Raw genomic sequence first — 227008 nt, forward strand, 5'->3', positions numbered from 1 at the left:
AGAGCACCACCGCCGCGAATGCGCTCAAACCGACCGCCAGGGCCGCGGCGTAGGAGGCTCTGCTGCCCCGGATCAGGACATAGAGCGCTGCCAGCACCGCCGCAGCGGATTCGAGCAGGAACAGGCTGCCCTGCCCGATCCCGGCAGGAGTGGCGGCCTGATAGCCGGGGGCCAGATGGATGTGCACCCCGGCGTCGATCAGGAGTGCCAGAGCGGTTAGTACCCTCAGGGCCATGTTCATTTGACTGTCAGCGTCCCGTGCATGTTGGGGTGATACTTGCAGTGGTAAGCGTAGGAACCCGGTTCCACCGGGGCCGTGAACGTCCCTGTCCCGCCGCTTCCGCGGACATCGACGTCAAATGCCTGCCCCTGATCCACAGTGACAGTATGGCCGGCCGCGTCCATGTTGGTGACAGCAACGACAGCGCCCGGCGCGACCGTTATGGGCGCGCCATATTCGAAGTCTTTGATGGTGATAGTTGCCGATGCCGCCCTCGTGGTCGCTCCCGTCGTCGTCCCCGGGGGCGCGGACACCGCGGGACTTCCGCCGTTGGATGCGCACCCGCCCAATATGAACGACGCAATCAGCAGTAGTGCCGCCCGGGCCCGAATCGCTTTCATGTTGTACCGTCCTCGACGCCGGAATTTAGGGCCGCAAAGGCCCTGCTTGTCCTACAATTCTGCGCGCACCGGGCCGAAATGATCCTGTGGTTTGCATTCGGAAACGCCCACGAGGCTGAAGGCGCTTTCCTCTTCCAATGCGTTGGCATCGCAGAACGAGGCCAGGGCGGCGGAGAACGGGGCACACGCCAAATCTCGCTCTGTGTCATGACCCAATTAAGAAGGAACTGAGAAACTCTCGACTTGGTGCGCCAAGGCAGCTGGCGTTCCGTGCCGGGTAGGCTCGGCTGCGTCCCATGCTCTGCCGTCAACAAGGCTGAGGGCTCGCTTAATAGTTGAAGGCCTTTCGGGTCGCGTTGGTCGGTCGAGGACCGTTTGCTCCTTGAAAATGTCGCGGTCAGCGGCTGACCGGTTCCTTGGTCTCGAGCAGGCTGAGCTCATGGCGGCGGGGGAACCCTTCCCAGTCGCCTGGCACGAGGCAGGCGAACGCGCCGGTGGCCGCGCCGGTCCGCAGCCTTTCCTCGGGGCTCCGGCCGCTGACGTATTCGGCAAGGTAGCCGGCGACGAATGCGTCCCCGGCACCGACGGTGTCCACATCCTCAACACTGACTGCTTCCAGGCGGAACACTTGTCCGTCGATCAGGGCGAGGGCGCCGTCCGCGCCGAGCTTGATGACAGCCTGGCTTGGGCCCAGGTGGGCTATTCGTCGCGCAAGGTCCTCGGGTTCGCCGGCCCCTACGGCAATCGCGGCTTCATCGTCGCCCGCGAACACAATGTCCGCGAGCGGGATGATGTCCCGGTAGACGCCTGCAGCGCCTTCCCGTGACCAGAGATTGGCCCGGAAATTGAGGTCGAAAGAGACCGGCACACCGGCGGCCTTGGCCGCAGCGATGGCATAGCTGATCGTTGAGGCGGCCTGCCCGGACAGCGCCGGAGTGATGCCGCTGACGTGCAACAGGGCAGCCTGGGAGATGAGCAGTTCGTCGACGTCCCCGGGGGAAAGTCTCGACCCGGCGCTGCCGGCACGGTAGTAGCTGACCCTCTGGGTGGCCGGTGTCCGGCGTTCCTTGATCATCACTCCCGTGGGGGCCGCGGGGTCGACCGCGATGCGGACGTCCACACCTTCGGCCCTGATTTCGCGCTCAACAAGCTGGCCGAGGGAGTCCGCCCCCACGCGCCCGCACCACACGGACTGCACACCGAGCCGTTGCAGGCCGATGGCGACATTGGATTCGGAGCCGCCGATGCCCAGGCTCAGGGTGGAGGCGTGGGCCAGTGGGCCGACCTGATCGGCACGCATCAGGGCCATGGTTTCGCCGAACGTCAGGACGTACGGTGCAGGGGAGCCGCTCACCGCTTCGCGCCCATCTGGTCCGTGGTCTCGTCCACAAGTTCGCGGACGCGCCGTGCCCTTGCCGTGAGGTCCTGCAGGTCGCCGCCCCTGAAGGCGTCGCCGAGGAGCGGGCCGCCGAGGCTGACGGCCAGGGCGCCGGCCCTGATCCAGGCCGGGACGTCCTCGATGTTTACCCCGCCGGAGGGGATGACCTGAACGTCCGGGAAGGGGCCCCGCAGCTGGGCGACGTAGCCTGCGCCCACCACGGATGCGGGGAAAACCTTCACGGCCGTTGCGCCGAGTTTCCAGCCGGCATGCAGTTCCGTGGGGGTGAGGCCGCCGGGGTAGACGGGCACGCCGCGCCGGACGCAGGCTGCGACGATGTCGGTATCGGTGACGGGTGTGACGACGTAGGCGGCGCCGAGGTCCATGGCCGTTTCTGCTTCGTCCCCGTAGTGACGGTCCCGACGCCGATTTCCAGACCCTCTCCAAAGTGTTCCTGGAGGCGGGGGAGTTCGTCGAAGACCCCCGGTGTGCTCAGCGTCAGTTCGATGCTGAGCACACCCCCCTGCTGCAGTGCGTCGATGACCGAGGCATACTCCGTGGCGTGCGTGGCCCGGAGGACGGCCACCACCCTGGTGTCGCGGAGGATGGCGGATGGGGCCGGACGGGAGATTGTGCCCTGGTGTTCGAGGCGCAGCATGGGTTCCTTCTTCGGAGTCGGTTGGGGCCGGGGGAGGTTACTTGGCGATGCGGGCGTCGGTCAGACCGGCGCCGGCTAACTCAGCGGCGACGGCGGGCGCCGTTCCGTTGCCGTGCGGGCGCGCATCCTCCGGATCTGTGAGGTCGCGGTTGAGGGTTTCCGGCGAGAGGCGGGTGGCGATAAAGCTGACTGCCATGACGAGGGACATGTAGATGGCCACCGGGATCCAGGAGTTGCTGAAGACTGCCAGGAGGGCCGCGCAAACCATAGGTGCGATGCCGCCGCCGATGATGGAGGAGAACTCACGGCCGAGCGTGACACCTGCGTAGCGGTAGCGGCTGCCGAAGATTTCCGGGAAGTAGCTCATGTGGACGCCCACCACTCCCTGGCAGGCGAGCATGAACCCGACAATGATCACGAGCATGATGGCGACAGGCGAACCGGTGGTGAGCAGCATGAAGGCCGGGGCTGGGAAGAGGACCAGTGCGCCGGTGATGATGGAGACCACCCGGCGTCGTCCGATCTTGTCCGAAAGCATGCCGAAGCCGACGGCGGCAACGCCGCCGCAGAGTGCCCCGATAAGCAGCACCTGCGGGATGAACTTGGGATCCGTGCCCACCACCGTGATCAGGTATGACGCCATGAACACCTGGATGGTGTAGGACTGCGTGCTGACGCCGAAGTTCATCAGGATGACGCGCAGGACGTTGGCTTTGCCGAACTTCGCCACTTCGCGGAGCGGTGCCGGGGGTTCGGTGCGGGCCTGCTTGATCTCTTCGAACACGGGGGATTCATCCAGTTTGCGGCGGATGACCAGCGCGGCGATGGTCACGAAGATGCTCGAGAGGAAGACAAGCCTCCAGCCCCAGGTCATCATGTCGTTGGGGGCCAGTGACTGGGCGGCGATCCAGACCAGGGCCCCCAGGGCGGTTCCGGCCGCGGCGCCCACCATGATCAGGGACGCGAGCTTACCTCGGGTGCCCGGGGCAGCCGATTCGGTCAGCAGGGTGGCGCCGCCCGACTGCTCGGCACCAGCGCCGAAGCCCTGTGCCGCGCGGCAGACGCAGAGCAGGACCGGAGCCAGGACGCCCACCTGTTCGAACGTCGGCAGCAGGCCGATGACCAGGGTGGCGCCGCCCATCAGCAGCAGGGTGACCACGAGGACCCATTTGCGGCCGAGCCGGTCGCCGAAGTGGGAGAAGAAGATCCCGCCGAGCGGCCGGAAGAGGAATCCGACGGCGAAGGTGCTGAAGCTGGCCAGCAGGGCGGCCGCGGGCGAAATGTTCGGGAAGAACAGGTGGCTGAAAACAAGTGCCGAGGCCGTGCCGTAGATGACGAAATCGTAGAGTTCAAGCGTGGTGCCGATCAGGCCTGCCAGGGCCGCCTTCCGCACCTTCTTCTGGTCTACCGCTGTGGCTTGGGGATTTTCCGTGGTCATTTCCATACTCCTTTGAATGGATGTCCTGCATGGACGGTCTGGCGTTCCGCCGGGCGGCGGGAGTAAATCAGTAGGTGATGAGGACCTTGAGGTTCGTGGGGTCCGTGACCGGGGCGGTGAGGGCGGCCGCGGCATCGGCGAGGCGGTAGGTGCTGGTGATGATGGACCGCAGGTCCACGTTCCCGGATGAGGCGAGGTCAATCGCCGTCGGGAAGGCGTGCGCATACCGAAAGGCGGTGACCAGGTCGATTTCGTAGCGCTGGAGGAAGCCGAGCGGGATGCCGTCCACCGTGGGTCGTGCCTGGCCAACTACGGCGGCCCGTGCCGCCGGCGCCAGGGTCCGGATGCCGTCAATGAGCGCCCTGCTGTTTCCGGAACATTCGATCAGCCGGTCCATTCCGCTCAGGTCGAGCGCCGTTGCGGCCGTATTGATGGTGCGGGTGGCTCCGAACTGCGCGGCAACGGCCAGGCGGTCGTCGTTGACGTCGGTCACGATGATCTCGGCTGCGCCCCGTACTGCGGCAACCTGTGCCACGAGCAGGCCGATGGGCCCTGCGCCGGTGATGAGGACCCGGTGTCCGGGCTGCACCTGGGCCCGTTCAACTGCCCAGACGGCGACGGCGAGCGGTTCGATCGCTGCCCCGATCTCCGCCGGCACGGATTCCGGTAGCGCATGGAGTGCAGCTGCCGGCACCACCACGTGGCGGGCAAAAAGGCCGTCTGTGGGCGGTGAGCCGAAGCACGTGCCGCTGGCGCACAAGTTGTACCGGCCGGAAACGCACGTCGGGCAGGTGCCGCACGGGAGCGCAGGTTCAATCACGACGGCGGTGCCGGCGGCGACGGCGGCGGTCTCACCGGCGGCGATGACCACTCCTGCCCCCTCGTGTCCGAGGACTGTGGGCTGGCGGAGTACGTTGGTGCCGTTGCGACCGTCCGCGAAGTAGTGCATGTCCGAACCGCAGATGCCGCCCGAGCGCATCTCCACCAGGACATCGTTTGGGCCAAGCGCCTTCAACGGTTTCTCCTCGATGCGGAGGTCTTTGGCGCCATGCAGGACGGCGGCCTCGGTGGTGCGCGGCAGCGCCGGTTGATCGGTGCGGCGTACGGCTTGCGTGGTCATCGGATGCTCCGGGTCTGTGCGGGAAGAAGGGCGGTTGACTCGGCCGCGGCGCGGGCGGCGGCCCGGGGTCCTTGCTGGTGGATGATGTCGATCAGTTCACCGGTTCGGTGGATGAAATCGTCGCGGGTGGCGAGTTCATCACCCAGGAGGTGGAGCTGCCCGATGACCTTGCCGGCGAGTTCACGGCCGGAGGCGGACGCTGCCGCGAGAGTTTGCAGTGATTCCCTGGCGGGGTCCTGCATGTCATGGGCGTGGATGCCGGGGTCGAATCCGGGCAGCGGTGCGATGCAGGAGAGGTACGCCGCGGCGGTGAGGGCCAGATAGTGGGGCATGACGCCGCCGTCGAGCATTTGCAGCGCGGGCAGCGGGATCCGCTGGCGGAGCTTGACGGATCCGTCAGAGCCCACCTGGCTGGTCCGGTGTCCCAGGGCCGAGTTCCGCCACCGCGAGAAGAGCTGGGCTTCGTAGGCGTCGACGTCGACGTCTCCCGGCACCGTGACGCTGGGCAGGTACTCGTGCCGCAGGATGGTCCGGGCGGCGGTCTCGATGTAGTCCAGAGCCGTGGACTCGGGAATCGTGGCAGCACCGGACAGCGCGCCGAGGTAGGCGATCAGGGAGTGCGTGCCGTTCAGGAGCCTGACCTTGAGCTGCTCGTAGCCCGCGACGTCCTTGGTGAAGACGGCGCCGCCTGCTTCCCACGCGGGCCGGCCGGCAATGAAGTTGTCCTCCAGGATCCACATGGTGAACGGCTCGGCGGGGACGGGGATCCGGTCGGTGTATCCGAGCTGCTCGGCGACGAGCGTCCGGTAGTGCTCGGTTGTGGCGGGCACGATCCTGTCCACCATGGAGGACGGAAACGTCACGTTCGCGTCGATCCACTCAAGTGTCCCGGTGGCTTCGGTGGCCGGCAGCAAGGAGGCGAATTCGCGGACGAGCCGCCGGGTGTGGTGGCCGTTGTCGGACAGGTTGTCACAGCTGAGGATGGTGACAGGTTTGCCGTGTGTCCGGGCACGCTGCTGGAGGCCGCGGACGATCTGGCCGATCGGCGTGCGGGGGCCGCGGCTTCCGCGAGGTCGTGCTGCACATCGGCGTCGGCAACATTCAGCGACCCGGTGGCGGGGCTGTACGTGTAGCCGTTTTCCGTCACCGTGAGGGATACGATCCGGGTCGTGGCTGCGCCGATTTCCGCGACGACGCGTTCGGGGTTCTGCGCCGCGACGAAGGCGTCCGAATGCACGCGCGGCGTGGAGAAGGTGGATCCTTCCGGCGATATCTCCACCACCGTATAGGTCATGTCCTGGGCGTGCATGGCGTCGGTGACGGCACTTGAGCGGCTCGAGACCCCGATGATGCCCCAGTCGCCGCCGTGGGCGCTGATGGCGGCGTCGGTGTACACGGCCTGGTGGGCGCGGTGGAAGTTTCCCAGGCCGAGGTGGACGATGCCGGGAGCAGGGACGGCGTCACGCCGGACAATGCCGGGCGTGGAGGCAGTCAGCGGTGCAGGCTGGTTGCGTGCCACGGTTCACCAGTCCTTCATGGAGCCGTCGAGCTCGCGGGCGATGGGCAGGTAGGCCTGCTTGTACGGGAACTTGGCCGCCGCAGCTTCGTCTACGTGGACACCCAGGCCGGGTTCGTCGCCGGGGTGGAGGTACCCGTCCTCGAAGCGGAAGCTGGAACGGAACACCTCTGAGACGAGGGGGTCGTAGCCCATGTATTCCTGGATGGCGAAGTTGCTGGTGGCAAGGCCCAGGTGCAGCGACGCGGACAGATTGATGGGGGAGACATCCGAGGGCCCGTGCGGGGCACCCTTGATCTGGTAGACCTCGGCCAGCGCCAGGATCTTGCGGACGTGGGAGATGCCTCCGGCGTGAACGACGGCGGTGCGGATGAAGTCGATGAGCCGTTCCGTGATGAGCTGTTCGCAGTCCCAGACGGTGTTGAAGACTTCGCCGATCGCCAGCGGGATGGTGGTCTGCTGGCGGAGGGTGCGGAGCAGCCGCTGGTTCTCCGCCGGTGTCACATCTTCGAGCCAGAACAGGTCCACGTCTTCGAGGGAGCGGGCCAGACGGGCGGCTTCGGTGGGGTTGAGCCGGTGGTGGACGTCGTGGAGCAGCTTCAGTTCCGGACCGACGTGCTCGCGGACGGCCGAGAGGATTTTCGGGGCGTGGCGCAGGTAGGCGGAAGTGTCCCAGTCCTCTTCGACCGGACCGGCGCCGCGGCCGGCCGGTTCGTAGCTGGCGGCGCCCTTGGTGACGCCGTAGACCTTGTCCAGGCCGGGGACGCCGGACTGCGCGCGGACGGCCCGGAATCCCTGTTCACGGCGCCGGTCCACGGACTCCAGGAGCTCGGGCAGGTCCCAGCCGGTGGCATGGGTGTACGTGAGGATCCTGTCGCGGGCCGCGCCGCCGAGGAGCTGGTAGACAGGGACATCCAGGGCCTTGCCCTTGATATCCCAGAGGGCGAGGTCGATGGCCCCGATGGCGGCCATGGTCACCGGCCCGCGGCGCCAGTAGGCGCCGCGGTAGAAGTACTGCCAGGTGTCTTCGATGCGGTCGGCGTCCCGCCCCAGCAGGGCGGGGGCGAGGTGGTCGCGAAGGTAGCTGGCCACGGACAGTTCGCGGCCGTTCAGGGTGGCGTCACCCCAGCCGACGATGCCGTCATCGGTAGTGATCTTGAGGGTCACAAAGTTTCGGCTGGGGCTGGTTACCAGGACGTCGACGTCGACGATTTTTCGGGTCATCGGGAGATCACAACATTCTTGATTGGCTCGTTCTTGGACAGACGGGTGATGTTTTCGGCGATCTCCCGGGCGCGGCCGCGGAAGGTTTCCGCCGTGACGCCGGAGGAGTGCGGGGTCATGATGATGTTGTCCAGCCGGCCAAACGGCAGGGCAGACGGTTCACCGCGACCGTCGGGGCCGGGGTACTGATACCAGGTGTCGACGGCGGCGCCGGCAATCCGGCGGTCCTTCAGGGCCTCGTAGAGCGCGTCTTCCCCGACAACCGGTCCGCGGGCAACATTGACCAGCAGTCCGTCCGAGCCAAGCTCGTCGAGTTCGGCAGCGCCCACCAGGCCGGTGGTTTCTTCGGTCAATGGGATGCTGATGACCAGGATGTCCGATTCACTGAGTGCGTCGGCGAGCCGTTCGGTTGAGCCGGCCCAGCGGAGCGAATTCGCCTGCGGATCCACCGTGCCGCGGCGGGTGATGGCGATGCCCTCGGCGCCGAAGGCCTGCAGCAGGTTCCAGGCAGTGCTGCCGATGTGGCCGAAGCCCAGGAACGTCACCACGGCCCCGCGCAGCGTTTCCGGCTGGCGGATCTCCGGGGAGTAGACGGAGGAGGACCAAATGCCTGTGCGCAGGGCTGCGTCCTGTCCGATCAGGTTCCGGCGAAGGGCAACAAGCACGGTGGCGATGTGTTCGGCAATGGAGCTTTCGTGGTGGAACGTGTTGGCGCAGACAGCTCCGGCCGGCAGTGCAGCGGCCTCGATGCCGTCGTAACCCGCTCCCGCCACGTGAACCAGCCGGACGTTCGGCGCCACCGCGCCCATGGCTTCCGTGAACCTCGGTCCTACGTACACGTCGGCGTCCTTGAGATCCGTCAGGACGGAGTGTTCGTTCCAGCTGTCGTGCCAGGACGCGGTTGCGCCGTCCGGCAACGCGGCCTCGAAGGTGGATCGCTGGGACATCAGGTTGGGGTCGGCGATGACGATTCTCATGGTTACTTTCCCTGGATTGCGTGGTCTGCGGTGCGGGCAGCGAAGGTGGAGCCGCGCACGATGAGCTGTGAACTGAGATGGACGGCCTCGGTGGCAGTCGGCTTGCCGGCTACCTGCTCGAGGAGAAGCTCGAGTCCCAGGGAACCGCTGCGCTCGATGGGAACCCGGATCGACGTGAGACCGGGTTCAGCGGCGGCTGCGATATCCAGGTCATCGATGCCCACCACGCTGATGTCCTCGGGGCAGTGATAACCCAGCGTGCGTGCCCCTGCGAGCATCCCGATGGCCACAAGGTCGTTGTAGGCAATGACTGCAGTGGCGCCGCTGGCGACCACCGACGCAGCGGCGGCGAGCCCGCCATCGACCGTGGCATTCTGGTTTCCCACAGTGACGAGTTCAATGCCCCACTCGGCACAGAAGCGGGTTACGGCTGCGAGTCGCTGGCCGTTGGCCCAGGACGAGGCCGGTCCCGGAATGTACGCGAGCTTGCGGTGGCCCAGCGCGTGGAGGTGTTCCACTGCCTGGCGGAGGCCTTCGCCGGCTTCCATCAGCACGCGGGCTGCGTGATCGGCTTCGCCGTTGATGACCACCAGCGGCGTGTTGCCCACAAGCTGGTGGATCTGGTTTGAGGGGAGCCGGGGAGAGCAGAGGATGATGCCGTCCACGCCGACGGCCAAGGACTCCAGGTGCTCGCGTTCCCGTGAGGAGGATTCGGCTGTGTCCGCCAAGACCATGCGGTGGCGGCCGTGCCAGGCCTGGTTCTGGATGGCCTTGATGAGGGCCGCGAAGACGGCGTTGGAGATGTCCGGCACAATGACGCCGAAGGTCCTGCTGCCGCTGAGTCCCGCGACGTCATAGCCCAGCTCTGCGGCCGCGGCCATGACTTTTTGGCGGGTGTCCGCGGCCAGCCGTCCGGGATCCCCGAACGCCCGTGACGCCGTCGCCAGGGAAACCCCTGCCAGCTTTGCGACGTCCGTGAGTTTTGCCGACATCAGTCCTCCAGTTGCCTCGTTGAAACTCTTCCCTTCCAGTATGGAAAAAGTTGTACAAGTTTGTCAAGGACTTTCCATGACGTGCGTCACGGTGCGATGGAGGCGGTACTGGATGGACGGCCGTGGGCCCTGCGGGGAGCTCCGGCTTGGCGAGTCAGCCCTTGAAGGCTGGAGCAGTGCTGTTGCGGATGACCAGCCGGGGGCGCAGCACTTCGGCGCGCTGCGGCAGGGAGGGGTCGGCCATGCGTTCGACAAGCAGCTGGGCGGCGCGGACACCCACGTCGCGGCTGACAGGGTCCACGCTGGTCAGTGAAAGGTGCCGGATTCCGGCCAGGTAGGTGCTGTCGTATCCGTCGAGTGAGAGCCGGGACGGAACACCCAGGCCGTGGTCGTCGGCGGCCGAGAGTGCTCCGACGGCGAGGATGTCGTTCGCGGCGAAGACCGCTGTGGGCGTCCGGCCGCTGCCGATGAGGCTGTTCATGGCCTCGAAGCCGGAGTGTTCACTCAGGTCCGCTTGCACCACCCGGATGTGCTGCTGGAGACCATGGCGGGACATGGTCTCCCGGTAGGCGCCTTCCCGCAGGGTGGCCGACCCCGTGGGGAACTCCGCTACGTGCTGGCGCACGCAGGCGAAGGAGACGAGAATGGGCTCGTGGTCACCCCTCGCTCCAGCGGGGTCGGCGACGTGATGAACGCCGACGCCCGAAAGACCCAGCGCATCTACCTCACGCTGACCCTGGGCAATACCCTGGCGGCCTCATTCATCTGGGGGATCAACACCCTCTTCCTGCTGGACGCCGGACTCAGCAACCTTGAGGCTTTTGCCGCGAACGCCTTCTTCACGGCCGGAATGGTGCTGTTCGAGGTGCCCACCGGAGTGGTGGCCGACGGCTGGGGGCGCCGCGTTTCATTCCTGCTCGGCACCGCAACTCTGGCTGGCTCCACCTACCTCTACTACCTGCTCTGGCAGCTTTCCGCCCCGTTCTGGTCATGGGCGGTGGTGTCGGTCCTGCTCGGTCTGGGCTTCACGTTCTTCTCGGGTGCGGTGGAAGCCTGGCTCGTCGACGCGTTGCGCTTCGCGGGCTATGAAGGCGGCCTCGAGACAGTGCTCGGGCGCGGACTGATGGTTGCGGGCGTCGCGATGCTAGTTGGCTCGGTGGCCGGCGGTGTGATCGCACAGGCCACCGACCTCGGCGTGCCGTTCCTGCTGCGCGTTGGTGTCCTGCTGGCCATGTTCGTGGTGGCCTTTTGGCTGATGCACGACGTCGGGTTCACGCCCGAACGCTCGACCCACCCGCTTCGGGCGACCCGTGCCGTACTCAATGCCTCGATCGAAAACGGTTTGAAAAATCCACCGGTGCGCTACGTGATGCTGGCCGCACCGTTCACCGCCGGCGTCGGGATCTATGTGTTCTACGCCCTGCAACCGTTCCTGCTTGGGCTGTTCGGTGACCCGCACGCCTATTCCATTGCCGGTCTTGCGGCGGCAATCGTGGCCGGTACGCAGGTGCTCGGAGGCTGGCTGGCCCCCCGCATCCGGCGACTCGTTCGCAAGCGCACGACGGTGGTTATTCTGAGCAGCAGTGTGGGAGCCATGCTTTTGGCCATGCTCGGGTTCACCCGGGTGTTCTGGGCAGCCCTGGCGCTGTTGGCGCTCTGGGCCCTGGTCGCGGCAGCAGGAACACCGGTACGGCAGGCGTACCTGAACGACATGATCGACTCGAAGCAGCGGGCAACAGTCCTTAGCTTCGACTCACTCATGGGATCGAGCGGCGGCGTGGCGGTCCAGCCGCTGCTCGGCCGGGCCGCCGATGTATACGGCTACGCCGCCTCGTTGACGATTGGCGGCCTGATCGAATTGATCGCGGTGCCGTTCCTGTTGGCGAGCCGCCGGCAAAACAATCAGGCCGATCAGGCCAACGCCCCGGCCAGCACATCGAGCGAGGAACCCCCGCGGGCGTAGAGCCCCTAGGGGCTCCGGCTGCGCTTAGCTGCAGAGCTGGCCGAACGTGGTGCCTGCCTTCTGGTAGTCAGCCGTCAGCGCTTTGAGCTTCTCGGCGTCGGGGCTGTCTTTCGCGGACTCGTCGGCCCAAGCCACAATCGCCTTCACGGACGGCTTCAACTCGTCCGAGGCGCCGCTGATGATCGGACGAAGCTTGTTCGCGAGAATGTTCATACCGGTCTTGCCGGCGCTGGCGCTCGGGTTGGTTACAACGATCTTGATCCGGTCGCAGGTCTGTTCGGTGGTCAGTTGCGCCGGTGCCGAGCACGCGGACGCGGAGATGATCAGGCCGGCGGCGAGCAGGGCCGTGGTGAGTTTCTTCATGGTTCCCTCGGTAGATGCTTGAACGTCGATTGTAAGCAGATCCCGCAGGCCGGATGGTGTAAGCACACGGACGATGACGGCGTACGCCCGCCCGAGGGGGAATTCCTCCCCAAGCGGAGTGGTTCCAGCAGTATGTCCTTTCCCCGGATTTCCATTCTCGACCGAGCCAACTCCCTGGACGGGTTTACTGCTGCAGAATCCCTGAACCTGGTGCTGGACCGGGCACAACGGGCTGAGGGGCTCGGCTACCACCGCTTCTGGGTGGCTGAACACCACGCAGTGCCGGGCATTGCCGGCTCCGCTCCGGCAGTGCTCATGGCCGCCGTGGCCGCCCAGACCCGCTCCATCCGGGTCGGTTCGGGCGGCATCATGCTCCCCAACCACCAGCCACTCGTGGTGGCAGAGCAGGCGGCCACCCTGGAGGCCCTTTATCCCGGGCGGATCGACCTGGGGATCGGCCGGTCCGTCGGGTTCACGCCGGCAGTCCGGAGCGCGCTGCGCGCCGGACAACCGGAGGCGGAGCAGTTTGAACAGGACCTGAGCCAACTCCTGGACTACCTCTCCGGATCCGCGCCCGTCACTGCACGGCCACGGAACGACTCGGCCACCCCCGTGTTCGTGCTTGCCACCGGCGCGGGAATCGATGCTGCGGCCCGCGCCGGCCTGGGCGTGGTGCTGGGCGGGCCCGCCGTGTTTCGGCCGGACCAGAACGGAAAACTGCCGGGGCTGGAAAGGTACCGCGCCCGGTTCCGGCCGTCACTATGGTTCGACAGGCCCTGCGTCATCGTTTCCGCCAACGTGGCAGTGGGGCCCAGCCGCCAGGCCGCCACGGAGCTGCTTCTGCCCGAAGCGGTCGCGCTTGCCCGCTCCAGGACCACGGGCGAATTCGCTCCGCTGGCCCCGGTAGGTCCCGTGGAATTGGGCGGGCTGACCGTGCGGGAGTCGGAAGCCGTCGAACGCAGCCTCTCCGCCTCGGTCTACGGCACCCCCTCCGAAGTCCGGTCCCAACTCGAGCGACTGTTTGATGCGTCCGGTGCCGACGAGCTGCTGGTCACAGGCGGCGCTGTCGACCTTGGGGCACAGTCCGAATCCGATCGGCTCCTGGCCGAAATCTTCCCGCTGGAAGGCCGGATGGCCTCCCGCGCGCCCGACGCGAAGCGGCTCCTGCCCCGCTGACCCCGCCCTGCGGGAAAGTGTTGAAGCTCGCACTGCCGCGGAGTAACGTGACCCTCACCTCCACTTCGCACCACCCTGACTCGGGAGCGACCATGCCATATGTGAGACGTCAACTGGCTGCCCTCACGGCGGCCCTGGCCATGAGCGTCGCCGGCGGCGCCGTCGCCAGCCCGGCGTACGCCGATGCGCGGGAGACTGAGAAAACAGCGACCGCCACCGGGTACGGCGGCGCGGTGAGCACGGTGGACCCGGAGGCATCCGCCGCGGCCATGGAGGTCCTCCGCAAAGGCGGCAATGCGGCGGACGCCGCCGTTGCTGCGGCCGCGACCCTGGGCGTGACCGAGCCGTACAGCGCGGGAATCGGCGGCGGCGGCTACTTCGTGTTCTACGACGCGAAGACCGGCGAGGTTGGCACCATCGACGGCCGCGAAACCGCGCCGGAGGCCATGCCGAATGACGCCTTTATCGACCCCGCGACGGGCAAGCCCTACCCCTTCACGCCCGAGCTCGTCACCAGCGGCGTATCGGTCGGCGTTCCCGGCACGCCGGCCACTTGGGAACGCGCACTCGAGCGTTGGGGAACTTGGGGCCTGGGCGATGCCCTCCAACCGGCCACAGACGTTGCGTCTCGTGGCTTCGTGGTGGATGAAACGTTCCGTCAGCAGACCCTCGACAACAAGCAGCGCTTCGCGGCGTTCACGTCCACGAGCAGCCTCTACCTCCCGGACGGCGACGCACCCGCCGTCGGCAGTGTCTTCCGGAACCCCGACCTCGCCGACACCTACCGGCTCCTCGCCACTGAGGGCACACGCGGCTTCTACGGCGGCCCGCTCGCGGACGAGATTGTTGCCACGGTGAAGGAACCGCCGAAGACTGCCACTACGGATTTGCCCGTCCCGGTCGGCCACATGACGACCGATGATCTCGCCGCCTACGAGGCCTTGGACCAGGATCCCACGCACGTGGAATACCGCGGGCTGGATGTGTACGGTATGGCGCCGTCCAGCAGCGGAGGAACGACGGTGGGCGAGTCCCTGAACATCCTTGACCCGTTCAACCTGTCCGAGATGTCCAAGCCCGACGCCCTGCATTACTACCTGGAAGCGAGCGCGCTCTCCTTCGCGGACCGCGCCAAGTACGTGGGCGACCCGGCGTTCGTCGACGTTCCCACCGCCGAACTCACCGACCCGCTGTTCGGCAAGGAGCGCTCGTGTGCGATCGACCCGCTGCACGCGGCCGTGAAGCCCGTCGCACCCGGGGACGCGTCCACGTACGACGGCGTGTGCCCGGCAGCGCCGGCAGCGCTTGCCGACGAAAAGGACACCGAGAATATCTCGACGACCAACATGACGGTCGCGGACAAATGGGGCAACGTGGTGGAATACACGCTCACCATCGAGCAGACCGGCGGCTCCGGCATTGTGGTTCCCGGCCGCGGATTCCTGCTCAACAACGAGCTGACCGACTTCTCAACCGTGTACAGCCCCACCGATCCGAACCGGATCGAGCCTGGCAAGCGCCCGCGCTCGTCGATGTCGCCCACCATCATCCTCAAGGACGGGGATCCGTTCCTCGCACTGGGCTCGCCCGGCGGATCGACGATCATCACCACCGTCCTGCAGACGATCCTGAACCGGGTGGATTTGGGCATGAGTATCTCTGAGGCGATCGCGGCACCGCGTGCGTCGCAACGGAACACGGCCAAGGTAACGGCCGAGCCGGAGTTCATCGCGGCTTATGGAAGCCAGCTGACACCGTACGGACATGAGTTCACTCCGTCCGGAGACGCGTTCACGTCGGCAGCAGAGATCGGCGCGGCAACCGCCATCGAATTCAAGCCGGGCGGCCGCATGGTTGCCGCGGCGGAGCCCGTCAGACGCGGGGGCGGTTCGGCGATGGTATTGAAACCGTCACGGTGAGCCCTGGCCACAGCCTGCCTCAGCCGTCGTCGCCACATCACTAGCTCCAGGAGACCACCATGGGCAGCACGGACTACGTTTTCCGGACCGTGTGGCGCGTGGCCGGCACCCCGGACGAGGTTGCCGCGATCCTTGGCGACGCCACACTGCTCCCGCGGTGGTGGCCGTCGGTCTATCTTGCCGTCGAGCCGCTGCCCGGGACATCCGAAGTCGGGACGCCGGAGAACAGCACGGCCCCGGGCGTCCCGGCGCCAGCGCTCCTGCACACGAAAGGCTGGCTGCCCTACACACTCCGCTGGACGATGACGGTCACCGAACCTGTGATCACCCGCGGTTTTGCGCTCACCGCGGCCGGAGACCTGAACGGGACCGGCCGCTGGAGTTTTGAGCAGGACGGGCCGGAAACAGTGATCACCTACGACTGGGAGGTCAGCGCCGCAAAACCGCTGCTGCGGCGCCTGAGCTGGCTGCTGAAACCGGCCTTCGCCGCCAACCACCACTGGGCGATGGCCCGCGGCGTGGAGAGCCTCGCACTGGAGCTTCGCCGCCGTCGGCACCCTGACGACCCGACGGCGGTCCCGCTGCCTCCGGCGGCTACGTTCAGGCGGGCGTTGCACCGGAAACCGTAGCGGCAGGAGCGCCACCGGCGTTCGGGTTCGGGGCTCGGTAACGGATCAGCTCCGTGCGATGTGGCGCAGGAGTAGGGTTTGCCATATCTGACGAAGGGGTCCACATGAGCTACAAATTCCGAACCGTCCGGGTTCGCGGCACTGACCTGGTGGGAACCATTGCGCGCAAACACGGAAGCGGGTCCGAAATCTACGAGACTTCGAAGGACCCGAGCACGTCAGTTGTGCCGGTGTTCTTCCCGGCAACCGGCGAAATTCGGTTCTTCGACAGGTCAATGCTGGAAGACGTGGTGACGCCGGCCGGCGAACATCCCTAGGCATCCAGATCGCTCCCTGGCGGAATTCGCCGCCTACGGGTCCACTGCATCTGCTGACCGGGCCGTGCTGGACGGCGCGTTCGGTCTGGCGGCGGCTGCCAGTGCAGCGGCAGGTGATCCCCGGCAGCGGGCACGCCTGCTTGGCCGGAGCCCCAGCTGACTGAAAGGGGCGGACGCCGGTCCGTTCGGACGGGAGCCACAAAAGCGGCGGCCCCTGGATGAGTCCTGAGGCCTCCGCGGTGCCCGCCGACACGGCCGGTTGGGCGGGTGACCTGACCGCGTTGCTGCGCTCATTCACAATTGCGCGAATTTCTTCGAGTGCGAATACCCCGTTGCCAAAGAACCGGCCAAGATTGTCGGCTGCTTAACTTTCGTCGAATTCCTTCCGCGCATTGTGACAAAAGTTGTAATGCCTTATAGAATTCGAGCCACACCTACGCATCGGCTTTTGTGATGGTAGGCCTGTCCTGAACTGGACTCAGCCAGTAAGAATATGCACAAAGGAATAGCCGATGTCCAGGGATGAGTTCTCAATTCCACCAAGTGCCGTCCCGGAGCCGGGGGCGGTATCCGCGGAGTCGGAGCCGTCGGCGAGCGGGGCGGCCACAACGACGCTCCACCAGCAGGTCCTGGAGATAATCGACGCCGTCCTTGGGGACGCTGAAGCCGAAGGGGAGTGGGCCAGGGCGCAGCTCCGGAGTTTCCTCGAGGCACATCCCGGCGATCCGGAGCGGGCACTGCTGGAGCACCTGATCGCCACCAGGCAACGCACGGCGGAACCTGCCGACACCGTGCCTCCGCTGGAGCACCGCGTCCCGCGGCGGCGGCCCACCAGGAAGCCCAAGACGGTGCCGGTGCGGTTTAGCCGCAGCGTCAACAAACGAATTCAAACCGTTCTGCGTGACAAGCTGCTGCTGACAGCATTCCAGCCCATCAATGACCTTTCCTCCGGGAATGCGATCGGCGTCGAAGCGCTGACAAGATTTGTCGGAAGCGACGGAGCCAGCGCCGACGTGTGGTTCAACGAAGCGTCGGCGGTCGGCCTGGGAATTGAGCTGGAAATTGCTGCTCTGCATTGCGCACTAAAAGCTGCACTGGAAGTTCCCGAGAACTTGTTCGTCGCATTTAACCTCACCCCCGGAACATGCAGTGATCCTCGTGTGGGGGAAGCCCTGCGCGCGGCGCACCTGACTCCCGACAGAATCGTCATTGAGCTGACGGGACGCGTGCAGCCGGCGGACAGCATGTCCTTGGCGGCGTCGCTGGATCCCTTGCGGCGGCGGGGACTGCGGCTTGCGGTGAGCGCATCGGGGACCGGCTTGGCTTCCCCGGAGGAGCTCGCACAGCTTCGGCCCGACATTATCAAGCTGGATCGTAAACTTATCGAACGGATTCACGAATCCGAGGGACACCAGAGCCACGCCGCATCCATCGTGGAGCTCGCCCGCGGGGTCGGGGCCACCGTGGTGGCCGAGGGGATCGAAAGCCCGGCGGAACTCGCTGTGGTCACTGACCTGGGCGTGACCGCGGGGCAGGGTTTCCTGTTCGGCCGTCCATCTGTCCAGCCCCTGGACTGGTCAGCCTGGACCATCAGGCCGAAACAGCATCTCCGTTTGCTCTGAGGTAAGCCGGTAGTGGCGGCGCAGCCGGAATGCGACTGCGAAGATCCACATCATGAACGTAACCAGGATGACCCGCTGCACCAGGCCTTTCCACTCAAACAGGTTGCTCCCGGGCTGCTGGCTGATTTTGAGCAGGACGATTCCTATTGTGAGGACAACACTGGCGGCGAGTGTCCACCCTGCCAGCGGGCGCCAGACGGCGTCCGTGCGGAAGCGCCGGTAGAAGACGAAGCAACTGAGGGGCGCGAACGTGAAAACGACGGCGCCGAAGATGCCGTGCACAACCCCGTGGACGCTGGCCTGGCCGAACATCGACGACGGGTCGGTAACGAAAGGTCCGGAGAGCATCAGGCTTGCACCGATGACCTGCACCAGCACGGGTCCGGCCCGGGAAGCCGCGCCGGCGCTGAAGTCCGCGGCGAGGCGGCGGCCGAACGCCAGCATCAAGGCGCCGGTGAGCACGAAGCTGAGGATCTGGATCCAGCCGTAAGGGCCGAGGGACAGCTCGCTGACGAACATGCCGGTCGGCGAGTATCCGGGGGACAGCCACCCGTAGACAGTAAAGACGGACACGAAAAGGACCGGCCCGCACATGCCGGCCACAGCGGCCAGCCCGACGCGCCCCCGTCCGGCCGCCACTGGGTCGGGGACAGTACTCGAGATCACAATTGAAGCCTAGTACTGCGGGCTGCCTCGGCGGCGCAGTCATTCACCAGGGGTCAGTGAAGTGGAACAATCCTGGATATGAGCACGATGACCCGGGCGGACCTCCTCGACTTCATGCGCGGTGAACCGCCCGGACGGGACCTTGAGCTTGCGAAGGAGCTTTACTTCCTCCGCTACCCGGAAGGGCGTGCACGGAGTGCTTGGCCGGGAGTGACATATCTGCGGTTGCGGCCCACCTGGATCCGCTTCAGCGATTTCACGGCGGATTCGCCACGCGTCGTCGCGTTCGAGTTCAGCGCCTAGGACATGGGAGCGGGGTTTCGGATGCGGGCTCCTCGCTGAGCGGACCCTGTAACCGCAGGAAACGTCACCAGTCACGGTTTTATCCGCATCGTCCGAAACCCCGGACGAAACGTCCAGGTTTTCGGGTAATGAAGGTCACAGGGCATGCTCAGATTGATTCAAAGGTTGGGGACCTCAGAATCCAGTTTTCAAAGTGAGGAAGAGCATGCAGGCCAGTACAAAAACGGGCTCAGGGGGACCGCGCGTCGAACGCCGCTCCATTGACTTCGTCCCGGAAGATGAACGTCATGGTTCGCCGGCACAGCAGTTCACTCTGTGGTTCGGAGCGAACATGCAGATCACGGCCATTGTTGACGGTGCCCTGGCAGTGCTGTTTGGAGCCGACGCCCTGTGGGCCATCATCGGGCTGCTGATCGGCAACCTTCTCGGCGGGGCCGTCATGGCGCTGCACGCGGCCCAGGGGCCGAAACTCGGGTTGCCGCAGATGATCTCCAGCCGCGCGCAGTTCGGGATTCTTGGCGCGGTCATTCCGTTGGTGCTGGTCGTCGTCATGTACCTCGGATTCGCTGCCACGGGCACTGTCCTGGCGGGACAGGCGGTAGACCAGATCCTGCAGACCGGCACTCCGGCCGTGGGCATGGTCATATTCGGGGCGTTGACAGTCCTCGTTGCCACGCTCGGCTACAAATACATCCACCTGTTGGGGCACATCGCGACGATCGTCGGAGTGCTCGGCTTCACCTTTCTGGGCATCAGGCTGCTCACGAGCCAGGACGTCGGCGCCATGCTCGGGTCCGGGAATTTCGAATTTCCCACCTTTTTGCTCGCCATCTCCCTCGGCGCCGGATGGCAACTGACGTACGGCCCCTACGTGGCTGACTACTCCCGTTACCTTCCGTCCAGCACCCCGGCGCGCAAAACATTCATGGCTTCCTACTCCGGCACCGTGCTCGGTTCCCAGTGGTCCATGACCCTTGGTGCCCTCTTCGCCGCCCTTGCCCTGCCCAAAGGTGAGAGATTCCTTGACGGACAGGTCGCCTTCCTGGGCAACATGAGCGGTGGGGGATTGATCGCCATGGTCATCTACTTGGTCATCGTGATCGGAAAGCTCACCGTCAATACCCTCAACGCCTATGGCGGCTACATGACGATGCTTACCTCGGTGACCGCGTTTACACGGAAGACCGGCGTAGCTGCCTGGATGCGGTTCGCCTATGTCGTGGGATTCATCGGGCTCTCGGTTCTCATCGCGGTCCTTGCATCACCGGACTTCATCGCCAACTTCAAGAACTTCGTGTTGCTCCTGCTCATGGTCTTCATCCCCTGGAGCTCCATAAACCTGGTCGATTACTACCTGATATCCAAGGAAAAAGTCGATATTCCGGCACTGTATGACCTGAACGGCCGGTACGGACGGTGGAACAAGACTGCCCTGATCACCTACGCAGTCGGCATCGTCGTACAGATCCCCTTCCTGGCCCAGAGCCTCTACACCGGACCCATGACGAAGGTACTCGGCGGGGCCGACATCTCGTGGCTCGTGGGGCTCGTCGTCACGGCCCTGGTGTTCTACCCGCTGGCCAAAAGAAATTCGAACGCGCCGGCCCACATGATCTATCCGGCCGACAGCCAAGCCCCGGCATCTGGTCCGGTCCTGGGTCGTGTGCCGGAAGTCCCGGCAAGCAAGGCGTAGGCGCAACTGACGAACCTTCCTCCAGCGGACCTCAAGGCGTGGTCCCGGCCATCAATCCGGCCGGGACCACGCCTGCTCGCCTGTGCGGACCTCGCTCACGGCTGGATGCCCAGCCGGCGGGAAATCTCCCGGGCGCAACGGCTCACTTCAGGGATCCATTCCCTGGCAACGTCTTCAATGCGCAAGGCCCGTTCCTCGGCTGTCTCAGCATCAAGGGCCCGGCGCCGCGCTCCGGCCGCCGGAAACGCGCGGTTGGAAACGGTCAGCGCCACGCTGGCCACCGGATAGCGCCCCCGGTCAAGGACGGCAACGGCAACAGAGGAGAATCCTTCCGTGATCTCGTCCTGTTCCCACGCGTACCCAAGCGCCCGGGCACGTGACAGCAAATCCTGAAGGGCAGGCAACGACTGCGGTCCATTGTTGGTGCGGGCAGTAAAGGCCTCCGGGCCGGGAAACAGCGCGGCCACCTGAGCGGTATCCATCTGGGCCATCATCGCCCGGCCGCTGGCCGTCAGATGGGCCGGGAGCCGGACACCTGTGTCCGTTACCAGGGGACGCTGCCGCGGTGCGCGCTCTTCGATAACGTAAACGACGTCCCGGCCGTGCATGACCGCAAGGTGCGCCGTCCGCCGGGTTCGGCTAACCAGTCGGGCCAGCGGGAATCGGGCAATGCGCTGAAGGGGAGCCTGCCGTGAATATCCCGTTCCCAACTCGTGGGCCGTAACGCCGAGCGCGTACTTGCGTTCTTCTGGCAGGTGGACCAGGAAACCGTCATCGATCAGGACAGTGATTAGCTGGTATGCAGTAGATCGGGGCAGTCCGACATCCCGGGCAATGATGGATGCACCAACCGGGCCCGCCTGTCCGGCCACGTATCTCAGAACGGCGAGAACCTGCGCCGCTGCGGGGGCCTTGCTGCGTGTCGATAGGCTGTCCATTCCCCATACTACGGGCCTCCAATGTCCGGGGTTTCGGACAGTCTGGCGGGGCGCACCGTTGGCCCGTCCGGTCGTGACACAATCGACGCAGCGCCCGGGCCGGACCCCGGCGGCGTCTTCGGTGAGCGGCGATGCGCTCCCCGTAACTGCAAAGGAGCCTTGTGAACAGCCCGATCCAACGCCAGAGCGAACCTGACGGCGACTCCGCGGTCCACCGCGTCACCGCGCCGGCATATCCGCAGCTGCGGCTCAGCAGTGATGCCCTCGACAACAACATCCGGGTGATGGCGTCCTGGTGCCGGGAACGGGGGGTGGATCTCGCACCCCACGTGAAGACAACCATGTCTGCACCGATCATCACCCGTCAGCTGGCTGCGGGTGCCGTCGGCGTCACCGTTGCCACCGTGGATCAGGTCGCTTCGGCGCTGGGCTGGGGACTTCAACACGTTCTCATTGCCAACGAGGTGGTCGACCGGTTCGGCCTGACGCGTATCCGCAACTGGCTGGAGGAGGATTCCGGGCGGGAGATCCGTTGCTTCGTCGATTCGGTGCCGGGAGCCGAGGCGGCGGCGCAGGTGTTCGGCCCCGAAGCGGGCGCCGCCCTCGAGGTGCTGATCGACGTCGGAACACCCGGCGGACGCACGGGGATACGCAGCCTCGGGGAGGCCCTGCGCATCGCTGAGATGGTCCGTGCCGCGCCCGGCCTCAGGCTCGTTGGCGTCGCCGGCTACGAAGGCGTGGTGCCCAACAGCAGGGCGGAGTCCACCATCACCGCCGTTGACCGGCACTGCCGTCTGGTGCGGGACGTCTACCTCGAAGTCGCCCGGTTTTTTCAGACACCGGCACCCATCTACTCCATGGGCGGGTCCGCGTTCCCGGACCGCGTTGTGGAGTACCTGCCCGACGCCTCCCAAGTGCCCGGAACACGCAAGGTCCTCCGGTCGGGTTGCTATGTCACCCACGATCACGGCACGTACGCCGGCGTCAGTCCGGTGCCTGGCCTCATACCGGCGCTGACAGTCCGCGCCGTAGTGCTGTCCACCCCGGAAGAGGGAATCGCGGTGGTCGGTGCAGGCAAGCGCGATCTTCCCTACGACGCCGGGTTGCCCGTCTTCCTGTCAGCCCGGACTGCCGGTGGCGCCACCAGGAATGCTGCAGCCGCAGTTGTGCGCAACCTGTTCGATCACCACGCAGTCCTCACCGGAGTCAGCGGCCTGGATGTCACGGACACGGTCGACTTCGGTATATCCCACCCCTGCTCCGCGTTCGACCGCTGGCCTGAATACGTCGTCACCGACGAAAACGGCGACGAAACAGACGTGTGGCGCACGGACTTCCACCGGTCATCCCTGGCGCCGGTCCACGGGTGAAGCACAGCCGGGAGGCGGCGTAGCCCGCGGCGGAATCACCTGGCAACGAGGCTGCCGAGGCTCCGGTACTTGGCCAGACGGTGCGGCATCAACTGGTTCATCCCGGCCGATGAGAGGGTGGACAGCTCGTACTCGATGGCCTCCGCCAGGCGCCGGCAGAACGCTTTTCCCTCACGGGACGCGTCTGGGCGTTCGTCCACGATGTGCTCCACGAGTCCGTTCGCATGGAGGGATGCCACGTTGACGCCCTGGGCCTCGGACATGGCGGGTGCGAAGCCGGTGCTCCGGTGCACGATGGCACTTGCACCCTCGGGCGGCAGCGGGGACAGCCATGCATGCTGTGCCGCGATGGTGCGGTCCGCGGGCAGCAGGGCCAGCGCCCCGCCCCCGGCACCTTGGCCGAGAAGTACGGACACTGTGGGAGAGTTCAGCCCGATCAGGTCGTGCAGGGACCTGGCGATTTCGCCGGCCAGCCCGCCTTCCTCGGCTTCCTTGGAGAGGGCGGCGCCGCCGGTATCGATGACGGTGAGCAGCGGCAGGCCGAGTTCCTCGGCCATCCGCATGCCGCGCCGGGCTTCACGGAGGGATGCCGGTCCCATTGCCGTCCGCTGCGAGGGCCGGGGCCGGGTGTGGCCGATGACCACACAGGATTCCTGGCCGAAGCGGGCCAGGGCAAGCTGCAGGCCGGGATCCTTTTCCCCCTGGCCGGTGCCGTTGAGCGGCAGCACATCGCCCGCACCGTAGGCGAGCAGCTGGCGCAGGTCGGGCCGCCGCGGATTACGGGAGGCTTCGATCGACTGCCAGGCGCCGGCGTCGGACGGTTCAACGGACAGTGTCCGTGGAGGTGCCACCGGCGGACGCGGGCCGGTGACCAGGATGCCCAGGGCGCGGTGGACGACGTCGGACAGTTGCGAAGGCGGGACCACCGCATCGATGAGGCCCTTATCGAAGAGGTTCTCAGCCACCTGGACGTTCTCCGGAAACGGCGTGCCATACAGGGCCTCGTAGACGCGGGGGCCGAGGAAGCCGAGCAGGGCGCCGGGCTCGGCCACGGTGATGTGGCCGAGCGATCCCCACGACGCCATGACCCCTCCGGTGGTGGGGTGGCGCAGGTACACAAGGTACGGCAGCCCGGCCTGGCGGTGTGCGCGGACGGCGGCACTGATTTTGACCATGGACAGGAAGGCGACGGTTCCTTCCTGCATGCGGGTGCCGCCCGACGCCGGGCCCGCCAGGAGCGGCAGGCCCTCCCGGGTGGCGCGTTCGACGGCGGTGACGATGCGTTCCGCTGCGGCCAGGCCGATAGAGCCGGCGAGGAATCGGAATTCGCTGACGATGACGGTTACGCGCCGGCCGCGGATGTGGCCCTCACCGGTCAGGACGGATTCATCCGCACCTGTCTTCAGGCGGGCGGCGGCCAGTTCCTGCCGGTACTCCGGGCCGGGATCAGGGTCCACCACCGGGGCGTCCCAGCTCCGGTAGGAGCCCGGATCGAGCACGGCGGTGATGAGTTCGGCGGCGTCAAGATGCCTGGCTTTTTGCTCCGTCAGCATGTTTAGCGCCTTTCCTTTTCCGCGTCCGCCGGCACCAAACCGAGCCACTGCCGGATCTGTTTCCCGTCCTGGTCCAGCAGCGGCGGTGCGGTGTGCGTCTTGAGCGTGGTTTCCGCCGTGTCGGCGTTGCTGAAGAACCGCAGCGGCGGACCGGGCAGGCTCACAGTGCCCAGGATCTTGTGGTCCACGTCGATCACCAGGCCCTGCGAATGGACCTGCTCCCACGCGTACACCTCGTCCAGGGTGCGGACCTTGCCGGCCGGGATGCCGGCCTCATTGAGTTTGGCGAGCAGCGGCTCGGCCTCGAACCCGGAGAACGCCTGTTCCACTTCTTCGATGACTTTTTCGCGGTTGCGGACACGCTCCGCGTTGGTGGCGAATTCCGGCCGTGCGAAGTCGATCCCGAAGGCGGACGCAAACGTGTTCCAGAGCTTTTCGCTCCCCACGCTGATCTGGACCCGGCCCTGCCGGCAGTGGAACAGACCGTAGGGGGCGATGGAGGGGTGGTGGTTGCCCTGGGCCTTGGGGGTTTCGCCGGCCACCGTGGCCCTGGTGCCCTGGAAGGCATGCACCCCGATGAGCGCCGCGAGCAGGGAGGTGCGGACGATCTGGCCCTGCCCGGTCCGCTCGCGCTGCAGCAGCGCCGCCAGGGTGCCGAACGCGCCGTACATGCCGGACAGGAGGTCGGCGATGGGGACGCCCACCCGCTGCGGGTCGTCCGGTCCGGCCCCGGTCAGGGACATCAGCCCGGCCTCGCCCTGCAGGATCTGGTCGTAGCCGCTGCGGCGGGCTTCCGGCCCGTCATGCCCGAAGCCGGTGATGGACAGGATGACCAGTGCCGGGTTCAGCGCGTGCATTTCGGCGGCGGAGAAACCGAGCCGGTCCAGCACGCCGGTGCGGAAGTTTTCGATGACGACGTCGGCGCGTTCCAGCAGTTCGCGAAGGACGGTCCGGCCGTCGTCGCTCTTCAGGTCCAGGGCGATGGATTCCTTGTTGCGGTTGCAGGACAGGAAGTAGGTGGCCTGGGGGTCGTCTTCGGGGCCGACGAACGGGGGACCCCAGCCGCGGGTATCGTCTCCGTTGCCGGGGTTCTCCACCTTGATGACCCGGGCGCCGAGGTCGGCCAGCATCATGCCGGCGTGCGGGCCGGCGAGGGCGCGGCTCAGGTCCACCACGAGGTAGCCGGAGAGCGGCCCTTCCGCCTGTGGCGTGGATTCAGTGCTGGTCATGGGGTTCCTTCTCGTCTGTGGTTGCCTGCGTTGCAGTTATTGGGTGGGAACGCCTAGAGCCAGCCCGGGACCACCATGACCAGCCAGGCGACGGCGGGTCCGGCAACGACGACGATGCCGCTGTAGGCCAGGATCTGCTTGTAAAACCTGTCCTTGTCCACGTCTTCGGGCGCGTTGGCGAGCACCAGGGCGCCGTTGGTGGAGAAAGGGGAAACGTCCACGATCGTGGAGGCCACGGCCAGGGCGGCGATGACCCCGACCGCGCCAATCTCGCCGGTGGCCAGGAACGGCACCGCCAGGGGAATGAGGGCCGCGAGGATGGCGGTGGAGGAGGCGAACGCCGAGACCACGGCGCCGATGTAGCAGATCAGCAGCGCGGCCACCAGCGGCATGCCAAGGTGGGCAACGCTGTCGGACACGAACTTGATGGTGCCCGCCTCTTCCAGGACGCCGACGAAGGTGAGCATGCCGCAGAGGAGCAGGACGGTGGACCAGCTGATCTTGTTGACGGCTCCCTTCTGGGCAGCCGGGGACACGAGGGCAAGGACCATGGCGATGGTGATGGAGACAAAGCCGACGTCCACCTTGAAGCCCAGCGATATGACAGCCAGGGCGATCAGGCCGAGGATGGTGACTAGCTGGGGAACGGAAGGGCGGGCATCGTTTGCTGCCGGGCGTCCGGCAGCGGGGCGAATGTCCGTGCCTGACCCCTGCAGCGTCACAGCGGCTGCACGGGCGCCCACGCTGACTGCCATGCGCTTTTCGGCGGCTTGTTCCACCAGCCGCCCGCCCGCCGTGGACGTTAGCCTGGTGCCGCCAAGGACAATGAACAGCACTAGCGCAATGGCGAGATTGAAGACGAAGCTGGCCAGGAAGATCGCCATCGGGTTGGCTTCCAGTTCCGTCTTGGCAATGATGCCGTTGACGGTGACGCCGTAGACGGCGATGGGGGAGAAGCCCCCGGCCTGGGCGCCGTGAATCACCATCATGCCCATCATGAGCGGATTGAGCTTGTGCTTTGCGGCGAAGCTGAGGGCGATCGGGGCGATGATGGCCACCGCCGCGGGGGAGAGGGCCCCGACCGCAGTGATCAGGGCGGTGATGGCGAACATGATCCACGGGATGAGCGCCACCTTGCTGCCCACCATCCGCACGGCACCCCGGACCAGCAAGTCAATGGTGCCGTTGTTCTGCGCGATGGCAAACAGATACGTAACCCCGACGATGGTCAGGAACAGGCCGCCCGGGAAGTTGGCGAGAATGTCCGTGGTGGACATTCCCAGCACCACCGAGCCCAGCAGGAATGCGCCCACAAACGCCAAAGCGCCCATGTTGAGGGGGAGCACCGTGGCCAGCAGGAACATCACCGCGAGGATGACTATGGAAAGGACAGGAGCGGACATCTTTGTTCCTCCGGATCGTGTTTTTGATTGAATTGGCTTAGTGGCCTAGCCTCCTAGACACTAGGTGTCTTTGTCAATAGTTCTCCGGTAGTCTTAGGGCCAAGAACCTTGCCGGAAGGAAGCGAATGGCAAAGCAGGCAGCAACCCAGCAGATTTCCCGCGTTTCGCGGCCCCGGCTCTATGAGCAGCTCGTGGAGCAGATCATGGACTTCATCGAGTCTGCCCAGCTGGGTCCCGGGGATACTTTGCCGCCGGAGCGCGAGCTTGCTGAGCGGCTGGGCGTTTCGCGCGCAACGTTGGCGCAGGCCTTAGTGGCCCTGGAGGTGCTCGGCGTGATCGACGTCCAGCACGGCACGGGTGCGGTGCTGGTCTACCGCCCCAATGTCCCGTCCGTAATCAAGGGCCTCCGAGAGCATCGCAGCAGGCTGCCCGAGATCGTTGAGGCGCGAAGCACGCTGGAGGTCAAGCTTGCCGAGCTGGCTGCGGCCCGGCGCAGCGAAGTGGATATGAAGGCCATTGACAAGGCGCTCGAGGCCATGGCGGACGAGGTCGCCTCAGGAGCCAGGGGGGCCCGCGGCGACGAGCTGTTTCACCAGGCCGTGACTGCCGCCGCGCATTCGGCAGTGCTGGCACAATTGATGACGTTCATTGCCGGCATGGTCCTGGAAACGCGCCTGGAGTCGCTCGGGCAGCCCGGGCGCCCGGAGCAGTCACTCGCGTCCCACCGCAAGATTGCCGACGCGATCCGGGCCAAGGATTCCGCGGCTGCCGCTGCAGCCATGCTGGAGCACATCGACCTTGTCTCCGATGTTGCCCTGCTGAAGAACGCCTAGGCTGAAGAACACCCGGCGCCCGCGTCCGCAGGCTGCGTGCGAGGCGTTATCCGGTTAGTCTGTGCTGCGGAGACACCGGTCTTGCGGGTCGATGGCCCGCATGATGCGCTGGCCGATATTGCCCAGCTGGCGGGACTGCGCCTTGGTGATCGGATCGAAGACCAGCGTGCGGACTGCCTCGACGTGGCCCGGGGCCGTTTGGACCACTTTCTCCCAGCCGTCTGCGGTGAGGGTGGCCAGCGTGATGCGGCCGTCAGAGGGGTCGGGCGAGCGTTTCACCCACCCCCGCTTCTCGAGGCGGCCAACGACCTGGGACAGGCGGGGGAGTCCCGCTTCCGTAAAACCAGCCAGGTCGCTCATCCGGCGCGTGCGGCCCGGGGCTTCGGAGAGCCCCGCGAGCACCATGTACTCAAAGTGGCTCAGCCCGGCGTCGCGCTGCAGCTGGGCGTCCAGTGCAGAGGGAAGCCGCATCATTACCCCCACGAGCGCCAACCAGGCCTGGCGTTCTTCAGTGCTTAGCCAGCGCGGTTCCGCGGAAGTGTCCATGTCGCAAGCATAACCCAATTGACTTCACGCATGAACTTTTATTTCCACCGAATCACTTGCATCGTGAACTAACCGCAGGTACGGTTAACTTCAATCTTCAAGTAAATTCACGATTGGATGAGGCATGGACGTGGACACTCGGGTAACGGTGCGGAGTCGGGTCACCGTGCCTTTGCGCTTTCCGGACGGCTTCCAGGCCACCGCCGAGGTGCTGACATTCCATGGATTGGCGGACGGTAAGGAACACCTCACGCTGGCCCTCGGCGACTGGGAGCGGTCGCTGGCTGAACTGTCGGCAACCGGAACGGGGCCGCTGGTCCGCCTGCACAGCGAATGCATGACCGGGGACGTGTTCGGCAGCCAGCGGTGCGACTGCGGGCCTCAGTTGAGGGAAGCAGTGGAACAGATCGCCGGCCTTGGCGGATTCCTGCTGTACCTCCGCCAGGAGGGCCGCGGTATCGGCCTGTACTCAAAGCTGGATGCCTACGCCCTGCAGGACGCGGTCCTGGACACCTACGAAGCCAACGTGGCGCTCGGGCACGGCGAGGACGAACGGGACTACACAGCCGCCGCGCAGATGCTGGGCGCACTCGGTGCCACCACGGTGCGCCTGCTCACCAACAACCCGGATAAAGCCCGGCAGCTCAGTGGCCTCGGCATCGACATCATCCAACAGGTCCCCACCGGAGTCCACCTGTCACCGGCCAATCACCGCTACCTTGCCGCAAAGCGGGACCACACCGCCCACACCCTCGTTCTCCCGCCCGCTGCCTGAACCAGACAGGATCGCACATGATCACTTTCCCGGCCGCTCTCGGCACCGCCCCGGACACCGAACCGTCCGGTGCGGTTCCCGGGCACGAGGACGTCCTTGCCCGTGTCGACCTCCTGGTTCCCCGCCTGCGGGATCGCGCTGAGGAGACAGAGCACCTTCGCCGCCTACCGGAATCCACGATGGCGGACTTGAAGGAAGCCGGAGTCTTCCAGCTGCTTTCGCCGAAAGCGGTCGGGGGATTCGGACTGGGAGTGGAGACATACGCCGAGGTGGTGCGCAGGCTCGCCCGGGGTTGCCCCTCCACGGCCTGGACCGTGGGGCACCTCATCGAGCACGTCTGGATGCTGGCACGATGGCCCCACACGGTCCAGAACGAAGTCTTCGCGGACGGGCCGGCGCCCTTGGCAGCTGCAACCGGTTCACCGGCGGGTACGGCGGACAAGGTTCCGGGCGGATATTCCATCTCGGGGCGCTGGACGTTCGCCTCGGGAGTCATGCACTCGGAATGGGCATTGCTGGCCGTGCAGCATGGCGATATCCGGTTGCAGTGCCTGGTCCCCGTTTCTGATGTGGAAGTGCTGGATGTGTGGCAAACGGCCGGCCTGCGCGGGACGGGCAGCAACGACATCCACGCGGACGGGCTTTTCGTACCTGAACATCGGACGCTGGACTGGACACTTCTGAACGCACCGGACAATCCCGGCAGCCGTATCCACCCGGATCCGATCATCCACACTCCGCTGGCCACTCTCCTCAACCTGGTGGCGCCGGCTGCCGCCCTTGGGGCCGCGGAGCACGCCGTCGAACTGTTCCGCGAACGCATGCTGGTGCGCAAAGTGAAGAACACCACGGAGAACCGCCAGGCGGATTCGCCGCTCGCGCAGGCCCGGTACTCGCACGCCTACGGGCTCGTTACCACCGCCAGGCTGCAGTGGCGTGAAGCGATCCGGTGGGTCTCTGTTTCGTGTGGCCGCCAACCGGCAACGATGACGGAGGAGGAACGGGCGCAATACCGGCTGTCCCTCGCCTTCAGCGGTGAGGCGTCGGCCGAAGCTGTCCGCCTCATCCTGGCGGGATCAGGCGGCAGCGCGCACCGGCTGTCACATCCGCTCCAGCGGATCCAGCGTGACGTCAATGTGTTGCTCAACCACCCGACACTGACCATGGACCCCATCCTCGAACAGGCAGGCCGCGGCCTCCTGGGACTCGGCTATACGGTTCCGTCGTTCTGACGGGCTGGCCGGCCCGCGTCATCAGAGGTTGGTCATCCGCTCCGCGGCTTCGTTGTAGCGCCCGCCCTGCACCTGGATCCGGGACGCCGCGTCCCCCAAGTTCAGTGAGTTCCACCGCCGTGAGCCGGACGTCGGCGGCACCGATGTTCTCCTCAAGCCGGTGAATCTTGCGCGTGCCGGGGACAGGGATGATCCAGGGCTTCCGGGCGAAGAGCCAGGCCAGGCCAGGCCGATCTGGCCAGGGGTGGCACCCTTGCGCTGCGCGATGCCGGCGAGCAGGTCGACCACGGCCTCGTTGGGCCGGAACGCTTCCGGGGCGAACCGGGGAATGCTGCTGCGGATGTCGTTGCCGGCATCAAAACTGGTGGAGGCGTTGATAGTGCCGGTGAAGAAGCCCTTGCCGAGCGGGCTGTAGGGCACAAAACCGATGCCCAGTTCCTCGCAGGCGTCCAGCATTTCCTCCTCGGGGCGCCGCCACCAGAGCGAGTACTCGCTCCGGACGGCCGTGACGGGCTGGACCGCGTGCGCCCGGCGAATGGTTCCGGCGGCCGCCTCGGACATGCCGAAATGCTTGACCTTGCCGGCCTCAATCAGTTCCTTGACCGACGGGGTTGGCGTGCAATGTGGCGGCTTCCCGCTTGGTCAGGTGAAGTCCTGCGGCGCGGCGGGCGGTGGACTCGGCCGGGACAATAAGGGTTAGCACGATGAGCAGCGCGGCGGTGAGCATGACGGTCCCGCCGGTGTACGCCGTCGCGGCACTTTGCGCCAAGCCGGAAGCGCCGGCCGAAGCCGTCACCAGGACTCCGACGCCGAGGCTGCTGCCGAGCTGGTGGGCGGTGTTCACCAGCCCCGACGCGGCGCCGGCGTTAGCCGCCGTCGTCCCTGCGATTCCTGCAGCGGTGAGGGGCCCGAACGCGAGTCCCTGCCCGATCCCAATCAGCACCATGCGGAGCGCCACGCCGGTGAGGTAGGGGGTGTCAGAGGTGAATTGGGCCAGCCATGCAATGCCCGCCAGGGTCAGTGTGAATCCCGCGGCAAGCAGGAGCGCATTGCCGAAGCGTTGCGTCAGCCGGGGGACCAGGAGTGCAACGGCGAAATTGACCGTGGTCATCGGGAAGAAGGCAAGACCTGCCTGGAACGGGCTGTAGTGGTACACGCCCTGAAGGAACTGCGTGGTGAAGTAGAAGAAGGCGATCATGGTGCCGGCAAACAGCATGCGGGCTGCGTAGGCGCCGGAGCGTTCCCGGCCGGCAAACAGCTGCAGCGGCATGACCGGCTGCTTCGCCCGCCATTCGTTGACCACCAGAAGGGTGAGCAGGACGGCGCCCGCAGCGAGTGTGGCCAGGGTGATCGGCGCCGCCCAGCCTGCCTCCGCTGCGTTCACGATCCCATACACGAGCGAGCCCATGCCAAAGGTGGAAGTCAGGGCTCCGACGACGTCAAAGCGGCCCGACGAGCGGGGCGTCTCCGGGATGTACTTGAGCCCGGCGGCCATCAGTGCGATGCCGAGGGGGACGTTGATGAAAAAGCCTGCACGCCAGGACACCCATTCGGCCATTGCCCCGCCCACAACAAGGCCGAGGCTCGCGCCGAGCCCTGCGACCGCTCCGTAGTACGAGACAGCGCGGGTGCGCTCACTGCCCGCCGGGAAGCTCGAGGTCAAAAGGGACAGCGACGACGGCGCGACAACCGCGGCGCCGACGCCCTGGAGGGCTCGTGCGGCGACGAGCCATCCCTCCGAGGGGCTGCCCCCACGAGGAACGACGAGAGTGCGAAGACCGCGAGGCCGCCGAGGAACACGCGGCGGCGGCCGAGAATGTCTCCTGCACGGGCGCCCAGGAGCAGCAGCCCGCCGAACACGAGGGTGTAGGCGTTCTGAACCCATGACAGCCCGGTGGCCGAAAGGCCCATCGAGGCCCGGATGCCGGGCAGGCCGGTGAAGATGATGGAAGCGTCGAGCACGATCATGAAATAGCTGACGAGGATGATCGCCAGAACCGCCGTCGGGCGGACCCGGCGGCGGAAGCGGCAGTGGCGGATTTCACGGTGGTCCTTCTGGTTCGGAAGATTCGGGATGGCCGCTGCGGGCCTCACCATCAAGATCACCATCTCCGGGCGGGCGCGGGAGTTCCTGCTGTTCCACGCACTGACAGACCACCCTTCAGGCACCTGTCCGCCGTGAACCGTGTACTGACAGCACCTCCCACAGGCCCGCTGCGGGCCGTAGCCTGAAAACATGGACAGTCAAAATGATGTGCGGGAATTCCTCAGGTCGCGCCGGGCCAAAGTGACCCCCCAGCAAGTGAACCTGATCGTCGGCAGCAACCGGCGCGTACCCGGCCTGCGACGCGAAGAGGTAGCCACACTGGCGTCGGTCAGTGTGGACTACTACGCCAGGCTCGAACGCGGAAACCTTGCCGGGGTGTCGGACGAAGTCCTGGAGGCCATCGCACACGCCCTGCGGCTGGACGAAGCGGAGACCGCTCACCTGTTCGCCCTTGCCCGTGCCGCGCAGCCCGTACCTGCCCGCCGGCGGCGCCCCGCCCCACCCCAGCAGGTGCGCCCCGGGCTGCAGCGGTTCCTTGACGCCATCACCGGAGCCCCGGCCTGGGTGCGCAACGAGCGCATGGATTTCGTTGCTTCCAATGCCCTGGGCCGCGCACTTTACGCACCGATTTTGGCCGATCCGTTGCGGCCGGCGAACAGTGCCCGCTTCGTGTTCCTGAATCCCGACGCCCGCAGCTTCTACCCCGACTGGGACCAGGTTTCGAACGATGTGGTCGCCATCCTGCGCAGCTACGCGGGGCAGCACCCGCACGACAAGAGCCTCCGGGACCTGATCGGGGAACTCGCCACCCGAAGCGACGAGTTCCGCACCCGCTGGGCAGCCCACAACGTCCGTTTCCACCGGACCGGAATGAAGCGGCTCCATCACCCTGTGGTGGGTGACCTCGAACTCGGCTACGAAGCGATGGAACTCCCGGCCAACCCCGGCTGGACGATGTTCGCCTACACCGCCGAACCCGGCTCGGCCAGTGATGAGCGGCTGAAATTGCTGGCCAGCTGGGCTGCGACCACTGCGATCGAACTGCCCGCCCCCGCATCGGAACGGACGTCCTGAGGAAGCCTGCCGGTGAGGGCCTGCGAAACGCTTACCGGCGCTCCGTGGAGCTGGCCGCCCATTAGTCGATGGGCGGAAGGGACTGGCGGTTCCTGATCCGGGATTCCCCGAACTCGATAGCGATCGGCTCAATCTCCCAGGCTCCGCCGCTTCCCGCCTTTGGACTGCCCACGGCAACGTGGGGTGTCCAGTGGGGCGACCTGAAGCCCAGGGCACGCGAGCTGAGAATGAAGTCATCGATGTTGTCAACGAGGAGTTCATCGAGCAGTTCGTGCAAGGCCTGCACCAAGGAATGCTGGTAGTCATGCACCGGCCGGGGTAAAGCGACTTCGAGTCCGGACACCCTGCCGCCGCCGAGCACAATCAGCCGTTCCGCGTTGCCGGAAAATGCGCCGAGCTCCGGCAGGCCCAGCAGCCAGGAGACCGTTCCGCGGGTGGCTGACTCGGTGCTCGTGATGCCTTTGGTCCAGTCCGACACATCCCTTGCGAAGTCCTCCAGGACGCCGAGGTGCAGCAGGGTCAGGTGCAGGCCCCGCGGCCGTCGCAGCGCGCGGACATAGCTGCCCAGATCCTCGTAGTCCGATGAACGGGATCCAATACTGAGCACCGGCGCTTCCAGTGTGATGCGCGGAAGCGGATCCATCCTGGCCCCTCCTGTCCGCAAAGACCGTTTGGGTATGGAAGCCATTATGCGCCCGGAGGGCTGGGATTTCGGGGGTTCCCGGCAGCATCAAACTTCGTTAACCCTTGACGGTGTGATCTAGGTCGCGTAAATTGTTCAACAAGTTAGGATTGTTCAACAATTCCACAATCCAACGAAGTAGCCGACCTTCCGCGGCACCCTCGCGGGCCGCCGCTCACACCGCGCCAAACCAGGCTGACAACGACGCAGACCCGGAAAAATCTGGCGCACCCCAATCATCCGTTCCCACCCGCGGATGGCATTCACAATCTTCATGGAGGATAAAATGGCCGAACAATCCGCAATGGCCTCCGGGACCGCGGCCCCCTTTGTAGGGCGCAAAGGCATGTACAAAGCATTTGCCGCCAGCCTGACCGGCACAGCGCTGGAATTTTATGACTTCGCCGTGTACTCCGCCGCGGCCGCGATCGTTTTCCCGCTCATCTTTTTCCCGGCCCAGGACCCTTTGACCGGTACCCTGCTTGCCTTCTCAACCTACGCGGTGGGATACATTTCCCGCCCGGTCGGCGGCATTATCTTCGGCCGGCTCGGGGATGAGATCGGCCGCAAGAAGATCCTCGTCATCACGCTGATGCTGATAGGCGTGGCCACCTTCCTCATCGGCTTGCTGCCCACGTACGGCAGCATCGGCATCGCGGCGCCGGCCATCCTTGTCTTCCTGCGGTTCGCCCAGGGCGTGGGCGTCGGCGGCGAATGGGGCGGCGCCGTTCTGCTGTCGAGCGAATTCGGTGACCCTAACAGGCGGGGTTTCTGGGCGTCTGCAGCGCAGATCGGACCGCCCGCCGGCAACCTCATGGCCAACGGTGCACTTGCCGTCCTGACGCTGGCCCTGACCGAAGAACAGTTCCTCGACTTCGGCTGGAGAATTGCCTTCCTCATCTCCGCGCTGCTGGTGGCTTTCGGCCTCTGGATCCGGCTCAAGCTTGAAGACACCCCCATCTTCCAGTCCATGGAGGCGCGCGGAGACAAGCCCAAGGCGCCGATCAGGGAAGTCCTCGCAACCCAGCGCCGGCCCCTCATCGCGGCCATGCTCAGCCGCATCGGCCCGGACGTTACCTACGCCCTCTGCACAGTTTTCACCCTGACCTACGGCATTCAGCAACTTGGATTCGACCGCGGCCAGGTGCTCGTGGCCGTACTCATCGGCTCGGCACTCCAGCTCTTCACGATGCCGCTTGCCGGAGCCATCTCTGACCGGATCAACCGCCGGCTCGTCTACGCAATCGCCGCAGTTGCCGCCGCCGTCTGGGCTTACCTGTTCTTCATCGTCCTCGAAGGACGGTCCCCGGTCATGCTGATCGTGGGCACGGTGCTGGGCCTGCTCTGCCACTCCTTCATGTACGGACCGCAGGCCGCCTTTGTTGTTGAGCAGTTCACGCCCCGGCTCCGTTCCACCGGCAGCTCGCTTGCCTACACCTTCGCCGGGATCATCGGCGGCGCCATCGCACCGTTCATGTTCACGCTACTGCTGAGCACGTTCCACAGCTGGGTGCCTGTCGCGATTTACCTCAGCGTCGCGTGCCTGCTGACCCTGGTGGGCCTGGCCCTCGGCCGGGACTCCAACGTCGCCGAGGACGAAGAATACCTGCGGGGTTCGGCAGGCCCGTCAACCTCAATGGAACTCACAGAGACAATGGCCCGATGACGCAGGCAAACGCTGCTGAAGCGCCTTCCGAAGCCAGGCGGCAGTTCCGCCAGGGTCTCGCAACGCCGACGGCCGGGTGGAGTGACGGCTACACCCAGGCAAACCTCATCGCGGTGACAGCCGACTACGCCGACGAATTCATCGAGTTCTGCCGGCTCAATCCGAAGGCCTGCCCCGTCATTGACATCATCCCCGCCGGCCGATTCGAAAGTGCCCTGGCCGCGGGTTCTGACATCCGCAGCGACATCCCCGGCTACCGTGTGTGGGAGGACGGTATTCTCACCGCCGAACTCCTGGACGTTTCATCACTCTGGCGCGACGACATGGTGGCGGTACTTATCGGCTGCAGCTTCACTTTCGAAGCCGCACTTGCCAGTGAGGGTGTCCCGCTCCGCCACGTCGAAATGGGCCGCAACGTCCCCATGTACCGGACGAACGTACAGTGCATTCCCGCGGGGCGCATTCACGGAACCATGGTGGTTTCCATGCGTCCCATGGCGCCGGAGCTGGTCGATACGGCCATTAGGGTCACGTCACAGGTGCCGAAGGTCCACGGCGGACCTGTCCATGTCGGATCGCCCGAGGAACTCGGAATCGCTGACATCAACCGCCCCGACTACGGGGATACGGTGGAAATCAGGCCAGGCGAGGTGCCGGTCTTCTGGGCATGTGGCGTGACGCCGCAGAGCGCCGTGATGGCGTCCAGGCCGCCGTTCGCGATCAGCCATGCTCCGGGATACATGTTCATCACGGACGTTCCCGAAAGCAGCTACCGCGAAACGGCAGGAGCACAACCGTGAAGAAGCGCACCCCGGTGGCCGAAAAGCTGGCCCGCAGGGTACTAACGCTGTCCGGACCTCGGCAACAAGCGACGGGTGAGCACTGCGAGCTCTCGGGTATCTGGGAGAGCCCTTCGGGAGTGCGCGTGGCGTTGCACGAGGGGCAGTTGGTCCCGAGTGACCGCGGCAGGGCCTGCAGGTGGACACACCTGGGCCACGGGGCGAATCCCAGGGCATGAACGCGGCGAACGGCAACTAGGCTGGTCAGATCCACCAACGGAATCTTCGGAAGAGGACCCTCATGGGACATCGCCTTGCCATTCTGGACGACTACCAGTCCGCCGCACGCGGCTTCGCTGACTGGGGCCGGCTCGACGGCGTCGACGTCACGGTCTTCAGCCAACCCTTCAGCAGCGATGCCGAAACGGCAGCCACGCTGCGCGATTTCGACATCATCATCGCCATGCGGGAACGCACGGCCTTCCGCCGCGAGCGCCTCGGGCAGTTGCCCCGGCTGAAGCTGCTCATCACCACCGGCATGGCCAATGACTCCATCGACCTGCAGGCGGCGGCGGACCAGGGCATCACGGTCTGCGGCACCAGCGGGTCACCCACAGCAGCTCCGGAACTGACATGGGCCCTGGTGCTGGCCTGGGCCCGGAGCGTGCCGTTCGAAGACAGCAGGCTCCGGGACGGGAACTGGCAGAGCACGGTGGGCTTCGAACTCTCCGGCAAGACGCTCGGTGTGCTGGGGCTGGGCAGGATCGGACGCCGCATCGCCGGTTATGGACAGGCCTTCGGAATGGACGTCATCGCCTGGAGCCCCAACCTCTCGGAGGAAGCAGCAGCCGCGGCCGGCGCCCGCAAGGTCGCCAAGGACGAACTGTTCCGGGAGGCCGACGTCGTCTCCGTCCATGTGCGCCTCTCCGACCGTTCCCGGGGCGTGGTGGGTGAACAGGAACTTCGCCTCCTGGGACCCCGCGGCCTCCTGGTGAACACGGCCCGCGGCCCGCTGGTCGACGAGGGCGCCCTAGTCAGTGGACTGAACGAGGCTGGCTCGGTGGCGCAGCCCTGGACGTTTACGACACCGAGCCTCTGCCGGCCGGGCACCCCCTGCTGGCGGCGCCGCGCACTGTCCTGACCCCGCATCTGGGCTACGTCACGGCCGAAAGTTACGCCGTGTTCTACGGTGAGGCCTTCGAGGACGTCCAGGCGTGGCTCGGTGGCAGCCCGGTCCGCGTCCTGGCCCCGATCCCAGGCGCCAGGTAGATCCCGGTCCCGGGAGCCAAGCAGCTTACGCCGTGGCTTCCCATTCGCCTTTCTCGGCGATGTAGACAATCCAGTAGCCGCCGGCGGCACCATCCACGTCGGTGCGGTAACTGACCCAGGTCCGGTCACCATCCCGGGGCGGGCGCATTATCTGCACAGTACCGGGCGATGATGGCGTAACCAGCTCTGCGGACATCGGCCGTCCCTTCATGCGTGACGATCCCGGAAGAGCGTCCGGGCCGCCCTGACGGGCGTGCCGCGGACCCCCCTTGGGCTTGACTATTCACATCCTACTGCGAGAAAGACCGGTCTGTCTCAAGGGTCTGCCTCTACCGCGGTGTCACTCCGCGAGCGGACGCAGGGCGTCAAGCAGCGGGGTTGTGGGCCGGCCGGCCAGGCGGGATAGGTCGCCGGTGGTCAGGGCCAATGCCCCTTGCCGGATGTTCCCGTCCAGGGCTGCGAGGAATCCGGCCGTTGCCGGGTCGAGCCCCGCGGCCTCAAGGGCCGAAGCGTGATCTTCGGTGGACAGCGTGCGATAATCCACGCTGCGCCCCAGGACTGTGGAGAGGGCTGACGCGAGCTCCTCGAAGCTCCAGGCGTAGTCGCCGGACAGTTCATAGACCTGGCCTTCATGCCCGGGAGTAGTCAGGACGGCGGCAATGGCGGCCGCGTAGTCCGCGCGGGTTGCGCTGGCCACACGCCCCTCCCCGGCGCTCGCCAGCAGCGTCCCTGTCTCACGGGCCGTGTGCAGGGCCGGAGCATAGTTTTCCGTGTACCACCCGTTGCGAAGGAAGGTAAAGGGCAGGCCGCTGGCGCGGATGTACTCCTCGGCCTTCACGTGGTCAGGCGCCAGAATAATCGGCGTGGTGTCCGCCGCCAGGACGCTGGTATACAGGATGCGGCCAACCTTGGCCCGCACCGCGGCATCGATGACCGTCTGGTGCTGCGTGGTGCGGTTCTGAATGTCGTTGCCCGAAATGAGCAGTAGCGTGTCGCCTTCGCCCAAGGCAGCGTCGACACTGGCCGGATCGTCGTAGTCAACCGGTGCCGTCCTGACCCCTCTGCCCGCCAGGTCGGCGAGCAGCCTGGCCGACCTCCCGGCAGCAACGATCTCGCCGGCCGGCGTGCCGCGGCGCAGCAACTCCTCCACGACGAGTCGTCCCAGCTGGCCGGTGGCTCCCGCAATAACAATGGACACGATATTCTCCTTGGTTCCTGGGCGCCCGGACGGGGCGCCTTCAGTTATGGCCAACCGCCCGCGGAAGGGAACCATTCCGTCTCCGGATCACGCACTTTGAAGTGCAATAGGCACCTGCAGGTAAGCAATGGCTAGCTGTTGACACGCATCACGCCGTCTTCAGCAACTGCACGGACAGCAGGTCCCGGTGATGCATCCGGGTCGGGCGTGGACAGCAAAAACCAGCTGGCCGCCGTCGTGGTTCCGCACCTGACCGGGAACTTCGAAATCGACGACCTCTTCCTCACCGTCCCGGACGCAGCGGACTGGGCCGGACAGCGGCACGCCGTTAAGCCGGAGTTCGTGCGCGCGGTCCCCGGCGGCGCGGGACCGTACACGCAGCAGGGTGGCCCGGGCCTCCGGGTCGGCAAGGGTGTAGGAGAACCAGCCGGTCGCGCTGCGCCAGTGGATGCCCTCCCGGCCGGCGGCCCGGGTCGAATCGCCGGTGAAGGAGTGGTCGGACTCGGGCTGTTGTTCCCCGGCCACCACGGCGTCGATGATTTCACCCTGCGCTGCGGTTGCCTGGTCCAGTGCTCGGAGCTCCGCAAAGCGCTCGCCGCCCGGGCCGTGGGCCAGTAAACCGTGTACCGCTCATTGTGAATGCCGGCGAACGGCTCCAGCAGGACCCTCCGGGTACCGCCGTCGCTGTCCACCGCGGTGAGTTCCGCAGTGATCGCGGCCCGGTCGCTAAGCGCCACCGCGTTCAGCGGATCAGGTGCGGCCACCACCGGCGTTCCGGCCAGGGGGAGAAGCGTCCCGGCCGGGACATGCCCCATACGTTCGTCGGGAGCCTCGCCTCGGTGGGTACTGCCGCAGTGATCTGCAGTGTGGCGACGCCGGTGTGAGGGAAGGCGGTCTCAAGCCGGACTGTGATCCCTCGCTCTGCCCAGTCCAGCACCGAGGCCGCATAGAGGTTCACGGACAGGGCGTCTCTGACCGTGGTAGCTGCATCCCGCTGGGTTGGAAGTGCGCGAGCAGTTCGTCGTAGCCGCCGATATTTGTTGGTGGAAAGTTGGGCCGTTGCCCATCCGCCAGCCGGTATTCGGCGTGGCGCCTTGGCATGCCCGGAGACAGTTCTTGCAGCGGTTCGGCGGAATCCTGCGGATCGCTCATGTCCACAGCGTACGCTTGCAGGCTTCAGCCAATGGCTGGTCCGTGGCGGCGCGTATCGTAGTCCCGCCAGACATCAGGGGATGACCCTTGAGTCGATTCCCGCTCGCGGCCCTTGGAGGACGTTGAGCCGGAAAGGCCGGTGATCGCGCTGCGCCATCATGACGTGGCGCAGGACGGCGCTCCCGAGACCCTGACCTTGGTACTCAGGGGCCACATAGAAGTGAGGCATGTCGTTATTGAAGCACAATGGAGGCGTGACTTCTCCGCTCCTCCCTCCGGCTGCCGCACGTCCCAACGCACCCTTCGACCTGGGTGCCATCGGCGCGGGCCTGGCGTTTGCCGAATCGTTGGGAGGACTCGCCGAGGCCCTGCGAGCGGGCGCTCCGGCCGGAACGGCGGTGGTCCAGGCGCCTCCGGGCACGGGCAAGACCACCCTCGTTCCGCCGCTGCTCGCCAATCTTGCGGCCGAAGCCGCCTCCGGCCACGCAGGTGGTGCGGGAGCCGGACGGAGGGGCAGCCGGCCGCGCGTCGTCGTCACCCAGCCGCGCCGCGTGGCCGCCCGCTCGGCGGCACGGCGGCTGGCTGCCCTGGACGGGAGCCGCCTTGGCGACTGGATCGGCTTCACGGTCCGCGGGGAGCGCCAAGCCGGCCCCGACACGCTGATTGAGTTCGTCACCCCCGGCATCCTGCTGCAGCGGCTTCTCGCGGATCCGGGCCTGGAGACAGTGGACGCAGTGATCCTCGACGAGGTCCACGAACGCGGGCTGGAGACTGACCTGCTGCTCGGCATGCTCGTGGAGGTCCGAGAACTGCGCGGCGACCTCACGCTCGTCGCGATGTCCGCCACGCTGGACGCACCCCGCTTCGCCGCCCTGATCGGCTCAGGGCAGGGTGTGAACCACGACGGCGGCGGCCCGGCTCCCGTCGTCGACTGTCCTTCCGCGTTGTACCCACTGGACACTGTCTGGGCACCGGCGGCGGTGCCGCGGCTGGATACCCGGGGAGTGACCCGTGGCTTCCTGGACCATGTGGCTGACACGGCTGCGGCAAGGCACGCTGAAGCACTCGCAGCGGACGCAGGGGTGGACGCACTGGTGTTCGTTCCGGGGGCGCGGGAAGTGGCTCATGTTGCAGCCCGCCTCCGTAGCCGGTCAGCGGCTGAAGTGCTGGAGCTGCACGGACAGGCCAGCCCGACGGAGCAGGACCGTGCCGTGGCGGGGCGGGAGCCTGGCGGACGTGCCCGGATTATCGTTTCCACTGCGCTGGCCGAATCCTCCCTCACGGTCCCGGGAGTCCGGCTTGTGATCGACTCCGGGCTGTCCCGGGAGCCGCGGCGCGACACGAACCGTGGCATGTCCGGGTTGGTCACCGTGTCCTGCTCCCGGGCATCCGCCGAACAGCGCGCCGGACGGGCCGCCCGCCAAGGCCCGGGCAGGGTGGTCCGCTGTTATGACCAGAAGACGTTCGGTGCAGCCCCTGCCCATCAGACCGCGGAAATCGCGGTGGCTGATCTCACGGGAGCAGCGCTGGTCCTGGCTTGCTGGGGCTCGCCAGGCGGAAGGGGTCTGGCGCTTCCGGATGCGCCGCCGCGGGCGGCGATGGGGGAAGCCGTGGAAGTCTTGCGCGAGCTGGGCGCTGTGGGACCGGACGGTCATGCCACGGACCTCGGAAAAACGCTGGCCAAGGTTCCCGCCGATCCACGTCTGGCACGGGCGCTGCTGGACGGCGCCGCAGCCGTAGGCCACCGCACTGCGGCGGAGACCGTGGCCGTCGTGGCCGGGGACCAGCGTGCACCCGGCGCTGACCTGACCCGGCTGCTGGCCTCACTCCGGTCGGGTAAGGACCCGGGTTCAAGGCGTTGGGCGGAGGACGTCCGGCGGATGGAGGCCATCGCGCGCCAGCAGACTGCCGCCGTCGAACGCTCCGGACCCCGTTTGCCAGTGACCGGTGCGGAGGCGGTCGGTTTCGTCGTGGCGCTTGCGTTCCCGGACCGGGTGGCGCGCCGTGTCCCTGGTGCGGGGGAGCGGTACCTGCTGTCGTCCGGGACGCGGGCGGGCCTGCCCGCCGGCAGCGGGCTGTCCGGGCATGAGTGGCTGGCGGTTGCGGAAGTGTCGCGCGCCGAAGGGCGGGACGCCGCGGGAACAGGCGCCGTCATCCGGTCCGCGGCGCCGTTGACCGCCGACACAGCGGAAGCCGCCGCCCGGCACCTCATGGGTGTAACCGTGGAAGCCGGGTTCAGCCAGGGTCGGGTCTCGGCCCGGCGGGAACGGCGGCTGGGTGCCATCATGTTGTCCTCAACGCCGGTGCGGCCGTCCGCTCATGAGGGCCGGGCCGCGGTGGCGCGTGAACTGGCCAAGGAAGGGCTGGGCGCCATCGGCTGGTCGACGGCGGCCGACGCCCTGCGCCGCCGGCTCGCATTGCTGTTCCGGGAACTCGGAGATCCGTGGCCGGATGTGTCCGAGCAGGCCCTGCTTTCGCGGTTGGACGACTGGCTGGCACCGGAACTTGAGGCGCTGGCCAGCGGTGCAGCCACCGCCGGGATCGACCTGACCGAGCCGCTGCGCCGGCTGCTGCCGTGGCCGGACGCGGCCCGGCTCGGCGAGTTGGCGCCGGAGTCGCTGGAGGTGCCGAGTGGTTCGCGGGTCAGGATTGGCTACCCGGAAACCGGGCACGACGACGGCAGGCCGGTCGTGGCGGTCAAGCTCCAGGAATGCTTTGGCTGGGCAGAGACACCCCGGTTGGTGGGCGGCAGGGTCCCGGTGCTGTTCCACCTGCTGTCGCCTGCCCGGCGTCCCTTGGCCGTAACGGATGACCTCGCGTCGTTCTGGTCCGGACCCTATGCTCAGGTGCGCGCGGAGATGCGGGGCCGCTATCCGAAGCATCCGTGGCCGGAGGATCCCTGGGCAGCGCCGGCGACTGCCCGGACCAAGAGCAGGATGTAGCTGGCCGGGTTAAGCTGGCACCATGAAGCCTCGCGGCGTTCTCCTGCTGCTTGCTGTGGCCGTGGTTGCCGCCGCCCTGGCACTAGCCCTGCTGGGCCGTATGGCTGGGGTGGGCCGGGCGTGTCCGGCGATGGGATACGCCTACGAGGGTGATGTGGAGCTGGTCTTTTCCTCGCCGCCGGAGTCCGTTGCGGCCTGTTTCGGGGATGGCTGCGCCCCTCGGCAGGTGGAGAGAAACCCGGAGGGGAAATGGCTGGTGCCGCAGTCCCCGCCCTACCTGACCCCGCCGGTCGGTGTCACCTCGATATATGTGGAGGCAGTGGCCATGTCCGGTGGCCGGATAGCCCGTGAGCTGCCGATAGAAACGGAATCAACCGGTGAGCACCCCTTCGGAGCCGACTGCGGCGGACCCTTCACCTTCAAGCCCGTGCTCGTCACCCTTGACTGAGTGCATCCGGATTCGTGATCAACTGTGACCGTTGGCCTGGAATGGCGGTTCTTCCGCGCCTAGAGCCGGAGCGTGACGCCCTCGGCGGTGCAGGTGCCAGCGGTGTCGAAGACGGCATCGCGGACGGCATTCTTGGATTCCTGTTCCGGCTGGCCGCCGTGTTGGGCGGTCCCCGAGTGGTCAATGGCGAGGAGGCTCAAGGCCGCGAAGAGGCGCCGCACGCTCCCTGGGACGGCGTCCTTGGCGTCCTCGGACTTGAGGTAGATGTCCTCATAGGCGTTGGAGTCGTTGCCCGGCACGGCCTTGTACTCCGCGTAGAGCGCGTTGAAGGTTTCGCATGCGTCCTTGACGCTGCCGTCCGCCACCGCGGACGATGACGATTCCGCCGGCGACGCCGGCGCCTTGGCGGTGGTTTCGGAAACGGCTTCGGATGTCGGGTGGGCCGGTGCCGGGTTTGAGGCGCATGCCGTCAGACCGGCGAGTCCGGCGAACAGTGCGATGGTTGCGGCGGCGAGGATTCTCTTCACGATGTTGCTCCTGTGGTGTCGCTGACGGGTGGGGGGAAGATCTTCGGCTCAGCCCAGCAAGATCCCGATGAACCAGAACGAGGCAAGGGCGAGAAGGGCGAAGAAGGGGGTCATGCAGCCGATGACAATTTTTGACGGCGACGCGACTTGGAATGACTGGTTCGGGTCCACCGGGTTATAGGCCACTTCCAGGAAGGATCCGGGCGCCGGCGGGCCGCCGTAGGAAACCTCGGATTCCCCGGCGTACAGGGTGCCGCGGAGGTCAAAGAACTGGTAGGTCGGCCAGTATCGGAGGCTTCGGGTGGTGTTGCCTCCGCCGTTGCTCCAGCCTTGCCGGCTGCCGGTCACGGTGGCCTGGGCCTTTGGCCAGCTGGCGATCAGCCGCTCCTGGCGCCTGGTCTTCCTCACCGTGTGGATGAGAGCCCAAATGGCTGCAGCCACGAACAAGCCCCAGACGATGTACAGCACGATCTTCAAAGAGTCCCCCAAATATGTTCAACAAGCAGTATGTCAGCCTTCAGCGCTGAGTTGGCCGTTCCTTCCGGCTCCGCCAAGAGCTTTCCGGATTCCGGGAAATGTTTCCAACGTCTATCGAAATGGGCCCCTGACCATGACGCCGGTGAAGGTTCCCAAACGGGCCGGTACGCGGCTGCTGGTATTGGTGGAAATCGCCACAAAGGGACGGGAATCGCTCGGATCACGGCCGGCATGGGCGGCGGAACCGATAACCTTTCGAGATGCATGAGGATGATCGGCTTTCAATGGTCCGCTCGGGATACGACGTGGTTGCCGAGAGCTACGCGCGCTTGCTGCCTGATGCCAGCTTCGAGGCCTCGGCGGACCGGCGGATGATCGAAGCCTTCGCCACCCCGACATGCACGTGGGCGGAGTCTTTGCCTGGTATTCGATTATCCATTCACTGCCAGCCGACCTCCCGCGCATCTTTGCCGAGTTCTTCCGAGTCCTTGTTCCCGGTGGCTATGTGCTGCTGAGCTTCCAGGTTAGGGAAGGGCCGCGGCATCTTTCGCACGCATACGGACATGACGTGTCCATGGACGCTCACCTATTCACACCGGGATTCGTCACCGAGAACCTGACCGGGGCCGGATTCGACCTGGTTGAGCAGATGGAACGCGGACCCGGGTTACGCGAGAAGTCGCCCCAGGCGGTGCTGCTGGCTCGGCGCCCGCCCACGAACGGAGGCACGAACGGGCGATTCTGAGATGGGTAATCGTGTCCCGCTGATTGTCCCCCGCCATTATGGACTTCGAGGGGCGTCCCGGATATGGGGAGTGTATATATCCCAATCCGGCCCGGATTCCGCCAAACGAACGGACAGCACAAGGGTCCGATCGCGCCGGTTGAACCCGCCCGGTTCTTACGGATTCCTTAAGGGCAGGGGGCGAAACTGGTCATGGCGGCCAACCGTTCGCCGTCGCCTAAACGGGGAGATGCCCATGACTGGAGTCCATCACGACCGCATTGCAGTAAGGCAGTCCGGCAGTCCCAGCCGGCGCGGAGCCAGGAGGCGGCTGTTGATCCTTCCACAGGCCCCGCACTGGATCATGACCGGGATCCTCCTGGCTGCGGCTGTCCTCGCACTGGGTTTCACGGTGCAATCCGTTCCGGGTGTCGGCGCCACTGAACTGGGCCTTGACCAGGACCTCAGCCGTCATCACAGTGCCTTGCTGACGTTTGCGGCCATGATCCTGAACGTAGTCTTTGGCCCCGTTTTCGGCGCTGCCGCCATCCTTCTGATCGCCGTGACCGTACTGCTGGTCCGGAGGGCGACGGTTGATGCCATCGCTTTCGGCGCGCTGGCGTCGTCCGGATGGGTGGCGAGCGAATTCTTCAAGATCATCATCCCGCGGGGGCGGCCCAACCCTGCCTTGTTGTTTGACCCGCTGGCACCCGAGACCGGATCCAACAGCTTTCCGAGCGGACATGTCGCCTTCGCGGTCACGCTGGGATTCGCCCTCTATTGCCTGGCACGCGGGACGCGGTGGTCAGGGCTCGCGGCCGCTACGGGCGTGGTGCTGCCTCCCGTTGTGGCATGGTCGCGGCTGTATATCGGGGTTCACTACGCCACGGACGTCGCTGCCTCATTCCTTGCGGCCGCGGCCGCGCTTGTCCTACTTACGGGCCTCTGGAACAGGTTCGCGGCCCGGGCCCTTCAGTGTGTACCCGTCCAGGCAGTAGACCGACAGTTCTTGTCCTGAGGAGGGCACCATGCATATCGTTCAGGCACTTGCCGCCAGTCCGGCCCTGACAGCTACGGCCGGCACCCCATCCATCTTTGATCCTTCGGGCCTGCTCCAGGGACTGGGACCCGCCGCACTGGGCGTAATCGCGGCAATGGTCTTTATCGAATCCGGTGTCCTCTTCCCCTTCCTGCCCGGTGACTCTCTGCTGTTCACCGCCGGACTGCTGCATCAGCAACTGCAGCTCACGCTGCCGGTCCTGATCGGCGTCATCACGGCGGCGGCAGTGGCTGGGGACCAGGTGGGTTACATTCTCGGCCGTATGTTCGGCAGGCGATGGTTCCGGGACGACGCCAGAGTCCTGAAGACCGCCCACCTGACCAGGACCGAGGAATTCTTCCAGCGCCACGGCGGTCCGGCCATCGTGTTGGCCAGGTTCGTTCCCATGGTCCGCACGTACGCGCCGTTGACCGCGGGGACCGCCCGGTACGGATACGCGGCCTTCACCCTGTGGAACATCATTGGAGCGCTGGCCTGGGCGGTGTCCGTGACGCTGCTGGGCACATGGCTGGGCCATTATGAGATCGTCGCCCGGAACATCGACGTTATTGCCATGGTCATGGTCCTCGTTTCCGTCCTACCGTGGGGCATCGAGCTCCTCAAACGGCGCCGCAACCTCCGCGCCGCGGATCGGCATGAAGCCCTGGACGAAGACATGCCTGCCAAGGAACCAGCCACGGAAGAATAGCCCCCATGACACATGATGACCTGCCCTCCCTGCTACTGATCGAAGACGACGCCGTGTTGGGACCGCTCGTGACCGAGCTCCTTGGCACCGGCTACCGGATCCGGCTGGTTGCAAACGGCAGGGAGGGCCTTCATCTTGGCCTGACGGAGCCGTGGGATGCCATGATCATCGACCGCGGGCTGCCCGGCATGGACGGTGTCGAGCTCATCGCAGCCCTGCGTTCGCAGGGGATATCGACGCCGATACTCATCCTGACCGCGCTCGGTTCCACGGAAGACAAAGTCAGGGGCCTCGACGCCGGGGCCAACGACTACGTGACCAAACCGTTCGACGCCGACGAGCTCAGCGCCCGGCTAAGGGCCCTGACCCGGAAGTTCGCCCACCTGCGGACATCGGTGAGCATCGGCGACTGGGAACTGGACACTGTTTCGCGGTCCGTCCGTTCCGTCTATGGGCCGCTGGTTTCGTTGACAGCGAAGGAAACCGAACTGCTGGCCGCGTTGGCCCAGGATCCCGTGCGGGTCTTTACCCGCGACGAGCTCCTGACGTCACTGTTCCAACCGACGGACCAGCCCGGTGTCATCGACACTTACGTCCACCACCTTCGCCGGAAGATCTCCAAAACAGTCATCCGCACCGTTCATGGTGTGGGTTACCAGATTGGGGACGCCCATGAATGAGAAGAACCCCGACGGCGGCAGCGCCGACCATGCCACCCTCCGCAGGGCCTCCCTCAAGGTTGCCGTCCGGATCAGCGCAGCCTGCGCCGTGATGGTCCTGTGCCTCCTCGCTGGGGCCGCCTTTTACCTCATGAACCAGTTAGCCAACCCGGAAATACCGGGCTCCGGGGCGCCGGCGACGGATTATGCCTATCTCGACGCGAAGGACCTGCTCAAGGCGCTGATCATCGCTGGTGCGGCGGGCATAGTCCTGGCCGGCGGAATCGGCTGGGCCAGCGCACGAAGTGCCATCAGGCCATTGGCGGAAGCACTGGCCCTGCAACGGCGGTTTGTCCAGGATGCAAGCCACGAACTGCGCACGCCGCTGGCTATCCTGGATTCCCGGATACAGCTCGCCCAACGCGAGGCGGCACCGGACTCGAAACCGGGCAAGGCGCTGGCCCGGATCCGGGAGGACACGGCGGCGCTGACGTCCATCGTGAATGAGCTGCTGCTGGCAGCGACGGGGGCAGCGCAGGAACCATCGGCGGAGCCGACGGACCTGGCCGACGTCGCCGAGTCCGTTGCTGAGGGCATGCAGCAGATGGCGAGGAACCAGGGCGTTAGCATCGTTGCCCGCGCTCAGGTCCGCCCGCTCGCCAGGATCGACAAGGGGAGTTTGCGGCGCGCTGTGCTCGCGCTGGCCGACAACGCACTGGCCCACACCCCCTCCGGAGGGGCGATCACAATCACCGCGGTCCTGGAACGGCACCACGCGGTGATCACGGTGTCGGATACCGGCACCGGAATAGACGGGGTGGACCAGGCGAGGATTTTCGAAAGGTTCGTTCGGACCCACGGCCGGCACGGGACTCGGCGGAGCTTCGGCATCGGTCTGGCCCTCGTCCGGGACATCGTCTCCAGCGCTGGCGGCACCGTTGAAATCGCCCGAACCGGACCGGATGGAACCACGATGCGGATCGCCCTGCCGCCGGCCGAAGGCGGAATCCCGGACCGCCGGGTGGTGCTCTGAAAAGCTCTTGACCGGCGATACTTACCGATATATCGTTAAGTATCGCCGATGGTCGGCGACCAGCAATACTGGAAGGGCGATGCCACCATGAAAGGCATTCACGACAAATTTTCAGACAACGGCCCGGAGCGTGCGCGCTTCGAGCGCGGCCGCAGCCGCCGGGGACCCCACGGACACGGCGGGGGTGGTTTCGGGCGTGGGTTCGGTCCGGGTTTCGGCCCCGGCTTTGGCCCAGGGTTCGGCCCGGGCTTTGGTCCAGGCGGCCCGCGGCGGGCTTCCAGGGGCGACGTTCGCTCCGCCATACTTTCCCTGCTCGCCGAAGCACCATCCAACGGGTACGGGCTGATCAAGACAATCGCGGAAAAAACGTCAGGGGCCTGGCGTCCAAGTCCTGGTTCCGTTTACCCAACGCTGCAGCAGCTCGTCGACGAAGAACTGATCACACCCATTGGCGAGGGGCGGCGCACCGAGTTCACGCTCACCGAGGCCGGCAGGGCATACGTTGCAGACCACGAAGAAGAGCTGGGCAGCGCCTGGAACACCGACCCGGAGGGCGCCGGCCCCGCGTTACATCAAAGCGTGGGGAAGCTCATGGGTGTCATCCATCAATTCAGGGTTGCGGCAACCGAAGAACAGCGGCTTGCCGCTGTTGAAAAGATCGATGAGGCCCGCCGCGCCCTTTATCTGATCCTCGCGGAGTGACCCGGTGGTCGGCCAAAGTGCAGGCGTGAGGATACCGATACAAGCCTGAAACCTTGCGTCGAAGCCGCGAAACAATGCGACGTTACGCTGATCCCTACCTGGACACCGTGGTCCACGCAGCTAACGGAAGGAAACACCCCATGATGGCGCTATTCAGCACCTTGACACTCTCACTTCATTCCGGCTGGAAGGACAAAGAACCTCACTTCGGCGGGGCTGGTTCCCTGAACGAATTCCCCAGCGGGCAACTGACATCCACGCCCTGGGAAGGGTGGTGGCACGACGAGTCCTGAGCGTGCCGGCAGAAGCGGCACACCTTGCTCTTGAAGTTCGGCAGCCTTAGGGTGTCGAATCGTCTTACACAGGCCGCATGGCGGCTCACGACTAAGACGCCCGGAGTTGCTCATGTCGGTAAAAAGCACAAATGGGCGGGCCAAGAGCCCGGCCCGAAGCACCTCTGATTCAAGACGGGCGGATGCCGCTTCAGGGGCTCCCGCCGAGGCACCCGGGAAGGTCCGCAACGTTGCTCTCGTGGGCCACTCGGGTGCAGGCAAGACCATGCTGCTGGAGGCCCTTCTGGCGGCAACCGGCGTCATCTCCCGGATGGGCTCGATAACGGACGGAACAACGGTCAGCGACGCCGAGCCCTCCGAAGTGCATCAACAGCGCTCCGTGGTGCTCTCCGTGGCGCCCCTGGTGGCGGAGGGCATCAAGGTCAACCTCCTCGACACGCCGGGTTACGGTGATTTCACCGGCGAACTCCGGGCAGGGCTGCGCGCGGCGGACGCCGCCCTGTTCGTGGTCTCGGCCCTCGAGGACATCGACGCCGCCACCACCGCACTGTGGGCAGAGTGCGACCAGGTGGGAATGCCCCGCGCGGTGGTGGTGAGCCGTGTTGACCACCCTCGGGCAAATTTCGAGGCTACGGTCGCCGCCTGCCAGCGCGCTTTCGGGGACTCGGTGGTCCCCGCGTATCTGCCGGTGCGCACAGGGGTCGCCATCACCGGGCTCCTGGGGCTGCTCTCGGAAACCGTTTCGGATTACTCCGCCGGCACTTCGACGCCTAGTGTCAGGGACGCCAGCGGCGACGAGCTCGAGGCCTCGGAAAGCGCCCGCGGTGCGCTGATCGAGGGAATCATCTCGGAAAGCGAAGATGAGTCCCTGATGGACCGCTATCTCGGCGGCGAGCAGATCGACGTCGGGATCCTGGTCAGCGACCTGGAGACCGCCGTCGCCCGCGGTTCCTTCTATCCCGTACTGGCCACGTCGGCAGAGACGGGGCTCGGCGTGAACGAACTCCTGGAAATGCTGATCCGGGCCTTTCCCTCGCCGCCGGAACGCCCCTTGCCGCCAGTGACGGACCTTGGCGGCGCACCGGCCGGACCGCTGTCCTGCGACCCGGCCGGCCCGCTGGTCGGGGAAGTGATCCGGACCACCATCGATCCGTTCCTGGGACGGGTCTGCCTGGTCCGGGTGTTCTCCGGAACGCTGCGCGAGGATTCGGCCGTGCACGTCAGCGGCCGCGGGCTGTCCGAACGTGGCCACGAGGACCACGACAGCGATGAACGCCTCACGCACCTCTACTCCCCGGTGGGGGCCAGCCTGAGGCCGGTGCCGTATTGCGTCGCCGGCGATATCTGCGCCATCGCGAAGCTGGCCAGTGCCGAGACCGGCGACACGGTGTCCGCCAAGGAGGCCCCACTGCTGGTTGCCTCATGGGACATGCCGGAACCACTGATGCCCGTGGCCGTCGAGGCTGCCTCACGCAGCGACGAGGACGCCCTTGCCAAGAGCCTGGGCAAGGTGGCCGCCGGAGATCCGACGCTTCGCGTGGAACGAAATTCCGAAACCCATCAGCTGATCCTCTGGTGCATGGGCGAGGCCCACGGCGAGGTGGTCCTTGACCGGCTGCGGGATCAGGGAGTGAAGCTTCAGGCAGTGGACGTGATCACGCCGCTGCGCGAGACGTTCGCCGCGCCGGCTTCGGGCCACGGACGGCACGTCAAGCAGTCCGGGGGGCACGGGCAGTACGCCATTTGCGACATCGAAGTCGAGCCCCTCGAACGCGGCGCGGGCTTCGAATTCGTGGACAAGACCGTGGGCGGTGTCATCCCTGGCCAATACATTGCGTCCGTGGAGAAGGGCGTCCGCTCGCAAATGCAGAAGGGCGTGTCCGCTGGATTCCCTGTGGTGGATATCCGGGTGACCCTGACCGGCGGCAAGTCGCACAGCGTGGACTCCTCCGACGCGGCATTTCAGGCAGCCGGGGCGCTGGCGTTGCGTGAGGCAGCCGCAGGTGGCCGGATCCAGCTCCTGGAACCCGTCCTGGCCGTGACCATCAGTGTCACTGACGATTATGTGGGGGCGGTCATGAGCGACCTGTCCTCACGCCGCGGGCGGCTGACCGGCACAACAGCGGCCGACGGCGACGGCACCGAAATCAGCGCCGAAATACCGGAGCAGGAGCTGCTTCGGTACGCGGTGGAACTGCGTGCCCTGACAGCAGGCACGGGCCGCTTCCGGCGGAGTTACCTGCGGCACGAGCCCCTGCCGCCGAACATGGCCCACACGGCGCCGAGGCCGTGACGTCCTAGCTCTGCGCCCGCAGATACGCGGCCACCGGGGCCGCGACGGACGCCCCGATCTCTTCGGCGCTTCGCTTGTTGCCAGCCACAGCAAACGAGTGGTCACCGCCGTCGTACCACTGAAGCGTTGCCGTGGGGCCAATCCGGGCCACTACGCCTTCCAGCAGCTCACGCGTGGCGAACGTGTCGCGCGTCCCCTGCAGGAAGAGCATCGGCAGGGTCAGGCCATACAGGTGTTCATCGCGGAGTTTCTCTGGCTTTCCCGGGGGATGAAGCGGGTAGCCGAGATAGATCAGGCCGGCCGCCGGCATACCTTCGGCAACCGCCATCGAAGCCATGCGCCCGCCAAAGGACTTTCCTGCCGCCCACAGCTGTCCTTCATCGGAATGGAGGGCAGCACGTGATGCCGCTTCGTCCATGGCTGCCCGCCACGTGGCGATAGCCAGCGGCGGCCGGTCCGGGAACTTCCGTCCCGCCTCGCGGTAGGGGAAGTTGAAACGCAAGGTGGCCACGCCGTCGTCGTTCAATGCCCCGGTGAAGCCGCCCATGAACGGATGCTCCATGCCGGCGCCGGCGCCGTGGGCGAGCACGAGGGTTGCGAACGGAGTGTCCGGCCGGGCGTAGATGCCCGAGACCTGGACATCGCCGACGGAGATGGTGACGGGGGACTCGGATGTTGGCATGGGTCAATCATGCCGGATCTGCGTGCACCGCCGGTGCCACCCTGAGCCAGACAAACTCCTGCGGCCGGAGGGTGACGCCTTCACCAAGGTCCAGGGGGTCGCCCGTCAGGATGTCCACGGCCTGGGCCGCGAAACCAGACAACGTCTGCGCGGTGACGCTCTGGTGTCCGTCGCTGAAGTTGGCCAGGACCAGGATCTGGGTTCCGTCTCCGGGTCGCTGGTAGCCCAGGACGGCCCGGTTGTTCGTGTTGAAGTGGATGAGCCGGGTACCGGCAAATTCCGGCGTTCCGGACCGCGCGGAAATCATTTTCCGCAGGCCTTCAAAGACAGCCCCTTCCGGCGTCGTCGGATCGTGGCGCTTCCCGTACCGGTCAGCAGGGTAGCGGGGGCGGTGCACCCACCGGCTGTCCGCGCCATGGCCTTCCTCGAGCGGGTAGCCGTAGTCGTTGAGTTGCCCCACTTCGTCGCCCAGGTAGAGCAGCGGGATGCCGCCAGTGCTGAAGGCTACGGAATGGGCCAGCAGGATCCGGTTGATTGCCTGGCCGGTGCCGTCCTCCAGGCCGCAGAGCGACGCCGTGGTGCCGGAAATGCGGCAGTCACCGGTCCGCGGGTTGTCCTGGAAGGGAACGCCGCGGGCGAAGCTGCCCGGGAAGCGGTTGACGTAGAAGGAATTCAGGAAGCGGCGGTGGTCGAAGCCATTGATTCCCAGTTCCGCCGCGTCCTCATCCGCGAACGTCCAGCCGATGTCGTCGTGGCTTCGCACATAGTTCACCCAGGACGTACCGTCCGGGATGTTGTGCCGGCGCTCAAGGGCCTGGGACAGCAGCGACACGTCGCGGGTGGCCATGGCCTCCCAGATCAGCGCCATCTGCAGGGGGTTGTAGGAAATCTGGCACTCTGCGGGATCGATGTAGAGCGCCACCTCGTCGGGGTGGACGATGGCCTCGGATTTGAACAGCAGCGAAGGCGCCGCGAGACGGCAGACGGCGTTGAAGGCCTGCAGCAGGATGTGGGCTTCCGCCAGGTTCTCGCACGGCGTCCCCAGCTGCTTCCAGACGAAGGCGACAGCATCCATGCGGAGGATGTCCACGCCCTGGTTGGCCAGGAAGAGCATTTCGCCGGCCATGGCCCTGAAAACAGAGGGGTTGGAGTAGTTCAGGTCCCACTGGAAGGTGTGGAACGTGGCCCAGACCCACCGGCCGTCCGGCATTTTGATGAAGGAACCGGGGTGATCATCGGGGAAGATCTCCCGCACGTCCCGCTCGAAGGCATCCGGCATGGTCCGGTCCGGGTAGATCCAGTAATAGTCACTGAACTCCGGGTCCCCTTCGGCAGCGCGACGGGCCCAGTCGTGTTCGTCCGAGGTGTGGTTGAAGATGAAGTCGACCACGAGGCTGATCCCGTTGGCCCGCAGTTCAGCGGCCAGCTCACGAAGCTGTTCCATCGTTCCCAACTTTGGGTTGACCTCCCGGTAGCTGGAGACGGCGTAGCCGCCATCGGAGTGCGGCTCGGGGGCCAGGAACAGCGGCATCAGGTGCAGGTAGGTGAGGCCCAGCTCCCTGAAGTACGGGATCCGGTCGCGCACTCCTCCCAGGTCCTCCGCGTAGCGGTCCACATAACAGACTCCGCCCAGCATGTCGTTTGACTGGAACCAGCCGGTGTTGTGCTCGCGTTCGGCGTCGACTGCCTTGAGGTCCGCGGGGCGTTCCTTCCAGGACCGGGCAATCTGCGTAACAAGGGCCGTGAGCTGGTCCTGGAAGTCCGGGCGTGATCCGTAGAGGGCGTGGAAGAGCCGGTAGAGATCGGGGAAATGGCGGTCGAAGCGCTGCCGGAACCCGGAGCTGTCCCGCCCTTCAGCCAGAAGGTCCGCCCGGGTGTCCAAGGCGCTAATTGCCTGCTGCCTTGACGCTTCGTGCACACCTGCGGCTTCAGCCATGGAACGGGTCTCCTTAGACGAATTTCCCGGCGCCGTGGGGCGTCCGGTCAGTTCACATCCTTACAGACCGGCCGGGACGTGCCCAGCTGGAAGGAAGTTGTTTCTTCCTTTCAGGGTGCCAACTGCTGACGCCGCGGACCGGGCGGGGTAGGTTGTCCCCATGGCGAGCGAAGCGACCACCCTCACCGTTGACGGGCCCAACGGCCCCCGAGACATGCGGATCTCAAGTCCCAGCCGTGTCCTCTGGCCGGAACTCGGCCTGACCAAGCTGGACCTTGCGCGTTACCTGGCGGAGGTGGGGGAGGCCTTCATCGCTGCCAACGGCGACCGGCCGGTGGCGCTGCAGCGGTTTTCGGAAAACATCGACGGCGAACAGTTCTTCTCCAAGAACCCGCCGAAGGGCACACCGGACTTCATCCGCTCGGTGAAGGTGGTCTTCCCGAGTGCGCGCTCGCATCCCATGCTGGTCCTCGACGAGCCGGCCGCCGCGGTCTGGGGCGCGCAAATGAATACGGTGGTCTTTCATCCGTGGCCGTCGCGGGCCGAAAATACGGATAACCCCGACCAGCTGCGGATCGACCTGGACCCCCAGCCGGGAACCGACTTCGATGACGCGATCCCCGCCGCCCTGGAACTGAAGGACGTGCTCGCGGAAGCCGGCCTCGATACGTTCATCAAGACCTCCGGGAACCGCGGTCTCCACGTCTATGCGCCGGTGGAGCCCACCCATGAGTTCCTGGACGTCCGCCACGCTGTCATCGCCGCGGCCCGTGAACTCGAGCGACGGATGCCGGACAACGTCACGACGGCGTGGTGGAAGGAGGAACGCGGCGAGCGTGTCTTTGTTGACTTCAATCAGGCCAACCGGGACCGCACGATCGCCGGTGCCTACAGTCCGCGGGCCCTGGCCCACGCGCCAGTTTCCTGCCCCATCACCTGGGACGAACTGGGCAACGCCGACCCGAAGAATTTCACCATCCTCACCGTCCCGGAGCGGCTGAGGACGGTCGGAGACCCCTGGGCGGACATGAACGCGAAACCGGGCAAGATCGACGTGCTGCTCGAGTGGTGGGAGCGCGACGTCGCCGCGGGACTGGGGGAACTGCCGTTCCCGCCGGATTATCCGAAGATGCCGGGCGAACCTCCGCGGGTGCAGCCCAGCCGTGCGCGCAAGACGGACTGACAAAAGGCTCGTCACATTCTGATTTGCGGTACAAAATACCCATAATCACCGCAAATAGGAGATTATGAAGCCATGCCGAAAATTCGCGTCTCAGAAGCAGCACGATTCCTCGGGGTCAGTGACGACACCGTCCGGCGCTGGACCGAGAACGGGATGCTGACTCCGGTCAAGGATGGCTCCGGCCGGTTGGCCGTCGAAGGGCTCGAACTGGCCCACCTCGCCCGGGACCAGGCCCAGCTCCCCGAGGACCCCACCAGCGTGGGCCGCTCGGCCCGCAACCGGTTCGTCGGGCTCGTCACCGGCATCACCGCGGACAAGGTCATGGCACAGGTCGAGCTGCAGTGCGGGCCCTTCCGCGTCGTGTCGCTGATGAGCAGCGAAGCGGTCCGTGAGCTGGGCCTGGAGCTCGGATCCGTCGCCACCGCCGTCGTCAAAGCCACCACCGTCATCATCGAAACACCCCGGGGGAAGAGCATCATATGAGCATCACCCGCACACGCATCACCGCGCTGCTGGTCGCCGGTGCGCTGAGCGCCGCGCTGGCCGGCTGCGCCTCCGGCACTCCCGGAAGCTCCGCCACTCCCGGCGCCGGGGCCAGCGGGTCGCCCAAACTTGCCGGCGCCATCACTGTCTTCGCCGCTGCTTCCTTGAAGGCGACCTTCACCAAGCTGGCCAGCGACTTTGAGGCCAAGAACCCCGGCACCAAAATCACCCTGAACTTCGCAGGCTCCTCCGACCTGGTCACGCAGATCACCCAGGGCGCCCCGGCCGACGTCTTCGCGTCCGCCGACACTAAGAACATGACCAAGCTCAGCGCCGCGAAACTGATCGACGCGACCGCCAGCAACTTCGCCACGAACGTCCTGGAGATCGCCGTCCCGCCGTCCAACCCGGCCTCGATCAGCTCCTTTGCCGACCTGGCTAAGCCGGGCGTGAAGGTGGTCGTGTGCGCCCCCCAGGTCCCCTGTGGCGCCGCGACCGACACCGTCGAAAGGGCCACCGGCACCACCCTGGTCCCGGTCAGCGAAGAACCCTCGGTCACCGATGTGCTGGGCAAGGTCACTTCCGGTGAAGCCGACGCCGGGCTGGTCTATGTCACTGACGTGAAGACAGCAGGCGACAAGGTCAAGGGCATCCCCTTCGCCGAATCGGACAGGGCGGTTAACACCTACCCGATCGCAACCGTCGGCACCAGCAAGAACAAGGATCTGGCCGCCGCCTTCATCGCCATGGTCACCGGCAGGGAGGGCAGGAAAGTGCTGAACGACGCCGGATTCGGCGCCCCCTAACGACATGGTGAACCGACGCAGCGGCTCCGGCTACACCGGCATCCCGCCATGGATCTACGCCATCGCGGCAGCAGGCGCACTGTTCGTCCTGCTGCCACTGGTGGCCATGGTGGCCAAGGTCAACTGGACGCAGTTCATCCCGCTGATCACCTCCGATTCCTCCCTCACAGCGCTGGGGCTGAGCATGCGCACATCCGCAGCCAGCACCGCCCTCTGCATCGGCCTCGGCGTGCCGCTGGCCCTCGTCCTGGCCCGAAGCCCGTTCCCGGGCCAGCGGCTGCTCAGGGCCTTCGTCCTGCTGCCCCTGGTCTTGCCTCCCGTGGTGGGAGGCATCGCGCTGCTCTACACCTTCGGACGCCAGGGCCTCCTGGGCAAGAACCTCGAACTGGCCGGAATCCAAATCGCTTTCTCCACCACCGCCGTCGTCCTCGCCCAGACTTTCGTCGCACTGCCGTTCCTGGTCGTCAGCCTCGAAGGTGCGCTCCGCACCGCCGGCAACAAGTACGAGGCAGTCGCCGCCACGCTCGGGGCGCGCCCTAGCACCGTGCTGCGCCGCGTCACCATCCCGCTCGTCCTGCCCGGCCTGGCCTCGGGAGCCGTCCTTTCCTTCGCTCGAAGCCTCGGCGAATTCGGTGCCACCCTGACGTTCGCCGGCAGCCTGCAAGGCGTAACCCGCACCCTTCCGCTGGAGATCTACCTGCAACGCGAAACAGACGCCGACGCCGCCGTCGCGCTCTCCCTCGTGCTGGTCGCCGTGGCAGTTGCCGTCGTCGGACTGTCCTACCGGCGCCCCCACAACGGCGCAGCACCGGAAAGGGCATCAAAGTGACCTTCCTTCTGGACGCCACCCTCGCCGCACGGAACTTCGAGGTGTCCCTCAGCCTCGGGCCGGCCGAGACCATCGCCATCCTCGGGCCGAACGGCGCGGGCAAATCAACACTCTTCGCGATCATCTCCGGCCTGCTGCGCCCCGATACCGGCAAAGCCGTAATCGGCGAAAAGGTCCTCTTCGATCTGGCAGGGGACAAGAACGTTTGGAGGGCACCGCACACCCGGGGCACGGTCCTGCTGGCCCAGGATGCCCTCCTCTTTCCGCACCTCAACGCCCTGGACAACGTTGCGTTCGGTCCCCGAAGCGCCGGCGCTTCCCCCGCGGCGGCCCGGGAAACAGCAATGCACTGGCTCGCCGAAGTCGATGCCGGGGACCTCGCCTCCCGGCGTCCCGGACAACTCTCCGGCGGACAGGCCCAGCGGGTTGCCGTTGCCCGCGCCCTGGCCGCGGATCCCGAGCTGCTGCTGCTCGACGAGCCCATGGCCGCCCTGGACATCCATGCTGCTCCGCTGCTCCGCCGGCTCCTCAAACGCGTCCTCGCCGGCCGCCGGGCCATCATCATCACCCACGACATCCTGGACGCGCTCATGCTCGCTGACAGGGTGATTGTTCTCGAAGACGGCCGGATCAGCGAGGCAGGACCCACCCGCGAAGTCCTCGAGAAACCACGCAGCCGCTTCGCCGCCGGCCTGGCCGGGCTCAACCTTGTGGCCGGCACCGTCAGCGAGGCCGGCGTCACCACCGCCGAAGGAATGGTCGTCGCGGGTCACCGCGACGACACCATTGAAGCCGGACAGGACGGCGTCGCGGTCTTCCCGCCGTCGGCAGTGTCCGTGTTCCTCACCCAAGAGCACGGCAGTCCGCGAAACTCATTCCACGTGCGAATCACGGACCTTGAGCCGCGCGGCGACCAGATCCGCGTTCATGCCGGCGGCCTCTCCGCCGACATCACGCCGGCCGCGTCAGCCGACCTCGGCCTCACCCCCGGAATGACTGTCTACTTCGTCATCAAAGCAGCCGCCATCGCCGTATACCCGGCCTAGCCGGAGTCCCGGCAGCCTGAACGGGCCCGCCGGAAACTTCAGCCGCGCCGCTCCGAGGCTTAATCTGCGAATGTAGTGGCATGGACTACAGCAAAGACGCGCGGGTGGACCACTACATCGGGTCGCTCCCCGGATGGCAACAGGCCATCTGCCAACAGGTCCGGGACCTTGTCCACGCCGCCGATCCCTACGTCGCGGAAGCCATCAAACGCACAGTGCAGCCGTACTTCGTCCTGGACGGCAATATCTGCGCCCTCCTCGCGGCAAAGGATCACGTCAATGTTTTCCTGTACGACGGCGGCATCGTCCCGGATCCGCACAACATCATCACTGCGGGTCACAACAACAAAACGGCCCGCACCGTCACCTTCCACGAGGGTGAGGCCGTGAACGAAGCAGCCCTCGGCGAAATGTTCCAGGCGATCATCGCCAACAACCGTGCGGGCGGCTGGCGGAAAATCAAAGGCGGCCTGTAGCCCCGGGGGTTACTGCCCGGTGCGTTCCTATTCGAACCGGGACGGATCGCCCATTCCGCGCCGCACCACTTCGGCCGACCCGCCCGAGAAGTCGATGACCGTCGTCGGCTCCGCGCCGCAATCGCCGGAATCGACTACGGCGTCCACCACGTGGTCCAGCCGTTCCTTTATTTCCCAGCCGTGCGTGAGCGGTTGCTCCTCATCAGGAAGGAGCAGGGTGCTGGAGAGCAACGGCTCGCCCAGCTCGGCCAGTAGCGCTTGCACCACGGCGTTGTCCGGGATGCGGACGCCCACGGTCTTCTTCTTCGGGTGCAGCAGACGCTTGGGCACCTCCTTCGTGGCGGGGAGGATGAACGTGTAGCTGCCCGGAGTGACGGCCTTGATGCTGCGGAACACGTCGTTATCGATCTGGACGAACTGGCCCAGCTGGGCAAAATCCTTGCACACCAGGGTGAAGTGATGTTTGCTGTCGAGTTGGCGGATGGCACGGATGCGGTCCAGGGCGTCCCTGTTGCCCAGCTGCGCACCAAGGGCATAACACGAGTCCGTGGGATAGGCGATGAGGCCGCCGGACCGGATCAGCTCGACTATCTGGCCGATCGCTCGGGGCTGGGGTCCTCTGGGTGCACGTCAAAGTATCTTGCCATGCCTTGAGCTTATGGCCCTGCGTTGATTTCCGCACGGAGGGCGGCCCTTGTCAGCGTGGCCTGTGCGTGTTGTGCCCGACGGCGATTATGCTGCCAGAGACGCGAACATGACGGGCATAGTTCACACGCACGACCATCGGAGATTTACTCCCGGCCCGGAAGGCGCAGCAGGCCGTGGCCGCGGACAAAGCTGCCGTGATGCTAAAACGCAGGACTTCGCCTTCAATCAAGCGTTAGTCGCCTCGGACTGGGCCACTTGCTGATCCGCTTGTGGCGCAGCCGCTGCCGTGTCAGGGGCCTGCTCGGGCATCTCGTCGTGATGGATCCGCTCCGCGCGGGACCCCAGCGGCTCACCGCTGCCACCCCATTGCAGTGCGATGATCTCGGCCCCGATCGAGACGGCCGTTTCCTCGGGAGTGCGTGCCCCCAAGTCCAGGCCGACGGGGCTGTGCAGGTTCAGCAGTTGCTCTTCGCTCAGGCCCGCGGCGCGAAGCCGTGCCATCCGGTCGTTGTGCGTGCGCCGGGAGCCCATTGCGCCGATGTACGCGACCGGACGGCCTCGAAGCGCCGCCTCAAGCACGGGGACATCGAATTTGGGGTCGTGGGTCAGGACGCAAATCACGGTTCGTTCGTCCACGAGCCCCCTGGCGAGCTGCTCGGAGAGATAATTGTGCGGCCACGCGCGGACCACCTCCGCGGCGTCGGGGAACCTCGCCGGCGTGGCAAACACCGCGCGGGCGTCACAAACAGTGACGTAATAGCCCAGAAAGGTGCCCAACCGTGCCAGTGCCGCGGCGAAGTCGATGGCTCCGAAGACCAGCATCCTTGGCCGCGGCGAGTAGCTGGCGAAGAAGACGGACATGCCCGCATCGAGGCGCTCCCCGTCCGGGCCGTATGTCAGGACGGAGTTCCGTCCAGCTGCCAGGAGGCCCTGGGTGTCGTCGCCGACGGCCTGATTGGCCCGGTCCGAGCCCAACTCACCTTCGAATCCGTCGGGCCGGACCACGAGGTGGCGACCCAGCCAGCCGGGATCCGGGTGCTCAATCACGGTGGCAACTCCCACCGGGCGGGAGGCCTCAATATCCTCACGGACCCGGTCCAGTTCCGCGAAGGTTTGCTGCGATATTGGCTCTACAAATACCTCGATAGTGCCGCCGCAGGTCAAACCGACGGAGAAGGCGTCGTCGTCGCTGATGCCGTAGCTCACCAAAACCGGCTGCCGGTCAGCCTTCACCTGTGTGGCGAGCTCGTACACGGCACCCTCGACGCAGCCGCCTGAGACCGAGCCGAAGACTTCGCCGGTGGCTGTGACCAGCATGGACGCGCCCGGGGGCCTCGGAGCGGACCGGAACGTCCGCACAACGGTAGCCAGACCGGCGGTGCCGCCTTGTAGCCAACCCGGCATCATAGCGGCGAGAACGTCGCGCATTTTCCTCTATCCTCCAACGCCGGCTTAGCGCCGGCCCAAGCGTAGCCCGGCCCGGCGGCCCAGCCGATATGCACAAAAGGCCACAGCGGCCAGCAGCCCAACGAGTTTGCCCGGGCTGCTGAGCTGATCGGTAACCATTCCCTTGGCCAGGGAAAGTGCGTTGAGGCTGTTGTCGGGCAGCGAACCTGACGACGGCCCAGACGGCGGCACCGGCGCGGATACCGCCGGAACAGGTGCCGGCGGTGCGTCCTGCACGGCGTCGGGCACGGCGTCGGGCACGGCCTCGGGCACGGCCTCGGGCGCTGCCTCCCCGGCAGGTTCCGCCAGCATTGTCTGCAGGTTAGCCGCGAACAGCGCCATCATTTGCTCGGTGACACCGCCAATGATGCTCTTCCCCATTGCGGCGGCCTTCCCGGACAGCGCCAGATCGGCACTGACGGTTCCACGCGTAGAACCCTCCGCCTCAGCCAGGCGCAAAGTCACGGTGGCTTCGGCCATACCCTGGCCGCGGGTTTCCTGCGCCCGGCCCTGGAATACGGCGCGGTGTTCTTCGACGTTCCGCTCAACGACAGTCATTTGCCCCTTGTACTGCATGGACACCGGTCCCAGCTTCACTTTCATCCCAACCTGGTAGGCGTCGTCGGAAAGCTTGTTCAAGATCTGCGCCCCGGGAACGCAGCCAGCCACGCGCTCGAAGTCCATGAGGGTGTCCCAGACTTTGTCGATTGGTGCGACTACTGAAAAAGCGCTGTCTATTTGCATTAGCTGTTCCTCTCCCTCTCCTATATTGTCCCGCGTCCGGTTGTCCCGCGTCCGGCCCTGACCGCGGCCGCCAATTCCGCCAGGGCCGCATAGCTGTGGCCGCTGACAAAGGCATCGCAGTAGGGGAGCGCCGCCGCCATGCCGCCCACCAGCGGCTGGTAGTTCACGGCCACCTTCCTCGGATTAACCCAGACAATCCTGTATGCCAGCCGCTTCAGGCGTGCCATTTGCGCGGCCACCAGGTCCGGATCGTCCTGTGCCCAGCCGTCGGAGAACACGACCACCACCGCACCCTTGGCGAGGCCGCGGCGGCCGTGCGCGTCAACGAATCTCCGTAGGCTCTCCGCGATTCGCGTCCCTCCCGCCCAGTCAGTTGCGGTTGCCGCGGCGAGGGCCAGTGCCTGGTCGGGATTCCGCCCTGCCAGTTGCCGCGTCAGCCGCGTCAGGCGGGTGGAGAATACGAACGCCTCCGCCCGGGCTCCGGCCACAGCGCTCTGCAGCAGCGACAGGAACACCCTCGTGTAGGGCTCCATGGACCCGGAAACGTCGCACAGCAGTACCAGTTGACGCTGACGGGGCAGGCGATGGGCGTAGACGAGCCTCGTGGTGTCGGAGCCGGTCCGCTGGGCTGCCCGAACGGTGCGCCGGATGTCCAGCCGTGCGCTGCTGTGCGCAGCCTTGCGGGTCCTGCGGCTCAGGCGTGCCGGCGTCGAGAGCACTATCTCGCGCACGAGCCGGCGTACCTGGACCACTTCGTCGGGCGAGAGATCCGCGAAGGACGTCTCGTGCAGCCGTTCCTCGGCCGATGCCATGGCAAGGATGGCGTCTCGCTCAGGACCGAGGCGGTCGCCAGGGCCGTCCCTGCCGGGAACCGGAGCAGCCGGGGAGGGCCGGTGGAGAGTGTCCGGCGCACCCGGCAGACGGGTCGGCGGGGACGGGCGGACCCGTGCCTCGGAGCCGATTGCCGGCGGTGCGTTGGATTCGCCCCGGCTGTCGGCTGGATCAAGCCGGCCCTCAAACACGGCGGCGAACACGGCGTCGAAGACCGGCAACTGTTCCCGCGAGGACACCAGCACCACGCGGCACGTCCAGTACAGCGGTTCGCGGGCGATAGGCGGGACAAGGCGAAGAGCCTCAGCCAGCCGGACGGCGCGGTCAGGGGAACTTGAAAGGCCGGCACGGCGCAGGGCTGTGATGAGGCCGGCGGCCAGGGAAGCGGCCTCCACGCCCGAAGTGCCGACGGCGGCGGTGGAGTCAGCCATGGCTGTCCCCAACCAGCCAGGCCGCCCCGCGGGATCCCACAAGCTCCATGTCGTCCCGGTTCTTGACGATCGAACCCCACGTCGTCTCCACGGTGGGCGCGTCGATGTGGGTGATTCCGAGCACAGTCAAGGCGGCTACCCAATCAATGGCCTCGGCAATGCCGGGCGGCTTGGCCATGTCCAGCGAGCGCAATTTCGTGATGGCGGACGCCGCCTCCAGGGCCAGGGGGCCGGCGCTTTCCGGGACGCGGCGCCGTACGATCTCGGCGATCCGCGTGGGTGTCGGATAGTCGATCCAGTGGTACAGGCATCGGCGTGTGAGGGCATCGTGCAGATCCCGGGTCCGGTTGGACGTCAGCACCACGACGGGGGGATGCGTAGCCTGGATGGTGCCGAGTTCCGGGATGGTCACCGCGGCTTCTGCCAGAAGTTGGAATGTGAACGCCTCGAACTCGGCATCAGCCCTGTCGATTTCGTCCAGCAGCAGCACGGCAGGGCGCGGTCCGGGATGCTCAATGGCCTGGAGCAGTGGCCGCCGTAGAAGGTACTGCGGACCGAAAAGGTCCGCCTCGTTCAGAGCAGCATCGCGGACCTCAGCGAGCCGGATGCCGAGCAGTTGGCGCTGATGGTTCCATTCGTAGAGCGCTTCACCGGCGTCGATCCCCTCGTAGCACTGCAGCCGGAACAGGGGAGTGTCCAGCGCTCGGGCCAGCGCCTTCGCGGCCTCCGTCTTGCCCACCCCCGCTTCGCCTTCGAGCAGGATCGGCTGGGGCAAACGCACAGCCAGGTATAGCGCCGTCGCCAGTCCGACGTCGGCGAGGTAGTCGCCGTCGTCCAGTGCGGCCATCAGGGAGGGAACATCCGGAACCAACCGCCGAACTTCTTCTTCGGCGCCGCTGCGCGCCGCGTTGCTCATTGTGCGCCCCGGAGCGCGTCCAGCACCCGTTCATAGTCCGCGTCGGTGTTGATGTCCAGCGGAATAGGGCCGGGCACGGCTACCTCGGTCACCTCCGCCGCACGCTCCTCCAGTAACTTCCACACCGCCTTGTCGCCGCGCAGTCCGGCGAGCGCCGGCAGGGCGGACCGGGCGAATGCGAACGGATGGCCGATGCCGTTGTCGTAGCGGCAGACCGCAATTTCCGCTGTGCGGCGGCCAGCCAACAGCCTTTGCACACTCCCGGCCATGACACCGGGCTGGTCGCCGAGCAAAAGCACCACTACGTCGGTCTCCGGATGAAGCGCCGGGAGGGCAGCGGCTATCGAGGACGCACACCCCGTGCTGAAGTCCGGATTGACGGCGACGTCGCAGCCGGAGGTGTTCACACTCTTCAGCACCTCTTCGCTCGAGCCACCCAGCGCCAACACCAGCTGGGCGAAACGGCAGGCCCGCGCGGTGGACAGCACGACGTCAAGCAGCACCCCGTCCCCATAGGGAAGGAGCTGCTTGGGACGGCCCATTCGGCGGGACCCGCCCGCGGCCAGGACCAGCCCGGCGATCCGGAGTTTCTTGGCCCGGGGGCCAGGTGTTAGGGGGTCAGGGCTGCGGGCTTGACGAGGCTGGGCCTCAGCGGGTGCCGGCATAACGCTCCGGATCTTTGCGGAACGACTCGTAGCATCCCCGGGAACAAAAGTAGACAGTGGTGCCGCCGTGATCCAAGTGAAGCGTTGCCTCCACGGCGGCCACTGTCATGCCGCACACGGGGTCAATGGCAGTCGCAGGCTCGCTGTCGGCACGAACTGCGTGCCGACCCTTGGCGCGTTCAGCGATGAGCTGCGCGAGGATGGACAACGCGATCTCGCCGGGCGTGCGCGCTCCCAAGTTCAGGCCGGCCGGGCTGAAGACACGTGCGCGCTGGGCGTCGTCCACATCCAGGGAGGCCAGAACCGCGGTGCCCCGCACCTCGCTTGCAACCAGCGCTACATACGGCACTCCGGCACGCAGGGCCACTTCGAGGGCGCCTTCTTCCTCTCTGCCGTGCGAGGCGACAATCAGGGCGGCGTCGTCCGGGCGCGGATCCGCAGCCTGGCCATCCGTCAGTTCCATCTGCAGGCCGATTCCGGCGCCGAGGGATGCCAACGCCTGGGCCACCGGGGTGGTGCCGACCACCAGGACCCGCGGTGCCGGGATGTGCGGCTCCAGGAAGATTTCGATCGCGCCTCCGCTGAGGCAGGGATTCGAGACCTCGACGGCACCTTCCTCGCTCCGGTGCGACGGCTCGCCAGGTACAACGCGCAGCAGTAGCGGCTCCTGGGCCGAGAGCGCCTTCAGGCTGTATTCCCGCACCGAGGCTTCGACGCAGTTTCCGCCCACGAACCCGTCCATTTCACCGTTTGAAAGGATCAGGGCGGTGTCGCCGGCATGGGCACTCGTGGGCCGCTGTGCCCGTACCACCGTGGCGCGGACGAACGGCTTGCGCAGGGTGGTGAGTTCCGTTGCCCTCGCGGTGAGGGATTCTGCCATGGCTTGCATGTCAGATCGGAGGCCTAGGCCGGCCCTGCATGGCCTCCCAGACCCGGGCCGGCGTGCACGGCATGTCCATGTGGACCACCCCGTACGGTGCCAGGGCGTCGACGATGGCGTTCACGATGGCCGGTGGCGAGCCGACCGTGGCGGACTCCCCAATGCCCTTGGCGCCGATGGGGTGGTGCGGCGATGGCGTTACCGTGAAGCCGGTCTCCCAGTCGGGGACTTCCATTGCCGTCGGGATCAGGTAGTCCATGAACGACCCGCCGAGGCAGTTGCCCGCCTCGTCGAACTCGATGATTTCCATGAGCGCCATGCCGACGCCGTCAGTCAGGCCTCCGTGCACCTGGCCTTCGATGATCATCGGGTTGATCCGGGTTCCGCAGTCATCCACCGCGATGAAGCGCCGCACCTTGACGTGGCCCGTTCCCGGATCTATGTCCACCACACAGATGTAGGCGCCGAAGGGGAACGTCAGGTTGGGAGGATCGTAGGTGACCTCGGCGTCGAGGTTGCCGTCGATTCCCTCGGGCAGCGCCACAGTGCCGTGGGCGCCCATGGCGATCTCCGCTATGGTCTTCCCCACGCTGGGATCCCCCTTGACGAACCAGCGTCCCTTCTCCCATTCCAGGTCCTCCGGGCGGGTTTCGAGCATGGCGGCGGCGATGAACTTCGCCTTTTCGCGCACCTTGCGCGCGACGAGGGCGACGGCGCCGCCGCTTACCGGCGTGGACCTGCTGCCGTACGTGCCCAGGCCGAACGGGGTCTGGTCCGTGTCGCCGTGGACGACGTCGATGTCCTCCGGCGGAATGCCGAGCTCTTCTGCAACAATCTGCGCGAAGGTGGTCTCGTGGCCCTGTCCCTGGCTCTGGACGGAGAGCCGCACCACGGCCTTGCCGGTCGGGTGGACCCGCAGTTCGGCCCCGTCGGCCATGCCCAGGCCCACAATGTCGAAGTGCTTGCGGGGGCCGGCGCCGACAGTTTCGGTGAAGAAAGCGACTCCGATGCCCATGAGCTCGCCGCGTTCGCGTTTTTCGGCCTGTTCCCGCCGAAGCTCCTCGTAGCCGGCCATCTTCATGGACAGTCGCATGGCGGGCTCGTAGTTGCCGGAGTCATAGACCCAGCCGGTCTTGTTCGCGTAGGGGAACTGCTCCGGCTTGATGAAGTTCTTCAGCCGGAGTTCCGCCGGGTCCATGGCCAGTTTCCGGGCCAGGATGTCCACCAACCGCTCCACCAGATAGACAGCCTCCGTGACGCGGAACGAGCAGGCGTACGCGACTCCGCCGGGAGCCTTGTTGGTGTAAACGCCCCTGACCTTGCAATACGCGGCCTCCAGGTCGTAGCTGCCGGTGAAGATCGAGAAGAAGCCGGCAGGGTTCTTGGAGGGCTGTGCGGTGGCGTTGAACGCGCCGTGGTCCGCCAGCACGGAAGTCCGCACGGCAAGGATCTTGCCTTCTTTGGTGGCGGCGATCTCGCCCTGCATGATGTAGTCCCGGGCGAACGACGTCGACATCAGGTTCTCGGAGCGGTCCTCCACCCACTTCACCGGCTTTCCGGTGACGATCGAGCCGACGACGGCGAGAATGTAGCCGGGATAGATGCCCACCTTGTTGCCGAACCCGCCGCCGATATCGGGGGAGACGATACGAATCTTGTGTTCGGGGATGCCGGCGACGATCGCATACAGTGTCCGGTGCGCGTGGGGCGCCTGGGTTGTCTCGTAGAGGGTCAGCTTTCCGGAGACGGCATCAAAGTCCGCGACGGCGCCGCAGGTCTCCATGGGTGCCGGGTGGACACGGGGGTAGACGATCTCCTGTGCCACTACGACGTCGGCTGCGGCGAAGACCGCCTCGGTTTCCGCCTCATCGCCCATCTCCCAGTCGAAAATCCGGTTGTCCGTCCGTCCCTTGAGGTCATCCCGGATCACCGGGGCGTCCGGATCCAGGGCTTTGCGCGCGTCGATGACCGGGGGCAGCACGTCATATTCGACGTCGATCAGTTCCAAAGCGTCGCGGGCGGCGTAGCGGTCCTCCGCGACGACGAAAGCGACCTCTTGCCCCTGAAAGCGCACTTTGTCAGTAACGAGCACTGCCTGTACATCTGCGGACAGCGTCGGGGCCCAGGCGAGGTTTAGCGCCACCAGGTCTTTGCCGGTGATCACGGCGAGCACTTTCGGGTGGGCCAGCGCCTTGGCGGTGTCGATCGAGACCATCCGTGCGTGGGCCACGGGGGCGCGAAGGATGGCACCGTGCAGCATGCCGGGCAGCACGATGTCGTCGATGTAGTGGCCCTTCCCACGGACGAACCGAGGGTCTTCCTTGCGCTGGATGCGCCCGTACCCGATCGGGCGGTCGGCGTCGCCGGCCGCCGGGTTGCTGGGCCGATCGTGGATGACGGTCATGCCTTCACCTCTGTGTTTGCGATGTCCGGAAGCACGGTGTCCGTGCTGTCGATGACCTCCCCCGCTGCTGCAGCGTCAGCTGCCACCCCGGCGGGGTGGGCGGCCGCCCACTGCACTGAGCGGACGATCGTGGCATAGCCGGTGCAACGACAGATTTGCCCCGAAATGGCCTTCCGGATTTCGGTTTCGTCCGGATGCGGGTTCTTGTCCAGCAAGGCTCGGGCCGTGAGCATCATGCCGGGGGTGCAGAAGCCACACTGCAGCCCGTGTTCCTCCATGAACCCCTGTTGGACGGGATCGAGCGTGCCTCCTGCGGCGAGTCCTTCGACGGTGCGGATGTCGTGCCCGGCTGCCATTACTGCGAGCACGGTGCATGATTTCACAGGCTGGCCGTCCATCAGGACCACGCACGTTCCGCAGTTCGTGGTGTCGCACCCCCAGTGGGTGCCCGTAAGGCCCAGGACCTCGCGGATGTAATGAACCAGCAGCACGCGCGGTTCGATGTCGGAGACTACTTCGTTTCCGTTCATGGTCATGCTGACCTGCATGGAGCTCAACCTTCCTGTGTTCCGACGGCCCGGGCGCATGCCTGCCGCAGGACCCTGCGGGTGAGCTCGTCGGCCAGATGCCGCTTGTAGTCGATCTGTCCGCGCTGGTCCGCAACGGGATCACACGCAATGGCTGCGAGTCGGCCGGCCTCGACGAACAGCTCTTCGCGGGGCTGCTGTCCAAGGAGCGCGGCTTCGGCCTCCGCGACGGTTCCGTCGAGGCCCAGGGCCGTGAGGCCGATGGCAGCGGCACCGATGCCACCGTCGTCGGCCAGCGAGATGGCCGCCCCGGCTGCGGCGACGGCCCAGTCTCCAACCCTGCGATCCACCTTTTCGTAGGCGCTTCCGGAGTGTGGACGAACGGGAAATCGGACTTCGCACAGCAACTCGTCCGGGGCCACCGCTGTCTCATAAGGACCCCGGTGGAATTCATTCATGTCAACGAGGCGTTCGCCCCTGGGGCCGCGGAGAACCGCCACAGCCCGGAGCACATCGCAGACCGTGGAAAGGTCCTCGGCCGGGTCCGCCTGGCACAGGGAACCGCCTATGGTCCCGCGGTTGCGCACCACCGGATCCGCGATGACTGCTTCGGCGTCCGTGATGATGGGAAAAAGGCGGGCCACGTCGGCTGATTCCAGGAGGGCCGTGTGGCGCACCAGCGCGCCAACCCGCAGCTGGTCCCCGTCGAGGAGGATGAAGTCGAGTTCGACCAGGTCGTTGATGTCGATCAGCCATTCTGGCCGGGCCAGGCGGAGTTTCATCATGGGCAGCAGGCTGTGCCCGCCGGCGACCACCCGCGACTCGGGGCCGTGCCGTGCGAGAAGTTCAAGAGCATCGTCCACGGTGCTGGCCCGCACGTAGTCGAAAGGAGCCGGAATCTGCATTTTGCCTACCTCACTCCATGGCGCCAGAAAGCTGCGAGGCGCCGTTTTGAGGTCAGTCTTGCCCCGGCCAGTGGGGAGTGTCAATATCGTCATAAGCGAAAGGTTATGAAGCCGTGTCGATGACTTTGAGCCAGCTGCGGGCCTTCGCGCTTGTGGCCAGACTGGGGTCGCTTCACGCTGCCGCGGCGGCTCTGGCCGTCAGTGAGCCCGCAGTGTCCTCGGCCCTGGCTGCACTCCGGCGGGACCTCGGCGACCCCCTGTTTGTCCGTGCTGCCGGAGGCATTTCCCTGACGCCGGGCGGCCGGGCGCTGGCGGACTATGCCCAGGAAATCATCGGCCTGGCTGACCAGGCCCGGTGGGAAGTCTCCCACGCAACCACAGACGCGGGGCTGCTGAGGATCGTCGCAACGGCTCCGTTCGCTGAACATGCGGCAGGACGGTTGCTTGACCTCTTCACCAAACGGGTCCCGGGCGCCTCCGTCGACGTCGTGGTGGAGTCCGCTGCCGACATAGCGTCGCTGCTCCTCGACCGCGCCTATGACATAGCCCTTGGAGCCCGACCGGCCCAGCCCGCCGGTACAAGTGCCGACGCCGGACTGGAGATGATCCCCTTCCTCCGGTACCAGCGTGTCTTTGTGGTGGCTGCGTCGCATCCCCTCGCCGGGCTGCACGGGCCGGTGCCGCTGGCCCGGCTGCTGGACCGCCCGTGGTTCGCCGGGCCCTCCGGCATCCAGGCGGGGACGGATGAGGGACGGTGGCTGGCTTCGATGGGCGTGGCGCCCGAAGTGATCCGGCTCAGCAGCGAAACCGACGCGCTCGCTGCAGTCAGGGCGGGGGAGGGCCTGACTCTTGCTTTGGGCCACATCGTGCGGGCGGAACTCCAAACCGGAGTCCTTGCGCGTGTACCCGTGGTCGGAACCCCGGTGTCCGGCCTGTGGTGGGCCAGCATACTGGACCACGGCCGGACAACTTCGAAGGCGCGGGCATTGCAGCGCTTCGTCACCACGTCGGATGCAACTGCCGCGATGGTTGCCCCGGGCGGCTCGCGCGGGCTCGAACGACGGGGTTCCAAGGTTCACGTGGCTCTCTGGAGCGGTGGCGCGTCGCGCATTTGATGTATAGCCGACAGTGACGCACTGGCTCACACCGCCCCTATGCAGTCACGTAGGACTGGGGCAACATATGAAGTGTTCAAAGCTCGACGCGCCCGGATCCAGGGCGGAGCCGGGCGCCGACCTGCACGAGAGGACAGCTGAATATGACCACCAGACTCAATCCCTACCTGGGCTTCAAGGACAACGCGCGGGAGGCCATGACCTTCTACCAGACGGTTTTTGGCGGCGAACTGGCGCTCAGCACATTCGGCGAATTCCAAGCCAGTGAGGACCCTGCGGAGAAGGAAAAGATCATGCACGGCATGCTCACCACGGACTCCGGCCTGGTGCTTATGGGTGCCGATACACCGAACAGCATGAGCTACACGCCCGGCGACAACTACTCCGTGTCCCTTAGCGGCGAGGATGAGGGCGAACTCCGGGGGTTCTGGGAGAAGCTGTCCGGCAGCGGGACCGTGACTGTGCCGCTGGAACGGGCCCCCTGGGGCGACACCTTCGGCATGTGCACCGACGGCTTCGGGGTAGCGTGGCTGGTGAATATCGCCGGAGCCCAGCAGCAGGAAGCCCAGCCGTAAGGGACCGTTCAGCGCCTACTTCCTGGCGATGGAGTAGGCGTTGAACGGATCCTCCTTTGCAAGCTGCGGGCAGCCGTGACTTTCGACCCTACGGGGGCGGCCGGAACAAGCGGAAGCTAGTGCTTACATCGCGAATGCGCATTCCAGCGCGTTGCCGTTCACACGCCTGCCGTCGCCCTGACACAGCCCGCTTCCGGACGGCAACAGGGACAGGGGCATCATGAAAGACGGACACCCACGCCTACGCTTCCTCGGAGCCACGGACAGTGTTACGGGTTCCAGGTACCTGGTTGAAGCAGGCGGGAAACGCATCCTCGTGGATTGCGGGCTCTTCCAGGGCTACAAGATCCTCCGCGACCGCAACCGGATCCCTTTCCCCGTCCCTCCGCACTCCATTGACGCGGTCCTGCTGACCCACGCCCACTTGGACCACACCGGCTATGTCCCGGCCCTGGTCCGCGACGGCTTCGGCGGGCCTGTGTATGCCACAGACGGAACCACCGAGCTATGCACCCTGTTGCTCCCGGACAGTGGGCACCTCCAGGAGGAGGAAGCCAAATACGCCCACGAAAGTGGAATGTCGAGGCACACCCCGCCGATTCCGCTCTACACTGCCGCAGACGCGGTCAGATCGCTCGACAGTTTCCGGGAACAGGGCTTCGACACCCCGCTCAATTTGGGAGGGGGTATCACCGGCACATTCATTCCGGCCGGCCACATACTGGGCGCTGCCCAGATCCGGCTGGACGTGGGACAACATTCCGTGCACTTCACAGGCGACCTCGGCCGCAACGACGATCCCTTGATGTTTCCGCCCCGGGGACTTGGTGCCGCTGACATTCTCGTCACCGAATCCACCTACGGAAACCGCAAGCACTCGAGCCTGGATCCGGCGCTGCAGCTGGGCGAGATCATCTCACGTGTGGCGAAGAATAACGGCGTGATCATGATCGCCGCGTTCGCCGTGGGGCGGGCGGAGACACTGATGCTGCATCTTTCCCGCCTCCGCAGCAAAAACGCGATTCCGGACATCCCCGTGTACCTGAACAGCCCCATGGCCATTGATGCATCCGGGATGTACCAGCGACACCCAGATGAACACCGGCTGAAGCAGCGCGAGTACGAGGACATGTACAAAGTGGCCAAGATGACCCGGACGGTGGACGATTCGAAGTTGCTCAACCTCCGCGGCGGGCCCATGGTGATCATTTCGGCCAGCGGCATGCTAACCGGCGGCCGGATTCTGCACCACATTGCCGCATACGGATCCGATCCGAAGAACGCCATCATCCTTAGCGGCTACCAAGCGGGCGGAACCCGCGGTGCCGCGCTCGCCGCCGGCCAGCGGCAGCTCCGCATCTATGGGGAGGACGTCCGCATCCGAGCCGAAGTGATCCAGATGGAAAGTCTTTCCGCCCATGCGGACTCCGACGGGCTCATCGAATGGATGAAGGCGGCCGAGCGGGAACCCCGGATGACATACATCACCCATGGGGAACCGGATGCGTCCGATGCCCTCCGGGCCCGGATTAAGCGGGAACTCGGCTGGCGGGTGCGTGTTCCCGAACACCTTGAAAGCATCTCAATTGAGGATCCTCGATGAACACCGGACACCGTGCCGTCCTCAGCATGCTGGACGAGATCCGCTCCCTGGCCCGGCCCCTCAGCGGATTCGGGAACCTTGACGGGCTGGTCCACAGGGCGGGAGCAGGCCGCTTCGTGGCCATCGGTGAAGCGTCCCACGGCACCCACGAGTACTACACCGCGCGTTCCCGGCTGAGCATGCGGCTGATCGAGGAACAGGGCTACAGCTGGATCGGAGTGGAAGGCGACTGGCCGGACTGCTGGCGGATCAACCGCTGGGTCCGGGGACAAAGCGGGCAGGACACGGGGGTCCACGCCATGCTCGCCGGGTTCGGGCGTTGGCCCACCTGGATGTGGGCCAACGAGGAGGTGGCCGGATTCCTCGATTGGTTGCGCGGTTGGAACCTGGAGCGCTCCACGGAGGAACGCGTGGGCTTCTACGGGTTGGACGTCTACTCGCTCTGGGACTCCCTGCGGGAGATCATCGGCTGGCTCCGGGAAAACGAGCCCGATGCCGTTCCAGCGGCCATGCGGGCATGGCAATGTTTCCTTCCGCATCACGAGGACCCGCACGAGTACGCCTGGCGCACCCGGCTGGTCCCTGAATCGTGCGAAGCGGATGTGGTGGCGCTGCTGTCCGAGGTGCGCAACCGGGCACTTGCTCCTCGCGACCACGAACCGCGCACTGAAAGCGACGAGGCATTCGACGCGGTGCAGAACGCCATGGTTGCCGCAAACGCCGAGCTCTATTACCGCATCATGGTGCGGGGGAACCGCGAGTCCTGGAACATCCGGGACCATCACATGGCGGACACGGTTGACCGCTTGAGCGAACACCTGGGCCCCGGCTCCAAGGGCATCATCTGGGAACACAACACCCATGTGGGCGACGCGCGGGCCACCGACATGGCACGGGACGGCCTCGTGAACGTTGGCCAGCTGCTCCGGGAGCGCCACGGGGCTGAGGGCGTGACTCTGATCGGTTTCGGATCACACCGGGGAACCGTGATCGCCGCGGACTCGTGGGGATCCCCCGAGCGGGTCCTGCCGATGCCGGAAGCCCGTGTCGGCACTCACGAGGACCTGTTGCACCGGGCCCTAGGAGCTCCGGCGTTGTTGGAATTCGGCAAGGACAGGTCCGGGCCCTGGCTGTCAGCCTGGCTGGGGCACCGGGCCATCGGAGTTGTCTACCAGCCGGCCAGCGAATACGGAAACTACGTTCCGACCCGGATGGGAGGGCGCTACGACGCCCTGATCTGGCTGGAACAGACCTCGGCGCTGCGTCCGCTCCATCACGAGGCTCCGCCGCGCGAGCCGGAGTTCGAAACGGAACCCACCGGCTTCTGACATACCACTTGACGGGCTTACGTTGCCTACCGGCGGCGTAGCTAAGCGCTCGCCGTCCGCAGCCGATGCCCGGCGTTGTTCGTCCATTGAGCCCGTCCGATCGAACATAGCAGCAGCAAGGCTCCCGACACCGCGACGGCGGGTTGCAGGGCTCGCGGCCTGGCCACAGGAACCACCGCAAGAGGAACGCCTTGGCCGTTCAGGGGTGGCTATGCCCGGCCGGTTGTCGTCCGTGGGCCCGACGCTACGCCGGCACGGCGCCGGGTGAGGGGCTTAAGGCCCTAACCTCCGCCTCTGCCCCCGGAGCACACTAAAAGGTGTCAGCGGCCATCGGCGTGCTGATCCGAAAACGCGTGGAGAAGAGCAGGATTCAGAATGAGCAAACCAATCGTCGTCGGCATCAACGGCTCCACCGGCAGTGAGGCCGCAATGTCTTGGTCGCTTCACCGGGCGGCCAAGCTCAAGCTTCCGGTCATCGCCGTCCATGCGGTGGACGACCGCTGGATGTCACCGGACTTCCAGTATCACGAACTGATCAGGGAATCCGGCATGGAGCTGCTGAGGCAGGTGCAGGAAGATGCCGCCAAGAAGGAACCCGATGTTACCGTCGACGTGCAGTTGCGGCACGGCAGCGCCGGGTCCGCCCTCAAGGCAATGTCCCTTGAGGCTTCAATGGTGGTCATCGGATCGCACCACCGCCATTGGGCCGACGGAGGGCCCATGACGGACCGGGCTCTTCAGGTCGTTACCGCGTCGGACAGCCCGGTGGCAGTTATTCCGCAAGATCAGGCGCCGCAGGGGCTCGGCGTTGTGGTCGGCGTTGACGGCTCGGAAGAGTCCCTGCAGGCCGTTGCTTTCGCCGCGGCAGAAGCTGACCGCGAAGGGGACGAGCTGACTGCCCTGCTGGCTTTCCGGCGCCCCGCCCGCTGGGTCCAGAGCGGGATGCCTGCCAGCGGCCTGGCTGAAGTCATTGAGGAAGAGGACAAGATCGTACTCGCCGAATCGGTCGCCGGGCTGCGGGACAAGTACCCGGACTTAGTAGTGAATCAGCGGCTCGACAAAGACACCGATCCGGCCAAGGCCCTCGTGGAGGCCGCCGCGAACGCGCGGCTTCTGGTCATCGGCAGCCGCGGACGCGGGGGATTCAGCAGGCTCCTGCTCGGCTCCACGGCTCACGCGGTCCTGCTGCGCGTTCCGTGCCCCACCGTGGTCACCAGGGTGCACAAGGTCACGCACGAGGAATAGCAGACACCATCCGGTGGACACGAATAGGCCCCTTCCGCGGAGGGGGTCCTATTTGGGTCCGGGACCAATTGCCGTACTTCAGTGCTGCCCTTGAAGCGCTAAAATCCACTTGGGTGGGACTGTGTTCCGCCCGTCCAGGACGCACCCAGGAACATCCCAACCGGCATCCGCTGTCCCATGAACGACCGCGACCCTATCCAAAACTGGATCGCTGGCCGGATGGTGCTTTTGGGCGACGCCGCCCACCCGATGCTCCGGGACGGCAGCCGAGAAGGTCCCCGCTCTGTAGGCTCCGGAACGGCGCCGGAATCCCCTTGAGGCAGGCTGCACGCGATGCGAGGATTGAAACGTGCAGCCCCTCATGGATTTCTTCGCCCACTACTGGTGGTTGGTGTTCCCCCTCAGCGGGATGGCCGGAGGGTGGTTGCGCGCTTTGTCGAAAGCCAGTGAGCGCCGGCACCGGCGCAAGGTGGAGCTGTACAAACTCAAGCACCAGGCCGTCCGCGCTGAAGAGGCAACCGCGGCGGAGGTCCAGCTGCTGATGGCCACGCATTCGGACATCAACAAACGCTGGCTGGACTACGAACTGGACGTCGGCAAGCTCATTGACTACCCCGTCATGACTGACGTCCGCGAACCACTTACTGTCGCCTTCCTGCGCGCCAAAAGGGAAGCGGACGGACTCCGGCCGGCTGCGCCGGCGGACATCACCAGCAAGGCGCGGATGGACGAGTACCGGGTAGCCGTGAACAGTTTCCAGATCGCCTTCGACGTCGCCGAGCGGGAGGCGCAGCGCATCAAGGACCGCAACTTCTCCGGACCGGAACGCGAACGCCTGGCGAGGGCACGGAAGCTGCTGCGGATCGCCGAAGACGAAGCGGCAACTCCGGCGGAACGGCAGACGGCCTATAAGAGGGCACGCCGGGAGCTGGAGGGCCTGATCGTCCTGCCGCAGGCGACCATTGCGGCACTGGAAGGAAAGGTGGCACCAGTGCTCGACGCCGGACAGGCCAACGACATCCCGCAGCACTGAGAATCCAGCACTGAGATTTCTGCACCAGGAGGAAACGGCACCGTGAGGAATGTCTCCCTGTACCTGGATGTGGACGGCGTGATCTGCCCATTCGGGGCAACAGGCGTTACCGATTGGGGGAGCCGATGGCAGATCTCCGACGCGGGACTCCTGGAAGTTACGTACGCCCGCGAGCTCGTCGAGTCCCTCAACGATCTATCCAGCACCCCGGGGCTCCGATGCGTCTGGCTCACCAGCTGGGAAGAGATGGCACCGGAATACCTGTGCCCGGCGATTGGCCTCGCAGGGCGGGAATGGCCGGTCCTGGCCAGTAACGGACTGGGCGGCGGCGAAAACTGGTGGAAATTGCAGGCACTCCAGAAGGACATCGAGGCATCGGCGCCTGACCGCGCCGTGTGGATTGATGACCAGCTCGAATTTGAAGCCGGGGCCAGCGCCTGGGCCTCCATTTTGGGAACGCGGATGCTGCTGATTTCGCCGCATCCCAGGCACGGAATGTCCAGGGCCGAGCTGGACGCCGTGCGCGCTTTCCTCTGACCCCGCGGTGTTTTGTCCTTCAGGCGTTGACGCGTACGATCGTTAGGGTTTCAAGCCTCTTCCGAAAAACACCGCATGAAGTTCCAGCAAACACCTGGGACAGTCCTGCGTGCGGCCGGGGCACGGGGAAGTGGAACTGCTGACCGTCGACTCTGCAGATTGGGCAACAGGTGGAAATCACCTTCATGGTGGCGCTGGTTATAGCGCTGGCACTTTTTTTCGACTTCACCAACGGATTTCATGACACCGCCAATGCAATGGCCACGCCCATTGCCACCGGTGCCATCAAACCCAAGACGGCAGTTGCCTTGGCGGCAGTCCTCAACCTGGTCGGTGCGTTCCTGTCCACCGAAGTGGCCAAGACCGTATCCGGCGGCATCATCAAGGAGGGCGCCGACGGCATCCAGATCACCCCGGACATCATCTTTGCGGGCCTGATGGGCGCCATCCTCTGGAACATGATCACGTGGCTGAAGGGCCTCCCGTCGAGTTCGTCCCACGCGCTCTTCGGCGGCCTGATCGGCGCGGCGATCGCAGGAATCGGCATCCACTCGGTCAATTTCGAGTCGCTGATGCAGAAGGTCATTCTCCCCGCGCTCTTCGCCCCGGTCATCGCAGGCGGCGTGGCCTACATCTGTACCCGCCTGGCCTATGCGCTGACGTCCCGGCACGACCCCGAGACCGGCAGCAAGCTGACCCAGAAGCGCGGCGGCTTCCGTACCGGGCAGATTTTCACGTCCAGCCTGGTGGCGCTGGCGCACGGCACCAACGATGCGCAGAAGACCATGGGGATCATCACCCTGGTGCTGATCGCCGCGGGCACGCAGCAGCCGGGGTCCGGCCCCCAGCTCTGGGTGATTACAGCCTGTGCCCTCGCCATTGCCATCGGCACGTACGCGGGCGGCTGGCGGATCATCCGCACCATGGGCTCCGGCCTGACGGATGTTAAGCCCGCCCAGGGCTTCGCCGCGGAAACCAGCACGGCTTCGGCCATCCTGGCGTCCTCACACCTCGGCTTCGCGCTGTCCACCACGCAGGTTGCTTCCGGATCGGTGATCGGCTCGGGCCTGGGCCGGAGAGGCACCTCGGTGCGCTGGGGCACTGCCGGGCGCATCGCCATCGGCTGGCTGCTAACCCTTCCCGCAGCCGGGATTGTCGGCGCGCTGACTGCCCTACTGGTGAAAACCGGCGTGGTGGGCGTGGCCATAGCGGCCGTCACCGGCACCGGCGCCGTGATGTTCATGTTCGTCCAATCCCGCAAATCCCATGTGGGCCACCACAATGCTGTGGAGGTCGAGGAAGCCGGGCAGGCTGTCCGCTTCCGGAAGAAAAAAGCCATGGCACAGGCACTTCGTGCCCGGAACGCCAGCAAGCAGAAGGACGGCCTGTCATGAAATGGTTGGAACTGGTTCAGGTTGCCGGAGCCACCCTGGCAGCAGCAATTACGGTGGTGGTCCTCTACTCCGTCGGAGTGCGCTTCACCGCCATCGCCGGCGATCCCGAACAGGCCACGCCCCGGTGGATGAAGTCGCTCGCCTACACCTGTTTCGTCCTGTGCGGCCTTGCTGTGCTCTTCGGCCTGTACCTGATCATTCCGTACTTCAGCAAATAGCAGCCGCCCCCGGTAGCTGACCTGACCGGCGCCGGAGGGCGACGGCTGGAGCGGGAGGGGCTGCTCTGGCGGATATGGCCCATCGGGGGAATAGTTAACACTGTTTCAGCGTGTTAGGTCCGGCGCAGTTGCCGAACCATGCCGGGAGCCATCCCGAGGGTTCTATCCAGGCCGGGTCCCGAGCCGGGAACCGCAAGCAGGTGGGTCTGTCATGCGCAGTCAAACCGGGGCTTCAGCCCGAATGGCAAAAGCCGCCACAGCCGCGTGCCTGCTGGCCCTCAACGGCGGATGCGCCGCCCCGCCGTCGCCCGCTCCGTCATCTCCGGAAAGTACGACGACGGCGGCATCAACTTCCGCTGCGGAACCGCCGGCGTCCGCTTCAGCCAACGGAGATCCGACGGCCGGGCCGTTGCCCGGCCCCGGCGACGGCCCGCCCGTCGCGGGGGCGCCGGTTATCCGCTGGGTCCCCATCGGGCCCTCCGCCCCCACCGATCCGCCGGAGGGCACGCTCTACGAACTCCTGCGCAAGCGTGACTGCGCCGGCCTGCGGGACTCCACCCTCAACACGGCGTTTCCTGCCGTCTGGACGGCTGCCGTGGCCACCTGTCTTGCCCTGGCAACCGACCTACCCCAGGACTGGCAGCGGGCCCGGACCTCGCTGGCAGGTGTCACGGGCCTGCCGCCCGGGAGGTGCTGGGAAACCAAGGTGACGGAGTCCCTGCGCCAGGCAGTGGACATCCGGACGGCGTATCCCGGACTCCAGTTGACCGTGGACGCCGCAGGCGCGGGCGACGAATGCCCCCGCCGGCTGACCGGGCTCACTGTGCTCGAGGGGCCCCGCGCGGGGGAAGCAATTCCTTCGGTTCCTTCCGGCGGCGGTACCCAGGTGCAGCTGGAAGGGTTCTTTGTGAATGTGGACAAAATCCTGGTCGACGGCCTTCCGGTCGCCTTTGAGGGCCCACAGTTCGGCCCGTTCGTGTTCTTTGCCCCGCCGGCAGCTGCCGCACGGTCCGCCAAGGTCACGGTGGAGGCATCGCCGCCGGTTTCCGGTGAGGCCGAGTTCTTCTACGACGACTCGACGCCGTCGGCTCCCGGCCCCACGCCTACCGCACCCTCCGTGTCCGGGCCTCCACCGTCCGAGCCGACTGCTTCCCAACCCCCTGGACCCGAATCCGCAGGTACCGGATCCACGGTGACCGAATCCGCGCTGTCGCGTCAGGCGCCGTCATGAGCGGTGAGCAGGAAGGGGATCCCCGCTGGAAGCGCGCCGTTGACATGCTGGCGGTCATCGGGCCGCCGTTGACTATGGCAACGGCATTGCTGGTCTACTTCGGCTGGGCAAGGACAGACGCACAGGCGAAAGCGATGGGGCTGGACGTGAGCCTCTTCGGCTACACGGTGCAGGATTTCGTCCTGAGGAGCATCCCGTCACTGTTCATTCCGCTGGTCTGGCTGCTGATCATGGCGGTGCTGTGGCTTGCGGTGGACAGGTTCCTGGCCGGGCAGCTGGCTGGCGGCCGAACCACCGTCATCCGCAGGCTCGCAGCGGTGATCCTCATTGCCGGCGTCGCCTGTTCAGCCGCCATGTGGCTCGTGGTGATTCTCCAGCCCGAACGCACCGTGCTTTTCGTCCCCTTCATCATGGCCGGAGGCGTGCTCCTGGCGGCGTGGGGGCTGAGCCTGTGGCGCCGGTCCCGGGACGGGGCGGGGCGGGGCATTCCCGCACTGTCCCGCGGCTCCGAAAAGACGCTGATCTTCTGCCTGGTCACCCTCCTGCTGTTTTGGGGGACGTCGGACTACGCCCAGGCGCTGGGCCGGGGACTGGCGGTGAGCTACGAGGAGCGGTCCATGCTGCTGCCCACTGCTGTTGTTTACAGCAAGGACCGGCTGGGAATCACGGCGCCCAATGTGCGTGAGCAGGCCAGCGGCCCGGAAGAACACCAGGTGTACCAGTACACCGGGCTCCGCCTCCTGGTGGTCAGTGGCGGCCGTATCTTCCTGCTCAACGAGGGCTGGACGCTCCGGAGCGGCAAAGTGGTGGTGCTCCACGACGACCCCGGGATGCGCGTGGAGTATGGGAACCCCGAGTCCAAATGACTAGGCTGGGTCCATGTCCCGTCTCCAGTACTTCGTGGCCTCGTCCCTCGACGGATTCATCGCCACGTCCGATGACAACCTGTCATGGCTCCTCCAGTTCGATGGGTTCGAAGGAGGCCGGGAAAGTTACGAAGCGTTCATGGCCGATGTCGGCTGCATCGTGATGGGCGGGGAAACCTACAGCTGGCTCATGGAACACGAACCAGGCAACTGGCCGTACCCTGGCACGCCGTGCTGGGTCTTCACCCACCACGAACATTCGGCACCCCCAGGGGCGGACGTCACGTTCGTGCGCGGAGAGGTCCGCGAGTTCATGGACGATTTCGCCGCGGAGGCAGGGGACAAGAACGTCTGGCTGGTGGGCGGGGGAGAGCTCGCGGCCCAGTTCGCGGACGCCGGCCTGCTGGACGAAATCATCGTTTCCATTATCCCGGTGCTGCTCGGCGCCGGGAAGCCCGTGCTGCCCATCAAGACCGGCCCCACCCGGCCGCTGGAACTCGTGGCGTCCAACGCCATGGGCATGGGGATCGTCGAGCTGCGGTACCGGCTCGGCGAGCCGCCGTCCAAGGGTGCGCCGTCCGCTGACGCGCCGCCCAACAACTGAGCCAGCGTCAGCCACTAAGCCGGCGTCAGCCCACTGAGCCGGCGTCAGGAAGCGATGTCCCGGATCAGGTTGGTGATGCGCGCCGTGGAGAGCCTGCGGCCCTTTTCATCCGTCATCACGATTTCGTGAGTGGTGAGTGTTCGGCCCAAGTGGATGGCCGTGCAGGTTCCGGTTACCGTGCCGGAGGCGATAGCGCGGTGATGCGTGGCCCCGACCTCGATTCCCAGCGCCTGCCGTCCCCGGCCCGCGTGCATCCCGGCAGCGAATGAGCCGAGCGTCTCGGCGAGCACGACGTGCGCGCCGCCATGCAGGATCCCGGCCACCTGGGTATTGCCTTCCACCGGCATGGTGGCCACCGTGCGTTCCGGGCTCATTTCGAGGAAGTGGATGCCCATCTTCACCACGAGCGCGCCAACGCCGTACTCGCCGAGCCATTCATGCATTTCTTCCGGGACTCCGGCGGCCGCCAGTTCGTCGGTGAACTGGCCGGGCGTGAAATTGTCCATCATGGGAACTAGGCTGGCACCTGTGAGCGAAACTACCAAACCGGCCCTTGCCCCCCTTTCGGCAGACACTGCACCAGACATTCTCCCGGCTCCTGAGTCCAAATCAGCGATTGCGGCCAAGCCCGCCCCGAAAACCACACGTACCGCGGAGCCGGTTTCCGCCACTGAGGCTCCCGTGATTCCCATCACGGACCAGCCGCGCCTCCTGGTCCTGGACGGGCACTCCATGGCGTTCCGCGCCTTTTTCGCCCTGCCGGCGGACAAGTTCTCCACCGCAAACGGGCAGCACACCAACGCGATCCATGGCTTCACGTCCATGCTCATCAACCTGATCAAGGAACAGAAGCCCACCCACATTGCCGTGGCCTTCGATGTCTCGGATGAAACCACCCATCGAAAGGCCGAGTACAGCGACTACAAGGGCGGCCGGAACGAAACGCCCCGGGAGATGAGCGGCCAGATCGATCTCATCGACAAGGTCATGCAGGCGTGGGGCATCAAGACCATCAAGATGCCGGGCTATGAAGCTGACGACATCCTGGCGACACTCTCCGTCATGGGAGAAAAAGCAGGTCACGAGGTGCTCCTCGTGACTGGTGACCGTGACGCCTTCCAGCTCATCACCGACAACGTGTTTGTGCTCTACCCCGGAAGGGCGTCAGCGACATTCCCCGGCTGGATGCGGCAGCCATCCAGGAGAAGTACTTTGTGACGCCGCCCCAGTACTCGGACCTCGCCGCGCTGGTGGGGGAGTCCGCGGACAACCTCCCCGGCGTTCCCGGCGTCGGCCCCAAGACGGCTGCCAAGTGGATCAACCTTTACGGCGGGCTGGAGGGGGTTCTGGAGCACCTCGACGCGATCGGCGGCAAGGTGGGGGACTCCCTCCGCGAAAACGTCGAGGACGTCAAGCGCAACCGGCGCCTGAACAGGCTCCACACGGACCTGGACCTCCCGGTAACCCTGGACGAACTCGCGGAACCGCGGCCGGACGAGGCCGCCCTGGAGCAACTGTTCGACGACCTTGAATTCAAGACCATCCGCGCCCGGCTCTTCGCCCTCTACGGCAGTGACGAAGTGGAGTCCGCTGAGCGCGAGAGCATCGACACGCCTGATTTTGTGACCCCCTCCGGAGCAACGGAGCTGAGTGCCTTCCTGGCGGCCGGCGCGGGAAAGCGGTCGGCAGTCGCCGTCGACCTGGTGCCCGGCAGGATCGGCGAAGACGCCGCTGCGCTGGCCATCGTCCGTGACGACGCCGCCGTCTACATCGACCTCGCCACCCAGGACGCCGCGGCCGAAAACGTCCTGGCGGACTGGCTGCGGGACGGGGAATCACCGAAGGTGATGCACGGCTACAAGGCGGCCCTCAAGGCCTTGTCCAGCCGTGGCCTGGGCCTGGAAGGGGTGGTGGACGACACCTCAATCTCCGGGTATCTCATCCAGCCGGACCGCCGCACGTACGAGCTCGCCGAGCTGGCCCAGCACCACCTCAACATCAGCATCTCGCCCGAGACCGCCAAGGCAGGTCAGCTTGAGCTGTCGTTCGACGGCGACGACGCCGCCGCTGCCGGCGAGCTGGTCCGCGTGGCCGCGGTGGTCCAGGCACTGAGCCGATACTTCGAATCGGAACTGAAGGAACGCAAGGCCGCGGACCTGCTGACCACCCTCGAGCTGCCCGTCAGCCGGGTTCTCGCCGACATGGAACTCGCAGGGATCGCCATCGACATGCCCCGCATGGACGATCAGCTGGCGGATCTCGCCAAGGTGATCGACAACGCCCAGGAGCTTGCCTTCGCGGCGATCGGCCACGAGGTCAATCTGGGGTCGCCCAAGCAGCTCCAGACGGTCCTCTTCGACGAACTCCAGTTGCCGAAGACCAAGAAAATCAAGTCCGGCTACACCACGGACGCCGCATCGCTCAAGAACCTGCTGGAAAAGACCGGGCACGAATTCCTGGTCCAGCTCATGGCGCACCGCGAGTCATCGAAGCTGCGCCAGATGCTGGAGACGCTCAAGAAGTCCGTCACGGAAGACGGCAGGATCCACACCACCTATGCGCAGAACGTCGCAGCAACGGGCCGGATCTCCTCCAACAACCCGAACCTGCAGAACATCCCCATCCGCAGCGAGGAAGGCCGGCGCGTCCGCGGCATCTTCGTGGTCAGCCAAGGCTACGAGTGCCTGCTTTCCGCCGACTACTCGCAGATCGAAATGCGGATCATGGCCCACCTCTCCGGGGACGCCGGCCTGATCCAGGCGTACAAGGACGGCGAGGACCTCCACCGGTTCGTGGGTTCCAACATCTTCCACGTGCCCACGGACCAGGTAACGAGTGCCATGCGTTCCAAGGTCAAGGCCATGTCCTATGGCCTCGCTTACGGCCTGACCTCGTTCGGGCTCTCCAAACAGCTGGAGATCTCCGTTGACGAGGCCCGGACCCTGATGAAGGAATACTTCGACCGGTTCGGCGCGGTCCGTGACTACCTCCGCGGTGTGGTGGACCAGGCCCGGGTCGACGGCTACACAGCCACCATTGAAGGACGCCGCCGGTACCTGCCGGATCTCACCAGTACGGACCGGCAGTTGCGCGAAAACGCGGAACGCATCGCACTGAACTCTCCTATCCAGGGGTCTGCGGCCGACATCATCAAGCGCGCCATGCTGGGCGTTCACGCCGAACTGCAGGCACAGGGCCTCAAGTCCCGCATGCTCCTGCAGGTCCATGACGAACTGGTGCTTGAGGTCGCCGCCGGCGAACGGAAAGCTGTGGAGAAGCTGGTCACGGAGCAGATGGGCTCCGCCGCGGACCTCAGCGTTCCGCTGGAAGTCCAGATCGGCGTCGGTCCGACCTGGTACGACGCCGGCCACTAATATTTTCAGGATGCGCGGGGCGTCTTAGCGGGAGCCCCGCGCGTCATTCATTCGGGTTCAAGGGGACCAGTTCGTGGCAGACAAGTATGAGATCCGGCGGTTCAGGGCAGTGGAGAAGGGCGAGCCCGGCTACGCCCAGGGAACCGACTGGATTCAGGCCGTGGGCTTCGGCTTCCACGACACCCGCCGCAATGACGAGTTCGTGGACAAAATCATGGCCATGTACCGGTCCGATGACCGTGAGCTGACCGGCGTTTACCAGACCGGCGACGTGGCGCCGCACTCCTTGGCCGCGAACGTTCCGGTGGCCACCTTCGGTACCCTCCGAAAGGACCTGAACGTCGGCTACGGCCGCCAGTTGCGGACGCATATGGTCACGGCGGTGACGGTGCGCGGGACGCACCGGCGGCAGGGCCTCCTGCGCCGCATGATGACCGAAGACCTCTCCGCGGCGAAGGCGGACGGTATGGCGATCGCGGCACTCACCGCTTCGGAGGGTTCGATCTACGGCCGGTTCGGCTACGGCGTGGCGACCTTTGAGCGCAGCGTCAAGGTGGACACCGGGCCCCGGTTCGGCCTGCGTCACGTGCCTTCGGGCACGGTGGAAATCGCGGACCGGAAAGTGCTGCTCGAGCTGGCCCCGGAAGTGTTCGAACGCGTGCACCGGCACACCCCTGGGTCCATCGTCCGGCAGGACGCGTACCGGCAGAACGTGTCCGGAACCGTTGGCCGTGAAGGCAAGGAGGATGAAGCCATCAAGTGCGCCCTGCACTACGACGCCGCCGGAACAGTGGACGGGTACGTCTCGTACAAGTTCGCCGGCTGGGACACCAAGCCGTACACCGTGGAAGTGGTGGACCTTGTGGCTGCGACCGATGCGGCGTACCTCGAGCTGTGGCAGTTCCTCGGCAGCATCGACCTGATCCAGCGTGTCAGCTGGGCTGACGCGCCCGTGGACGATCCGCTGGTCTGGGCGCTTTCGGACCCGCGTTGCGTTGAAGCCTCCGACCACCGGGACATGCTCTGGCTCCGGATCCTGGACGGTGTCCGTGCCCTGGGAGCCCGGCGCTATGCGGCGGACGGAACATTGGTCCTCGGCATTGCGGACGCCCTGGGCTTCGCCGACGGTACTTTCGTCGTTGACGTGAACGGGGGCGAGGCCAGCGTTTCGGCTGCTGCTCCGGACGTGAGGCCGGACCTGTCCCTGGACGTTGCGGACCTGGGCTCCATCTACCTCGGCGCTGTGTGTCCCGTGACACTGCAGGCGGCCGGACGGATCCGGGAACACACACCCGGCGCCGCGCTCAGGGCGCGGAACATGTTCGCCGTCGAGCGGGCGCCCCACTGCCTGACGCATTTCTGAGCCGGCAATCCGAGCAGCCGTCCGGTGGATCGACCCGCGTGAAAGCGGCCGGTAACCGCGCCGGCCGCTTTGACCGGCGTTGGAGGGTGCGACTAGAATAAACGGGCGTGTACTACGTGCACGTATCTAGAATCCACAAAATCAGGATGACCCGGCAGATCCATGTGGTCTGCCATCACCCGCGCCCGCGTCCATACGCGTGCGCGGCGGTCCGCCTGACCGACTAACTATCCACAACGGAGCCCCTACTACATGACCATCACCTCCACCGAGAAGCCCGGTACCCCCGTAGTCGCCATTAACGACATCGGTACCGCTGAGGACTTCCTCGCAGCAGTCGACGCCACCATCAAGTACTTCAACGACGGAGACCTCGTCGAAGGTACCGTCGTCAAGGTCGACCGCGACGAAGTTCTGCTCGACATCGGTTACAAGACCGAAGGTGTCATCCCCTCCCGCGAGCTGTCCATCAAGCACGACGTTGATCCCTCGGAAGTTGTTACCGTTGGCGATCTCGTCGAAGCCCTGGTACTCACCAAGGAAGACAAAGAAGGCCGCCTGATCCTCTCCAAGAAGCGCGCGCAGTACGAGCGCGCCTGGGGCGACATCGAGAAGGTCAAGGAAGAAGACGGTGTCGTCACCGGTACCGTCATCGAGGTTGTCAAGGGTGGTCTTATCCTCGACATCGGTCTGCGCGGCTTCCTGCCCGCATCCCTCGTCGAGATGCGCCGTGTGCGCGACCTTGCTCCGTACATCGGTCAGAAGATCGAAGCCAAAATCATCGAGCTGGACAAGAACCGCAACAACGTTGTGCTGTCCCGCCGTGCCTGGCTCGAGCAGACCCAGTCCGAGGTCCGCTCCACGTTCCTCAACAAGCTGGAAAAGGGCCAGGTCCGTCCCGGCGTCGTTTCCTCCATCGTCAACTTCGGTGCCTTCGTGGACCTGGGCGGCGTCGATGGCCTGGTTCACGTTTCCGAGCTGTCCTGGAAGCACATCGACCACCCGTCCGAGGTTGTCGAAGTTGGCCAGGAAGTCACCGTCGAGGTTCTCGAGGTGGACCTGGACCGCGAGCGTGTTTCCCTGTCGCTCAAGGCTACGCAGGAAGATCCGTGGCAGACCTTCGCCCGCACCCACGCCCTCGGGCAGGTTGTTCCGGGTAAGGTCACCAAGCTGGTTCCGTTCGGCGCGTTCGTTCGCGTTGAAGACGGCATCGAAGGCCTGGTCCACATCTCCGAGCTCGCAGTCCGCCACGTTGAGCTGGCCGAGCAGGTTGTCTCCGTTGGTGACGAGCTGTTCGTCAAGGTCATCGACATCGACCTCGAGCGTCGCCGCATCTCCCTCTCCCTCAAGCAGGCTAACGAGGGCGTTGACGCCGACAGCACCGAATTCGACCCGGCACTCTACGGCATGGCCGCTGAGTACGACGAAGAGGGTAACTACAAGTACCCGGAGGGCTTCGACCCGGAGTCCAACGAGTGGCTTGAAGGCTACGAGAACCAGCGCGCCGCCTGGGAGCAGCAGTACGCGGACGCCCAGACCCGCTGGGAAGCACACAAGAAGCAGGTTGCCCAGCACGCTGCCGACGACGCTGCAGCTGCAACGTCCGGTGAGAGCGACTCGGGTACCACCAGCTACTCCTCCGAGCCTGCTGCAACCGAGACCGGTGCAGGCACGCTTGCTTCGGACGAGGCTCTTGCAGCACTGCGCGAGAAGCTGACCGGCAACTAATTGCCCGGTTGTCCCTGAGGGTGCATTCCCTCAAGGATCCAGGCGCTTAGCACGCTGAAGGTGGCCGTCCCCGAAAGGGGGCGGCCACCTTTTTGTTCATCCCAGCCGCCGATCGGTCGCCGGGTCGGGACTGCCACCGAAGTAGCCGTCAAGGACCTCCTGGAAGATTGGTTCCCCCGGGGCGGCCCGTAGAAACAGCGTCATGGATGACCTCAGCTTTTGTGCGTCGGTCCCGCCGAATATCCGCACGGCACCGAGCCCGGTGTGGGCGGCAACAGCGCTGGCGCTCTCCACAAGCCGGGGTCCGAGTACGGGGTGTTGCAGGTAGGCCTCCGCTTCCGCCAGTGACGAAATGGCGTATTTCCTGGACGTAGGACTTTGTCCGAGGCCTGCGACCTGGGGGAAGATGAACCACATCCAATGGCTCTGCTTCTCCCCGTCGCGGAGCTCCTCCAGGGCCCGGTGGTATGTCCCGCCGGCGTCCTGGGCCAGCACGAACCGCTCAAGGTCGAAGGGATCTTCCACCGGCTGCCTCCTCAACTCTGTTGAATGGATTCCATCCAACCACCGGATCCGGCCCCCTGGCGAGGGCCGCGTTAACCGGCGTCGCTCGTGGGCCGCCCCTAGAGTGGGACGCATGGATGCTCTGCAAATGCCTGTATTGCATGCGCCACCTTTTCCGCTCCGGCCATGGGAACCCGCCGATGTGCCGGTGGTGCAGGACGCCGCGCGTGACCCGCTCATTCCACTGATCAGCACGGTTCCGGATACTCGTTCGCGATCGTACTCCCGCTTGCGGGATTCCCCCTGAACCCGCAACTGCGCCAGTATCCCGTGACGCTCTGTGGGCTGCCGTGTCCATGCTCCTGGCCGCCGTGCTGCTCCGGTTCTCGGCCTTCCGGAACGCCAATGTGGAGCATCAGCAGCTTGCTGATGAGGATTCCCTACCTGCCGGTGTCAGCGAAGGCAGATCCGGGCCGTCCAATCCGGAAGCAGCGGCGCGGTGATAATCGCGGAACCAGCCGATCCGTTCCGGGTTCCAGCCATCAGTTTCCCCCAGCGGGGAGTGACGTCGTCGGGCGCGGCGTCCGTAAGGGCCACTTCCAGCAGTTCCTCGAGGACGTCATCGGTGACGTCACGCAGCTCCACCATGGCCGCCGGCTCGGCCTGCTCAGAATCAGTCTGGCCACAATCGGCCCGATCAGAAAGGCACATCGATCCACTCCGTTTCGCCACGGCGCAGGACGGCGGTCCCTGCCGTCATCGCCGCAAGCCCTTCGGCAGCCCGTTCCAGCTCGTCGGCGTGATCCGGCAAGGCAATGCGGAGGACGGTGTTGTCCGCCCCGTAGCCGGTCTCCGCCATCACATAACCGGCGGAGCGGAGATCGTTTTCCAGCTTGCCGGCCGCCGAATGCGGCACCTCAATGGAGCAGATCCGCAGCCGGCTGCTCCGGACCAACGGCGCCAGGTCCAGCGCGGAGGACACCGAATCCGAATACGCGCGCACCAGTCCTCCGGCCCCCAGGAGGATGCCGCCGAAATAGCGGACGACGACGGCGCTGATGTCACTCAGGTCGGTCACCCCCGGGGCTGTTTCCCGCCGGATCAGGGCTTCCAGCATCGGAATGCCCGCCGTCCCGGACGGTTCGCCGTCATCGCTGGAACGCTGTATGTCGCGGTCAGGACCGAGGACGAACGCGGAGCAGTGGTGCCTGGCGTCGTAAAATTCCTTGCGGAGCCCGGCCACCAGCGCCCTGGCGCTCTCCTCATCGCCGGTGCGCCGGATCACGGTGATGAACCGTGACCGCCTGACCTCCAGCTCGTGGCGGAAGTCCGGCCCGGCAGCAAGGGTGGTGAAGGCAGTTGCCCTGCTTTCCCTGGGTTCCGCCTCTTCCGACACCGGATCAGTCTAGTCTGGTGGGGTGCTGAAGATCGGGTTGACGGGCGGGATCGCCTCGGGGAAGTCAGTTGTTGCGTCGCGGTTGCGGGAGCTCGGGGCCGTCCTGGTTGATGCCGACGCACTTGCCCGCGAAGTGGTGAAATCGGGCACGCCCGGCCTCCACGAAATAGTGAAGGCCTTCGGCGAGGAAATGCTGGCGGCCGACGGCGGCCTCGACAGGGCGCGGCTGGGCGCGCTGGTATTCGGGAACCCGGACAAGCTCGCCGCGCTCAACAGCATCGTGCATCCCCTGGTTCGGGAGCGGGCCGCCGCGATGATCGCCGCCGCCCCTTGGGCGCCGTCGTCGTGCAGGACATACCGCTGCTGGTCGAAACAGGCCAGGGCAGCAACTTCCACCTCGTGCTGGTGGTGGACGCCCCGGATGACGTGCGCGTGCAGCGCATGGTGGAGCACCGGAACATGACCGAGGAGCAGGCCGGGTCCAGGATGGCGGCACAGGCTGACCGGGACACCCGCCTCGCCGCGGCGGACGTGGTGCTGGACAACTCCGGCACCACACAGGAACTAAGGGCCTCGGTGGACGCCCTGTGGACCCAACGCCTGGCTCCGTATGCGCATAACATCAGCCATGAACGGACCGCCCCGCGCACGGGAGGGCCCGTGCTTACCCCGGCCGATCCGACGTGGGACGCGCAGGCAGCAAGGCTGATCGGCCGCCTGCAGGCAGCGGTCCCGGCCGACATCCTTGCCGTGGACCACATCGGGTCCACGGCGGTTCCCGGGCTCGAGGCCAAAGACATCATCGATCTCCAGCTGGCCGTCGCGGACCTGGCGACGGCGGACCGGATCGCGCCGCTGCTGGCCGCGGCCGGTTTCCCGCTGTGGCACGGCGTGCTGGCGGACAACCCGAAACCGTCGCACCCGGATCCCGCCGACTGGGCCAAGCGCCTGCACGGGAACGCGGATCCCGGCCGGCCGGTGAACCTGCACGTCCGGCCGGCGGGTTCGCCCGGGTGGCAGTTTGCCCTCTGCTTCCGGGACTGGCTGCGGGACGACGCCGCGGCCAGGAGCGAATATCTGGCAGAAAAGCGACGGGTCGCGGCCCTGCACAGGGTGGACAAGTCGACGGCGGGCTACGCAGCTGACAAAGAGGCGTGGTTCACCGAACATGCCGCAGCCGGGATGGAGGCCTGGGTGCAGCGCACCGGCTGGCAGCCGCCGCCGTACCCGGAATCGCCGGCCGCAGGTACCGCAGCCGATGCGGCCTCAGGTACCGCGGAAGGTACTGCCCAAAGCTGAATGAAGCCACGATGTCAGTGCCCGGCGGTAGATTATATTCATGAGTCTTGCCCAGGAAATCAACCGCGTCGTGGCACCCTTCGAGGTCATTAGCGAGTTCAAGCCCGCTGGCGACCAGCCGGCCGCCATCGCTGAACTCACCGACCGGATCAGGAACGGTGAAAAGGACGTAGTCCTGCTCGGCGCCACCGGTACAGGCAAGAGCGCCACCACAGCCTGGCTGATTGAACAGATCCAGCGGCCCACCCTGGTGATGGTGCAGAACAAAACCCTGGCCGCACAGCTCGCCAACGAATTCCGCGAACTGCTGCCCAACAACGCGGTGGAGTACTTCGTCTCCTACTACGACTACTACCAGCCGGAAGCCTACGTAGCGCAGACGGACACCTTCATCGAGAAGGACTCCTCCGTCAACGAGGAAGTCGAACGGCTCCGCCACTCCGCAACCAACGCCCTACTGACCCGCCGCGACGTCATCGTGGTTGCCACGGTTTCCTGCATCTACGGCCTGGGCACGCCGGAGGAATACATCGCCGGCATGGTGACGCTCCGCAAGGGGGCGGAAATGAACCGTGATGACCTCCTGCGGAAGTTCGTGTCAATGCAGTACACCCGCAACGACATGGACTTCCACCGCGGCACGTTCCGCGTCCGCGGCGACACCGTGGAAATCATCCCGATGTATGAGGAACTGGCCATCCGGATCGAATTTTTCGGGGATGAGATTGAGAACATCCATACTCTTCATCCGCTGACCGGCGAGATTATCCGGGACGAAGATGAAATGTACGTCTTCCCGGCCTCGCACTATGTGGCCGGGCCCGAGCGGATGGCCCGGGCCATCAAGCGGATCGAGGACGAACTCGCCGAACGGCTCCAGGTGCTGGAAAGCCAGAATAAGCTCGTGGAAGCCCAGCGGCTCCGGATGCGCACCACCTACGACCTTGAGATGATGCAGCAGATGGGCTTCTGCAACGGCATCGAGAACTACTCGTCGCACATTGACGGCCGCGCCCGCGGGACCGCCCCGCACTGCCTCATCGACTACTTCCCGGACGACTTCCTGCTGGTCATCGACGAATCGCATGTGACCGTGCCGCAAATCGGCGCCATGTACGAGGGCGACATGTCCCGCAAGCGGAACCTCGTCGACTTCGGCTTCCGCCTGCCCTCGGCCATGGACAACCGACCCCTCAAATGGGACGAATTCCTCGAGCGCGTGGGCCAGACCGTGTACCTGTCCGCCACTCCCGGCAAGTACGAACTCGGCAAGGCCGACGGCTTCGTGCAGCAGATCATCCGTCCCACCGGTCTGATCGATCCCGAGATCGTGGTCAAACCCACCAAGGGCCAGATCGATGACCTGCTGGGCGAGATCCGCACCAGGACGGAGAAGAACGAACGTGTCCTGGTCACCACCCTCACCAAGAGGATGGCCGAGGACCTCACCGACTATTTGCTGGGCCATGGCGTCAAGGTGGAGTACCTGCACTCAGATGTGGACACCCTCCGCCGCGTGGAACTGCTCCGTGAACTGCGGATGGGCACGTTCGACGTGCTGGTGGGCATCAACCTGCTCCGCGAAGGCCTTGACCTGCCAGAGGTGTCCCTGGTCAGCATCCTGGATGCGGACAAGGAGGGCTTCCTCCGTTCGTCGACTTCGCTGATCCAGACCATCGGCCGCGCCGCCCGTAACGTCTCCGGGCAGGTGCACATGTACGCGGACCGCATCACGGACTCGATGGCGCACGCCATCGACGAAACAAACCGGCGCCGCGCGATCCAGGTGGCGTACAACACGGAAAACGGTGTCGACCCGCAGCCGCTGCGGAAGAAGATTGCGGACATTACCGATCAGCTGGCCAAGGAGGACGCGGACACCCGAGAACTGCTCGCTACGGCGGGGAAGAGCCGCGGCAAGGGCAAGGGCGCGTCCAAGGTCCGGGCCGACGGCCTGGCTGCCGCGCCGGCGGAGGACCTGGTGGGTCTCATCGAGCAAATGACGGAACAGATGCACGCCGCCGCGGGTGAGCTGCAGTTCGAACTGGCCGCCCGGCTGCGTGACGAGGTGGGGGATCTGAAGAAGGAACTGCGGCAGATGCAGGCCGCCGGCCACGCCTAGGGTAAAGTTGTTGTCACGTAGGGGAGTATCCCAAGCGCTACGATCGTCAACACGCACGGCATAGATGCCTTGCCGGGCGTAGCGGGCTGCCGATTCAGCACCAAGTGCGCAGGACAGCCGGAGAGACTTACACCGCTTCTCTGTACCCTGCGAAAGGCATCCCCGTGCTCGAACTACCCGTCTGGTTTGAGGTCGGCTCATTCGTCGTCCTCGGCCTCATCCTCGCCCTCGACCTTCTCCTGGTGCTGCGGCGCCCCCACGAGCCGTCCATGAAGGAAGCCGGCCTGTGGGTCGCCTTCTACGTGGCCCTGGCCCTGGTCTTTGCTGGCGCCATGTTTGCCTTCACCGGCCCGGAGTTCGGCGGCCAGTTCGTTGCCGGCTGGGTTACGGAATACAGCCTCAGCATCGACAACCTCTTTGTGTTCATCATCATCATGGCGCGCTTCTCGGTGCCCCGTAAGTACCAGCAGGAAGTGCTGATGGTGGGCATCATCATCGCGCTGATCCTCCGCGGAATCTTCATCCTCCTCGGCGCCATCGTGATCGAGCAGTTCAGCTGGGTCTTCTACATCTTCGGCGCCTTCCTGCTCTGGACCGCCTGGAAGCAGGCCCAGGACGAGGGCGAAGAGGAAGAGGACAAGGAAAACCCGCTGATCGCGAGGCTCCGCAAGGTCATTCCGATGTCGGAGAAGTTCGACGGCGGCAAGCTCCGCACCGTGGTGAACGGCAAGAAGCTCTTCACCCCGATGCTGATCGTCTTCGTCACCATCGGCCTCACCGACCTGCTCTTCGCCGTTGACTCCATTCCCGCCATCTTCGGCCTGACGCAGAGCCCGTTTATCGTCTTCACCGCGAACCTCTTCGCGCTTATGGGCCTGCGCCAGCTGTACTTCCTGCTGGGCGGCCTGATGAACCGCCTGATCTACCTGAAGCACGCCCTGTCCTTCATCCTGGCGTTCATCGGCGTCAAGCTGGTCCTCCACGCGATGCACGTCAACGAGCTCCCGTTCATCAACGGCGGCCACCACATCGAGTGGGCTCCCGAGATCCCCACCTTCGTGTCCCTGGCCGTCATTGTGGGCACCATCATCGTCGCCGTGATCGCCAGCCTGGCCAGCTCCAAAGCTGCCCAGGCGAAGGTGGACGCCCGTCTCGAAGAGGACGCCCGCAAGAGCATGAGCGACGCCGAGTAAGAGCTCCGCACCATTTTTCGATACAACCAGACAACCCCGGTCACAATGTTGGCCGGGGTTGTCTGCATTTGCCGGCCGTCCACCACGCCGGAAGCCCTGTTTGCCCGGAGAGGAGCGGGGATATGCTCGGAATATGGCAGACACCTCCGGGCCGGCGTCCGCTGTACCCCACATCCAGGGGAGCCCCAGCTCAGGCATGCGGTGCAGCGGCGTACAGTTTTGCTTCTTGGTTCGGCGCAGCTGCTCAGCGCTCGGCACTGCCGGAGTAGGTGTCGGCACGGCATCCAGCCTGCAGGCGCGTTTCGCGACCGTGGACCTTGCCGATGACCAACACCGCGGGAGGGTGCTGTCCGCCGTCCTCTGGGCCACCACCATCGGGGCCGTTGCGGGGCCCAACCTCATCCAACCCGGTGCGGTAGTGGGCCACGCCGTTGGCCTGCCGCCCATCGCAGGGCCCTTCGTGATCTCCGCGGCGGGGCTGGTGCTGGCCTGCGCCCTGTTACTTGCAGGGCTCCGTCCCGATCCGCTGCTTTTCGCTCGGCAACTCGCCGCTGCCGGCAACGACGCCGGGGAGGCGGGCGGGCCGCCGGCCGCCCCCGCCGTCCGCCGCGGCACCCTTGCCCGCGGGATTCGGGCTGCACGCCATTCTCCGGCTGCGTTGTTGGCGCTGGCCGCCGTTGTCGGGGCTCCTGCAGTCATGGTGGGAGTCATGTCCATGACGCCGCTGCACCTGCAGGAACTCATGGCCGGCCCCGGCGCTGATCACGCCGCGCACACGGCCGCCGGGGACGTCCTGGTCATCATCGGCTTCACGATCTCGCTGCACATCGCCGGAATGTTCGCGCTCTCTCCCGTGATGGGATGGCTCACGGACAAAGCCGGCCGGAGGCAGACAATTGTGGCGGCGGGCCGCCGCGCCTGGGTGGGTTGCCCGGTGGGGCCGGCCGCTCAGTTGCGGACTGAGCGGACCATCCCCAGGAGGCGCGCGAAGATGCCTTCGCCGTCGTCCGCGATGCCGTCGTGATGGAAATCCGCGGTCTCCCAGACTTGGAGCCCGCGCACGGCAGCGGCCGTTTCCAAGGAGAGGTCCCGGTCCACGTAGATGTCCTCGCTGTACACCGCAGCGGCCACGGGAACGGTGTTGGATCTTAGCCGGCCGGCGTCGTACAGCGGCTTCCAGTCCGACTTCGCGGCCAGGAGCTGGGCAACGTGCCCCAGCGGCCGAAGTGCTGCGTCCTGTTCGAAGTACCACGGGTAGATCATCTCGCCGGTCAGCAGCGGTTCGGCGGCGTCCGGACGGAACTCCGGGAACTCCTGGAGCACCCGCAGGGCGGCCCAGTCCGTCGCGTCGTGTTGGCTGTAGATTGACTCGTGCATGAGGGCATACAGGGGGTTGGCGGAGCGGGAGACGATGCCGCGGACCTGCTCCAGGAACACATCTGACAGGCGTTCGCCTGAAGGCGTCGCCACGAAGGCGTCCTCCAGCAGATGGTGCAGGGTGTCCACCCGGGTGTTGCCGCCAAGGAACGAACCGACCATCTGGAACCGCTCGACGGTGAGCCGTCCGCCGTCGGGCAGGTACTCGTCCACCTCCCGCAGGTGCCGCGCAATCCGGCTCACGGTGACACGGTCCTCCGGGTACCAGCCGAAGTATTCGGCATTGCGGGCGGCGACCCGCCGGTACGTGGCCTGGTAAACCCTGTCGGCGGGGCCGTCCAGCGGTGCCAGCCCGCCGGTGATCAGCGCCTCGCGAAGGCCTTCCGGGGCAAAGGAAAGGTAGCTGAGCGCACAGAATCCGCCATAGCTCTGCCCGTAGATGGACCACGGACCGGATCCCAGGGCACACCGGATGGCCTCGGCATCGGCAACGATGGAGTCGGCCCGGAAATGGGTCAGGTAGTCCAGCTGGTCGGCGTCGTTCCCGCGCAGCGGCAGCGTACGGCGGTCAATGGGTGCGGACAGGCCGGTGCCGCGCTGGTCCAGCATCAGTATCCGGAAGTCCCTGGCTGCGGCCTTGCTCCACCCGCCGAGGGACGGAAGCCGGTTGCCGCGCCCGCCGGGGCCTCCTTGCAGGTAGAGCAGCCAGGGCAGTTGGGCGGCGGCTTCCTCGCTGTGGTCCGCGGAAACGTACTCGCGGGCGAACACCGTGATTGTCTCGCCGGTGCCCCCCTCAAAGTGGTTCAGGGGCACCTCGAAATAGTGCTCTGCCGTGCGCATCCCGCGGTAGGCGTGCCGCGCCTTGATGGTGTGCGGCACGGTGCGGGCCGCGGCTTCCAACATTCCGACGGCGGCGAGTCCGGTCATCGGCAGGTCAGCCACGGAGCTGTGCCTCGCGGGCAGCGCCGAACGATTCCAGGGCTTCCCCCGTCAGCCGGAAGGTCGACCACTCCTCCATGGGGAAGGCGCCTAGGTTCTTGTAGAAGTTGATGGACGGCTCGTTCCAGTCCAGTACGCTCCATTCGACGCGCGCATAGCCGCGTTCGACGGCGGTGGCCGCCAGATGCTGCAGCAGCGCCTTGCCGTGGCCCTCGCCGCGGGCCTCCGGAGTCACGTAGAGGTCCTCGAGGTAGATGCCGTGGACACCCTCCCAGGTTGAGTAGTTCAGGAACCAGAGCGCGAAGCCACGGACCTGGCCCGCATGGTTCTCGGCCATCGTGGCGTATACCCTGGGGTTCTCGCCGAAGAGCACCCCGGTCAGCATGTCCGGTGTGTTCCGGACTGCGTGGCGTTCCTTTTCGTAGATGGCCAGTTCGTGGATCATCTGCAGGATTGCGGGGACATCATCGACGGTGGCGGGCCGGATTACACTCATTGTTCGAGTTTACTAGCGGCTAGAGCCTGCTGACGTCGGTCACCCGGACCACTGCCGTGCCGGTTTCATCGGAGGACGCCAGGTCAACCTCGGCGGAGATTCCCCAGTCGTGGTTGCCGGCGGGGTCGTCGAAGATCTGCCGGACCTTCCACTTGCCGGGTTCTTCGGTGATGATCAGCAGCCCCGGGCCGCGGGCGTCCGGTCCGGTGCCGATGTCGTTGTGTTCGTCGAAGTAGTCGTCCAGGACGTCCTCCCAGCGGTCGGCATCCCAGCCGGTGCCGCCGTCGAGCTCGCCGAGTTCCGTGGCGGCCTCATCCGCAAACAGCTCCACGCGCCGGAACATTTCGTTCCGGACCATCACGCGGAACGCCCTGATGTTGGACGTCAGCGACGGCGGCGGGGGCGGCGGAGCGTCGTGCGGCGTGGGCGCGGCACCGGAGGTGAGCTCCTCCCATTCGTCGAGCAGGCTCGAGTCCACCTGCCGGACCAGTTCGCCCAGCCAGGCGATCAGGTCTTCGAGGTCCTCGCGCAACGCGTCCTGCGGAACCGTCTGGCGCAGTGCCTTGAAGCCGTCGGCAAGGTAGCGCAGCACGATGCCTTCGGAGCGGGCCAGGCCGTAGAACTGGACAAACTCGCCGAAGTTCATGGCGCGCTCGTACATGTCCCGGACCACGGACTTCGGCGCCAGTTCGAAGTCGCCGATCCACGGCGCCGCCTTGCGGTAGACGTCGAATGCCTCGCCCAGGATTTCGGCGAGCGGCTGCGGGTAGGTGACGTCCTCCAGCATGGCCATGCGCTGGTCATACTCAATGCCGTCGGCCTTCATGGCGGCGATGGCTTCGCCGCGGGCCTTCTTCTGCTGGGCGGACAGGATTTGCCGGGGCTTTTCCAGCGTGGATTCGATGACGGACACCACGTCCAGGGCGTACGACGGCGACTCCGGATCCAGGAGTTCCAGCGCCGCCAGCGCAAAGGGCGAGAGCGGCTGGTTCAGTGCGAAGTTGGCCTGCAGGTGCACGGTGAGCCTGACGGTCCGGCCGTCCGGGCCCTGTTCCTCAGCCGGAATCCGCTCCACCACGCCGGCGGCGAGCAGCTCCCGGTAGATGCCCAGGGCCTTCTTCATCAGCTGGAGCTGCGAGGCGCGGGGTTCGTGGTTTTCGGTCAGCAGCCGGCGGGCAGCCTTGAAGGGGTCGCCCGGGCGCTCCATCAGGTTCATCAGCATGGCGTGCGTCACGGTGAAGCTGGAGTTCAGCGGATCCGGGACGGAGTCCACCAGCCGGTTATAGGTGGGTTCGCCCCAGGACACGAAGCCCTCCGGCGGCTTCCGTTTGACCACCTGGCGGAGCTTTTTCTGGTCGTCACCGAACTTGGCGGTGGCCTTCGCCATCGCCTTGACGTTTTCGATCACATGTTCGGGGGCCTGCACGACGACGGTACCGGCGGTGTCGTAGCCGGCCCGGCCCGCGCGCCCGGCGATCTGGTGGAACTCGCGGGAGTTCAGCAGCCGGGTGCGGACGCCGTCGTACTTGCTGAGCGCCGTGAGCAGGACGGTGCGGATGGGCACGTTGATCCCAACACCCAGGGTGTCGGTGCCGCAGATGACCTTGAGCAGGCCGGCCTGCGCCAGCTGCTCCACGAGCCTGCGGTACTTCGGCAGCATGCCGGCGTGGTGGACGCCAATGCCGTGCCGCACCAGGCGGTTGAGGGTCTTGCCGAACCCGGCCGCAAAACGGAAGCCCGCAATCAGCTCCGCGATCTTGTCCTTCTCCTCGCGGGTGCAGACGTTGATGCTCATCAGGTTCTGCGCGCGGTCGATCGCCTCAAGCTGGCTGAAGTGGACCACGTACACGGGAACCTGCTTGGTGGACAGCAGCTCCTCAAGGGTCTCGTGGACCGGCGTCTGCTCGTAGTAGTAGTGCAGCGGAATCGGACGTTCAGCGGAACTGACGGTCGTCGTCGGACGCCCCGTCAGTTCGGTGAGGCCGGCCTCAAAGCGGCTGACATCGCCGAGCGTTGCGGACATCAGCAGGAACTGCGCCTGCGGCAGCTCCAGCAGCGGCACCTGCCAGGCCCAGCCGCGCTGCGGGTCGGAGTAGAAGTGGAACTCGTCCATGATGACGGCGCCGAGTTCGGCCGCGGAGCCTTCACGGAGCGCGATGTTCGCCAGGATCTCAGCGGTGCAGCAGATGATCGGGGCGTCCTGGTTGACGCCGGAGTCACCGGTGATCATTCCGACGTTCTCCGCTCCGAAGATGTCGCAGAGGGCAAAGAATTTCTCGGACACGAGGGCCTTGATCGGGGCCGTGTAGTAGCTGCGTTCCCCGCGGGCCATGGCCTGGAAGTGCGCGGCGATGGCCACCAGGGACTTGCCGGAACCGGTCGGCGTGGCCAGGATGACGTTGTCCCCGGAGGCAAGCTCCATGATGGCTTCATCCTGGGCGGCGTAGAGGGCCAGCCCGCGGCTTTCGGTCCACTCGACAAAGCGGGTGTACAGCTCATCCGGATCGTGGCCGGTCCCATGGGAGGAACGATCGGCGGGGACGGGGAGCTGCTCAACGAGTTTCATTGCTTTCCAGCTTAGTGCCCGCCGCCAATGGGCGGTTCCTCCTTGGTCGCGGGGCCGGGCCGGGCTAGGCTCGCCCTGACGGCAACAGCACGAGCCATTGGAGGACGTCTTGAAATGGGATCCTGCTAAGTACGTGGAGTTCGGAAACCACCGCGACAGGCCATACTTTGACCTCACCGCGCGGGTCCACACGGACCGGCCGCGCCACGTGGTGGATCTCGGCTGCGGGCCCGGGAACCTGACCGCCACACTGGCCGAACGCTGGCCCGGCGCCGAGGTCCTGGGCATCGACTCTTCCGCCGAGATGCTGGAGAAGGCGGAGGACCACGCGGCGCGGGCGGCCAAGCTTAGCTTCGCGCAGGCGGACATCGCCGAATGGATGCCTTCCGAGCGGACCGACGTGGTGGTGTCCAACGCGGCGCTGCAGTGGGTGCCTGGGCACCCGGCCCTGCTGGCCGGCTGGCTGGAGGCGCTGAGGCCGGGCGCATGGTTCGCCTTTCAGGTCCCGGGCAATTTCAGGTCCCCTCCCATGTGCTGATGCGGCAGCTCGCGGAGTCGGAGCGGTGGAAGGAAGCCCTTGGCGGTGTCCTGCGGCATGATGACGCCGTCGCGGAACCCGACCAGTACCTGAACATCATGCTGGATGCCGGCTGCGACGCGGACGCGTGGGAAACCTCTTATCAGCAGGTGCTCCAGGGCCGGGATCCGGTGCTGGAGTGGGTCCGCGGTGCGGGCCTGCGTCCTGCACTGGATGCACTCCCGGCGGCGGACGCTGCGGAATTCGAGGCCGAGTACTCGGAGCTGCTCAGGGAGGCCTATCCGGCCACGTCCCACGGAACGGTCTTCCCGTTCCGGAGGATTTTCGCGGTGGCCCGGAAACGGGGCTGACCATGCCGTTGCGGCGAATGGAGGTGCCGTGCTCGTAGGCATGATGATGCGGCTGCTCGCCGCGCACAAGCCAGCAGTCCTGGCCATTGTGGTGCTCCAGCTCGTGCAGACCACTGCCAACCTGTTCCTTCCCACGCTCAATGCCGCCATCATCGACGACGGAATCGTCAAGGGGGACACCGGCGCGATCCTTCGGTTTGGAACCTGGATGGCCGGAATCGCCGCCGTCCAGGTGGTGGCTGCGCTGGCTGCGGGGTACCTCAGCGCAGCCGTAGCCATGAAGCTTGGCCGCCAGCTGCGCCAGGAACTGTTCGCCAAGGTGCAGGCCATGTCTTCACAGGAAGTGGGATCCTTTGGAGTGCCCAGCCTGGTGACCCGGGCCACGAACGACGTCCAGCAGATCCAGGCGCTGGCAGTGCTGGTCTTCACCATGCTCGTGGCGGCGCCCGCCATGGGCATCGGGGGCATTGTGCTGGCCCTGAACCAGGACGTCGTCCTGTCCGGCATCGTCCTGGCAATCGTGCCGGTGCTGGTCATCGTCATGTACGTGATCGTGCGCAGGCTGGTGCCGTTGTACCGGGAGGGCCAGGTCCTGATCGACCGCATCGGAAGGGTCCTGCGCGAACAGATCATCGGTGCCAACGTGATCCGGGCCTTCGTCCGGCAGCAACACGAAGTCCGCCGCTTCGCCGTCGTCAACCGTGAGGTGACCCGCAACAACCTGCAGTCCGCACTGCTCGTGGCTGGAATGCTGCCGCTGATCATGATCGTGGTCAACCTGTCATCCGTGGCGGTGGTGTGGTTCGGCGGCCACAGGATCGACGACGGCGACATGCGGCTGGGCGCCCTCACGGCCTTCATCGCCTACATCCTGCAGATCCTGATCGCCATCATGATGGCCATGTACGTCCTCATGTCGGCCCCCCGCGCGGCCGTCTGCGCCGAGCGGATCCAGGCGGTGCTGGACACCAGGTCTACCATCGCAGACCCCCCATCTCCCGGGCCGGTCTGCTGCACACGCGGCGCACGCCAGGCGGCACCGTGGAATTCCGCGACGTCACCTTTGCCTACCCCGGGGCGGAGGCGCCGGTGCTGGACGGCATCAGCTTCACGGCGGCGCCGGGCACTACCACTGCCATCATCGGTTCAACGGGCAGCGGCAAGTCCACCCTGCTGAACCTCCTGCCGCGGTTCCTGGACGCCACGTCCGGCGAGGTCATGATCGGCGGCCACAACGTCCGCTCCCTGCCACTGCACTTCCTGCGGGACAGCCTGTCGGTGGTGCCCCAGCGCGCATACCTTTTCTCCGGCACCGTGGCCGGGAATCTCAGGATCGGCGCCCCGGAGGCGAGCGACGAGGACCTTTTCCGTGCGCTCCGGACGGCCCAGGCGGAGGATTTCGTCCGGGATCTTCCGTACGGACTCGACACGGCGGTGACGCAGGGCGGAACGAACTTCTCCGGCGGACAGCGCCAGCGCCTGTGCATTGCCCGCGCGCTGCTCCGGGAGGCGCCGGTCTACCTTTTTGACGACAGCCTCTCGGCACTCGATTACACCACCGATGCCCGCCTCCGCCAGGCGCTGGCCCCGCTGGTCCGCCGGTCCACCGTGATCATCGTGGCCGAGCGCATCGCGACCATCGTCGACGCAGGCCTCATCCTCGTCCTGGACAACGGCAGGCTCGTGTCCCAGGGCACGCACAACGAACTGATGCGCTCGTCGCCCGTGTACCAGGAAATCGCTGCTTCGCAGCTCGCGCTGGGCGGCCAGCTATGACCGGAAGCACGACGGCGGGCGGCGGCGCGGGCGCTTGGGCCATCGGCAGGCGGCTGCTGGGGCTCCTGCGGCCTTTCAAGTGGAGGATGCTTGCGGCCGTTGCGGCAACCTGCGCGTTCGTGGCGCTCAACGTGTCGGCGCCCAAACTGCTGGGTGACGCCACCGACGTCGTGGTTGAAGGTGTTTTTGGAGGGACCTTCAACGAGCAGAAACTCGCCGCACTGCTGGTGACTGTGGCCGCGATGTATGTCGGCGCGTCCGTCTTCAGCTGGGTGCAGGGCGCGGTGACTGCCACCGCCGTGCAAAAGGTCAGCTACCGGCTCCGGGCTGCCGTGGAGGACAAACTGCACCGGCTGCCGTCCGCCCATTTCGACGAACAGCGGCGGGGCGATGTGCTCAGCAGGGCCACCAACGACGTCGACAATATCTCGCAGGCCCTCAACCAGCTGTTGAACCAGCTGATCCTCTCCGTGCTGATGCTGCTCGGCGCGCTTGCCATGATGCTGTGGCTCTCGCCACTGCTGGCGGTGATTGCGCTGGTGACCGTGCCTTTTTCCACTGTGGTCACGGTGCTCGTTGCCCGGAAGTCGCAGGCCCACTTTTCCGAGCAGTGGACCACCACCGGTGAAGTCAATGCGCACCTGGAGGAGTACATCACCGGGCATGAGGTGCTGAAGGCGTTCGGACGCCAGGGGATGGCAACCGAAACTTTCGCCAACAGCAATTACAGGCTTTTCCGGTCCAGCGCCCGGGCCCAGTACGTGTCCGGCGCGGTGCAGCCGCTCCTGGTGTTCGTCTCGAATCTCAACTACATCGCCGTTGCCGTGGTCGGTGCGCTGCAGGTTACGGCCGGTGCCATGACCATCGGCGGGGTCCAGGCGTTCATCCAGTTCAGCCGGCTGTTCAGCCAGCCGATTGGCCAAATCGGCGGCATGCTGACCCTGATGCAGTCCTGCATCGCGTCGGCGGAACGCGTGTTCGCCCTACTGGACGCCGCGGAATTCCCCGCAGACCAAACGGACGGCAACGGCGCTACGGCGTCCGGCGGCCGCGTGGTGTTCGACGCCGTCACCTTCGGCTACAGCAGCGACGCCCCCGTGGTACGGGAGCTGTCCTTCACCGCCGAACCCGGCCAGACGGTTGCCATCGTGGGCCATACCGGCGCGGGCAAGACAACCATGGTGAACCTGCTTATGCGGTTCTATGAGCCCGACTCCGGCCGGATCACCATCGACGGCGTGGACATCGCCCGGCGAGGCCGTGACGAGCTGCGCTCCTTGATCGGGGTGGTCCTACAGGACGCGTGGGTATTCACCGGCTCCATCAGGGAAAACATTGAATACGGCCGGCCAGGCGCGAGCGACGCCGATATCCTCGCTGCCGCCGAATCAACCCACGTCGACCACTTCGTCCGGGCCCTGCCGGACGGCTACGCCACCGTCTTGGGCAACGACGGCGAGTCCCTGAGCCAGGGCCAGCGCCAGCTGATCACCATTGCCAGGGCGCAGCTGGCCGGACGCAGCATCCTGGTCCTGGATGAGGCGACGAGTTCGGTGGACACGCGCACGGAAGTGCAGATCCGGCAGGCGATGCAGAGGCTGCGGCAGGGCCGGACCAGCTTCGTGATTGCCCACCGCTTGTCCACCGTGCGGGACGCTGATCTAATTCTCGTCATGGACCACGGACGAATCGTTGAACACGGGAACCACCAACAGCTGCTGGCAGCCAGCGGGCACTACAGCAGGCTGTACGATGCCCAGTTCGCCGGCGGGGATGAGTTCGCCGGCAGGGATGAGTCCGTCGGCGCGGGGGAGTCCGGGCTGTGAGCGGCACCAACGGATTCCCGGGGACCTGGAAGCCGAACACCGGCAGCTCCGTGCCGCTCTTTGAGCAGCTGCGGCTGAACATTATCGAACGGGCGGACAGCGGCACCCTTGCCGCGGGGACGCGCCTGCCCGCCGTCCGGAGCCTGGCCACTGAACTCGGCCTTGCGCCGCACACCGTGGCCCGCGCATACAAGGAACTCGAAGCGGCGGGAGTGGTCGCCACCCGCGGCAGGCACGGAACCATTGTCTGCGCACGGGATGAAGCCTGGTCCTCGCTGACGGCGGCCGCGGCCGAATTTGCCACCGCGGCCAAGGCCCAGGGCGCCAGCTTTGCCGAGGCCGTACAGCTGTTGGCGGCAGCCTACGACGCCGAATAGGCGCCGGCATGGAAATTCGAAGAAGTTTTCGATTAGCATTAGTGGGTGCCTAAAGCCGTAGCTGAAGAACCAGCCGTTGATGCCCGCTCCGCCCTCATTCCCCTGAACCAGGACAAACCGGCGCGCCCCGACCTTTCCCGCCTTGTCGTGAAGGGGGCCCGGGAGCACAATCTGCGCAACGTGGACCTGGACCTGCCGCGGGACTCCATGATCGTTTTCACCGGCCTGTCCGGTTCGGGCAAGTCCTCCCTGGCGTTCGACACGATCTTTGCGGAGGGCCAGCGCCGCTACGTCGAATCGCTGTCCGCTTACGCCCGGCAGTTCCTGGGGCAGGTGGACAAGCCGGACGTGGACTTCATCGAGGGTCTTTCCCCGGCCGTCTCCATCGACCAGAAATCCACCAGCAAGAACCCGCGGTCCACCGTGGGCACCATCACCGAGATCTACGACTACATGCGCCTGCTCTGGGCCCGCGTGGGCCGTCCGCACTGCCCCGTTTGCGGTGAGCAGGTGACCAAGCAGACCCCGCAGCAGATCGTGGACCAGCTGCTCGAGCTGCCGGAAGGCACGCGCTTCCAGGTGCTCGCGCCCGTTGTCCGCGGCCGCAAAGGCGAATTCGTTGACCTGTTCAAGGAACTCACGGCCAAGGGCTACTCCCGTGCCCGAGTGGACAGCGAGCTCATCCAGCTCAGTGATCCCCCAAGCTAGGAAAGCAGTTCAAGCACACCATCGAAGTGGTGGTGGACCGGCTCGTGGTCAAGGAAGGCATCAGCCAGCGCCTGACCGACTCTGTCGAAACCGCGCTTGGTTTGGCCGAAGGCCGCATCCTGGCGGAATTCGTGGATCTCGAAGCCAGCGACCCCGAACGGATCCGGGCCTTCTCCGAGCACCTCGCCTGCCCCAACGAGCATCCCCTCGCCATCGATGAAATCGAGCCCCGCTCGTTCTCGTTCAACAACCCCTTCGGCGCCTGTTCCGCCTGCAGCGGCATCGGCACCAAGCTGGAAGTGGATGAGGAACTCATCATTCCGAACCCGGAACTCTCCCTCGGCGAGGGCGCCATCGCGCCCTGGTCGCTGGGTACGGCCACCACCGAGTACTGGAACAGGCTGCTGTCCGGGCTCGCAAAGGAACTCGACTTCTCGATGAAGACGGCGTGGCAGAAGCTTCCGAACGACATCCGGCAGACCGTCCTGCACGGCAAGGACCACAAGGTGGTGGTGCAGTACCGCAACCGCTTCGGCCGGGAGCGCAAGTACAGCACCGGCTTCGAGGGCGTCGTCCAGTACGTCCACCGCAAGCACCTGGAAACCGATTCGGACTCGGCCAGGGACCGGTACGAAGAGTACATGCGGCAGATCCCCTGTCCCGCCTGCAATGGCGCCCGCCTTAACCCGGCCTCGCTCTCGGTGCTGATCAACGGCAAGTCCATCGCCGAAGTGGCAGCCATGCCCATGCGTGAATGCGCCCACTTCCTGGACACCCTGGTGCTGACCGGCCGGGAGGCCCAGATTGCGCACCAGGTCCTGAAGGAAATCCAGGCCCGGCTCACCTTCCTCCTCGACGTCGGACTGGAGTACCTGAACCTGGAGCGTCCCTCCGGCACCCTGTCCGGCGGCGAAGCCCAGCGCATCCGGCTGGCAACGCAGATCGGTTCCGGCCTGGTCGGCGTCCTCTACGTCCTCGACGAACCGTCCATCGGCCTGCACCAGCGAGACAACCGGCGGCTGATCGAAACTCTCACGCGCCTGCGCGACCTCGGCAACACCCTCATTGTGGTGGAGCACGACGAAGACACCATCCAGGAAGCTGATTGGGTTGTGGACATCGGACCGGGCGCCGGTGAACACGGTGGCCAGGTGGTGCACTCCGGGTCCTACAAGGAGCTCCTGGAAAACACCGAATCACTGACCGGCGACTACCTCTCCGGCCGTAAGAAGATTGAGATCCCCAAGAAGCGGCGCAAGTACGACAAGAAGCGCGAACTTAAGGTCATCGGCGCCCGGGAAAACAACCTCGTCAATGTGGACGCTGCCTTCCCGCTGGGACTGCTGACGGCTGTGACGGGCGTCAGTGGCTCCGGCAAGTCCACGCTGGTCAACGAAATTCTCTATAAGGTGCTGGCGAACAAGCTCAACGGCGCCAAGCAGGTGGCCGGCCGGCACAAGTCCATCCAGGGCCTCGAACACCTGGACAAGGTGGTCCACGTCGACCAGAGCCCCATCGGCCGCACGCCGCGGTCCAATCCGGCCACGTACACCGGCGTGTTCGACAACATCCGCAAGCTCTTCGCGGAGACCACCGAGGCCAAGGTGCGCGGCTACCAGCCCGGCCGCTTCTCGTTCAACGTTAAAGGCGGCCGCTGCGAGGCCTGCTCGGGCGACGGCACGCTGAAGATCGAAATGAACTTCCTGCCCGACGTCTACGTTCCCTGCGAGGTCTGCCATGGTGCGCGGTACAACCGCGAAACCCTGGAGGTCCACTACAAGGGCAAAACCATCGCCGATGTCCTCAACATGCCCATCGAGGAAGGCGCCGAGTTCTTCGCCGCCTTCTCGCCGATTGCGCGTCACCTGAGCACGCTCGTCGACGTCGGGCTGGGCTATGTGAGGCTGGGGCAGCCTGCCACCACGTTGTCCGGAGGCGAGGCGCAGCGCGTGAAGCTGGCCGCGGAACTCCAGAAGAGGTCCAACGGCCGGAGCATTTATGTCCTGGACGAGCCCACCACCGGCCTGCACTTCGAGGACATCCGTAAGCTGCTCATGGTCCTGCAGGGGCTGGTGGACAAGGGCAACACCGTGATCACCATCGAGCACAACCTTGATGTCATCAAGAGCGCGGACTGGATCGTGGATCTTGGGCCCGACGGCGGATCCGGCGGCGGCCAGATCATCGCCACCGGAACTCCCGAGCAGGTCGCGAAGTCCACCACGAGCTACACGGCGACCTTCCTCGCTGAGATCCTGTCTTAGTCCGGGCGTTTACCCCATCGAATGGCTGGAGCCTGCTGATCCGGCGGGAAGAAGTATTCCCGCCCGGGAATGCGAGTTTCAGCCATTCGCGCACTCGTGAGAAACTAAGCCGGTGACCCTTTCAACAGTGCCCGTGATCTTCGACCTGGACGGCACTCTTGTCGATCCGGCGGGGGGAATAACGGGCGGAATCTCCGCGGCCCTTACCCGACTCGGTATCAGGGTCCCGGCCCCGGCCCAACTGGACGCGATGATCGGTCCGAAACTCAGCGACTCATTGCTGAACATCGCCGGCGTTCCGCAGGAGCAGCTTGCCGCGGTCATCCGGATCTACCGGGCCTACTACCTGGAAACCGGCATCGGCCAAAGCCGCCTGTACCCGGGCATCCGGGAACTCGTCGAGGGATACGCGGCGACGGGCCGTCCCATCGCGGTGGCAACGCAGAAACCGGAAGGGCTCGCACGGATCGTGCTCGAGCACCACGGCATCGCTGACTCCTTCCGCTTTATCCGCGGTTCAGCCGCCGACGAAGCCGCCAGCTCCGCCGCGCCGCTCGGCAAGACCGAAATTGTGGCTGCGGCCCTGTCCGACCTGCGCACCCAGCACGCCGTGATGGTGGGCGACCGCGCCCAGGACGTTGCCGGCGCCATGGCCAACGGCCTTGACTGCATCGGCGTCGGCTGGGGATTTGCTCCCGACGGCGAGCTCCATGAAGCAGGAGCCGTTGCAATTGTGCATTCCACCACGGACCTTGCGGCCGCCATTGACAGCATGGACGCCGTCCGATTCGCAGCCCTGAGTGAGGTGCAAGACGATGGCGTTGTTTGATGCGATCCGCTGGACCACCCGCGGACTGATCTCCGGGACCTGCCGTCCTACGGTCATTGGCCTGGACAACGTGCCCAGAAATGGCCCGTTCATTGTGGCGCCGAACCACCTGTCCTTCCTGGACAGCGTTATCGTGCAGGCCCTCATGCCGCGCCCGGTGGCCTTTTTCGCCAAGGCGGAGTACTTCACCACGGGCGGAGTGAAGGGGAAGGTCATGAAGTCCTTCTTCGAGGCGGTAGGGTCCATTCCCGTGGAACGCGGCGAGCAGGCGGCCAGCGTTGCCGCCCTGAAGACTCTGCTGGACATCCTTGAAGCGGGCAAAGGAATCGGGATCTATCCCGAGGGAACACGCTCCCGGGACGGGATCCTGTACCGCGGCCGGACCGGCGTCGGCTGGCTTGCGCTGACCACCGGGGCCCCGGTGATTCCCGTTGGCCTGATCGGTACCGAAAACCTGCAACCTGCGGGCCAAAACGGCGTGAAACCCCAGCACTTCACCATGAAGGTGGGCGAGCCGCTGTACTTCGAAAAAACGGGCCCCGACCATTCGCTGCCGGCGCGGCGCCAGGTCACGGACCGCATCATGGATGCCATCGCCGAGCTCAGCGGCCAGGAGCGGTCCACGAGCTACAACCAGGGCAAGGCAGCAGAGTAGCGTCCGGGCTACTCCTGTCCGGGGCACCCCCTGTCAGGGAGACCGTCCGCTCCTCAGTAGACTTGAATCGTGGCAGATCCAGCTAGTTACCGACCCCAAACGGGCGAAATTCCAACCAACCCGGGCGTGTACCGCTTCCGGGATCCGCATGGCCGTGTCATCTATGTCGGCAAGGCCAAGAGCCTGCGGTCCCGCCTGAACTCGTACTTCGCCAATCCCGCGGGCCTGCTGCCCAAAACGCATGCCATGGTCCACGCGGCCAGCAGCGTGGAGTGGACCGTCGTCGGGAGCGAACTGGAATCGCTTCAGCTGGAATACACCTGGATCAAGGAATTCAAGCCGCGGTTCAACGTGGTCTTCCGCGACGACAAGACCTATCCGTACCTCGCCGTGACCATGGGGGAGAGGTTCCCGCGCGTCCAGGTGCTGCGCGGGGAGCGCCGTAAGGGCACGCGCTACTTTGGCCCGTACACCGCCGGGGCCATCCGCGAAACCATGGACACCCTCCTGCGGGTCTTTCCGGTCCGAAGCTGCAGCCCCGGAGTGCTCAAGCGGGCGCAGGCCAGCGGGCGCCCCTGCCTGCTCGGGTACATCGACAAGTGTTCCGCGCCGTGCGTGGGCCGCGTGACGCCCGAGCAGCACCGGGCGCTGGCGGAGGACTTCTGTGCCTTCATGGGCGGCGAAGCCAAGCGGTTCATATCCCGGCTGGAAAAGGACATGGCCGCAGCGGTTGCCGAGCTCGACTACGAGCGCGCGGCCCGGGTCCGCGACGACATCATCGCCCTGCGCAAGGTCTTCGAGCGGAACGCCGTGGTCCTGGCCGAGGACACCGACGCCGACGTTTTCGCGCTCCACGAGGACGAACTCGAGGCTGCGGTCCAGGTGTTCCACGTCCGGGGCGGCCGTGTGCGCGGCCAACGCGGCTGGGTGGTGGAAAAAGTCGAGGACTTCACCATGCCGGACCTTGTTGAGCACCTGCTCCAGCAGGTCTACGGCGAGGAAGGCGAAACGCAGGGCCGCCTGCCCCGTGAGATCCTGGTTCCGGAAGAGCCGAGCAACGCCGCCGAACTGGCCCAGTGGCTCGCCGGGCTGCGGGGCGCAAAGGTGGACGTCCGGGTACCGCGGCGGGGGGACAAAGCAGCACTGATGTCCACGGTCCGGGAAAATGCCGAGCACGCCCTGAAGCTGCACAAATCGCGCCGCGCGGGAGACCTCACTAATCGGTCCCTCGCGCTGCAGGAACTCCAGGAGGCCCTGGACCTGCCCGTCGCGCTGCTTCGTATCGAGTGCTTCGACATCTCCCACGTGCAAGGGACCAACGTAGTGGCGTCCATGGTGGTTGTGGAGGACGGCCTGCCGAAGAAGTCCGACTACCGGAAGTTCTCCATCACCGGCGCCGCTGCCGCGGATGACACCGCGGCCATGCACGATGTCCTCACGCGCCGCTTCCGGCACTATCTTCAGGAGAAGGCCGCGCAGGAGGAGGCGGCACAGCTTCCCGGCCACCAGGCTGCCCTCGAAGCCATCGCGGTCGCCGCCGTCCAGGACACCACCACGCCGACACCGCGCGCCAAGTTCGCGTACCCGCCGAACCTTGTGGTGGTGGACGGCGGCAAGCCGCAGGTCAACGCCGCGTCCCGGGCACTCGCCGAGCTGGGCATCGAGGACGTCTACGTGGTTGGCCTGGCCAAACGCCTCGAAGAAGTCTGGCTGCCCGACAGCGATTTTCCGGTGATCCTGCCCCGGACCTCCGAAGGGCTCTACCTGCTGCAGCGCATCCGCGATGAAGCGCACCGCTTTGCCATCACCTTCCACCGGCAAAAGCGCGGCAAGGCCATGACAGTGTCGGCCCTCGACGGCGTTCCCGGCCTGGGCGAGACCAAACGCAAGGCGCTGCTGGCCCGGTTCGGTTCGGTCAAGAGCATCCGCACCGCCACCGCCGCCGAACTGGCCACGGCCAAAGGCATCGGACCCTCGCTGGCAGACGCAATCGTGAGCCATTTCAGCACCGGGGCCGCGGCCCCCGGAGCTGACGCACCGGCAATCAACATGACGACCGGCGAAATCATTGAAACTTAGCTAGGGTAAGGACCGGAAGCGGAACGCGCGGTTGCGTCGAATTACATAGCAGGAATGGGGCTTTACTGATGGCAGAGTCAACGGCAGGATCCGAACCGGACCAGGACGGCATGACGCCCGTCAAGCCCGTTGAAGCGGAACTGCTCGTGGTGACGGGGATGTCCGGGGCAGGCCGCAGTACCGCTGCGGACGCCCTCGAAGACCATGGCTGGTACGTCGTTGAGAACCTTCCGCCGCAGATGCTTGGCACCCTGGCTGAACTGGTGTCCCACGCCCCGCAGTCGATTCCCAAGCTCGCGGTGGTGGTGGACGTCCGCAGCAAGGCACTCTTCACGGACATCAGGACGGCCCTCAAGACCCTCGAAGCCAGCGGTGTGATGTTCCGCGTCCTGTTCCTCGACGCCAACGACGGCGTCCTGGTGCGGCGCTTCGAGCAGGGCCGCCGTCCGCACCCGCTCCAGGAGGGCGGGCGTATCCTCGACGGCATCGCCGCGGAGCGGGAGCTGCTGCATGAACTCCGTGATTCCGCTGACATCGTCCTGGACACCTCAGAGTTCAACGTCCACGCGCTGGCCACGGCCATCACCGAGCTGTTCAGCGAGACCGGCCCCGTTGCCCTGCGGCTGAACGTCATGAGCTTCGGGTTCAAGTACGGGCTGCCGGTGGACGCCAATTTCGTTGTCGACGCCCGCTTCATTCCGAACCCGCACTGGGTGCCGCAGCTTCGTCCGCACACCGGACTGGACAAGGACGTCAGCGATTACGTCCTGGAGGCCGAAGGGGTCAAGAGCTTCGTGGACCGGTACGTGCTCGCCATTGAACCTGTCCTGGACGGGTATCGCCGGGAGAACAAGCACTACGCCACCATCGCGGTCGGATGCACCGGCGGCAAGCACCGTTCAGTGGCGGTGGCCATGGAGCTGTCGAAGAAGCTGGCACAGTACCCGCGCGTTACAGTCACCACCACCCACCGGGATCTGGGCCGCGAGTAATGGGGCTGCTTACCGGGCCTCTGCCCCTGGTTCCGCCGGCGGGCGGCACCAGCGGTGGACAGCTGGACAAAGGTCCGTCCGTCGTCGCCCTCGGCGGGGGCCACGGACTCTCAGCTTCACTGTCCGCCCTAAGACTGCTGACCTCCGAGTTGACCGCCATCGTCACCGTCGCGGACGACGGCGGCTCTTCCGGGCGTCTCCGCGAGGAGTACGGTGTCCTCCCGCCCGGCGACCTGCGGATGGCACTCACGGCACTTTGTGACGACACCGACTGGGGCAGGACCTGGCGGGACGTCATGCAGCACCGCTTCCAGCCGGGGGAGGGCCGCGGCGGTTCACTTGACGACCACGCCATGGGGAACCTGCTCATCGTCACCCTCTGGGAGCTGCTGGGCGACACTGTCGGCGGCCTGAAATGGGCCGGCGCCCTCCTGGGTGCCCGCGGCCAGGTCCTTCCCATGTCCAGCGTGCCGCTGACCATCGAAGGCGATGTCCGGGTGCCCGGCCCTGACGGCAGCTACACCTTGGAGACCGTGAGGGGCCAGGCCAAATGCGCGGTGGCGGGTTCGCTGGAGAGCGTCCGGCTCCTGCCGGAGTCGGCTCCTGCGTGCACCGAAGCGCTGACCGCCATCGAGCTGGCCGACTGGGTCATCCTGGGCCCCGGCTCCTGGTACACCTCCGTACTGCCGCACCTCCTGCTGCCGGAAATGCGGCAGGCGCTTTCGGACACCCCCGCCAAACGGTGCCTGACCATGAACCTGGCCACGGACACCAAGGAGACGTCGGGGATGTCCGCCGCCGACCACCTGCATGTACTGCGGACTTACGCACCCGACTTCAGCATCGACGTCGTCCTTGCCGACCCCGTGTCCGTGCCGGACGTTGAGGAGTTCAAACGGGCCGCGGGGATGCTCGGTGCCGAGGTGGTCTTGGGTAAAGTAGGGGCGTCGAGCCGCCGTCCGATCCACGACCCCCTGCGTCTGGCAACGGCGTACCACGATATTTTCGGGAACAGTTAGGAAGGTGCCATGGCACTGACATCATCAGTCAAGGAAGAACTGTCCCGCCTGGACATAAAGAAGTCCTCGGTCCGCAAGGCTGAAGTCTCCGCAATGCTGCGCTTCGCCGGCGGCCTGCACATTATCTCGGGCCGGATCGTCATCGAAGCCGAGGTTGACCTCGCCTCCACCGCGCGCCGGCTGCGGGCCGCCATCGCGGAGGTCTACGGCCACCAGAGCGAGATCATCGTCGTCTCCGGCGGCGGCCTCCGCCGCGGCAACCGCTACGTGGTGCGGGTGGTGCGCGATGGCGAGGCCCTGGCCCGCCAGACCGGGCTGCTGGACGCCCGCGGCCGCCCCGTGCGCGGCCTGCCGTCAGCGGTGGTTAACGGCTCGGCCGCCGACGCCGAGGCCGTATGGCGCGGTGCGTTCCTGGCCCACGGGTCCCTCACCGAGCCGGGGAGGTCCTCCGCGATGGAGGTCACGTGCCCCGGACCGGAGTCGGCCCTTGCCCTGGTCGGTGCCGCCCGCCGCCTCGGGATCCAGGCCAAGGCCCGCGAAGTCAGGGGAGTGGACCGCGTGGTCATCCGGGACGGGGATACCATCGCGGCCCTGCTCACCCGGATGGGTGCGCACGACGCACTGATGGTCTGGGAAGAGCGCCGCATGCGCAAGGAGGTCCGGGCAACGGCCAACCGGCTCGCCAACTTCGACGACGCCAACCTGCGCCGTTCTGCCCAGGCTGCCGTGGCAGCCGGCGCCCGGGTGGACCGCGCCCTGGAGATCCTGGGCGATGACGTCCCGGACCACCTGAAGTACGCCGGCGAGCTCCGCGTCGCCCACAAGCAGGCGAGCCTGGATGAGCTGGGCCGGCTGGCTGATCCGCCCATGACCAAGGACGCCATCGCCGGCAGGATCCGCAGGCTCCTGGCCATGGCGGACAAGCGGGCCCTGGACCTGGGGATTCCCGGGACCGAGGCCAATGTGACGCCGGAAATGCTGGACGAGTAGCGGCGCCCCTAGAATCGAGACCGGTGACGGAAATACCTTGCGGCAGCCCGCGGTTGTGACCCTTGGGACCACCTGGGAGCACCGCCGTGCAGGGAGCCCGTCCCCATAGATTTCCGGGTGACCCGTCATCCGGATGCACAATCCGAGAGTTACCAAACCGGACAACCTGTCCACGACATTGGAGGATTTTGTGACCGAGTACGTACTGCCAGAACTCAGCTACGACTACGCAGCGCTGGAGCCCCACATCTCCGCACGCATCATGGAGCTGCACCACAGCAAGCACCACGCTGCCTACGTGGCTGGCGCCAACAACGCCCTGGCCCAGCTGGCCGAGGCACGCGACAAGGGCGACTTCGCCAACATCAACCGCCTTTCGAAGGACCTCGCCTTCCACACCGGCGGCCACGTCAACCACTCCGTATTCTGGAACAACCTGTCCCCGGACGGCGGAGACAAGCCCGAGGGTGAGCTGGCAGCAGCCATCGACGACGCCTTCGGTTCCTTCGACGCCTTCCGTGCGCAGTTCACCGCCGCAGCACTCGGCCTGCAGGGTTCCGGCTGGGGCTTCCTGGCCTACGAGCCCATCGGCGGAAACCTCGTCATCGAGCAGCTCTACGATCAGCAGGGCAATGTCGCACTTGGCACCACCCCGCTGCTGATGCTCGACATGTGGGAGCACGCCTTCTACCTGGACTACGTCAACGTCAAGGCCGACTACGTCAAGGCTTTCTGGAACATCGTGAACTGGGCCGACGTCGCCAAGCGCTTCGACGGTGCACGCAAGAACGCAACGGGCCTCATTACCCTGTAATACCGTTCAGCTGTGACGTGGAAGACATCCACGTGTAACAAACTTCACATTTGGGCCGTTTCGGGCCGAATCGTGGACGGTCTGCCCCCGCACTTGCGGGGGCAGACCTTCTTAAACGTAAGATGGATCACGGAAGGCGGTTAGCCTTCAGCAATGTGGCTGGTCGCCCTCCGATCTGGTAATCATCTCTGCCCAATGGCGTGCGGGATCTGTTAGTTGGCTTGAACGCCCGCTTAACTAGTTGTGCTTCTACAAGCACCAAGGAGACTAAAAAAGTGACGACCCGTATTGGTATCAACGGCTTTGGCCGCATTGGCCGCAATTACTTCCGTGCTGCACTCGCACAGGGTGCGGACCTTGAGATCGTTGCCGTCAACGACCTCACCAGCCCCGAGGCGCTGGCCCACCTGCTCAAGTACGACTCCGTCGGCGGCCGCCTCAAGGAAACTGTTGAGGTCAAGGACGGAAACATCGTTGTCAACGGCAACGTCATCAAGGTTCTCGCCGAGCGCGATCCGGCCAACCTCCCCTGGGCTGACCTGAACGTTGACATCGTCATCGAGTCCACCGGTTTCTTCACCAAGGCCGCCGCAGCGCAGAAGCACATCGACGCCGGCGCCAAGAAGGTCCTGATCTCCGCACCGGCCTCCGACGAGGACATCACCATCGTGATGGGCGTGAACCACGAGCTGTACGACCCCGCAGCCCACAACATCATCTCCAACGCGTCCTGCACCACGAACTGCCTCGGCCCGCTGGCCAAGGTGATCAACGACGAATTCGGCATCGAACGCGGTCTCATGACCACGATTCACGCCTACACGGCCGACCAGAACCTGCAGGACGGCCCGCACAACGACCTCCGGCGCGCCCGCGCCGCAGCGATCAACATGGTCCCCACTTCCACCGGTGCGGCCAAGGCCATCGGCCTGGTCCTTCCGGAGCTCAAGGGCAAGCTGGACGGCTACGCCATCCGCGTACCGGTCCCCACCGGCTCCGCAACCGACCTTACGGTCACCGTTTCCCGCGAGACCACCGTTGAGGAAGTCAACGCAGCACTGAAGAAGGCGTCTGAGTCCGAGGCACTCCAGGGCTTCCTGACCTACACGGATGAGCCGATCGTCTCCTCCGACATCGTTGGCGACCCCGCATCCTCCATCTTCGACTCAGGACTGACCAAGGTCATTGGCAACCAGGTCAAGGTTGTTTCCTGGTATGACAACGAATGGGGCTACTCGAACCGGCTTGTCGACCTCACGGAGCTCGTCGCATCCAAGCTGGGCTAGGGTTAGACACATGACATTCCACACCCTCAACGAACTGATCGCTGATGGTGTCCGCGGGCGGTACATTCTGGTCAGAAGTGACCTGAATGTGCCGCTCGACGGCTCTGAAGTGACTGACGATGGCCGCATCAAGGCCTCCCTGCCAGTACTGACGAAGCTCACGGACGCCGGTGCCCGCGTGCTGGTCACAGCCCACCTCGGACGCCCCAAGGGCGCTCCGGAGGAAAAGTACTCCCTCAAGCCTGCCATTACGCGGCTGGCCGAACTGGCCCCGTTCAAGGTCACCCTCGCCGCCGACACAGTCGGCCCCTCGTCGAAGGAGCTTGCCGCTTCGCTGCAGGACGGCGAAGTGCTGGTCCTGGAAAACGTCCGGTTCGACGCCCGCGAGACCAGCAAGGACGACGCCGAACGCGGCGCCTTCGCGGACGAACTGGTGGCCCTGACCGGGGATAACGGCGCGTATGTGGACGATGCCTTCGGCGCCGTCCACCGCAAGCACGCCAGCGTGTACGACGTCGCCACCCGGCTGCCGTCCTACCAGGGCGACCTGGTGCACACCGAGGTCGAAGTGCTGCGCAAGCTCACTACCGACACCCAGCGGCCTTACGTCGTGGTCCTCGGCGGCTCCAAGGTCTCCGACAAGCTCGCTGTGATCGACAACCTTCTCGGCAAGGCGGACACCATTCTGGTGGGCGGCGGCATGCTGTTCACCTTCCTCGCCGCAGCGGGCCACAAGGTGGCCGGCAGCCTGCTCGAAGAAGACCAGATCCCCGTAGTCCAGGACTACCTGAAGCGGGCAGCCGACGCCGGCACTGAATTCGTGGTGCCCACCGACGTTGTGGTGGCCGGCAAGTTCGCCGCCGACGCAGACCACGAAACGGTCGGCGCCGACGCCATCGAAAGCAGCAGCTTCGGGGCGCAGGGCATCGGCCTGGACATCGGGCCCGAGTCGGCAACAGCATTCGCCAACCGGATCAAGGGTGCCAAGACGGTTTTCTGGAACGGACCCATGGGCGTCTTCGAATTCGAAGCCTTCGCCGCCGGCACCCGTGCCATCGCGCAGGCGCTCACCGAAGCCGATGCGTTTACCGTGGTTGGCGGCGGCGACTCCGCAGCCGCCGTCCGGACCCTGGGCTTCGCTGACGACCAGTTTGGCCACATCTCCACGGGTGGCGGCGCCAGCCTGGAGTACCTCGAAGGCAAGGAACTGCCGGGACTCAGCGTCCTGGACCGCTAGACCCTCCAGCCGGCAGGGCGCCCGTCCTAAGAACTCGGGCGCCCTGCCGGCTGTTCACATGACAAGCACTTTTGGAGAACACGTGACTACGTCAACGAATGGCAAATTCGACCGCACGCCCCTCATTGCCGGCAACTGGAAGATGAACATGGACCACGTCCAGGGCATCACGCTGCTGCAGAAACTGGCCTGGACCCTGTCCGACGCCAAGCATGACTACAGCCGCGCGGAAGTTGCTGTTTTTCCTCCGTTCACCGACCTGCGCGGCGTCCAGACCCTGGTCCAGGGCGATGAGCTGGAGGTCGTCTACGGCGGCCAGGACCTTTCCCAGTTCGATTCGGGCGCCTATACCGGTGACATCTCCGGCCAGTTCCTGAACAAACTCGGCTGCAAGTACGCCCTGGTCGGCCACAGCGAACGCCGCACCATCCACAACGAGTCGGACGAAGTCCTCAACGCCAAGGTCAAGGCAGCCTACCGGCACGGCGTCACGCCGGTGCTCTGCGTGGGCGAAGGCCTCGAGATCCGCCAGGCCGGCACGCACGTGCAGCACACGCTGGACCAGCTCCGCGCCGACGTCGAGGGCCTCAGCGCCGAGGACGCCGCAGAACTCGTGGTTGCCTACGAGCCCGTCTGGGCCATCGGCACCGGCGAAGTCGCAGGTCCGGAGGACGCCCAGGAAATGTGCGCCGCCATCCGGGCGGAGCTTGTCACGCTGTTCGGCGACGACGTCGCTGCCAAGGTCCGGCTCCTCTACGGCGGTTCGGTCAAGGCCAACAACGTGGCGGCCATCCTCAACGAGCGCGACGTCGACGGCGTGTTGGTGGGAGGCGCAAGCCTCGATCCCGCTGAGTTTGCTAATATTGTCAGGTTCGAGAGTCACCTGCTGACGGATTAGTCCGGACACAGGCGTGACCCCCGCAATCATCAACTTCTGAAAGGCCGTCGTGGACGTTCTTCATGTCATTCTGCAGATCCTCCTGGGCATCACCAGCCTCCTGCTGACGCTGCTCATCCTGCTCCACAAGGGACGGGGCGGCGGTCTGTCGGACATGTTCGGCGGAGGCATGAGCTCAGGCCTTAGCTCCTCCGGCGTTGCGGAACGGAACCTGAACCGGTTTACGATCATCCTTGGCGTCACCTGGGGAGTTGTCATCATCGCCCTTGGCCTGCTGATGCGCTTTTCCTCCGGCGGGGACTCCTAAAACAGTCTCCGTCCCGGAAATTTGACCGGCCCGGAAATTTCCCGGAATTTGCACTTCCGGTACTAATGGCCCTGCTGCCGTCGGGAACTCCACACTAAACTGTGGCTGTTGATTTGAAACAGTCCGTCAGTCGAGTAGCCAGGAGTTCCCGATGGTGCATGCTACTTCAGGATTTCGGGGAACCCGGGTTGGTGCGATAGAAGGCTCCGCCCCCAAAATCCAGCCAAACGACGTCGTCGGTGAACGGTTGCCGCGTATTCGTGTTTCCTATTGGTGCGCCAAAGGACACGAGACGCGGCCTGTTTTCATTAAGCTCCCGGAAGACCAGATCCCGGCTGTGTGGGACTGCCGCCGGTGCGGCGGCAGCGCAACACGGGATGAGTCACCGGAAGAGCCGCACCACGCCGAAGAGGGATACAAGAGCCATCTTGAGTACGTTAAAGAACGGCGCTCCAGCCAGGACGCCGAAGACGTGCTGGCTGGAGCGCTGGAAAGACTAAGAGCCCGCGGGACCTTTGCGGACTAGCTGCTCCGGAACACGCGCGGCGGCATTCTCGTCGATCAGCCACAGGGTCTTGGAACGTCCGGCCGGTCCTGATGCCGGAACCTGGACCGGATTCGCGCCGGCCAGGGCCAGTCCAACCGCCCCTGCCTTGTCCTCGCCGGCCACGACCATCCACACTTCGCTCGCTGTGTTGATGGCAGGCAGGGTAAGGGAAATCCGCGCCGGCGGCGGCTTGGGAGAATTCCGGACACCCACCACAGTAAGCTCCTTCTCGCGGATGCCCGCCTGCTCCGGGAAGAGCGAGGCCACGTGGGCGTCCGGGCCGACGCCGAGCAGGACCACGTCGAACCGCGGAAGCTTGCCCGGGTGCTCCGGCCGGTTATCCGACATGTCAGCCGCGTGTTCCGCGGCCGCGGCCTCGCTCAGGCGCCGTGCATAGTCAGCTGCCGCATCCTCCGGAGTTTCGAAGTCATCCGTTGATGCCGGCTCATGCACGCGGTTCGGATCCACTGGAATATGCGACAGGAGAGCTTCGTGTGCCTGGAGCGTGTTGCGGTCCTGGTCCTTGCTGCCGACAAAGCGCTCGTCGCCCCACCAGAAGTTAACCTTGGACCAGTTCACGGCCGGGGCAGCCGCGGAGTCAGCGACCGCCTTGAGCGTTCCAATGCCCACGGTGCCGCCTGTAAGCACCACCGTCGCCTCACCGTGCTGGTCCTGCACATCCACGAGCTTGGTGATGAGGCGGGCCGCGATGGCGGCCATCAGGACGGATGAGTCAGGGTGGATGCTTACTCTGGGATCAGCGCTCACTGGGACGGACACTCCTTAGGTTTGTACGGGGCAGTCCAATGGTAATCACTTCACCGAACACTTCGTCGGGATCGAGGCGCCGCAGTTCCTCGGCGAGGCAGTCCCGGAGGCTGCGGCGCGGCAGCGAAATGCGCTGCGCCGGCTGTCCGGGCTGGGTCAGTTCGGCCACGGACAGTCCCGGCCGGAACAGCTGGACGTCGCCGCTGGCACGGCTCAGCCGGACGCGGCGGATGCCGGTCCCGGCCGGGTCTGCCACGATGGTGACCGGGGCGTCCAGGGACAGCGTCAGCCAGGCCGCCAGGAGCAGGGTGCTGGGGGAGTCCGAGGCACCTTCCACGGCGACGGCGGTAACGGGGGAGGAGTCCACCTGGTCCAGCACGGCAGCGAGCTGGATACGCCAGTTGGTGAGGCGGGTCCAGGCCAGGTCGGTGTCGCCGGCCTTGTAGGTGTTCCGGATGTTGTCCAGGGCCCGCTGCGGGTCCTCCTCGTTGGCCGAGTCGGTGATCCGGCGGTGCGCGATCCGGCCAATGGACGTTTCGCACGCGCTCTTGGGGGCACCGTGCGGCCACCAGGCCACGATCGGTGCATCCGGAAGCAACAGAGCGGCAACCAGGGACTCGCTTTCCTCAGCAAGTTCCCCATACCCGCGGAGCACAATCACTTCGGAGGCACCGGCGTCGCCGCCCACGCGGATCTGGGCATCGAGCCGGGTGGGGGCCTTGGCGCCCGCATCCGCCAGGACGATGATCCGGCAGGGGTGTTCCCGGCTGGCTTCGTTGGCCGCTTCGATGGCCTCCTCTTCCAGCCCGGACTTGGTGACCACCACCAGGGTCAGCACCCGGCCAAGGGCGATCACGCCGCCCTGCTCGCGCAGGGACATGATCTTCTTGGAGATTTTCGAGGTGGTTGTGTCGGGAAGATCTACGATCATGGCCTTCTCCAGGTTCGTCCGTCACGGGCAAGGAGCTCGTCGGCGGAGGCAGGGCCCCAGCTTCCGGGCGCGTAAGGCTCCGGCTGTTCACCAAGGCTTGCCCAGTAGTCTTCAAAGGGGTCCAGGATCTTCCAGGACAGTTCCACTTCCGCGTGCCGCGGGAACAGCGGCGGCTCGCCCAGCAGCACATCGAGGATGAGCCGTTCATAGGCCTCCGGGCTGGACTCCGTAAACGAGTGCCCGTAGCCGAAGTCCATGGTCACGTCGCGGACTTCCATCTGCGTACCGGGAACCTTGGACCCGAACCGGATCGTGGCACCCTCGTCCGGCTGCACCCGGATCACCACGGCGTTCTGGCCGAAGTCGTCCTCGCCGTGATCACGGAACAGCAGGTTCGGCGCGCGCTTGAACACCACCGCGATCTCGGTCACACGGCGACCCAGCCGCTTGCCGGCACGCAGGTAGAACGGCACACCGGACCACCGGCGGGTGTGGATGTCCACGCGGATCGCCGCATAGGTCTCGGTGGTGGAGTCGGCCGGAATGCCCTCCTCTTCCAGGTAACCGAGCACTTGCTCGCCGCCCTGCCAGCCGCCGGCGAACTGCCCGCGCGCCGAGTGGGTGGACAGGTCCTCCGGGAGCTTGACCGCAGCCAGGACCTTTTCCTTCTCGGCACGAAGGTCATCCGCGTTGAAGGAAATGGGTTCCTCCATGGCCGTCAGCGCCAGGAGCTGGAGCAGGTGGTTCTGGATCACGTCGCGGGCCGCGCCCACACCGTCGTAGTAGCCCGCCCGGCCACCGGTGCCGATGTCCTCGGCCATGGTGATCTGGACGTGGTCCACATAGTTGGCGTTCCACAGCGGCTCGAACAACTGGTTGGCAAAGCGCAGGGCCAGGATGTTCTGGACCGTTTCCTTGCCCAGGTAGTGGTCGATCCGGAACACGGCGTCCGGCGGGAAGACCGACTCGACGATGTCATTGAGCTGCCGGGCCGACTCCAGGTCGTGCCCGAACGGCTTCTCGATGACCACACGGCGCCACTTGTCGCCTTCGGCCTGCGCCAGTCCATGCTTGGACAGCTGCCGGCAAACCAGTTCGAACGCCTTGGGCGGGATGGACAGGTAGAACGCATGGTTGCCGCGCGTTCCGCGCTGGGCGTCCAGTTCGTCCATCGTGTCGCCGAGCCGCTCAAAGGCGTCGTCGTCGTCGAACTCTCCCTGGACAAACCGGATGCCCTCGGAGAGCTGGTTCCACACTGCCTCGTCGAACGGAGTGCGGGCGTAGGCCATGACCGCAGCCTTCACCTCGGCGGCGAAGTCCTCGTTGGCCCAATGCCGCCGGGCGAAGCCCACCAGGGCAAAACTCGGTGGCAACAGGCCACGGTTGGCCAGGTCATACACGGCCGGCATGAGCTTCTTGCGGGCAAGGTCACCGGTCACCCCGAAGAGGACCAGGGAGGAGGGACCGGCGATGCGGTTCAGCCGGCGGTCCCGCGGGTCCCTCAACGGGTTGCGGCCCCGCCCTGCTGACTTCCTGCTGCCGTTTTCAGTTTCTGGCATGGTTGCTTCGGTGCCTTAGCTTTCAGTGTGGGATGCTGCCTGGCCGGCGAGCGCTGAAACAATGTCCTGCAGCTGCTTGACGCCGGCCGCACGGTCCGTGAGGTGCAGGCGGAGGACCGGACGTCCGTGGTCGCTGAGGACCTGGGCGTCACCGGCCGCCTGCGCCGAGATCAGCTCACCGAAGGTAAACGGCCGCTCCGGAATCGAAAGGTCGACGGCGGACGCTGCAGTGACCTGAAGGAAGACACCGATGGCGGGCCCGCCCTTGTGGAACTGGCCGGTCGAGTGGAGGAAGCGGGGGCCCCATCCAAATGTCACCGGACGTCCGCTGACAGCCGCGAGCTGGTCGCGGACGCCTTCAAGTGGTGCGTAGGCCAGCCTGTCGAAGTAGGCCTGGACGCTGAGGTAGCTGTCGTCTGCGAGCTGCGCTAGCAACGCGGAGACGGCGGCAGACGCCGTCGTGGCATCTCCCAGCCAGTCGCCGCCGCGGACCTCGATGGCGTCATCCATAAAGTTGGCGGGCGTCGGCTCCGGCTGGGCGTCCAACAGTCCCCGGGCTGCCACCTTGGCGGCTTCGACGTCGGGCTGGTCGTACGGGTTGATGCCCAGCAGCCGTCCGGCTACCGCCGTCGCGAACTCCCACACCATCATCTGAGTCGCCAGGCCGCCGGCAATGGCAACCTCGTTTTCGCCCAGCTGCACATCATCGGCGTCGGCCGCAACCAGCCGCACCACCAGGATGTCCGCCGCTCCGGAGGTGACCTCCGGTGCTGACGGGCCCGCCACGACCGGCAGTACTCCGGTGCCCAGTTTGCCGGTGGATTCGGCGATCAGCTGTTCCGCCCAGTCGGCGAAGCCCACGATCCCGGATCCGTCTTCAACGATGACGATCTTGTTGCGCAGCGGGCTGGTGCCGCCCAGGGCCGTGCCAAGGGCGAGGCCGATGTTCTCGGGGGCGTCCTCGTTGAGGATTTCGGCTGCTTCTTCGGCCTCGTCCAGGAATGCCTGGATATCGACGCCGGCCAGCCCGCAGGGGACCAGGCCGAACGCGGTCAGCGCGGAGAACCGTCCGCCGACGTTGGGGTCGGCGTTGAACACGGCCCGGTAACCGGCCTCGCGGGAGGCCTTGTCCAAGGGTGAGCCCGGGTCGGTGACGATGATGATGCGGCTCTTGGCATCCACACCGGCATCGGTGAAGGCCTGCTCGAAGATCCGGCGCTGCGAGTCGGTCTCCACCGTGGAACCGGACTTCGACGAGACCACGATGGCTGTCTCGGCAAGCCGGTCCGCCAAGGCGGCACCGACCTGTTCAGGGTCGGTGCTGTCAAGCACAGTCAGCTCGACGCCAGCGGTGCCCGCGATGACCTCAGGGGCCAGCGAGGAACCGCCCATTCCACAGAGGACGATGCGCGTAACGCCTTCGGCCCTCAGGGCGTCGCGGAGTTCCAGGATCGGGCCCACCAGGGGCTGGGAGACACTGGCAGCCTCCACCCAGCCGAGCCGGACAGCGGATTCCTGCTCGGCGTCAGGACCCCAAAGGGTATGGTCCTTTGCGAAGATCCTGGTGGCAATGCGGTCCTCCAGCAGGGCGGGGAGGTGCTGCTCAAGTGCCTGCCGGGCTGCCCCGGTGGCGTCGTAGCTGAGTGTGCTCATGGTGGGTTAGGAAGCCTTCCGTGCAGAGGCCAGGGCGCCTTCGACGTCGCCCAGGAGTTCCTTCCAGCTGGCCACGAACTTGTCCAGGCCCTCGGACTCAAGCAGTGCCACGACGTCGTTGTAGGAAATGCCAAGCGCTTCCAGGGCGTCGAGGGTGGCGTTGGCGTCGGTGTAGGTGCCGGTGACGGTGTCGCCCGTGACGGTGCCGTGGTCGAACGTGGCGTCGAGGGTCTTTTCCGGCATGGTGTTGACCACGCCGGGTGCGACGAGTTCGGTGACGTAGAGGGTGTCCGGGTAGGCCGGGTCCTTCACGCCGGTGGAGGCCCACAGCGGACGCTGGGGGAGCGCGCCGGCCTCGGCCAGCAGGGCCCAGCGTTCGGTGGAGAACAGTTCCTCGTAGACCTGGTAGGCCAGGCGTGCGTTGGCCAGTCCGGCCTTGCCCTTGAGTGCCTTCGCTTCGTCGGTGCCGATGCCGTCGAGGCGCTTGTCGATTTCGGCGTCCACGCGGGAGACGAAGAACGAGGCAACGGAGTGGATCCTGGAGAGGTCGTGGCCGTTGTCCTTGGCCTGCTCCAGGCCTGACTGGAAGGCGTTAATGACCGCACGGTAGCGCTCGAGCGAGAAGATCAGGGTCACGTTGACGCTGATGCCCTCGGCCAGGGTGGCCGTGATGGCCTCAAGGCCTTCAAGGGTTGCCGGGATCTTGATCAGGACGTTGTCCTTGTTGACCTTCTTGTACAGGTGCTTGGCCTCGGCGATGGTGCCTGCGGTGTCCCAGGCGAGGCGGGGGTCCACCTCGATGGAGACGCGGCCGTCAATACCCTTGGTCGCGGCGGCGACGGGTGCGAACAGATCGCAGGCGTCGGCCACATCGGTGGTGGTGATTTCGAAGACGGTCTCTTCAACGGTGGCACCGGCCGCGGCCTGGGCTGCGATGACGGCGTCGTAATCCGTGCCGGAGGTGATGGCGGCGTGGAAGATGGACGGGTTGGTGGTGACACCAACGACGTTCTTCTCTTCGATGAGCTTGCGCAGCGTGCCGGTCTGCAGGCGGCCGCGGGAGAGGTCATCGAGCCAGATCGAGACGCCGGCGTCGGAGAGCTGCTGTGTGGGGGTAGTCATGTCAAAACTCCTTGAAGTCAGGGGGTTCCGGGGGACGGGGTCCCCCGGAACCTTGGTGGATCAGTTGGAGAGGCTGGCGAGGGAGTCCTTCGCCGCGGCGGCGACTGCTTCTGCAGTGATGCCGAATTCCTGGAAGAGGCGCTTGTAGTCGGCCGAGGCGCCGAAGTGCTCGAGGCTGATGGAGCGTCCGGCGTCGCCGACGAATTCGCGCCAGCCCAGGGCCAGGCCGGCCTCAACGGACACGCGTGCCTTGATGGCCGGGGGAGCACGGTGTCGCGGTACGCGGCGTCCTGCTTGTTGAACCACTCGACGCAGGGCATGGACACCACACGGGTGGGAATGCCTTCGGACTGGAGGGCTTCGCGGGCGTGCACGGCCAGCTGGACCTCGGACCCGGTGCCGATCAGGATGACCTGGGCCTCGGCGGTCTTGCCGTCCTTGGACGCTTCGGCGAGGACGTAGCCGCCCTTCGCGACGCCGGACACGGCACCGAAGGTGTCGCCTTCTGCGTCGCCTTCACCGCGGGCGTAGGTGGGGATGTTCTGCCGGGTCAGGACGATGCCTGCAGGGTTCTCGTGGTTTTCCAACATGGTCTTCCACGCGGCGGCGACCTCGTTCGCGTCGCCGGGGCGGACCACGTCCAGGCCCGGGATGGCGCGCAGGGTGGCGAGCTGCTCCACCGGCTGGTGGGTGGGGCCGTCTTCGCCCAGGCCAATGGAGTCGTGCGTCCAGACATACAGGGACGGGACACCCATCAGCGCGCCGAGGCGGATGGCCGGGCGCTGGTAGTCGGAGAAGATCAGGAACGTGCCGGAGAACGCCCGGGTCCGGCCGTGCAGGGCGATGCCGTTCACGATCGACGCCGCGGCGTGCTCGCGGATGCCGAAGTGCAGCACCCGGCCGTACGGGTTGCCCTTCCAGGCTTCGGTGGAGCGTGAGGCCGGGATGAACGAGGGGGAGCCCTCGATGGTGGTGTTGTTGGACTCGGCAAGGTCGGCCGATCCGCCCCAGAGTTCGGGCAGGACCGGTCCGATCGCGTTCAGGACCTTGCCCGAGGCGGCACGGGTGGAGACGTCCTTGCCGGCTTCGAAGACCGGGAGGGCGGCGTCGAGCTCGACGGGGAGCTTCTTGGCCTCGATGCGCTCGAGCAGGGCGGCGTTCTCCGGGTTGGCGGCCTGCCAGGCTTCAAAGCCGGACTGCCATTCGGTGCGGGCCGCGGCGCCGCGTTCCACGACTTCGCGGGCGTGCGCCAGGACGTCCTCGTCGACCTGGAAGGTCCGGGCCGGGTCGAAGCCCAGGACCTGCTTCAGGGCAGCGACTTCCTCGGCGCCAAGGGCCGAACCGTGGATCTTGCCGGTGTTCTGCTTCTTCGGCGCCGGGTAGCCGATGATGGTCCGCAGCGAAATGATCGACGGCTTGGAGGTCTCAGCCTTCGCGGCGAGCAGCGCGGCGTAGAGTTCCTGGACGTCTTCGACGTATTCGCCCGTCCTGGTCCAGTCCACGCGCTGGGTGTGCCAGCCGTAGGCCTCGTAACGCGCCAGGACGTCTTCGGTGAAGGCGATGTCGGTGTCGTCTTCGATGCTGATGTGGTTCTCGTCGTACACCACCACGAGGTTGCCCAGTTCCTGGTGGCCGGCAAGCGAGGACGCCTCGGACGTCACGCCTTCCTGCAGGTCCCCGTCGGAGGCAATAACCCAGACGGTGTGGTCGAACGGGGACGTACCCTCGGCGGCGTCGGCGTCGAACAGGCCGCGCATCCGGCGCTGGGAATACGCGAACCCGACCGCGGACGCCAAGCCCTGGCCCAGCGGGCCGGTGGTGATCTCCACACCGGCAGTGTGCTTGTACTCCGGGTGCCCCGGAGTCAGCGAACCCCAGGTCCGCAAAGCCTGCAGGTCCTTCAGCTCCAGGCCGTAGCCGGAGAGGAACAGCTGAATGTACAGCGTCAGGGACGTGTGGCCCGGGGAGAGGACGAACCGGTCACGGCCGATCCAGTCCGGGTTCTTCGGGTCGTGGCGCATCAGCTTCTGGAAGAGAAGGTATGCGGCCGGGGCAAGGCTCATGGCGGTGCCGGGGTGGCCGTTGCCTACTTTTTCGACCGCGTCAGCGGCCAGGACCCGGACAGTGTCCACAGCCTTCTGGTCCAAACTGGTCCATGACAGTTCTTGCTCTTCCAAATGTGGCACGAAAACCGGGCCCCTCTCTGTGCTGACGGCAGGTGGTACGGACAGGCCGGAGCAGGGCGCGTTAATGGCGCCCGCTGCAGTGTGTACCAGCCGTTCACCATTGAAACGTTGATCTATCATTCAGTCGCGTATGAAGTTCCGGGAATGCGCGTTCCATTGGCATTCCTTGCGTGCTGATCTGCTCAACAGCTTAGCCCCATTCCACTGGCTGGTCAGCGTATATCTCACTAAGTGGACTGAATTTTCCTTATATGAATCACTGCGTGGCCCGGACGCCGTGAGGATCAGTTAACGTACCGGAATTGCGGAGGCCCGGGAGGCCGGAGAGCCACGGTATGATATTCGGAGGCCACCGCCGGAGGGAGCGGACCCACGTTGGGCCCCCGCCGTTGCGAGAACCAGCCGGACTGAACAGCCAGACAGAACAGAGTGACTGCCACCGTGAGCACAACAGATACGCCGCTGAACGCCTCCCGGCTCCCCGGAAAAATCGGAATAGCCCGCAAAGCCAAGGCCTACCTCGCTCTCACGAAACCCCGGGTCATCGAGCTGCTCCTGGTCAGCACGCTGCCCACTATGATCTACGCCGAACGCGGGTTCCCCTCCATCGGCCTGATCCTGGCAACCCTCGTCGGCGGAGCCTTCGCCGCGGGCAGTGCCGGTGCCTTCAACTGTTACATCGACCGCGACATCGACAAACTGATGCACCGGACGGAAAAACGCCCCCTCGTCACCGGTGAGGTCACACCGCGCGAAGCCCTTGTGTTCTCCTGGCTGCTGGGCGCCGCCGCCATCGCGATCCTCTGGTTCGGCGCGAACCCGCTTTCGGCCTGGCTTGGCCTCGGCGCCATCGTCTTCTACGTGGTCATTTACACGATGATCCTCAAGCGCCGTACGGCCCAGAACATTGTCTGGGGCGGCGCGGCAGGGTGCTTCCCGGTCCTGATTGCCTGGGCTGCCGTCACCAACACCGTGGAGTGGCCGGCCATCGTCCTGTTTATGGTCATCTTCCTCTGGACCCCGCCGCACTACTGGCCGCTCTCCATGCGGTACGGCGAGGACTACCGCAACGCCAATGTGCCCATGCTCGGCGCCATTGCCGGAGCCAAGGTCGTTTCGGTGCAGGTTGTCCTCTACGCCTGGGCCATGGTCGTGTGCTCGCTGCTCATGGTCCCGGCCGGGGGCGCGGGCTGGGTGTACACCATCACCGCCGTTCTCGCCGGTGCCTGGTTCCTCTACGAATCGCACGCCCTGTACAACCGTGCCCAGGGTGGCGACGTGTCCAACAAGGGCGCGATGAAAGTCTTCCACGGCTCCATCAGCTACCTGACCCTGCTATTTATTGCACTCGCCGTCGACCCCTTCGTTGGCCCGGCCATCATGGGCTAACCCCTCAGCCCCGCAACTACCGCACCCCTTAGGACGCTCTCTCACATCCTGCGGCAAAACGGCCAACGCTCTCTCAGCTTTCGCAACGGATTCGGCAACGCTCTCTCACTGCGTGGGGGAGCGTTCCTTTTGCCGGCGGGAGAGAGCATCCGGGAAAAGTGCACAGGAACTGAGAGAGCATCCGGGAAAAGTGCACGGGATCTGACGGAGCATCCGGGAAAGGGGCAAAGAGAGGCACCCCGGCCTTTGCCGGCCGGGGTGCATATCTCGGGGCTGTGCTGCTTGTTGGCTCTGTACTATGTGACGTGCTTGAACTGCCGTGTTGCCGGTCTCTTTCTACTTGACCGGGCTGAAGCGGGCCAGGTCCGCGGCGTTCGTCGCGGCGCTCATGAGCAGCGCGGCTCCCAGCATGTGGGCGCCCACCAGGAGCGCGGGAATGCCGTTGTAGTACTGCGTGAAGCCGATGGCCGCCTGCAGCAGCGTGACGCCAAGCAGCAGCAGCACGGCGTTGCGGAACGGGCCCGTGATCCGGTCCCGAAAAACCAGGAACACGCCGAACAGTGCCCCGGCGGTTACAAGGTAGGCGGGCACGGCGTGAATATGGGAGAACAGGTCCCAGTCCAGGTCGTTCCTCGGGGCGTCGGCATCGCCGGCATGCGGGCCGGCCCCGGTGACCACCACCCCCAGGGTCACCGCAATGGCGGAAAAGAGCGCGACGGCGGCCATCACCGGCCGTGCGGAACCCGACAGGGCGGGAAGCGCGACGGCGGGAAACCGCCCCGTGCGGCCATAGGCCCGGTTGACCAGGAGTGTGGCAAGAACGACGAGCGCCATTGAGACGAGGAAGTGGAGTCCCACAACCCACGGGTTGAGCTGGGTGAGCACCGTAATGCCGCCGATTATGGCCTGCGCCGGGATGCTGGCCAGCAGGCCGAGGGCCAGGAGGAAGAGGTCCCGGCGTTCCTTGCGGAGGTTCCACAGGTAGACCAGCATGAGCGCGGCAATGGCGGCGAGGGCAAACGTCAGCAGCCGGTTGCCGAACTCGATGAAGCCATGGATGCCCATTTCCGGCGTGTTGACCAGGGACACGTCCGTGCAGCGGGGCCAGGTGGGGCAGCCGAGCCCGGATGCAGTGAGGCGGACGGCCCCTCCGGTCACAACCAGCACTGTCTGCCCGATGAGGGACAGGACGGCCAGCCTGCGCACGGTCGCATCGACTGTGACGGGCAGCTTGGACGTCATCCGTCCGAGAATTTGGGGGAGGCGCGGAGCCGTACTCACGGTTTACTCAATTCCACTTGAACCAACGGATGGCTGCTGCCCCGGCGATCGCCGTCCACAGCAGCAGGATAAGGGCGGCGCCCCCATTGAGGGTGCCCTCGAGGAACGCATCCCGGAGGGCCTCACCAAGGGCCCCGAGGGGAGGAAATGGACCAGCTGCTGGGCCGGTCCCGGCAGCCGTTCGGCGGGAAGGACGATCCCGCCGAGGGCCCCCAGCAGGATCCACAGGAGGTTGGTGATGGCCAGCGTCGCCTCGGGGCGGACGGTTCCCGCCACCAGCAGCCCGAGGGCGGTGAAGGCAGCCGCGCCCAAAACCAGCAGCACCACCGCCGGAAGCCAGCCCGCCGGCGTCGGCTGCCAGCCAAGTGCGAAGGCAACCGCGCCCACCACCAGCACCTGCAGCACCAGCACCGCCAGGACGGCCAGGATCTTGCCTGCGATCAGCCCGGTGCGGCCCAGGGGCGTGGTGGACAGGAAACGAAGCACCCCGTAGCGGCGGTCGAAGCCGGTGGAGATACCCTGGCCCGTAAACGCTGTGGACATGGCGCAGAGGGCGAGGATGCCGGGCACTGCGACATTTACCCGGCTGCTGCCGAGCCCGTCCAGCAGCGGCGTGACGGTGAGCCCTACTAGGGCCAGCAGGGGCAGGACGACGGCGAGGATGAGCTGCTCGCCGTTCCGGAGCATGGTGAGCGCCTCATACTTGCCCTGGAGCAGAATGCGGCGGTGCAGCGGGGCAGGAGTGCTGCCTAGAACCCGGCTCATCGGATCTCCCTTCCCGAAATGTCCAAAAATACGTCTTCCAAGCTCCGGGCCTCAAGACTCATTGAGCCCGGCATGACGCCGTGCGCGGCCCACCAGGCCGTCAGCGCTGCCAGGTCCTCCGGCGTCAGGGCGCCGGTTGCTTCGTAGCTCCCGGACCGCGTCTCCCGGACGTCGACGGCGGCGGGCAGGACACCGGTGAAGTCCAGGCCCGGCCGCGCCTCGAAGAGCAGGGTCCGGATGTGTTCCTGGGCGGAGCCCGGGCTGAGGTGCCGCTGCAGCAGTTGCGCCACCGTGCCCTCGGCGACGTTGCGGCCGGCGTCAATGATGTAGACGTAGTCAGCCAGCCGCTGGGCGTCGTCCATGAGGTGGGTGGTCAGGACGATCCCCATGCCGGCGTCGCGCAGTTCCGTGATCAGCTGGAACACAAGTTGGCGTGACTGCGGGTCAAGGCCGGCGCTCGGTTCGTCAAGGAACAGGACCTCGGGGTTGCCCACCAGGGCCGCGGCCAGTGCCAGCCGCTGCTTCTGCCCGCCCGAGAGCCGCCGCACATTGGTCCTGCTGAACGTGTTGATGCCAAGGCGCTCGATCAGCTCATCAACCGGCCACGGGTCCTGGTACATTCCGGCGATATGCCTCAGCAACGGAATGGGCCGGGCCGACGGCGGCAATCCGCCGTCCTGCAGCATGACCCCTACGCGGGAGCGGAGCGAGGCCCCTGCCGTATCGGGATCCTGGCCCAGTAGGGAGACGGTGCCCCCGCTCCGGCGCTGGAGTCCCTGCGCGCATTCGATGGTGGTAGTCTTACCCGCGCCGTTAGCGCCAAGCAGGGCTGTGACCTGTCCCCGTTCGGCGGCCAGGGAAACGCCACTGACAACCCGGAGCATCTTGCCGTCAAGGGAGGCCAGCGGGCCTACGTCCTTAATGAGTCCGGTGATGGACAGGACGGGGGAATCGGGAGATCGCACCAAAACATTCTACGGGATGTAGTACGGCCGGCTCCCGACGGGATGTGACCGCAGGTCAGCCTCGCCTTACTAGTACGGGGGAGTAAATTACGACATGATTGTGTTGTGTATTCCATGAGCACTCAACTTTCTGCGCCCCGAACCGGGCCCGACGCCCCTGTCGGCACCGCCGGTTCGTTTCGGCCCGCCTCGTCGGCGCCACACCAGTCGGCTGCAGACGCCGAGGAGCGCACGCGGGACCGCGTATTGAGTGCGGTCCTGGAACACGGCCCCGTCAGTGCCGCCGAGCTCGGCGACCTGCTCGGATTCACTCCGGCAGCCGTCCGGCGCCACCTTGACCACCTCTCGCGCAGTGGTGTGATCGAAGTCAAACGGGTTGCCCGCGCAGGCGCCGGTGCCGGCCGACCGGCCCGCCGGTACGTCCTCAGTTCCCAGGGCCAGTCCTCTCTCGGTGACGACTATCTTGACATTGCCGGACTTGCGCTCGAGCGCCTTAGCGAGATAGCCGGACCTGACGCGGTCCGCGAGTTCGCCGTCGAGCGCTTTGCCGACATGGAACGCCGTTACGCCCCCGAGATCGACGCTGCCGGCCCGGACATCACCGCGCGGGCGCAGGCACTGTCTGCGGCGTTGAGCCGGGACGGGTTCGTGGCGTCGGCCGCCTCGATAGAAGCCAGGGCCCCGCTGCCTGCCGCGCTTTCCAGCGTCCAGCTGTGTCAGGGGCACTGCCCCATCCAGCAGCTGGCTACGAAGTTCCCGGTGTTCTGCGACGTCGAAACAGAATTGTTTTCACGGCTCGTTGGAGTCGACGTCCGGCGGCTTTCCACGCTAGCCCGCGGCGGGCACGTCTGCACCACCCATATACCTACAGGCCGTCCGGCCGCCAAGGGGCCTGACGGTCCCGGACACACCACGGACAGCCTGGGCGAAGTATCCAACCATCTGCAAGAAAGGCCGTGATGACGGACCAACTATCAGAGAACAAGGTTGCTGAGACTGCTGTGATTTCGGAGATTCTGGAGAAGAACCCCGAGCTCCACGGCATTGGCACCTATGAGTACGGCTGGGCCGACAAGAACGATGTCGGCGCAAATGCCCGCCGTGGCATTAACGAAGACGTCGTCCGCGACATTTCGGCCAAGAAGAGCGAGCCGGAATGGATGCTCGATCTTCGCCTCAAGGGCCTGAAGTACTTCGACCGCAAGCCCATGCCCACCTGGGGTGCGGACCTCTCGGGCATCGACTTCGACAACATCAAGTACTTCGTGCGCTCCACCGAGAAGCAGGCGGCAACCTGGGAAGACCTCCCCGAGGACATCCGGAACACGTACGAGAAGCTGGGCATCCCGGAAGCTGAGCGCAGCCGCCTGGTCTCCGGCGTCGCCGCACAGTACGAATCCGAGGTTGTGTACCACCAGATCCGCGAGGACCTGGAGGCCCAGGGCGTCATCTTCCTGGACACGGACACCGCACTGCGCGAACACCCGGAGATCTTCCAGGAGTACTTCGGCACCATCATCCCGGTGGGCGACAACAAGTTCGCTTCGCTGAACACGGCCGTTTGGTCCGGCGGCTCCTTCGTCTACGTCCCCAAGGGCGTCCACGTGGACATCCCGCTGCAGGCCTACTTCCGCATCAACACGGAAAACATGGGCCAGTTCGAGCGCACGCTGATCATCGCCGATGAGGACTCCTACGTCCACTACATTGAAGGCTGCACGGCTCCGATCTACACCTCGGACTCGCTGCACTCGGCCGTTGTGGAAATCATCGTGAAGAAGGGCGCCCGCGTCCGCTACACGACCATCCAGAACTGGTCCACCAACGTGTACAACCTGGTCACCAAGCGCGCCATCTGCGAAGAGGGCGCCACCATGGAGTGGGTCGATGGCAACATCGGCTCCAAGGTGACCATGAAGTACCCGGCCGTCTACCTTGTGGGCGAGCACGCCAAGGGTGAAACCCTGTCCATCGCGTTCGCCGGCGCAGGCCAGCACCAGGACACCGGCTCGAAGATGGTGCACATCGCGCCGAACACGAAGAGCTCCATCATCTCCAAGTCGGTGGCCCGCGGCGGCGGCCGTGCGGCCTACCGCGGCCTGGTCCAGGTCCGTGAAGGCGCCAAGCACTCGGCCAACACGGTCCGTTGCGACGCCCTGCTGGTGGACACCATCAGCCGTTCAGACACGTACCCGTACATCGACATCCGCGAGGATGACGTGGTCATGGGCCATGAGGCAACTGTTTCCCGGGTCAGCGAAGAGCAGCTCTTCTACCTGATGTCCCGCGGCATGCGCGAAGACGAGGCCATGGCGATGATCGTCCGCGGCTTCATCGAGCCCATCGCCCGCGAACTCCCGATGGAGTACGCACTTGAGTTGAACCGCCTGATTGAACTGCAGATGGAAGGATCGGTCGGTTAATGACTGACATCACTACTGAAAAGGCCCGCATCGGCGCGCCCTCAGCCCAGCCGTTCATCAACGGTTTCACCGAGGAAGGCGAAAGCCTTTCACCCATCAACGCCGCCGGCTCCAAGGCACCGCTTGCGGGAGAGGCTGTCAAGAGCCACTCCCACGGCGGCGGCGTCGGCATTCCGGACAGCTCACGCGCCGGCCGCCTGACCTCCTACAAGCTGGCGGACTTCAAGCCGCTGACCGGCATGGAGGAAGACTGGCGGTTCACCCCGCTGAAGCGCCTGCGCGGACTCCACTCGGCTGTCCTCAACGGCACGGCTCCCGCTGTCAGCGTCACCGCACCGGACGCCGTCACGGTTGAGACCGTGGGCCGCGATGACAAGCGCATCGGTTCCGCGGCTATCCCCGAGGACCGAGTCTCCGCCAACGCCTGGGAAAACTTCAGCGACGCCACGGTCATCACCGTGCCCGCTGAGTTCGAAGCCGACGGCGAAATCAACGTTGTCCTCACCGGCCAGGGAACGGACGCTTCCGCGCAACACCTCGTGATCGTGGCGCAGAAGTTCTCCAAGTCAGTTGTTGTCCTGGACCACCAGGGCAGCGCCGTTGTCTCCGAAAACGTGGAAATCGTGGTCGAGGACGGCGCCGAACTGTCCGTCATCTCGCTCCAGGAATGGAACGACGACGCCGTGCACGCCTCGTCGCAGCAGGCCAAGATCGGCCGCGACGCCAAGTTCAAGCACATAGTGGTGAGCCTCGGCGGGGACCTGGTCCGCGTTACGCCTTCTGCACGGTTCACCGCCCGGGCGGCGAAGCAGAATTGTTCGGCCTCTACTTCGCCGACGCCGGCCAGCACCTTGAGCAGCGCCTGTTCGTTGACCACGCAGTGGCCAACTGCAAGTCGAACGTCCTCTACAAGGGCGCACTGCAGGGCCGCAACGCGCACGCCGTGTGGGTTGGTGACGTCCTGATCCGCAAGGAGGCAGAAGGCACCGACAGCTACGAGGCGAACCGCAACCTGCTGCTCACCGACGGCGCACGTGCCGACTCCGTTCCGAACCTCGAGATCGAGACCGGCCTGATCAAGGGTGCCGGCCACGCCAGCGCCACCGGCCGCCTGGACGACGAGCACCTGTTCTACCTGATGGCTCGCGGTATTCCGGAAGACGTGGCCCGCCGCCTCGTGGTCCGTGGGTTCCTGCACGAAATCATCCAGCACATCAAGGTGCCGGCCATCGAAGAGCGCCTCATCGCATCCGTTGAGCGCGAACTCGCGGCAACCAATAACTAGTGCGCAGCACTAGAGAACATGGACCACACCAGATGACTGACCAGCCAAAAGGCGAGCTTGTCTGCAACGCGAGCGAGATCCAACTCAAGCAGGCGCTGCGGATCCTGATCGACGACTACCCCGTAGCCATCGTGAAGGACTCGATGGGCGAAATCCATGCCATCGGTGACACCTGCTCGCACGCGGACATCTCGCTCTCCGAAGGGGAGATTGAGGGCTGCAAGATCGAATGCTGGGGCCACGGCTCCCAGTTCGACCTCCGCAGTGGCCAGCCGCTCCAGCTGCCGGCCTACGATCCCGTGCCTGTTTTTGCCGTGGCCCTTCACGGCGACGACGTCTACGTGGACGTCACCAACGTTGTGAACGGTGCCGAGGCCCCCAACTTCAGCTGACAGCGTGAGCCATCAACGCAGTCAGCATCCGCTTTAGAAAAACTTTCAGCCGAGAAACCGCACCGCCGCCGGAGGGCACGGTGCAGAGGAGAACAAGACACATGTCTACTCTTGAGATCAAGGACCTGCACGTCAGCATTGAGACTGAGCAGGGCACCAAGGAGATCCTTAAGGGCGTCAGCCTGACCATCAAGACCGGCCAGACGCACGCCATCATGGGCCCGAACGGCTCAGGCAAGTCCACCCTGGCGTCCACCATTGCCGGCCACCCCCGCTATAACGTCACCAGCGGTTCCATCACGCTGGACGGCGAAGACGTCCTGGCCATGAGCGTCGACGCGCGCGCCCGCGCCGGCGTCTTCCTGGCCATGCAGTACCCCGTTGAAGTTCCTGGTGTCTCCATGACCAACTTCCTGCGGACCGCCAAGACCGCCATTGACGGCGAGGCACCCAAGCTGCGCACCTGGACCAAGGAAGTCAAGGATGCCATGCAGAAGCTGCGCATCGACGCCGACTTCGCCCAGCGTAACGTCAACGAAGGCTTCTCCGGCGGCGAGAAGAAGCGTGTGGAGATCCTCCAGCTGGAGCTCTTCAAGCCGAAGTTCGCCATCCTGGACGAGACCGACTCCGGCCTCGACGTGGACGCCCTCAAGGTCGTCTCCGAAGGCGTCAACCGCGCCCACGCCGAAGGCAACATGGGCACGCTGCTCATCACCCACTACACCCGCATCCTGCGCTACATCAAGCCGGACTTCGTCCACGTGTTTGTTGACGGCCAGGTTGTCGAGGAGGGCGGCCCGGAGCTCGCCGACCGCCTCGAAGAAGAAGGCTACGACCGTTACGCCACCGGCGCAGGCGCAGCCACCATCGCTGCGGCACAGGCCTAGTTAGGACAACGCCATGACCGAAATCAAAGCGGCCCGCACGGGCCTCGAAGATGTCGAAGAGGCACTGAAGGACGTCATCGACCCCGAGTTGGGAGTCAACATCGTTGACCTGGGCCTGCTGTACGGCCTGAAGTACTCGGACGACGACGGCGCCCTGCTCATCGACATGACGCTCACCACGGCGGCATGCCCGCTCACGGACGTTATTGAGGAGCAGGTGGGCAAGGCCCTCGACGGCGTCGTGGACGACTGGCGGCTGAACTGGGTCTGGATGCCGCCGTGGGGTCCGGAGCGGATCACCGAAGACGGACGCGACCAGATGCGGGCCCTCGGCTTCAATATCTGAGTCCCCATGCGGGGAAGTAACGACGGCGGCCGGTCACCTTCCCAAAGGAAGGCGACCGGCCGCCGTCGTGCTGTTTGCCCGTAGGTCAGGGCGTGGCAACCGAGAACGTGTCGCACTGATTGATGTCGGTCGCCTTGTAGCCGGTGCTGAACCATTTCTGCCGCTGCGCGCTTGAGCCGTGGGTCCAGGCCTCGGGCGAGACACGGCCGGTGGCGGCTTTCTGGATGCGGTCGTCGCCGACGGCGGACGCGGCGGAGAGGGCGTCGTTGAGGTCCTGCTGGGTGAGGGGTTCAAGGAATGGCTGGCCGGTTCTCGGATCCTGCTGCTCGGTGGCGTGCTGCGCCCAGAGTCCGGCGTAGCAGTCGGCCTGCAGTTCCACCCTGACGGCGCCCGATTCGGGACCCTGCGGGTCCTGCTGTGCGCGGTCGAGGTTGCCAAGGAGGTTCTGGACATGGTGGCCGAATTCGTGCGCCACCACGTACTCCTGGGCCAGCGGTCCGCCGGAGGAGCCGAACCGGTCCACGAGGTCCTGGAAGAAGCCCGGGTCGAAATAGGCCGTCCTGTCGACCGGGCAGTAGAAGGGACCGACGTCTGACGTTGCGCCGCCGCAGCCCGTGTTGGTGGCCTGGCTGAAGATCACAGTCTCGGGGCGCGGATACTCCGTCTTGTACTGCGCCAGATAAGCCGGCCAGAAGGCATTGAGGCTGTTGACCGTGCCGGTGATCCGGCAGTCCAGCCGCGCGTCGGCGTCGGCGCCCGTTTCGCACGCCGGTGCGCTTCCCTGGGTCTGAGGCTCCTGCGACGTTCCCGTCAAACCTCCGAGAATTTGGGGGTCGACCCCCAAAAGGACGGCCAGCAGGAGGATGATTCCGCCCCCGATTCCGCCCCCGATTTTCGTGCCACGGCCCATGCCGCGCCGGTCCTGCACCTGTGACGGATCCAGCTGGACGTTGTCATTGAAACTCATATTGTCACAATAGCCTTCCCGGACACGGCGAGATCTGTGCCCGGCCGGTAAAGTTGATCCGATGCCTTTCCTCAACAGACTCCAACGCTGGGCCGCTGACCGCCCCGACGACACCGCCGTCGTCGTGGCGGGCCGGCACCTCAGCTGGTCCGGACTCCGGGACGCCGCCGAGGCACGGACAGTTGACTCCGGCAACGTCACGGTTCTGGCCGAACCGAACTCCGTGGACTTTGCCGCCGCATTCGCGGCCGCCGTGGCGGGGGACCGCCAATGCGCCGTCCTCGACCCCACGTGGCCCGAACAGCTCAAGGCCGAGATCACTGACCGGCTGCACACGGCAGTCCTCGCGCCGGCTCCTGCCCGGAAACCAGCGCGGGGGCCTGCAGAACATAGCCAGGCCGCGCCCGGTCCTGCGCCGGCCGAACTCCGGGACGGGAGCCCTGATACGCCCTTCCTGATCGGGCTGACCTCCGGCACCACCTCCGTGCCGAAGGCCTTCACCCGTTCGAGGCGTTCCTGGCAGGAGTCCTTCGAGGCATCGATTGAGTTCTTTGGACTCACGCCGCAGGACAAGACCCTTGCCCCCGGGCCGCTGGCGGCCAGCCTCAACCTTTACGCACTCGCCGAGTGCCTTTATGCTGGCTCCGAATTCCACACCCTGGAATCGTTCGACGTCGGCGACGTGCACACCGCCATCGCGCACGACGGCATCACCAGGCTGGTACTGGTCCCCACCATGCTCCGGCTGCTCAGCGAGCGGGGACTGGCCGGCGGAGTGGACGCCTCGGGGATCACCTCGATCATCTGCGCCGGTTCCAAGCTGGACGCCCGCACACTGGAGGCCGCCCGCCGCTGGGCACCCAAGGCCACCATCTTCGAGTATTACGGTGCCTCCGAGCTGAGCTTCGTCTCGGGTGCCGGCCTGCGCGCCGGAGCGCCGCTGGATGCCGGCGGGACGGGCATCGGAAAACCTTTCCCCGGCGTCGACGTCCGGATCCTCGACGACGCCGGAGCCCTCCTGCCCGACGGCACGGACGGCAACATCTGCGTCCGCAGCGGAATGGTCAGCAACGGCTACCTCTGGGGCGACGACGGACAGGCCCTGCGCTGCTTTGACGGCTGGTACACCGTGGGGGACCAGGGCTACCTCGCCGGCGGTGTGCTGCATATCCTGGGACGCCGCTCGGACATGATCATCACGGCCGGCAAGAACGTCTACCCGCATGAGGTGGAACTGGCCCTTGCCTCCGTTCCGGGCGTGGCCTCCGCTGTCGCTGCCGGCATGGCCGACGACGTCCGCGGCCAGCGCGTGGTGGCCGCGGTGGTGCCCGCCCACGGCGGCATCACCGCAACGCAGCTCAAGGCAGGGCTCGACGACGTCCTGCCGAGGGACAAACGGCCCCTGCAGTATTTCGCCCTGGCCGAGCTCCCTGTGACGGACCGCGGCAAGGTCAGCAGGCAGTTGCTGCTGGATTGGATAGACAGCAGCGACCCGCGGATACGCCGCCTTGGCTGAGCAGCTCCCAGCCGGCCGCCAGCCGGTAATCATCGCAGCCCTGCGCACTCCCATCCGCAGGGTGAACGGGGCGTTCAAGGAGTTGCGTGCCCACGAGCTCCTTGCCCCGGTTCTTCACGGACTGCTGGACGCCACTGAACTGCCGGCCTCCGGAGTTGCGGACGTTGTGATCGGCAACGCGGTGGGTGCCGGCGGCAATGTTGCCCGGCTGGCGGCGCTGGAGGCTGGGCTGCCGGTCAGCGTTCCCGGCGTGACGGTGGACAGGCAGTGCGGCTCCGGGCTGGACGCCATAGTGCTGGCCGCGCGGCTCGTGGCGGCCGGCGGCAACGGGGCTTACCTCGCCGGCGGCGTGGAGAGCATCAGCACCGCGCCCCTGCGGGCGAACAGGTCCGCCGACGGCAGTCCCGACTTTTTCAGCCGTGCCCAGTTCGTCCCGCTTAGCTACGGAGATCCGGGCATGGGAACCGCAGCGGACAACGTGGCCGCGGAATTCGGCATCGGCCGTGACCGGCAGGACCGGTTTGCGCTGCGGAGCCACAGCCGGGCCCTGGCGGCCGCAGCGTCCGGAACCTTCCGTGGGGAAATCGTGCCGCTGGACGCTCCGTCCGGGACGGTGGCCTCCGACGACGGTCCGCGCCCCAGCCTGACCGCGGCCCTGATGGCGCGGTTCCCGCCTGCCTTCGCCGAGGGCGGTACTGTCACCGCCGGAAACGCGTGCTTCGACGCCGACGGCGCCGCCGCCGTCGTGGTCACTTCCCTGCAGCGGGCGCGCGAACTTGGGGCGCGCGACGGACTGCTGGTGCTCGGCACCGATACCGCAGGCGTGGACCCGCGCCTGCTCGGCATCGGCGCGGCTGTTGCCGCCGGCCGGCTCCTCAGCGACAGGGGAGTGGACCCCGCTGATGTCGGGCTGGTGGAATTCAACGAGGCGTTCGCCTCACAGACCCTCGCGTGCCTGGACGCGCTCGGCATTGACCCGGAGCGGGCAAACCTCGACGGCGGCGCGCTGGCCCTGGGCCATGCGTACGGCGCATCTGGTGCCGTTCTGGTGACAAGGCTCCTGGCGCAGGCCCGTCGTAACGCTGCCCAGGAACCAGGCCCTGCCGGACAGCTGGCGCTGGCAATGATCAGCATTGCCGGAGGCATGGGCACGGCTGCCCTCTTCAGGTACGAACGGCTGGAGGCTGTGGCAGAAACGTCCTAGCGGATTCCCCGCTGGGGATGGTCATCATCGTCCTCGGGCTCACCCAGCCCGCGGGCAGCGAGGGCATCGCCGGTTTGACGGGCGTAGGCCACGGTGGTGATGAAGACTGGCAGGACCAGGGCCCGCGGGTTCCGTTCCAGGCCTCGGGCCCGTGCTGAATCCCTCACATCGGAATACGCTCCGGCAATGAACGGAATGCTGCGGAGCATGATCGCGATGGTCAGGGCGAAGCGTTCGGGGTCGGCACCGAACCGGCGGAACGGCACGGCAACGGAGACCACACCGTCCAGGAGCCGCTGCATCGGCGTGGTGGCGGTCAGGATTGATGCCGCCGCGACACACACCAGGACGTTCAGGACGATCCTCGCCGCCACGGGTCCACCCAGCTGCCACCACTGGAACAGGCCGATGGCCAGCAGCACGGGCAGGATGGGGCGGACGGCCCGGAACAGACGTGCCGGCCCGGCACCGCTGAGTAGGAACAGGGCGCACATCAGCCCCAGCGCCACAGCCGCAACCACCCAGTCAACCACCAGGAACGATCCCATGCCGCAGCCCACCACCACCAGGAACTTGAGCCAGAGCGGCGACCGGTGGACCAGCGACGTGCCGGGAACGTAGTTGACCAGCAGGAATCCGTGGCCGCTCACCGGCGCTCCAGATCGTGCGGCCGCGGGCTGGTGAGCAACGGCAGGGAGGCGCTGGCCGGAGGAAGGCCGGCAGCGCAGAGCGCACGGTAGTGTTCGACGGCGGCCTCGGCACCGCCGTCGAACACCACCTGGCCGGCTTCCACCACCAGGACGCGGTCCATGTCCCGGACCAGCTCCAGATCGTGCGTGGACATTACGATCTGCTGGCTGAGGCCCGCCATGGTCCGGCGCAGCAGTTCGCGGTTGCGAAGGTCCAGCAAGGTGGACGGCTCGTCGAGCACCAGCACCGCAGGTTCCACGGCCAGGACGGCCGCCAGGGCCATGAGCTGACGTTCCCCGCCGGAGAGCTCGTAAATGCTTTGGTCCGCCAGCGGCAGCAGCCCGAACCGGTTGAGGATCGCTGCGGCGGCCTCCCGGCGCTCCCTCGCGTTCCGGACGGATCGCCGCAGGGACAGCTCAACGTCCTCCCGTCCGGTGGGCATGACCAACTGGGAAAGCGGGTCCGTGAACACAAAACCCACTTTGCGGCGCACGGAACGCACGGACCTGACGGTGTCCGCGCCGTCAACGGTCACCGTTCCGCCGCTCGGCGCGACCAGCCCGTTGAGGAGCCGCAGGAGGGTGGACTTCCCCGAACCGTTGGCACCGATCACGCCGATCCGCTGTTCCGTGAGATTCAGCGAGATTCCGTCCAGGAGTGTCTTGGGGTGCGGACGTCCGTCCACATCCACCCGAACCGCGACTCCGTCCAGCAGGATGCCACCCATGCTAGTTCCCTGCCTGTGCCGTCCCGCGGTTCCGGACGCCGGGGCGGCGGATCAGGAGATCCGGGAAGGCCTTGTGGAGGGCGATGGCGATGCTCACGGCCAATACGTTCTTGATGATGTCGCCCGGGTAGTAGGCAAGGTCCAGGAGGAATGCCTTCTGAAGGTCCAGCTTGGCGTTGACCATCATGCCCAGCACCCCCAGCCCGTGGACCAGGACAATGCTCGTGGCCATGGCGGCGGCGAACAGGAACAGCCCCGGTACTTCAGGGTTCGGCGGAGCACAATGGTGGTCAGCCAGCCCACGGCGGCGGCAGCCAGCGGGAAGGCGATGATGTAGCCGGCGGACGGTCCGGCAAGGATTCCCAGGCCGCTGCGGCCGCCGCTGAAGATGGGCAGCCCGGCCAGTCCGAGCAATGTGTACAGTCCTACGGCGGCGAACGCCCGGCCGGGTCCCAAAGCGAGTCCGGTCAGCATGACGGCGAGGGTCTGAAGGGTGATGGGGACGCCCAGTCCGCCCACGGGGATGGCCGCGATGAGTGCGGAGCCGGCCACAAGGGCGGCGAAGACGGCGATCAGGCCGAGGTCCGTGGCGTTCCAGCGTTTCCGGCCGCCAGCGGCCTGGCGGGTGACGGCGGTGTCAGTCTTGGTCATGGGGAGGTCCTGTCGGTTTGTGCAATGCTCTTCAGCGGGGGAGGGCAGCCACCGTGCGCAGGCACTTCCCTTCAATTCTGACGATACGTCGCCAGCGGCGGGCGCATTTTGTAGGGGATCTACTAACGGAGGTCGCCGGCTCTGGACAGGGTGGCCAAAGCCGCACGGCTCCGCGGTACGGCGGCAGATACGGCCGCGTTAATAAGGTCGGGGACGTGCCGGTAGACTTGTAGGGGCCGTTCTCTCGGCCACTCTGCCCCGGCCCCTTCCAGATCCAACCTGTTGTGCCGTGGCGTTCCCTGTTGTGAAAGGCCTTACCTGCTTTGATTACCGTCCAGGATCTTGAACTGCGCGCCGGCGCCCGCCTTCTCATGGACCAGGTGAGCTTCCGGATCGACAAGGGAGACAAGATCGGCCTGGTCGGTCGTAACGGTGCAGGCAAGACCACTCTGACCCGGGTGCTCGCCGGTGAAGGCCTGCCTGCCGCGGGCAAAGTGACCCGGACCGGCGAAATCGGCTACCTGCCGCAGGATCCGCGCACCCCGGACATGGAACAGCTCGCACGGGACCGGATCCTCTCCGTCCGCGGCCTGGACATCGCCGTCGGCAAACTCCGCCTGGCCCACGAAGAGATGGCCAGCGAGGACGCCACGGTCCAGCGCAAAGCGATGAACCGCTACGACCGGCTGGAATCGGAGTTCCTGGCGGCCGGTGGCTACGCGGCCGAAGCCGAGGCCGCAGCGATCTGCTCGAACCTCGCACTGCCGGACCGCCTGCTGAACCAGCCGCTCAAGACCCTGTCCGGTGGACAGCGGCGCCGCGTGGAGCTCGCGCGCATCCTGTACTCGGATGCTGAAACCATGCTCCTTGATGAGCCCACCAACCACCTCGACGCCGATTCCATCTCCTGGCTCCGGGAGTTCCTCAAGAACCACCAGGGCGGGCTGATTGTCATCAGCCACGACACCGAACTGCTCGAAGCCACCGTGAACAAGGTCTTCCTCCTGGATCCCAACCGCGCCCAGATCGACTTCTACAACATGGACTGGAAGCGTTACCTCACCCAGCGCGAAACCGACGAGCGTGCCCGCAAGCGTGAGCGCGCCAACGCGGAGAAGAAAGCCCAGGTCCTCTTCGACCAGGCCAACAAGATGCGCGCCAAGGCCACCAAGGCCGTGGCCGCGCAGAACATGGCCAAGCGTGCCGAGCGTCTGCTGGGCGGCCTCGAGGCCGTGCGCGCGACCGACCGCGTGGCAGCCCTGCGCTTCCCGGACCCGTCACCGTGCGGCAAGACCCCGCTCACTGCGGACGGGCTCAGCAAGTCCTACGGCTCGCTGGAGATCTTCACCGACGTGGATCTCGCGATCGACAGAGGCTCCAAGGTGGTCATCCTGGGCCTCAACGGCGCCGGCAAGACGACGCTGCTGCGCATGCTCGCCGGCGTCGACAAGCCTGACACCGGTGAAGTCGTTGCGGGCCACGGCCTGAAGGTTGGCTACTACGCCCAGGAGCACGAGACCCTGGACGTGGACCGCACCGTCCTGCAGAACATGCGTTCCTCCGCCCCGGACATGAACGACGCGGAGGTACGGAACATCCTGGGTTCGTTCCTGTTCTCGGGCGACGACGTCGACAAGCCCGCCGGTGTGCTCTCCGGCGGTGAGAAGACCCGACTGGCGCTGGCCACGATCGTGGCCTCGAGTGCCAATGTGCTGCTCCTTGACGAGCCCACCAACAACCTCGACCCCGCCAGCCGCGCCGAAATCCTCGGGGCCCTGAGCAACTACACCGGTGCCGTCGTGCTGGTCAGCCACGATGAGGGCGCCGTCGAGGCGCTGAACCCGGAGCGCGTCGTCCTTCTGCCCGACGGCATCGAGGACCACTGGAACGAAGACTACCTGGACCTGATCACGCTGGCTTAGGCCTTGCCTTGGTCGATGCCCCGCGGCGCGTTCGCTCCGCAGTGCGCGTGATTTCCCGCTTGCTGGCTCGTTCCTCGCCTTTGACGCAAGCTACATAAATCACCCGCACTCCTGCGCTATTGCGTCGGTCACCGACCAGCTAGGTTCAGTCGTCAGCGCACCTTGAGTTCCGTTGCGTCGGTGATCCTGTGCAGATCTTTGTAGGTGATGGAGAACATCGAGTTGTGGTCTCCGGCTCCTGCCCAGAGGAGATCGTGGCTTTTGAGTGACTCGTCCAGCAGAGTTCTGATCTTTTCCGGGTGTCCGACCGGGGCTACGCCGCCAACTTCCTGACCCGTGTGCTTGAGGGCGAACTCCGGGGAGGCGCGGCGGATCTTGCCGGCGCCCAGCCGGGCGGCGACCTTGTGGACGTCCACCCTGGCCGCGCCGCTGGCAAGGATGAGCAGCGGGGTACCTGCAAGGTCGAACACCAGACTGTTGGTGATCGCCGCGAGATCGCAGCCCAACGCGGCGGCCGCAGCTGCCGCCGTCGGGACTCTTGAATCGAACACCGTCACGGTGTCCTCGGCGCCCAAGGCGGTGAGGGCCTGCTTCACGTTGGCCACCGGTCCGGGAAAGGCATCAGGGCTCATCGCTTAGTACCCCTGGGCGTCCAGGATCGCATCTTCTTCTTCCTCCGCAGTGGGATTCTTCCGCTTCCGGGGAACCGGACGACGGCGTGCTGCCGCCATTGCGTATTCGGGCGCACCGTCCGCCACGGCGTCCTCGGCGTCGATCTCCGCGTTGCGTGCCTGTTGACGGGCTGCATAACCGAAGCCGACAAACATCAGCACGCCGAAGGCGAACCATTGCAGCGAATATGACAGGTGCGTACCTTCCTCCACGGAAGGCTTCGGGAAGGGGGACGGCGTCGTGGCGGCTGCCGGCGTCTCCGATGCGATCTGGCCGTAGGCGCCGGTCAGGACCGGGTAGCCGAGCTGGGCGGCGTAGGCCGGCAGGTCGATGGAAGCCAGCTGGCCGTCCGGGGCGCCGCGCTGGAGTTCCGGCTCGCCCGGCTTCAGGCGCACGATCACAGTAACGTCGCCAGCGGGCGCTTCAGGTACAGAATCGGGGCGGCCGGGGGTGTTGTTCCCGATGGGGAGCCAGCCACGGTCCACAATGACGGACTGGCCCGTGGTGAGTTTGAAAGGAACCACCACTTCATAGCCGGGCTGGCCGTTCAGCGGGCGGTTGCGCACCACCCGTTGGCCCGCGACGTCGTAGCGTCCGTGCAACTCCACCTGGGTCCATTCCTTGTCGGCGTCGAGCCTGGAAAACTGGGGTTCGGCTTCAGCGAAGGAAATCGGGGTGGCCGAGTAGTTGGATGTGACCCGGTTGATTTCCGCGAGGGTTTCTGCCCGCCGGTCCATCTGCCAGCGGCCCAGGAACACGCAGGCCGTGGCGAAGATCGCAGCCAGCAGCAGATAGCCCAGCCATTTGCTGGAAAAGAGGAAGCGGTACATTCAGCTGACCCTGCCTGACGCAGTTGCCGGATCCAAGGGCACGGTCTCTTTCCAGAGACCACGGGTCTGCAGGTAGTCTTCCAGCCACGGCCGGTGCTCGTCACAGGCAAGCCAGATCTTGCGTCGTTCAGGCGTGTGGATCTTGGGGTTGTTCCACAGCAGCTGCCAGCCGGCCCCGGACCGGCAGGCCTTCCGGGAGCACCTGGCTGCAGCCGTTTCCGCAGGTGCTGTGTTGCCTCCGGCCAGGTCAAAAATGTTCATGAAGGTGCCCGTTCCTGGCCGTTGTTATCGTCTTCGTCCTCGATGAGTTCGCCCTGCAGAACTGTCGGCCCCTCGTCCGGTGCGGCCACCGGCGATTCCGACGCTTCGAGCTCGGCCAGCGGTACGGAGTCCAGCAGGTAGTCGCTGTGAACTTCCGCCTTGTCACTCCCGTTCGCGATGACCACGGCAATCCAGGGCAGGAACACCGCGCCGGCAATCGGTATGACCTTCAACCAACCGTCAACCACGAACACCAGGATCAGGCAAACCATGCGGATGCTCATCGCCACGGCGTACTTAATCATCCGCACGCGCATCTCTTCCGAGTGGGCAGTTGCTGCATCCGTGATGCTGTGCACCTGAGGGTCACCGGAGACGTCGTCCGGTTCACCGGGCATCGAATGTCCGGGTCGTTTTGCAAGTGTCACGGCTGTTTGATCACGCTCCCAAGGCTTAACCCAATTCTCTCACCCTCCACAGTGCCGCCCAAACGGAGGCTAAGATCGGAGGCAGTAAAATTCCACCTCTTCACAGCGGTGCCCCGTGCCGCAGAATCCCGGAGCAACACATGACTGAAGCAGCATCAACCGGCCGCAGCGTTCTGATCACCGGCGGCAACCGTGGCATCGGCCTGGCCATTGCCGAGGCTTTTCTTGCCAACGGTGACAAGGTCGCCGTGACGTACCGCAGCGAGTCGACGCTTCCGGAGGGCATCCTTGGCGTCAAGGCAGACGTCACCGACGAGGCGTCCGTGGATGCTGCCTTTGCGGCTGTTGAAGCGGCCCATGGCCCGGTTGAAGTCCTGGTGGCAAACGCGGGCATCACCAAGGACACGCTGCTCATGCGCATGAGCGAGGACGATTTCACGTCTGTCATCGACACGAACCTGACCGGCGCCTTCCGGGTCATCAAGCGGGCTTCCAAGGGCATGATCCGCATGCGTAGGGGCCGCGTGGTTCTGATTTCCTCCGTCTCCGGCCTGTATGGGGCCCCCGGGCAGATCAACTACTCCGCTTCGAAGGCAGGCCTCGTGGGGATCGCCCGGTCGCTGACGCGCGAGCTCGGGGGCCGCGGTATCACGGCCAACGTGGTGGCGCCCGGCTTCATCAACACGGACATGACGGCCGAGTTGCCGGAAGCTACACAAAAGGACTACCTGTCCAAGGTGCCCGCAGGGCGTTTCGCCGAAGCGGCTGAAGTGGCGAACGTGGTCCGCTGGATTTCCAGCGATGAAGCCGCCTACATCTCCGGCGCCGTCATTCCTGTAGATGGCGGACTGGGCATGGGCCACTAGCCGCCCGCGCCTTCCTCCGGGCATGCCGCCTCCGGGCTTTGCCTACGACGGGACCTTGTGCCCATTACACGCCCCCGTGCCGGGTGTGTAATGGGCATACCGGCCGGTACCGGATCCGGGAGGGCCAACCCGTGGGGAACAAGACAGAAGGAGCAGTCATGGCCGATATCAACAAGTGGTCGCCTTCGGACGTCCTGGAACCGATTCGGCGGTTCCTCGACGGAGACCTGACCATGTCGTCAATCCGCGTAGAACAGTTTCTGGACGGCAGCACGCTCGTGGTGCGGGCGGAAGTGCCCGGCATGGATCCCGAGACGGACGTTGACGTCTCGGTCGCCGACGGCCTGCTCCACATCAAGGCTGCGCGCGAGGAAAAATCCGAACACAAGGATAAGACCGGCTACCACTCGGAGTTCCGCTACGGCTCGTTCGCCCGCAGCATCTCCCTGCCGCCGGGAGCCCGCGAAGAAGACGTCACGGCCTCGTACAAGGACGGCGTCCTCGAAGTCCGTGCGCCCGCACCTGAGCAGGCTCCCGCGTCCGGAACGCGCAAGATCCAGATCAACCGCAGCTGAATACAGGTTATAAAACTCCGTCCGGAACGGCGGCCCCTGGGAGCCCCTCACCTGGAGGGCGACGAATGATCTTCACAGGGCACCTGGGGACAGGCAGGGAGAAGGCTGTGGGCGGGCACAAATAAATCCTCATGCGGAAACTTTCGGGCAACCCCGGGCGTGCACTGTGTAAGCACCGAACGCTTCGCAAAGGACTTGATCATGCCCGTAGATAAAAACACCGTCGTCCACTCCTGCCATGAGCTTACGGCCGGAGATGAGATTGTGGCCCGCAGTATGGGTTCCCTGGTCCACCGCGGACGCGTCGCCGAGAGGGTCCCGGACCATGGGCTGTTCTGGATCATGGACGAGCTCTCCGGCGGTCGCCGCCTGCTCGACATGTCTGACCTTGAAATCGTCCGGGTGCCGAGCGCGGCCATCCCGGCGAACACCAACACGGAGCAGACTGCCGACTGAACCGCCGTCATGGCTAGAATGGAGCCAAAATCAACAGCCGGGGGCGCCATGTCGAGGGGAATCTGCCTTGTCATCGAGGATGACGAGGACATCGCTGGCCTGATCAGTCACATTTTGACGCGCGAAGGGTTTGACGTCCGTTCGGTCCGGACGGCTTCTGCCGCACTCCACCAGCTACGTGGCATCAACCCGGTACTAATCACGCTGGACTTGGGACTGCCTGATCTGGACGGGCTGCAGATCGCCAAAACCCTCCGCGAACTCAGCACGGCACCAGTACTGATGATCACCGCGCGCGCCTCAGCCGGCGACCAGTTCAACGGTATGGCGGCCGGCGCCTCCGCCTACCTCGTCAAACCGTTCCGTCCCAAAGAACTCAAGGACGCCGTCGCGAGTCTCTGCCCGGCCCGCAGCACCACGTAGCGCGCTGGGAACGATTCGAACACGAGAATGCTGGCAGCGGCTTCGATGACAAGTGCGGGCTTTCTGTTTATTTCTTGATCTCGTAGCGCAGAAGTACCACGCCGTTTTCGAACGGGGTGGCCTCGAGAAGGCTCAGATCTTGCCGATCCTCGAATACGCGCTTTCCCTTGCCGCGTGTCGTCGGGCAGACCCGCATCTGGACTTCGTCAACGACGCCGGCGTCCATCAGGGACTGCATGAGTTTCAAGCTTCCCCACAGCCAGATGTCCTTGCCGCCCTGCTCCTTGAGTTCCCGGATGGTGGCGGCCGGGTCGCGCGTCACGGTGGCGGCGGGAAAGTCGCCCCAGGGGGCGTCATCCAGCTTCGACGAGGCGACGAACTTGGTGAGGTTGTTGAGCTTCTCGCCGTATTCACCTTGTTCTTCGGCCTACGGCCAGTAGTCCTTGGACTGGGCGTAGGTGTTCGCGCCGAGAATCATCGTGTCGACCGAGTCGATGAACCCCATCACGCTTGCCTTGAACGCACTGGTGTCCGTCTCGGAGAAGGGCTCCCCTGACACGAAGCTGAGCCCGCCGTCCTCCTCCGCGGCGATGTCGTCGACGGTAACCCACTGCTGGACTATCAGTTTTCGCATGGCGCCAACAGTAGTAATACGCTGGCGCACAATCAACGCGCCCCAACTCGTAGCGCTGGTCCGGGCCATCGCGGTGTTCGTCTACGGCAAGAATCCTCGGTCCCCTACACTGGGTGGCATGACGATCCACCGGATGGACCACGTCGGCGTTGTGGTCGAGGATCTCGCGGCTGCAATCGCGTTCTTCGTCGAACTGGGCCTGGAACTGGAGGGCGAGGCAGCAGTCGAGGGTGAATGGGTGGACCAGCTCGTCGGGCTGCACGGCGTCCGAGCGGACATCGCCGTCGTGCGAACACCGGACGGCCACGGCCGGGTCGAGCTGTCGACGTTCCACACACCGGTAGCCACCAGCAGTGCGCCGAGAGCGCCGATAAACACCCCGGGCATCCCTCGCCTCACGTTCGTCGTCGACGCCGTCGACGACGTCCTCGACCGCCTGCGCCCCCACGGCGCCGAACTCGTGGGCGAGGTGGCGCAGTACGGGGACATCTACCGGTACGGCTACGTCCGCGGCCCCGACGGCATCATCATCGGGCTGGTCGAGGAGCTCCGCTGAACGACACTCCGAGCATCGGCATCGCTAGCCCTGGGGGCAGCCTCGGGGAGGGACACGGGCGTCTCCAGCTAGATGAGCTGCCGCGCTTCATCCGCGACGGCAACACCCCAGTGGTGCACAGCATGGACCGGCCGGCGCGGAACCTGGATGACCTCCGGCGGATGAAGGGATCCGGCGACCCGGTCAAGTTGGGGTTCAGTTGATGTTTCGGGGGGCGCGGGCCAGGTGCATTCGCGCGCGGGGTGGAACCTTCGCAGGGTCCACTGTTTGCGCCGGCGAAGGAATGGGAGCGGTCTGCGGGGGCGTCGGCGGGATGGTCGGGCAGGTGACGTTGTAGTCGAGGGAGGCTGCGGTGAATTGGGTCAGCGTGATGGTCCCGCCGGGTGTGATTGGACCGGATGCGCAGTTCGCCCGCGCGGACGCCGTCGAGGCTGCTCCGGGGATCCAGTTCTTGAGCCTGTTCAGGTTGCTGCCCGAATCAATGCTGCGGGCAATTTCTCCGAACTGGTAGCCGGTGGAGTAGATTCCGACTTCTGCCCCGATGCTCTGCAGATATGCGGTCATGCCCTCCAGATCGGCCGTGTTGGTCGCGGTTTCGGGTGACCAGCTGTTCCCGGTTTCCACGTCCAGCCACCACAGATGGTGCGCCGGATCGGGGACGCCGCGCAGATTAGCATCGTCGAAGGCCATGGCGTAGCCGTAAGTGTAGGCACAGGCCGCAGTGGAAGTGCCGTCGCACATCCCGTAGGGGTTGGAAACCTCCACCCCGCCATAGGCGTTCGATGTGGGCCACCACCAGGGTCCGTCCGGGCCCGGATTGGCGGTGTTGACGTACACCGGAACCGGGGTCCCGGCCACCGCATCCGCCGTGCCGGCGGCCCAGGCCAGCTGCGTGAGCAGACAGGGATTCGTCGTGTCCGGCCGACCGCCGTTCACGCCGATGACAGCGAACTCAGCGGGCTTCGGAAGATCAGTGCCGCACTGTGGCCAGGAGATGTCATTTCCTAGCGCCGCGGCATCCGGAGGCGGGATTCCCGGAGCATCGTCGGCGGCGTGGGCTGGGCCGGCTTGCCATCCGAACAGAAGGCAAGCAAGGACTAGAATTTTTGCGCATTTCACAACCGGACCCCCCTTCCATGGGCTGGCAGCGGCCCACTTCGAAGCCTAGAAGTACCGACGATGACGGTCACGGGTGGTCGCTACTGGACTTAGCCACGTGGTTCCGGACCGGACACGTGTCTCCTACTTGTTCCTCGGGCTGCCGGGCGACACTTGGCGGACCAATCTGCCCCGATTGTGGCGCAGCCGGGGCACCGGGCAGGTGCACGAACCGGGGCCAGTCGACCTGGAGATTCTCGCCCGTGCGATAAAAGACCTCAAAGCCCCGAGGAAGCCACCGGGGCGTGAATACTGACCCTGACTTTGCCATTTCACTGCCCATTACGGTGGCGTCCCAGTTCCCCAGAAGTGGAACGCCCAGTCGTAGCACTTCTGTCAGTTTCCGAAGTCGTCTGCACGCGGACCAGGACCGGGCCCCGCCGTCCTGCTGCGAATGCAGGGGCAGGGGTCCTGGCAGCCCCGGGGGTTCAACGAAGGCCCGCCTAATACGAAAGTCGTCGGTGACTCAGGCTGCGGTGGCCGGGGTGATGGTGACGTCGAAGCCGAGGCTGTTGAGTTTTTTGATGGCGTTGTTTTTGGCTTTGATCGGGTCCAGGCGGGTGAAGTGGTCGGCGCCGGGATCGGCGTAGCATTCGCCTTCGGCGAGCAGGTGCCAGGCCGCGGTGAGGATGGAATGTTCGATCGCGACGATGGCTTTCATCGGGCCGCGGCGGGCGGCGATACGCCGGTATTTGGCGGCCAGGTACGTGTCCTTGCTCCGGGAAGCGGACATGGCCGCGGTGCCCAGGGCTGCTTTGAGGTATTTGTTGCCGGGCAGGATGTGCGCTGATTTGATCCGGCCGGCTGATTCGTTGGAGCCGGGACAGACTCCGGGGATGGTGGCCAGGAATTCCCTGGCGGCACGAAAGGGTGTCATCGCCTCCTCGATCCGGCCGGTGAGCGCGTCGATGATGCGGGACTGGGCATCGATCCGGCCGGTGAGCGCGTCGATGATGCGTGACTGGGCATCGATCCGGTCCAGGTGCAGCCTGGCCATGAACGCGTGATGCTCGCGGAACCGGCCTGTGAGCGCGTCTACGAGTTCGGGGATTTTGGAGTGCAGGGTTCCCTTGGCGAATCCTGCGAGGATTTCCGGGTTGCGTTCGCCGTTGATGAGGGCTTCGAGCATGGCCCGGGAGGAGACCCCGGTCAGGTCCGTGACCACGGAGGAGAGCTTGATGCCGGAGCTCCAGGCGCTGGATTTCCCGGGTCCGGTCACGGGTGGCGATGGACCGGGCCCGGGTCAGGTCCCGTAGTTCACGGATCGGTTCGGGCGGGACGAAGGAGGCCCGGAGCAGGCCGTGCGCGGCGAGCTGGGCCAGCCACGCGGCGTCGGAGACGTCTTCTCCGAACTAAGAAATTGCGGGGAAATTGTCCATATTACTGTCCGTTTCGGGGGCCGGGTGGGCTGATGTTGGTGCGGCCGGCGGCTTGGGTGAAGGTGGGCATGCCGAGTTGGGTCGTGTTTCGGCGCTCGGTTATTTGGTCCATTTCGGCAAGTTTGGCTTGGGCCCCTGCGAGGCTGACTTTGAGGCCTTCGGCTTCTCCGAGCCAGCGGTGGGACTCGGCTTCGGCGATGCGCTCAATGAGGTTATCGCGGATCTGTGCCAGACGGGTTCTGGCCGTGGGATCGGGCCGCAGCAGCGGGCAGCGCAGGCAGCTGTGCTCGTGGATGCAGGGCGTGTCGTAGGAGCGGCCGCAGTCACCGATGGAAACCTTCCGGTGTTCGAAGTGGCCGATGAACTCGGCCCATTCCTCGTCGGTGGGGGTGCGGTATTCCTGGCTTGGACGCAGCGCGCGGCGGCGGGCGATGAACTCACGGTGGCCGTTGATGACTTCTTCGGGGTAGACGGCCTTGTATCCCATGGTGGTGTTGATGTCGCGGTGTCCGGCGACGAGTTGGGCGATGTGCGGTGGCATGCCGTGCATGATCGCATCGGTGATGAAGATTCGGCGGAAGTCGTGGAAGGTGTAGCGCATCGGGCTGCCGGCGCCGTCCTTGATGCCGAGTTCTTCCAGCGCGTGGTCCAGGTATGTGCGTAACGCGGTTTCTGAAACTGCCCGGTTGTCCAGACGCCGCCGCCATTGGAACAACAGGGGCAGGGGCTGGTTGTAGACGCGTTCGTTTTTGTCGTAGGACACTACCGGCGAAACATGCGGTTGCCCGGCGCGGATCCGGGAGACGATCTGGGAGAGCACGTCGGCGAGTTCGGGTGAGATGACCAGTATTCGCTCGGCGTCGGTCTTGGAAGGGGCGATCTGCAGCAGAGGAACCAGTTCCCCCGTGTCGGGCAGCCGGTATTGGATCAGGCTGTGGTGTGAGAGCTCACCGAGCTCTTCGATGCGGATACCTGTGTGGCGCAGCACCTCGACCATGGCCCAGGTCCAGAAACCACGATGCTCTCCGAAGGTCAGATCGCGGCGTGGTCCGCCCTCCGGGTCCTCGGCCCAGACCCGGCATGTGGCTTCGGTCTTCATGGCCGTGCGGCGCAAAGTTTGGCCTGCAGCGGTGAAAAGTTCACCGGCAGTGGTGCGTTCGCCGGCGGCGAGCAGGTCACTCGTGCGTGCCCGTTCGGCCTGCACCCACGAGACCAGCGCCGGCAGCACCGGCAGCCGTTCGCGGGTGCGTTGGTCCGTGCGTGATTTACGGGCCAACCGTTCTTTTTTGTGGGAGACATCGGTGGCGCTGACCGGGCAACGCACCGCCCACGGACCCCACCGTGCAGGGTCGTCATCGGCCCATTCGGCCAGGTCCAGGTAGAAGGCGCGCACGGCAGAAAAGACGCTGCGCCCATCCAGCCGTGCCGACGTCCTTTGGATCTGCTCCCCGCTGGCAGAGGTGCTGGTGCGGGCGCGGGTCATGACCCGCTTTTTCCATGACGCGGCGACCTCGGACGAGAACTTCAGTGAATCGATCCCTGGCTGGTGGGCTTCCAGGTCGGCCCAGAACAATTTGCCCAGCAGGTAGGCGGTGCGTTGCAATGAGGAGAAGTCCATCGCCATTTGGCGTTCCCGCAGGTAATCCACGAGCACGTCCCGGACCGGTCGGCACTTGATGTTGTAGCGGTCGATCAGCTGCTCGCACGTCGGTTGCCCGTTGCCGGAAAACATTTCAATGGCGGCGGGCGCATCCTCGCCCCAGACATGGTGGCGCAGCAGTTGATAGAACAGCGGGCTGCGCGCATTTGTCTGCAGCCGGGTACTGGTGCCGATACCGGTGACCGTCGCGAGCAGCTCAACGCAGTCTCCGACCCTCACCGCCGCGACCGGGCCTCCCTTGGCGGCCATGATGACTGCGATCCGAGTCAGGGCCTGTTGGCTGGTTTGCAATTCCACGTGTGCTTCGGTGCAGGCCTGGTTCAAGTCGGCGAACGCCTTGCTATCGCGGGTGCGGGCCATCTCGGTGGTCAAACTCCGACGCGCCGGGGCGAAACGCAACAGCCAGTCCAGGCCGGGACGGATCACGTCAGCGCAGATCAGCACCATCAGGCCGATGCTCAGGTGGGGTGCCGGCTCACCAGGAGCGTTCCGCCCCCGGCCGGCGGCCTCGCCGATGAACAAGTCCCGCCAATCGCGGGCAGCCTCCGCGCCGCTGGCCTGCCACCGTTGCTGCCAGTTCCCGCCGGGGAAATCGGCCAGCCAGCCCAGCACTGCCAGCACTCCCGTCCGGCGGATCCGCTGGCTGTTCGGATTCTCTAAGCTGAACGGTGCAGCGAGCACGCGGGCCAGCACCGCAGAACGATCATCACAGGTCGAAGGCCACGACGGGTCAACCCCGCGCGCGGGGAACGCGGCCATCAGCTGCGCCCCCGTTTGCGTTACTGCAGGGGCCGTGGCCGCACCACTGACCACCGGCGGGGCGAGTAATTGTTCGCTGCCCGTCATGGCTGGTTCCCTCCGAAGAGGATCTGCAGGCTCTCGGGACGGTAACCGGCGGCAGGTGTGGGCACCGGATCACGCAGGAGCTGCCGGGCATGAAAGGCAAGCACTCCGGCAATCACGTCCTCGGTTACCGGGTTCAAATACCGCTGCGTGGTAGACAAAAATGCATGACCCAGGACCCATTGGACGTCGGTCAACGGCATCTTCGGATCCCGGGCCATCCGGTAGGCGGCCGTGTGGCGAAGGTCGTGCAGGGACCAGTCCGTGCCCAGCGATGCATTCACCCGATCGAACATCGCCCGCGCCGCGTCATAGGTCAAGGCACGGAACGGGCGCCGCAACGTCCACCACAATGGTTCATCCCTGCCCGGCGGAACCAGGTCCGACACTTGTGTTTGATAGAGACGCAGCCAGACGAACGCGTCCGGCGCGGCAGGCAATGGCTGTAACGCACCGGTGCCCTTGCGCAGCACGGTGATCAATTGCTGCCCGGGATCAACGTCAGCCACCGTGGCCCCAAGCAGCTCCGAGGCCCGGGCACCTGTCGAGACCCAGAACGCGACCAGCGCCCGGTCCCGATGCGAGCCCAGCTGGGCGAACAACTGATCGAACTGGTCATCGGGGATCGCCCGTGGGGCCCGGGTCACGACCTTGGGCCGATAGCGGCCGCGGCGCTGCCCGGAAAACGGTTCCATCGGGTTGTGATGCGCCCGCGCGCGGGTGCCTCCACGGGCGCGGGCCAGGGGGAACGGGTTGAGCATCGGTCCGGTGCCGGCTTCCAAGTGGAAATCGTAGAAGCCGCGCAGCACGCTCTCGCAATGCGCAACGGTTACCGCGGCATATCGGTCGCCGTCCGGGGCCTTGCTCGGCCCCGGGATCTCCTTTCCAGCACCGGGTGTCCCGTCGGAACCCGGGCCGCCGCCATCGGGGTACCGCCAATGCGGTCGCACCGGCTTGAGCGCCACCTGCAGCCAACGGCAGAAATCACGCGCTTCGACCTGGGTTGCCTGATCCCACGCCAGCTCGAGGGCCGAGAGGAATCGAAACCAGCGCAATAAGTCCATGCCATATGACCGCAGTGTCGTCGCTGGCCGCCCGCACGCCACCAGCTCGGCGAAGAATGCCGCCGCCGGCCTTATCGTCTCTCCGGCGCCGTCAACCAGCCGATACGGTTCGAAGGGACTGCCGGTTGCCTCCAGCGAACCCGACGGCGGCACCACCAGCCCGGACAGTACCCGCGGAACGTTCTCTTCGTTGCCCATGAGAACAGAACCTAGCCGACGCAAACCGGCGCCGCCCACGGTTCTCCCGGGTGGACCCGGTTAGTTCGGTTAACACGTCGGTCTTCACCCGGGACGTTCCTGGCATCCCGGGCGTTGACCAGCATCATGTCCAGTTCGTCGTCTTCGAGCAGGTAGAAGAAGGGCCGCCAGTAGTCGCTGGTTGCTTCCATCACGACCGTGGTGACGTGCTCGTGTTCGAGGAAGTCCCGTAGCTCCAGGATCTGCCTTGTGGTCGCACCCCAGGTGGTCACCGTTGAGGTGTAGGTTCCGGCTCGGGCGCCGGGGACCCGGAGACAGACCTTCGCGTCGCGTTTCGAAATATCCATGCCGACCGCCCGGTCGTGAACTGTGTCCATGACCGTTCCTCCTGACACCTTGAACCGGTTTGGGTGTCTACCGCGGGGAGGACAGGGAAAATTCAGGAATCTAACACTCGTGCCCAAAGCAACAATCCACGGTTCCCGTGGAAGTCCTCCACGCCACGCTAACCGGCAGGCTCACCAACAGCACCAAGTACGGACCGGCGTCGACCGTGGCAGACACCTCCATGATCGGCCCTCACCCTGAACCGTAACCAGAGCCCCGCGGCGGGCAGACCCCGCACTTTCTCCCATCACGGCGCGACAGCGCCGCTGGGCCGCTAACCGGCTGAGGAAGCGATCCGAGGGCAAAGCAATGGAACTGATTCGGGGCACACTAGCGAAAGGGTAGCTCTGTGCCGTGCCGGAAAGGCAAGACTCCTTGGGCGGGCGTCATTGTGAACCACTCGCTGCCCTGCTCGGTCGCAAAAATGATGACTCTCTGATCAGTATCCAGTGGGTCGCCGTCCGGGTAGGACTCGCCTCCCGTGCAGGTCTGGGGCATGGACGAAATGCGGAGGTTCACATCTCGGGGGTCACCTTTAAGTACGCGCTCGACTTCTACAAGGTGGGTCGTGGCCTTGTAACCGTAAATGCTGGTCTCACCAACCTTGCCTACAGACTTTCCGACGAGCACCATGCCGGACTTGTCGTATTGGTCTTGAGGGGTCTCGAACCGGACCCAGTCGACGCACGTTTCGGTGCCACCGCTTGGAATGATGCTGCACCCGGTTCCAAAAACGGTCACCAAAAGCCCTACCTGCGCCAGCGCTACAAGCTTCCCCATGACATGAAGCTACGCGCAGTCGAGAATTCGGACTACTGAAATCTTTCAGTTGGGATGGAAACGAGACCGACCAGCCGTGATTCACTATCTTCCCGTTATGCGTGGCTTTCGTCCTCGACCAGTCCGTCTTCGGCGGATAGGATTATATGCGCAGCATTCGTCTCCCCAATATTGGACCCATGGGCAGGACCGGCACCTTTCCGGGCCCGACAGGGGGCCGGGTTCGATTTCCTGATTTCCTTATGCGATGGAGAATGGCGGGTATGAACAAGGACCCGTGGGCATCCCCGGAACTTACGGAAGCACCCGCCGGTTGGATCCTCGCCACAGAAAATGGCTGGGGCGCCCTAGTCCTGTGGGCAGCAGGGCAGGGTAACTTCGTGAGGATCCCCCTCGCTGACCGCAGTCGCCAGGGCATCATCGTCCACCAGTTCCCGGACGGCAGCGAACGACGTACCCGGTACGTGCCGACGGAAGCCGACCTGGATTCGATTGACGACGACATCGATACCTACCTCGCCGATGCCGAACTTCCTCCCAGGCCCAGGGGCTATGACTGGTTCATCCGGCCCCCGGACGCAACCCTGGGAGAGGACGCCTTCTGGAGCGCCATCTGGGCCGCCACCACTGCGGCACTATCTGGTGAGGCAGTGCGTCCCTCAACAATGAAGGACCCCGTAAAGGAGGTATTGACCCGCATGTATGTCCGCTGAGTCCCGCCAGGGTGCGGAACCCGGTGCTGACCGAGCAGCCCCCGAACACGTAGTGTTCGCTTCATGGTTGCGTCCGGGGGAATCAGCAGTCATGGAGTTCGCAGCGGAGCGATGCTTTCGGTTGCCTGCCTCGCCGTAGCCGCCGTGACTGCGGCATGTGGATCGGCTCCGTCTTCAACCCGAGCGGACCAGGCAAACGCCGGGCCGGCTACCGTCACGACTGCACCCTCTTTGGCCGCCGAACTGTCGCCGGGCATGACTCTCGCGCCTGTTCCGCCCGCGCCTCCTGCTCCTGCGGGTCACGGCGTCGATGACTGTTTAGGACAAGGTCCGAAATACGCACCAACCGCTGGTGTGCTGGAGTGCCACTACTTCACTTCCGGTTCCCTGATCCCCGCCACCGTACCCAGCGGTCCGGGGTTGAGCTCTGGCGACTACGCTGTAAGGTTCGCCAACGTGGGCGGCAGTCCCTGGATGTCCGTGCGGATCCCGCGCGCGTCCTATGCGCTCCGGGTCAGCATTGTCGGCCAAACAATCACGCCTGATCCGGCGACAATGAAGAGTTCTGTCGGGACCTGCGACTTCCCGTGGGACGAGGAACAGAAGCGGATTGCAAAGTATGTCCAAGAGCCGCTCCAGTCTGTGGAAAAGGATGCCGGCATCGCGCTGCACAACTCTGAGTGGGGAGTCACTCTCTTCAGGACGCCATATGAGACCTACTAGATTTGAATATTCCCATGCGCTGCTCGTCCCCAGCTGGAGCACCAAGGGACCCACGCGTTCAGCAAGATCCTGGTAGGTCAGGACGAGGTCAGCCATGCGATCGCCTGCCTATGGCCTCTGCGGGCACGATCGGCGGCAAAGGCCACCCGACCGGTAAGGACGGGAGCTGCCCGTCACAAAGGCAGTCGGCCCGCCGCTTTGCGCGCTTCCTCAAGCCAGCCGGCCACCTCGTCGTCGAGGTCTGCCAGGGAGCGCAGCTCCAGGTGGTGCATCCACACCCCGGGCGCCGGATTGACCACTTCCTTGAACCTTTCCGACGCGATGCGCCGTGGCAGCGCGATCGAAAGCACCGCGGGAACGTTGGACCTGACATAGCGGGCGGGCCACCATATGTAGGCAAAACCCCGCCGGCCGCGGAAGGCCACCTGGCTCTTGGTGGCGCGCATGGTGGACGGCGGCAACCCCGCCACAATCCGTTCGACGCCGCGACACAGTTCCAGCCCCAGCGGAGAGCCGCTGAAGACATCTTCCGGGGTGGACTCTCCGGTGGAACCACCGTTCAAGACGCACCGACTGTTAGGGGGTTCTGCAGATTCATGGCCGCGAGCCTACGCCGTCCAGCACGTGCCAACAACAGCCCCCACCGGCAGGAACTAGCCTGAGTCCGCTTCTTTGTTGACGTTAAACAACTGAAATCATCCGGTCCGCTGGCATGATGGATGGCAGACCCACAGATTTTGGACGTTTGGAACAAAGGAGCTCGAATGGGATTGCTGGACAACAAGACTGCGATTGTGACCGGATCGTCACGGGGGATCGGCGCGGATGTGGCAAAGCTCCTCGCCGCTGAAGGTGCCGCTGTTGTGGTGAACTACCGCCAAAAGGCCCCCGGGCCAACAAGGTTGTGGCCGAGATCGAGGCGGCCGGCGGTCGCGCTGCGGCAGTCGGCGCCGACCTGACCACGCAGGAAGGTGTCCAGGCGCTGGCCAGCGCCGCCATGGAGAACTTCGGTTCGCTGGATGTGCTGGTGCTCAACGCTTCCGGCGGCATGGAAACGGGCATGGAAGAGGGCTATGCCCTGAAGCTCAACCGTGACGCCCAGGTCAACATGCTCAACGCCGCAGTGCCACTCATGCGTGAAGGCTCCCGCGTTGTTTTCGTCACCAGCCACCAGGCGCACTTCATCGATTCTGTTCCCACCATGCCTGAGTACGAGCCGGTAGCACGCAGCAAGCGTGCCGGCGAGGACGCTCTCCGCGCGCTGGTGCCGAACCTGGCTGACAAGGGCATCTCCCTGGTGGTGGTTTCCGGCGACATGATCGAAGGAACCGTCACCGCAACGCTTCTCGACCGGTCCAGCCCCGGCGCCATCGAGGCCCGCCGCGCCGAAGCCGGCAAGCTCTACTCGGTTGCCGAATTCGCCGCGGAAATCGCCAAAATGGTGACGGCCGACGTCGAAACAGGCCACACCGAGTACGCCGGCGGCGCCGACTACTTTGGGAAGAGCACCGGCCAGGCAGGCTGACCTGACCGGACAACGGCAACAACAAAGCCCCGGGGCAGATATTTCTGACCCGGGGCTTTGCGCTGTCTAATCCCCGGTCAGCTCCGCATACAGCTTCTGGACCCGGGCCTGGATGTCGTCCCGGACCAGGCGCATGCGTTCCATGCCTTCAATACCGCGTTCGGAGGGCTCGTCCGTATCCCACACCTCGAAGCGGGTGCCTGCGCGGGGCTCGAGCTTTGCTTCGCTTCCGAGGATGATGACGGCGTCAACAGCGTCCAGGGTGTAATCCGTGACCGGTTTGGGGTGCTCACCGGCGATGTCGATGCCGAGTTCGGACAGTGAGCCCACGGCCTGCGGATTCAACGACTTGCCCGGCTTCGTGCCGGCGGAATGGACGGCGACTCGCCCCGCCGCCAACTGGTTCATGAGTCCGGCGGCCAGTTGGGATTTGCCACCGTTCTTGCTGCAGACGAAGAGCACGGACGGTGGCATGGGTGGACTGTTGGGGTCGTGGGTCATGGGTACGTTGTTTCCTTTGTGGGTAGTTGGGTCCGGGACGGAGTCAGACCCCCGCGATGTGCCGGACGGCGTCCAGGTAGGGCATGCTGATTGCCGCGTCGGCTGCCGCGCGCACGGCTGGCTTGGCGTTGAACGCGACGCCGATCCCGGCGGCGCTGAGCATGTCCAGGTCGTTGGCACCGTCGCCCACGGCTATGGTGTGCTCCATCGGGATGCCTTCGGCGGCAGCCCACTCGCGGAGGTATTTCTCCTTCGCCGCACGGTCGATCACCGCACCGAGCACCTTGCCCGTCAGCGCACCGTCGACAATTTCCAGCTCATTGGCGATCGAATAGTCCAGGGCGAGATCCGCGGCGATGGGGCGCAGGATCTGGTTGAAGCCGCCGGACACCACAGCCACCGCGTGGCCCGCAGCCTTGAACGCCGCAACAAGCTCCGCAGCCCCCTCGCTGAGTTTCACCTCGGCGCGGACGGAGTCAACGACGTCGGCGGGCAGTCCAGCGAGGACCGCCACGCGTGCATGAAGGCTCTGGGCGAAGTCGAGTTCGCCGCGCATTGCCGCTTCGGTGACCGCCGTAACCTCTTCGCGCTTTCCGGCGTAGGCGGCCAGGAGTTCAATGACTTCCTGCTGTATCAGAGTGGAATCTACATCCATGATGAGGAACTTGCGGGGCGCCTCCCGCAGCGGAGCCGGAACGATGGCGGTGTCCATGCTGCTGAAGCCGGCAGCTGCAACCTCCTTCCGCAGCGCGGCGATGTCCGCTGCGGTGCCCGACGCCAGCGAGAAATCGACCGAATACACCTCGAAGCGGTGGTCGCCGGTGCGGGATTCGGCGGCGAGGGACGCGCCCGACCCGGTCAGCAAGGAACGGAGGTGCTCCAGTTCCGCAGGGGACAATTTTACGCCGTAGCTGACCGCAGTCACGTTCGAACTCATGGCTGCAATCTTAGCCAGCGGGCACCCGGCGCCCGAATTCGTTTCGTCCCGCCCGCGTCAGGCTCCGCCGGTGGTGTTTCAGTTATCAGTCCAACCCTGTTTTGTCCTAGTGTCTACTCTTATGAGTGATGTTCTTGAAATGGCTGCCGTCAGCGTTGTCCGTGGAGCCAAAACGCTCCTCAACAAGGTGGACTGGCAGGTCAAAGAAGGCGAGCGTTGGGTAATATTGGGCCCCAACGGCGCAGGCAAGACCACTCTGCTCCAGATTGCGGCGGCCCGGCTCCACCCGACCAGCGGCATGGCAGGCATCCTGGAGGAAATCCTGGGCTCGGTTGATGTGTTCGAACTCCGGCCCCGCATCGGCCTGTCCTCTGCTGCCCTGGCCAACCAGATTCCCGAGCAGGAGAAGGTGCTCAACGTTGTGGTGACCGCCGCCTACGGTGTTACCGGGCGGTGGCGTGAAGGTTATGAGAAGGACGACGAACGCCGCGCGTTCCGGCTCCTGAACGACTGGGGGATGGGCCCGCTCCTTAACCGCGCGTTCGCGTCCCTGTCCGAGGGTGAACGCAAGCGCGTCCAGATCGCCCGCGCCCTGATGACCGACCCGGAACTGCTCCTCCTTGACGAGCCAGCGGCGGGGCTGGACCTGGGCGGCCGCGAGGACCTCGTGCACCGCCTCAGCGAATTGGCCCGGGACGAATCCGCACCCGCGATTGTGCTGGTGACCCACCACCTTGAGGAAGTTCCCCCCGGCTTTACGCATGCCATGCTGATGCGCGATGCCGGCGTAGTGGCGTCCGGCCCCATTGCCGAGGTCCTGACATCCGAACACCTGAGCGAGACCTTCGGCCTGCAGCTCGATGTCACCGTCAACGCGGGACGCTACGCCGCCACTGCCCGCCGCTGACCGGGCGGCTATCCGAGCGTGGAGTTACTCAACGGCGTCTTCATCTTCTTCGCGGGGCTGTGGGCCGGAACCATCAACAGTGTTGTGGGCTCCGGCACGCTGGTCACGTTCCCTGTGCTTATTGCCCTGGGCATTGCCCCGGTAACAGCCTCCATCAGCAATGCCATGGGGCTGGTGGCCGGCAATGCCGCGGGCGCCTGGGGATATCGGAAGGAACTCGCTGGCCGGGGCAAGCAGCTCCTCGGGCTGCTGCCTGCATCGCTTCTGGGCGGCATCAGTGGCGCCTGGCTGCTGCTGCACCTGCCGGAGAAGGTCTTCTACTACGCTGCTCCGGGCCTGATTGTGCTCGCCCTGCTGATGGTGGTGTTCCAGCCCCGGCTCCAGCAGTGGGTGAGGAACCGGGAGGAAAACCCGGAACACGCCATCCGGGACAAGCGCCACGGCGTGGTCCTGGTCGTGCTGGTGTACCTGGCCGGGGTTTACGGGGGCTACTTCGTCGCTGCGCAGGGCATTCTGCTGGTGGGCATCCTGGGCGTCTTCATGACGGGAACCATCCAGAACGCCAACGCCATGAAGAACATCCTTGTGCTGGGCGTGAACATCGTCGCGGCCGTGTCCTATCTGCTGTTCGCGTTCGGCCGTATTAACTGGGCCGTGGTGGGGATCATCGCCGTGAGCTCGCTGATCGGCGGAGTGGTCGGCTCCAAGGTGGGCCGGCGGTTGTCGCCTCCCGTCCTGCGCGGCGTCATCTTTGCCCTGGGCCTCGTGGCGCTGGGCTTCATGATCGCCAACCTGCTTAAATGACCAGCTGAAATACCCCTTGAAATGAATCTCCCGTGACTTTCCACTACCTCGAATCCGCCGACGACCCGCGCGTGTCGGACTACACCCAGCTGACGGACGTCCACCTCCGCAAAGTCAGGGAACCTGCGGAAGGGATGTACATCGCTGAATCTTCGCGGGTCCTCCGGCGGGCCCTTGCTGCGGGCCACCGGCCACGATCCTTTTTCCTCGCCGAGAAATGGCTGCAGGACCTCAGCGACGTCTTTGATGAGTTCCCGGACGTGCCTGCGTATATCGGCAGCGCCGCTTTGCTGGAGGACATCACCGGGTTCCACCTGCACCGCGGCGCGATGGCGGCCATGCACCGCCCGGTGCCGGTTCCGCTGCCCGAATTGCTTGCCGGAGCCCGCCGGGTTGCCGTGCTGGAGGACATCGTGGACCACACGAATGTAGGCGCCATCTTCCGGTCCGCGGCCGCACTCGGTGTCGACGCCGTGCTGGTGTCGCCGCGGTGCGGGGATCCGCTCTACCGGCGAAGCGTCCGCGTTAGCATGGGTACCGTGTTCCAGGTTCCGTGGGCCCGCCTGGAGTCCTGGCCGGGTGACCTTGCGGCCCTCCACGCGCAGGGCTTTACGGTTGCCGCCATGGAGCTCACGGACGACGCCGTGGACCTCGACGAACTGGCCGCCCGGAATCCGGGAAAGCTGGCGCTCGTGCTGGGGACTGAGGGCGCGGGCATGAGCGAGGGGACACTCGCCGCCGTCGACCTCGCCGTGAAGATCCCGATGCGGGCCGGCGTCGACTCCCTTAACGTTGCGGCCGCCTCCGCGGTCGCTTTCTGGGAACTGCGCCCGCGGGACTGACGCCGTAGCCGTGAAGGCGCCGGGAGGTCCGCCGGTTCGTGCCGGAAGCGTGTTTAGGCTAGGATTGAGTGTTGGTCCGGACACCCGGTATTTCAGATGCTTTCGGTGTTCCGCGGCCCGCATCCCATTCATACCTGGCAACTGGCAAAATCCAGTTGTGCGAACAAAGGTCCCATTATGAAGTCCAATACCCACCCGAAGTACGAAGCTGTTGTATTCAACGACCTGGCTTCCGGCGTCAAGTTCCTGACCAAGTCCACCGTGTCTTCCAAGAAGACCATCGAGTGGGAAGACGGAAACACCTACCCGGTCATCGACGTCGAAATCTCGTCCGAGTCCCACCCGTTCTACACGGGCAAGCAGCGCATCATGGACTCTGCAGGCCGCGTGGAGCGCTTCAACGCTCGCTTCAAGGGCTTCGGCGGCAAGAAGTAACAACTTCTCCCCAAGGTTCTTTTGGAAAGCCCGCACCTTCCGTATCTTCTGGAAGGGGCGGGTTTTTCGCGTTGTTGGGGCAGGATGGAATGCATGACATTCCCTCCATTTGAGACCGGTCCGGCGGACGGCACGCACGACGGCGGCGGACGCCGCCACGGTGAGTACAAGGTTCCCGGCGGCAAGCTGGTGGTGGTGGATTTCGACGTCGTCGGCGGCCACTTCGCCCACGTTTCCGTCAGCGGTGATTTCTTCCTCGAACCCGATGAGGCGCTGCTGGACATCAACCGGGCGCTCACCGGCCTCCCGGAGGATACGGCCGCTGCCGAGATTTCAGCGGCCGTAACCGAAGCCCTGACCGAAGACGCCGTCCTCTTCGGGTTCTCCGCTGACGCCGTCGCCACCGCCGTCCGGAGGGCGCTGGCCAAAGCGACCGGCTGGGGCGACCACCACTGGAACGTCATAGCGCCATCGGTGCTGCCGACCCATGTCAACGTCGCGCTGGACGAGGTCCTCACTGAAGAGGTGGGGGCGGGCCGCCGCAATCCGACGCTCCGGTTCTGGGACTGGAAGGAACCGTCCGTGGTGATCGGAAGCTTCCAGTCGGTCCGCAACGAGATCCATCCTGACGGCGTGGCACGCCACGGCATCACTGTTGTCCGCCGGATCAGCGGCGGGGGAGCGATGTTCATGGAGGCGGGAAACTGTATCACCTATTCCCTCTACCTGCCCCAGACACTGGTGGACGGCATCAGCTTCGCCGACTCTTACGCCTTCCTGGACGCCTGGGTCATGGCCGCACTGAAGAAACTCGGCATTGCGGCCTTCTACGTGCCGCTCAACGACATCGCCACGGAGCAGGGCAAAATCGGCGGCGCGGCCCAGAAGCGCCTGGCCAACGGCGGCATGCTGCACCACGTGACCATGAGCTACGACATCGACGCGGACAAGATGGTGGAGGTCCTGCGGATCGGCAAGGAGAAACTCTCGGACAAAGGCACCACCAGCGCTAAGAAACGGGTGGATCCGCTGCGCCGCCAGACAGGCCTGGCAAGGGCCGAAATCGTGGACGCCATGATGGAGGTCTTCAGCGGCCGGTACGGGGCCACTCCGTCAGTCATCACCGAGGCGGAACTCGCCGCTGCGCAGGATCGCGTGGCGGCCAAGTTCGGCACTGGGGAGTGGCTGCACCGGGTGCCTTAGGACGCGGCGGGCGCGGCCTGGGCCGTAAGGGCCTGGGCCCGCAGGGCACGGTGAAGGTGGCTCCGCTGCTCGATGATGATCCGGCGCAGCGCACCGGGGGCTTCGGGATGCCCGGAGAGCCAATGGTCTGCGCGGACCAGGACCGGGTGTTCTTCGGGCTGCCCGTCGCCGAGGTCCTGGCCGGCCGGGAAGAGGCCGCGGACGATCCGGCTGGCAATCTCGATGCTGCGCCCGGCCCAGACTCCCTTCAGGCACTCGAAGTACGGTTCCACGAAGGGGTCCAGCAGGCCGTCCGGTGCCGTGTTGAAGCCTGCGATCGTCGCGCTAAGCAGTTGGTTGGACAGCGTGGTCCCGTGGACCGCGGCATCCCACGCTGCTGCCTTGACGGCCGCGTCCGGCCGGGCGGCCAGTGCCGTGGCATGTCCGGCGCGGCCGGAAGCCGTGGTGTCCCGGGACAATTCGGCATCCAACTCACCGGCGCCGGCCTGGCCGTGCGCAGCGAGGGCGTGCCACAGGCTCCACCGGAGTTCGGAATCTACGGCGAGGCCTTCCACCACTGTGGTGCCGTCCAGGATGCCCCGCACCGTATCCAGCTTCCCCGCGGCCTGCCTGCTGGTGGTGGCCAGTGCCCGCGCCCAGGCGAGCTGGTGGTCGGAGCCGGGTTCGGCCGCTTCCAGTTCCCCGGCAACCACTTCCAGGAAGGCGTCGCGGACCGCACCCCGGTCCGCAGCCGGGACGTAGCGTTCGACGGCGGTGTCGGCGTTGCCCAGCACGTTCAGCAGGACGCCGATGCCCGTTTCGCCCGGCCCGAAACTCTTTACAGCCGCAACGTAACGGGCTGCCGGAGCCACGCTGTCCCGGGCCGAATCCCAGAGCGCCGTCCAGCAGAGCGCCCGTGCCATCGGGTCCCGCAGGGCGCCGAGGGACGCCCGGACGGTTGCTTCGGAACGGGGATCCAGCCGCACCTTTGCGTAGCTGAGGTCGTCGTCGTTGATCAGGAGAAGCGCCGGCACTGGTTTGCCCGCCAACTCCGGGACCACCGTGCGCTGGCCGGCCAAGTCCGTTTCAACGCTGTCCACCCGGACCAGCGCGCCGTGGGCGTCGAAATCGTAGAGTCCGATCCGCAGGCGGTGCGGCCGCAGTTCCTGGCGTCCCGTGGTGGGGTCCACTGCGTCCTGGACGACCGTCACGTCGCCGAGCACGCCGTCGTGCTCTTCAATGTCCGCAGTGACGGTGGAAATCCCCGACGTCTGCAGCCACTGGCTGGCCCACAGGGCCAGGTCACGGCCTGACGCTTCGCCCAGAGCCGCCAGAAGGTCGGCCAGGGTGGTGTTGCCGTACTCATGCTTCCGGAAGTACTTTCGGGAGCCGGCAATGAACGCCTCGAAACCGACGTACGCCACCAGTTGCTTGAGCACGGACGCGCCTTTGGCATAGGTGATGCCGTCGAAGTTCTGCTTGGCCGCCTCGAGGTCTGGAATGTCGGCCACGATCGGATGGGTGGTGGGCAGCTGGTCCTGCACGTAGGCCCACGCCTTGCGGTTGTTCGCGAAGTTCACCCAGGCGGTGTCCCAGTCCGTGGCACGGTCCACGCCGAGTGTGCCCATGTAGTCGGCAAAGGATTCCTTGAGCCAGAGATCGTCCCACCACTGCATGGTCACCAGGTCGCCGAACCACATGTGCGCCATCTCGTGCATCAGTGTGTTGGCGCGGGCCTGGTACTGGGAATCGGCGGCGCGGGAGGTGAAGACGTAGTTTTCGGTGAAGGTGACCAGCCCGGGGTTTTCCATGGCGCCGAGGTTGTATTCGGGCACGAAGGCCTGGTCGTACTTGCCCCAGGGGTACGGATAGTCGAAGAGGTTGTTGAAGAACCCGAGCCCCTGCTTGGTCAGCTGGAAGAGGTTCGCGGTATCGAATGACTCGGCCATGGATGCCCGGCAGTACAGCGCCAGCGGGACCTCCAGCCCGGTGCCGTCGTCGAGCATTCCGCTCCAGTGGTCCTCTGCTTTGAAGTAGGGCCCCGCCAGCACGGTGGTGATGTAAGTGGAAATCCGGCCTGTGGCTGCGAAGTCCCAGCGGCTCGTTGCAGGGTCGCTGGTCAGCTGGGTGCGGCCGGCTTCGGTCCCGTTTGAGGCGACCTGCCAGTCCGACGGCGCCATCACGTGGAACGTGAACTCTGCTTTGAGGTCGGGCTGCTCGAAGTTGGCGAACACGCGGCGGGCATCGGCGGGCTCGTATTGCGTGTAGAGGTAGCACTGGCCGTCTGCAGGGTCGAAGAAGCGGTGCATGCCTTCGCCGGATGTGCTGTAGAGGGCCGTTCCGGCCACGGTTACCTGGTTTTCGGCCTGGAGGTTGTCCAGCCGGATCCGGGATCCGTCCACAACGTCCGCGGTTGAAAGGCTTCTTCCGTTGAGGAAAACGCTGTGCACGTCGCTGCTGATGAAGTCCAGGAAGGTGGTCGCGCCGGGTTCGCGCGCCGAGAAATTGATGACGCTGCGGCTCGTGTATCCGGTGACCGCCGGATCCGGCGCCTGGCGGACGTCGAGCGAGACGTCATAGCTGTGGGTGGTAATCAGGGCTGAGCGTTTTGCCGCTTCATCGCGTTGCAGGTTCTCATTCGACACCAAGCTATTGAATCACGAGCCCCGCCCGCCATCGGCGCTCCGTCATTAGCGCGCCCCAGTCATTGGCGCCGGGACAGCCAACAGCGCCGGACGGTCAGTATGGCCGCACGATCAGCACGGCAGCTCCGAGGCCCAGCAGCGCGATCAGGAGCCACGCCGCGAGGGCCGCGAGCAGTGCCCTGGCTCCGGTATGGAGCAGCGTCTGCACCCGGACGGCTGAGCCCAGGCCGAAAAGGGCCATGCCCAGCAGCAGGTCCTGCGCGGCAGCGGCCGCCTCCGGCCAGCCCGGGGACAGCCAGCCCGTGGAGCGCAAACCCACCATGGCAACAAAGCCGATGACGAACAAGGGAACGATCGGCGGGAACCGGACTTCTGCGCCGTCGGATTCGGCTGCCGGGTCCGCAGGCACGCTTCTGGTGGCACCGTTTCCATTGGCGCCGTTTCCGCTGGCACCGTTTCCATTTGCTCCGTCGGGAACGGTCCCGTTCGGTCCGTTGCCGTTGCGCGCTTCCCGGCTGATGACGGTCCGCTGGTGCACCCCGGCGGCAGCCACCAGGGGAGCCAGCAGGATCACCCTGGTCAGTTTGACGACGACGGCGATGGCCAGTGCGCCGGTCCCTGCGGTTTGCGCCGTTGCCACCACCTGGCCCACGTCGTGTACCGACGCGCCGGTCCAGGCGCCGAACTCCTCCGGCGTGAGCTGCAGCGGGTGCAGGAGGAGCGGCAGCACGCCGATCGCCAGCGTTCCGCACAGCGTGACAAGTGCAACCGGCAGGACGGTGTCCACGTGCCGGACCCGGCGCACCGCCGCCATGGCGCCAATGGCAGAGGCCCCGCAGATGGAAAACCCGGTGGCAATCAGGAGGGATGCCTCCCGCGGCAGCCGGAACAGCCGTGAAATGCCGTACGTACCGGCGAAACTGGCCACGACCACGCCGGTAATGAGCAGGAGTGCCTGCCAGCCAAGCCCCAGGACGTCCATGACGCTGACTTTCAGGCCCAGGACCACAATGCCGGCCCTCATCAGGTGCTTTCCTGCGAAGTCGAGCCCGGTGCGCGCCCCGCCTGCAACCCACGTTCCTGTGCCAGGCAGGTTGGCGGCAAGGAGCCCCAGCACCACGGCGACGGTCATGGCAGGCAGGACCGGCACCATTGCGTGTACGGTAAAGGCCACCCCGACGGCGAAAACGGCAGTGAGAAGTCCCGGCACGATGGGTGGGATCCGTGCGGAGATCCGCCCCAGGGGGCGGCGGGGAATCTGGGCAGTGGCACTCACCTACCTTGCCGGAAAAGTGCGGAAAAACACGAACCGGATGGGTTGGTCCAACACGCCACAGTGGGCACCAGTAATGAATTCGAAACAAAAAGGTGGTTGGCTATTGACCATGTCTGACCTATTCCAGGATTACTCCGAGGCCGCCGGCCGCAGCGGTGCCTACGACGAGATGTTTGCCCCTGGCCAACAAGCCAGGAAGTCCTACGGGCAGGTCGCAGGGGCTCTCCGTGAGCTTTCCCTCGCTGACGTGACTGCCCGCGCCGATTCGATGGCGCGGACGTTCCTGGACCGCGGCGTCACCTTCGACTTCGCAGGGGAGGAACGGCCGTTCCCGCTGGACATCGTGCCCCGGGTGATTCCGGCCGATGAGTGGAGCGTCCTCGAAAGGGGAGTTGCGCAGCGTGTCCGTGCGCTGGAAGCCTTCCTCAATGACGTCTACGACAAGATGACCGTGGTTGCCGACGGCGTCATTCCGCGCCAGCTTGTCACCACGAGCGCCCACTTCCACCGCCAGGTGCACGGCTTTGAGCCGGCCGGCGGCGTCCGGGTCCACATCTCCGGGATCGACGTCGTCCGTGACGCGGCGGGAACCTTCCGGGTGCTGGAAGACAACGTGCGGGTACCCTCCGGCGTCAGTTACGTCCTGGAAAACCGCCGCGCCATGGCCAAGGGCCTGCCCGAAGCCTTCGGCCAGCAACTGATCCGTCCGGTCGAAGAGTACCCGCGGCGGCTGCTGTCCGCGCTCCGCAAGACGGCACCCTCCGGCGTCGACGACCCCACAGTAGTGGTCCTTACCCCCGGCGTGTTCAACAGCGCCTACTTCGAGCACACCCTGCTGGCCGGCCTCATGGGCGTGGAACTGGTGGAGGGCCGCGACCTCATCTGCCGCGGCAACCGCGTGTACATGCGGACCACCGCCGGCGAACAGCGCGTGGATGTCATCTACAAGCGGATCGACGACGACTTCCTCGATCCGTTGCAGTTCCGCGCCGACTCCATGCTTGGGTGCCCGGGCCTGGTGAACGCCGCCCGTGCCGGCGGCGTGACCATCGCCAACGCCGTGGGCAACGGCGTGGCTGACGACAAACTCGTATACAGCTACGTGCCCGACCTGATCCGCTACTACCTGCACGAAGAGCCAGTCATCGCCAACGTGGACACGTTCCGGTTGGAGGAAAAGGAAGCCCGCGAGCACGTCCTGGACAGGCTGGATGAACTGGTGGTCAAACCGGTTGACGGTTCCGGCGGCAAGGGCCTGGTCATCGGGCCCGACGCGACCAAGGACGAACTCGAGGCCCTGCGCAAGCGCGTCATCGCAGACCCCCGCGGCTGGATTGCCCAGCCGGTCCTGCAGCTGTCTACGGTTCCTACCCTCAGCGGTGATAAGTTTGGCCCTCGGCACGTTGACCTGCGTCCGTTTGCCGTCAACGACGGCGACGACGTCTGGGTGCTCCCCGGCGGACTGACCCGCGTGGCCCTCAAGGAGGGCTCGCTGATCGTCAATTCCAGCCAGGGCGGCGGGTCCAAGGACACCTGGGTGCTGTCTGACTCTCCCGAGGTTCCGGTGGAACTCCTGCCAAGGCCGTCCATCACCGTCCGCGAGCGGGTTTCGGTGTGGCCGGTCGAAAGCAACTGGCGCGACCGCCAGGCGGAGCAGCAGCAGTGAGCCGACGCCCGCCGGTGCAGCCCGCATCAGTTTGCCTATCTTTGTTCATGCAGATTCCGGACCCGCAGGAGGTAGCCGTAAATGCTTAGCCGTATTGCCGAGTCCCTATTCTGGATCGGCCGCTATGTGGAGCGGGCGGATGGCACCGCCCGCATCCTGGACGTCCACCTTGAGCGGCTCAACCACCTGCCCACGGAGGAACGGGACAACGTGGCCCGGGAACTCCTGGCTGTCATGGGAGCCCGGCCCGAGAGTGACGAGTTCGGCCTCGAGGAGCTGCTGCACGCCCTCGCCTACGACAAACAGAGCGCCACGTCGATCGCCGGTTCGCTCGGTGCTGCCCGGGAGAACGCCCGCCGTGCCCGCGAAACGGTTTCCTCCGGGCTCTGGGAGAGCCTGAACACCACGTACTACGGCCTGAACCAGCACCGCAAGGACGTGGTGGGCACCTACCGGTTCTGCCACTGGGTGCTGGAACGCACGGCCATGGTAAGCGGGCTGGCGGACACCACAGTCAGCCACGACGACAGCTGGCTGTTCCTCGCCCTGGGCCGCTCCCTGGAGCGTGCCGATATGACGGCCCGCATGCTATCGACCCGCGATGTGCTCTCCGCGGGCATGTCGTGGGTGAACATGCTCCGTTGCGCCGGCGCCTACGAATCGTTCCTTCGGACCCGCCGGGCGGCCTTCGGCGACCAGCATGCCGCCGAATTCCTGCTGCTGGACCGGCTGTTCCCGCGCTCCATCGTCTACGCCCTGCGGGATGCGGACGAGTGCCTGGCGAAGCTTGACCCGTCCGCGCAGCGCGTCGGGTTCATCAACGACGCACGCCGGATTGTGGGCCAGGCCCGCACTTTCCTGGAGTTCCACCGCACGGACGACCTCATGTCCGAACTGCCGGAGCACATGGAGCGGGTCCAGAAGGCCGTGTCGCAGGCTTCCGACGCAATTTCCCGTAAGTACTTCAATCAGGCGGACGAACTGGCCTGGGTGGGAGAAGTTTCATGACCCGGCTGAGCATCATCCACAAGACCGGCTACAAGTACAACAAGCGCGTCACGCTCTCGTACAACGAAGCCCGCATGACGCCGCTGACGGATCCGCAGCAGGTGGTGCTGGAATCGTCCATGAAGGTTGCGCCGTCGCAGGCCGCCGTCAGCAGCTACCGCGACTACTGGGGTACGCGTGTTACCGCCTTCGACATGCAGATGCCGCACGAGTACCTTGAGGTAGTCGCCACCACCACGGTCGAAGTCCACCGCGCTGAGCGCGTCCCCGCCGAGGGCGACATCGTCTCCTGGGACGTGCTGCAGGCGTCCGAGACGCTCAACCAGTTCAGCGACTGGATCCCGCAGTCCCGCCTGAGTGGTCCGGGAGACGAAGTCCTCGGCATCATTCCGGGGATCGTCGAAGGCAGGGACCCGCACGCGGCCGCCATGGCCATCTTTGAATGGATGCGCGGGGAAATGACGTACATGAAGGGTTCCACCGGCGTCACCACCAACGCCGCCCAAGCCTGGGGCCAGCGGCAGGGCGTCTGCCAGGACCTGGCCCATCTCGCCGTCGGCTCGCTGCGCAGCTGCGGTATCCCCGCCCGGTACGTCTCCGGCTACCTCCACCCGCGTTCGACGGCGGACATCGGCGAGACGGTGGCCGGCCAGTCCCACGCGTGGCTCGAATGGTGGGACGGCGAATGGCGCAGCTGGGACCCCACCAACCACAAACCGGCTGGAGACTTCCACGTCACCGTGGCACGCGGCCGTGACTACCGGGACGTGCCGCCGCTCAAGGGCATCCTGTCCGGCGGCGGAGGTTCTGCACTGAACGTGAGCGTCGAAATCACGCGCCTGGCGTAGCGTCCCCTGTTGGCCGGGCTACTCGTCCCGGACTACTCGTTGCCTGACTTCGGGGCGTCATCAAGGGGCGTCCACCAGGTCAGCGGGGGAGTGACCTTGAAGCGCCGCCCCGTGACGGTGTCCGGCGTGATGCGGACAAAGTGCTCCTTTGTGCCGGCCTGCCAGGGGAACAGCAGCAGCCCAACCGTGTCCAGGACCTCCTGCGGGTTCCTGACCGGGGCGGCCTGGCCCTTGACCACCACGCTCCAGGCGATCCCGGTATCTGCGTCCACCCCGTCGGCCTCCAGGGCTACGGGCGTGTCACCGGTGGCTGCCTGCAGCTTGGTGCCGTCTGCCGTACGGAAGACGAGTGTGCCGTGGTCCACCTTGTAGTTGATGGGGAAGATGTCCGGGTGGTCTTCCACCCAGACCGCGAGCCGCCCCACTGAGACGGTTCTTAGCAAGTGCCAGCATTCGTGGTTGTCGAGGTGCTCGACCTCGTTCGGCCTGCCGGCCTCCGGTTTCCGATCGGTGCTCATGAGCCCGAGCCTACCGCAGAAGTGCTGGCAGCGTAGGGCATAACGGCCTGATGCCGCCCGCTGTCCGGAAGCGCCACACACGGAAGAAGGCGTTAACGATATTCTGGCCTCACGCCGCCGGATTCGACGGCCCCCGTCAGGAGTTGGGTTGTGGACATGCATGCCAATGGCGACAGTTCCGAACGCTACACAGCAGCAAGTAGCCTTCGGATTGAGGACCTGCTTAAGGATTTCGTATCCAGGGCCGGCGAACTCCTCCAGTTCCAGGAACGGATGGGCGGCCTCTTGGAAGCCGTTGTCGCCGTTGCCGAAGACCTGAGCCTGGACGCCGTCCTCGAGCGCGTTGTCCAATCGGCCTGCCAGCTGCTGCGTGCCCGCTACGGGGCGCTGGGCGTGATTGGCGATGACCGCGCCCTCAGCCACTTCATCACCGTAGGGATCGACGGCGAACTGGCCCAGCGAATCGGTCCCCTGCCCACCGGACACGGCGTCCTTGGTTTGCTGATCTCCGACCCCAGGCCTTTGCGGCTTCATGACCTGCGCCGCCACCCTGAGGCCTATGGCTTCCCGAAGCACCATCCGCCCATGCAGTCATTCCTCGGTGTTCCGGTGCGGGTGCGCGATGTCGTGTTCGGCAACCTCTACCTGACGGAAAAGGAGGGTGGCGGCGATTTCACGGTTGAGGATGAAGAGCTGGCTATTGCCCTGGCGGCGGCTGCCGGCGTGGCCATTGAGAACGCCCGTCTGTATGACGACGCCCGACGCCGCGCGCAGTGGCTGGAAGCCTGCATGGATGTCTCCGGGCTGATGCTGGGAAGCGATCCTTTATCGTCGTCGAAAGGCCTTGACTCGATTGCCGGCAGGGCACTGCGGGAATCCGGGTCCCGGCTGGCCCTGGTCGTGGCGCCGTCTTCGGGCGGGGTGGGCTACGTGGTGGCCGGAGCCAACGGAGAGGATGCGGAGCTTTTCTCCGGCCTTCCGCTGTCCCTGGATTCGGATGCACTGAAGGGAGTCCTTGGCGGTGGCGAACCGCTCCTCGTGGACAAAGCCGCCGCCGTGCTGGGAATCCTCGAGGGAACAGCGACGGGCGCGCTCCTTGCCGTGGCACTCAGCACCCAGGGAGCCCATCACGGACTGCTCCTCCTGGTCCGGGGCCCCGGCGCCGGCACTTTCAGCCGCACCGACGTGGAGATGGGGGCCGTGTTTGGATCGCATGTGGCCTTGGCGCTGGAACTTGCCCGGGTCCATCGCTTGCGGGAGGAACTGCTGGTTTTCACGGACCGGGACCGCATTGCCCGCGACCTTCACGACCTGGTGATCCAGCGGCTCTTCGCCGCCGGCCTTAGCGTTCAGAGCCTGAACCGCTTCACGAAGGAAGATCTCGCCCTGGAGCGGATCGGGGCCATCACCGGGGAACTGGACGAGGCGATCCGCAGCCTGCGGGACACCATCTACTCGCTCAAGACCGGCAACGGCGATACCGAGTTGCTCAGCGGCCGGCTGCGGCGGGTTACCCGCAGCGCGGCCAAGACAATGGCGTTCACGCCCGGGCTGAACCTGGAAGGACCGGTGGACTCCGTCCGGCCGGAGAAAGCCAACCATGTTGTGGCCGTGGTTTCCGAGGGCCTGAGCAACGCCATACGGCACTCGGGGGCAGATTCCATCGACGTGTCCGTCTCGGCGCTGAAGGGCAAAGTGACCGTCCTGGTGAAGGACAACGGCCACGGCCTCAGGGGTTCGCCGAAGCGAAACGGCCTGAACAACATGCAGGAGCGCGCCAGGATACTGGAAGGCACCTGCACCATCACCAGCGCTCCCGACGCCGGAACCAGCCTCGAGTGGTCAGTGCCGCTTTAGTTCGAGGTTACTTTAGTTCGCTGCTGCTTTGCCGCCTGACCATCTACCGCCGATGCCCCTGGGAGTCGGCCCCTGAGTGGGCAGTGGCGGAATGGTTCGAACCCGGCTGGGGCGCAGCGGCGTGCGCCGTACCGGAGTGGGCGCCGGGGACTGGGCCGGCACCGCCTTGTTGGCGATGTACACCGCCGCCTGCGTCCGCCGTTCAAAACCAAGCTTCGCCAGCAGCGAGGACACGTAGTTCTTGACTGTCTTCTCCGCCAGGAACATTTCCCCGGCGATCTGCCGGTTGGTGAGCCCGCCGCCCACCAATTCCAGTACTCGCCGCTCCTGGGGAGTCAGCCCGGCGATCCGCGGATCAACCTGCTGGGGTGCCACCAGGCTTTCCACAATGCTCGCCGCCACACCGTCGTCGAACAGCGACTCGCCGGCGGCCGCCCGGCGCATCGCCCCGATGAGATCCGTGCCGCCGATCTCTTTCAGGACATACCCCCGCGCACCGGCAAGAACAGCGCCGCGGAGCGCTTGTTCGTCGTCGAAACTCGTCAGGATCAGGCAATTCAAGCGGGAATCCACCGATCGCACATCCCGGCAGACTTCGATGCCGGTCCCGTCCGGAAGGCGCGCGTCAAGGACGCTTACGTCGGGATGCAGGGCCGGAATCCGGCGCGTCGCCTCAACTGCTGAGCCGGAACTGCCCACCACCTGGAAGCCTTCGCCTTCCAGGAGCTCCTGCAAGCCCCTCCTGACCAGTTCGTGGTCATCCAAGATGAACACGCGGATCAGGTCAGTCTGCGTCTCGCGCGTAGCGGGACCGAGGTCTGCCCGAGGAATCATGGTCCTCCTGTCCGGCGGCCGGAGCCGCCAAGGTCGGTCCGCAACCAGCTTGCCGGTACGGTGCACATCCATTATGTCTGTGACGGCTATGTTTCCGTCATCCGGCTCTGCAATTCTCGTTGACACCCGTTACCGCAACAAGGGTCCTTGGACCCACGGGCGGCATGTCTTTAGGCCCTACCACCTCCAGTCCGCGGCACACATTCTAGAAGGACAGCAGGCGGACGGTGCGGTGCCGTTGGCAGAAAGGGGCTGCAATGAACCGGGCCATGGACATCCGATCGATCGTAGTTGGCGTGGACGGTTCCGACGCCTCGGTGGAAGCCCTCAAATGGGCCCAGGAACTTGCGTTGCCGCTCGGGGCCCGCATCGTGGCACTGGCATGTTGGGATTATCCGCCCGTCTACGACGGCTACGTGGCGATGGGTATCAACGACTTCGACGTCCGTGCCGGGGAGATCCTCCAGGAGGCCGTGGTTAAGGCCTTCGGGGCGGAGCTCCCGCCGAACGTGGAGTCGCGGTTGGAGCAGGGCCGGCCGCGCCACACGCTCATCGATGCCAGCCGGAAAGCCGACATGCTGGTGGTGGGGCGGCGCGGCCACGGGGGCTTCAGCGGCCTGTTGCTGGGCTCAGTGAGCTCCGCCTGTGTTGCGCATGCCCATTGCCCCGTCCTGGTAGTACACACACCGGAGAAACACCGGTAGACCCGTTACTCGAACGATGCGCGCCGGGGATCCGTCAGCCGCGTGTTCCACAGGTCCGGCTTCTTGACCTTGAAGCGCCGACCGGTCATTGCCTTGGGTGCCAGCCGCACGTAGTAGTCCTTGTCGCCGGGTTGCCACGGTTCCAGTAACAGGGCGTCAACTTCGTCCTTTTCGTCCTGGGTTTCGATCAGTTCGGATTCGCCGCGGGCCATCACGCTCCAGGCCATCTCTTCGTGAGCGTCGTAGCCGTCAATTTCGAAAGCGACGGGCTTGGCGGTCATGGCTGCCCAGAGCTTGGTCCCGCCCGCTGTCCGGAAGACAATGTTGCGACGCTGGAGCACGAAATTCACCGGGAAGATTTCCGGGTGGCCATCGACGATGAGGGCGATTCTTCCGACAGTCTCGGTGTCGAGCATAACCCAGCACTGGTCAATGGACAGCTGGCCCTCGGGCGGTGTCATCGTGTTCATGTAAACCCACGTTACGGTCCCTCCGGCACACCCATTAGGGCCATAAGGCCCCTAGCGGCACCGCCAGCGTCTCTGATAGTTGGGTGCCCGAAAAATGGCCGCTACCAGGGGCTCGACTTATAGTCCTTGAGGAAGACGCCGTACTGGTCCTCGCCGTTTTCACCCGTAACGATGGGGTCGTAGACCCTGGCGGCGCCGTCAACCAGGTCCAGGGGCGCGTGGAAGCCCTCCTCCATGAGCCGGACCTTGGTGAAATGCGGGCGCTCATCCGTGATCCAGCCGGTGTCCACAGCTGTCATGAGGATGCCGTCGCTGTCCAGCATCTCCTGTGCGCTGGTGCGGGTCATCATGTTCAGGGCGGCCTTGGCCATGTTCGTATGCGGGTGGCCGGGGCCCTTGTAGGCGCGCGAAAACTGCCCTTCCATCGCGGAGACATTCACGATGTACTTGCGGCGCGCCGTGGAACGCTTCATGGCGTCACGCAGCCGGCTAACCAGCAGGAAGGGTGCAGTCACGTTGCAGAGCTGGACCTCAAGCATTTCCAGCGGGTCCACCTCGTCAACCACCTGGGTCCAGCTGTTGATGGCAGCCACGTCCGGAACCAGTCCACCGGCGTCGATGGCAGTGCCGGACGCGATCCGTTCCAGCGATGCTGAACCCGTGGACAGGGCAAGGGAGGTGATGGCATCTCCGGCGAGGACGGGATGTTCCATCACACTGCTGGCGAGGGCCAGGGGTGCTTGTCGTGGGCGTGGCCAAAGGTCACGAGTTCCGGGCCGCCGTTCGCCGGGTCGAGGGCGGCCGGCAGGGGCTCGTCCTCGGCATCGACCAGGGGCTTGTAGGCGTTGCCCGAGCGGCGGACCGTCTGGGCCGCATTGTTGATGATGATGTCCAGCGGGCCCGCGGCGTTCAGCGAATCCGTCAGCGCCATAACCTGGGACGGGTCGCGGAGGTCGATTCCCACAATCCTGAGCCGGTGGAGCCAGTCCCCGCTGTCCTCCATGGCCGCGAAGCGACGCGCCGCGTCCTTCGGGAACCGTGTGGTGATGGTGGTGTGGGCGCCGTCCCGAAGAAGCCGGAGCGCGATGTACATGCCAATCTTGGCCCGTCCGCCCGTCAACAGCGCGCGCCGGCCGGTGAGGTCGGTGCGGGCGTCGCGCTTGCTGTGGCTGAACGCGGCGCATTCAGGGCATAGCTGGTGGTAGAACGCATCCACCTGGGTGTAGTGCTTCTTGCAGATGTAACAGGGGCGGGACCTGATGAGATGCCCGGCAACTTTGCCCGTAGCCGAGGGTTCAAGCTTGTTCCCGCGGGTCTCGTCATCGATCCGGTCCGGTGCGGCCGTGGCGGTCTGCGCGATCACGGCACGGTCGGACTCGGCTATCAGATCGCGTTTGGTCACCCGGCGGTGCCGTTTGACGGCCTTGAACATCTTGCCGGTGGCGCGCCGCACCGAGACGTAGTCAGGGTGTTCCTCGTCGTAGGCATGGATGGTGTTGAGAACCTTGAGGCAGGCCTGGATGTCCTCAGGCGTCAAATCGGGGGTGTTCATTGTTTCGATTTTACAGCCTGGGGAGCTCCCGGCCCGCCGTCAAGGTTTAGGGGTTGGTGGCGATCGACTAATTGCCGCTGGAAGCGGCGCCTACAGCAGCTGCCTGGGCTTCGCCGGCCTTCTCCACGGACTCCCGGGCGGCGGGGGAATTTTGCGTTGCCGCCTTGACTGCGTTGGGCACCTGATGCAGGTTTGCTGCCGAGAGGGCACGTTCCGCTTCATCCGGCTCAGGGACTAACTGGCCCTTGGACAGGACAGTGATGCCTGAATCCGTTACTTTGAAGCCGCGTGCGCGGTCGAGTTCCGGGTCAAGGCCGATCGCCGCCCCGGCGGGCACTTTCACGTTCTTGTCGATAATGGCGCGATTGACCACTGCGCCCTCGCCGATCTGGACTTTGTCCATCAGCACCGAGTCGACCACGCGGCTCGACGTGCTGACGTAGACGTCGTTGGACAGGACCGAGCCCTCCACAATGCCGCCGGAGATCACAACGCCGCTGGCCACGATCGAATCGAGGGCAGTGCCTACGGTGTTGCCCTTCCCTCGCACGAACTTGGCAGGCGGGGAAATGCTCTGGCGCGTGTAAATGGGCCATTCCGAGTTGTACAGGTTGAAGACCGGCATTGGGGAAATGAGGTCCATGTGGGCGTCGTAGAACGAATCGATGGTGCCTACGTCGCGCCAGTAGGTGCGGTCCCGTTCGGTGGAGCCGGGGATGTCGTTCAGCGTGAAGTCGTAGACTCCGGCCTCGCCCTGACCGACAAAGTACGGAATGATGTCGCCGCCCATGTCGTGCTTGGTGTCGAGGCGCTCGGCGTCAACGTGCAGGGCCTCCACCAGCGCGTCGGCGTTGAAAACGTAATTCCCCATGGAAGCCAGGAACTGGGTGGGATCCGCCGCAAGTCCGGGCGTCGAGGAAGGCTTCTCCACAAAGGCCGCGATTTTCTGCGGATCGTCCTGGTCCACCTCGATGACGCCGAACTGGTCGGCCATGTGCAGCGGCTGCCTGACCGCGGCCACGGTTGCCTTGGCACCGCTGGCGACGTGCTGCTCCACCATCTGGGCGAAGTCCATCCGGTAGACGTGGTCCGCGCCGACCACAACCACAATGTCGGGGTTGGCGTCACGGATGAGGTTCAGGGACTGGTAGATGGCGTTGGCGCTGCCAAGGAACCAACTCTTGCCCACACGCTGCTGCGCGGGTACGGACGCAATATAGTTTCCGAGCTGGGTGGACATCCGCCATGTTTCGGAAATATGCCGGTCCAGGCTGTGGGACTTATATTGCGTGAGCACCACAATCTGCAGATAGCGGGAATTCACTAGGTTGGACAGGGCAAAGTCGATAAGCCGGTAGCTTCCGGCAAACGGCACGCCGGGTTTAGCCCTGTCAGCCGTCAGTGGCATCAGACGGTTTCCCTCGCCTCCGGCGAGGACAATTGCCAGGACTTTCTTATTCAACGGCATTATGGTCGCTCCTGTACGCCTTCGTAACTTCCCCAAGATCCGGCACGCCCGGATTCCTTCACACTAGAACAGATACGCCGTAACGACTACCTTGGGTATCGTGCGAATAGACATTGTGACTAAAGAGTTCCCGCCGGAGATTTACGGTGGCGCCGGGGTCCACGTGGCTGAGCTGAGCCGCGTATTGGCCAAACATGTGGATTTGCAGGTGCGGGCCTTTGGGGCGCCCCGGGATCCCGACTATCACGGGGCCAAGGTGACTTCCTACTCCGTTCCGGAGGATCTGGGCGCAGCCAACGCCGCCGTCCAGACTCTCGGAGTGGACCTGCGGATCGTGCCGGACGTCGCGGGAGCCGATGTGGTGCATTCGCACACGTGGTACGCGAACATGGCGGGGCACCTGGCGTCGTTGCTGCACGGCATCCCGCACGTGCTGAGCGCCCACAGCCTCGAACCGCTGCGTCCATGGAAGGCCGAGCAGCTCGGCGGCGGCTACGCACTGTCCTCCTGGGTGGAGAAGACCGCCTACGAGGCGGCCGCAGCCATCATCGCCGTCTCCGAAGGGATGCGCCAGGACATTCTGCGCAGCTACCCGGAGGTTGATCCCGCAAAGGTCCAGGTGGTCCACAACGGCATTGACGTCGAGCTCTGGCAGCGTGATGAGGGCGATGACGCCATTCGTGCCCTGGGCATCGATCCCGGTCTGCCCAGCGTGGTGTTCGTGGGACGCAATACCCGCCAAAAGGGTGTTCCGTACTTGCTTCGTGCCGCTGCGAAGCTGCCGGCGGACGTCCAGCTGGTCCTGTGCCTCGGCGCGGCAGACACCCCGGAACTCGCAGCGGAAACCGCCCGCCTGATCGAGGAGCTGCAAAGCCAGCGCACCGGCGTCGTGCTCATTGAACGGATGCTGCCCCGCCACGAGCTGATTCAGGTCCTCAGCCACGCAACGGCCTTCGCCTGCCCGTCCATCTACGAACCGCTCGGCATCGTCAACCTGGAAGCCATGGCCTGCGGCGCCGCCGTTGTGGCCAGCGCCACCGGCGGTATCCCCGAGGTTGTCCAGCACGGTGAAACCGGATTGCTGGTGGAGCTGGAACAGGTCACCGACGGGACCGGAACCCCGCTCGATCCTGAGAAGTTCGTGAGCGAATTCGCCGCAGCCCTCACCGAGGTGGTGTCGGATCCGGAGCGGGCGCGCGCCATGGGTCAGGCCGGCCGCCGCCGTGCCGAGGAGCACTTCTCCTGGGAATCCATCACGGAAACCACGCTTGAGGTGTACCGCTCCGTCCTTGCCTAAGGCAGTCCGGATACCGTTCCCGGCCATCTGGTAACAGACGCAGGAAACCACGACGGCGCCGCCCCACCTAACGGGGGCGGCGCCGTCGTGGTTTCCGCTTTCGCCCGGATCCCGGGCTCAGTTCCGTACGGCTTTAGCGCCTGGTTTACCGCCTGGGCGGCTTGGCTTCACGGGATTTACGGGCCAGCAGCACTTTCTCATCGACCGGTGCGTCTCCGCTGGCCCGCTGGCTGCGGACGTAGGCGCGGGCCTCGTCCTGGCGGATCTTCTCGGCACCGGTGGCAATCGTAGCGCGGAGGTGCTCCTGCCCGTACCCGAAGGCATCCACCAGGTCCAGGGCGTGCGGGCGGATCTTGACCAGTAGCCGGTTGATGTAATCGCCCACCGTGCGGGCGCGCTGCATCGACAGGCGCCCGTTCATGAGGTACCAGGACAGGTTCTTCTCGATGAGCGAGAGTCCGAACAGGTCCCGGAGCCAGGTCAGCACGCGCTTCGTTCCAGGGTCCTTTACATTGGCGAGGGCTTCTGTGAAGGCTTCCCACTGAAGCAGTTCCGCGTGGGCCTGGGCAGCCTCTATCAGTTCATGCTGGTGCTGGTTGAACGCAGCAGCCGCCTGCTGCTGCGGCAGTTTGTTGGATCCCTTCAGTGCGGCCCCCGCATCGGAAACCATGGTCTGCACCCGGTCGGTCAGCAGCAACCGCTGGGTGTCTTCATCCCGGAGCACGATGGCCGCCTTCTGCACTGAGCCCGTGTCGGCCACGAACTGGGCAACCTGGCGAAGGCCGGTCCGGTGAACTGCAGCGCCTGCCGCCTGGCTGACCACATAGCGTGCCAGCACGCCGACGTCGACTTTGCGGAATTCCTTCGCATAATCGGCGAGGAGGCGCTTGGCCACGAGCTGGAGCAGTACGGTGTTGTCGCCTTCAAAAGTGACATAGACGTCGAGGTCCGCGCGCAGGGAAGCGAAGCGGTTTTCAATCAGGAACCCGGCGCCGCCGCAGGCTTCGCGACACTCCTGGAGGGTATCGAGGGCGTGCCACGTGCTGAGCGGCTTGAGGGCCGCGGCCAGAGTCTCCAGGTCCTGGCGGTCCTCGTCGGTGTCATGGGCTCCCGAGAAGACGTCATCGAACTTCTGCAGCAGCTGCTCATGGGCAAACCCGGCCGCGTACGTCGTGGCGAGCCGGGTGAACAGCCGCCGCTGGTGGCGCTGGTAGTCCAGCAGCACTTCTTCGTCCGTGTGCGAGGAAGCATTGAACTGCCGGCGTTCGGAGGCGTACTGGATGGCGGTCTTGAGCGCGAGCTTGCTGGCAGCCACGGCGGCACCGTCCAGGGAAACCCGGCCCTGGACCAGCGTTCCCAGCATGGTGAAGAAGCGGCGGCCCGGGCTGGCAATGGGGGAGGAATACGTGCCGTCGGCGTCAACGTTGCCATAGCGGTTGAGCAGGTTGGTGCGCGGGATGCGGACGTTGCTGAAGTGGAGCCGGCCGTTGTCGATGCCGTTCAGTCCGCCCTTGACGCCGTCGTCCTCGCCGCCGATGCCCGGCAGGAATTCCTTGGTCTCGGGATCCCGCAGGTCCACATAGAACGCATGGACCCCATGGTTCACGCCCTTGGTCACAAGCTGTGCGAAGACCACGGCACCGAGCCCGTCGATTGCGGCGTTGCCGATGTAGTCCTTCCACGCTGCCCGGAAGGGCGTGTGGACCACGAATTCCTGTGTCGCCGGGTCAAAGGTGGCCGTGGTGGCAATGCTGGCAACATCGGAGCCGTGGCCGGTCTCAGTCATCGCGAAGCAGCCCGGAATGTCCAGGTTCATGATGCCGGGCAGCCACTTGGTGTGGTGTTCCTCGGTGCCGAGGTGCATCACCGCGGAGCCGAAGAGCCCCCACTGGACTCCCGCCTTGATCTGGAGGGACGGATCGGCAGTGACCAGTTCCTCGAAACCGGCGATGTTGCCGCCGTGGTCGTCGGAGCCGCCCAGCGCTGCGGGGAAGGCCCGGTGAACGGCGTTGTTCTCCACCAGGTACTTGAGCTGACCGAACGTCCGCCTCCGGTGCTCGGTGTGGGTAAGGCCTTCAGTCTTGTGCAGTTCGGGGCGGCCGGAAAGTTCGCGTGAGTGGCGTCGGATGTCCGCCCATTTGCCCAGGAGCTGTTCGCCGAGTGCTGCTACGTCGACTGCGGGAGACGCGCCGGCAGGCGCGTTTGAGCGGCTGGCCGGTCGGTTTGGTGGGCTGGCGGGGCGGTCAACTACGTCAGTCATGTCGATTCCTTCTTTGGTTCTGACAATTCTTGGCTCTGGTGGTACTGCGGTGTGCAAAATCCGGAAATCAATCGGTGTCCCGTGTTTCCAGTTCCGGGGCTATCCCGACGCACAGCCAGGCGGTGATCTGCCGGGCCATCGCTTCCTGGTCAGGCTTGCCCGGGGAGGCCGGGGTGCCCAGCCACTGTTCACCGGCGTTCCGGACCAGCCCGATCGCCGCGGTGGGCCAGTATCCGATCACGGCCTCCCTGCCGGCGCCCAGATGCTCGCGCATGGGCCGTGCGATCATGTCGCGGACCTCTTCGAAGAAGTGGCCAAGCGCACCCGCGGTGGCCATGCTTCCGCTGGCTGCCCCGGCATCGCCGGCAGAGTGCGTCGTGACGAACGTGTACACGTTCGGGCTGGTTTCAGCCATTTGGAGGTAGGCGGAGACCATGGCCAGAAGCCCCTCCCGCGGCGTCTGTGCGCTTTGGGCGGCCTCCTGGATGCGGCGCTGCATCTGGCTGAGGACCACTTCTCCTACGGCCTGCTGCAGCCCGGCCTTGTCGCCAAAGTAGCGGTAGAAAACAGACTTCGACGTTCCTGCGGCGGCAGCGATGTCCTCCATCGAAGCGTCGCTGCCGAGAGCGTGGACAGCTTTTCGGGCCGACTTGATGAGCTCCCGCCGGCGCTCCTCCCGGTGTGACTGCCAGCGCGCGGCGCGCCCGTCGACGGGGCCGTCGGAGCCGCCGGTCGCGCCTCCATCCGAAGGCGTGGCAAGTTCAACGTGGAAGATGTTCACGATACCCAGCGTATCAGGTACGCTGGGTATCGGTAACCAGCGTTGATCATAAGGAGACACCACATGTCCTTTACCGGACAGTCCGCAACCGGACCAGAGGAAGCACCCACAGCCCCCGAGGGGACACCGGCTGCGGGCCAGCTGCGCAGGGCGGTGGTGGTGGGCGGTAACCGGATTCCGTTCGCCCGGACCGGCGGCGCGTACACCAAGTCTTCGAACCAGGACATGCTGACGGCAGCCTTGGACGGCCTCATCGCGCGCTTCGGACTTCAGGACGAGCGGATCGGCGAGGTGGCGGCCGGCGCAGTCCTCAAGCACTCCCGCGACTTCAACCTCACCCGCGAGGCAGTTCTCGGATCCGCCCTGTCCGCTGAAACACCCGCCTACGATCTCCAGCAGGCCTGTGCCACCGGCCTGGAGACGGTCCTGGGCCTGGCTAACAAGATCAAGCTCAGCCAGATCGATTCAGCGATCGCCGGTGGCGTCGATTCCACTTCCGATGCACCGATCGCGGTGAGCGAAGGTCTGCGCGAGGTGCTGCTGGACCTGAACCGTGCCAAGTCCCTGCCCCAGAGGCTCCGGATCCTCAGCCGCCTTCGGCCCAAGGATCTGGCTCCCGACGCGCCCAATACGGGAGAGCCCCGGACCGGCCTTTCCATGGGCGAACACCAGGCCCTCACCACGGCGCAGTGGAAGATCACCCGGGAAGCCCAGGACGAGTTGGCCTACAACAGCCACCGCAACCTCGCAGCCGCCTACGACGCCGGCTTCTTCGATGATCTGCTCACCCCTTACCGTGGCCTGAGCCGGGATTCGAACCTTCGTGCCGACACAACACTCGAAAAGCTGGCAACCCTCAAACCCGTATTCGGAAAGAACCTCGGGGCCGAGGCAACCATGACGGCGGGCAACTCCACGCCGCTGACCGACGGGGCGTCCACGGTGCTGCTGGCCTCGGAGGAATGGGCAGATTCCCACGATCTGCCCAAGCTGGCAACAGTGGTCGACGGCGAAGCCGCCGCCGTGGACTTCGTGCATGGCAAGGACGGCCTGCTGATGGCGCCGGCGTTCGCCGTGCCGCGCCTGCTGGCCCGCAACGGCCTCACACTGGACGACATCGATTTATTCGAGATCCACGAAGCCTTCGCCGGCACCGTCCTTGGCACCCTGGCCGCTTGGGAAGACGAGGAATTCGGGCGCACCCGTCTCGGCTTGGAGGGCGCGCTCGGCAGCATCGATCGGTCAAAGCTGAATGTCAACGGTTCCTCGCTGGCTGCGGGGCATCCCTTTGCCGCCACCGGAGGGCGGATCGTGGCCTCGCTCGCCAAAATGCTTCATGAGAAAGGTCGGGTGGACGGACGCCCCGCCCGTGGCCTGATTTCCATCTGCGCTGCCGGCGGCCAAGGTGTCGTCGCGATTCTTGAAGCACTCTAGGGAGGCTGGCGTGACGGACAAGTACACACAATTCGTAAGCCGCGGCTTCGGCAAGGATGTCGCCCGCAAGCTGGGCCTGCCCCAGCCGCTGGTACTGCGGCGGTACCGGCCGGGCCAGCCCCTGATCCCGGGCCCCATCCTGGTCCAGGGGGCCAGCAGAGGTGCCGATGAGCTGGCAGCCGCCCTCCTGGGGTGGGATCTCGACGTCCGTCGCCACGCGGTCCCACGGGAGAAACTGGGCGCCATTGTGCTGGTCCTGGATGAGCTGGACCGGCCGGAGGACCTCGAAAAGCCTGTCCTTTCCGCGGCGGCATCCGTGCGCGACCTGGCGCCCAACGCCCGAGTCGTCACTGTCTCCCGCACGCCTGCGAGCGCCGTGGGTCCTGCCTCTGCAGCAGCGCGGCAGGGCGTGGACGGGCTGGTGCGGTCGCTCGCCAAGGAACTGCGGGCCGGCGCCACAGCGAACGGCATCGTGCTGGCTGAGGAGGTAACCACCACCAGCCCCAGCGCCCTGGGCGCCCTGCGCTTTTTCCTGTCAGGCCGCTCCGCCTTCATCGACGGGCAGTTCCTCAGCGTCACGTCAGGGGGCGGGCAGCTGCCGGCCGATCCGGAGAAACCGCTGGCCGGAAAGGTTGCCGTTGTTACCGGCGCCGCACGCGGCATCGGTGCCGCTATCGCCCGCACGCTCCACCGCGACGGCGCCACCCTGGTGGTGGTCGATATCCCTGCCGCCGGTGACCACCTGGCCGCGGTGGCCAATGAGGTCCGGGGACGGCCCTGCAGCTCGACATCAGCAGGGAGGATGCCGGCCAGCGCATGATCGACCATGCGGTGGGGAGGCACGGGCGCCTGGACATCGTGGTCCACAATGCCGGTATCACCCGGGACAAGCTTCTGGCCAACATGGACCAGAACCGCTGGAATTCGGTCATCGCCGTGAACATCGCGGCCCAGCTCCGCATCAATGAGGCGCTGCTGTCGTCCGAGCACTTCCGGGAGTCCCCGCGGATTGTTTCGGTCGCTTCCACGAGCGGCATTGCCGGCAACCGCGGGCAGACCAACTACGCTACGTCCAAGGGCGGGGTGATGGGAATGGTGCGCGCCACGGCGCCGCTCCTCTCGGACCGCGGAGGCTCCATCAACGCCGTGGCTCCGGGTTTCATCGAAACCGAGATGACGGCCCGGATCCCCTTTGCAACGCGCGAAGTTGCCCGCCGGCTCAACTCCCTGCAGCAGGGCGGGCAACCAGGCGATGTTGCCGAAGCCATAGCGTTCCTGGCCAGCGATGCCGCCGGGGGCATCTCGGGCGAGGTGCTTCGGGTCTGCGGACAGAACCTGGTGGGCGCATGACAAATGCCCGGCCCGTGATCCTCGGGGACATGCCGTCCCTGTCAAAGCTGTATGTCAACGCCGCCGCTACAGCGGCCAGGCGCCGCGTGCTGGGCGCCGATGCCGGGATCACGCTGCCGCCCTGCGGACACGAGGTCAGGGGAGTGCGGCCCCAGGTCGGTAACCTCACGGCGTACCAGCATCTGGTGGGTGAGTCCGCGAGCGACATCCTGCCTGCAGGGTTTATCCACGCACTGGCCTTCCCCGTGTCCATGAGCGTGATGAACCGTGACGACTTCCCCTTGCCGCTGCTGGGAATGGTGCACCTCAGCAACCGTGTGGAGCAGCATGGTGCCATGGTGTTCACCGAAGCGCTGGACATCACATCCTGGGCCGAGAACCTGCGCGGCCACCGTGCCGGTACGCAGGTGGATATTGTCACGGAAGTACGCCGGACCGGTGAAGCGGAAGTCCGCTGGAAGGGAACATCCACGTACCTGGCAAAAGGCGTCTTCCTCCCCGGGATCGACAAGCCCTCGGTGCCCGCGGAACCGTCCACCTTCTCGGCGCCGGACCCCACAGCCCTGTGGCAGCTGGGTGTCGACACAGGGCGGGCCTACGCGGCTGTTTCCGGTGACTTCAACCCCATCCACCTGAGTGTCCTTTCAGCCAAAGCCCTCGGCATGCGGCGCTCTATCGCGCACGGCATGTACCTGGCGTCGCGGGCGCTGGCCGACGTGGGCGCAGCAAAGGGTGACACCTTCAGCTGGGATGTTGCCTTTGAAGCGCCTGTGTTCCTGCCGGCGCGGGTGGCGCTGGATATCAGTTCAGACCACTCCCCGGGCGGCGCCTGGCAGCGCTCCGATTACGCCGCCTGGAATCCGCGGTCCGGCCGGCGGCACTTCAGCGGGTCGGTAGTGGCCTTGTAGCTGTCGACGGACGTTGCGGCATGCAAACCACGGAAGGCACGACAGCGGAGGTCACCCGGAAGGGCGGCCTCCGCCGTCGTGATTATTCTAGAAAAATAGTTCCGCCGCGGCTCAGGACTGCCCGGAAGTGACGGCCCGAAGAATACGGTGCAGACTCAGGACGATCGTTTCGGCGGCACTCGGCGCGTCCGGGTTTACGTCGTCGGACGCCATCCGCTCCGCCAGGGCATCCACTGCCGTTTTGGCCGCCTCGATCAGCTGATTTTGCCTCTCGGGCTGCTCGTCTTCCATGGACCGCAAAACTTCGCTGACCGCAGCCAGGGCCTCGGCCAACGGTTCGCTGTAAGGAAGCGGGATCACAAAGGGTACGTCCTTATCCCAAATGACGTCCGCCAGGACCTCCGTCATGTCCTGGATGTGGAAGGTCACGCTCTCCAGGCCGCGAAGGTCTTTGTAGTCCTGTTCCAGGTCGTGGACGTGGCGGCGACGGCGGGGGTTGGCCTTCCGGCTGGCATCAGACTTCTGGACGGCCGCCCTGACTGCGCGGGCTGACTTCGCCAGCTCCTCGGAACGCACGGACCACTCTTCGTGTTCGGGCGGCCATTCTTCCTTCATGGCCTGTCCCATGTCCGAGAGCTGCTTGGCCAAAGCCCAGCGCAGCTCCGCGAGGCTGAGCGCGGCTGCCTTAAAGTGAAGCGGCGGGAAGACCAGCAAGTTGACCCCGATACCGACCACCACGCCGACGCCCATCTGCAGGAGGTAACCGAAGGAGAAGTCGTCCGGGTTGCGCCCGCCCACCAGGAGCACCAGGAGCGCCGCCGTCGGAATCCAATCCCGCCCCGCTCCAAGGCGGGGGAGTCCCGCGAGCAGGACCCCCAGCCCCATCACGATGGCGACAGTCACAGGGGTGGGTTCGCTGAAGCTCACCAGCAGGAACGCGAGTCCGATGCCGAGCGCCAGGCCTACAAGTGTTTGCAGGCCTTGCCGCATGGAACCTGCCACGTTCTCGTACATTGCCACGAGCGCGCCCAGAGGGGCGTAGTAGGGGTACTGGGCAGCAGCGCCGGGCATCATGGGCGCGATCAGGAATGCCAGGCCCGCTGCCAGGCCGGCCTTGGCCGCCAGTTGCAGCCTCGGCCCCGAGACGGCAGCGGAAAGGATGTGTACTGTGGTGCGCCAGAGCGTGGCGGCTGGCGAGGCTGCTGCGTCGTCCTGCTGTTTTGTTTTGATCATCTCGCCTCACCATAGGGGTGTCTCCGTGGTGCGACAAGTGGACGAACCTGCTTACGCGTACGCGCCGGCCGCCTTCCCCTGCCGGATTGAGCACGCCGCCTGACGTGCCGCATGGGCCAATCGGTGCGCCCGGCCCGGCGTCCGGCCCTCTTCCTGCCGCCCCGGGATGTAGCCGAAGCCGATGCGATAGGCGGGGTCCGCAAAGCCAAGCGCTGCGTTGGCGCCTTCGTGGCCGAACGCGCGGTGGCTGCCGAAGTTCCGGCTTGGATGCGGCTTCATGAACACGACGGCGAATGCGTTGTCGAGCCCCGATGCGCGGTCCAGCCCCACACCTGTTCCTCGGACATGATCCTGACTGTTTCCGGCGCAAGGAAGGCGTCATTGCCGTCAAGGCCCGTGGTGGCCGCAGCGTAGAGCCTGGCCAGGCCGTCTGCCGATCCCACCCCTCCGGCGCTGCTCATTCCGCCGGCACGGATGACCCGGTGGTTGGGCAGTTCCATCACCGTGCTGACCGCGGCGTTTCCGTTGAGCCCGTCCAGGCCCAGGGGGTCCAGCCAGGGCTGGCGCGGGTCCACGTCGTACAGGACGTCCCGGTAGCGCGGCTCCTGGTCTTCCGGAAGCCCCAGGAAGAAGTCGATGCCGAAGGGCAGCCGGATACAGGAGTCGTACATCTCCTGCAGGGTCCTGCCCGCGACACGGCGGCAAAGCTCCTCCATCAGGAGGCCGATCGTCAGGGAGTGGTATCCGAACGTGGTGCCGGGGCGCCACAGCGGTGCGGCCGCCGCGAGCCTGGCGGCCCCGTCCGCCGTCGTGAATTCCTTGAGTGCGAAACCGCCCTCCACCCCAAGCAGCCCCGCCCGGTGGGAGAGCGCCTGACGCACGGTAATGGCCTCTTTGCCGTGAGCGGCGAATTCCGGCCAGTAGTGCGCCACCGTGCGGTCCAAGTCCAGCAGGCCGTCCTGGACCAGGAGTCCGACGACGAACGCTGCCGCGCCTTTGGAACAGGAGTAGGCGCCCGTGATGGAATCCTGGGCGAGGTGCTGGCCACCGCTGAGGTCCACCACCTTGGTGCCGTCACTGTAGACGGCTACCTGAGCGCTGTACTCCGGGTCTTCGGCAAGGAACGAATCAAACAGGGCCTGGACAGCTTGGAATTCGGGCGCGGCAAAACCTGACGAAAGTGGCATGGGACAACAGTAGCGGCGCGCCTGGGGTGACTACTGCGATCGGGCCCCGCCGTGTCCCGGTGCAACTTCCTCGCCGCTGCGGACGGGACCGGGCGCCGTGCCGTCTCCGATGGGACGGCCGGGGGTCTGGAACAGGTCCCGGGCATAGCCCCAAAGCGCCGGCATTTCGGTGAGTTTCTGCCGGTTGCATTAGAAATGGCCGTGGTAGACGGCGTCGAACCGGACAAGCGTGGTGATCAGGCGAACATCCGCTTCCGTGATCGTGTTGCCCACGAGGTACCTCTGGCCGGCCAGCCGCTCTTCAAGCCAGTCCAGGGCATTCCGGAGACGCGCATAGGCGGCGGAATACGCGTCCTGCGAACCGACAAATCCGCACCGGTAGGGGGCTCCGGGGCGGTGAAAAGCCGTCCACTCCGTGGCGAAGTCAGGGGTGATCGATCCCGGTCCTGTTCGCCCATGGGCAGGCACGGGCGGCGACCAGGCGGTACCTGCCGGCCTCCACGGGCCATCCGGGTTCGCCATTAGGTCCGGGAGTGCCGTTCCGGGTTATCCGGTCTTCGATGTAGTTGGTGTCCCGGGTGAGGTCTTCTCCACCGGTGACGTAGGAACCCCTGGCGCTGAACCCGGGACCGGATCGATGGTCGGACGCAGTACGGGAATCGGAAGTCATGCGTCCACCCTATTTGCGTTCAGCCTGCGAGCAGAGCCGCCAGCACCTGCACCATGGGCTGCCAGGCCACCCACCAGGCGCCGGCTACAACCGCCGCGAAAAGGAAGATCCAGACGGCGGAAGGCACCGACGTCGCGCGGTAGAGCAGGTGGGCGTCCGACGTCGGCAGCCTGTCCCGGCGCCTGAGGTGGACGTTGGACAGCTTGCCCAGGTCACGGACCGCCGCCACCAGGAGGGCAAGGCCCAGTGCAATCACCACATGCCCGGTGAACTCAGGCGGGACGAATAGCACCAGGAGCGCAGAGCCAAGGACTGCGGCAGACGTTATCAGGAGCCCCATGGCATTACGGATGAACAGAAACGAGCACAGCAGGATCAGCGTCCCCACGGACATGGCCGCCGGTCCCCAACCGTTGAATCCCGACCACACCATGGCGGCGCCCACCACTCCGGGTACCGGGTAGCCCCAGAACGTGGACCAGACTGCCGGGAGACGGCCCCTGCTGTAGGTGGTGGTGGTTCCGGAGTGGTCCAGGCTCAGCCTGATGCCACCTAGTCGCTGCCCTGTCATGAGGGCAGCGAAGGCATGGCCAAGTTCGTGGGTGACGGTGGCCAGCAGCCCGAAGTACCGCCAGGATGCCCGGGGGAGGGACAACGCGGTAGCGACGAGGATGATCAGCAACAGCTCGGTGGCGGTTACCAGCGGGGTGGGCGACTGCGAAAAACCCGCGACGATCCGTTGCCACAGCGAACCGGCTACATCCGTCATACGCCGTGGCCTGTCTTGCCGCTGGCGTGATCAATGCAGAACGCCGTCCAGGGACGGGCTTCGAGCCGGGCTTCGACAATAGGTTCGCCGCAGATTTCACAGTAGCCATAGCTGCCGTCCGCGGTGCGCGCCAAGGCGGACTCGACCTGGCCCAGCGTGGCAGTGCTCTGCCGCAGCAAGGCAGCTGCCTGCGAGAGCTCGAAGGCGATGGTTGCGCCTTCGGGGTCGTGTTCGTCGTCGACGTTCGAGTTCTGGCGGGCCGCGTTCGCGGAACTGATGTCGTCCCGCAGCGACGGCAGCAGGGAAAGCTTCCGGTCGCGCTCCGCTACCAGCAGGATCCTGAACTTCTCGACGTCGACCATAGTGTCCAAGGCTAGCCCGCTCCGGACGGCGGCGTCGAAACTGCCTGAAATAGTGGGGCCGAAAGACCTCTTGCTGCCGTGCAGTGCGTCCGTAGAGTGAAAGCGCGCGAAGCCACTACAAGACCGGTGCGGGGCCGCCCTCCGGATGGCACGCGCGCATGAGGCCGGGAGAGACCATGAATGATCCGTCGGAGAAGGACCCAGCCGCAGAGGCCAAAGCCCTGGCGGCCGTGGAGAGGCATCACACTGGCATGCTGAGGCGCCTTACGGCGCTCACTGACACTCTGACGAGTTCCGTGGCCAAGCACGACGCCGGGGCCGAGCATGATGCTCACGAGGTGCTGCTGGAGTGGTGCGAAAACGAGCTGGTGCCCCATGCGCTCGCCGAAGAAGGGCCGCTCTACGGCGGGCCGAGGGATACCGCCGAGGGAAGGCTGCTGGTTGAAGGCATGCTGGTGGAGCACCAGGTGATCGTGGGCCTCGTGGAGGAGTTCCGCGGTGCCCGGGGCGTGGACGCCGCCGTAGCCGCTGGTGCCATTCAACGCATCTTCGCCCTGCACCTGTACAAAGAGAACAGGCTCCTCATGCCGTTTGTGGTGTCGTCGCCCGGACTGTCATTGGCCGAAGCCGTGTCAGGGTTGCATGAACTTGTGGGCGAAGAACATGAGCGCCGCCGGGGATCGGACTCGGCGACGCAATAGAGTAGGGCCATGGCGGACGGAACAGGACAAGACCACACGGAAATTGCTGGCGAACTGCTAAGGAACCTGGCCGAGGCGCACGGGGTGAGCACCTCGTTCCGGGGCTGGGACGGCGTCGAGCATCCTGTGGCCACCGGAACACTGCAAAGCGTCCTCGGTGCACTCGGCGTTCCCGCGCAGACTCCGGACGACTTGCAAACTGGGCTGAGCGAAGTGGAACTGGCGCCGTGGCTGCGGCTGCTTCCGCCGTCGGTGGTTTCACGGGAGGGCCGTGAGGTCCGCGTGGCGGTACACGTGCCCCACGGCGCCGGCGTCAGAGTGTGGGTCCAGACCGAGAACGGAACCCGCGTGGATGCCGAACAGCGGGAGGACTCGGAACCGCCCAGGGACGTTCACGGCGTCCTCAAGGGGAGTGCAACCTTCGCCCTTCCCGCTAACCTGCCCCTGGGCTGGCACACGCTTTATGCGGAGGCCGACGGCGAACAGGACGAGTGCGCGCTGGTGATTACTCCCGAACGCCTGGAGACCACTGGCAAGCTGCTGTCGGAACGGCATTGGGGCCTCACGGCCCAGCTGTACTCGGTAAGGTCCTCCCGTTCCTGGGGGATCGGTGATTTCTCCGACCTCGTGGACCTTGCAGCGATTTCAGGGAACGACGGCGCAGGCTTTGTCCTGGTCAATCCCCTGCACGCGGGGGAACCTCGGCCCCCCATAGAAGATTCTCCGTACCTGCCCACGACGCGCCGCTTCTTCAACCCGCTCTATATCCGCATCGAGGAGGTGCCGGAGTACGGATACCTGGACCCTGAGTCCAGGGCCGCCATCGAGAACCTCGCGGCCAGGCTCCACACAGCCAACACCGCCGACGGCCTCCTCGACAGGAACCGGAGCTACGAAGCCAAGCTTGAAGCGCTGGAGCTCCTTTTTGCTGTGCGTCGAAGCCCCGGCCGCGAACGCATGTTCGAAGACTTCTGTGCCCTCGAAGGCAAGGGCCTGGATGACTTCGCACTATGGTGTGCCCTGGCAGAGTGGCTTCCGCCCGCCGCTTCTGAATGGTCCGGTGAAGCGTCCTCACCGGCCACCCCGTACTGCGAGCGCATGCGGTCAGCGCTCGCGGACCGGCTGGAGTTCCACCGGTGGCTGCAGTGGATCTGCGACGAGCAGCTGGATGCGGCACAACGGGCCGCGAAGCACAGCGGCATGGCCATCGGGATCGTCCATGACCTGGCTGTTGGCGTCAAGACGGTCGGTGCCGATGCCTGGATGCTTCACGACGTGCTCGCCCCGGGAGTCACAGTGGGCGCGCCACCTGACGTGTTCAACCAGCAGGGGCAGAACTGGACCCAGCCGCCGTGGCATCCCGGAAGGCTGGCGGCTTCCGGATACAAGCCCTACCGCGACATGCTCAGGACCGTGCTTCGCCACGCGGGCGGCATCCGCGTCGACCACATCCTGGGGCTATTCCGCTTGTGGTGGATTCCCGTCGGCGCCGGTCCCGACCAGGGCACTTATGTGTACTACGACCACGAAGCCCTCATCGGCATCCTCGCCCTTGAGGCGCAGCGCGCCGGCGCGATTGTGGTGGGCGAAGACCTCGGCGTGTTTGAACCGTGGGTCCGGGACTACCTGATGGAGCGCGGCATCCTCGGAACATCCATCCTGTGGTTCGAACACGGGGAGGCGGGACCGCTTCCCCCCGAGGACTACCGGCAACAGTGCCTGACCAGCGTCAACACCCACGATCTTCCCCCGACGGCGGGATACCTGGCCGGTGAGCATGTCGCCCTCCGCGAATCTCTGGGCCTGCTCCTGCGGCCGGTTGAAGCGGAACGCGCCGCGGCGGCCGCCGAACAGGAGGCGGTGCTGGCGCTGGTGCGTGAACGCGGCCTGCTTCCCGATCAGTCAGACGTGGGCGTTCAACGGACCGTCGAGGCCCTCTACGCCTTCACGGCCCTGACGCCCTCCGCACTGCTGGGCGTGGCCCTCGTTGACGCCGTCGGTGAAACGCGCACTCAGAACCAGCCCGGAACGGACCTGGAGCATCCCAACTGGCGCATCCCCCTCGGGGGACCCGAGGGGCCCGTGCTCATTGATGACCTACCGAACAGTGCCAGGTTCAGTTCCCTAATCGGGGTGGTCCGAAACGCGCTGAAGGGGCACGGCTGACTGACTCCGCCGTTCATCCTACTGGCCTCGAAAGGATCCTCCAACGGAAAATCCGCTGCGCCTGATCAGCCAGAGCGGGGGTTCAGCCTGACACCGGTTCAGCCTGGCCCGGGGCCAAGGATCCGGTGGGCCTCCTGCTGTGACTCCAGTTCCTCGGGGCTTAGAGCGCGCCCGCGCATGAAGCCGGCCCTACCCAGGAGCTGGCGCAGTTCCGAGAGGGAACGCGCGGTGGTCACGCCGACGTGCGCCATGGCGTGGCAGTTCGCGCACAGCGGCACAAGGTCCGTGACCGGGTCCAGCCGGTAGTTTTCGTCCAGTTGCGAAACCGGCACAGTGTGGTGGACGTCGATGAAATCCCGGCCGATGTCCCCGTAGGCGATTTCGAAGGAAAACCCGCAGGCGGCACAGCTGGTTCCGTAGTGCGCGATACAGGCACGGCGTGCATCCGGGTCCCGTTCGTAACGGTTGGCGTCAACTCTGCTGACGGCCCATGCAGGGTAGGTCCCGGGCACCGGCAGCGCAGAGTCAGGAAAGAGTGCCGGACCGGACCGGAGCCACAATTCGCGGATCCGGGGTTCCGCTCCGGGGCCCACGGCCTGGACGCCGCGGACTCCGTCCCAGCCCACCTCCGGAATTGTCTCGCGGAGGATCTCCGGTGAAATCTGGTCACCGCGCGGAAGCAGCGAGTCGAAGGTGATCACCAGTTGCGCAGAAGGTGTCCGGGCCGCCTCGCCTGGCTGCGTAGCACTCGACAGGGTTGAAACGATCACACCGTGCCCGAGCAGGCCCCGGCCGCGCCGGCCCTGCAACAGCAGCCATACATCCGCCCCGGCGGGGACGCTTACGTGCCCGGCAATGGTCCAGATGGCATGGTACTGCCCGGCCTCACGCACCTGCTCGACCACCGCTGTGTAGTTCCAGTCGTTCCAGCGGTCCGGATTCCACGCCAGGATGATGGCTGTCATGCGCCCATTCTTTCAGTGCGGGGTTATTCGGTGCAGGGTCGCGCCTTGGCGTCCGGGCCCTCAGGCTTGGTGCAGACGGAAGGCGTGTCGCCTATTCGCTGATGTTCTCAAGCCAGTCGAGTGCCGCGTTCTCATCCGTGAAGTATCGGCTCGGGCAGGCCGGCAGCGGCAGTCCCAGCGGGCCGTGGGCGATGACGCGGTCAACCGGGGACGTTCCAAGGATCGCGAAGGCGCTGACCGTTACCGCCGAGCTGTAAACATTGATCGCTTCCCTGCAGACGGAGCCCACCCCGGTGATCTCCAGGAGCACTCCGCCGCGGACGCCGCCCGTCAGGGCAAGAAGCTCTTCCCTGGTGCGTGCACCGTCCTCCTCCGTGATGCGGGCGGTTGGCCGAAGCCTGATGCGGGAAATTCCCTGCCGTACACGCGCCACACTGACGTTTGCCTCAGCGATGTTTGTCATTGGTTCCCCCAAACGGGGGCACCAGCCAGCGCAGCCACGCGGCTGCGATTTTCCCGGCGGTGCACTGCCTGGAAATTTCCCCCGGCGACAATCTAACGGGGCTTGCGGCCGATGTCCATCAACCACGCAGGAACGCGGCACCTCATTTCGGGAGATGGATAAAGTGCTCCAGCAGATGGTCCGCAATAGCCATGGCAGATGTTGCTGCGGGGGAGGGCGCATTCCGCAGGAGGGTCACCGGGCCAACCTGGTCGATGGCAAAGTCATCAAGAAGGCTGCCGTCCAGGGACCATGCCTGGGCGCGGACACCGGATGCAGTCTTCGCGGTCAGGTCGCCGATCTGCAGCTCCGGTATGAACCTGTGCGCCTGCCGGTAGTAGAGCGGCTTGATCAGGGAAGCGGCAATTTCCTTCGCGCCCATCCGCCAGTGCTGTTTGGCCAGCGCACGGGCTCCGGGCCACATGACCGACGCCGCGGTGTCTTTGAAGGAGACCCGGTTCCAGCCGTAACCCTCACGGGCGAGGGCCGGAACGGCATTGGGTCCCACGTGGATGGTGTCGTAGACGCCCCTGGTGAAGTGGACCCCCAGGAAAGGGAACCGGGGATCCGGGACGGGGTAGATCATGCCTTTGACGAAATGCTGCTTTGCTGCGGCCAGGCCCCAGTACTCACCCCGGAAGGGCAGGATCCTGGGAGCGGGGGAGGCGCCCACGAGTCCTGCGACGACGTCGGACTGCAGCCCGGCGCAGACGATCAGCCGGTCGAACACCAGATCGGCCCGGCCGGTGGTGACGCGCACTTTGCCTTGGCCCGTGGAGATTGCAATGGCTTCGTGGCCGAAAAGAATCTGTCCGCCACTGGACCGGACGTCGTCGGCCAGTGCCTCGGTGATGGCGACGAAGTCCACGACGGCTGTCTGCGGGGAGTGCAGCGCGGCGACGCCCGCGACGTGCGGTTCGATCTCGCGCAGGGCGCCGGCGCCAAGACGACGCAGCCCCGGCACACGGTTGGCGACGGAACGCCGTTCAATGTCTGCCAGGGCAGGGAGCTCGTCATCAGTGAGGGCAACCACGAGTTTCCCCAGCTCACGGTAAGGGAGGTCTTTCTCCCGGCAATAGTCGCGCGTCAGCTCACGGCCGCGTTGGCACAGCATGGCCTTCAGCGAGCCGGGGGCATAGTAGAGGCCAGCGTGCACAACGCCGGAGTTGTGCCCGGTCTGGTGCATCGCCACACGCTGTTCCTTTTCCAGGACGGTGACGTTCGCCAGGTTGCGGCTGCTGAGGGCGCGGGCGATCGCAATGCCCACGATGCCGCCGCCAATGATGCCTATGTCCTCAACCAATGCTTTGACCCCCTACCCGTCCCTTGCTGACACCCGCTTCATCAGATCCATTCGGTCCGGCGAAGCGGCGGTTCGGTGCCGCCAGAGCGTTGCACCAGCACCTGGTTGACGCCCGTCAAACCCTCCTCGAACCCCAGCGCACTGGCAGCCATGTACAGCCTCCAGATGCGGGCCCGTCCGGTGCTCGTGGCAGCCACAGCCTCGTCCCAGTGTTGCTCCAAGTTGCGCACCCAGGCACGGAGCGTAAGGGCGTAGTGCTGGCGCAGCGCCTCGACGTCGAGCACTTCAAGGCCGCCGGACTCCAGCGCGCCGATCATGTCGGCGAGGCTGAGCATTTCCCCGTCGGGGAAAACGTAGCGGGGGATGAACGAGTCCGGGTCAGGGCTGGTGGGCCCGGCGTTCCATGAAATGGCATGGTTGAGCAGCCGGCCGCCCGGGCGCAGCAGGCCGTGGAGCTGGGAGACGTACCGGGAGATCTGATCGCGGCCTACGTGTTCGGACATGCCGATGGAGCTGATCGCATCAAACGGCCCGTCGTCGACGTCGCGGTAGTCCTGGACCCTGATCTCGACACGATCGGTAAAGCCGGCATCGGCCACGCGCTTGCGGGCCAGTCCGGCCTGCTCGTTTGAGAGCGTGACGCCTACGACCTCGACCCCATAGCGCTGGGCGGCGTGCAGGGCGAAGCTGCCCCAGCCGCAGCCGACGTCCAGGACACGCATACCCGGCCTAAGCCCCAGCTTGCGGCAAACCAGGTCGATCTTGGCTTCCTGGGCTGCCTCGAGCCCGTCGGGCCCTCCGTGTTGGCTATGGTCCGCGTTCCAGACGGCGCAGGAGTAGATCATCGACGGGCCGAGCACAAGGGCGTAAAAGTCGTTGCCGACGTCGTAGTGATGGGAAATCGCAGCCGCATCGCGGCTCTTGGAGTGCCGGCTGCCGTGGCGATGAACCTTCGATTCCTCCGGGGGAGGGGCAGGATTCGGTCCCACGGCGCCGAGGCGGACGGCGGTCCGGAGCAACGTCCACACTTCGCGGGCAGTCGGGGCGGGAAACGGCCCAGGTTCGGCAAATTTTCCGGCGGAGCTCAGGGCAGCGAAGCTGGCGAAAATATCACCCGGCGCATCGATTTCACCGGCAACGTAGGCGCGACTCAGGCCCAGCTGCCCGGGCGACCAGAGGATGCGGCGCAGCGCGCGCCGCGAATGGAATTCGATGATGGGGGCGCCTGCCGGTCCGGCCTCCGAGCCGTCCCAGGCGCGCAGCCGGAGCGGGATCCCTTTGGTGCCCAGGACGATGGCCAGCGCTTCCGCCAGCCGTGATGCCACGCCCGTTGTCTTCGTCATGTGCACTGCCTCTCTTCCGCTGGAACTGCTGCCTGCCGGACCCTCGTTTCCTTGCTGCGGGTCCTTGTATCCGGGCATACGCATCTGTAGTTGTTCAATCTATGTTGCATCCACCGCGGGCGTCACGGGCCTAACGACACCCCCGGACGCCCGCCGGGAAATCCGGCAGGGAAAAGGTGTCGACGTGCACGCCGATCGGGAGGAGGATTAAGGGGCATTCACTAGAAGGAGGTCAGTGATGTGCTATCCGTATAACAAGGATTTCCGAAGGGACGTTCGGAAAGAGGCCTCACCGGAGCCTGAGAAGCAGCCGGAACCGCGGGTTGAGGTGAAGGACTTCAAGTTCTGGGCCTTCCCCCGGCGGGAGCGCAAGTACACAGGTTCGGAGCCGGTCGTAGACCGTACGCCCGAGAAAGTCTAAGGAAAACAACGAAGGCCCCGCAGCACGGGGCCTTCGCTATGGGGTTTTCGCCTTAAAGATCTTCTTTGGAGAGCGCCTTGGTCTCGGCCGGTGTGGGGCGGCCCAGGCGTTCATCGAGGGCGACACGCAGCCTGGCCGCAGCGACCTGGACCCTGTGCCCGGCGGGGGTCAGCTGCCGTCCGCCGGACGTGGTCACATGACGGGGCGCCCGGGATTTTTTCTGTTCCGGTGTGCTGGTGCTCATGGCGTTCCCTCCTCCGTTCTGTCCGTGCTGGTCGTTTCATTGTCCCCGATGTTGTCATTGGAGTCCACGGCTTCAACCTCCTCGTCCCACGTGCCGCCTTCGCCGTTCGCTTCAGTCACCGATTGCCACGCAATGTCCAACAGCTCCAGCTCCTCTTCGCGGGCGAGGTCGCTTCGTGCCAGGACGGCCAGGGATGCCAGGCCCAAGGCCTTGGCGTCCTCATCTGCATGCAGGGCTTTATCCAGGGCCCACTGCGCACGCTTCCACCATTCGGCGCGGTCGTCGGCCCTGGTTCTTTGGGTAAGCGCCAATGCGTCCGCAGCCGCCTTTTGCCGAAGGGTCCGCCACCCAATGAACGCGGCCAGGACGGCGCCGGCCAGAACCGCCAGTGGCCCCAGTGCAGCCACGATCTGCCACCATTCGGCAGGGTTCGCAACAGGGAGTTCGAAAGGAACAGGCGACAGCTTCACGTACCCACCCTAGGCCCCGAATGCGCCGGAATCCGGCGTTGGCCGCAGCGAGTCTCCCCGGCCGGCCGGGGATCGCCCGGTACCGTTATTTTGGGGGTGGGTGGATATGGAAAACGGCGTAACGGACCGGCTGTGGGACAAGGACGTCCAGGAGTACATCGCTGCGTGCAGGCACGAAAAGCTCAGTGACATCACTTTGGGTTATTCAGCAGGCGAGGACGGGCACTCGTTCCTGACGGCCTCGGCACTTTACGTCACCCTGAAAGGCCGCGCCGTGCCCATCGGATACCGCTGGGCCGACTCAAAGTCCGGCAGGACGGCCGAGGTCTACGTCGGCAAGGCCAGGACAGCCGCTCCACAGGAGCTGGAGGGACTGTTCCGGCTTGCCCTGAGGGCCGGCCTGTGGCGTGAACGGCGGCACGTTGCCTTCGCGCTGTCGGCTGTGTCTGACGTTCATTTGAAGGCCGACGGCGTCCGCAGCCGCCTGCATTTTGAGCACCTGAAGGCGCTCTATGGCTATGACGCGGTTTCGCTTGCGCTCCTCCAGTCCAGCCGGGTCGACGGAATCGATGCTCCTGAACGGAGGGCACGGGCGGCGCAGGCGCACGAGCTGACCTTGCAGACACTTAACGATCTTGCCTACTTGTACGGCGCCCGCTCCGCGAACGATTCGCGCTAGCCAGGGTCGGCCACTGTCGCGGAATTGAAGGACGCTCGCAGGTCTGCACGGCCGGAAGGTCTGTGAGCGGCACCATGTTCGGACCTGCCGGGAGCGGGCGGGCCACGCGGGTAGCGTGAGCGTTGCCCGCTCACATGAAGGAACAGACGATCACACGCTCCGCCGCCACTAAGTCCCTGACCGCCCTCGCCGCCCTGCTGCTGGCCGGATCCCTGACCGGCTGCGAGGCGGCTTCCCATGTCGGCACGAAGCTGGCCGAAGCGATTGGCGACGCACGCTCCGGGGCAACCGGTGCGCCGTCGGCTGCTCCTGCCGAAGCGGCAGCAGCCCTGGCGCAGCTGGAGACGATCCCGGTCAAGGGCCGTGCGCCAAAGACCGGCTACAGCCGCGACAACTTTGGTCCGGCCTGGGCCGACGTGGACCACAATGGCTGCGATACGCGCAACGACATCCTGGCCCGGGACCTGACGAACGAAACGTTTAAGGCCAGCACCCATGATTGCGTCGTGATGACCGGAACCCTTGCCGACAAGTACACGGGCAAGACGATCGAGTTCGTGCGAGGCGCCGACACCAGCTCCGCCGTCCAGATCGACCACATCATTCCGCTGTCGCTTGCCTGGCAGACCGGCGCCCAGCAGATCAGCGAGGAGCAGCGCAAGCTGCTTGCCAACGATCCCCTCAACCTCATGGCCGCGGACGGTCCGGCCAACATGGCCAAATCCGACAAGGACGCCGCTACGTGGCTGCCTGCCAACAAGGCGTTCCGCTGCGAATACGTCGCCCGGCAGACGGCCGTGAAGGCCAAGTACAAGCTGTGGGTCACCCGGCCCGAGCACGACGCGATTGCCGGGACCCTGGACGGCTGCAGGTAGCCGGTACTGTCCGTCACCGATAATTTACGAAACTTTTATCCATCGAACAGCCATTTTGTGGTTTGGCCCCCTTACGATGAACACGTCTCATCACTCTGACACCCTGGGGGAATTCCTTGAGCTATCCGCAACCGCAACAACAGACCTGGCAGACCGGCGAGCCGCCGCTGTGGGCGCCATATTACGGCGCCCCGTTCCCGGCAGCCGTAAAGCGATTCTGGAAGAAGTACACGGTCTTTTCCGGCCGCGCCAGCCGCAGCGAGTACTGGTGGTGGGTTCTCGTCTCGGCCGCCGTCGGGATCGTCCTGCAGATCATTGCAACCGTAGCCGGCGGGGCAGGGGCCACCACCACGGCTTCGGGAACGGTGCCCGGTCCGGCAGCCCTCCCTGTGGTGATCCTTCTCATCGCATGGGGCCTGGCAACGTTCATCCCGTCGCTGGCGCTCACCGTACGGCGCCTTCATGACGGCAACTTCAGCGGGTGGCTGGTGCTCCTGGCACTGGTTCCGTTCCTGGGCGGCCTCGCGTTGCTGGTCATGACGATTCTGCCGTCCAACCCTGCTGGCCAGCGCTTCGACCAGCCCGGTGGCGCCTGACAGTTATGTAGGGCCCGTTCCAGCGGTGCCAGTTCGCTGCTGTTGAATAAGCGCTCAAGTAGGACCCGCCGTCACCGGCGGGTCCTACTTTTTCTTTTGGGTGGATATTTTGGCTGTGGTGTGACGACGGCGGCGGGCGGCATGCTGTATCCCGCCCCGACCGGCGACAATGGAACCAGGACCAACGAAACGAGAAACATCATGACCACCCTGAAGGAACGCCTCCACGGCGACGTCGTCGTCCACATGAAGGACCGGAACAAGGTTGCACTCACCACGGTGCGCAACGTGCTGGGCGAAATCGAAACACGGGAGAAGTCCGGCAAGACGCCCATCGAGCTGGACGACGCCCAGGTAACGTCCCTCCTGCAGAAAGAGGCTGCGAAGCGACGCGACACCGCCGGCATCTACACCGAAGCCGGCGAAGCCGACCGTGCCGCGGCCGAAATCGCCGAGGCCGAGGTCATCGAGGCTTACCTGCCCAAGGCCCTGACACGCAGCGAAGTCGAAGCGATCGTTGATGCCGAGATCGATGCGCTGAAGGCAGAAGGCCAGGAGCTCTCGATGCGCTCCATCGGTGCCGTGATGAAGCCGGTAACGGCCAAAGTTGCCGGACGTTTTGATGGGAAGACCGTCAGCGAGATCGTCCGGAGCCGTCTGGCGTAAGAACATCAAGGGACGTCCCCTGCCGGGCCGGCCACTGTGTGGATGACCGCCATTTGGCGGTTACACACGAGTCCTTTGCGAGTTGCTGGCGGTTAGAATCGCAGGACGAAATGCCTAGGCTGAATTCAGGTCACAACGCGGTGACCGGCCACCCAGGAGACGCCATGACGCCAGTCCACAAAGCCCCACCGTTTGACATTGAGCTGGGCTCAACACTCGCTTCGTTGGGTGATCTGCTCAATCCCACACTGACTCCCGACATGATTGCCGGGATGCGGGGTGGCCCCCTCACCGCATCCATTGAGGAGCAGCTTGTGGGCCATGCCGTGTCTCACCAGGAGCGGACAATCCCCGGCCCTGATGGCGCCCCGGACCTCATTGTTTCCATCTTCACCAGGACCGATCATGTCCCCGGCGGACCGGGCATCTATCACACGCATGGTGGTGGCATGGTGATCGGCGACCGCTTCCTCGGGGCGGACATGCTGATTGAGTGGGTGGAGCTCATGGACGCCGTTGCGGTGTCCGTTGAGTACCGCCTGGCCCCCGAAAATCCCGACCCCGCACCTGTGGAGGATTGCTACGCCGGCCTCCTCTGGACAGCCGGGCATGCGGAAGAGCTCGGCTTCGACCCGGAGCGCCTGATCATCGCCGGGGCGAGCGCTGGCGGTGGGCTCGCCGCCGGGGTGGCCCTCTTGGCACGGGACAGAGGCGGCCCGACGCTGGCAGGCCAGGTTCTGATCTGCCCCATGCTCGACGACCGCAATGAAACGGTCTCCAGCTACCAGATTGATGGCTTCGGGTTGTGGGACCGTACCAGCAACGACACCGGTTGGGATGCCCTGCTGGGCGACCGGCGCAAGACGCCGGAAGTGTCCATTTATGCCGCACCGGCCAGGGCAACTGACCTGTCCGGCCTGCCGCCCGCCTTCATCGACGTGGCAACGGCAGAAGTGTTCCGCGATGAAGTGGTTGCCTACGCCTCGGGAATCTGGGCCGTAGGAGGCGTTGCCGAACTTCATGTATGGGCCGGTGGATTCCATGGCTTCGACATGATCGTGCCGCAGGCCGCGCTGTCGATCCATGCCCGCGACGTTCGAACGAAATGGGTTCGCCGCATGCTTGGCGCCTGACGGAGGCGGTGGTCGGTCTACCAGTTTCCGGGCGGAGTAAAATTCGGATGACGAGCTAACTCAACGAGCGGCAAATATGCAGGGATTGGTTTGGCGCCTCAAGGCGCTTGACCCTGAGGCCTCCGAAAGCCTTAAGGTGATCGCGTACTTTGACGCGCTCGTCCACGGACACGCAAGTGCCCAGGTGCTGTTGAGTGGCGCCGCAGTGTTGAGCGGCTGCCCAGCCGGATATGTCCTGGGCGGCAACTCCTTACGCGTTGATGCCTCCGGTATAAGAACCGGCCCCGCCGGTGCCGATGGATCCGGTTCGGACAGTTCCAAGGGACCCGGCAGTTGGCCTGGACACGATTTCGGCGACGGCGGGCGGATCTGGATTGAGCGTTCCGGCCCCGCCTTCGCCAACGACGAAATGATCCTGGAGCGGGTGGCGATCGCCCTTGGGATCTCCTTCGACCGCACCAGCCCCGTGGCCGCTTCCCGCCGGGCCATCGAGATGCTCATCGATGGCATGGCACCTCTCGACAGGCGGATGGACGCCGCAGCCATGCTTCGCCTTGACCGTGATAGGGCCTACAGGGTTGTGGCCGTTCCAGCATCCGCCGAACTGCCCACGCCGAGCACCGTGATTTACACGGTTGTTGGCCCGGTGCGGGCAGCTGTCCCCCGGCTCCCCGCTAAACAGCTCGGCGACGCACAGCTTTCGGCGGCGGGGCCCGGATCACGCTCAGGTGTTGGCCTGGCCGTGGAACCCGGCTTGCTCCACCGCTCCTGGGCATCTGCGCTGCTCGCCCTGCGCCTGACGTCCGAGCGCCAGCCCCGGCAGCTCGCGGATGACCTGGGCGGTCTTCTTGTCTTTGCGGAGGCAGCCGATTCCTCCGCATACCAAGTCCCTGACGTCACGGCACTCAAGCGCCTCGTGACGAGGCACTCCAAAGCTCTCGAATTGCTCGAATCCCTTGCCTCGTCCAACAGCCTTCGGGCTGTTGCCGACGAGGTTGGCCTGCATCACTCCAGCGTTCAGGCTCGGGCAGCTGACTACTCGACGGAGCTCGGTTTTGACATCCGCACGGCGCCGGGACGGGTACGCCTATCGCTCGCACTGACTCTGTATAAGCTCGCCACGACCAGGTTCGCCCTATAAGGGCCGTAACCTCCCGGATGCTAGGAACGCGACTGCGTCCGCGGCTTCCTCCGGCTCCCACGATTTGCACCAGTAACGAGCGCCACCCCCGACGCCGTCAGGAGACTTCCACGGTCACCGTCGCCGTGCCGGAGTGGGATGCTTCGGCCATCAGGTCCGTTCTGGAGGTGACGGCCCTGGAGACGCAGCAGGCCATTCGCTCGTTGGCGTTCTTCTGCCTGGTGCTGTAAAAGACGTCGCGGTGGTCAATGGCACCTTGCAGCTTGAGGATCCGCACCTCGCAGAGACCGCATTCACCCTTGCGGCAGTCGAACATCATGTCCGCTCCCGCATCCTCCAAGGCTTCGAGCATGGAACGGCCCTGGCCCACCGGGACTTCCAGACCCAGGCTGGGCACCTTGACAATGAATTCCTCCGGGTCATACCAGCCGCTGTTGCCGAAGGTTTCGTAGCGCAGGTTGGAGTTTTTGAGCTCCCGCTCTTTCCAGGAGCGTCGGACAGCGTCCATCAGCCGGATGGGCCCGCACATGTACAGTTCGGTGTCGGCGGCAGCGCTGGCCACGAGGGTTTTCACGTTGAAGGGCGTTCCGTCGTCATCCGCGTGCACCACCAGGTTGTTGCCGTGCAACTCCTGGAGCTCATCCACATACGCCATTGCTGCACGGCTGCGGCCCGCGTAGACCAAGGTGTAGTCCCGGCGGAGGCTCTTAAGGATCCGGGCCATGTTGATCATTGCTGTGATGCCGATCCCGCCGGCCAGCAGGATGTATTGTTCGGCGCCGACCCGGAGCGGAAAGTTCTGCAGGGGCTGCGTGATCTCCAGTTGGTCACCGGCCTTCAGGGTGTGCATGAAGAGCGAACCGCCCCGGGACAGCGGAGCTCTAAGTATGCTAATCACCAGGCGCGTGCCGTCCTCGCTGGCCTCGACGATGGAGTACGAGCGCTTGTCCTTGTGGCCGTCAATGCGGACCATCACATCGATATGGGATCCTGGATCGGCCCTCGTCGGCTGGGAAGGCTCCAGCACAATCCTCCGGATGTTGGTGGCGATGTTCCGGGCCTCGACAACTTTTCCCAGCTGCCAGACCTCAATGTTTGTAGCTGCCATGGTTAGTTCCCTGTCTCGTGGCTGCCCCTTCCCTAAGCGACGGGAACGAGGCGGCCTTCGGATTCCAGCTGGCGTTCGATGAGTCGGCGGACCCACATTCCGCCGGCGTCGATGTTGAGGTTGTAGAACTCGTAGTCCGGGTTGGCGTCGATGGCAGACTGTTGCGCGGTGAGCATGGCCTCGTCCTCACCGAACACGCCATGCACGCCCTCCCGCAGCTGGGTGGTGATCAGCTGGCTGTCCAAACGGTAGTTGCGCATGAAGGCCCAGAAGTAGTGGCATGACTTGCCACTTTCAGGGGTGATGGCATTCATGACGAAGCCGTTGACGCCCTGGCTGCGGTCGCCGTCGAAGGCTCCGGTGCCGGCTTTCGCCACTCCTACGTCAATGTTGATGACGGACGGGGAACGGTAGGTGATGATTTGCCAGCGATCGACCTTGCCCTGGAAGCCTGGGAATTTGTCCCGCATGTTCTTGAGCCAGAAGGGCGGGGCATCAATATTGAACATCCAGCGGGCAACGGTGACGGTTCCAGCATCGTGCGTGACCACGAAGTCTGATTCGCTGAGCTCTTCCTGGCCTATGGAGGAGGAGTGGATAAATTCTTCGTGGGTGAGATCCATGAGGTTGTCCAGCACGAGCTGGAAGTTGCAGGGGGCGTAGATGGTCTCGCCGTCGCCTGCCCATTCCGGGGAGTCCAGCTGGTGCATGTCTGGCACCAGCTCGGGGTCGGCTTTGGTGGGATCACCGAGCCAGACCCATACGTACCGGTGCCGCTCCACGACGGGGAAGGACGGCACCGTGGCACTGGGGTTTATGGTCTCCTGGGCCGGCATGGACACGCAGCGCCCCGCGGAGTCGTAAACGATGCCGTGGTACGGGCACTGGATCTGGTCCTTGCCGAGCGTTTTGCCCATGGATAGCGGTGCGAGCCGGTGCCAGCAGGCGTCAGCCAGGGCCACAGCCCTGCCGTCCTCTGTCCGGTACAGAGCCAGCGGGCGGCCCGCGACTTTCCGGGACATGGGTTTGCGGTTCAATTCCTTGTCCCAGGCTGCGACGTACCAGACGTTCAGCGGGTAGCCAAGGACCTTGTTGGTGGTGGAACTCTGGGTCCGGACAGCAGTCACGGTTAATCCTTCCAGTTACCCGCCAGCGTCGACAATGATGCAAGCGATTCGTCGTGGTGTGGGTACTCGCACTGCGTGAGATGTCCGAAATACCTATCGACATAGGTAGTGCGCTGAATCACAGAATATCTATGGATATAGTTATTAGCAAGGGCCGAAGGAAAGAGGTTCATTCGATGAGTCTTCGCTACGCACTGCTGGCATTACTCTCCGTGGAGCCGATGACGGGCTATGACCTGTCCAAGCGCTTTGAATCGTCTGTGGCGTATGTGTGGCATGCGCCGGACTCGCAGATCTACCCGGAGCTGAGGCGGATGGAGAAGGACGGGCTCCTGGCCGGGGAGGAAATCCCGTGGGGCCCCAACAGCAAAAAGACGCAGTACCGGATAACAGCGGAAGGTATCGCGGCGTTCCGTGAGTGGATGAACACGCCGTTGGAGTACTCCCGCGAGCGGGATCCGGTGCACCTGAAAGCCGCCTATCTGGAATGGGCCGACCACGACTCGGCAATGGCGCATATGCAGGCCCACATTGACTACCACACGCTTCGACGCGAGCAGTGGGCCGGGATGATCGAAGAGCTGCGGACCGGGACCAACGTGATGCTGGCAAAACGTCTGGCGGCAACCCCGGAGCCGGACCGGCGACGCACAACCGAGTTTAAGATCTTCACGTATGAGGGCCTGGTTGCCCGTGCGGAGACGGAAATAGAATGGGGCCGCCGCGGCCTGGAGCTCATCGATTTGCTCGACGGCGCTTCCGGAGTGGGGAGCGGTCCCCTTGCCCCTGGTTCCGGCCCCGTGCTGTAGTTGACGAATGCGCGACACAGCGGTTCCCGCAGCTGACAATCGAGCCCAGGCGGCCCCGATTCGCCTTGCCGTGAGCAGCAACGCCCCCGATGAGGCTTCGGAATTAGGCGGCCGCGTCTGGTACCCCCACCGGTTGGACATCGGCCGTTCAGCTGCCGGTTTTCAGTGGCGAGTCAATGCCATCAAGGTGCAGGGGGTGACCGTTGGCCTGCTGGAGTACGGCACGCCGGTCAGGATCACCACCGGCGACCTGGAGACCGCTTACCAGGTCAACTTTCCCCGGTTCGGCAGGCTGAGGTTTTCCCAAGGAAACAGCGTGGTGCTGGGCACCCCCTCTGCCGCAGCCATCCACGGACCCGTCCGCGCGACTGGAATCCAGGGCTGGTCCGAGCCGGCGCAGCTGCTCGGGCTGAAGATTCCCACGTCCGTGATGCATCAGGAACTCGAAGCGCTACTCGGACGCTCCGCCCGTCAGGAAGTTGCCTTTGAGGGTTCTTTTGACCTGACGTCCCACAGGGGAAAGGAATGGCGTTCGGCCGTGGAGCTGCTGGTAGCCGGCCTGCGGAATCCGGACTCGCTGCTGACCGCGCCTTTAATGGCGCACGCCGCGGTCCAGTACGCCGTACGGGGGCTGCTGCTGTCCGCGCCCAACAACTACAGCGAAGAGCTGGCAGGGGACGCTGAGGCTGTTGGATCTGCCGCCGTCCGGCGCGCCATAGAATTCATGGAGTCCAACGCCCACCTGCCCATCACGCTGGAGGCGTTGGCCGCCGGTGCCTTTGTCAGCCCGCGGGCTCTCCAGCTGGGCTTCCGGAAACACCTGGACACAACACCGATGGATCATTTACGCACCATCCGTCTCCGTCGGGTGCATAGCGAACTTCTTTCGGCCCCCGCCTCCACTCGGGTCAGCGACGTCGCGGCACGCTGGGGGTTTCCGCACGCCGGGCGGTTCGCTATCCACTTTGCGAAGACTTTCGGCGAAGCACCCTCGCAAACGTTGAAGAAATCAACGGAAATATCGGGGCTGTAGCGCTCACTGTCCAAATCGCGCAAAGGCCCATTGCCTCCTCCCTGTTTGACGCGAATGATGATCCACATCACTTAAGACCCTGCGCGGAGTGAGCGCCCGGGCTGAGATTCACGCGAACAAGGGAGTTCAACCGAAATGACAATCCAGGAGTCCCGGACCCCGTCGGCCACGCTTCCGGGCGCCGTTACCAGGGGCCAGTTGTTCATCGACGGCGAATGGCGGCCTTCGTCCGACGGCGGGACAGCGGACATCATCAACCCAGCTACCGGTGCAGTCGTCGCAACCGTCGCCGCCGGAACAACGGCGGACATCAATGCCGCAGTCAATGCGGCCAAAGCCGCGTTCGCCCCCGGACGATGGTCCGGCCTCAGCGGACGGGAACGCTCACGCGTTTTGAACAAGGCAGCGCTTCTCATCCGTGAACGCGCCGAGGAACTGGCGCTCACCGAGAGCACCGACGTCGGAAAGCCCATCACCTTTGCCCGCGTGGTGGACGTGGCGACGGCGGCCGACCAGTACGAGTACGTCGCCGCCATGGCACAGCAGCTGGACGGTTCCGTCCGGGAAACACCCCTGCAGGCGCATGCGTTCACGAAGAGGGAACCACTGGGCGTGGTCGCGGCGATCACCCCGTTCAACTTCCCGCTGATCCTTTCCAGCACCAAGATCGCTGCCGCGCTGGCGGCGGGCAACTCGGTGGTACATAAGCCGGCGGGCGACACCCCGCTCAGTGCGCTGCTCATGGCTGAAATCCTCACTGATGCCGGTGTTCCGGCGGGAGTGTTCAACGTCGTGACAGGGTCGGGAGGAACACTTGGCGACCACCTGGTGGCGCACGCGGGTGTCAGCAAGGTGGCCTTCACCGGCTCCACCGAAGTCGGGCGACACGTCGCGGCCCTGGCGGGCCAGAACCTCCGTCCGGTCACCGCTGAACTCGGCGGAAACGCGGCGAACATCCTTTTCGCCGACGCCGACCTGGACAAGGCCGTCGGCACCGTGATTGGCGCGTTCGTCTTCAATTCCGGGCAGTTCTGCATGGGAGGACCGCGCCTGCTTGTGGAACGGCGAATCTACGAAACGGTCCTGGGGGTCTTGAAAGAGGCCGTCGCCGGTGTGCCGGTGGGGGACCCCCGGGACCCGGAAACCGTCATGGGTCCGCTGGCTAGCCGCAAGCAGCTGGAAAAGGTGGCGAGCTATGTTGACGGGGCCCGGGCAGCCGGCGGCCAGGTCATCGTGGGTGGAGAGCCGCTGGATCTCGACGGCGGGTACTTTTACAGGCCCACAGTCATCGCGGGGCTCGACAACGACGCCGCAGCGGTCCGCGAGGAAGTCTTCGGCCCGGTCCTGACGGTCCAGCCCTTCGACACGGAGGAGGAAGCGATCGAGCTGGCCAACGCCACCGAATACGGGCTCGCCGCCGGGGTCCAGACTTCAAGCATCGCCCGGGCGCACCGAGTTTCCTCGAAACTTGATGCTGGCATTGTCTGGGTCAATTCCTGGGCGCTGCTTGACCCGGCTGTGCCCTTCGGCGGGGTCAAGAATTCCGGCTGGGGCCGCGAGTATGGTCCTGAGGCATTGGAGTCCTACACCCATACCAAGTCCGTCATCATTGGCACTGACTAGGAGCCGACCATGCCCTTTACAACCGAAGCCGCGGTCGTTGAATCCGCCGGCGCGGAGTTCGTCATCCAGTCCGTGGAGCTCGATAATCTGCGGCCCCATGAAGTTCTCATCGACATCAAAGCGGCGGGCCTCTGCCACACTGACCTGTCCGTTGCCGGGGGAGGCCTGCCGTTTCCCCTGCCGGGTGTGCTTGGGCATGAGGGGGCCGGCATTGTCGCGGAGGTTGGTTCTGCTGTCGCCCGCGTTCATGCGGGCGACAGGGTTGTGCTGTCCTTTACCTCCTGTGGAAGCTGCGGCAACTGCCGGGACGGCCATCCGGCCTACTGCGACACGTGGCTTCCGGAGAACCTGATCGGCGGAGCCAGAAACGACGGAACCTCCCCGATCTCAAGGGGTGGAGAATCCATCGGTGGTCATTTCTTCGGTCAGTCATCATTCGCGGGAAGGGCGGTGGTGGATGAGCGCAGCATCGTTAAAGTGGAGACCACTCGTCCGCTTGAGCACCTCTCACCACTGGCCTGCGGCGTGCAGACCGGTGCGGGTGCCGTCTGGAACGCCGTCCGGCCCAAACCCGGTTCCAGCCTTGTGGTGTTCGGCGTCGGAGCCGTCGGCCTCTCGGCCATCATGGCCGCGGTGCTCACCCCGGCCGTCACCATCATCGCCGTGGACCGGGTTCCGTCGCGTCTGGAACTGGCCCGCGAGCTTGGAGCAACCCACACGATTGACGCGTCGCTGATCCAGGATGTCCCGGCCGAGATCCGGAAGATCACTGAAGGGGGAGCGGACGCCGCCATCGAGGCGACCGGAAATACCAAGGTCCTGGAGCAAGCAGTCTTCTCAACGGCGGCACGAGGCCAGATCGTGGCGGTCGGCGCCCCGGCGTTCGGTGCCACGGCCGCTGTGGACGTCAACTTCATCATGGCCGGCCGCCGCGTTCAGGGCATCACCCTGGGCGACAGCGAAATTGAAACGCTCATCCCGGCCATCGTGGCCCTGATGGAAGCCGGACGCTTCCCCGTGGACAAACTGATCACTACCTACAAGCTCGAAGACATCAATCGGGCAGCCGAAGATATGAGGACCGGCTCAGCGATCAAACCCGTCATGGTTCTCTGACGGCAGTTGCAGTTCAGCATGGCCGCTGGCCAGTATGCGGCGACCAGGTCAAGGCGACTGCCCGACGGCGGAAAGTGCCGCCGTCGGGCCCTTAGTCGGGCCCTTAAGGGAGCGCGACTTGGTGGGGAGCGGGGGAGTTACGTCTGCCGCAGGTCGGTCAGGCCGCGGTTCCGGGTTTCGGGCGAAACCCTGGCATTCGCGTTGGCGAGGACAGAAAAAAGCCCCTGGAATCCGTGGATTCCAGGGGCTTTCCCTTGTGCGCGGAGGGGACTTGAACCCCCACCCCCTTTCGAGGACTAGCACCTCAAGCTAGCGCGTCTGCCATTCCGCCACCCGCGCAGGTGGAAATTCGGAGATCGTTTCCGCCTTTCAGCGTTTTGGATTTCTCCGAAGCAGCGAGAAAGACTCTAGCACGACTTTTCCGGAAACAAATAATCGGGGCCCGAGGGGGAGGTGTGGGTAGGCTGAAGCCAGCACGCGAGCCGCCGCCATGAGGAGTGAAACATGACTGAAGTACGCCCCGAGGATGAAGTTGTCAGGATCTGCCAGGAACTCATCAGAATTGACACTTCGAACTATGGGGACGGCTCCGGCCCCGGGGAGCGCGCGGCTGCCGAGTACACCGCAGGACTCATCACCGAGGTGGGGCTGGAAGCGGAGATCTTCGAATCGGCACCGGGCCGCGCCAATGTGGTGACCCGCATTGCTGGCGAGGACCCCTCGGCCAGCGCGCTGGTGGTTCACGGACACCTGGACGTCGTGCCCGCGCTCAGGGATCAGTGGTCGGTCGATCCGTTCGGTGCCGAACTCAAGGACGGCATGATCTGGGGCCGGGGAGCCGTAGACATGAAGGACATGGATGCCATGATCCTCTCCGTGATGCGCAGCTTTGCCCGTACCGGACGCAAACCCAAACGTGACCTGATCTTTGCGTTCTTTGCCGATGAGGAGGCCGGCGGCACTTACGGAGCCCGTTACGCCGTCGAGAACCGGCGGGAACTCTTCGAGGGCGCCACGGAGGCAATATCCGAGGTGGGCGGCTTTTCCGCGACCATCGGCGGCCAGCGCACCTACCTGCTGCAGACCGCGGAGAAAGGCCTGTCCTGGCTCCGGCTGGTGGCCCACGGCCGCGCAGGCCACGGATCACAGATCAACACGGACAACGCCGTCACGCGCCTTGCCAGCGCCGTCTCCCGCATCGGTGAGTACCGGTGGCCGGTCGAACTGACACCCACCACCCGGCAGTTCCTCGACGGCGTGACGGAACTCACAGGCGTTGAGTTCGACCCGGACGATCCGGACAAACTCCTGAAGGAACTGGGCACCGTGGCACGGTTCGTGGGCGCCACCCTCCAGAACACCACAAACCCGACGCTCCTTAAAGGCGGCTACAAGCACAACGTCATCCCCGAGTCGGCTGAGGCCCTCGTGGATTGCCGGACGCTTCCCGGCCAGGAGCAGCAGGTCCTGGAGATCGTCAAGGAACTGGCCGGCAACGGAGTAGAGGTCTCGTACGTCCACAATGACGTGTCGCTTGAGGTGCCGTTCGCAGGCAACCTGGTGGATTCGATGATTGATGCGCTGCACACCGAGGACCCGGGCGCCAAGGTCCTCCCCTACACGCTGTCCGGCGGTACTGACAACAAGTCGCTGAGCAGGCTGGGGATCACCGGTTACGGCTTCGCGCCGCTCCAGCTCCCGGATGAACTCGACTTCACCGGCATGTTCCACGGGGTGGACGAGCGTGTACCGGCTGACTCCCTCAAGTTCGGCGCGAGGGTGCTTGACAGGCTGCTGACCAACTACTGATCCGTCGCATTCGCCGACGCCCACGAAAGCCAGACCATGACACCGGAACAGATCCTCGCCGATGCCCTCCTGGAACGCATCCGCGGCCGTGCCGGCCGCTACGACCAGGAGAACGGGTTCTTCGCCGAAGACCTGGAGGAACTCGCCGCGGCGGGGTACCTCAAGATCTTCGTGCCGGAGTCCGACGGCGGACTGGGGCTGGGTCTTGCGGCGGCAGCGCAGCTGCAGAGAAGGCTGGCGACGGCGGCCCCGGCCACCGCCTTGGCGATCAACATGCATCTGGTGTGGACCGGCGTCGCGCATGTCCTGGCTGCCCGTGGCGATGATTCGCTCGGCTTTGTTCTCCGGGAGGCCGCGGAGGGGGAGATTTTCGCGTTCGGAAACTCGGAAGCCGGCAACGACTCGGTGCTTTTTGATTCACGGACCGTTGCAACACCCCACGCTGACGGCAGTTACAGCTTCACCGGCCGGAAGATCTTCACCAGCCTGTCGCCGGCATGGACCAGGCTGGGCATCTTCGGCAAGGACGGCTCGGCCAGGGAGGGAGAGGGTGAACTGGTTCACGGGTTCATCACCCGCGACACTCCCGGCTACGAAATCCTCGACGACTGGAACACCCTCGGCATGCGGGCGAGCCAGTCAAACACCACAGTGCTGGCGGATGCCAGAGTGGCCCCCGACCGGATCTTCCGGAAACTGCCGGTGGGCCCGAACGCGGACCCGCTGATCTTCGCGATCTTCGCCTGCTTCGAGACCCTGCTGGCCGGCGTCTACACCGGCCTCGGCGAGCGGGCGCTGGAACTCGGCGTGGAGGCGGTCAAGCGCCGGACATCCTTCAAGAATGATGGACGCAGCTACGCGCAGGACCCCGACATCCGCTGGAAGGTGGCCGAGGCCGCCATGGCCATGGACGCCCTCTACCCCAGCTCGCCGAGCTGTCACGTGACGTTGACAGGCTGGTGGATCACGGCAGCCAGTGGTTCCCCAGGTTAGTGGGCCTCAAAGTCCGGGCCACCGAGACGGCGCGAACCGTTGTTGACCTGGCGATCAGGGTATCCGGCGGCTCCAGCTACTTCCGGGGATCCGAGCTGGAACGGCTCTACCGCGATGTGCTCGCCGGGATGTTCCACCCCTCGAACGACGAGTCGGCGCATAATACAGTGGCAAACGCCTGGCTGGGGCCCCTGGAGACACCGTAATCCGCAGCGCCGTCTTACTAAACGGTCCGCTGGAACCTGCCGTTCTAAACGGTCCGCTGGAGCCTGCCGTTCTAAACGGTCCGCTGGAGCCTGCCGTTCTAAACGGTCCGCTGGACCTGGATGACCTTGCGGCGCAGCCAGAACCGTCTGCCCCCGCCCACGTAAAGCCGGCTGCGCTCGAGCTCCCACTTGCCGTACTCGGAGTGTTCAACGAGGCGTCGGCGCGCCTCCGGCAGCGAATCCTCAGGACCGACCGTCAGTACCAGATACTCGTACTGCCTCACATAGTCCCGCTCCCGCTGGACTGAACTGCTCAGAAAATGTTCTTTCATTGCTCTCCATTTTCGTCCATTTCCGACTAACGTGAAGTCATGAGCATCGATCCGCGTGTCGCGCTTCAGTCCCTGACCACAGCCCTTGAAGAACACCTGATCGCAGCCTCCGCACGGCGGGGCGATGGAGACCCAACGGTCGAAGCGGCGTTCTTTGCCGTAGCTGATGCCTTCGAAGTCTATGACGACTCACTCTATGAGGCCTATGGCGAGGTGACGCCGCTGGAGGTCATAGATGACGTGGATGACGACGAAGATGATGCCGAAGACGACGAGGACCTGGAAATCGTCCAGGAGTGAGAACGCCGTGCCCTGGGCGTGACAACGGCGTTTGCCTGACAGGCTAGTCGACAGCCGAAACGTCCTCGAGTGCCCGGGCGATCTCGGCAGGTACCGGGGCCAGCTGTGAATCCAGAATCTCTTTGAGCTGCACCGGGGACCTGGCACCCACTATTGCGGTGGCCACACCGTGCTGGGCCAGGAGCCAGCTCAACGAAACGTCAATCGCCGACCGGCCAAGACCGCGCGCGGCCATGGCAACTGCTTCCACGATCCTCGATGCAGGCTGCTCGAGGTACGGCTCCACATAGCTTGCCAGCCGCTTCTGCGCCGCACGCGAGTCCGCCGGAATGTGTCCGCGGTACTTGCCGCTCAGCACCCCTCGCCCGAGGGGCGCCCAGGCAAGGAGCCCAAGTCCGGCGTCTTCGATGGCCGGAATGAGCTCGGCTTCAGGCTTCCGCTGCAGCAGGGAGTATTCCGACTGGCTCGCGACGAGCGGGAACCCTGCCACCGCCGCAGCCTTGGCCGTCTGCCAGCCGGTGAAATTCGACACGCCTGCATAGCGTGCCCGGCCGGTGCGGACGGCAAATTCAAGGGCAGACAGGGTCTCCTCCAGGGGGACGTTCGCATCCCAGGCTTGGGCAAACCAGATGTCGACGTAATCCGTACCAAGCCGGGCAAGGCTGGCGTCGAGGCCGGACAGCATGCCGTTGCGGGAGGTGTCGACGCTCCGCCGGCCGTCCGACGTCGAGATACCCGCTTTGGTGGAGATCACCACTTCGGCGCGGGAGACGACGTCGCCCAGCATGGATCCCAACAGCGCCTCCGCCTGGCCGTCTGCGTAAGACGCGGCGGTATCGATCAGGGTTCCGCCGGCGTCCACGAAGGTGCGCAGCAGCTCGGAGGCATCCTGCTCATCGGTCTCGCGTGCCCAGGACATGGTGCCAAGGGATAGCGAGGACACACGCAACCCACTGTTGCCGACATAACGCTGCTGCATAGCTGTTAGCTTACGGGGATTACACAGGGTTCATGACGTAGGGTCTATAAACGTGAACTGGTTTGAAGCGGCCCTGCTGGGTCTTGTACAGGGGCTGACCGAATTCCTCCCGATTTCCTCAAGCGCCCACCTGCGCATCGTGGGCTCCTTCCTGCCAAACGCGGCGGACCCGGGGGCAGCGTTTACGGCCATCACCCAGTTGGGGACCGAGACGGCAGTGATCATCTACTTCTGGCGGGACATCGTCCGCATCATCAAGGCTTGGTTCGGTACGCTGACCCGTCGCGTGCCGATGAACGACCCTGACGCGCGGATGGGCTGGCTGGTGATCCTGGGTAGCCTCCCCATCATCGTCCTCGGACTGATCTTCCAGGACCAGATCGAGTCCGTGCTGCGCAGCCTCTGGATCGTGGCCACCATGCTGATCGTCTTCGGCCTGATCCTTGCCGTGGCCGATGCGGTGGGCTGCCAGCAGCGTGACCTTGACCACCTGACCTATAAGCACGGCATCCTGTACGGGCTGGCCCAGGCCTTGGCCCTTATTCCCGGTGTGTCACGCTCCGGGGGAACCATCACCGCCGGGCTCCTGATGGGGTACACCCGCGAAGCCGCAGCCCGCTATTCCTTCCTCCTGGCCATTCCGGCCGTGTTCGGCAGCGGTCTCTACCAGCTGTACAAAGTGGTCTCCAAGGAAGGGATCACGGGCCCGTTCGGCTTGCCGGAGACGGCCCTGGCCACGGTGATCGCCCTGGTTGTCGGCTACGTCATCATCGGCTGGTTCCTGAAGTTCGTCTCCACCCGGAGCTACCGGCTGTTTGTCTGGTACCGCATCTTCCTTGGACTGGCGCTGTATTTGCTGCTCGGTTTCAATGTCATCAGCGCCTAGCACTAGGCTTGGCCTGTGAAATCCTGGATCTCCCGCCCTGTCCCTCAGCTCCCGGGCCGCATGCCCGCCGTTCGGATTTTCGACTCCGCCAAGGCGGCCTACAGCACCCTTGAGGCCACGGGCGAACAGTCCCTCTATGTCTGCGGCATCACCCCCTACGACGCCACCCACATGGGCCACGCGGCCAGCTATGTAGCGTTCGACCTGCTGAACCGCGCCTGGCGGGATGGCGGCCAACGTGTTGCCTATGTCCAGAACGTGACCGACGTCGATGACCCCCTCCTCGAGCGGGCAACCGCCACAGGAGTGGACTGGCGCGAGCTGGCGGCCAGCCAGATCGAGCTCTTCCAGACCGACATGGAAGCCCTTAACGTCCTGGCCCCCGACCATTACGTCGGCGCGGTCGAATCCGTCCCGGACATTGTTCCGGCCATTGAGCGGCTGCTCGATCTCGGCCTTGCGTACCGGGTCGCCGGTGCTGCCGGGGAACCCGACGGCGACGTTTATTACGACGTCGAAGCCGCCAGCAAACGGTCGGCCGATGCCGGCGCGTGGACGCTGGGATCCGTTTCCGGGCTCTCGGAGACCGAAATGCTGGAACTCTTCGCGGAGCGCGGCGGAGACCCCGGACGGAGCGGCAAGCGCCAGGCCCTGGATCCGCTCCTCTGGCGCATGGCCCGCGACGGCGAGCCCAGCTGGCCCGGCGGGGAACTGGGGGAGGGCCGGCCCGGCTGGCACATCGAGTGCACGGTGATCGCCCAGAAGTACCTGCCCGCACCGTTCACGGTCCAGGGCGGTGGATCCGACCTCGCCTTCCCGCACCACGAGATGGGTGCCGGGCATGCGTATTCGTTGACCGGTGTTCCCCTGGCCCGCCACTTCGCCCACGCCGGAATGGTGGGCCTCGACGGCGAAAAAATGAGCAAATCCAAGGGCAACCTGGTGCTCGTGTCCAAACTTCGGGCCGCCGGCGAAGAGCCCGCTGCCATCCGGCTTGCCATCCTCGCCCACCACTACCGCAGTGACTGGTCCTGGACCGAGGAAGGCTTCGCCGAGGCCAAGGCCAGGCTGGAAACCTGGCGCAGGGCCCTGTCTGCGGCCCAGGAAGGATCGGCGGCAGAACTCGTGGCGGAGATGCGGACCGAACTGTCGAACGATCTCAATGCCCCCGGCGCCCTCGCAGCCGTGGACCGCTGGGCCGCGAACTCCCTGAAGCAGCCGGAAGCCGGATCCGCGATGGACCAGGCGCTGGTCAGCGACGCCGTCAACTCCCTGCTCGGCGTCGAACTCTAACTTTTTTGCAACAAGCTCGGGTATCCGGCGAAGATCGCCGGACACCCGAACTTGTTGGGCACTGCACGCGCCCTACTGTTTGTCCTTGCCGCGGCGCTTAAGGTATCGCTCGAACTCGCGGGCGATGGACTCGCCGCTCGCCTCAGGCAGGTCGGCCGTGTCCTTCGCTTCCTCCAGCTGCCGGACATAGGCGGCAATCTCGGGATCCTCGGTGGCCAACTCATCCACCCCGCGTTCCCAGGCATCCGCCTCTTCGGCCAGTTCGTGCGTGTCCAACGGCACCTGGAGCAGCTCCTCGATCTTGTGCAGCAGGGCCAGCTGGGCTTTCGGTGAAGGAGCCTGGGCAACATAGTGCGGAACAGCTGCCCAGAGCGATACTGTCGGCAGCCCCGCCAGCAGCGCCACCTCCGAAAGCACTCCGACGATCCCCACCGGTCCTTCATACTGCGAGGCTTCAAGGTTCATACGTTCCCGCAACGCGCCGTCGTCCGTGGAGGTGCTGACGGGGATGGGCCGGCTGTGCGGAACGTCCGCGAGCAGTGCACCCACGAGGATGACGTAATCCACATGCAGTGCCTCAGCATGGACCAGCAGCTCTGCCGTGTAGGCCCGCCACTTATAGGACGGCTCCGTGCCCTGGACAAAAATCACATCGACATTCGCGTCGGGGGCGCTTGCCTTGTAGATCCGGGTGGACGGCCACTTGATCTTGCGTTCCCCGGTCGACGTCCGGCGGATAGTGGGCCTGGTGAACTGGAAATCGTAGTATTCGTCGGCGTCAATTGAGGCCACCTTCTTGCCGCCCCAAAGTTTGTTCAGGTAGCGAAGGGCGTCGCTTGCGGCTTCCCCGGCATCGTTCCAGCCTTCAAATGCGGCCAGCATCACGGTGATGCGCTGACCATCAGGCACGGGCTGCAACAGCCGTTCCGGCTCGGGCGTGGCACCCGGTTCAGTGGTGTCTCCCTCGAAGCTATTCATTTCTTCACCCTACGTCCAAGAGGCCGCCGGGTGCATGAAATGAAGGGCTACTAATCTCCGCCGTGCCGCAGCAGCAGTGGGTATCCTGCAGGATATTCGCCGAGGGCTTACTGCGCGGCAGCAGGCGAATGCCGCACCGTAGACTTGGACCTATGCGATCCTCAGCCTCCCAGCCACTTCTTAAAGCCGCGTTATGGGACATGGATGGCACCATCGTCGACACCGAACCGTACTGGATCGAAGCCGAGCATGTGCTCGTCGCGGCCCATGGCGGAGAGTGGTCGCATGCCCAGGCCATGCAGCTCGTTGGGCAGTCCCTGGTTTTCTCCGCAGGCATCCTCCAGGACGCCGGGGTGAAGCTTGAAAAACGCGAAATCATCGACACACTGACGGCCCAGGTCATCAGCAGGGTCCGCACGTCCGTGCCGTGGCGGCCGGGTGCGCGTGAATTGCTGGACCAGCTCCACGAGTCAGGTGTCCGCTGCGCCCTGGTGACGATGTCCGAGGGACCGCTCGCGCGCGAGGTCGTGGCGAGCCTGCCCAAGCCCTACTTTGAATTCCTGGTGACGGGGGACACCGTCACCAACGGCAAGCCGCACCCCGAGGCATACCTGAAGGCTGTCGAGCTTTTGAGGCAACAGGATCCGGACCTCACGATCGACGAATGCGTTGCGCTGGAAGACTCGGCCCCGGGCGTGGCCGCTGCGATGGCGTCAGGCGTTGTGACGGTGGCTATTCCGCACATCGTCCCGCTGCCCGCGGATCCCGCCCGGGCCACCTGGCATTCCCTCGAAGGACGCACCGTGGCAGACCTCCAGGAGCTGGTCACCCGAGGCAACGAATTCCCGGCCGGGGATATCGGCCTTGAAGACGCCGCAGTGGGGAGCCACGGCCTTGACTGAGCCTAAGGGCGGCGGGGACCAGACGGTCGCCAGCGGCCGCAGGGAAGGAATATCACTGGGCCGCATCGCAGGAATCCGCGTGGTGCTGGCGTATTCGTGGTTCATCATCGCGGCCTTCACCGTGATTGTGTACGGCCCGGTCCTTGAGGGCCAATACCCGGACATGGGCATCGCCGCTTACTACGTGGCCTTCGCCTATGCCTTGCTGCTGCTGATCTCCGTGCTGGTTCATGAGCTGGCACACGCCCTGACGGCCAAGATTTTCAACTGGCCCACCGAAAAGATCGTCTTGAACCTCTGGGGCGGCCACACCCAGTTCGAAGGGTTCACCGCCACACCGGGCCGTTCGGTGCTGGTGGCGCTGGCCGGGCCGGCGGCGAACTTCGTCCTGGCCGGCGCCGGCTGGCTGTTCATTTCAGCGGCCGACCCGACAGGCGTGGTTGGGATCCTCTCCAACATCTTTGTTTGGGCGAACCTTCTGATCGGCATCTTCAACGTCCTGCCAGGGCTTCCCTTAGACGGCGGACGCCTCGTTGAGTCCGCCGTCTGGAAAGCCACCGGCAGCCAGGAAAAGGGCACCGTGGCCGCGGGCTGGGCGGGCAGGATCATCGTCATTGCGCTGGCAGTCTGGTTTGTCCTGCTCCCTTTGCTGCGCGGTGACCGCCCGGACGTTTCGCTCATGCTGATCACGGTGCTGGTGGGCAGCTTCCTCTGGATGGGCGCCTCCGCCTCGATCCAGCACGGACGCCTCCGCGGCCGGCTGCACCTTGTAAACGCTGCTGCGCTGGCCGAACCCGCAATCGGGATACCGGAGTCCGCCACCGTGGCGGAAATTCTCCAGCTTGCGCCTTCAGGGACCCCGGCAGTCATTCTGTGCGGACCGGATGGCAGGCCCGCGGGGATCGTGGACACGGCCGCCGTCGCCTCGGTTCCCGTCGGAGCCGCAGCGCAAACGCCGGCCACCGCCGTCTCGCATGCCCTCAGCGCCGGAGCCTACGTGCCGGAATGGTCCCAGGGCCAGGAACTGGTGCAGTACCTCGCCCAGCTCGAAGGGCACGAGTACGCCGTGGTAGATCACCGTGGCAAAGTGACCGGCCTCCTGCGGCAGGCCAGCGTGGTCAGGGCCATTACGGGCAAGGAAATGCGCCGCAGCGGGCGCGCCAGCGCCCAGAACCGGTAGAGTTACCTGCCGGTCGTGAAATATCCGCACCCGGGGCGTGTGCCCGGTGCCCGGCCGTCACGATGCACGGCCACCCAGGTTTACAAAAGCGAGGAATATTCCATGAGCAGCGAAACTGCCGCCAACAACATCACGTCCGGCGACACCGCCGGCACGACCGGCGTCCTGCCGGTGGGCGCCGCGCGCCGCCGGGGACCGTTCCGCGAGGGCGAGCGGGTTCAGTTGACGGACGAGCGCGGCAGGATGAACACCATCACCCTGGAGGCCGGGGGAGCGTTCCATACGCACCGCGGCTTCCTGAACCACGATGAGATCATCGGCATGGTGGACGGGTCCGTTGTGACCAACAATGTGGGCCAGCAGTACCAAACACTCCGTCCGCTGCTCTCGGACTTCGTCCTCTCGATGCCGCGCGGCGCCGCCGTGGTCTACCCCAAGGACGCGGGCCAGATTGTCACCATGGCCGACATCTTCCCCGGCGCCCGCGTCGTGGAAGCCGGCGTGGGCTCCGGCGCGCTGTCGATTTCACTGCTTCGAGCCGTCGGTGACAACGGCTACCTGCACTCGTTCGAGCGGCGCGAAGAATTCGCGGACATTGCCCGCGGCAACGTCGAGACGATCTTCGGCGGACCGCACCCCGCCTGGAAGATCTCCCTCGGCGACTTCCAGGAGGAAGTGGTGCGCAGCGAAGCTCCGGGATCCGTGGACCGCGTGGTCCTGGACATGCTGGCACCCTGGGAATGCCTCGACGCCGTAGCGACGGTCCTGGCCCCCGGTGGCGTGTGGATCAACTACGTGGCCACGGTGACCCAGCTGTCCCGTACGGCCGAAGCCATCCGGGCCGATGGCCGATTCACGGAGCCCGATGCCTGGGAGTCCATGGTCCGAGGCTGGCACTTGGAAGGTTTGGCCGTGCGGCCTGACCACCGCATGGTTGCCCACACAGGATTCCTGCTGGTCACCCGCCGGCTTGCAGACGGCGTCACAGGCATCTCCGTGAAGCGCCGGCCCTCCAAAACCGACTTTGACGAGGCAGACGTCAACGCCTGGACACCCGGCGCCGTCGGTGAGCGGCTCGTGTCCGACAAGAAACTCCGTCGGGCTGCCCGCGACGCCATCGCCGGAACCAATGTCAAGGACGACCCGGAGGTCACGAACTAGTCCGTATTTCGGATGTCTCCAGCAGTACCCGGCTTCTTGGGGCTAAGGTCTTAATAGAAGCGCAGGAAGGGGCTGATGCAAGATGGAGACTCCGAACAACGACTCCTCACGGACACCGGACGAGGCCATAGGGCCACCGGAGCCTGAGAATGTCCGCTACGCGGCCAACGAACTGTCAGTTGCCGACCGCCAGGTGAACATCCTCCGGGATAAACTTCGGCACATTGACCGTCAGCTTGCGGCCGCGACGCAGAACAATTCAAAACTCGTCGGCATGCTGGAGACCGCCAAGGCGGAGATCCTGCGGCTGAAGAACGCACTGGACCAGGAAGGCCAGCCGCCGTACAGCTTCGGCACTATTTTGCAGCTTAATCCAAAGCGGCAACCCACCGCGGGCAACAGCGGGCAGGCCGCCACGGAAGAGTCCGTTGACATCTTCAACGCCGGCCGCAAGATGCGCGTCGGCGTGAGCCCGCTGGTAAACATAAACCAGCTTGCCGTCGGTCAGGAAGTCCTGCTGAACGAAGCCCTCCTGGTGGTGGCCGGCCTCGGTTATGAGCGGGCCGGGGAACTGGTCACGCTCAAGGAAATGCTCGGTACCGACCGCGCCCTCGTAGTGGGACGCGCGGACGAGGAACGTGTGATCCGCCTTTCCGGGGCGCTGATGTCAGAGAAGCTTCGTGTCGGTGATGCGTTGTCCATCGACTCACGGACGGGCTATGCGCTGGAGAAGGTTCCGCGCTCCGAAGTGGAAAACCTCGTCCTTGAGGAAGTTCCGGATATCACGTACGAGGACATCGGTGGGCTGGGGCCCCAGATTGAGCAGATCCGTGATGCCGTGGAGCTGCCGTTCCTGCACCCTGACCTGTACCGTGAACACGGGCTGAAGGCGCCCAAGGGGATCCTTCTCTACGGCCCTCCGGGGTGCGGAAAAACCCTGATCGCCAAGGCCGTGGCCAATTCCCTGGCCGCAAGGGCCGCCGAGCGCACCGGAAACGTGGACCTGAAGAGCTACTTCCTCAATATCAAGGGTCCGGAACTCCTGGACAAATACGTCGGCGAGACGGAGCGGCACATCCGGCTGATCTTCTCGCGGGCACGCGAAAAGGCCTCCGACGGCAGCCCCGTTGTGGTGTTCTTCGACGAGATGGATTCCCTGTTCCGCACCCGCGGCACCGGCATCTCCTCCGACGTCGAAACAACCATCGTCCCCCAGCTGCTCAGCGAGATCGACGGCGTCGAACGCTTGGACAACGTCATCGTCATCGGTGCATCCAACCGCGAGGACATGATTGACCCGGCCATCCTGCGCCCGGGCAGGCTTGACGTGAAGGTCAAGATCCAGCGGCCCGACGCCGAGGCTGCCGCCGACATCTTCTACAAGTACATCACCACCGACCTTCCGTTCCATGAGACAGACCTCGCCGAACACGACGGGGACGTGCAGGCCACGGTTGACGCCATGATCCAGCGCACGGTCGAAGCGATGTACTCCACCGAGAAGTCCAACGAATACCTCGAGGTGACCTACGCCAACGGGGATACCGAAATGCTGTACTTCAAGGACTTCAACTCCGGTGCCGTGGTCCAGAACGTGGTGGACCGGGCCAAAAAGTACGCCATCAAGGATCTCCTGACCACGCAGCAGAAGGGCCTTCGCATCGACCACCTGCTACGCGCCGTCGTCGACGAGTTCCGCGAACACGAGGATATGCCGAACACCACCAACCCTGACGACTGGGCCCGCATCTCCGGCAAGAAGGGCGAGCGCATCACCTACATCCGCACCATCGTGCAGGGCAAGGCGGGACAGGAGCCCGGCAAGTCCATCGAGACCATGCCCAATACGGGCCAGTACCTGTGACGCCCCGCCGCGACGGGCTGCCAGGGGGGCCGCTGC

At 65.5% G+C, this 227008-nt stretch carries 204 protein-coding genes, 1 tRNA gene and 21 pseudogenes (1 of these 226 only partly in view); 121 read left to right on the forward strand and 105 right to left on the reverse strand.

Annotation, left to right across the window (positions count from 1 at the left end):
- From FCN77_RS13125 to FCN77_RS13175, 13 genes and pseudogenes are all read right to left on the reverse strand, one after another.
- A protein-coding gene (locus FCN77_RS13125) for a hypothetical protein (RefSeq protein WP_137322614.1) crosses the window boundary here: on the reverse strand, positions 1–241 show its 5' portion. Its footprint begins 191 nt before the window's first position; the window shows 241 of its 432 coding nt (coding positions 1–241); the start codon lies at positions 239–241; its stop codon lies beyond the left edge, outside the window.
- The gene (locus tag FCN77_RS13130) at positions 238–621 is read right to left on the reverse strand and encodes a cupredoxin domain-containing protein (protein ID WP_137322615.1); all 384 of its coding nucleotides are present in this window, start codon (positions 619–621) and stop codon (positions 238–240) included. Before FCN77_RS13130 ends, FCN77_RS13125 begins: the two co-directional genes overlap by 4 nt.
- A gap of 397 nt (positions 622–1018) precedes the next feature.
- A complete protein-coding gene (locus FCN77_RS13135; RefSeq protein ID WP_137322616.1) occupies positions 1019–1975 on the reverse strand; it encodes a sugar kinase in 957 nt (318 codons plus the stop codon).
- Positions 1972–2385 carry a bifunctional 4-hydroxy-2-oxoglutarate aldolase/2-dehydro-3-deoxy-phosphogluconate aldolase gene (locus FCN77_RS26915; protein ID WP_254678546.1) on the reverse strand — a complete coding sequence of 138 codons (414 nt, stop codon included), beginning with the start codon at positions 2383–2385 and terminating at the stop codon, positions 1972–1974. The genes FCN77_RS13135 and FCN77_RS26915 overlap by 4 nt, the downstream gene beginning before the upstream one ends.
- A 77-nt stretch (positions 2386–2462) precedes the next feature.
- A pseudogene (locus FCN77_RS26920) lies at positions 2463–2657 on the reverse strand (2-dehydro-3-deoxyphosphogluconate aldolase); the annotation flags it as partial.
- Between the two features lie 37 nt (positions 2658–2694).
- Entirely contained in the window at positions 2695–4095 is a 1401-nt protein-coding gene (locus FCN77_RS13145) for an MFS transporter (protein ID WP_254678547.1), read from the reverse strand.
- 67 nt (positions 4096–4162) lie between these two features.
- Entirely contained in the window at positions 4163–5215 is a 1053-nt protein-coding gene (locus FCN77_RS13150) for an alcohol dehydrogenase catalytic domain-containing protein (protein ID WP_137322617.1), read from the reverse strand.
- The gene (locus tag FCN77_RS26925; protein ID WP_254678548.1) at positions 5212–6078 is read right to left on the reverse strand and encodes a hypothetical protein; all 867 of its coding nucleotides are present in this window, start codon (positions 6076–6078) and stop codon (positions 5212–5214) included. The genes FCN77_RS13150 and FCN77_RS26925 overlap by 4 nt, the downstream gene beginning before the upstream one ends.
- A complete protein-coding gene (locus tag FCN77_RS26930; protein ID WP_254678549.1) occupies positions 6075–6734 on the reverse strand; it encodes a hypothetical protein in 660 nt (219 codons plus the stop codon). The genes FCN77_RS26925 and FCN77_RS26930 overlap by 4 nt, the downstream gene beginning before the upstream one ends.
- Before the next feature lie 3 nt (positions 6735–6737).
- The gene (gene manD / locus FCN77_RS13160) at positions 6738–7955 is read right to left on the reverse strand and encodes a D-mannonate dehydratase ManD (protein WP_137322618.1); all 1218 of its coding nucleotides are present in this window, start codon (positions 7953–7955) and stop codon (positions 6738–6740) included.
- Entirely contained in the window at positions 7952–8932 is a 981-nt protein-coding gene (locus tag FCN77_RS13165) for a 2-hydroxyacid dehydrogenase (protein ID WP_137322619.1), read from the reverse strand. Before FCN77_RS13165 ends, manD begins: the two co-directional genes overlap by 4 nt.
- A gap of 2 nt (positions 8933–8934) precedes the next feature.
- Entirely contained in the window at positions 8935–9924 is a 990-nt protein-coding gene (locus FCN77_RS13170) for a LacI family DNA-binding transcriptional regulator (RefSeq protein ID WP_137322620.1), read from the reverse strand.
- Between the two features lie 154 nt (positions 9925–10078).
- Positions 10079–10549 carry a substrate-binding domain-containing protein gene (locus tag FCN77_RS13175; RefSeq protein WP_175417256.1) on the reverse strand — a complete coding sequence of 157 codons (471 nt, stop codon included), beginning with the start codon at positions 10547–10549 and terminating at the stop codon, positions 10079–10081.
- A 63-nt stretch (positions 10550–10612) separates the two neighbouring features.
- Between FCN77_RS13175 and FCN77_RS13180 the strand changes: the two genes are divergently transcribed.
- Positions 10613–11887 (forward strand): MFS transporter, encoded by a 1275-nt coding sequence (locus tag FCN77_RS13180; protein ID WP_175417257.1) that lies wholly within the window; start codon positions 10613–10615, stop codon positions 11885–11887.
- Positions 11888–11911: 24 nt separating this feature from the next.
- Here the strand turns inward: FCN77_RS13180 and FCN77_RS13185 are convergent, their stop codons facing one another.
- On the reverse strand, positions 11912–12250 hold the full coding sequence (locus FCN77_RS13185) for a hypothetical protein (protein WP_137322623.1): 339 nt from the start codon (positions 12248–12250) through the stop codon (positions 11912–11914).
- 132 nt (positions 12251–12382) lie between these two features.
- On the opposite strand from FCN77_RS13185, the gene FCN77_RS13190 reads away from it, so the two are divergent.
- The 5 genes from FCN77_RS13190 (at position 12383) to FCN77_RS13210 (ending at position 17913) form a co-directional block, all read left to right on the forward strand.
- Positions 12383–13426 carry an MsnO8 family LLM class oxidoreductase gene (locus FCN77_RS13190; protein ID WP_137322624.1) on the forward strand — a complete coding sequence of 348 codons (1044 nt, stop codon included), beginning with the start codon at positions 12383–12385 and terminating at the stop codon, positions 13424–13426.
- A gap of 92 nt (positions 13427–13518) precedes the next feature.
- Positions 13519–15345, forward strand: a complete 1827-nt coding sequence (gene ggt / locus FCN77_RS13195) for a gamma-glutamyltransferase (RefSeq protein WP_137322625.1) — start codon at positions 13519–13521, stop codon at positions 15343–15345.
- A 59-nt stretch (positions 15346–15404) separates the two neighbouring features.
- Positions 15405–15974 carry an SRPBCC family protein gene (locus FCN77_RS13200; protein WP_137322626.1) on the forward strand — a complete coding sequence of 190 codons (570 nt, stop codon included), beginning with the start codon at positions 15405–15407 and terminating at the stop codon, positions 15972–15974.
- 104 nt (positions 15975–16078) lie between these two features.
- Positions 16079–16291, forward strand: a complete 213-nt coding sequence (locus FCN77_RS13205) for a hypothetical protein (RefSeq protein ID WP_137322627.1) — start codon at positions 16079–16081, stop codon at positions 16289–16291.
- Positions 16292–16803: 512 nt separating this feature from the next.
- Positions 16804–17913: an EAL domain-containing protein gene (locus tag FCN77_RS13210; protein WP_137322628.1), complete on the forward strand. Its 1110-nt coding sequence runs from the start codon at positions 16804–16806 to the stop codon at positions 17911–17913.
- Here FCN77_RS13210 and FCN77_RS13215 read toward each other — a convergent pair.
- Positions 17869–18579: a DUF998 domain-containing protein gene (locus tag FCN77_RS13215; RefSeq protein ID WP_137322629.1), complete on the reverse strand. Its 711-nt coding sequence runs from the start codon at positions 18577–18579 to the stop codon at positions 17869–17871. The two genes, FCN77_RS13210 and FCN77_RS13215, sit on opposite strands and share 45 nt — an antisense overlap.
- A 78-nt stretch (positions 18580–18657) precedes the next feature.
- Between FCN77_RS13215 and FCN77_RS13220 the strand changes: the two genes are divergently transcribed.
- Positions 18658–18882, forward strand: a complete 225-nt coding sequence (locus FCN77_RS13220) for a hypothetical protein (protein WP_137322630.1) — start codon at positions 18658–18660, stop codon at positions 18880–18882.
- Positions 18883–19087: 205 nt separating this feature from the next.
- Entirely contained in the window at positions 19088–20575 is a 1488-nt protein-coding gene (locus tag FCN77_RS13225; RefSeq protein ID WP_137322631.1) for a cytosine permease, read from the forward strand.
- A 95-nt stretch (positions 20576–20670) separates the two neighbouring features.
- Here FCN77_RS13225 and FCN77_RS13230 read toward each other — a convergent pair whose 3' ends face one another.
- On the reverse strand, positions 20671–21513 hold the full coding sequence (locus tag FCN77_RS13230) for an IclR family transcriptional regulator (protein WP_137322632.1): 843 nt from the start codon (positions 21511–21513) through the stop codon (positions 20671–20673).
- A 161-nt stretch (positions 21514–21674) separates the two neighbouring features.
- On the opposite strand from FCN77_RS13230, the gene FCN77_RS13235 reads away from it, so the two are divergent.
- The gene (locus FCN77_RS13235) at positions 21675–22883 is read left to right on the forward strand and encodes an alanine racemase (RefSeq protein WP_137322633.1); all 1209 of its coding nucleotides are present in this window, start codon (positions 21675–21677) and stop codon (positions 22881–22883) included.
- Positions 22884–22918: 35 nt separating this feature from the next.
- Here the strand turns inward: FCN77_RS13235 and FCN77_RS13240 are convergent, their stop codons facing one another.
- From FCN77_RS13240 to FCN77_RS13250, 3 genes are read right to left on the reverse strand one after another with little or no spacing between them, the layout of a single operon-like run.
- On the reverse strand, positions 22919–24436 hold the full coding sequence (locus tag FCN77_RS13240; protein WP_137322634.1) for a carboxyl transferase domain-containing protein: 1518 nt from the start codon (positions 24434–24436) through the stop codon (positions 22919–22921).
- 2 nt (positions 24437–24438) lie between these two features.
- Positions 24439–25665 (reverse strand): CaiB/BaiF CoA-transferase family protein, encoded by a 1227-nt coding sequence (locus tag FCN77_RS13245; protein WP_137322635.1) that lies wholly within the window; start codon positions 25663–25665, stop codon positions 24439–24441.
- Between the two features lie 53 nt (positions 25666–25718).
- Positions 25719–27068 carry an SLC13 family permease gene (locus FCN77_RS13250; protein ID WP_137322636.1) on the reverse strand — a complete coding sequence of 450 codons (1350 nt, stop codon included), beginning with the start codon at positions 27066–27068 and terminating at the stop codon, positions 25719–25721.
- Positions 27069–27193: 125 nt separating this feature from the next.
- Between FCN77_RS13250 and FCN77_RS13255 the strand changes: the two genes are divergently transcribed.
- Entirely contained in the window at positions 27194–27901 is a 708-nt protein-coding gene (locus FCN77_RS13255; RefSeq protein ID WP_137322637.1) for a FadR/GntR family transcriptional regulator, read from the forward strand.
- A gap of 54 nt (positions 27902–27955) precedes the next feature.
- Here FCN77_RS13255 and FCN77_RS13260 read toward each other — a convergent pair whose 3' ends face one another.
- Entirely contained in the window at positions 27956–28447 is a 492-nt protein-coding gene (locus tag FCN77_RS13260) for a MarR family winged helix-turn-helix transcriptional regulator (RefSeq protein WP_137322638.1), read from the reverse strand.
- Positions 28448–28571: 124 nt separating this feature from the next.
- Here FCN77_RS13260 and ribA point away from each other — a divergent pair, with 124 nt between their 5' ends.
- A complete protein-coding gene (gene ribA, locus FCN77_RS13265; RefSeq protein WP_137322639.1) occupies positions 28572–29222 on the forward strand; it encodes a GTP cyclohydrolase II in 651 nt (216 codons plus the stop codon).
- Between the two features lie 17 nt (positions 29223–29239).
- The gene (locus FCN77_RS13270) at positions 29240–30454 is read left to right on the forward strand and encodes an acyl-CoA dehydrogenase family protein (RefSeq protein ID WP_137322640.1); all 1215 of its coding nucleotides are present in this window, start codon (positions 29240–29242) and stop codon (positions 30452–30454) included.
- Between the two features lie 21 nt (positions 30455–30475).
- Here the strand turns inward: FCN77_RS13270 and FCN77_RS13275 are convergent, their stop codons facing one another.
- Both FCN77_RS13275 and FCN77_RS13280 read right to left on the reverse strand, forming a co-directional pair.
- The gene (locus FCN77_RS13275) at positions 30476–31015 is read right to left on the reverse strand and encodes an aldo/keto reductase (RefSeq protein ID WP_254678550.1); all 540 of its coding nucleotides are present in this window, start codon (positions 31013–31015) and stop codon (positions 30476–30478) included.
- A 25-nt stretch (positions 31016–31040) separates the two neighbouring features.
- A pseudogene (locus FCN77_RS13280) lies at positions 31041–32692 on the reverse strand (MFS transporter).
- Here FCN77_RS13280 and FCN77_RS13285 point away from each other — a divergent pair.
- Positions 32691–33575, forward strand: coding sequence for a helix-turn-helix transcriptional regulator (locus tag FCN77_RS13285; protein WP_137322641.1), 885 nt, complete (start codon positions 32691–32693; stop codon positions 33573–33575). The pseudogene FCN77_RS13280 and the gene FCN77_RS13285 sit on opposite strands and share 2 nt — an antisense overlap.
- A 61-nt stretch (positions 33576–33636) precedes the next feature.
- Here FCN77_RS13285 and FCN77_RS13290 read toward each other — a convergent pair whose 3' ends face one another.
- Positions 33637–34218, reverse strand: coding sequence for a hypothetical protein (locus FCN77_RS13290; protein ID WP_137322642.1), 582 nt, complete (start codon positions 34216–34218; stop codon positions 33637–33639).
- A gap of 325 nt (positions 34219–34543) precedes the next feature.
- On the opposite strand from FCN77_RS13290, the gene FCN77_RS13295 reads away from it, so the two are divergent.
- The 3 genes and pseudogenes from FCN77_RS13295 to FCN77_RS13305 all read left to right on the forward strand — a co-directional run bounded on the left by FCN77_RS13295 (position 34544) and on the right by FCN77_RS13305 (position 37971).
- Positions 34544–35923 carry an MFS transporter gene (locus FCN77_RS13295; RefSeq protein ID WP_137322643.1) on the forward strand — a complete coding sequence of 460 codons (1380 nt, stop codon included), beginning with the start codon at positions 34544–34546 and terminating at the stop codon, positions 35921–35923.
- Entirely contained in the window at positions 35920–36723 is an 804-nt protein-coding gene (locus FCN77_RS13300; RefSeq protein ID WP_137322644.1) for a putative hydro-lyase, read from the forward strand. The genes FCN77_RS13295 and FCN77_RS13300 overlap by 4 nt, the downstream gene beginning before the upstream one ends.
- Positions 36724–37003: 280 nt before the next feature.
- Positions 37004–37971 (forward strand): annotated as a pseudogene (locus FCN77_RS13305) (D-2-hydroxyacid dehydrogenase family protein).
- Positions 37972–37996: 25 nt separating this feature from the next.
- Here the strand turns inward: FCN77_RS13305 and FCN77_RS25980 are convergent.
- From FCN77_RS25980 to FCN77_RS13320, 6 genes and pseudogenes are all read right to left on the reverse strand, one after another.
- A complete protein-coding gene (locus tag FCN77_RS25980) occupies positions 37997–38167 on the reverse strand; it encodes a hypothetical protein (protein WP_175417258.1) in 171 nt (56 codons plus the stop codon).
- A gap of 144 nt (positions 38168–38311) precedes the next feature.
- Positions 38312–39169, reverse strand: coding sequence for an SDR family oxidoreductase (locus FCN77_RS13310; protein ID WP_137322645.1), 858 nt, complete (start codon positions 39167–39169; stop codon positions 38312–38314).
- 159 nt (positions 39170–39328) lie between these two features.
- Positions 39329–39697, reverse strand: coding sequence for a DUF6805 domain-containing protein (locus tag FCN77_RS27715; protein ID WP_368074269.1), 369 nt, complete (start codon positions 39695–39697; stop codon positions 39329–39331).
- A gap of 143 nt (positions 39698–39840) precedes the next feature.
- Positions 39841–39951, reverse strand: a pseudogene (locus FCN77_RS27720) (hypothetical protein); the annotation flags it as partial.
- Positions 39912–40127: a hypothetical protein gene (locus FCN77_RS25985; RefSeq protein WP_175417087.1), complete on the reverse strand. Its 216-nt coding sequence runs from the start codon at positions 40125–40127 to the stop codon at positions 39912–39914. The pseudogene FCN77_RS27720 and the gene FCN77_RS25985, both read right to left, overlap by 40 nt.
- Positions 40124–40321 carry a hypothetical protein gene (locus tag FCN77_RS13320; protein ID WP_137322647.1) on the reverse strand — a complete coding sequence of 66 codons (198 nt, stop codon included), beginning with the start codon at positions 40319–40321 and terminating at the stop codon, positions 40124–40126. The genes FCN77_RS25985 and FCN77_RS13320 overlap by 4 nt, the downstream gene beginning before the upstream one ends.
- Before the next feature lie 227 nt (positions 40322–40548).
- On the opposite strand from FCN77_RS13320, the gene hrpB reads away from it, so the two are divergent.
- The gene (gene hrpB / locus FCN77_RS13330; RefSeq protein ID WP_137322648.1) at positions 40549–43263 is read left to right on the forward strand and encodes an ATP-dependent helicase HrpB; all 2715 of its coding nucleotides are present in this window, start codon (positions 40549–40551) and stop codon (positions 43261–43263) included.
- 22 nt (positions 43264–43285) lie between these two features.
- Entirely contained in the window at positions 43286–43711 is a 426-nt protein-coding gene (locus tag FCN77_RS13335; RefSeq protein WP_137322649.1) for a hypothetical protein, read from the forward strand.
- A 59-nt stretch (positions 43712–43770) separates the two neighbouring features.
- On the opposite strand, the gene FCN77_RS13340 is transcribed toward FCN77_RS13335, so the two are convergent.
- Together FCN77_RS13340 and FCN77_RS13345 are read right to left on the reverse strand one after the other, a co-directional pair.
- Positions 43771–44238: a hypothetical protein gene (locus tag FCN77_RS13340; protein ID WP_137322650.1), complete on the reverse strand. Its 468-nt coding sequence runs from the start codon at positions 44236–44238 to the stop codon at positions 43771–43773.
- Positions 44239–44286: 48 nt separating this feature from the next.
- The gene (locus FCN77_RS13345) at positions 44287–44706 is read right to left on the reverse strand and encodes a DUF3592 domain-containing protein (RefSeq protein WP_368074339.1); all 420 of its coding nucleotides are present in this window, start codon (positions 44704–44706) and stop codon (positions 44287–44289) included.
- 583 nt (positions 44707–45289) lie between these two features.
- Here FCN77_RS13345 and FCN77_RS25990 point away from each other — a divergent pair.
- The 7 genes from FCN77_RS25990 (at position 45290) to FCN77_RS13375 (ending at position 52167) form a co-directional block, all read left to right on the forward strand.
- A complete protein-coding gene (locus FCN77_RS25990; protein WP_175417259.1) occupies positions 45290–45460 on the forward strand; it encodes a hypothetical protein in 171 nt (56 codons plus the stop codon).
- Positions 45461–45773: 313 nt separating this feature from the next.
- On the forward strand, positions 45774–46457 hold the full coding sequence (locus tag FCN77_RS13350) for a phosphatase PAP2 family protein (protein ID WP_254678553.1): 684 nt from the start codon (positions 45774–45776) through the stop codon (positions 46455–46457).
- Positions 46458–46467: 10 nt separating this feature from the next.
- On the forward strand, positions 46468–47187 hold the full coding sequence (locus FCN77_RS13355; protein WP_137322652.1) for a DedA family protein: 720 nt from the start codon (positions 46468–46470) through the stop codon (positions 47185–47187).
- A gap of 5 nt (positions 47188–47192) precedes the next feature.
- Positions 47193–47867 (forward strand): response regulator transcription factor, encoded by a 675-nt coding sequence (locus FCN77_RS13360; RefSeq protein ID WP_137322653.1) that lies wholly within the window; start codon positions 47193–47195, stop codon positions 47865–47867.
- Positions 47860–48879 (forward strand): HAMP domain-containing sensor histidine kinase, encoded by a 1020-nt coding sequence (locus tag FCN77_RS13365; protein ID WP_137322654.1) that lies wholly within the window; start codon positions 47860–47862, stop codon positions 48877–48879. Before FCN77_RS13360 ends, FCN77_RS13365 begins: the two co-directional genes overlap by 8 nt.
- Positions 48880–48966: 87 nt before the next feature.
- Entirely contained in the window at positions 48967–49581 is a 615-nt protein-coding gene (locus FCN77_RS13370; RefSeq protein WP_137324768.1) for a PadR family transcriptional regulator, read from the forward strand.
- A gap of 405 nt (positions 49582–49986) precedes the next feature.
- Positions 49987–52167 (forward strand): elongation factor G-like protein EF-G2, encoded by a 2181-nt coding sequence (locus FCN77_RS13375; RefSeq protein WP_137322655.1) that lies wholly within the window; start codon positions 49987–49989, stop codon positions 52165–52167.
- A gap of 4 nt (positions 52168–52171) precedes the next feature.
- Here the strand turns inward: FCN77_RS13375 and FCN77_RS13380 are convergent, their stop codons facing one another.
- Together FCN77_RS13380 and FCN77_RS13385 are read right to left on the reverse strand one after the other, a co-directional pair.
- On the reverse strand, positions 52172–52849 hold the full coding sequence (locus FCN77_RS13380) for an alpha/beta family hydrolase (protein ID WP_137322656.1): 678 nt from the start codon (positions 52847–52849) through the stop codon (positions 52172–52174).
- A 7-nt stretch (positions 52850–52856) separates the two neighbouring features.
- Positions 52857–54785 carry an alpha-amylase family glycosyl hydrolase gene (locus FCN77_RS13385; RefSeq protein WP_137322657.1) on the reverse strand — a complete coding sequence of 643 codons (1929 nt, stop codon included), beginning with the start codon at positions 54783–54785 and terminating at the stop codon, positions 52857–52859.
- A 160-nt stretch (positions 54786–54945) separates the two neighbouring features.
- Between FCN77_RS13385 and ligD the strand changes: the two genes are divergently transcribed.
- The 6 genes from ligD to FCN77_RS13415 all read left to right on the forward strand — a co-directional run bounded on the left by ligD (position 54946) and on the right by FCN77_RS13415 (position 59608).
- Complete coding sequence (gene ligD, locus FCN77_RS13390; protein WP_137322658.1) at positions 54946–55968, forward strand: non-homologous end-joining DNA ligase; 1023 nt, start codon at positions 54946–54948, stop codon at positions 55966–55968.
- 72 nt (positions 55969–56040) lie between these two features.
- Positions 56041–56451, forward strand: a complete 411-nt coding sequence (locus FCN77_RS13395; protein WP_137322659.1) for a molybdopterin-binding protein — start codon at positions 56041–56043, stop codon at positions 56449–56451.
- Positions 56448–57257, forward strand: a complete 810-nt coding sequence (gene modA, locus FCN77_RS13400; RefSeq protein WP_137322660.1) for a molybdate ABC transporter substrate-binding protein — start codon at positions 56448–56450, stop codon at positions 57255–57257. The genes FCN77_RS13395 and modA overlap by 4 nt, the downstream gene beginning before the upstream one ends.
- Positions 57258–57261: 4 nt before the next feature.
- Entirely contained in the window at positions 57262–58086 is an 825-nt protein-coding gene (locus FCN77_RS13405) for an ABC transporter permease (protein ID WP_137322661.1), read from the forward strand.
- A complete protein-coding gene (locus FCN77_RS13410) occupies positions 58083–59132 on the forward strand; it encodes a sulfate/molybdate ABC transporter ATP-binding protein (RefSeq protein WP_137322662.1) in 1050 nt (349 codons plus the stop codon). Before FCN77_RS13405 ends, FCN77_RS13410 begins: the two co-directional genes overlap by 4 nt.
- 80 nt (positions 59133–59212) lie before the next feature.
- On the forward strand, positions 59213–59608 hold the full coding sequence (locus FCN77_RS13415) for a DUF1801 domain-containing protein (RefSeq protein ID WP_137322663.1): 396 nt from the start codon (positions 59213–59215) through the stop codon (positions 59606–59608).
- A gap of 27 nt (positions 59609–59635) precedes the next feature.
- Here the strand turns inward: FCN77_RS13415 and FCN77_RS13420 are convergent.
- From FCN77_RS13420 to FCN77_RS13465, 10 genes and pseudogenes are all read right to left on the reverse strand, one after another.
- A pseudogene (locus FCN77_RS13420) lies at positions 59636–60255 on the reverse strand (L-threonylcarbamoyladenylate synthase).
- Positions 60256–60481: 226 nt separating this feature from the next.
- Positions 60482–61684, reverse strand: a complete 1203-nt coding sequence (locus tag FCN77_RS13425) for an XdhC/CoxI family protein (RefSeq protein ID WP_137322665.1) — start codon at positions 61682–61684, stop codon at positions 60482–60484.
- A gap of 24 nt (positions 61685–61708) precedes the next feature.
- Positions 61709–62446, reverse strand: a complete 738-nt coding sequence (locus FCN77_RS13430) for an SRPBCC family protein (protein ID WP_137322666.1) — start codon at positions 62444–62446, stop codon at positions 61709–61711.
- A gap of 20 nt (positions 62447–62466) precedes the next feature.
- Positions 62467–63708, reverse strand: coding sequence for a VWA domain-containing protein (locus FCN77_RS13435; protein ID WP_137322667.1), 1242 nt, complete (start codon positions 63706–63708; stop codon positions 62467–62469).
- Positions 63701–64624, reverse strand: a complete 924-nt coding sequence (locus FCN77_RS13440) for a MoxR family ATPase (RefSeq protein WP_137322668.1) — start codon at positions 64622–64624, stop codon at positions 63701–63703. The genes FCN77_RS13435 and FCN77_RS13440 overlap by 8 nt, the downstream gene beginning before the upstream one ends.
- A complete protein-coding gene (locus FCN77_RS13445; protein ID WP_137322669.1) occupies positions 64621–65289 on the reverse strand; it encodes an NTP transferase domain-containing protein in 669 nt (222 codons plus the stop codon). The genes FCN77_RS13440 and FCN77_RS13445 overlap by 4 nt, the downstream gene beginning before the upstream one ends.
- On the reverse strand, positions 65273–66178 hold the full coding sequence (locus tag FCN77_RS13450; protein ID WP_137322670.1) for an XdhC family protein: 906 nt from the start codon (positions 66176–66178) through the stop codon (positions 65273–65275). Before FCN77_RS13450 ends, FCN77_RS13445 begins: the two co-directional genes overlap by 17 nt.
- Before the next feature lies 1 nt (position 66179).
- Positions 66180–68573 (reverse strand): aerobic carbon-monoxide dehydrogenase large subunit, encoded by a 2394-nt coding sequence (locus FCN77_RS13455; RefSeq protein ID WP_137322671.1) that lies wholly within the window; start codon positions 68571–68573, stop codon positions 66180–66182.
- Positions 68570–69121, reverse strand: coding sequence for a (2Fe-2S)-binding protein (locus tag FCN77_RS13460; RefSeq protein WP_137322672.1), 552 nt, complete (start codon positions 69119–69121; stop codon positions 68570–68572). The genes FCN77_RS13455 and FCN77_RS13460 overlap by 4 nt, the downstream gene beginning before the upstream one ends.
- Before the next feature lie 5 nt (positions 69122–69126).
- Complete coding sequence (locus tag FCN77_RS13465) at positions 69127–70005, reverse strand: xanthine dehydrogenase family protein subunit M (RefSeq protein ID WP_137322673.1); 879 nt, start codon at positions 70003–70005, stop codon at positions 69127–69129.
- A 119-nt stretch (positions 70006–70124) separates the two neighbouring features.
- Here FCN77_RS13465 and FCN77_RS13470 point away from each other — a divergent pair, with 119 nt between their 5' ends.
- From FCN77_RS13470 to FCN77_RS13530, 12 genes are all read left to right on the forward strand, one after another.
- Positions 70125–71120, forward strand: a complete 996-nt coding sequence (locus FCN77_RS13470) for a LysR family transcriptional regulator (RefSeq protein WP_175417438.1) — start codon at positions 70125–70127, stop codon at positions 71118–71120.
- A gap of 143 nt (positions 71121–71263) precedes the next feature.
- Positions 71264–71695, forward strand: a complete 432-nt coding sequence (locus FCN77_RS13475) for a VOC family protein (RefSeq protein WP_137322675.1) — start codon at positions 71264–71266, stop codon at positions 71693–71695.
- Positions 71696–71915: 220 nt separating this feature from the next.
- Positions 71916–73298, forward strand: a complete 1383-nt coding sequence (locus tag FCN77_RS13480; protein WP_137322676.1) for an MBL fold metallo-hydrolase RNA specificity domain-containing protein — start codon at positions 71916–71918, stop codon at positions 73296–73298.
- On the forward strand, positions 73295–74626 hold the full coding sequence (locus tag FCN77_RS13485; RefSeq protein ID WP_137322677.1) for an erythromycin esterase family protein: 1332 nt from the start codon (positions 73295–73297) through the stop codon (positions 74624–74626). Before FCN77_RS13480 ends, FCN77_RS13485 begins: the two co-directional genes overlap by 4 nt.
- Positions 74627–75001: 375 nt before the next feature.
- The gene (locus FCN77_RS13490; RefSeq protein ID WP_137322678.1) at positions 75002–75871 is read left to right on the forward strand and encodes a universal stress protein; all 870 of its coding nucleotides are present in this window, start codon (positions 75002–75004) and stop codon (positions 75869–75871) included.
- A gap of 349 nt (positions 75872–76220) precedes the next feature.
- Positions 76221–76904 (forward strand): hypothetical protein, encoded by a 684-nt coding sequence (locus tag FCN77_RS13500; RefSeq protein ID WP_137322679.1) that lies wholly within the window; start codon positions 76221–76223, stop codon positions 76902–76904.
- Positions 76905–76946: 42 nt separating this feature from the next.
- Complete coding sequence (locus FCN77_RS13505) at positions 76947–77441, forward strand: HAD domain-containing protein (RefSeq protein ID WP_137322680.1); 495 nt, start codon at positions 76947–76949, stop codon at positions 77439–77441.
- A 170-nt stretch (positions 77442–77611) separates the two neighbouring features.
- Positions 77612–78835: an inorganic phosphate transporter gene (locus FCN77_RS13510; protein ID WP_137322681.1), complete on the forward strand. Its 1224-nt coding sequence runs from the start codon at positions 77612–77614 to the stop codon at positions 78833–78835.
- Positions 78832–79053, forward strand: a complete 222-nt coding sequence (locus FCN77_RS13515; RefSeq protein WP_137322682.1) for a hypothetical protein — start codon at positions 78832–78834, stop codon at positions 79051–79053. Before FCN77_RS13510 ends, FCN77_RS13515 begins: the two co-directional genes overlap by 4 nt.
- Before the next feature lie 241 nt (positions 79054–79294).
- The gene (locus FCN77_RS13520) at positions 79295–80284 is read left to right on the forward strand and encodes a hypothetical protein (protein ID WP_217496149.1); all 990 of its coding nucleotides are present in this window, start codon (positions 79295–79297) and stop codon (positions 80282–80284) included.
- Entirely contained in the window at positions 80281–81150 is an 870-nt protein-coding gene (locus FCN77_RS13525) for a hypothetical protein (RefSeq protein ID WP_137322684.1), read from the forward strand. The genes FCN77_RS13520 and FCN77_RS13525 overlap by 4 nt, the downstream gene beginning before the upstream one ends.
- A gap of 13 nt (positions 81151–81163) precedes the next feature.
- Positions 81164–81754 carry a dihydrofolate reductase family protein gene (locus FCN77_RS13530; protein ID WP_137322685.1) on the forward strand — a complete coding sequence of 197 codons (591 nt, stop codon included), beginning with the start codon at positions 81164–81166 and terminating at the stop codon, positions 81752–81754.
- A 44-nt stretch (positions 81755–81798) separates the two neighbouring features.
- Here FCN77_RS13530 and FCN77_RS13535 read toward each other — a convergent pair whose 3' ends face one another.
- A complete protein-coding gene (locus FCN77_RS13535; protein WP_137322686.1) occupies positions 81799–82263 on the reverse strand; it encodes a hotdog fold thioesterase in 465 nt (154 codons plus the stop codon).
- A gap of 223 nt (positions 82264–82486) precedes the next feature.
- Here FCN77_RS13535 and polA point away from each other — a divergent pair.
- From polA to rpsA, 3 genes and pseudogenes are all read left to right on the forward strand, one after another.
- Positions 82487–85128: pseudogene (gene polA / locus FCN77_RS13540) on the forward strand (DNA polymerase I).
- 73 nt (positions 85129–85201) lie between these two features.
- The gene (locus FCN77_RS13545; protein ID WP_137322687.1) at positions 85202–86491 is read left to right on the forward strand and encodes a GNAT family N-acetyltransferase; all 1290 of its coding nucleotides are present in this window, start codon (positions 85202–85204) and stop codon (positions 86489–86491) included.
- 252 nt (positions 86492–86743) lie between these two features.
- Positions 86744–88219: a 30S ribosomal protein S1 gene (gene rpsA / locus FCN77_RS13550; RefSeq protein ID WP_137322688.1), complete on the forward strand. Its 1476-nt coding sequence runs from the start codon at positions 86744–86746 to the stop codon at positions 88217–88219.
- A gap of 96 nt (positions 88220–88315) precedes the next feature.
- Here the strand turns inward: rpsA and FCN77_RS13555 are convergent, their stop codons facing one another.
- The 3 genes from FCN77_RS13555 to FCN77_RS13565 all read right to left on the reverse strand — a co-directional run bounded on the left by FCN77_RS13555 (position 88316) and on the right by FCN77_RS13565 (position 90119).
- Complete coding sequence (locus FCN77_RS13555; protein ID WP_137322689.1) at positions 88316–88744, reverse strand: DUF1810 domain-containing protein; 429 nt, start codon at positions 88742–88744, stop codon at positions 88316–88318.
- 432 nt (positions 88745–89176) lie between these two features.
- Positions 89177–89434: a hypothetical protein gene (locus tag FCN77_RS13560; RefSeq protein WP_217496150.1), complete on the reverse strand. Its 258-nt coding sequence runs from the start codon at positions 89432–89434 to the stop codon at positions 89177–89179.
- Positions 89421–90119, reverse strand: a complete 699-nt coding sequence (locus FCN77_RS13565) for a YigZ family protein (protein WP_137322690.1) — start codon at positions 90117–90119, stop codon at positions 89421–89423. Before FCN77_RS13565 ends, FCN77_RS13560 begins: the two co-directional genes overlap by 14 nt.
- A gap of 22 nt (positions 90120–90141) precedes the next feature.
- Here FCN77_RS13565 and coaE point away from each other — a divergent pair.
- From coaE to FCN77_RS13585, 4 genes and pseudogenes are all read left to right on the forward strand, one after another.
- A pseudogene (coaE, locus tag FCN77_RS13570) lies at positions 90142–91418 on the forward strand (dephospho-CoA kinase).
- A gap of 40 nt (positions 91419–91458) precedes the next feature.
- Positions 91459–93540, forward strand: coding sequence for an excinuclease ABC subunit UvrB (uvrB, locus tag FCN77_RS13575; RefSeq protein ID WP_137322691.1), 2082 nt, complete (start codon positions 91459–91461; stop codon positions 93538–93540).
- 164 nt (positions 93541–93704) lie between these two features.
- On the forward strand, positions 93705–94733 hold the full coding sequence (locus FCN77_RS13580) for a TerC family protein (RefSeq protein ID WP_137322692.1): 1029 nt from the start codon (positions 93705–93707) through the stop codon (positions 94731–94733).
- Positions 94734–94959: 226 nt separating this feature from the next.
- The gene (locus tag FCN77_RS13585; RefSeq protein ID WP_368074270.1) at positions 94960–95757 is read left to right on the forward strand and encodes an MFS transporter; all 798 of its coding nucleotides are present in this window, start codon (positions 94960–94962) and stop codon (positions 95755–95757) included.
- On the opposite strand, the gene FCN77_RS13590 is transcribed toward FCN77_RS13585, so the two are convergent.
- From FCN77_RS13590 to FCN77_RS13600, 3 genes are read right to left on the reverse strand one after another with little or no spacing between them, the layout of a single operon-like run.
- Positions 95682–97013, reverse strand: coding sequence for an alpha/beta fold hydrolase (locus tag FCN77_RS13590; protein ID WP_137324769.1), 1332 nt, complete (start codon positions 97011–97013; stop codon positions 95682–95684). The two genes, FCN77_RS13585 and FCN77_RS13590, sit on opposite strands and share 76 nt — an antisense overlap.
- 31 nt (positions 97014–97044) lie before the next feature.
- Positions 97045–97545, reverse strand: coding sequence for a GNAT family N-acetyltransferase (locus tag FCN77_RS13595; protein WP_137322694.1), 501 nt, complete (start codon positions 97543–97545; stop codon positions 97045–97047).
- A gap of 19 nt (positions 97546–97564) precedes the next feature.
- Positions 97565–100111 (reverse strand): RNA helicase, encoded by a 2547-nt coding sequence (locus tag FCN77_RS13600; protein WP_137322695.1) that lies wholly within the window; start codon positions 100109–100111, stop codon positions 97565–97567.
- Positions 100112–100220: 109 nt separating this feature from the next.
- Between FCN77_RS13600 and FCN77_RS13605 the strand changes: the two are divergent.
- The 18 genes and pseudogenes from FCN77_RS13605 (at position 100221) to FCN77_RS13685 (ending at position 119582) form a co-directional block, all read left to right on the forward strand.
- Positions 100221–100999, forward strand: a pseudogene (locus FCN77_RS13605) (trans-aconitate 2-methyltransferase).
- Between the two features lie 28 nt (positions 101000–101027).
- Positions 101028–102176: an ABC transporter permease gene (locus FCN77_RS27725; RefSeq protein ID WP_368074271.1), complete on the forward strand. Its 1149-nt coding sequence runs from the start codon at positions 101028–101030 to the stop codon at positions 102174–102176.
- Positions 102089–102775 carry an ABC transporter ATP-binding protein gene (locus FCN77_RS27730; protein ID WP_368074272.1) on the forward strand — a complete coding sequence of 229 codons (687 nt, stop codon included), beginning with the start codon at positions 102089–102091 and terminating at the stop codon, positions 102773–102775. The genes FCN77_RS27725 and FCN77_RS27730 overlap by 88 nt, the downstream gene beginning before the upstream one ends.
- Positions 102772–104601: an ABC transporter ATP-binding protein gene (locus FCN77_RS13615; RefSeq protein WP_137322696.1), complete on the forward strand. Its 1830-nt coding sequence runs from the start codon at positions 102772–102774 to the stop codon at positions 104599–104601. Before FCN77_RS27730 ends, FCN77_RS13615 begins: the two co-directional genes overlap by 4 nt.
- Entirely contained in the window at positions 104598–104978 is a 381-nt protein-coding gene (locus FCN77_RS13620; RefSeq protein WP_137322697.1) for a GntR family transcriptional regulator, read from the forward strand. The genes FCN77_RS13615 and FCN77_RS13620 overlap by 4 nt, the downstream gene beginning before the upstream one ends.
- Before the next feature lie 45 nt (positions 104979–105023).
- A pseudogene (uvrA, locus tag FCN77_RS13625) lies at positions 105024–107950 on the forward strand (excinuclease ABC subunit UvrA).
- Between the two features lie 112 nt (positions 107951–108062).
- Complete coding sequence (locus tag FCN77_RS13630) at positions 108063–108779, forward strand: HAD hydrolase-like protein (protein ID WP_137322698.1); 717 nt, start codon at positions 108063–108065, stop codon at positions 108777–108779.
- Entirely contained in the window at positions 108766–109434 is a 669-nt protein-coding gene (locus FCN77_RS13635) for a 1-acyl-sn-glycerol-3-phosphate acyltransferase (RefSeq protein ID WP_137322699.1), read from the forward strand. The genes FCN77_RS13630 and FCN77_RS13635 overlap by 14 nt, the downstream gene beginning before the upstream one ends.
- A 69-nt stretch (positions 109435–109503) precedes the next feature.
- The gene (gene uvrC / locus FCN77_RS13640; protein ID WP_137322700.1) at positions 109504–111513 is read left to right on the forward strand and encodes an excinuclease ABC subunit UvrC; all 2010 of its coding nucleotides are present in this window, start codon (positions 109504–109506) and stop codon (positions 111511–111513) included.
- Positions 111514–111581: 68 nt separating this feature from the next.
- A complete protein-coding gene (gene rapZ, locus FCN77_RS13645) occupies positions 111582–112505 on the forward strand; it encodes an RNase adapter RapZ (protein ID WP_137322701.1) in 924 nt (307 codons plus the stop codon).
- Entirely contained in the window at positions 112505–113524 is a 1020-nt protein-coding gene (yvcK, locus tag FCN77_RS13650) for a uridine diphosphate-N-acetylglucosamine-binding protein YvcK (protein ID WP_137322702.1), read from the forward strand. The genes rapZ and yvcK overlap by 1 nt, the downstream gene beginning before the upstream one ends.
- A 9-nt stretch (positions 113525–113533) precedes the next feature.
- Positions 113534–114514 carry a DNA-binding protein WhiA gene (gene whiA, locus FCN77_RS13655; protein ID WP_011691931.1) on the forward strand — a complete coding sequence of 327 codons (981 nt, stop codon included), beginning with the start codon at positions 113534–113536 and terminating at the stop codon, positions 114512–114514.
- Positions 114515–114704: 190 nt separating this feature from the next.
- Positions 114705–115328 carry a superoxide dismutase gene (locus FCN77_RS13660; protein WP_137322703.1) on the forward strand — a complete coding sequence of 208 codons (624 nt, stop codon included), beginning with the start codon at positions 114705–114707 and terminating at the stop codon, positions 115326–115328.
- A 275-nt stretch (positions 115329–115603) separates the two neighbouring features.
- Positions 115604–116614 (forward strand): type I glyceraldehyde-3-phosphate dehydrogenase, encoded by a 1011-nt coding sequence (gap, locus tag FCN77_RS13665; RefSeq protein ID WP_137322704.1) that lies wholly within the window; start codon positions 115604–115606, stop codon positions 116612–116614.
- Between the two features lie 10 nt (positions 116615–116624).
- Positions 116625–117851, forward strand: a complete 1227-nt coding sequence (gene pgk / locus FCN77_RS13670; protein WP_137322705.1) for a phosphoglycerate kinase — start codon at positions 116625–116627, stop codon at positions 117849–117851.
- Positions 117852–117933: 82 nt separating this feature from the next.
- Complete coding sequence (gene tpiA / locus FCN77_RS13675; RefSeq protein WP_137322706.1) at positions 117934–118749, forward strand: triose-phosphate isomerase; 816 nt, start codon at positions 117934–117936, stop codon at positions 118747–118749.
- A gap of 49 nt (positions 118750–118798) precedes the next feature.
- Positions 118799–119056, forward strand: a complete 258-nt coding sequence (gene secG, locus FCN77_RS13680) for a preprotein translocase subunit SecG (protein ID WP_137322707.1) — start codon at positions 118799–118801, stop codon at positions 119054–119056.
- A 151-nt stretch (positions 119057–119207) separates the two neighbouring features.
- The gene (locus tag FCN77_RS13685) at positions 119208–119582 is read left to right on the forward strand and encodes an RNA polymerase-binding protein RbpA (protein WP_137322708.1); all 375 of its coding nucleotides are present in this window, start codon (positions 119208–119210) and stop codon (positions 119580–119582) included.
- Here the strand turns inward: FCN77_RS13685 and pgl are convergent.
- The 6 genes and pseudogenes from pgl to tkt form a co-directional block, all read right to left on the reverse strand.
- Positions 119553–120371 (reverse strand): 6-phosphogluconolactonase, encoded by an 819-nt coding sequence (gene pgl, locus FCN77_RS13690; RefSeq protein ID WP_137322709.1) that lies wholly within the window; start codon positions 120369–120371, stop codon positions 119553–119555. The genes FCN77_RS13685 and pgl overlap by 30 nt on opposite strands.
- The gene (locus FCN77_RS13695) at positions 120361–121302 is read right to left on the reverse strand and encodes a glucose-6-phosphate dehydrogenase assembly protein OpcA (RefSeq protein ID WP_137322710.1); all 942 of its coding nucleotides are present in this window, start codon (positions 121300–121302) and stop codon (positions 120361–120363) included. Before FCN77_RS13695 ends, pgl begins: the two co-directional genes overlap by 11 nt.
- On the reverse strand, positions 121299–122861 hold the full coding sequence (gene zwf / locus FCN77_RS13700) for a glucose-6-phosphate dehydrogenase (RefSeq protein ID WP_137322711.1): 1563 nt from the start codon (positions 122859–122861) through the stop codon (positions 121299–121301). Before zwf ends, FCN77_RS13695 begins: the two co-directional genes overlap by 4 nt.
- Before the next feature lie 15 nt (positions 122862–122876).
- Positions 122877–124514, reverse strand: coding sequence for a glucose-6-phosphate isomerase (locus FCN77_RS13705; protein ID WP_137322712.1), 1638 nt, complete (start codon positions 124512–124514; stop codon positions 122877–122879).
- Between the two features lie 6 nt (positions 124515–124520).
- Positions 124521–125636 (reverse strand): transaldolase, encoded by a 1116-nt coding sequence (tal, locus tag FCN77_RS13710; RefSeq protein ID WP_137322713.1) that lies wholly within the window; start codon positions 125634–125636, stop codon positions 124521–124523.
- 60 nt (positions 125637–125696) lie between these two features.
- Positions 125697–127813 (reverse strand): annotated as a pseudogene (gene tkt, locus FCN77_RS13715) (transketolase).
- A 438-nt stretch (positions 127814–128251) separates the two neighbouring features.
- Between tkt and FCN77_RS13720 the strand changes: the two are divergent.
- Positions 128252–129211 (forward strand): heme o synthase, encoded by a 960-nt coding sequence (locus FCN77_RS13720; RefSeq protein ID WP_137322714.1) that lies wholly within the window; start codon positions 128252–128254, stop codon positions 129209–129211.
- A gap of 336 nt (positions 129212–129547) precedes the next feature.
- On the opposite strand, the gene FCN77_RS13725 is transcribed toward FCN77_RS13720, so the two are convergent.
- The 3 genes and pseudogenes from FCN77_RS13725 to FCN77_RS13735 all read right to left on the reverse strand — a co-directional run bounded on the left by FCN77_RS13725 (position 129548) and on the right by FCN77_RS13735 (position 132222).
- Positions 129548–130492, reverse strand: coding sequence for a heme A synthase (locus FCN77_RS13725; protein ID WP_137322715.1), 945 nt, complete (start codon positions 130490–130492; stop codon positions 129548–129550).
- A gap of 7 nt (positions 130493–130499) precedes the next feature.
- Positions 130500–131257 (reverse strand): annotated as a pseudogene (locus FCN77_RS13730) (ABC transporter permease).
- On the reverse strand, positions 131254–132222 hold the full coding sequence (locus tag FCN77_RS13735; protein ID WP_137322716.1) for an ABC transporter ATP-binding protein: 969 nt from the start codon (positions 132220–132222) through the stop codon (positions 131254–131256). The pseudogene FCN77_RS13730 and the gene FCN77_RS13735 overlap by 4 nt, the downstream one beginning before the upstream one ends.
- Before the next feature lie 114 nt (positions 132223–132336).
- Here FCN77_RS13735 and FCN77_RS13740 point away from each other — a divergent pair, with 114 nt between their 5' ends.
- From FCN77_RS13740 to FCN77_RS13765, 6 genes and pseudogenes are all read left to right on the forward strand, one after another.
- Positions 132337–133182, forward strand: coding sequence for a metalloregulator ArsR/SmtB family transcription factor (locus FCN77_RS13740; RefSeq protein WP_137322717.1), 846 nt, complete (start codon positions 132337–132339; stop codon positions 133180–133182).
- On the forward strand, positions 133182–134645 hold the full coding sequence (gene sufB / locus FCN77_RS13745; RefSeq protein WP_137322718.1) for a Fe-S cluster assembly protein SufB: 1464 nt from the start codon (positions 133182–133184) through the stop codon (positions 134643–134645). Before FCN77_RS13740 ends, sufB begins: the two co-directional genes overlap by 1 nt.
- Positions 134645–135930: pseudogene (gene sufD, locus FCN77_RS13750) on the forward strand (Fe-S cluster assembly protein SufD). The gene sufB and the pseudogene sufD overlap by 1 nt, the downstream one beginning before the upstream one ends.
- A 32-nt stretch (positions 135931–135962) precedes the next feature.
- Positions 135963–136322: a non-heme iron oxygenase ferredoxin subunit gene (locus tag FCN77_RS13755; protein ID WP_137322719.1), complete on the forward strand. Its 360-nt coding sequence runs from the start codon at positions 135963–135965 to the stop codon at positions 136320–136322.
- Between the two features lie 101 nt (positions 136323–136423).
- Positions 136424–137209, forward strand: a complete 786-nt coding sequence (gene sufC, locus FCN77_RS13760; RefSeq protein ID WP_137322720.1) for a Fe-S cluster assembly ATPase SufC — start codon at positions 136424–136426, stop codon at positions 137207–137209.
- A gap of 13 nt (positions 137210–137222) precedes the next feature.
- Complete coding sequence (locus FCN77_RS13765; protein WP_011691953.1) at positions 137223–137555, forward strand: metal-sulfur cluster assembly factor; 333 nt, start codon at positions 137223–137225, stop codon at positions 137553–137555.
- Positions 137556–137640: 85 nt separating this feature from the next.
- Here the strand turns inward: FCN77_RS13765 and FCN77_RS13770 are convergent, their stop codons facing one another.
- Positions 137641–138522 carry a neutral zinc metallopeptidase gene (locus FCN77_RS13770; protein ID WP_137322721.1) on the reverse strand — a complete coding sequence of 294 codons (882 nt, stop codon included), beginning with the start codon at positions 138520–138522 and terminating at the stop codon, positions 137641–137643.
- A 61-nt stretch (positions 138523–138583) separates the two neighbouring features.
- On the opposite strand from FCN77_RS13770, the gene FCN77_RS13775 reads away from it, so the two are divergent.
- Positions 138584–140038: a class I adenylate-forming enzyme family protein gene (locus FCN77_RS13775; RefSeq protein WP_137322722.1), complete on the forward strand. Its 1455-nt coding sequence runs from the start codon at positions 138584–138586 to the stop codon at positions 140036–140038.
- The gene (locus tag FCN77_RS13780; protein WP_137322723.1) at positions 140031–141242 is read left to right on the forward strand and encodes a thiolase family protein; all 1212 of its coding nucleotides are present in this window, start codon (positions 140031–140033) and stop codon (positions 141240–141242) included. Before FCN77_RS13775 ends, FCN77_RS13780 begins: the two co-directional genes overlap by 8 nt.
- On the opposite strand, the gene FCN77_RS13785 is transcribed toward FCN77_RS13780, so the two are convergent.
- From FCN77_RS13785 to FCN77_RS13795, 3 genes and pseudogenes are all read right to left on the reverse strand, one after another.
- A complete protein-coding gene (locus tag FCN77_RS13785) occupies positions 141239–141892 on the reverse strand; it encodes an energy-coupling factor transporter transmembrane protein EcfT (RefSeq protein WP_137322724.1) in 654 nt (217 codons plus the stop codon). The two genes, FCN77_RS13780 and FCN77_RS13785, sit on opposite strands and share 4 nt — an antisense overlap.
- The gene (locus tag FCN77_RS13790; RefSeq protein WP_137322725.1) at positions 141889–142659 is read right to left on the reverse strand and encodes an energy-coupling factor ABC transporter ATP-binding protein; all 771 of its coding nucleotides are present in this window, start codon (positions 142657–142659) and stop codon (positions 141889–141891) included. Before FCN77_RS13790 ends, FCN77_RS13785 begins: the two co-directional genes overlap by 4 nt.
- Before the next feature lies 1 nt (position 142660).
- Positions 142661–143310 (reverse strand): annotated as a pseudogene (locus FCN77_RS13795) (biotin transporter BioY).
- 323 nt (positions 143311–143633) lie between these two features.
- On the opposite strand from FCN77_RS13795, the gene FCN77_RS13800 reads away from it, so the two are divergent.
- Complete coding sequence (locus tag FCN77_RS13800; RefSeq protein ID WP_137322726.1) at positions 143634–145232, forward strand: ABC-F family ATP-binding cassette domain-containing protein; 1599 nt, start codon at positions 143634–143636, stop codon at positions 145230–145232.
- 152 nt (positions 145233–145384) lie between these two features.
- On the opposite strand, the gene FCN77_RS13805 is transcribed toward FCN77_RS13800, so the two are convergent.
- From FCN77_RS13805 to FCN77_RS13820, 4 genes are read right to left on the reverse strand one after another with little or no spacing between them, the layout of a single operon-like run.
- Positions 145385–145864 (reverse strand): YbaK/EbsC family protein, encoded by a 480-nt coding sequence (locus FCN77_RS13805; protein WP_137322727.1) that lies wholly within the window; start codon positions 145862–145864, stop codon positions 145385–145387.
- A gap of 3 nt (positions 145865–145867) precedes the next feature.
- On the reverse strand, positions 145868–146734 hold the full coding sequence (locus FCN77_RS13810) for an SURF1 family protein (RefSeq protein WP_137322728.1): 867 nt from the start codon (positions 146732–146734) through the stop codon (positions 145868–145870).
- Positions 146735–146995, reverse strand: a complete 261-nt coding sequence (locus FCN77_RS13815; protein WP_137322729.1) for a hypothetical protein — start codon at positions 146993–146995, stop codon at positions 146735–146737.
- A complete protein-coding gene (locus FCN77_RS13820; protein ID WP_137324770.1) occupies positions 146992–147393 on the reverse strand; it encodes a DUF3099 domain-containing protein in 402 nt (133 codons plus the stop codon). Before FCN77_RS13820 ends, FCN77_RS13815 begins: the two co-directional genes overlap by 4 nt.
- A 170-nt stretch (positions 147394–147563) precedes the next feature.
- On the opposite strand from FCN77_RS13820, the gene fabG reads away from it, so the two are divergent.
- From fabG to FCN77_RS13840, 4 genes are all read left to right on the forward strand, one after another.
- Positions 147564–148289, forward strand: coding sequence for a 3-oxoacyl-ACP reductase FabG (gene fabG, locus FCN77_RS13825; protein ID WP_137322730.1), 726 nt, complete (start codon positions 147564–147566; stop codon positions 148287–148289).
- 158 nt (positions 148290–148447) lie between these two features.
- Positions 148448–148864, forward strand: a complete 417-nt coding sequence (locus FCN77_RS13830) for an Hsp20/alpha crystallin family protein (protein ID WP_137322731.1) — start codon at positions 148448–148450, stop codon at positions 148862–148864.
- 201 nt (positions 148865–149065) lie between these two features.
- A complete protein-coding gene (locus FCN77_RS13835) occupies positions 149066–149320 on the forward strand; it encodes a hypothetical protein (protein WP_137322732.1) in 255 nt (84 codons plus the stop codon).
- 9 nt (positions 149321–149329) lie between these two features.
- Complete coding sequence (locus tag FCN77_RS13840; protein ID WP_137322733.1) at positions 149330–149743, forward strand: response regulator transcription factor; 414 nt, start codon at positions 149330–149332, stop codon at positions 149741–149743.
- Positions 149744–149810: 67 nt separating this feature from the next.
- On the opposite strand, the gene FCN77_RS26950 is transcribed toward FCN77_RS13840, so the two are convergent.
- Entirely contained in the window at positions 149811–150065 is a 255-nt protein-coding gene (locus tag FCN77_RS26950; protein ID WP_368074275.1) for a dihydrofolate reductase family protein, read from the reverse strand.
- A gap of 105 nt (positions 150066–150170) precedes the next feature.
- On the reverse strand, positions 150171–150377 hold the full coding sequence (locus FCN77_RS26955) for a hypothetical protein (protein WP_254678555.1): 207 nt from the start codon (positions 150375–150377) through the stop codon (positions 150171–150173).
- On the opposite strand from FCN77_RS26955, the gene FCN77_RS13850 reads away from it, so the two are divergent.
- A complete protein-coding gene (locus tag FCN77_RS13850) occupies positions 150376–150933 on the forward strand; it encodes a VOC family protein (protein ID WP_254678556.1) in 558 nt (185 codons plus the stop codon). The genes FCN77_RS26955 and FCN77_RS13850 overlap by 2 nt on opposite strands.
- A 195-nt stretch (positions 150934–151128) precedes the next feature.
- On the opposite strand, the gene FCN77_RS13855 is transcribed toward FCN77_RS13850, so the two are convergent.
- The 6 genes and pseudogenes from FCN77_RS13855 to FCN77_RS13885 all read right to left on the reverse strand — a co-directional run bounded on the left by FCN77_RS13855 (position 151129) and on the right by FCN77_RS13885 (position 158402).
- Complete coding sequence (locus tag FCN77_RS13855) at positions 151129–151869, reverse strand: hypothetical protein (protein ID WP_254678557.1); 741 nt, start codon at positions 151867–151869, stop codon at positions 151129–151131.
- A 688-nt stretch (positions 151870–152557) separates the two neighbouring features.
- Positions 152558–153434: pseudogene (locus FCN77_RS13860) on the reverse strand (transposase); the annotation flags it as partial.
- A 37-nt stretch (positions 153435–153471) separates the two neighbouring features.
- Positions 153472–155976, reverse strand: coding sequence for a site-specific integrase (locus tag FCN77_RS13870; RefSeq protein ID WP_137322736.1), 2505 nt, complete (start codon positions 155974–155976; stop codon positions 153472–153474).
- Positions 155973–157235 carry a site-specific integrase gene (locus FCN77_RS13875; RefSeq protein ID WP_137322737.1) on the reverse strand — a complete coding sequence of 421 codons (1263 nt, stop codon included), beginning with the start codon at positions 157233–157235 and terminating at the stop codon, positions 155973–155975. The genes FCN77_RS13870 and FCN77_RS13875 overlap by 4 nt, the downstream gene beginning before the upstream one ends.
- Before the next feature lie 86 nt (positions 157236–157321).
- Positions 157322–157612, reverse strand: a pseudogene (locus tag FCN77_RS13880) (transposase); the annotation flags it as partial.
- A 340-nt stretch (positions 157613–157952) separates the two neighbouring features.
- Positions 157953–158402 (reverse strand): hypothetical protein, encoded by a 450-nt coding sequence (locus FCN77_RS13885; protein ID WP_137322739.1) that lies wholly within the window; start codon positions 158400–158402, stop codon positions 157953–157955.
- 263 nt (positions 158403–158665) lie between these two features.
- Here FCN77_RS13885 and FCN77_RS13890 point away from each other — a divergent pair, with 263 nt between their 5' ends.
- Together FCN77_RS13890 and FCN77_RS13895 are read left to right on the forward strand one after the other, a co-directional pair.
- Entirely contained in the window at positions 158666–159115 is a 450-nt protein-coding gene (locus tag FCN77_RS13890; protein WP_254678558.1) for a DUF5956 family protein, read from the forward strand.
- Between the two features lie 456 nt (positions 159116–159571).
- Positions 159572–159838: a hypothetical protein gene (locus FCN77_RS13895; protein WP_137322741.1), complete on the forward strand. Its 267-nt coding sequence runs from the start codon at positions 159572–159574 to the stop codon at positions 159836–159838.
- A gap of 173 nt (positions 159839–160011) precedes the next feature.
- Here the strand turns inward: FCN77_RS13895 and FCN77_RS13900 are convergent, their stop codons facing one another.
- Positions 160012–160401, reverse strand: a complete 390-nt coding sequence (locus FCN77_RS13900; RefSeq protein WP_137322742.1) for a DUF5655 domain-containing protein — start codon at positions 160399–160401, stop codon at positions 160012–160014.
- Between the two features lie 201 nt (positions 160402–160602).
- Between FCN77_RS13900 and FCN77_RS13905 the strand changes: the two are divergent.
- Positions 160603–161363, forward strand: a pseudogene (locus tag FCN77_RS13905) (SDR family oxidoreductase).
- A 66-nt stretch (positions 161364–161429) separates the two neighbouring features.
- Here FCN77_RS13905 and FCN77_RS13910 read toward each other — a convergent pair.
- Together FCN77_RS13910 and serB are read right to left on the reverse strand one after the other, a co-directional pair.
- The gene (locus FCN77_RS13910; RefSeq protein ID WP_254678559.1) at positions 161430–161864 is read right to left on the reverse strand and encodes a low molecular weight phosphatase family protein; all 435 of its coding nucleotides are present in this window, start codon (positions 161862–161864) and stop codon (positions 161430–161432) included.
- 43 nt (positions 161865–161907) lie between these two features.
- Positions 161908–162801: a phosphoserine phosphatase SerB gene (serB, locus tag FCN77_RS13915; protein ID WP_137322743.1), complete on the reverse strand. Its 894-nt coding sequence runs from the start codon at positions 162799–162801 to the stop codon at positions 161908–161910.
- A 121-nt stretch (positions 162802–162922) separates the two neighbouring features.
- Between serB and FCN77_RS13920 the strand changes: the two genes are divergently transcribed.
- The 5 genes from FCN77_RS13920 (at position 162923) to FCN77_RS13940 (ending at position 166992) form a co-directional block, all read left to right on the forward strand.
- The gene (locus FCN77_RS13920; RefSeq protein ID WP_137322744.1) at positions 162923–163708 is read left to right on the forward strand and encodes an ABC transporter ATP-binding protein; all 786 of its coding nucleotides are present in this window, start codon (positions 162923–162925) and stop codon (positions 163706–163708) included.
- An 18-nt stretch (positions 163709–163726) separates the two neighbouring features.
- On the forward strand, positions 163727–164512 hold the full coding sequence (locus FCN77_RS13925; protein WP_137322745.1) for a sulfite exporter TauE/SafE family protein: 786 nt from the start codon (positions 163727–163729) through the stop codon (positions 164510–164512).
- 32 nt (positions 164513–164544) lie between these two features.
- Positions 164545–165354, forward strand: coding sequence for an RNA methyltransferase (locus FCN77_RS13930; protein WP_137322746.1), 810 nt, complete (start codon positions 164545–164547; stop codon positions 165352–165354).
- A gap of 177 nt (positions 165355–165531) precedes the next feature.
- Complete coding sequence (locus FCN77_RS13935; RefSeq protein ID WP_011691973.1) at positions 165532–165789, forward strand: type B 50S ribosomal protein L31; 258 nt, start codon at positions 165532–165534, stop codon at positions 165787–165789.
- 93 nt (positions 165790–165882) lie between these two features.
- Complete coding sequence (locus FCN77_RS13940; protein ID WP_137322747.1) at positions 165883–166992, forward strand: biotin/lipoate A/B protein ligase family protein; 1110 nt, start codon at positions 165883–165885, stop codon at positions 166990–166992.
- On the opposite strand, the gene pepN is transcribed toward FCN77_RS13940, so the two are convergent.
- Complete coding sequence (gene pepN / locus FCN77_RS13945) at positions 166989–169616, reverse strand: aminopeptidase N (protein ID WP_137322748.1); 2628 nt, start codon at positions 169614–169616, stop codon at positions 166989–166991. The two genes, FCN77_RS13940 and pepN, sit on opposite strands and share 4 nt — an antisense overlap.
- 94 nt (positions 169617–169710) lie before the next feature.
- A complete protein-coding gene (locus tag FCN77_RS13950) occupies positions 169711–170769 on the reverse strand; it encodes a YeiH family protein (protein ID WP_254679024.1) in 1059 nt (352 codons plus the stop codon).
- 232 nt (positions 170770–171001) lie between these two features.
- Between FCN77_RS13950 and FCN77_RS13955 the strand changes: the two genes are divergently transcribed.
- The 3 genes from FCN77_RS13955 (at position 171002) to FCN77_RS13965 (ending at position 174414) form a co-directional block, all read left to right on the forward strand.
- Positions 171002–172558 (forward strand): circularly permuted type 2 ATP-grasp protein, encoded by a 1557-nt coding sequence (locus FCN77_RS13955; protein WP_137322749.1) that lies wholly within the window; start codon positions 171002–171004, stop codon positions 172556–172558.
- Between the two features lie 81 nt (positions 172559–172639).
- On the forward strand, positions 172640–173566 hold the full coding sequence (locus FCN77_RS13960; protein WP_011691978.1) for an alpha-E domain-containing protein: 927 nt from the start codon (positions 172640–172642) through the stop codon (positions 173564–173566).
- Entirely contained in the window at positions 173563–174414 is an 852-nt protein-coding gene (locus FCN77_RS13965; RefSeq protein ID WP_137322750.1) for a transglutaminase family protein, read from the forward strand. Before FCN77_RS13960 ends, FCN77_RS13965 begins: the two co-directional genes overlap by 4 nt.
- 32 nt (positions 174415–174446) lie before the next feature.
- Here FCN77_RS13965 and FCN77_RS13970 read toward each other — a convergent pair whose 3' ends face one another.
- On the reverse strand, positions 174447–174932 hold the full coding sequence (locus tag FCN77_RS13970; RefSeq protein WP_137322751.1) for a pyridoxamine 5'-phosphate oxidase family protein: 486 nt from the start codon (positions 174930–174932) through the stop codon (positions 174447–174449).
- Between the two features lie 156 nt (positions 174933–175088).
- Here FCN77_RS13970 and FCN77_RS13975 point away from each other — a divergent pair, with 156 nt between their 5' ends.
- Entirely contained in the window at positions 175089–176789 is a 1701-nt protein-coding gene (locus tag FCN77_RS13975) for a GAF domain-containing sensor histidine kinase (RefSeq protein WP_137324774.1), read from the forward strand.
- Positions 176790–176960: 171 nt separating this feature from the next.
- Here the strand turns inward: FCN77_RS13975 and FCN77_RS13980 are convergent.
- Positions 176961–177623 (reverse strand): annotated as a pseudogene (locus FCN77_RS13980) (response regulator); the annotation flags it as partial.
- Positions 177624–177892: 269 nt separating this feature from the next.
- Between FCN77_RS13980 and FCN77_RS13985 the strand changes: the two are divergent.
- A complete protein-coding gene (locus FCN77_RS13985; RefSeq protein WP_254678560.1) occupies positions 177893–178327 on the forward strand; it encodes a universal stress protein in 435 nt (144 codons plus the stop codon).
- 5 nt (positions 178328–178332) lie between these two features.
- Here FCN77_RS13985 and FCN77_RS13990 read toward each other — a convergent pair whose 3' ends face one another.
- The 3 genes and pseudogenes from FCN77_RS13990 to glgC all read right to left on the reverse strand — a co-directional run bounded on the left by FCN77_RS13990 (position 178333) and on the right by glgC (position 181817).
- Positions 178333–178797 (reverse strand): pyridoxamine 5'-phosphate oxidase family protein, encoded by a 465-nt coding sequence (locus FCN77_RS13990; RefSeq protein ID WP_137322754.1) that lies wholly within the window; start codon positions 178795–178797, stop codon positions 178333–178335.
- A 101-nt stretch (positions 178798–178898) separates the two neighbouring features.
- A pseudogene (locus FCN77_RS13995) lies at positions 178899–180349 on the reverse strand (SDR family NAD(P)-dependent oxidoreductase).
- Between the two features lie 67 nt (positions 180350–180416).
- Positions 180417–181817 carry a glucose-1-phosphate adenylyltransferase gene (gene glgC, locus FCN77_RS14000; protein ID WP_137322755.1) on the reverse strand — a complete coding sequence of 467 codons (1401 nt, stop codon included), beginning with the start codon at positions 181815–181817 and terminating at the stop codon, positions 180417–180419.
- A 100-nt stretch (positions 181818–181917) separates the two neighbouring features.
- On the opposite strand from glgC, the gene glgA reads away from it, so the two are divergent.
- Entirely contained in the window at positions 181918–183114 is a 1197-nt protein-coding gene (gene glgA / locus FCN77_RS14005) for a glycogen synthase (protein ID WP_137322756.1), read from the forward strand.
- Between the two features lie 145 nt (positions 183115–183259).
- Here the strand turns inward: glgA and FCN77_RS14010 are convergent, their stop codons facing one another.
- Both FCN77_RS14010 and FCN77_RS14015 read right to left on the reverse strand, forming a co-directional pair.
- On the reverse strand, positions 183260–185374 hold the full coding sequence (locus FCN77_RS14010; RefSeq protein WP_137322757.1) for an acyl-CoA dehydrogenase: 2115 nt from the start codon (positions 185372–185374) through the stop codon (positions 183260–183262).
- A gap of 67 nt (positions 185375–185441) precedes the next feature.
- Positions 185442–186029, reverse strand: coding sequence for a TetR/AcrR family transcriptional regulator (locus FCN77_RS14015; RefSeq protein WP_254679025.1), 588 nt, complete (start codon positions 186027–186029; stop codon positions 185442–185444).
- 189 nt (positions 186030–186218) lie between these two features.
- Here FCN77_RS14015 and FCN77_RS14020 point away from each other — a divergent pair, with 189 nt between their 5' ends.
- The 3 genes and pseudogenes from FCN77_RS14020 to FCN77_RS14030 all read left to right on the forward strand — a co-directional run bounded on the left by FCN77_RS14020 (position 186219) and on the right by FCN77_RS14030 (position 189847).
- Entirely contained in the window at positions 186219–187589 is a 1371-nt protein-coding gene (locus FCN77_RS14020) for an acetyl-CoA C-acetyltransferase (protein WP_137322759.1), read from the forward strand.
- Positions 187590–187599: 10 nt separating this feature from the next.
- A pseudogene (locus FCN77_RS14025) lies at positions 187600–188939 on the forward strand (3-oxoacyl-ACP reductase).
- The gene (locus tag FCN77_RS14030) at positions 188936–189847 is read left to right on the forward strand and encodes a MaoC/PaaZ C-terminal domain-containing protein (RefSeq protein ID WP_137322760.1); all 912 of its coding nucleotides are present in this window, start codon (positions 188936–188938) and stop codon (positions 189845–189847) included. The pseudogene FCN77_RS14025 and the gene FCN77_RS14030 overlap by 4 nt, the downstream one beginning before the upstream one ends.
- 111 nt (positions 189848–189958) lie before the next feature.
- Here FCN77_RS14030 and FCN77_RS14035 read toward each other — a convergent pair whose 3' ends face one another.
- The 6 genes and pseudogenes from FCN77_RS14035 to FCN77_RS14055 form a co-directional block, all read right to left on the reverse strand.
- Positions 189959–191080: an aromatic acid exporter family protein gene (locus FCN77_RS14035; protein WP_137322761.1), complete on the reverse strand. Its 1122-nt coding sequence runs from the start codon at positions 191078–191080 to the stop codon at positions 189959–189961.
- Between the two features lie 51 nt (positions 191081–191131).
- On the reverse strand, positions 191132–191410 hold the full coding sequence (locus FCN77_RS27735) for a hypothetical protein (protein ID WP_368074276.1): 279 nt from the start codon (positions 191408–191410) through the stop codon (positions 191132–191134).
- Positions 191356–192267 (reverse strand): serine hydrolase domain-containing protein, encoded by a 912-nt coding sequence (locus FCN77_RS14040; RefSeq protein ID WP_368074277.1) that lies wholly within the window; start codon positions 192265–192267, stop codon positions 191356–191358. Before FCN77_RS14040 ends, FCN77_RS27735 begins: the two co-directional genes overlap by 55 nt.
- A 30-nt stretch (positions 192268–192297) precedes the next feature.
- Positions 192298–192937 (reverse strand): annotated as a pseudogene (locus FCN77_RS14045) (glutathione S-transferase C-terminal domain-containing protein).
- Between the two features lie 19 nt (positions 192938–192956).
- Positions 192957–193706, reverse strand: a complete 750-nt coding sequence (locus FCN77_RS14050; protein ID WP_137322762.1) for a M50 family metallopeptidase — start codon at positions 193704–193706, stop codon at positions 192957–192959.
- Entirely contained in the window at positions 193703–194068 is a 366-nt protein-coding gene (locus FCN77_RS14055; RefSeq protein ID WP_137324775.1) for a TraR/DksA family transcriptional regulator, read from the reverse strand. The genes FCN77_RS14050 and FCN77_RS14055 overlap by 4 nt, the downstream gene beginning before the upstream one ends.
- Before the next feature lie 176 nt (positions 194069–194244).
- On the opposite strand from FCN77_RS14055, the gene FCN77_RS14060 reads away from it, so the two are divergent.
- Positions 194245–194769 (forward strand): hemerythrin domain-containing protein, encoded by a 525-nt coding sequence (locus FCN77_RS14060; protein WP_137322763.1) that lies wholly within the window; start codon positions 194245–194247, stop codon positions 194767–194769.
- Positions 194770–194778: 9 nt separating this feature from the next.
- Positions 194779–196935, forward strand: coding sequence for a 4-alpha-glucanotransferase (malQ, locus tag FCN77_RS14065; RefSeq protein WP_137322764.1), 2157 nt, complete (start codon positions 194779–194781; stop codon positions 196933–196935).
- 98 nt (positions 196936–197033) lie between these two features.
- Here malQ and FCN77_RS14070 read toward each other — a convergent pair whose 3' ends face one another.
- The 6 genes from FCN77_RS14070 to FCN77_RS14100 form a co-directional block, all read right to left on the reverse strand.
- Positions 197034–197900 (reverse strand): HNH endonuclease, encoded by an 867-nt coding sequence (locus tag FCN77_RS14070; RefSeq protein ID WP_137322765.1) that lies wholly within the window; start codon positions 197898–197900, stop codon positions 197034–197036.
- A gap of 91 nt (positions 197901–197991) precedes the next feature.
- A complete protein-coding gene (locus FCN77_RS14075; RefSeq protein ID WP_137322766.1) occupies positions 197992–198363 on the reverse strand; it encodes an STAS/SEC14 domain-containing protein in 372 nt (123 codons plus the stop codon).
- Positions 198364–198505: 142 nt separating this feature from the next.
- On the reverse strand, positions 198506–199705 hold the full coding sequence (lhgO, locus tag FCN77_RS14080; RefSeq protein ID WP_137322767.1) for an L-2-hydroxyglutarate oxidase: 1200 nt from the start codon (positions 199703–199705) through the stop codon (positions 198506–198508).
- A gap of 41 nt (positions 199706–199746) precedes the next feature.
- Entirely contained in the window at positions 199747–201048 is a 1302-nt protein-coding gene (locus FCN77_RS14085; protein ID WP_137322768.1) for a class I SAM-dependent methyltransferase, read from the reverse strand.
- A 473-nt stretch (positions 201049–201521) separates the two neighbouring features.
- Positions 201522–201713 carry a hypothetical protein gene (locus FCN77_RS14095; protein ID WP_137322770.1) on the reverse strand — a complete coding sequence of 64 codons (192 nt, stop codon included), beginning with the start codon at positions 201711–201713 and terminating at the stop codon, positions 201522–201524.
- Positions 201710–202183, reverse strand: a complete 474-nt coding sequence (locus FCN77_RS14100) for a hypothetical protein (RefSeq protein WP_137322771.1) — start codon at positions 202181–202183, stop codon at positions 201710–201712. Before FCN77_RS14100 ends, FCN77_RS14095 begins: the two co-directional genes overlap by 4 nt.
- A gap of 106 nt (positions 202184–202289) precedes the next feature.
- Here FCN77_RS14100 and FCN77_RS14105 point away from each other — a divergent pair, with 106 nt between their 5' ends.
- The 6 genes from FCN77_RS14105 to FCN77_RS14130 all read left to right on the forward strand — a co-directional run bounded on the left by FCN77_RS14105 (position 202290) and on the right by FCN77_RS14130 (position 207273).
- Positions 202290–202862: a hypothetical protein gene (locus FCN77_RS14105; protein ID WP_137322772.1), complete on the forward strand. Its 573-nt coding sequence runs from the start codon at positions 202290–202292 to the stop codon at positions 202860–202862.
- A gap of 134 nt (positions 202863–202996) precedes the next feature.
- A complete protein-coding gene (locus FCN77_RS14110; RefSeq protein ID WP_137322773.1) occupies positions 202997–203737 on the forward strand; it encodes an HNH endonuclease family protein in 741 nt (246 codons plus the stop codon).
- A 116-nt stretch (positions 203738–203853) separates the two neighbouring features.
- Entirely contained in the window at positions 203854–204333 is a 480-nt protein-coding gene (locus tag FCN77_RS14115) for a DUF805 domain-containing protein (protein WP_137322774.1), read from the forward strand.
- 201 nt (positions 204334–204534) lie between these two features.
- Positions 204535–204999: a GatB/YqeY domain-containing protein gene (locus FCN77_RS14120; RefSeq protein ID WP_137322775.1), complete on the forward strand. Its 465-nt coding sequence runs from the start codon at positions 204535–204537 to the stop codon at positions 204997–204999.
- 164 nt (positions 205000–205163) lie between these two features.
- A complete protein-coding gene (locus FCN77_RS14125; protein WP_137322776.1) occupies positions 205164–206132 on the forward strand; it encodes an alpha/beta hydrolase in 969 nt (322 codons plus the stop codon).
- Between the two features lie 76 nt (positions 206133–206208).
- Positions 206209–207273 (forward strand): hypothetical protein, encoded by a 1065-nt coding sequence (locus FCN77_RS14130; protein ID WP_137322777.1) that lies wholly within the window; start codon positions 206209–206211, stop codon positions 207271–207273.
- A 97-nt stretch (positions 207274–207370) separates the two neighbouring features.
- Here the strand turns inward: FCN77_RS14130 and FCN77_RS14135 are convergent, their stop codons facing one another.
- Together FCN77_RS14135 and FCN77_RS14140 are read right to left on the reverse strand one after the other, a co-directional pair.
- Positions 207371–208381, reverse strand: coding sequence for a PDR/VanB family oxidoreductase (locus FCN77_RS14135; protein WP_137322778.1), 1011 nt, complete (start codon positions 208379–208381; stop codon positions 207371–207373).
- 32 nt (positions 208382–208413) lie between these two features.
- Positions 208414–209508 (reverse strand): aromatic ring-hydroxylating dioxygenase subunit alpha, encoded by a 1095-nt coding sequence (locus FCN77_RS14140; RefSeq protein ID WP_175417262.1) that lies wholly within the window; start codon positions 209506–209508, stop codon positions 208414–208416.
- Positions 209509–209684: 176 nt separating this feature from the next.
- Here FCN77_RS14140 and FCN77_RS14145 point away from each other — a divergent pair, with 176 nt between their 5' ends.
- The 4 genes from FCN77_RS14145 to FCN77_RS14160 all read left to right on the forward strand — a co-directional run bounded on the left by FCN77_RS14145 (position 209685) and on the right by FCN77_RS14160 (position 214089).
- Positions 209685–210317 carry a PadR family transcriptional regulator gene (locus FCN77_RS14145; RefSeq protein ID WP_137322780.1) on the forward strand — a complete coding sequence of 211 codons (633 nt, stop codon included), beginning with the start codon at positions 209685–209687 and terminating at the stop codon, positions 210315–210317.
- 70 nt (positions 210318–210387) lie between these two features.
- Positions 210388–211350, forward strand: a complete 963-nt coding sequence (locus FCN77_RS14150) for an AraC family transcriptional regulator (RefSeq protein WP_175417263.1) — start codon at positions 210388–210390, stop codon at positions 211348–211350.
- Between the two features lie 135 nt (positions 211351–211485).
- Positions 211486–212973 (forward strand): aldehyde dehydrogenase, encoded by a 1488-nt coding sequence (locus FCN77_RS14155; protein ID WP_137322782.1) that lies wholly within the window; start codon positions 211486–211488, stop codon positions 212971–212973.
- Between the two features lie 9 nt (positions 212974–212982).
- The gene (locus FCN77_RS14160; protein WP_137322783.1) at positions 212983–214089 is read left to right on the forward strand and encodes an NAD(P)-dependent alcohol dehydrogenase; all 1107 of its coding nucleotides are present in this window, start codon (positions 212983–212985) and stop codon (positions 214087–214089) included.
- A gap of 256 nt (positions 214090–214345) precedes the next feature.
- On the opposite strand, the gene FCN77_RS14165 is transcribed toward FCN77_RS14160, so the two are convergent.
- Positions 214346–214429 (reverse strand) — tRNA-Leu (locus FCN77_RS14165).
- A 164-nt stretch (positions 214430–214593) separates the two neighbouring features.
- On the opposite strand from FCN77_RS14165, the gene FCN77_RS14170 reads away from it, so the two are divergent.
- Positions 214594–215898 (forward strand): M20/M25/M40 family metallo-hydrolase, encoded by a 1305-nt coding sequence (locus FCN77_RS14170; RefSeq protein WP_137322784.1) that lies wholly within the window; start codon positions 214594–214596, stop codon positions 215896–215898.
- Between the two features lie 36 nt (positions 215899–215934).
- Positions 215935–217097 (forward strand): annotated as a pseudogene (locus FCN77_RS14175) (acyl-CoA dehydrogenase family protein).
- Positions 217098–217195: 98 nt separating this feature from the next.
- On the opposite strand, the gene FCN77_RS14180 reads toward FCN77_RS14175, so the two are convergent.
- On the reverse strand, positions 217196–217429 hold the full coding sequence (locus tag FCN77_RS14180) for a DUF5703 family protein (RefSeq protein WP_137322785.1): 234 nt from the start codon (positions 217427–217429) through the stop codon (positions 217196–217198).
- Between the two features lie 39 nt (positions 217430–217468).
- On the opposite strand from FCN77_RS14180, the gene FCN77_RS14185 reads away from it, so the two are divergent.
- Complete coding sequence (locus tag FCN77_RS14185) at positions 217469–217729, forward strand: hypothetical protein (RefSeq protein ID WP_137322786.1); 261 nt, start codon at positions 217469–217471, stop codon at positions 217727–217729.
- A gap of 43 nt (positions 217730–217772) precedes the next feature.
- Here FCN77_RS14185 and FCN77_RS14190 read toward each other — a convergent pair whose 3' ends face one another.
- Complete coding sequence (locus tag FCN77_RS14190) at positions 217773–218708, reverse strand: aldo/keto reductase (protein ID WP_137322787.1); 936 nt, start codon at positions 218706–218708, stop codon at positions 217773–217775.
- A gap of 52 nt (positions 218709–218760) precedes the next feature.
- Here FCN77_RS14190 and FCN77_RS14195 point away from each other — a divergent pair, with 52 nt between their 5' ends.
- The gene (locus tag FCN77_RS14195) at positions 218761–219594 is read left to right on the forward strand and encodes an undecaprenyl-diphosphate phosphatase (protein WP_137322788.1); all 834 of its coding nucleotides are present in this window, start codon (positions 218761–218763) and stop codon (positions 219592–219594) included.
- Between the two features lie 15 nt (positions 219595–219609).
- A complete protein-coding gene (gene mshC, locus FCN77_RS14200) occupies positions 219610–220887 on the forward strand; it encodes a cysteine--1-D-myo-inosityl 2-amino-2-deoxy-alpha-D-glucopyranoside ligase (protein ID WP_137322789.1) in 1278 nt (425 codons plus the stop codon).
- Between the two features lie 72 nt (positions 220888–220959).
- On the opposite strand, the gene FCN77_RS14205 is transcribed toward mshC, so the two are convergent.
- Positions 220960–221865, reverse strand: a complete 906-nt coding sequence (locus FCN77_RS14205) for a PAC2 family protein (RefSeq protein WP_137322790.1) — start codon at positions 221863–221865, stop codon at positions 220960–220962.
- A gap of 200 nt (positions 221866–222065) precedes the next feature.
- Here FCN77_RS14205 and FCN77_RS14210 point away from each other — a divergent pair, with 200 nt between their 5' ends.
- The 4 genes from FCN77_RS14210 to arc all read left to right on the forward strand — a co-directional run bounded on the left by FCN77_RS14210 (position 222066) and on the right by arc (position 226972).
- Positions 222066–222767 carry an HAD family phosphatase gene (locus FCN77_RS14210; protein ID WP_254678561.1) on the forward strand — a complete coding sequence of 234 codons (702 nt, stop codon included), beginning with the start codon at positions 222066–222068 and terminating at the stop codon, positions 222765–222767.
- Complete coding sequence (locus tag FCN77_RS14215) at positions 222760–223947, forward strand: site-2 protease family protein (RefSeq protein ID WP_137322792.1); 1188 nt, start codon at positions 222760–222762, stop codon at positions 223945–223947. The genes FCN77_RS14210 and FCN77_RS14215 overlap by 8 nt, the downstream gene beginning before the upstream one ends.
- A gap of 102 nt (positions 223948–224049) precedes the next feature.
- Positions 224050–225108 (forward strand): tRNA (adenine-N1)-methyltransferase, encoded by a 1059-nt coding sequence (locus FCN77_RS14220; RefSeq protein WP_137322793.1) that lies wholly within the window; start codon positions 224050–224052, stop codon positions 225106–225108.
- Positions 225109–225190: 82 nt separating this feature from the next.
- Entirely contained in the window at positions 225191–226972 is a 1782-nt protein-coding gene (arc, locus tag FCN77_RS14225; protein WP_137322794.1) for a proteasome ATPase, read from the forward strand.
- The last annotated feature ends 36 nt before the right edge of the window (positions 226973–227008 follow it).

It is taken from the genome of Arthrobacter sp. 24S4-2 (assembly GCF_005280255.1).
Taxonomy (GTDB): Bacteria; Actinomycetota; Actinomycetes; order Actinomycetales; family Micrococcaceae; genus Arthrobacter.

Excerpts from the sequence above, each read along its gene's own strand:
- FCN77_RS13130 (WP_137322615.1), bottom strand. The coding sequence starts at position 621 with ATGAAAGCGATTCGGGCCCGGGCGGCACTACTGCTGATTGCGTCGTTC.
- FCN77_RS26915 (WP_254678546.1), bottom strand. The coding sequence starts at position 2,385 with ATGGACCTCGGCGCCGCCTACGTCGTCACACCCGTCACCGATACCGAC.
- FCN77_RS13145 (WP_254678547.1), bottom strand. The coding sequence starts at position 4,095 with ATGACCACGGAAAATCCCCAAGCCACAGCGGTAGACCAGAAGAAGGTG.
- FCN77_RS13150 (WP_137322617.1), bottom strand. The coding sequence starts at position 5,215 with ATGACCACGCAAGCCGTACGCCGCACCGATCAACCGGCGCTGCCGCGC.
- manD (WP_137322618.1), bottom strand. The coding sequence starts at position 7,955 with ATGACCCGAAAAATCGTCGACGTCGACGTCCTGGTAACCAGCCCCAGC.
- FCN77_RS13165 (WP_137322619.1), bottom strand. The coding sequence starts at position 8,932 with ATGAGAATCGTCATCGCCGACCCCAACCTGATGTCCCAGCGATCCACC.
- FCN77_RS13170 (WP_137322620.1), bottom strand. The coding sequence starts at position 9,924 with ATGTCGGCAAAACTCACGGACGTCGCAAAGCTGGCAGGGGTTTCCCTG.
- FCN77_RS13180 (WP_175417257.1), top strand. The coding sequence starts at position 10,613 with ATGAACGCCGACGCCCGAAAGACCCAGCGCATCTACCTCACGCTGACC.
- FCN77_RS13185 (WP_137322623.1), bottom strand. The coding sequence starts at position 12,250 with ATGAAGAAACTCACCACGGCCCTGCTCGCCGCCGGCCTGATCATCTCC.
- FCN77_RS13190 (WP_137322624.1), top strand. The coding sequence starts at position 12,383 with ATGTCCTTTCCCCGGATTTCCATTCTCGACCGAGCCAACTCCCTGGAC.
- ggt (WP_137322625.1), top strand. The coding sequence starts at position 13,519 with ATGCCATATGTGAGACGTCAACTGGCTGCCCTCACGGCGGCCCTGGCC.
- FCN77_RS13200 (WP_137322626.1), top strand. The coding sequence starts at position 15,405 with ATGGGCAGCACGGACTACGTTTTCCGGACCGTGTGGCGCGTGGCCGGC.
- FCN77_RS13205 (WP_137322627.1), top strand. The coding sequence starts at position 16,079 with ATGAGCTACAAATTCCGAACCGTCCGGGTTCGCGGCACTGACCTGGTG.
- FCN77_RS13210 (WP_137322628.1), top strand. The coding sequence starts at position 16,804 with ATGTCCAGGGATGAGTTCTCAATTCCACCAAGTGCCGTCCCGGAGCCG.
- FCN77_RS13220 (WP_137322630.1), top strand. The coding sequence starts at position 18,658 with ATGAGCACGATGACCCGGGCGGACCTCCTCGACTTCATGCGCGGTGAA.
- FCN77_RS13225 (WP_137322631.1), top strand. The coding sequence starts at position 19,088 with ATGCAGGCCAGTACAAAAACGGGCTCAGGGGGACCGCGCGTCGAACGC.
- FCN77_RS13230 (WP_137322632.1), bottom strand. The coding sequence starts at position 21,513 with ATGGACAGCCTATCGACACGCAGCAAGGCCCCCGCAGCGGCGCAGGTT.
- FCN77_RS13240 (WP_137322634.1), bottom strand. The coding sequence starts at position 24,436 with ATGCTGACGGAGCAAAAAGCCAGGCATCTTGACGCCGCCGAACTCATC.
- FCN77_RS13245 (WP_137322635.1), bottom strand. The coding sequence starts at position 25,665 with ATGACCAGCACTGAATCCACGCCACAGGCGGAAGGGCCGCTCTCCGGC.
- FCN77_RS13250 (WP_137322636.1), bottom strand. The coding sequence starts at position 27,068 with ATGTCCGCTCCTGTCCTTTCCATAGTCATCCTCGCGGTGATGTTCCTG.
- FCN77_RS13255 (WP_137322637.1), top strand. The coding sequence starts at position 27,194 with ATGGCAAAGCAGGCAGCAACCCAGCAGATTTCCCGCGTTTCGCGGCCC.
- FCN77_RS13260 (WP_137322638.1), bottom strand. The coding sequence starts at position 28,447 with ATGGACACTTCCGCGGAACCGCGCTGGCTAAGCACTGAAGAACGCCAG.
- ribA (WP_137322639.1), top strand. The coding sequence starts at position 28,572 with ATGGACGTGGACACTCGGGTAACGGTGCGGAGTCGGGTCACCGTGCCT.
- FCN77_RS13270 (WP_137322640.1), top strand. The coding sequence starts at position 29,240 with ATGATCACTTTCCCGGCCGCTCTCGGCACCGCCCCGGACACCGAACCG.
- FCN77_RS13275 (WP_254678550.1), bottom strand. The coding sequence starts at position 31,015 with ATGTCCGAGGCGGCCGCCGGAACCATTCGCCGGGCGCACGCGGTCCAG.
- FCN77_RS13285 (WP_137322641.1), top strand. The coding sequence starts at position 32,691 with ATGGACAGTCAAAATGATGTGCGGGAATTCCTCAGGTCGCGCCGGGCC.
- FCN77_RS13290 (WP_137322642.1), bottom strand. The coding sequence starts at position 34,218 with ATGGATCCGCTTCCGCGCATCACACTGGAAGCGCCGGTGCTCAGTATT.
- FCN77_RS13295 (WP_137322643.1), top strand. The coding sequence starts at position 34,544 with ATGGCCGAACAATCCGCAATGGCCTCCGGGACCGCGGCCCCCTTTGTA.
- FCN77_RS13300 (WP_137322644.1), top strand. The coding sequence starts at position 35,920 with ATGACGCAGGCAAACGCTGCTGAAGCGCCTTCCGAAGCCAGGCGGCAG.
- FCN77_RS25980 (WP_175417258.1), bottom strand. The coding sequence starts at position 38,167 with ATGTCCGCAGAGCTGGTTACGCCATCATCGCCCGGTACTGTGCAGATA.
- FCN77_RS13320 (WP_137322647.1), bottom strand. The coding sequence starts at position 40,321 with ATGAGCGATCCGCAGGATTCCGCCGAACCGCTGCAAGAACTGTCTCCG.
- hrpB (WP_137322648.1), top strand. The coding sequence starts at position 40,549 with ATGTCGTTATTGAAGCACAATGGAGGCGTGACTTCTCCGCTCCTCCCT.
- FCN77_RS13335 (WP_137322649.1), top strand. The coding sequence starts at position 43,286 with ATGAAGCCTCGCGGCGTTCTCCTGCTGCTTGCTGTGGCCGTGGTTGCC.
- FCN77_RS25990 (WP_175417259.1), top strand. The coding sequence starts at position 45,290 with ATGGACGCTCACCTATTCACACCGGGATTCGTCACCGAGAACCTGACC.
- FCN77_RS13355 (WP_137322652.1), top strand. The coding sequence starts at position 46,468 with ATGCATATCGTTCAGGCACTTGCCGCCAGTCCGGCCCTGACAGCTACG.
- FCN77_RS13360 (WP_137322653.1), top strand. The coding sequence starts at position 47,193 with ATGACACATGATGACCTGCCCTCCCTGCTACTGATCGAAGACGACGCC.
- FCN77_RS13365 (WP_137322654.1), top strand. The coding sequence starts at position 47,860 with ATGAATGAGAAGAACCCCGACGGCGGCAGCGCCGACCATGCCACCCTC.
- FCN77_RS13370 (WP_137324768.1), top strand. The coding sequence starts at position 48,967 with ATGAAAGGCATTCACGACAAATTTTCAGACAACGGCCCGGAGCGTGCG.
- FCN77_RS13375 (WP_137322655.1), top strand. The coding sequence starts at position 49,987 with ATGTCGGTAAAAAGCACAAATGGGCGGGCCAAGAGCCCGGCCCGAAGC.
- FCN77_RS13380 (WP_137322656.1), bottom strand. The coding sequence starts at position 52,849 with ATGCCAACATCCGAGTCCCCCGTCACCATCTCCGTCGGCGATGTCCAG.
- FCN77_RS13385 (WP_137322657.1), bottom strand. The coding sequence starts at position 54,785 with ATGGCTGAAGCCGCAGGTGTGCACGAAGCGTCAAGGCAGCAGGCAATT.
- ligD (WP_137322658.1), top strand. The coding sequence starts at position 54,946 with ATGGCGAGCGAAGCGACCACCCTCACCGTTGACGGGCCCAACGGCCCC.
- FCN77_RS13395 (WP_137322659.1), top strand. The coding sequence starts at position 56,041 with ATGCCGAAAATTCGCGTCTCAGAAGCAGCACGATTCCTCGGGGTCAGT.
- modA (WP_137322660.1), top strand. The coding sequence starts at position 56,448 with ATGAGCATCACCCGCACACGCATCACCGCGCTGCTGGTCGCCGGTGCG.
- FCN77_RS13405 (WP_137322661.1), top strand. The coding sequence starts at position 57,262 with ATGGTGAACCGACGCAGCGGCTCCGGCTACACCGGCATCCCGCCATGG.
- FCN77_RS13415 (WP_137322663.1), top strand. The coding sequence starts at position 59,213 with ATGGACTACAGCAAAGACGCGCGGGTGGACCACTACATCGGGTCGCTC.
- FCN77_RS13425 (WP_137322665.1), bottom strand. The coding sequence starts at position 61,684 with ATGCGCGACGTTCTCGCCGCTATGATGCCGGGTTGGCTACAAGGCGGC.
- FCN77_RS13430 (WP_137322666.1), bottom strand. The coding sequence starts at position 62,446 with ATGCAAATAGACAGCGCTTTTTCAGTAGTCGCACCAATCGACAAAGTC.
- FCN77_RS13435 (WP_137322667.1), bottom strand. The coding sequence starts at position 63,708 with ATGGCTGACTCCACCGCCGCCGTCGGCACTTCGGGCGTGGAGGCCGCT.
- FCN77_RS13440 (WP_137322668.1), bottom strand. The coding sequence starts at position 64,624 with ATGAGCAACGCGGCGCGCAGCGGCGCCGAAGAAGAAGTTCGGCGGTTG.
- FCN77_RS13445 (WP_137322669.1), bottom strand. The coding sequence starts at position 65,289 with ATGCCGGCACCCGCTGAGGCCCAGCCTCGTCAAGCCCGCAGCCCTGAC.
- FCN77_RS13450 (WP_137322670.1), bottom strand. The coding sequence starts at position 66,178 with ATGCAAGCCATGGCAGAATCCCTCACCGCGAGGGCAACGGAACTCACC.
- FCN77_RS13455 (WP_137322671.1), bottom strand. The coding sequence starts at position 68,573 with ATGACCGTCATCCACGATCGGCCCAGCAACCCGGCGGCCGGCGACGCC.
- FCN77_RS13460 (WP_137322672.1), bottom strand. The coding sequence starts at position 69,121 with ATGCAGGTCAGCATGACCATGAACGGAAACGAAGTAGTCTCCGACATC.
- FCN77_RS13465 (WP_137322673.1), bottom strand. The coding sequence starts at position 70,005 with ATGCAGATTCCGGCTCCTTTCGACTACGTGCGGGCCAGCACCGTGGAC.
- FCN77_RS13470 (WP_175417438.1), top strand. The coding sequence starts at position 70,125 with ATGACTTTGAGCCAGCTGCGGGCCTTCGCGCTTGTGGCCAGACTGGGG.
- FCN77_RS13475 (WP_137322675.1), top strand. The coding sequence starts at position 71,264 with ATGACCACCAGACTCAATCCCTACCTGGGCTTCAAGGACAACGCGCGG.
- FCN77_RS13480 (WP_137322676.1), top strand. The coding sequence starts at position 71,916 with ATGAAAGACGGACACCCACGCCTACGCTTCCTCGGAGCCACGGACAGT.
- FCN77_RS13485 (WP_137322677.1), top strand. The coding sequence starts at position 73,295 with ATGAACACCGGACACCGTGCCGTCCTCAGCATGCTGGACGAGATCCGC.
- FCN77_RS13490 (WP_137322678.1), top strand. The coding sequence starts at position 75,002 with ATGAGCAAACCAATCGTCGTCGGCATCAACGGCTCCACCGGCAGTGAG.
- FCN77_RS13515 (WP_137322682.1), top strand. The coding sequence starts at position 78,832 with ATGAAATGGTTGGAACTGGTTCAGGTTGCCGGAGCCACCCTGGCAGCA.
- FCN77_RS13520 (WP_217496149.1), top strand. The coding sequence starts at position 79,295 with ATGGCAAAAGCCGCCACAGCCGCGTGCCTGCTGGCCCTCAACGGCGGA.
- FCN77_RS13525 (WP_137322684.1), top strand. The coding sequence starts at position 80,281 with ATGAGCGGTGAGCAGGAAGGGGATCCCCGCTGGAAGCGCGCCGTTGAC.
- FCN77_RS13530 (WP_137322685.1), top strand. The coding sequence starts at position 81,164 with ATGTCCCGTCTCCAGTACTTCGTGGCCTCGTCCCTCGACGGATTCATC.
- FCN77_RS13535 (WP_137322686.1), bottom strand. The coding sequence starts at position 82,263 with ATGATGGACAATTTCACGCCCGGCCAGTTCACCGACGAACTGGCGGCC.
- rpsA (WP_137322688.1), top strand. The coding sequence starts at position 86,744 with ATGACCATCACCTCCACCGAGAAGCCCGGTACCCCCGTAGTCGCCATT.
- FCN77_RS13560 (WP_217496150.1), bottom strand. The coding sequence starts at position 89,434 with ATGTGCCTTTCTGATCGGGCCGATTGTGGCCAGACTGATTCTGAGCAG.
- uvrB (WP_137322691.1), top strand. The coding sequence starts at position 91,459 with ATGAGTCTTGCCCAGGAAATCAACCGCGTCGTGGCACCCTTCGAGGTC.
- FCN77_RS13590 (WP_137324769.1), bottom strand. The coding sequence starts at position 97,013 with ATGTTGGAAGCCGCGGCCCGCACCGTGCCGCACACCATCAAGGCGCGG.
- FCN77_RS13595 (WP_137322694.1), bottom strand. The coding sequence starts at position 97,545 with ATGAGTGTAATCCGGCCCGCCACCGTCGATGATGTCCCCGCAATCCTG.
- FCN77_RS13600 (WP_137322695.1), bottom strand. The coding sequence starts at position 100,111 with ATGAAACTCGTTGAGCAGCTCCCCGTCCCCGCCGATCGTTCCTCCCAT.
- FCN77_RS13615 (WP_137322696.1), top strand. The coding sequence starts at position 102,772 with ATGACCGGAAGCACGACGGCGGGCGGCGGCGCGGGCGCTTGGGCCATC.
- FCN77_RS13635 (WP_137322699.1), top strand. The coding sequence starts at position 108,766 with ATGGCGTTGTTTGATGCGATCCGCTGGACCACCCGCGGACTGATCTCC.
- rapZ (WP_137322701.1), top strand. The coding sequence starts at position 111,582 with ATGGCAGAGTCAACGGCAGGATCCGAACCGGACCAGGACGGCATGACG.
- yvcK (WP_137322702.1), top strand. The coding sequence starts at position 112,505 with ATGGGGCTGCTTACCGGGCCTCTGCCCCTGGTTCCGCCGGCGGGCGGC.
- whiA (WP_011691931.1), top strand. The coding sequence starts at position 113,534 with ATGGCACTGACATCATCAGTCAAGGAAGAACTGTCCCGCCTGGACATA.
- pgk (WP_137322705.1), top strand. The coding sequence starts at position 116,625 with ATGACATTCCACACCCTCAACGAACTGATCGCTGATGGTGTCCGCGGG.
- FCN77_RS13685 (WP_137322708.1), top strand. The coding sequence starts at position 119,208 with ATGGTGCATGCTACTTCAGGATTTCGGGGAACCCGGGTTGGTGCGATA.
- FCN77_RS13695 (WP_137322710.1), bottom strand. The coding sequence starts at position 121,302 with ATGATCGTAGATCTTCCCGACACAACCACCTCGAAAATCTCCAAGAAG.
- zwf (WP_137322711.1), bottom strand. The coding sequence starts at position 122,861 with ATGCCAGAAACTGAAAACGGCAGCAGGAAGTCAGCAGGGCGGGGCCGC.
- FCN77_RS13705 (WP_137322712.1), bottom strand. The coding sequence starts at position 124,514 with ATGAGCACACTCAGCTACGACGCCACCGGGGCAGCCCGGCAGGCACTT.
- tal (WP_137322713.1), bottom strand. The coding sequence starts at position 125,636 with ATGACTACCCCCACACAGCAGCTCTCCGACGCCGGCGTCTCGATCTGG.
- FCN77_RS13740 (WP_137322717.1), top strand. The coding sequence starts at position 132,337 with ATGAGCACTCAACTTTCTGCGCCCCGAACCGGGCCCGACGCCCCTGTC.
- sufB (WP_137322718.1), top strand. The coding sequence starts at position 133,182 with ATGACGGACCAACTATCAGAGAACAAGGTTGCTGAGACTGCTGTGATT.
- FCN77_RS13755 (WP_137322719.1), top strand. The coding sequence starts at position 135,963 with ATGACTGACCAGCCAAAAGGCGAGCTTGTCTGCAACGCGAGCGAGATC.
- sufC (WP_137322720.1), top strand. The coding sequence starts at position 136,424 with ATGTCTACTCTTGAGATCAAGGACCTGCACGTCAGCATTGAGACTGAG.
- FCN77_RS13765 (WP_011691953.1), top strand. The coding sequence starts at position 137,223 with ATGACCGAAATCAAAGCGGCCCGCACGGGCCTCGAAGATGTCGAAGAG.
- FCN77_RS13770 (WP_137322721.1), bottom strand. The coding sequence starts at position 138,522 with ATGAGTTTCAATGACAACGTCCAGCTGGATCCGTCACAGGTGCAGGAC.
- FCN77_RS13775 (WP_137322722.1), top strand. The coding sequence starts at position 138,584 with ATGCCTTTCCTCAACAGACTCCAACGCTGGGCCGCTGACCGCCCCGAC.
- FCN77_RS13790 (WP_137322725.1), bottom strand. The coding sequence starts at position 142,659 with ATGGGTGGCATCCTGCTGGACGGAGTCGCGGTTCGGGTGGATGTGGAC.
- FCN77_RS13805 (WP_137322727.1), bottom strand. The coding sequence starts at position 145,864 with ATGAGCCCTGATGCCTTTCCCGGACCGGTGGCCAACGTGAAGCAGGCC.
- FCN77_RS13810 (WP_137322728.1), bottom strand. The coding sequence starts at position 146,734 with ATGTACCGCTTCCTCTTTTCCAGCAAATGGCTGGGCTATCTGCTGCTG.
- FCN77_RS13815 (WP_137322729.1), bottom strand. The coding sequence starts at position 146,995 with ATGAACATTTTTGACCTGGCCGGAGGCAACACAGCACCTGCGGAAACG.
- FCN77_RS13820 (WP_137324770.1), bottom strand. The coding sequence starts at position 147,393 with ATGCCCGGTGAACCGGACGACGTCTCCGGTGACCCTCAGGTGCACAGC.
- fabG (WP_137322730.1), top strand. The coding sequence starts at position 147,564 with ATGACTGAAGCAGCATCAACCGGCCGCAGCGTTCTGATCACCGGCGGC.
- FCN77_RS13830 (WP_137322731.1), top strand. The coding sequence starts at position 148,448 with ATGGCCGATATCAACAAGTGGTCGCCTTCGGACGTCCTGGAACCGATT.
- FCN77_RS13835 (WP_137322732.1), top strand. The coding sequence starts at position 149,066 with ATGCCCGTAGATAAAAACACCGTCGTCCACTCCTGCCATGAGCTTACG.
- FCN77_RS13840 (WP_137322733.1), top strand. The coding sequence starts at position 149,330 with ATGGCTAGAATGGAGCCAAAATCAACAGCCGGGGGCGCCATGTCGAGG.
- FCN77_RS13850 (WP_254678556.1), top strand. The coding sequence starts at position 150,376 with ATGGCGCCAACAGTAGTAATACGCTGGCGCACAATCAACGCGCCCCAA.
- FCN77_RS26955 (WP_254678555.1), bottom strand. The coding sequence starts at position 150,377 with ATGCGAAAACTGATAGTCCAGCAGTGGGTTACCGTCGACGACATCGCC.
- FCN77_RS13870 (WP_137322736.1), bottom strand. The coding sequence starts at position 155,976 with ATGACGGGCAGCGAACAATTACTCGCCCCGCCGGTGGTCAGTGGTGCG.
- FCN77_RS13875 (WP_137322737.1), bottom strand. The coding sequence starts at position 157,235 with ATGGGCAACGAAGAGAACGTTCCGCGGGTACTGTCCGGGCTGGTGGTG.
- FCN77_RS13885 (WP_137322739.1), bottom strand. The coding sequence starts at position 158,402 with ATGGGGAAGCTTGTAGCGCTGGCGCAGGTAGGGCTTTTGGTGACCGTT.
- FCN77_RS13890 (WP_254678558.1), top strand. The coding sequence starts at position 158,666 with ATGAACAAGGACCCGTGGGCATCCCCGGAACTTACGGAAGCACCCGCC.
- FCN77_RS13910 (WP_254678559.1), bottom strand. The coding sequence starts at position 161,864 with ATGACCCACGACCCCAACAGTCCACCCATGCCACCGTCCGTGCTCTTC.
- serB (WP_137322743.1), bottom strand. The coding sequence starts at position 162,801 with ATGAGTTCGAACGTGACTGCGGTCAGCTACGGCGTAAAATTGTCCCCT.
- FCN77_RS13920 (WP_137322744.1), top strand. The coding sequence starts at position 162,923 with ATGAGTGATGTTCTTGAAATGGCTGCCGTCAGCGTTGTCCGTGGAGCC.
- FCN77_RS13935 (WP_011691973.1), top strand. The coding sequence starts at position 165,532 with ATGAAGTCCAATACCCACCCGAAGTACGAAGCTGTTGTATTCAACGAC.
- FCN77_RS13940 (WP_137322747.1), top strand. The coding sequence starts at position 165,883 with ATGACATTCCCTCCATTTGAGACCGGTCCGGCGGACGGCACGCACGAC.
- FCN77_RS13950 (WP_254679024.1), bottom strand. The coding sequence starts at position 170,769 with ATGGTGCCGGTCCTGCCTGCCATGACCGTCGCCGTGGTGCTGGGGCTC.
- FCN77_RS13955 (WP_137322749.1), top strand. The coding sequence starts at position 171,002 with ATGTCTGACCTATTCCAGGATTACTCCGAGGCCGCCGGCCGCAGCGGT.
- FCN77_RS13960 (WP_011691978.1), top strand. The coding sequence starts at position 172,640 with ATGCTTAGCCGTATTGCCGAGTCCCTATTCTGGATCGGCCGCTATGTG.
- FCN77_RS13965 (WP_137322750.1), top strand. The coding sequence starts at position 173,563 with ATGACCCGGCTGAGCATCATCCACAAGACCGGCTACAAGTACAACAAG.
- FCN77_RS13970 (WP_137322751.1), bottom strand. The coding sequence starts at position 174,932 with ATGAGCACCGATCGGAAACCGGAGGCCGGCAGGCCGAACGAGGTCGAG.
- FCN77_RS13975 (WP_137324774.1), top strand. The coding sequence starts at position 175,089 with ATGCATGCCAATGGCGACAGTTCCGAACGCTACACAGCAGCAAGTAGC.
- FCN77_RS13985 (WP_254678560.1), top strand. The coding sequence starts at position 177,893 with ATGGACATCCGATCGATCGTAGTTGGCGTGGACGGTTCCGACGCCTCG.
- FCN77_RS13990 (WP_137322754.1), bottom strand. The coding sequence starts at position 178,797 with ATGAACACGATGACACCGCCCGAGGGCCAGCTGTCCATTGACCAGTGC.
- glgC (WP_137322755.1), bottom strand. The coding sequence starts at position 181,817 with ATGCCGTTGAATAAGAAAGTCCTGGCAATTGTCCTCGCCGGAGGCGAG.
- FCN77_RS14010 (WP_137322757.1), bottom strand. The coding sequence starts at position 185,374 with ATGACTGACGTAGTTGACCGCCCCGCCAGCCCACCAAACCGACCGGCC.
- FCN77_RS14020 (WP_137322759.1), top strand. The coding sequence starts at position 186,219 with ATGTCCTTTACCGGACAGTCCGCAACCGGACCAGAGGAAGCACCCACA.
- FCN77_RS14030 (WP_137322760.1), top strand. The coding sequence starts at position 188,936 with ATGACAAATGCCCGGCCCGTGATCCTCGGGGACATGCCGTCCCTGTCA.
- FCN77_RS14035 (WP_137322761.1), bottom strand. The coding sequence starts at position 191,080 with ATGATCAAAACAAAACAGCAGGACGACGCAGCAGCCTCGCCAGCCGCC.
- FCN77_RS14040 (WP_368074277.1), bottom strand. The coding sequence starts at position 192,267 with ATGCCACTTTCGTCAGGTTTTGCCGCGCCCGAATTCCAAGCTGTCCAG.
- FCN77_RS14050 (WP_137322762.1), bottom strand. The coding sequence starts at position 193,706 with ATGACGGATGTAGCCGGTTCGCTGTGGCAACGGATCGTCGCGGGTTTT.
- FCN77_RS14055 (WP_137324775.1), bottom strand. The coding sequence starts at position 194,068 with ATGGTCGACGTCGAGAAGTTCAGGATCCTGCTGGTAGCGGAGCGCGAC.
- FCN77_RS14060 (WP_137322763.1), top strand. The coding sequence starts at position 194,245 with ATGAATGATCCGTCGGAGAAGGACCCAGCCGCAGAGGCCAAAGCCCTG.
- malQ (WP_137322764.1), top strand. The coding sequence starts at position 194,779 with ATGGCGGACGGAACAGGACAAGACCACACGGAAATTGCTGGCGAACTG.
- FCN77_RS14070 (WP_137322765.1), bottom strand. The coding sequence starts at position 197,900 with ATGACAGCCATCATCCTGGCGTGGAATCCGGACCGCTGGAACGACTGG.
- FCN77_RS14075 (WP_137322766.1), bottom strand. The coding sequence starts at position 198,363 with ATGACAAACATCGCTGAGGCAAACGTCAGTGTGGCGCGTGTACGGCAG.
- FCN77_RS14085 (WP_137322768.1), bottom strand. The coding sequence starts at position 201,048 with ATGACGAAGACAACGGGCGTGGCATCACGGCTGGCGGAAGCGCTGGCC.
- FCN77_RS14095 (WP_137322770.1), bottom strand. The coding sequence starts at position 201,713 with ATGAGCACCAGCACACCGGAACAGAAAAAATCCCGGGCGCCCCGTCAT.
- FCN77_RS14105 (WP_137322772.1), top strand. The coding sequence starts at position 202,290 with ATGGAAAACGGCGTAACGGACCGGCTGTGGGACAAGGACGTCCAGGAG.
- FCN77_RS14110 (WP_137322773.1), top strand. The coding sequence starts at position 202,997 with ATGAAGGAACAGACGATCACACGCTCCGCCGCCACTAAGTCCCTGACC.
- FCN77_RS14120 (WP_137322775.1), top strand. The coding sequence starts at position 204,535 with ATGACCACCCTGAAGGAACGCCTCCACGGCGACGTCGTCGTCCACATG.
- FCN77_RS14125 (WP_137322776.1), top strand. The coding sequence starts at position 205,164 with ATGACGCCAGTCCACAAAGCCCCACCGTTTGACATTGAGCTGGGCTCA.
- FCN77_RS14130 (WP_137322777.1), top strand. The coding sequence starts at position 206,209 with ATGCAGGGATTGGTTTGGCGCCTCAAGGCGCTTGACCCTGAGGCCTCC.
- FCN77_RS14135 (WP_137322778.1), bottom strand. The coding sequence starts at position 208,381 with ATGGCAGCTACAAACATTGAGGTCTGGCAGCTGGGAAAAGTTGTCGAG.
- FCN77_RS14145 (WP_137322780.1), top strand. The coding sequence starts at position 209,685 with ATGAGTCTTCGCTACGCACTGCTGGCATTACTCTCCGTGGAGCCGATG.
- FCN77_RS14155 (WP_137322782.1), top strand. The coding sequence starts at position 211,486 with ATGACAATCCAGGAGTCCCGGACCCCGTCGGCCACGCTTCCGGGCGCC.
- FCN77_RS14160 (WP_137322783.1), top strand. The coding sequence starts at position 212,983 with ATGCCCTTTACAACCGAAGCCGCGGTCGTTGAATCCGCCGGCGCGGAG.
- FCN77_RS14170 (WP_137322784.1), top strand. The coding sequence starts at position 214,594 with ATGACTGAAGTACGCCCCGAGGATGAAGTTGTCAGGATCTGCCAGGAA.
- FCN77_RS14180 (WP_137322785.1), bottom strand. The coding sequence starts at position 217,429 with ATGAAAGAACATTTTCTGAGCAGTTCAGTCCAGCGGGAGCGGGACTAT.
- FCN77_RS14185 (WP_137322786.1), top strand. The coding sequence starts at position 217,469 with ATGAGCATCGATCCGCGTGTCGCGCTTCAGTCCCTGACCACAGCCCTT.
- FCN77_RS14190 (WP_137322787.1), bottom strand. The coding sequence starts at position 218,708 with ATGCAGCAGCGTTATGTCGGCAACAGTGGGTTGCGTGTGTCCTCGCTA.
- FCN77_RS14205 (WP_137322790.1), bottom strand. The coding sequence starts at position 221,865 with ATGAATAGCTTCGAGGGAGACACCACTGAACCGGGTGCCACGCCCGAG.
- FCN77_RS14210 (WP_254678561.1), top strand. The coding sequence starts at position 222,066 with ATGGATGGCACCATCGTCGACACCGAACCGTACTGGATCGAAGCCGAG.
- FCN77_RS14220 (WP_137322793.1), top strand. The coding sequence starts at position 224,050 with ATGAGCAGCGAAACTGCCGCCAACAACATCACGTCCGGCGACACCGCC.
- arc (WP_137322794.1), top strand. The coding sequence starts at position 225,191 with ATGGAGACTCCGAACAACGACTCCTCACGGACACCGGACGAGGCCATA.